A 230,686-nucleotide genomic window follows, 5' to 3' on the forward strand; every position below is an offset into this window, starting at 1 on the left:
GTCGATCGTGACGCGGAGTTCCTCGAGCGCCGCGGCTCTCGCGACGTAATCCACGGGGCCGCGGTTGTCCGGGTCGACGAGGTGAAAATTCCACAATTCGGCGCCTTGATACACGTCAGGAATCCCGGGGGCGGTGACTTTGAGCAGGACCTGCGCAATCGAGTTGTAGAGCCCGTACCGGGCCACCCGCTCTTGGAACGGCAGGAAATCTTCGAGGAAGCGATTGGCCGGGACACGGTCCAGTACCGTGTGGATGAAGTCGTGCAGCGCCTGGTCATAGGTCGGGCTGGGATTGATCCAGCTGCTGTGAATCTTCGCTTCGTGCACGGCCTTATGCATGTAGCGCTGGATGCGGTCGCAGAAATTCCGATAGGCCTCGTCGGTCAAGGGCTCGAGCGGCCATGCGCCGATCAGCGTCTGATAGAGCAGATATTCGTCGTTGCGGTCCGGCAGCCGTTCCCCGTCGATTTCCCGTCGATGCGAGCGGTTCAGCCTGCTCCATCGACCGATCCGCGTCTTCCACTCCTGGGGCAGCTCGGACAACACGTTGATGCGCGCGCGCACGTCTTCGCTCCGTTTGGTGTCGTGGGTGGACGACGCCGACAGGCCGTGCGGCCAGCGGGTCTGCCGGTCCCTCATGCGCCGGTGGAATTCGTCGACCGACAAGCCGAACCGATCGGGATCGCCGCCGACTTCGTTGAGCGAAATGAGCCGGTGATAGCGGTAGTACACCGTGTCCTCGACCCCCTTGGCGGTGACCGGGCTGGTGGTCTGTTGAAATTTCATGACGAACCGCATCTGTTCTTCACGGTCCTCCGGTGTCCTGGCGTCTCCCTGCTTGAGGAGCAGCGAACGGATGAAATCGAAGACCTGGCCGTCGATCGCCGGGTTGCGCCGCTTCGCCCTGGCGACCGCCATATGAATATAGGCGCGGTCGCGGTCCGACACCGGCTCCGGTCCGTCGGTGATATACGTGCGATAGACCGGAAAGCAGGCGATGATCTCCCGTATGGCGTGCGTCAGGCTGTTCAGAGTGAAGTCCCGTGACCGGCGGTCCCGCTCGGACAGCACATTGAGCTGATGGCCCAGTACATTGAGCTCGCTGGACATCGATACCTGCATGATCAGCTGCTTGCCTGCATAGACCAGATCCGCATAGGTGTCATCATGGCCGACCACCCTGGCGTAGATCTCCGTGAACAGGCGTTTGTGATCGGCGGCAACGAACAGGCCGTTGACGTCATTGAGAAATTCGTACCCGGTCGTTCCTTGAATCGGCCAGGTCTCCGGCAACGATTCATCCCGGCCCAGGATTTTCTCGACGATGATGTAGAAGGGAGACGCGCCGGGATCGCCGCCGCCCTGCTGTGTCAGGTCACGCAGCTGCCGGAGGTAGCGCTCCGGATCGTACAGACCGTCGACGTGATCGATGCGGCATCCCCGGGCGATTCCCTGCCGGATGAGGCGCAGCAACAGCTGGTGCGCCTCCTGGAACACCGCCTCATCTTCCACGCGGATGGCCGCCAATTCGTTGATGTCGAAGAAACGCCGGTAATTGATTTCTTCGGACGCCACCCTCCACGACGCGAGACGATAGGCTTGTTCGTTCAGCAGGCTGTCCAAGAGATCGAAGCTGTCCGCGCGGTCCCGCTCCCCGTTGAAGAGACGCAGATTGTCCATCACGAACGCGCGCACCAGCGGATTGTCCCCCAATAGCGCGGCGAGCCGTTTCTTGATGACTTCCTTCTCACGGCCCCGCTCCTCGATCAGCTCCGGATCGCGCACATCCGGCGCCGGGAGATTCTTCAGCGCCGTCACGATGCTCCGCAGCTCCATCACCGGCATGTCCTGTTCGCCTTCGCGGGTCAGCTTGTCCAGTTGGTGCGACAGCAGACTCACCCAGGTTTTCGGCGCCAGGGGCAATTCGTGGTCGCCGTAGCGAAGCAGGAAGGCGCCTTCGTCGTACGCGACGTGAATGTCCTGTCGCTCGAGGACCGCTCCGTATTGATCGCCCAGGATGGGCAGCAAGACTTTGTTCTCCAGTTCGCGTTTGGTGGGATGCCAGTCGATGTCGAAGGCGGCGGCATAGCGGGATCCCGGGCCGTTCTCCAGCACGTCGCGCCACCAGCCGTTCAGCGTCTTGCCGATGCCCATGTGATTGGGAACCGTATCGATCACGAGGTTCAGGCCCTGCGATCGGAGGGCATCCACGAACCGGCTGAAGTCCTCCTCGGTGCCGAGTTCGGGGTTCAAGACTGCATGGTTGATGACGTCGTAGCCGTGTTCGCTGCCCGGCATGGCGCGGTTGACCGGAGAAAGGTAGCAGTCGGTGATACCGAGCGCATTCAGATAGGGCAGAATGTCGGCGGCTTGCGCAAAGGTGAAACTGCGGTGCAATTGCAGCCGGTAGGTGGCCAACGGCAGGGGTGAAGAAATAGACGGCGACATGGCGTCACGTCGATGGTCAGGAGGCCCGGCGAAGGGAGCCTGGTTCCATGTCGATCGAGGGGTGCGGCACCACGACCAGCCCGGATTCCGATACGTGGAAGTGCGCGGCGTCCCGCTCCCGTTCGTATCCGAGGCGGGTCTGTCCGGGAATCACGGCGCCCCGGTCGGCGATGACGCGGCGAAGCCGGGTGTGCGGGCCCACGTGCACGTCGTCGAGGAGGACACACTCCTCGATCCGCGCGCCGCGTTCGATCCGAACTCCACGCCCGATGACGGACCGCCGGATTTCAGCGTCGACGCATTGACTGGATTGTCCGATCATCGAATCGTCGATGCGGCTGCGAATCAACGAAGGCAGCGGGCCGTCGTACCGGCCCGAGACGATCGGCCAATCGGCATTGCGCAAGTCCAGAATCGGCGTCTCGCCAAGCAGGTCCATGTTCGCTTGCCAGTAGGCGTCCAGAGTGCCGACGTCCCGCCAATACGCATGCTCTTCGTACGGACGAAGTCCCGGGATGTCGTTGCACGACAGGTCATAGGCATGGACCACATAGTTGGCGAGCAGGTCCGGTACGATGTTGCGACCGAAGTCGTGAGGGCCTTGACGGGATGCGTCGCGCTTCAGCAGTGGGACCAGGGTCTCGGTATTAAAAAGATAATTGCCCATGGAGGAGAGCGCGTAGTCGCTGCGGGTCGGCATGGGTTTGGGATGTGCCGGCTTTTCCTGGAATCCGACCACTCGTCCGCTTTCCTCGGTTTCAACGATGCCGAAGCCGGTTGCCTCCTTGACCGGGACGGGCAGTACGGCGACCGTCACGTCGGCCTCCGTTTCCAGGTGCCGGCGCACCATCTGGCCGATATCCATCCGGTAAATGTGGTCTGCGCCGAATACCGCGATGATGTCCGGTCGAAAATCCGCGATGAGATTGAGATTCTGATAAATGGCGTCTGCCGTGCCCTCGTACCATCCTTCGCGCGCCCGCATCTGCGGCGGGACGACGCTGACGAAATTGTCCTTGCTCCTGCCGCCGATCTGCCACGCGTTGCGCAGGTGTTCGATCAACGATTGCGACCGGTATTGGACCAGGACGTGGAGCGCCGTGATGCCGGAGTTGACGAAATTGCTAAGGACAAAATCCACGATTCGATAGGTCCCGCCGAACGGGACAGCCGGTTTGCTCCGCACTTCCGTCAAGGGAAGCAATCGTGAGCCTTTCCCGCCGGCCATGATCATCCCTAACACGCGCGTCGATTTCATGAGTGATGTTCCATTTATGTTCGCTGATGTTCCGCCGCATGGTTGCGCCGGAAGCCATTCGCACCATAGCAAGCGCCTCCCACTCCCCTAACTGGGAAATACCCTGGCCAGTCGCCACAGCGTCGCGTGCGCCCGATGTATCGTCGGTTGCATGGCAGGGGGCTGTCGATCCTCCTCGATCTGTGGTATGGATGTCTGAAAGGTGAGGTATGCCTAGGGAGTCACCGGGTAGGCAATTACGGAATGAGGCGGCAAAGATGATTTCGCGGCCGGTGAACGCTGTGAATGTAATCGGCAGGAGTCGGCATTTGGGTGCGTTGTCGGGGATCATCCGAAAAGCGGGAGCCGTAGGTTGGCTCGCATTCCTGTGTTTTCTGGTTCTGTCTTGGGATGTCGCGCGTCTCGACGCGTCCGACAACAACGACGATCGGTCCAAGGATTCCGGGGCAGCCCCGGAATCAAAGAAGAAACCGGACTCAGAGGCCAAGCCCGACGCAGGGGCCAAACCTGCGGCCGAAGAGAAAGCCAAGGAAGAAAAACCCAGGGTTGAAGACAAGGGTAAATCTGACGAGAAGGTCAAGGCCGAGGACAAGGGGCGGAGCGAAGACAGAGGAAAGTCAGAGGAAAAAGCGAAGATCGACGAGAAGCCGAAAACGGAAGAGAAGGCCAAGACCGAGGAAAAAGGAAAAGCGGAGGATAAGGTCAAGGCCGAAGACAAGACAAAGAGTGAGGAAAAGGCCAAAGTCGAGGAAAAGGCCAAGGTCGAAGAGAAGGCCAAACCAGAAGAGCCGGCGCAAGCCAAAACAGAGGAATCCGGGAAAAAACCGGTCACCTCGCTCAACTTGACCATCAAACTGGCGCTGATGGGCGACCCGCTGCTCTTTCCGTTCGATATTGAAGTGGAGGTGGACAATCGCAAAGCCGTGCTGAGCGGCAACGTGCCGACGGAGGAAGAGAAGACCCGGGCGGCGGAGATCGTGAAGAAGATCGACGGCGTCGACTCAGTGGTCAATAAGTTGACGCCTTCCCCCGCTCTCCGGGCCACCCTGTCCAAGAAGCAGGATGAAACCATCGCCCATCTCGTTCGAGACCGGTTGGCGCGCAGCGAAACCCTGAAGGCCGTGGGATTCGACGTGAAAGCGGAGAACGGCGTCGTGCTGTTGAGCGGCAAGACCCGATTTCAGGTCATCGCCCTGGAAGCGGCGGAGGCGGCCAGGCACATTCCCGGCGTTCGGGCGGTCAATACTTCCGGCGTGCAGATCATCGCAAAAGAGTAGCGGCTCCAATAGGAATCTCACCTCAACCTTGCATGGGGGACCGTGTCAGTGCAGGACCGTCCGGCCCCTCTCACAATTCAAGGCGTTCCGCGACGCTGGCTGCTCAGTCACGATTTCAGTCTGGTGTGGTGGGGGCAGGTCGTCTCGCAGGTCGGAGACGGCATCTCCAAGCTGGCGTTGGTGTGGTTCGTCTATTCCGTCACCGGCTCGCCGCTGAAAACCAGCATCATTGGATTGCTGCAAACGGTGCCGGCCATCGTATTGGCCCCGCTCATCGGCGTCGCCGTGGATCGGCTTCCGAAGAAGACGCTGCTGATTCTGTCGGATCTCGTGCGGGCGCTCGTCATCGGCCTGATTCCCTGCTGGATGCCGGTCGATACCTTTACGGTTTCGGCGTTGTACGTGCTGGTGACCCTGCACGCCATGGCGACCGCCGTGTTCGGTCCGGCATTGACGGCCTCCATTCCTTCGCTGGTCGCCCCCGCTCAATACACATCCGCAAATGCCCTGCTGCAGGTCACGACAAGCTTGGGGATCATCATGGGACCGGCATTGAGCGGATTGGGCATCGCGGCGTTGAGTTCCCAGGAAGTCTTGTGCCTCAATGCCGCCACGTACGTCATCTCCGCGGCCTGTTTCATACCCATTCGGTTCGCTCCGTCCGTTTCAAGCGGCGCGTCCCAATCGCTTGCGTCAACCTGGCGTGACGTCGTGGAAGGGTTTTATTACGTGGTCAGAGGCCGGCCCCTGGTGCTGTTCCTCACCGCGACCGCCTCGTTGTATACCTTTGCGACGGCCGCGTTCACGACGCTGTTTCCGGTGTTTGCGAGAAAACTTCTGGACCTTGGTCCCGTTGAAGTCGGGTATCTCTGGTCGATGCTCGGTATCGGTCTGCTGAGCGTCTCCGTGGTGCTTACCACGATCAGCGCTTGGAGCGTCAAGCGCCGCCTCAAGATCATCGCCATGGCGAGTGCGGCAAGCGGCGTCGCGCTGCTGGGCTTGGTCTGGGCCAGCCGCCCGGCCGCGGCGGCCGGTCTGCTCATCCTTCTGGGAGGCGGGCTCGGAGTTCTCACGCCCGTTGCGTGGGGGGTGCTGCAGGAGGTGACGCCGGCGCAACTGTTGGGCCGTGTCCTGGGGTTCTATACGATGGGGGCGATGGGCGCGGCGATGGGAGGGATTACCTTTTTCGGGTGGGTCACAGGCGAGTACGGCGTGCCGATCAGCATCAGTGTCATTGGTCTGGTCATGGTCGGTACCGGACTCTGGACCGGGCATTTCCTGGGCCGGATGACTGAACGGTCCCTAGCCTATGTCGTCCAGCAACCGGTTGAAGGTGAAGGGGATACCTGTCAGTCTTAACTGGAGGTTTGTATGCTTGGACCTCTAGGGAAAGGTCCAGGTCCTCGGAGAGCTGCAGCGGATTGGTCAGACAAATTGTCCTCATGAGGCGAAATAGTCTTGAGCTTCATGGCGAATCGCCACGCTAACCCCCCAGGATAGAACGCAATCCCTCTTGATCTCCAGGACAACTTTGAGGCAAGGTCTGTGCATTTCATCCGGGCAGATAACGCGATCAATACTCTGACCGATATCGACCATACACCCAGGACTTGAACCTATCATGACGCGCGCACTTCCAAATGACCGCCCAGATGTTTCCGAAGAGCCCTCAGGCACCTCCGGCTGGGGCTTGCTGAAGACCCGGAATTTCGCCCTCTTGTTCTGGGGACAGATGACATCCCAAGTCGGCGATAGCTTGAATCGGGTGGCGCTGCTCTGGTTCGTCTATCAATTGACCGGTTCGGCTATGAAAATGGTCGTGATCGGCCTTTTGCAAACGATTCCCCCCCTGGTGTTGGGTCCTCTGATCGGGGTCTATCTCGATCGAGTGGATAAGAAGTCCGTGATGATCAAGGTGGATTTGGCTCGCACGTTCCTCGTGCTGATGATCCCCGTGCTCTATGCGATCGGCGAGTTGTCCCTCGAGCGATTGTACGTGGCCGTATTTCTGCTGGCCATCGTGTCGACGGTGTTCGGCCCCGCCCTGTCTTCCTCGGTTCCGCAAATCGTTCGGCGCGACCAACTGACGTCCGCCAATGCATTGCTCCAAACCACCACGAACGTGGGTTTGCTCATCGGTCCTCTGATCAGCGGCATCGGTATCGCCCTGGTCGGTTCGCAGAACGTCTTGTACGTGAATGCCGCGACGTTTTTCGTGTCGGCGCTGTGCCTCGTCGGCATCCGTCTCCGGCCCATGCCTAAAGAGATGGCTGCAGATGAGTCCGCCCGTGGCAGTTGGAAGCAGGAGTTAATGGCCGGAATTCGCTTCGTCTGCTTCGATCAATCCATGCTGGTCCTGATGCTGGCCGCCGCGCTTTATAGCCTGGCCGCGAGCGCCTTCGCCTTTATGTTGCCGGTTTTTGCGGAACAGAACCTGAGCGCGGGAGCGTTGGAACTGGGTATCCTATGGTCCGCGCTGGGAGCGGGAATGCTGGCGACATCGACCTGGCTGGCCTCCCTTGCCCAAGGTGATCTGACCCGCCGGTTCACCCTCATCTTCCGTTCGATGGTGGTCGGTGGTCTTGCCATGTGCGGACTTAGTGTGTTGACTGCTCCGTTGGTCGCTGGCGCCCTGATTCTGATCATTGGCGGCAGCACTGCCTTGTTCATGCCGATCGTCTGGGGCGTGCTGCAGGAAGTCACGCCTGCTCCGTTATTGGGGCGTGTCTTCACGACGTTCAGCACCGGGTCTATGGCCTCGGCCATGGCCGGGATGGCCGGGTTTGGATGGGCCGCCGATACGATGGGACCCCATGTGAGTTTGTTGGGGATTGGTCTCGTTCTGCTTGTCACCGCCTGCGCGGCGGCCTTGTCCAGCCGGCAATTCCGGCGGTTGGCCGGCGTGTACCGTCCCCAACCAGCCGGAGAATTGGCGGTCTAGCGCGTGAGCGGCTAGACACGCCACCCGTTTTCCGGGTCTCCCCTTCTTCCCGTATTCCTCACCGCCAATGTCATGCGGCGCGCTTGCGAAGTCGCTCCGTATCCTCCACCCGACGATCCACAATGCGCCAATTGATGTTGGAGAAGAAGGCATCGATATATTGCGCCCGTTGGGACGGGGCATAATCCAAGAGATAGGCATGTTCCCAGACGTCCATGACGAGGACGGGCGCAAAGCCGGCCACGTTGCCATGCTCGTGCAGGGTCACCCAATGGTTCGTCAGTCGACCGCTCTCCGGATCCTGGAAACAGATGGCCCAGCCGACCCCTCTCATCTTTCCAACGCTGGAGAAATCCGCTTGCCAGCGATCAAAGCTGTCGAACGAGGCCTCCGCTCGTCGGCGAAAGGCGGATGAGCCCTCCGGCTTCAGAGAGGCTTGGGAACTGAGGTTCTCAAAATAATGCTCGTGGAGGACCATGCCGTTGTACTCGAAGCCGAGGCGGCGCGTCAGTTCGGAATAGGCCGGCATTTCTTCCTGGTCTACCGATCCGTCCTTGAGAAATTCGGCGATACGCCCTTGTAAGGCATTTGTCGCCTTGACATACCCTTCATAGAGCGAGAGGTGGAGGTCGACGGTTTTGTCCGAGATGCCTTGTAAGCCGTGCAGGTTGAAGGACTTCACGCGATAGGGAGGGAAGTGCGGCATGATGGACTCCTTTCCATGCAACGCGGCGCCGTCTCCATTCAGGGACGGCGCCGCACAGGTACAGGTAACGATCAGAAATGACTGCAAACTCCTGGGTTGGCTCCAGGTTCAGCAAGGGCTGCTCGGTATGACCCGTGTTCGTTCCTTGGGATTAGCAATGTGTTTATTGAATTCCTGAACTTCTTCTTCGAGCTTCTCCGCTGCCGTCTTGGATTGTCCCGCCGGGGCGTTTCGACGGCATTTCATCGCGACGTCCCGAACCGGTTTTCTCCTGTGGCCCGGTTGTGCTCTCATGATTGTCATCGCACCGGGATCACGTCGGGTGTGGCAATTTCGAGCACATAGCCTTGTTCGTCCAGCAACAGCACGACTTCCTGACCGGGCTTGATCCGGTCCAGTTTTTCCAGCGGAGGACGGAATTGTACTTCCCGTTCTCTGCCGCCCTCCGAGATCTTCAGCCGGCCTTCAGGACCGGCCCCTCGAAACACGGCGCGCAATTGCTCGTGGGCTCCTTTTATGGGCGCCCGATGGCTTTTCGCAGCGTCGGCTGCGGCGGATAGGCCGCCGGGCTGGGCATCCACCAGTTGTCCCGTCTCATCGGCCAGGAAGACGGCAGACACTCCGATGGGAATCGAAGCCAGCGTGCTTTTCGCCCGTTCGGCCACGACGAAGGTCTTCGTTCCTTCGGGCGTGACGATCACGGCTTTGTCCAGCCCGACGGTCAGTGGGGTCTGCAGTTTCCCTTCGATAACCTGATGATGCGATGTTTCCCCTGGACGATGGTAGTCGACGAGGGCGTTATTGTCGTTCAAGGTGATGATGATGATGTCGCCCGGTTTGAACGTTTGCCCCTTGTCCGCCGCCGGCTTCAGTGGAATGTACAGCGACTTTGGATTGCCGATATCCACTTCCATTTGATTGCCTCGGATTTCCTTGACGCGCCCGGTGACCAGGCGATTGCCGGCCAGGTTGGTCTCCGTTTGCTGGCTGATGACCTGTTCGCGAGAACCGCTCTGAACGGTTCCGGCCCCGGTCGTTGGTGAATCCGGTTGCAGATCGGCTGCCATGGTCGTCGCGGCACTGAGGCCGACCGTGAAACCGATGGTGAACACGAAGGCAGAATGAACAATCTTCATAACGTCTCCTCCTCTTGCGCCCATGGCGTTCTTAGGGGCGATACTTCGCGACGATTTCGGCCGGACGGACCTGGGCTCTGTCGGGGTCTTGACCGACAGAGCGAAGCGCGCGGCGTTGACGCAACAAATCCCAGCACTGATCGATTTCGACTTGAATGCGTCGCAACCTCAGAAACTCGTCTTCCGAAAGGGATTCTTTCCCCTGCATGAGATGCTGTTGCAAAACCAGTGTTTCGATCTGACTGAGTACCGAGCTGTCCGACATGCATGGCCCCCTTTCGCCTCAGAGTCCCGATCGCTCAACGATGGCTGCTGCCGCCGCGTCGGATTTACAACGCGCGCAGGAAGGCCGTCAGCGCCTTTTTATCCTCCGCTTCCAATTTCAAACCGCCGACGAGGTTGAAAAACTCGACCGTATCCTCCAGCGTCGGTAGCCGGCCGTCATGGAAATAGGGCGGAGAATCCTTGATACCGCGGAGGACGAACGTTTTGATGGGACCGTCTCCCATGGCTCCGAACCGCTCGAGCTGCAAGTCATGCATCTGATGGTCCGTATAAGAGGGAGGAGCATGACAGGCGACGCATTTGGCCTTGCCGAAAAACAGCTCTTCCCCTCGGATTTCCATCTGCGTCGCTTTGGCGCGATCCAACCGGCCGGTCATGGGATCAAGGTGTGGCGCCGGAGGAAAATCGATCATGCTCTGCATTTGCGCCATGTGGGCGACCTGCAGGCGATCGATCATATTGATGCCTTTTTTCATCGCCCGTATTGAATCTCCATTGAAATAGGCCGTGCGCTGTTCGAATTCCGTGAAATCTTCCACCGAGCGGAGCGAACGTTTGGATCCGTGAATCTGTTGGTTGTACATTCCCCGCAGGCTGGTCGTATCCAGCCGCAGCCGGTCGAGTTGCGGTCTGGTGTCGGGATTCAAATGGAACTGCCCGGTGGTATGGAAATTGACATGGCAATCGAGGCAGGCGACCCCGAGACTGGGTTTGGCGGTCTTGCGGTCATGGGTGGCATTGAACTCTTCTTGCGGAAATTGCGTCACCAGCATTCTCAGCCCGTCCAGCTGCACGGGGGTGATGAGCCCGCGGAATAGGCGGTCGAAATTCTCGGCGCTCAATACTTCGCCTTGCGATACGTCTCCGAGCTCGGGATGGGTCGTGAGAAAAATGGGAGGAGGAAATTCCGGAAGAAAACAGTCCGGCAAGTCGAAATCGACGTCGAAGCGCTCTAGCCTTGGAAAGTCTTTGATCTGCATGGAGGGAAACACCATGCCGCCGACGGCATGTTTGACGTGAGGCAAGCGGTCGAAACCTCGCGGGAACCCACTCTTCTTTTTGATCTCCTCGGGTGTCAATTGCGCTAGTTGCTCCCAGGTTGTGCCGGACGGCAGCTTTACGGCGGGGCCGACCGGTTGGGACTTGCCTTTGGTCATGACGGCTCCCGACGCGGAACGACAAGCCATGTCATATCTGTCTTGCAAGAGCTGCTGTTGCCGTTTCATGACCGCCGGTTTTTCCGACACGTCCTTCTTCATGACCTGCTCGGCGCTCAGGACTGCATCTTGGCCCGGCGGGGCCCCGAATGGATCATAGGAAAAGTCCACCCCGTCGAATCCCTTTTTCTTAGCCGCATCGATGGAGGGGGTGGAACCGGGTTTCCCGTCCGGCGATGTCGGCTGAGCCAGACTGTTGCGGTCCGAGACGCAGGCCCAGATCGTGAGCACGACGAGGAATGCGGTGACGAACCCGATCAGAAACTGAGAACGACGCAGTTTCATCATGGCCTCTCAAAGGTGTGTGGAAGAATGCCGGTATGGCGCGACGAGGAACCTCCCCTTCCGAACAGCGCCGCGGCCGTGATTCCGGCGGCCGCAATCATGGCACCGGTGACAAAAGGGCGCAGAGACGCCTCCGTATAGAAGCTGGATGCCGAAACGCCAACCCTCCCGCGGGCACGTTCCTTCAACTCAGCGTCGGCAGGAGTGCGATACAGACTGTCTTGCCTTGTGCGGCGGGCGGGCCGCCGGGTGTGTTGGGCGCGAAAGAACGACCGTTCCATGATTTTATCCGTCAACCGTGGAAACGCATGTTCCATCATGGCAAGCAGTTTTCCTTCGACCCCGACAAATACGTCTCGGACCGGCCGTTCGGCGCAGGACAGAATGGTCTGGGCCACGACTTCCGGCGCATAGAGCGGCGGAGGATTTTGGGGTTGGCTGGTCAGGTAATTTCTGGCGTGATCCGCAAATGGTGTATCGACCGAACAGGGTTTGACGAGCGTGACGGAAATCGGCAAGCCGTCGTGCTCGATCTCCATTCGCAAAGCATCGGTATAAGCTTTGACGGCGTGTTTGCTGGCGCAATAGGGACCCTGAAGCGGAATGGCCCGGTCCGAAACGGCGCTGCCGATATTGATCAGGGCACCTCCGTGCGTGCGAAGCTGCTCCACGGCGATGCGCGAGCCGTGCACGACGCCCCAGAAGTTCGTGTCGAACACTCGACGCTGGTCCGCGACCGGGACATCCATGAGCCGGCCGTAGGTCGAAACGCCGGCGCAGTTGATCCAGGTATCGATCCGCCCGTGGCGGCGGATGGCCTCGTCGGCCACTCGACGCAACGCCGCTTCATCCGCGACGTCCGCCGGCACGAAATGGGCCACTCCTCCATGTGACTCATTACCCTGAATCTCCTGGGAGAGTTCCCGAAGGGCTGCTTCATTCCTGCCGGTGAGGATCAGCCGCCCGCATCGACTTGCGGCAAGCCGAGCGGTGACCAAACCGATCCCGCTGGTGGCTCCGGTGATGACGATGACCTGTTCTCGAATGGGTTTCAAACGAAGCGACACGGTATTCCCCGCCCCGGTCCCTGGGATTCTTGCACTGTGAGAAGAGCCCACGTCTTCATTGACTATGGCGCATTTCCGAGGGTTCAAACGACTGGGAAATGCCCGAGTGGCATCGTGAGGACGGAACACAAACGAATGAGATTCGCGCGATCTCGCGAGGACGGATCGATCCCGGGGCATCGGCCAGGAATGACGGCACGGTGTCGAAAAGCGGACGGTCCGCGCTGGCTCGGCATTCAGAATCCCATCAGTCTGGATGGAGGAACCGGCGTGGATTGTCGGGATGCCGTGCCGAAGACCGGGAGGAGGGAGCTTGGGATCTCAAGGGTCCGGCTATGGCTGGATCGTGGAGCACCCTCCCGGCACGTGTCCTAGCCGGGCATGCGGGCGGCCGCTGGCTCCCGGTGGGTGTCCAGCGGTTGACGCACCGCAGACAGCAGCACGCTGAGAATGACGTGATGGTCATAAGGAGTCCGTACCCATGCGAAGGCTCCCAACTCAATCATCTGACGTTCGACACCGTCTGTTTCGTTGGAAAGCATAATGACCGGTGTGTCAGGCCAGGTGGCCTGACTCAAGAGAAGAAACTCACGGCCGTCCATCCTCGGTAACCGATCATTGGAGATCACCGCGTCCAAGTGACGTTTATTCATTTCTTCCAATGCGTAGAGGCCATCGGCGGCGAAATGAACGTTATAGCCGGCCCGTCCGAGAAGACCCGCAAGTATCTCGCTGGTGTCGTCATTGTCGTCGACGATGAGAACGCGCTTGCCATAGCCATCCATGACTGTCTCCTCCTATTGCGTTGAATCCGCGCTCGCGGTGTCCCCGAGGAATAGGGAACACCATCGAAGAAGTCCTGCTCGATGAATCGTTTCGGCCCCTTGCTTAACGGGAAGGGACCTCCCCTTGAGAGAGTGAATGCGGCTGATCTAATCCTGGACTCACGAGAACCGGCACGTTCAATTTGTCAGGCAGCAAGACCAGTTTGGCGTTGGGACTGTCGTACAACTTGTACTGGAGATACTCCGGCGTCAGAGTTTTCGTGATCGTGTCCTGCGCCTGGGCCTGGCCGAGTGCGCGAATACGAAGCCCTTCGGCTTCTCCTTCCGACCGAATACGAACGGCATCTCCCTCTCCCCTTGCGCGTCTGCGGGCGATCTCCGCGTCCTTTTCGGCGATCACGAGTTCGAATTCCTTTTGTTCCTTCTCCTGCTCTTTCGCCTGTTTGCGTTCAACGGCATCCAGGACGACCTTGGCCAATTCGATGTCCGCCAACGCCACACTGGCAATCTCCAGATGCCGACCGCTCAGTTTCTCGACGACCACCGCCTGAACTTTGCTTGCAATTTCCGCGCTTTTTTCAGGGACATGCACCATCGCGTAACCGGACACCACGCTGCGAACGGCCGCCAACAATTCAGGCTTGACGACCCGCGGGTAGAAGTCCGTGCCGATTTCATGGGCCAGAAAATAGACCTCTTGCGGGATCGGCCGCATGATGACGGCGGTCTTCAGTTCCACCAAGAGATCATCGGAACTGAGCGCATCAACCGTTTCCGTGTAGCTCTGCCAGCGAACGTCATAGACATAGACGGAATTCCAGACCGCCCGCCAATAGAACCCGTCTCGCAAGGGTTCTGTTGACAGCCCCTCTGTGAATGGATGCCAGAACAGCCCGCGCTCGCCAGGTTGAACGGTCGTTCCCGCGCATCCTCCCGCCCCGGAGGCTGCGGAAAGAGTCAGAGCCAAGACAAGGATTGGACGTGAGGCGATCGACATCGGGGCCTCCATTTCTGTTCCACGGACCGCGCTCGACTAGTCGTGCACCTCACCGTGCGTCGTCCGGCGATTGTACCCGTCACGGTACCGGCGAGCCGCCCGTGCTTTCTCCTTGGCTTCTTCCTCGTAGTATTGGGCCAAGAGGGTGGCTCCGACGACCCATTCGGATCCCGGACCGAATAAACGCGTATACACCGTCGCCTGATCGGCCACGTTCTCCGCCTTCCTGCTGAATGTCATGGCTTCATTGGCGTGATAGACCGCGATGGATCGCCCGTCATGAGACGGATCGTGAGAATCGAGAGCCAGCGGCTCGCCCGCCCTCGTGCATGACACGACCGAGAGCATCAAGGCACAGCAGAATGGGACGCAATAATCAGAGCTCCGTGTTCTCATGGGGTTTCCTCGCGTGTGAAGGGCAGCCGCGTTGCGAAGGCCTGACAGCCCTGCCCGACGGCCAGGCGGCAGTGATCTCTTGATTCGGGAGTCGGCAGGCGAAGGAACGATTGGAAAGTGCGCCACGGAGCGATCTCCCCTAGCGGTGCAGGTGCGATCCGGCGGAAGAGGGAGAGCGGGAAGAGGTCGGCTCTCTTGATCGATGTGGGAGCAATTTTCGGTCCCTGAGAACATGGGACAGGGAAGGAGACATCCGATTCAAAAGTCTTGGCGCAGCCGAGGAATCGTCCATCGCGATTGCCTCGCACCGCGAACGACCGATCGGAGGATATCCGTCGGCCGTATCTCTTCGCACAGTGCGTACGGTGCAGATTCGCTCGTTGAGCGAGGCGTGGTCCGGCGATCTGCAGGTGTGTCTCGACGTCTCAGAAGAGGGGTGTGGAAAAGAGGTCAGGAAGGAGAGGAGCGTCCGGCTTGAACTGACGGGAGCGGGTCGGATCAGGCCCCGATGAATCCGATAGAGGTCCGGAGGGATGTCTCAAGTCGTCTGCGGTTCTCCGAGGGAGGCCATCTCGGAGAACCGCAGATGTCACGGGCGTGGATCCAACTCGATGAGTCCTTTTCGGATGGCAAGAATGGCTGCTTGCGTGCGGTCATACACCTGCAGCTTATGGAAGATGTTGCGCACATGGTTCTTCACGGTCTTCTCGCTGAGATCCAGACTGTTGGCGATTTCCTTGTTGGTCTTGCCGTCCGCCACGAGGCGCAGGACGGTGATTTCGCGCTCGGTCAGATCATGTTCGACCCACGCCGGCTTCTTCCCCTTTTTCTGCGCCATCAGGGAAAACTCCGCCAGGATCTTGCTGGCGACGGAAGGGTGGATCAGTGATTCGCCACGGTAAATGGCGCGGATGGCGGCGACGATCTGAGAGGACTCGGAGTCCTTCAACAGGTATCCCGTCGCGCCGGCGCGGACGAGGTCGAAGATGTACTGCTGCTCCTCGTACATCGTGAGCGCCACGATGCCGATGTGCGGGAACTCGCGCTTGACCTGGCGGGTCGCCTCCACGCCGCCCATCCGGGGCATGCTCACGTCCATGAGGATGACGTCGGGCAGGAGCGTCCTGGTTTTTTCGACGGCTTCCATGCCGTCCTGGGCTTCACCTACGACCTGGATGTCGTCCTTGGTCTTGAGAATGGCGGCGAGCCCTTCGCGCACCACACGGTGGTCGTCTGCGATCAGAACCTTAATTTTCTCCATCGTCCGGAGTCTCCTTCTTGCCGAGCGGCACTTCCACGACGATCGTCGTCCCACGCCCCTTCTTCGACTGAATGGTGGCCTCCCCTCCGACGAGCCGCGCCCGTTCGACGATGCCGCGAATGCCGAAGTGGTCCCATTTTTCGGGGTTGTGCAGGACCTGTTCCATGTCAAATCCGACGCCGTTGTCCGCAATGGTGACCGTCAGTTTATCAAAGTCGATCTCGAGGCGCACCGACACGCGACTGGCTTTCGCATGTTGGGCGACGTTGCTCAGGGCTTCTTGCACGATCCGGAAGAGAAAGATCTTCGTGCGGGGAAAGAGAATCTGTTCGTCGCCGGACACCGTGAATTCGGTTTTGACCCGGGATTGCGTTTGATAGGACTTCAGGTAGTTCGTCAGACCCGGGATCAGCTCCATCTTGTCGTATTGGAGCGGGCGCAAATTGAAGATGACCTGCCGCGCCTCCTGGATTGCAAGCTTGAGCTGCTGTTTGCTTTCGCGCAGAGTCGCCAGGCTCGCCTTGGGGTTCTTTCTGAGCAGTTGCTGGGACAGTTCCAGCTTGAAATTTACGCCGGCCAGGCTTTGGACCAGTCCGTCGTGGATTTCGCACGCGATCCGCGTACGTTCTTCGGTGACGGCCGCGCCGGTTTCCTTGACGTACAGGCGGTAAAGCGATTGGTATTTGTTGAGCGTCTTTTCGATTTCGCCCGTGGCACGGATGCGGGCTTCGATCAGCTCCCACATGAACTTGGCGCTGGCGCCTCCGAGAATGGTCACGCCCATGCGGTGGAAGTCCTGGAGGACCTTCCAGACTTCCGGACTGCCGGACACGTCGATGATCAGATCGACGCGGTCCAGATTGAGCAGCAGGCGGTAGTCGCGCGTAATGGGAATTTTCAGGCGCTTGGCAAGACCCAAGCCGGGGGCGGCGGAGTTCGTTTCCGCGACAGCCACGATCTCGACCAGGGGGTCGTTCGCGAAAATCTCCATCAGGGCCGTGCCGCCGCGCCCGGCGCCGATAATGGCCACGTGCGTGGATCCGGGCATCGAGCCCGATTTGCGCCGCACGTGAGACGACTTGGCTTGAGCCATGGGCATCGGACAGCCTCGCGATAACGTTAAGATGCTCCGTTCGTCGGACGACAATCGGCGGGATGGGTGAATGGGCGGCGCGGAGTGGGGCGACCTGTCACCGCTCGCGGCGTTGTTGAGCCAACGTTCTCAGTTCATCCATGAACTGGTCGATGTCTTTGAACTCCCGGTAGACGGAGGCGAATCGGACGTAGGCGACCTGGTCCAATTGGTGCAGCTCCTTCATCAACTCTTCGCCGACGATCCGGCTTTCGATCTCCGTTTCCCCCATCTCTTGTATGCGTTTTTCGATGCGGTCGGTGACCGATTCGATCGTCACGGTGCTGATCGGTCGCTTTTCGCAGGCCTTTTTCAGCCCCGAAAGGATTTTGGCCCGGTCGAACGCTTCGCGCCGGCCGTCCTTTTTCACCACGACGGGAAGGATTTCGTCGACGCGCTCGTACGTGGTGAACCGCCGCTTGCACCCGAGGCACTCGCGTCGCCGGCGGATCAATTCGCCTTCCTTCGCCATCCGCGAATCGACCACTTTGTCTTCGACGTCATCACAGAACGGGCATTTCACCGGCGGCGACCTTGTCGGTTCGATGCGGAATGCACGTGCGTTCAATCAGTAGGCGTGAAAGATCGGAAAGCGGCTGCAGAGTTCCTTGGCCTTGGCGCGGACGGTCTCGAGCGCCGCCGGATCCTCCCGGTGTTGAAGCACGGTGTCGATCAGTTCGACGATCGACTTCATCTCCGCTTCCTTCATCCCGCGGGTGGCGACGATCGGGGTTCCCAGCCGGATCCCGCTGGCGATGGCCGGCGGCTTTTCATCGTACGGTACCGCATTCTTGTTGACGATGATTCCCGCCGCATCCAGGGCCGCGTCGGCTTCCTTGCCGGTGATGTTCTTGTTGGTGAGATTGACGAGCATGAGGTGCGTGTCGGTTCCGCCGGACACGATCCTGTATCCCCGGTCGAGAAGGCCCTGAGCCATAACCTTGGCGTTCGTGACGACCTGTTGCTGGTACCGCTTGAAGGCCGGCGACAACGCTTCCTTGAACGCGACGGCTTTCGCCGCGATGACGTGCATGAGGGGGCCGCCCTGCATGCCGGGGAAGACGAACTTGTCGACGGCTTTGGCATGCTCGGCCTTGCACATGACGACACCGCCGCGCGGCCCGCGCAGGGTTTTATGGGTGGTCGTGGTCACAAAGTCGGCGTGGGGAACCGGACTTGGATGGAGCCCCGCCGCAATCAGCCCGGCGATGTGGGCGATGTCGACCATCAAATATGCGCCGACCGACTTGGCGATCTGGGCGAATCGGGGGAAATCGATCGTGCGGGCATAGGCGCTGGCCCCGACCACGAGCATCCGCGGCCGGCATTCCTCGGCCAGTTTCTGGACCGCCTCGTAATCGATGGTCTCGGTCCGGCGGTCTACGCCGTAGGAAAATGCGCGGAAGATCGAGCCCGAAAAATTGACTTTGCTGCCATGCGTCAGGTGTCCGCCCTGGGCCAGATCCATGCCGAGGATCGTGTCGCCAGGCTTCAGCACGGAGAGATAGGCCGCCATGTTCGCCTGTGAGCCGGAATGGGGCTGGACGTTGACGTGCTCCGCTCCGAAGATCTGCTTGCACCGTTGGATGGCCAGGTCTTCCACGGTGTCGACGTGCTGGCATCCGCCGTAATAGCGCTTGCCCGGGTAGCCCTCCGCATACTTATTGGTCATGAGGGAGCCCTGGGCAGCCAAGACCGCGGGGCTGGCGAAGTTTTCCGACGCGATCAGCAGGAGCTTATGGCGCTGGCGTTCCTCCTCGGCGTCGATGGCGGCATAAACTTCCGGATCGGCGGCGTGCAAGGCGTCCAGCGAACCGACGGCATCCTTCATTGACATCGTGGCATCCCGTTGATTTAGTTCGATGAATCGGAAGCCGGTTCGGCTTCCTGTCTTTTCACCACCCGCACGGTCACGGCCGCAGTCACCTCGCGCGGCATCTTGACGGGCACGGTGAAACTGCCGAGTTCCTTGATCGGATGAGGCAACTGAATCTTCCGGCGGTCGACCTGATAGCCCTGCTCGGCCAACCCTTCGGCGATGTCCTTGACCGTGACGGAGCCAAACATCTTGTCGTCTTTACCGACCTGCGCTTCCACAGTCAGCGTGACCGTCGAGAGTTTCTTCGCGTGGGCTTCGATCTCCAGCTTTTCCTTTTTGGCCCGGTCGGCCGCCACGCGCTTGGCATGCTCAAAGGACTTGATATTCCGGTCGTTGGCGACGACGGCTTTCTTGCGGGGCAGCAGAAAGTTTCTCGCAAATCCATCCTTGACATCAATGAGATCGCCCAAATGGCCGACCCCGTCCATGGTCTCCTGTAAAATGACCTTCATGGCCCTAACTCCTTCTGTTGGAAAGAAAAAGAGGATACTGACGGGAAGCTGAAAAGTCAATTCTGTTCTTCGGTGTCCTACGGATTCGCCGGCGGTTTTGGGTGAATGCTCGGGCGGTCCGGCGCAGCAGCGGCGAACTGGACTCACAGCCTCGGCTGCCCGTATGATGCCGGGCATAATTCCCTTTCGTCTTCGCCATTTTGAACACATGCCTGTCGCCGCACGAGACTTGATTCAAACCTGGGCCGATCGGCTCTCCGACCACCAACGATTGCCGGCTGTGACGGAGATGGACCGGCCGATCGCCCCTGTAGAGGGACGTCTGCTCCACACCGTCGGATCACTGCATCTCTATGAGTTCGTCCTGCCGGCCGGCCGGGCGGTCACAATCGATGCGCCCTTTTCAATCGTCCTCACGGATGACATGGAACCGACGGAGGGGGTGGCCCTTCGGTCTCAGGGCAGTGTCTTACTTGCACAAACCGGGGATGCCATCGGCCCGGTGGTGACCGGGGCGACCATCGTACCGGACCATGCGGGGAATCTGGCATCCCGTGGCACCAGATTGACCGACATGCTTGCTCAGGCCGATACCGTCCGGTTCGGACCGGCCGATCGCCTGGCTCCGATGCTCGAAGCCGGTTCGGGGCATGAGGAAGCCGGCGGAGTGGCCATGCTGTCCACCGTATGGTCCGATGACCCAGCCGCAAGACGGCAGCGCATCGCAGCTCTGGCCATCGAGGCGATTCGTGGGAACAAACGCATTTTGCTCGTCTGCCCGGATCATGAGGCAGCGGACGAGATGGCGGGCACCATCGCCCGTGCCATGAAGGCCGGAGGACTCCTCTACAAAACCTGGATCAGCCGTTATGAAATGACTCTGGCGCGGGAATCGGCCGGCCTGCCCATCCATGAGGTGGGCTTCGAGGCGCAAATGCACCAATTTTATGCGAAGTCCCGGGCCGAGAAAGCGACCCTCCGGCGGAAATACGAGCGGTTCCGGGAGCTGACTCCGCTGCTGGCGTACAAGTCGCAAAAGCAGAAGGACCTCGACGAGGTGCGCCTGCTCGAATGGCGGCTCTTGACCCAGGTCAACGATCTTCGGCGGAAGCTCCAGGAAGGAAATGAGACGCTGGCGGGATATGAAAAGCTGCCGCTTCTGCGCAGGCTCAGTATGCAGGCCGTGGGCAAAAACGTCGAATCGCTGCATCAGTACCGGGAGCTGTACGAACACCAGATCGCGGGTCTCATGAAGGAGCTGGAGATCGCCAGGGGCCGCATCGCCGAGCTGGCGCCCGAAGCGGCGGTTCCCAAAGAGATACGACCGGAATTCGAAGAGTTGAAGGAAGACATTGTACGGCTGGGGGGGACGAAAAAAATCCGGGAACTGTTGGCCGCCGAGGAAAACACCAACCGCCAGGCGTTCATTCAGAACCGACGCCTGGTCATCACCACGGCCGCCCGCGTCTTGGGCGATCCCTTGTTCAGCCGCGTCAGATTCGACGTTCTCATTGCCGACAACGCGCCTTGGATCGGGGCGGCAGAGCTGCTCGGATCGGCGGCCCTCGTGAGGGAGCGAATTATTCTCACCGGCGCCCGACAAGACATCGCGACGGCCGGACTATGGACATCGACCGCCTTGCCGTCCCGGGGAAGCTGAAGGCGGTCGCTAAGAGAGTTGCTTGACGCGGACGAGGCCAATTCAGGATAATCCCGTTCCTCGTCCGTTCGACCAAGCCTCTTGCCGAAGTGGCGGAACTGGCAGACGCACTAGATTCAGGGTCTAGCGCCCGCAAGGGTGTCCGGGTTCAAATCCCGGCTTCGGCACCAACCTTCCACAGATCATCATGGAACTGATTTTTGCCAGGATTTCCTCGGTTATGGCCTATACGAACATCGGTTAAGATCTTTGAGTATCGGCGAGTTCGTTTGCACCAGGTTTGCAATCTTAGTGGGCACATACCCTCACGTGTGAACTCCAAATTTAGGCTGGTAGGCGATGAATATTTACGAATGGGGCGCTATCCAAGCCTTCAGGCGAGGTGATAGGGAGCCACTAGCGAAATTGCTCAAAGAACGAGACCTGAGCATGCCTCTTTCGAAGAAACTTTATGAGGTATTTCAAGAGCTAGTTGATGGAAAGACAGGCCGAGCGAAAGGTCGTCCAGTGGTTGGAGACCTCTGCGAGCAGATGTACCTCGCCTATCTCGTGGGGTTTCACGTTAGAAATGGTTTAAGAGTTAAAGAAGCTCTCGACAAAGTTTCTAAGGAGCGGAAGCGCACATTTTCTTATGTCGAGAGGGCTCATCAGAAACACCGCACAGTCGCTTCCCTATTCTTTGATCCCTCCAACTGAGCTCAATAAATAGCCCCCGTTTGTTAGACCCTAAAAGCGCTAGAACAATCCATCTCGCCTAGGCTAGACATGTCTCCAGACAGTTAATTTCTGCGAGGCAAGTCTCAATGGAAACAGTCACTAATAACAAGAAGCCTTCATTTGAGGAACTTGGCGACTGGTTAAGCCCCGAAGAGGTCCGTGTCTTTCTCGGCCTCGGACGAGCAACCGTCTACGAGTTGATTCGCTCGCGCCAATTGCCCAGTCGTCGCTTCGGTAGACGTATCCGAGTACCGAAGGCTGCACTGTCTCCTCGCATCGAGTCGATGGTGAACGCATGAAGCCTTGCTCAACCTCCCCAACTGATTGCTCGAATTTGATGACGTCGGCTGAAGTAAAGACTGCTGTAGCGGTGCAAATGATCTTGAGGGCTTACGGGAGCGCTCCCGATGAAAAAGGAAAGTGGAATTGCCTGTTTCCCGAACGACATAAGAACGGAGATCTACATCATAGCGTTACGGTGAAGGGCGATATCGCGACGTGTTGGAGCCAGAAGTGTTTTGAACAAGCTGACATCTTTCGTCTCGTCGCGCTGAAGGAAGGCATCCAGACATTTGCCGATCAAAAGAAGCGCGTCATTGAACTCGCAGGACTGAGTAAGAGAAATGGCACCAGGCTTGGGAAAATCGTGGCGACATATGACTATACAGACGAGAGAGGAACTCTCCTCTTCCAAGTTCTTCGGTATCATCCCAAAACCTTCCGGCAGCGGCGGCCGGTCGGTCAAAGCGACTGGTTATGGAATGTGAATGATACTCGGCTCGTGCTCTACCGTCTGCCGCTAGTGTTGAAGGCCGATTATGTATTAATCGTTGAGGGCGAAAAAGATGTAGAGAGAGCCTATGAGCTAGGTCTTCCTGCGGGCTGGGCTGCTACGTGTAACCCAATGGGAGCGGAGAAATGGAACGACGGTTACTCCGAGGCTCTAAGCGGCAAACGGGTGGTCATTCTGCCCGATGCTGATGAACCAGGGCGAAAGCATGGAGCAAAAATCGCGCATTCCCTCACAGGAATAGCCACGAGCGTTGAATGGATAAGTTTGCCCACAAACGCCAAAGACTTTTCTGAATGGGCGGTAGAGAAAACTGAAAGAGATGTTGCTGGTTTACTCTCAAAGATAGTTCCACAGCCACAAACATTTGGGCTTCAGTTTACATCGTTGGCTGAACTGCTCACTGAACCCGATGAGCTGACAACATGGCTCGTCGAGCAACGCTTGGTGGTCGGCGGACTGTCGCTGCTTTGCGGAAAACCAAAAGCCGGGAAAAGCACGTTGGCTCGGAATCTCGCGCTGAGCGTCTCTCGCGGTACTCCCTGGCTTGGCATGGAAACCGTTCAGGGATTGGTCTTCTATCTTGCCCTTGAAGAGAAACGATCGCAGATACGTAAGCACTTTCAACTGATGGGAGCGACGGGAGCCGAGGCAGTCCATATTTTTTGCGCCCCCTCGCCTGCAAATGGGCTAACACAACTTAGAGCCGCTACGGAACGCGACAAACCTGTATTGATCATTGTGGATCCTCTATTCCGATTCACGAGAGTGCGAGACTGCAATGATTACGCGTCGGTTACTTCAGCTCTGGAGCCATTACTTGTTCTGGCACGTGAATCAAATGCACATGTTCTCGCGGTTCATCACTTGGGAAAGGGAAATCGAGACGGCGGTGATGCCATTCTCGGCTCAACCGCAATTTTTGCCGCAGTTGACGCTGCGCTCATCCTCAAACGTACAGAAAAATATCGAACGCTGAGTTCCATTCAGCGCTATGGAGAAGATCTCGAAGAAGTCACTCTCAGCATGGAGGGCGAAAACGGGCTGATTTCCATTGGCCCATTGCGAAAGGATGCAGAAGAGGTTGCGATAGCTACGCTCATTCTCGACTTTCTAGCAACGCAGGGGAAGCCCGTCGAGGAATCAGTGATTCATGACAACATTTGGAGTCGTAAGGCAATCAAAGTAAAGGCACTCCGGCGCTTGGTTGAGGATAGGAAGGTTTTACGTCAGGGGGCCGGTAAGAAAGGGAACCCATTTATTTATTCAAATGCTGGTTTCCTAGTTCCCTCTATATATAGGGAACCAGAAACATGGAAAGGGGAATTGATCGAAAGTCTAAGCAACTCTAAAGGAAATGCTAGTTCCCATCTGCTTGCGGGTTCCGGGACAGCTTCGAAGTATTCAGAGTCAGAGGCGGAAGTGATCGACCTATGCTGATTGAAACCTCCCTACCTCTAATACTGCTGATACCTTCTGGTGAACTTCGGCTGAAGGCAGGCCAGTTCGTGGACCTTCCTGATGAGCAGGCCAAGCGATTAATAGAGAAGGCCGCCGGTAAGGTTCGAGTAGTGTCATTATCTAAGCCCGTGATGATCCAATCGCCGCTTCGTCAACCACGTTCTGTATATTGGGAACGGGCGGATGGATCAATTGCTGGACCAGCGGAACCAGAGATTTTGGAATGCGTGGAAGTTGGGTCCCAGGAATCCTTTTGGGTGGTGGTGCAGTATGAAGGGGTGCCAGTCTGGATCTCTTCGGCCGTATTGAGGACCGATCGGGGTGTTTGAACACAGGGCCCGACCCACACCTTTGATGGACCAGTATGAATGGTCTCTTTCTCTTCAACGGTTGTTAAAGGATTCTGACCTGTGAACAATCTTCGATTGAAGCATCGCCGATTTGTTGAAGAATACGTGATCGATTTCAATGGTGCACAGGCCGCAATTCGCGCGGGCTACTCCAAAAAGACAGCTCGACAGATCGGTCAGAGATTGTTGACAAATGTTGACATTACGAAGGCGATCGAGCAGCGAATGAGGCATTTCACTATGCAATGCGAACTCAAGACCGAAGCTATACTTAGGCAGCTCACGCGGATCTGCTTTTCAGATATACGAAAGATTTTCGATTCCGATGGCAAACCTCTGAAGTTGCATCAACTCGACGACGACACAGCCGCCGCAGTCTCAAGTATGGAAGTAGCCGGCAGCAGCATTAAGATTCGATTCTGGAATAAAATTGACGCGTTGAGTCTCGCCGTCCGGATCCTGAACTTGTTCAAAGAGGATACGCTTGCTCAGACCCAAGAGGATAAATACGTGATGATTGTGCCGGCGACCGCTACACACGAAGAATGGTCAAAATGTGTGGAACAACAAACCAAGCAGAAGCCAAATGGTCCGTTTGGCCCCAAGTAAAAAGGGTTTCTATGGCAATAACTTGCAAAGGATACTAACAAACTGAAAACCCAAGGACTTTTGCGGACGAAAAGTAGGAGGAGGCTGTCGATTGCCATACGAAGGGTCTATCGCCTGTCATCGACGAACGATTCGGGATATATCTCAAGGTGCCCGTGTGATCATGTCTAGGTTCCGATCGTGTTCTTAGGTCTCACTAACAAAAGGCGCTCTACGTGCGCTCTAACAGGCATGTGCTAACCATCATCTAACCAAGGAGGCTTTGTGACTACGACCATTGAAAAGACACTGCGGAACCAGACTATGACCGTTGTGTGCAACAGGTCGAATCGCTCAAAGGTGAGCGCGCGTAGTTGGTGAAGCGGCAGGCGCAAGCACAAGAGGATCTGGAGCGGTTGAACTGCGAGATCCGAGACGCCGAACGTTCACAGGCCAGTTCGACAACCTTGACCAAGCTTCGCAGTGCGCGAACCACAGCCAAAGAAACAAGCGACGACGTGCAGATGTGCTTAGAAGCCTTCCCTCGGGAGCTTGAACTGGCTGAAGGTGCCGTCATCGGAGCGAAGCGAGCTTGTACGGCTGAACGGTATACGGCCTTGGTCGAGTGTCAGCGCAAGCTAGTCCAAATGATTTCCGAAGCTCTCGAAAGGATCTTCCAGTCCATGAAGATGAAGGAGAGTCTCGCCATTCAGCAGAGGCAGCTGTTGGCCGGCATCGGCAATTACAACTTCTCCCTCGAGAGTGTGCGCCTGGCGACCTGTGTGGAACTCGGGAAGAGGTTTGCGATCGCGGCGGGCTCTCCGGAGCGGCCAACGTCGATTATGGAGCTCGATTGGACATGCCGGTATATGAACCGGGGCGGGGGGTTGGTGGACTAAGGAGTCCAAGCACCGTGAGCGAGCAGACCCACCCAACTCGAAGCGGCAAATCTTAGAGAATCGTCAGTCCAACGGCCAGACATTCCAGACCATGGCGAAGCCCTTAAAGTCTTCGACTTGATAGTCCACGGGGAACAGAGCGGCATGCGAAGGAAGGGATGAACGGTGAAGGGCATGGTGACCTTATAGCGAGATCGATTGTAGGTTAGCTGGAAAGGTGACTCGAGAACCACATGCAACAAATACGTGCATAATCCATCCTAACGGAGATTCCGCGTGAAAATCGTTCTCTGAATTGACCTCTTTCATAGGGACGGCATACACTCCTGCTCTATTTCCTTGAGGCGATGAGAGATGAGCCCAGCGGCAACGCTACTTCACAAGTTGCTTGAGTATATTCATGAGCAAGCGAAAGAGATTGATCCTCGTGGCTTTCGCCTATCCGCATCAAAAGGTTTGGTCTGGCGTCGAGAGGACCTTAGTGGCCTCCCAGGTATAGACTTTGATGTAAAAATCGACGGCGATCATATCTGGCTTAGGCTCCGCCGCCTCGAAGCTACTTCACCCCCAGCCACTCCGACCACCCACAAGGACATTATCCGTGTAAGCGTCGACCCGCACGGACCGAAGCCATTGGTCGACGAAGCAGCATTCCTTCATCGCATGACTCAGCTGCTCGCTGACAAGATACCGGAAGATCAAGCCACCATTGAGGCACGCGAGCGAGCTGCACTAGAGAACGTGTTGAAGGAGTATTCCACGCTATGGGAGTCCTGGGCGGAAGGCGAATGCCCCCGACGCAAGACCATCGAATTATATGGTGACCTATTTGCCATCAAACACCAATTGGAAGCTGAGGAAACAGCAAAACCGCAGGAGTTGGTGTGGGGTATTGGCGCTTCATTGTGGAACCTACCATGGGAAGAGGGGATTGTTAACTTCGAATATCCACTGATCACCCAGGCCGTTGAAATATTCATGGACGAGGCGACTCTGGCGTTAGACATCCGGCCTCGTGCCACTCCATCACGCGTGGAGATGGATGCCTTCATTGCCTGCGGTGTCGCCGGGGCGGCCGAGGTCGAACGTGCCATGCGCGCGCACCTTGACGCTCACAGGGACCAGCCTGTCACGCCCTTTGACAGTTCCAGCTACAGCGACATATTGAAACTCGCGGCAGGTGGATTAGATAGCCAAGGCTCCTATCAGGAATGTCTTGCTCCTGAGTCTGTGTTTCCGAGCCCGGGAGACCATCTGATCGTGACAAATACCTGGGCAGTGTTGGCCAGACCCCGTTCCAACAATTACCTGCTCGAGGATCTTCGGCATCTGCAGGAGAGTTTGGACGCAGGTTGCCCTATTCCCATGGGTCCACAGGCCTTAGTCACGCGACCTACAGACCTTCAGATCGAGCCTGATTCAATCAGATTCCGAGGATTGTCGAGCCGAGGCGATGTGGGCAACGGTCCGGTGAGGGAACTCTACTTTCCACTTCCTTATAACGATGAGCAAGTCACAATCATCAAATGCCTCGAACGAGCCGCCGGTGTGACCGTTCAAGGCCCGCCGGGAACAGGGAAAACCCATACAATAGCCAACATCATCTGTCACTACTTGGCGACGGGACGCCGCGTCCTTGTGACCTCGAGAGGAGAACCTGCACTCGAGGTCCTCCAGAAGAATATTCCGGAGGAAGTTCGACCACTCACAGTCGCCTTGCTCGCAAGTGACCGGGAGGGAGTCCGGCAATTTCAAGCCTCTGTCGAAAGTATTCAGCATCAGGTTTCGCAGCTCAATCTGGAGCAGGCTCGACAGGACATTGTATTGCTGCAGAATGCGATCGGAAGGGCTCATGTGGATGTCATGGGAATTGACAAACGAGTAGATGAAATTGCCCTCTCGCAACTCTCTCACGTCATCGTCGACACGGTCGAACGACGCCCCCAGGAATTGGCGGAGCTTGTAGTATCTGGTGAAGACCGTTTTGGGTGGTTCGATGACTCGGTTACGCTTACCCCTGACCAAGCACCTCCTCTATCACAGGAAGAAGCCGGAGAGCTACGAGCCGCAAGGCGCCGTCTTGCGGCGGATCTTGTGTATGTTCAGACCGTGATCCCCTCTGCGGACGACTTGCTTCCGACTGCGCGGATAGCCTCTCTCCATGAGGTGCTATCGCAGATGAAAGTTATCGAAACAGAGATCTTTGAGGGGACACTTCCTTCCTTGAAAGCGATAACCCCTGATGTGCTCCAATCTGCTCGTGATTTGACGGCCTGTCTTGTTGAGGCAATAGAATTGACGGAGACACTAGAGCGCATTGCCGACACCTGGCCTATGACGCTTCGCACTAAGTGCAAATTGAGTTCGTTCGCGGCCGAACGTCAAGCGCTTGAATCGCTTTTCGCCGACGTGACGAGCCTGACGAGGGCAAGGGCGCAGTTTCTCCATCGTCCGGTCAAATTCCCCGAAGCAGGACTCATGTCGCCCAAGACTCGTGAGGCAGTCATGCGCGCGGTTTCCGATGGTAAACCATTTGGGATGCTGTCATTTGGCCAAACCGAGGCCAAGACCCACCTTGCGAACGTGCGTATTGGCGGGCTGCCGCCTCAGACAGCTGCGGATTGGATGCACCTACTTCGCTTTCTCAACCTCCATGAGGAAATGTTGTCTTTTACGGTACGTTGGAACCATCTGGCATCCGATCTCTCGCTTCCTAGCTTCACTCACCACGGCAATCTCCTACGCGAGATTGAAGTCGTCGTGACAACTGCACAGAACGCCCATCGGCTGGCAACCCATTACGATGTGGTACTGCCCAAGCAAGCTGAGGCCGTATTTCTGCAAGCACCACATGAAGCCCTTTCAGGTTCGTCATCGGAATTAAAGATCATTCGGGATCATCTCCTAAGACATCTTCACAGAGTGAACCTGGCACAAGCAGCCACGGAACTCGCGATGCTCCGAGAAAAGTTGGCGGGAAAGACTGGGCCGATCGTTGAACAATTCCATATATTCCTCCAAGGCACACTTGGCAATCCGCAGATCACGACCGAAAGCGTTGTAGCTCGATATGCCGACTTACTCGCGGAACTGGCACGCCTTGCTAGTCTGTCCCGTCAACTCGCTCTCGTTTGCGATCTTGGGACACGGCTTCAAAAGGCAGGGGCTCCGAAATTAGCGGAACGCGTCCGCACTCACCCTCTGACCACTTCGGGAGATGATACAGTCTTTCCCGTATCCTGGCGTGAGGCCTGGAATTGGGCTCGCATGCGAACACATCTGGAGGCTATCGAGTCACGTCAGGAACTACATGCACTGGCAGCACGGCGACAGGAACTTGAAGCTGGGTTAGCGCGGCTCTATAGGGAACTCGTCGCAAAGGCTGCATGGATCTCGACAAAGCAGAATGCAACACATCTAGTGCTCCAGGCCTTGGCTGGATACGCGACGGCCATCCGACGTATAGGGCAAGGGACTGGCCCTAATGCGACTCGATATCGCCGTGATGCTCGCGATGCGATGACGGATGCGGCTGGAGCGGTGCCTTGTTGGATTATGAGTCATGCGCGGATTTCCGAGGCAATGCCAGCGGACATTGGTGCATTTGATCTAGTTATTGTGGATGAAGCCAGTCAATCGGATCTCTGGGCATTGCCTGCAATCTTGCGGGGGAAAAAGGTTCTCATTGTTGGAGATGATAAGCAGGTTTCACCAGATGCGGGTTTTATTGCAGGAGAGAGAATTCGAGAACTGAAAGCTCGGTTCCTGACTGAGCAGCCATACGGTGTCGAGATGACACCCGAGAAGTCGCTCTACGACCTCGCCGCCCGTGTATTTGCGTCTGACCAAGTCATGCTTCGGGAGCACTTTCGATGTGTCCCTTCGATCATCGCATACTCTAATCGCATGTTCTACGGAGGCAAAATTTGGCCATTGCGCATTCCCCGACCGAGCGAACGGATCGATCCACCGTTGATAGATCTCTATGTTGAAGGAGGGATTCGAGATTCGCGCGATCGCAACACATCTGAGGCACAGGCCATTGCTGAAGAGATTGAGAGCATTCTTCGAGACAAACGGTTTGCGAATCGGACCATCGGCGTGGTGTCTCTACTCGGGATTGAACAGGCCAAATACATTGACATGGTAGTACGAAAGCGATGCGATGGGCCAGAGCTCATTCGACGGCGATTTGAGTGCGGCGATGCTCGTACATTTCAAGGAAGCGAGCGCCATATCATGTTTCTCAGCATGGTCGTCGATACGGCGAACTGCAAAGCGTTGTCAGGGACCATGTTCGAACAGCGTTTCAATGTTGCGGCATCTCGAGCTAGAGACCGTATGTATTTGGTTCGATCGGTAAACATTGCCTCACTTTCCGATAGAGATATTCGCAAGACCTTACTTGTGCATTTTGACAAACCAATGGTAACCGATGAAGCCGAAGCAGATCGCTTAATCGAGCGTTGTGAGTCTGAATTCGAGAAACAGATGTTCAATGCCCTCGTGGACAAAGGGTATCGCGTTATTCCCCAAGTAAAGACCGGGGCCTATCGGATTGATATGGTGGTAGAAGGAGCCGGGGATGCCAGGCTCGCGATCGAGTGTGATGGCGATCAATTTCATGGACCTGATCGATGGCCACATGACATGAGCCGCCAGCGTATTCTTGAGCGGGCGGGATGGCGCCTCTGGCGGTGCTTTGCTTCGACGTGGATCTTACATCGTAAGACCGTCTTCAACGAGCTAATAGGTGTCCTTGATTCTATGGGTATCGCTCCCATCGGGGCACTGACCCAGGCACCAACCTTGGTAGAAAAGCGCCAGTGGGTAAGTCCTGCATTGAGTTCGGAACCACTTCCCGTTCCTACTGACGGACCTTCAATAAAGCCCTCCTTGATACCGCCAAACCTGCGTGCCGCTAAATCTCCACCTTTTGCTTATGATTGATCCAGCAACCTTGCCGGAATAGGTATGAATTGAGGCTTATCAAAACACTAAGGCAGTCCTTGTAAACGTGTCACTGAGTTCGAACGGCTCCTTCGGCCCCAACCTCAATTCCCCAAGATTCCGCAAGGTTGCAAAGACCGCTAACCGACTGCCAACCACCAGGACTTAGAGTTCACGGCAATCCCATTCCATGAAATCTGCCTGTCCAATATATCTGGCGGCAGTCAATTCGATATTGTGTGAGGCGGCAAATGCTTGAGCTTCTGCGAAGGAAGAAAATTTCGCCACAGCTGGCGGAATGTCTGTGATGCCTCCGCTCTTGCTAATGTAGAAGTTTCTTCCTCCGTGCTGCTCAGGCAAAGCGAAGATCACAAAGCGCCGCCTCAGTCCCATGACCGGCCTCCTACTTGCTCTTCGGAATGCTGCCGCCTTTCTCCAGGTCCTTCCAGTGCGCCTCTACTAGTTTGATGATATAGGCCTTCACGGACAGACCCTCCAGGGCCGCGCCGATTTTCGCCTTCACGATAGCTTCTCGGGGTACCTCGCGAAAGTGCCAGATGCCCGGTTCTTCCGGTTCTTTCTCTTTATCCTTGGGCATGTGAATCGCTAACTAGGTTGATTAGCCAGCGACTGTAGCACTCCGGCAGACCCCATTCAACACCACTTGCATCATATGCATCATAAACTGTAGTATGACCCATTCTGGAGGGTACCCATGAGAATGGCGCGACTCAACATTCAGTTGCCGAAGCCCCTAAAAACTAAGCTCGACGCTCAGCGTCAGCGCGGGACCACGGCTTCCGGTCTGATCCGTCACTTGCTGGAAGAGCATTTCAATACTGACCGGCGAAGAACAGGCCGGAACGCTCCACGTGGATTCTGACAGGTGCCGTCGAGGACCTACGCGATCCCGAAACCAATAGGAGGCCTTCATGCGCGGCCATCTCTTCCAACGCAATCCTGAGAAGAATCCTCGAAGCTGGACCATCGTGCTCGACGTTGGCCGGAAGGTGGATCCGCTCACAGGGCGTACGAAGCGTGTCCAGATGTGGAAGACGGTTCAAGGGACCAAGAAAGAGGCGCAGGCCGAACTTGCCTCGATGCTTCACAATCTGCATCGTGGCCAAGTCGTTAGTCCGTCAAAAATGACCTTGTCGGAATGGTTCGATGAATGGATGAAATCAGCCATCAAGCCAAATAAGCGACTGCGCACGTGCGAGACCTACCAAAATGTCATCGAGCGGCATCTCAAACTCGCCTTAGGCCAGTATCGGCTTGGCGATCTTCGTGCGAGCCACATTCAGCACTACTATCAATCGTGCAAACTGGCCCCGGCGACTGTCTCGCAACATCACACCATTCTGCATAGTGCCCTGAAAGCGGCTGTCATGCAGGACCTCATCCCTCGGAACGCAGCTTCCCTCGTGATTGGCAAGCCGAAGCGTCAAACCGATCATGAGGACCTTACCGCGAACTGCTGGGATGGACCGGAGGCGAAGGCCTTCCTCATGGCCGCTAAGGCCGGTAGCGCACAAGATGCAGCCTTCTATGCAACGGCACTGGACGGTGGCGCTCGCAAAGCGGAGCTCTGCGGGCTGAGGTGGTCAGATCTGGACCTTGAGAAGAAGACCCTGTCAATCGCCAGACAGTTGGTGAAGATCGGCAAGAAAGACGCCCTGCCCCTCTTTGGGCCGACGAAAAACGGAAAGGCTCGCACCGTCGATCTGGACGAGCGAACCATTGAGCTGTTGCGCCGACACAAGGCGCAGCAGGCCGAACGGCGGCTTCTACTAGGAACTTCCTATCAGGACCATGGGCTCATCTTCGCTCGTGACTTTGGCCGGCCCTTGCCCATGAATAATCTCGGCGAGCGGGGATTCGCCAGGCTGATCAAGGCAGCTGCAATCAAACGGATTACCTTCCACGGGCTTCGTCATACGTGTGCGACGCTCTTGCTTCAGGCTGGGGTCCCGGTCAAAGTGGTAAGCGAGCGACTCGGTCATAAGCGCATTGAGATCACCCTAAACGTCTATGCACATGCATTGCCATCTATGCAGCAAGATGCGGCAGTGAAACTTGGGCGCCTATTACATGGGTAAACGGGCATCAGGCGACAACCGGCCCAGTCGCACCTGGCATGAAGGCATCGGCGATCAGACTCAAGAGCATTTTGAAGTTCGACATGGAAAAGCGTTCCAACCAGTATTAGTCCTCATCGCTCGGATCTGGGCTACAAAATCTGGTCCTCATACCGTCGAAATATTTCGCGATCACTTGCTAGAAGGGTTTGTCCGTGATCTGACGCTCCAATCTCTTAAGGGAGAACTCGACCTCTACTTGAAGAAGGACGAACGAAATATATGCCAATATCTCAAACATCACTGCACAACTGCGTCTAATGTTTACAGCTATTTTCATTGGGCATTCATCAAACGAGCATGCGTTAGATCCAAGCCAATAAGAAAGTAGATTTACCGCTTTGTCGTTGTGTTATGGTGCGCCCGGCTGGAGAAAGTTCATACCAACCGGCCCCTATAGATACCGAAAATTTACTTAAAACGCTAGAGGAATGGAACCACCATCTTGAGGTCCATGCTTCTCTTTCCCAGACACCCTTGCATGAGCGGTATGAAGGACCTACAAGCGGGTCCGCCGCTCTCAGGGGTGTTCCAGGTGGGTGCAAGACCAGGCCAAACACAGCCTAAATCTGACAAACGACCCCCGCCATTCTCCCTGCGCCTCACTTTCGAGGAACGGGCAAGGCTGGAACGGGACGCTGGGGACATGCCGATTGGGGCTATATCCGTTCCAGACTATTCGACGAACCTGCCCCTCACCGTGCTGCAAGGAGAGCCAAGCGCCCGGTTAAGGATCATCAGGCACTCGCGAGTGTTCTAGGCGAACTGGGCAAAAGCCGGATAGCCAATAACCTGAAGCAACTCGCCAAGGCCGCTAACAGCGGCTCCCTTCCTCTCACGCCGGAGACCGAGAAATCGTTACAGGAAGCCTGTGCCGGGGTTCAGTGGCTTCGAATGACCCTCATGCAAGCGCTCGGCCTACAGGCATGATCCTGAAGGGCAACCAACGCGGTGGTGGAAAGCAGCTCGCGGCTCACCTAATGAAGGTAGAGGACAACTAGCATGTCCATACCCACGAGCTGCGTGGTTTCATGTCTGACAATTTACATTCTGCATAGCATGAAGCCTACGCGGTCAGCCGTGGTACACGCGCGACGCAATTCCTGTTCTCCTTGAGCCTAAATCCGCCGCCAAACGAGAAAGTCTCGGTCGATGTGTTTGAAGCCGCGATCAAAACCGTCGAAGAACAACTCGGTCTCAATAACCAACCCCGTGCCATCGTGTTTCATGAAAATGAAGGCCGACGACACGCGCATGTCGTGTGGTCCCGGATTGATACGGAGGAGATGAAGGCCATCTATCTCCCCTTCTACAAGACAAAACTATGAACACGGCTGGAAGATGCCGCAAGGTCTGCTGGACAGCAACAACCGGGACCCGCTGAACTATTCCTTGCGTGAATGGCAGCAGGCGAAACGCCAAGGCTATGACCCCAAAGCACTTCAATCGATGTTTCAAAACTGCTGGGCAGTCTCGGATAACCGGCCTTCATTTGAACATGCCTTGCAGCGTTACGGGCTGTATCTCGCCAAAGTAGATCGGCGCGGTTATGTGGCCATCGATTATCGCGGAGAAGTGTATTCCTTATCCCGCTGGCTGAAAGTCAAAACCAAAGCGCTACAAGAACGCCTAGGCCCTGCGGAAGTCCTTCCTGGAACCCAGGAGGTCAAAGCCAAAATTGCGGAGCGAATGACCGACAAATTGAAGACGTATATCCAGGAGACGCAAGTCCGGCTTAAACAACAGGTCCAACCCTTCATTCAAAAGAAGCGCAGCCTGCAGCATCAGCATCAAAACGAGCGCAGCCAGTTACAGCAAAAACAGGAAAAGCGCTGGCAGCAGAAATCCTTTGAACGTTCGCAACGGCTACCGAAGGGCTTCAAGGAGATTTGGTTTCGCATCACGGGGAAGTATTCCAAAATCCGAGATTAAAATGAACGCGAAACAGAAACATGTCGTATTCGAGATCGGAGCGAAATGCACTTGCTTATAGACCAGCAACTTACCCATCGCCAGAAACTGCAACAACAGATACAGCCTGTCATAGAGGACTATAAACAAAGGGTTCAAGAACTCCGGCAAGAGAGCGCTCGATATATGGAGATGGATGGAACGCCTAATGTCACGCCTCATGAAGGATTGACGCAACGTCAAAAACACCGTGACATTGATTACGCACAGGAGTTATAGCGGAAATGTTTGGAAGTTACAGGCACAGTGGAGCAGGACTGATTTACAGTAAAAGATTTTTAGCAAGCGTTGGCTTTCCAAGAATTGTTAATCCCTTCGCGATTTCTTCCAGAAAATTTACTTTTTCTATGAGATGTCTAACTTCCTGAGCTGGGTTTGTATTTAGTTTGTGCTTGTTTCTGACAAGGGTCAGTTGTCTCTCATAAAATTCGCAAAAGCCCGCTTCCCGACCGATATAAAAAACAGTCTCCAAATCAGCAATTTCATCTCCTGAAAGAAACCTCAATATGTTCTTTTGGACTTCCTCAACCTTCTTTGCATGTCCTATCATCGCCTCAAAATCAGCGTTCGTGAAATCTGTTCCAAGGTCGTTCAAGTCTGGCGGCGGATGTAACCCTTTCCATTCTTGAACAACCAATTTTAATTTATGGTCCGTTAGATACAAAAGATCAAATTCTTTGCCAAGGCGAGCTGCCATAGTCCTATGATTCTTTATCAGGTTTATAGCATCAGAAAACTTGTTCGAACCTATACCATACGCCTCTTTAATTTCCTCTTTTGTCTTAACAAAAGCATCATCTGTCCATCTATCAATAGGAGGAAGCATTTTTGAGATTGTTCCTAAATCATTACGAGATAAGTCCTTCGTATAAGTCTTGGTTTGTCGTTCATCAACGAACCCCTCCAAACGATATTTGGAGTCATATATAATTTTCTGCAATTCAAGCAGGCTCTTTCTTATAACCACCAAATTACAGAGCGCCTTATCCTTTAAGCTTTTCTGGCCATCTCGAGTCGTGGCGTATCTGAGTTCTTGCCCATCATCATCGATATTGCCCAAGCTAACCACGAATCGCTCCAGACTCTTGATATGTTGGGTAAGTTCTAAATCTCCCACTTTTGTAGATAACAGCAGCGCCCAATAGGAGCGAATGTCGTGATTCTTATTGAGAGTGGTTTTGATTAGTTTCTCCTTTAAAAAAGCGTCGTAAATGTACTTTAATGATAACTCAAGGGCGTGACGTGCATTATAAAGAATTGGCATAGCGAGCGTATCTCGCTTGATGTACTGCTTCTGTTCAATAACAGCATTCACTAGTTCTAGCGCTGCCTCCATGTATCCATCCATGTAGCTTTCAGGGTGAGCTTGTTTGCCTATGCAAGCATTCCACTTGGTACCTTCTTCTGTAAGCGCAAAAAACGGGTCGTTGCTATTTTCCAAAGACATATAGTGTTTCTATTTTTACATTCTTCACTATGGTTCAGCCGTTTTTATGAGGCTCGTGAACATGAACTCCAAGGCGAAAATCTAATAGCGGCCGGAGGCGCTACTGTTATTGTCGAGTAGGCCATCCGCTCCCGAAAAGAAATTGTTCACGGCTTCCATTACGTCCTTAATATTCGGTACATCGAAAGGTACATCGGGCAAACAAACCAATGCCCCTTTTTTATCCGTCGAGTAACGAAAAGAAAAGGAGCTTTTATCAAGTTCGTGGAAGTCCTTAACGACATGCTCCACGGCCACTAAGCACTCAGTATCTCCATCTGCTTCAAGGGCAATCATTATCTTCTTACAGACTTTCCAAAGCTGCCAAAGGTTATGGTTCGCGTAATCCTCCGCAGGGATGTCGGTGTATCCTCTGTACCGGTCGATAATCCATTTGAGCGCCAACTCTAACCCGTGCCGGTAGCAGAAAAGGATTGGATAGACGAGTTCATGTCGAAGCGCCCGCTCATTGGGATGACACGCCTCGACCAACATCCTGCCAGCTTGCATATACCCATTCCAAATGTGCGCGTGCCGCGCGATTTCATGTTCAGCGAATGAGACAGATCGATGCCAGTCATTCTCAGCGCGGAGTAAGCGGTCTCCCTTCTTGGGCCACTTGTACTCGTTCTCGGATTCCATCGTTTGACTCCTTCCTACATGTTCCCTTCGTCGTCTTGTGACCCTAAAAATCCATCAGAGCCTTCCTCTGTGATCATCTGGGTGCGGAGCCAGAAAGGCTCCGATGGTGGGGGCCTCCATCTAACGGAGGAAACGATGAAACTTATTACACGATTTGAAATGGTATCCAAGTCTACAAGTGAGCTTTACGCGCTACAGCGCGAAACATTCAATGCGCTTTGTGCCAGGAAGCCGCATAGCAGCGAACAGCGCACCTGCCTTGCATCGCTCGCCAATCTCGAAGCCGAAATTAACTCGCGAACGCCATAACAAACGGTACATTTATCCCTTATGAGCTGGTAACGATATGAAAAATAATGACATTATGATATAAGCAGGTGCATATTGGAATATATTGCGTTAGAGTTTATCCGAAGGCATCCCCATTCAGGCCGCATCAGTATGATCATGACCAACCTGGTATCAGAGCAATTAGCTGCGCTATCGCATCTCTTCTCCTCAGGTGTGGTCCGAGAAATGGCGAGAAAAGGCAGGTCGTCTATCTTCGCGAGATTGGCGAATGAATCTGGCCTTCAACAGTCATTGCCTTCATCTCACCTTGTAAGGGACTTGTTCGATATAGCATTCTCACTGCTAAAACGCGAAGGTTACCGGCACGAGTATATCTATAAAGCCGCGCTGACCCACAATATATTACTCGGCACACACCGACTGAGAACGGCGTCAATGCTAACTGAATTTCGCATAGGTGAATGTAAGGCGGATGTGGCAATTCTTAACGGCACGTCGACTGTTTATGAGATTAAATCCGAACGCGATTCTCTGAGCAGACTAGAGCGACAAGTCGCGGCGTACTCGAAGGTTTTCGCTACAGTATATGTCATAGCTGCTGAGGGACACGTTCCTTCAATTCTAAAATCAGTACCACCATATGTTGGCGTAATGCGTCTCAACAACCGCTACCAGATTCAAAAAGTAAGGGAGGCATTAGATCAGCCAGAGCGTACTAACCCGGATGCAATATTTGATTCGATACGAACACAAGAAGCACGCGCGATCCTTCTTGCCCAGGGAGCGAAGCTTCCGGTGGTGCCCAATACTGAACTGAATGGAGCACTTCGGGAATTGTTCGTTAAGCTGAAGCCACACGAGGCGCACGACGGCATGGTGCGTGTCCTTAAGAAGACGCGTACACTCCTAAGACTCTCTGACTTGGTCGCTCAGCTTCCGTATTCACTTCAGACCGCTGCCCTTTCCGTACCCCTTCGAAAACTAGATCATGTGAGGCTTGTCTCCGCAGTGAACACTCGATTAAAAGACGCAATGGTTTGGGCGTAGTCGTATGTATCATCCATATTTCAGAGGAAAGCAGTACGAGCTGATAACCATAAGAGAAATGGCCTCTATTCTTCAGGAGGCGGATTTTTGCCCGATAATCGAACCAGTCAAGGAAACCTTGAATGGGCTTAACAGAACGCTGAAAGCTGTTGCAGAGGTCGAGGGACGCGCCATATTGATCGTAAATCCTCACCATGGCGACCTTTCGGAATCAGGGAAACCTTTGACAGAGCTTTTACAAGAGGAGTTTCTCGACTTACCTGGAATATCAGCGGGGATTCTTCTCAAGCCCAACATGTCGGTGACCGATGCGCTTAAATGCTTCGAAAATCATTCTGATCACTCACCTTGTTTCATACATGCAGGCTTTACCGACGCCAAAACCTTGTCTGGCAGGTTAGACCTGTCGATGAAAGATCAATGCCATATCTTTGTTGATCGGTTTTGCGGAAAGCTTTACCAAAAGCATTTCAAGCAGGCAACTAGAATACTTTTAAGAGACGGATTTCAAAAAAAGCGCAATCGGGATTACGAACAACTTGAGTTTTTTTCCGATCTTCATGCCACCTTCGAAGAAGAAGGCATGAATGGATTCGGCGATTTTTTGATTGTCGGTGATGATTATAGCGAAACAGGCGGTCCTGCATATGCAGTCGCTATCCATTTGACGTTTATAGATTCTGACCAGGACGATGCCATGCAGATTTATCATTTCGTGTCAGACCGACAAGATACACCCCAAGACCCTGCAGGAAAGTTTGCCGAGGCACTGGATAAGATGATCTCGATCCTGAATAAACGAAACTCCAAGGTGGAGGAGACATCAGCGGTCCAAGAGTTTCGCGAGCTCCAGCACCAAGGGCACTTCCCTGGTTTGGGATATATCAAGAAACTTTCGATGAATCATCACATCGAGACGCTTGCCCGCTACTTTACCCCGGCGACTTAGATCGCCATGAAGTGCTGCCCAGAATGCTTCGGTGATCGCGGTCTTCGCCACAACATCTTCCCTCTTCTTGCGACAGAAAAAGGCGCATGCTCATTCTGCACAATGGAGAATCAGGCGCTCCTAAACCCGAAGCAGTTGCAAGACTACTTTGAGCTCCTGGTAAGTGCGTATCGCCCGGACGCGAATGGAAAGCTGCTCGTCCATTGGTTTCGGAATGATTGGGGTTTGTTTATGAACCCAATTATGAATGATGCTAAAGCAAAGGAGCTTCTTGGCGAGGTGTTAGATGACGGTGACATTGTTCGAAAACCCTTTCTGCCTTCCGAAATTGTCGACAAGGATAGGTTAAGCGAATGGGAAAAACTTCGAGAAGAATTGATGTATCGAAATCGGTTTTTCCCCGATGTTGAACTCGACGAGGAGCGACTAAAAAACCTTCTTTCTCATCTAAGCGTCACTGCAGGGGAAGTTCCTGACGTGTGGTACAGAGCACGCATAAAAACAGAAGATGTTCCATTTCCGATTGAGAAAATGGGTGCGCCAGACAAAAGGATTGCGGGACATGGACGTGCAAATCCGGCAGGTATCCCATACTTATATCTCGGGTCAAATCCTAAAACCGCCGTATCTGAAATTAGACCTCACACAGGCGAAAAGGCATGTGTGGCCGACTTCAGAACTCCTGCTCCTCCTGAGCTTAAGCTTGTTGATCTACGCCAACCAAGAAGGACGGTGTCGCCATTTCTATTAGCAGAAGCGCTCGACATTCAAAAAATGAGAAACGATTTGCCCTTTCTTGAACGTCTCGGGTTGGAATTGACCACACCGGTCTTGCCTCAAGCAGCAGCTGTTGACTATACCCCCAGTCAATTTTTATGTGAGTTCATTAAGCAGTGTGGCTATGACGGAGTTATTTATCGCAGCTCGGTCAGCGACGGAATGAATTTAGCCCTCTTCTATCCCGAGAAAGCACAACCCGGGTCAGTGGTTGATTATACAGTTACCAGCGTGACCGTTGCGGTAGCTGAGACGGGCTCTCTTTGAGAAATTGACCCCGCTGAGCTCTGAAGCAAGTCCGGATCGCTCCTTTTTCTGCTCCTAAGCACTACTGTTCGTAAGAGCTTCCACTGGTTCGCAAAAACAAGTTCATCTTGTCTATGTCGTCCATGCTGGAAACGTGATGGAGAAAGGCGATATTAGCCTCGTGCGAAGCATCGATCAAATTGCGGAGCAGCTCAGCATTTTTCAAGCTCGCGCCAGTGAGTGAAACTCTGGTTTGGGAGATGACCTCGCGCGAGTTCTGCGCGAAGTAGCTGTGCATCTTGCCAATGAGACCGACGACGATGTCGGAAACCTGTATCCCAGGCTCCGATTTTGAGTCTGCAAACCTGTAGTGCGTTATTGGCACGCCATTGGATGTAGGCCTGATCGCTTCAATTTCATCCCGAATGGAATCTTCCATATCGAGGATGTGGCTGGAATGTTTGAAGATCGCAATGCGGGTCAGATAGATAGCACCGAAGCTCTTGATCAGAAGATACGGCGTAAACCCTTCTATGAAATCGAGGCTAGGAAGGTTGCGTCCGGCTTGCAGCATGCCCTTGAGCATCATTGCATTGAACTCAGGCAACACACCATCACTGCCCTCTACCAGCCTGAGCAGCTCATCAAGAAATGGCTTTCGGTTTTCCGGCGTGAGGTCGGGATAACTGTAGCGGAAAAATATGTCCGTCGTGGCTGGCAAATTCGCGCGCAGCAGCGTTGCCAGATCGGCCTTCAGCACGGCGTGCAATTCCACCAGACGGGGCTCCTCTAATCGATAGAGCACCGAGTCCATTATATCGACCAGCGAACAATATAGCGGGTCTAGCGCATGATAGTGAACCATCAAGCCGCTATCGGAAATCCACTTTAAGAACGTGGTGAGCTTTTCGGACTTGAGCAGGTCCAGAAATTCTCCCTTTGCGACGTGTTTGAGCTTTATTTCGTCGGCGCTTGTCTGAATGCGCATCACATCGCGCAGCGACCGAATATCAAGTGGACGCGGCGTGCCGCTATGGACGATGCCGCCCAAAACGAAGATCGCAGGCTCTGCAATATTTAAACCCTGCGCATCGAGGCGGAGCTTTTTGATGTTGTTCGTTTCGTCGTGATAGAACGTGTAAGGCTGATCAGCGTTCGATAAACCATACATCCCAATGTGCGCGTCTCGTATTTCCTCGATGTCCATCACAGCACATTCACGCTGCTAGGCCGCACGTCGTAGACGCCCTCAAAAGAGCGTTCGGCAAACTCTTGAATTTCCTGATCGCTGCCCTTTTGCGAGAGCCAACGATAATTGTAGGTGAAATGACCCGGCTGCGTGATCCATTGACGGGTCAGATCGTAAATGACGTTGTTCACATAGAAATCGTCGAAGGTTTCCTGCACATCCTTCTCGCTGCGTCCAGGTAAGAGCCTTGGGAACACGCCATCGTCGTCTTCCTTATCGACAAACAACGCGCCGTGGCGCTCAAACAAAGTCAGTGCGTCCATCGATAGGCGATCCCCGCCCATCCAAGTTCCGGGCCAGCAGAAGAACTCAGGGCGGAGATACTTGTCACGCATGAAGCTCAAAAAATGCGGAAAGAGGACACGCGCCGCAGAGTTCCCTTTCGAAAATCGGAACGTCTCGTATTCTGCCATCAATGGTTTGAACTCAGGAGTTTCAATCCAGCGAGAAAAGTCGCGTGCGATACTGAGCGGCGAATGCTCGACCATGGCATCGCAAAGCTTTCGGCTCACCTCGCCGTACTCTTCGCGGGAGTAGTTTCTGATACTTCCAAGAACATCTGGGCACTTGAGACGTGCAAGCCTGCACAGCCATACGAAGCGTGCGCCGGGCTCGACATCGCGTATGAAAGTCGGGAAGTGGACCAAGGGAAATGGAAAACCTGATCCTGGATTTATCGCCACATCGCAGATCAAAAGGAAGAGCGCGATTGTCGGGTGATCAATCGAAGAAGGCCGTTCAAGCTCTGTAAGCTGGAGGAACGTTGAAAAGGCGCTGCCGTAAACGCCATCAAACATACCCGCCTCGTCGGCGGCCTCCATGCCGAGAAGTCCGCCCGTTGCAAAGTGTAGATACTGAAGCTGCACCATGCGGGCCTGGCCTTCAAATATCTCCTGTGCCCCAATAGGGTAGAGGGAGACAGGCGAGCCATAGTAATATCCTTCCGCCTTTTCCTCCCGAAGCTTGCGGAAGTGATCGCCCCAATCCTTGGGGTGCTGCATGACACAAAAGTTTGAGTCGGAGACTGAGGCCAGCAAGAGCACACAGTTGCCGAGCGCAATTTCATATGAATGCCCGAGGCTTTCGAATAGCGGACTTTGTACGAGTTCTTTCGCACTCAGTGGGCTGACGGTTAGTGCCCTGAATGAGTCCATATCGAAGTGGTTATTGATTATGATGTTCGCCGTACCGCTCGGCGTTCCGTAGCCGCCTGCCGGCAACGTGTCGGCCAACTTCCGAATGGGCTTCTTGAAGCCGACGCTGGCGGTCAAGCTCTTCAAATGATCGTAGTTCGCGTGCGCCTGCGCAGGATAGGTCATGCTCAGTAGCAGCCCATAGGTCGATCCGACATGCTGCCACCAGTGAATTGTCTCGTGCAGATATGTCGAGAAGGCCTCTACGCCATCGAGGTCAACCATGCTCGAATTTACGATGCCGCTAGGCATGGACGACAACTTGCTGCGGACTGCAGGCGAAAGGCGAAGAACAAACTGAATCGTACTATAAAGGCCGCGTCCGTTCAGCGTTGCGGCAAACGCCCCATTATTCGCTAGAGGACTGAAGTCATCGAGAAACTCGGTGCGCTCTCTAGGCATTTTTGCTCTTACCCGCCGACTTCACATGCTTCTGTGACCATACGACGAAGGGCATTTCTTTGCCACGCGGGGCGTTTCTCCGCCCAGAGCACTAGGTCTGCGAGAGCGGCCTTTTCGGTTAGGGTAGCGGATTGGTTCGGAGTGGCGCTCATGTGTTCACAAACCCTGCTTGAACGCCTTGTTGGGGGTTGCGGAAAAAGCAGTCATGAGAACACCCGTTCCAGTATTGCGGGCAGAAGTGCTTTGTTGGCGGTTCGGATCGCTGCATGCTTGTCCTTGAGCGCAACAACTTCGGCATGGAGGCGGTCGAAAGTCTGCTGGACAATGAGCCGAGGTAAGGGCACCTCAATAGCCATTAAGGACGGAGCCGTCATCGTTCGGTTACGGGCCCAAGTACCTGGAGAAGCCGCGTAAACCTTGTCGAATCCATCTGGAGTAGTGAAGTAGTACCAGAGGAAGCCCGTCACGGCACAATCAGTCTTAGATTCGCATTTAAGCATCCGGTGGTTGCCGACGCAGCCATCATCTTCTACTTTGGCAATTGCAATGGCCTGCTCCCACGCCATGACCCAGAACTTTGTTAGTCTGCGGAACAGACGACCATGGGACTCGGAATTAACCTGCCCTTTGCAACATTGACCGTACCGCTCGCTGTACAAGCTCCGGACGGGATGAACCACCGTTGCGAACGGACTCATGATATAGAGGGATCTAGCTCCCAGTACACGGACACTTTACGGACACCTCATGGCCAATACTTCCAAACCCTCATACATAAAATAATGAAAGCGGTTCGAGATATCTGCGTACGGACGCTTTCCAGATATAGGCAAGTGAAATTGATATGCAAAAGCTCTCACCGACACACGAAGGTGCCGATTATTTCTGTTGCAACGCGGACTAGTAATTATCATGTGAAGATTTATCTGTGTGATTGAGAGAAAAAGGCTCACTGAAGCCCACTCCAGTATGACTCGCCATGCTTAGCAGAGTGGGAACAGCAACACAACCATTTCATCTTTACCTCGCTACAATTGCTTCGAGGCGACCTGTGATTGCATTCTAGTATATGCAACTCTCTTTCTACATCACTGACTGTTTCTGACACCTCCGCTGCCAGAGTTCTGAGTCACGATTTCCGTGTCACTCAGTTTAAGGGCGAGGCGTTGCCAATCACGACAAAGGCAGCCCAATAGTAGGGATGAGCCAGCGTCGGATTCTTTTGCATGGCAATCTGTACGACGCTGAGCGCAGCGGAGGGACCCATGCCCGTCTGTAGTTGTTTATAATAGGCGACCATGAACTCCTTCGTGGTCGCATCATCGACCTTCCAGAGACTGACCACTTGTGCACGTACGCCGGCCAGGACCAGCGCTCGACGCAGCCCATAGACACCTTCCCCGTTGTGCACATCTCCCACCCCGGTTTCACACGCTGACAGGACAGCCAACTCTGTGCCGTCCAGATCAAGACTGGCCATCTCGAGTGCCGTGAGAATGCCATCGTCCTTGGGCCCCGAGCGGAGTTGGTTCGCCCCGGCTAATGCGAGACCCGAGCGCAGGAGTGGGTTCTCCTGACGAAGGCTGAGAGGGCGCAGCTCCGGTGCAAAGCCAGCCGCGCGTGCCGAGGCCGTGAGATCCATAGGTTGATCCGACAGAAAAAACCCATGCGTGGCCAGATGCAGGATCTGAGGGCCGTGGACCTGCTTCACGGCTGCCTCGGTGGCAAAGCTCTCCGTCATCATCTGACTCGGTTGTAGTTGAAGAAGCGCACCCAGGACCTCAGCCTCTTGCGCGGTGCCGGGCAACGGTGTAAACCGTAACCCGCCGCGCTCCACATCCGCCGAGCGGCGTGCTTTGACTATTTCTCCTGTCGCAAGCGAGTCCAGAGGGCCAAAGTCGGGATTCGCTACCAGCAACATCGGATGCTGTGTGGTGGCCGAAGATGCCGGCCGCAACAGATCGCGGCCACTCGTGAGATAGGTAATTTCATATTGCTCAGCCAGATACTGCCCTTGGCTATCCTGAAGCACACCAAACGGCAGGAGATTGAGTGCCCCATCGGGTGAGATCAAGAGCTGGGTGGCTGATCCCACATGTGGATAGAGCGTCTGGAGTAATCGGCGATGGAGTGCTTGCGCCCGCATCTGCACCGTTTTTGTCCCACCCGGGTGGCGCACGGCGGCAAGTAGTGAAGCAACCTCCGTGTCGATGGCTTGGGCTTCCCCCAGATCAACTAACACCGCCGATCCGCTAGGCTTCAGCAGGTAGACTGCATAGCGAGGAGCGCCCCAGCTGGGTTCATTATTGATGGCTTCGGGCTTGAAGGGTTCATAGTGCACCCATTCAAGAAGCACCGCTCGGGGTGGAAGTGCGCGCTGGACCTTTTCCAGCGTGACTGGGTCGAGCTCAGCGCGGAACCGGCCACTGCGACTACTAAGTTGCGTTTCGAAGCTGCTGATCTGCTGCTGCAACGCTACGAGCTGTGTCCGATACTGCTCCAGGCGGAGCGGCCCGGGCCCACGCATATTTAAAGTGGCCCAGTCTGTCGTGGCTGCTTGATAGTTCGTCAGCAGCTCTTGGTCTTCCGGCGTCAGCCTCTTGCGCAGGCGCAGGAGGCTGTCCGTCAAGACATCTAAGATACGGCCTTTGCGCTGCAGCACGACCTCCAGTCCCAAGCTTGTCGCTGTCGGCTCATGCAACGCTGCGGCTACTGCAAAGCTGGTCACCACAGTGGATTCTACGAGTGTCGCCAGATATGCTTGCTTCCGTTCCTCATCACCCTGCACCAATACTCTTCGGGCATTGAGATCCTCGATGTGCACCGCTCGTTGGAACTTATCCAGGGCATCGGCCGAACGGGATTGGCGCCAGGCCAGAAAGGCCAATTCGTACAAGACAATTCCCGTGTCTGGATGCTGCGGCCCCAGGACTTTCTCCCGAATCGCGAGGGCGCGTTCATACAGAGGCTCCGCCTTGGCATAAGTACCAGTGGCCTTATACAGCCCCGCAAGATGGCTCAGGCTCGTCGCCATGGCCGGATGGGTCGGGCCGAGGACCTTCTCCTGGATCGCGAGGGCGCGTTCATACAGAGGCTCCGCCTTGGCATAAGTACCAGTGGCCTTATACAGCCCCGCAAGATTGTTCAGGCTCGTCGCCGTGGCCGGATGCTGCGGCCCCAGGACTTTCTCCCGAATCGCGAGGGCGCGTTCATACAGAGGCTCCGCCTTGGCATAAGTACCAGTGGCCTCATACAGCGCCGCAAGATGGCTCAGGCTCGTCGCCGTGGCCGGATGGGTCGGGCCGAGGACCTTCTCCTGGATCGCGAGGGCGCGTTCATACAGAGGCTCCGCCTTCGCATAGGCGCCGGTAACGTGATACAGCGTCGCAAGATTGTCTAGGCTCGTCGCCGTGTCTGGATGCTGCGGCCCCAGGACTTTCTCCCAAATCGCGAGGGCGCGTTCATACAGAGGCTCCGCCTTGGCATAAGTACCAGTGGCCTCATACAGCCCCGCAAGATTGTTCAGGCTCGTCGCCGTGGCCGGATGCTGCGGCCCCAGGACTTTCTCCCGAATCGCGAGGGCGCGTTCATACAGAGGCTCCGCCTTGGCATAAGTACCAGTGGCCTTATACAGCCCCGCAAGATTGTTCAGGCTCGTCGCCGTGGTCGGATGCTGCGGCCCCAGGACTTTCTCCCAAATCGCGAGGGCGCGTTCATACAGAGGCTCCGCCTTGGCATAAGTACCAGTGGTTTCATACAGCTCCGCAAGATTGTTCAGGCTCGCCGCCGTGGTCGGATGCTGCGGCCCCAGGACTTTCTCCCGAATCGCGAGGGCGCGTTCATACAGAGGCTCCGCCTTGGCATAAGTACCAGTGGCCTTATACAGCCCCGCAAGATTGTTCAGGCTCGTCGCCGTGGCCGGATGGGTCGGGCCGAGGACCTTCAGCTGGATCGCGAGGGCGCGTTCATACAGAGGCTCCGCCTTGGCATAAGTACCAGTGGTTTCATACAGCCCCGCAAGATTGTTCAGGCTCGTCGCCGTGGCCGGATGCTGCGGCCCCAGGACTTTCTCCCGAATCGCGAGGGCGCGTTCATACAGAGGCTCCGCCTTCGCATAGGCGCCGGTAAGGTGATAAAGAAGCGCAAGATTGTTCAGGCTCGTCGCCGTGTCTGGATGCTGCGGCCCCAGGACTTTCTCCCGAATCGCGAGGGCGCGTTCATACAGAGGCTCCGCCTTCGCATAAGTACCAGTGGCCTCATACAGCCCCGCAAGATCGTCTAGGCTCGTCGCCGTGGTCGGATGCTGCGGCCCCAGGACTTTCTCCCGAATCGCGAGGGCGCGTTCATACAGAGGCTCCGCCTTCGCATAAGTACCAGTGGCCTTATACAGCCCCGCAAGATTGTTCAGGCTCGTCGCCGTGGTCGGATGCTGCGGCCCCAGGACTTTCTCCCGAATCGCGAGGGCGCGTTCATACAGAGGCTCCGCCTTCGCATAGGCGCCGGTAAGGTGATACAGCGTCGCAAGATTGTTCAGGCTCGCCGCCGTGGTCGGATGGTTCTGTCCTAAAGCAGATTCGTTAATTACCAGCGCTCTTTTAGCTAGGGAGATGGCTTCGGTGTACTTCCCGCTATCATATAGGAGCATCACTTTTGTATTTAGCTGCTCGGCTGTTGCTAATTCGTCTTTCTTTCCCCAAGTAGGGGTTAAGGTGGTCAGCGTGGCAATGCATGCGAAGAATAGACACCACACTTGATGCAAGGCCAGCTGTCTCATTCGCTGTTAAGCCTCTGATCGAGTCTTGAGTCCGAGATTTGTCTTGCTTTTTCCCAGAAGGATAGTCAGAAACTCATTCAGCCCTCTAGTTTCTTGTGCACTAAAGCCGCCACTTTCTTGATAAAGTGGTTGATGACATCAACTGCGAGCTGCAGTACCTGAGTGACCACTTTCATGATCGACCGCAGCAAGGGGATACCTCCGGGCACAAAAATGAGAATTCCCGTAAGCAGCAGTCCTGCCCCTGCCAGCAGAAGCAGTGGGTGTTCAGTGGGCCATGACCACCAGGCTTTGGGCGGCGGTGGCACCGTAATACTATTGGTCATCTCGACAGGCATCGGCATTATCGGTTCGTCACTAGTTACCAGCTGCGCCTCAGGAATCATGGCGACGGTCAGTTTCACCACGAACTGCGCATATGCATTGATGGGCACGAGATTCTGGATATAGCCCCACGATCCTCTTTGAAGGAGCGCACCCGAGCGAAGATTGGCAGAGACACCAAATCGTACACGAGCCGGCAATGCAGCCAACACATCATCGGCTGGCGCCTCGGCCTGCGAGGAGGCGTCTTCTGAAGGGGTGAACCGCTCAGCCAGCTCAGGGTTTTCGGCGATCATAGGCAGTTCGCCAGAGAGGGTGGCCAACGAGGCCACCGCTTGCGTGGCCTCATAGCCTTCCGGCGGCTTGTCTAAATCCAGTCCCTTCGCCGACGTCCCACATCGAATCACTTGACACCAAATAGGCTCCAATGCGGAAGCCCCTGCGCTGCCTGTTATAACAAGCCCCCCAATCCCCGCTCTTGCCGCCACCACATCGAGTCCCACGAACCCTGCTGTGGCTCGCCTTTTTGTGGTGGTCGTTGATTCCCATGGACGGACCGTAGCGTAGAAGCCTGCCGTATAAATCACGGGCCCGCCATCGCCGTCGTCCCGTTGAACGAGGCCCAACCCAGGTACTGTGCCGTCTCGCGCGACCTGGCGGTACAGCATGTGGAGGAGCCGTGGATCAGTGCTATGCTCACGGCGACTATACGAGGCCCAGAAGCGCGGATCCTCCGTGTGCTTGAGCCGCGCGCTGGTTTCATGAGCGAAGTAGGTAGGATCGATGAACCAATGATTTCCTCCTATCTCCTTATCATTAAAAGACTTCACTGTCGCGTTGGTAAAAAGCGTGATCACCGTGTAATAGTGACGGAGGTCGATGGGCTGTTTACTCTTGCCCAAGGTAATCCTGCGGTCTGGTTTTTCCCACCACTCCAACTCGCCAAACCGTACTTGATGGCCTGCGACGCCCGAGATGTGCTGCCTAATAGACTGCTTCCAATCCTCCGTCGCACTGCTAGGCCAGGGCGTCGACACTTGGAGAGTTAGTCCGGGGATGCCGCTCGCGTCTCCATCAAGATCCACATCCGATGTGTTGCCCTCCAGGTCCGCAAGCGACCACCATGCCCGCTTGTCTCCCCCCCGTGCGGGAGGCAATGTGCCATGTCCAGACGAGGCTTGGAGCAGTGCGGGCGCGATCATCACCGAGCCCTCTCCTCCAGGCCGTACTCCCTGTTCCTTCCGTTGCTGTTCGGACTTCGTGAGCAACCGGAACGCACGCCAATCTAGGATAGTTTCGTCTTCACCGGATGCCTCACGTTCTGCCCCTTGGGGTCGTTGAGTCACTACCGTCAGGAACGTTCCTCGCCCGAGTTCCGTGCCGGAAAATTCATGAGTAGCTTCCCATTTCCCCGCCTCTGTCATACGAAATTGAAGAGCTCCACGCTCCGGAATCGTCTCTTGCATGGCAGGGTTGCCAGCATAAAGGGTGATCTGTACTGTCGCCTGAGGATTCTCAGGCGCAGTCCATCGAATCATGACCGGCGTGGATTCCTGCTTCCGCAATATCAGATTTGCACTCTGGTTCGTCCCTGGCCCCTCACATCCGTATAAGCAATCCACCAACATCTCTGCCCACGCCGGGGAAAGCCAGAAGACTAGGACCCCGACAAGTGGGACAGTGATGGGGAATGTCATGGCTTTTTCTCCTGGATAGCTTGCATGAAAGTCTCATCTGGCAGGTTCTCTTCGAGACACTGCGATTCCTCGCAAGATGTGTTTAGGGCGTCCGCACTAGGCTGTCCCCGTGACGTCATGGTTTCAGCCGCAATCTGACGATACCGCCAGCAGGCCTTCTGCTTCATGGTGGGCCGGTCCCACCGCGTCCAGTCTTTCTTGTATTTGATTAATTGATATTCAACGCCTGTATCGGACATCTTGCTCTCTTTCACATTCCCGTCCCAGCCGTGCGAGCCCCAGGCAATTCGTTTGACCGGATCGATGACCATGACGGTGTGGCCATCGCCACGGGTGTCATCGCGAAAGACCAGTACATCGCCTATCTGCGGATCAGCAGGACAGCTTAGAAACTCGTCGGCCATGGGTCCTTGGGGTTTGACCATGTCTACCGTCGATACGTAAGCGTTCCCTTGCTTGTTGTATGCAAGCCCGGCGCGAGTAAAGGTAAACCAGATGGCTCGTGAACAATCGATGCCTTTTCTCAGATTGTCCGCATCTGTGGATTCAATCCACGGATGCTGTTTATAACTCACACCGTCGTGTTCCATACGGGAATACTTTGCTAGCGAATCGGCTTGCCAAAGTACTTTATAGAGGGCTGTCTTTTTATCGTCCGGCAGGTATGGACGAATATCGAAATTGGCGATGGTATATTCACGCTTGTTGATCTCACTTTGCTGTGTGCCGTCTTGAGGTGACTCAAGAAAGTTGGCGTTGGCTCGAACTTTAACAGGGAGGCTCGTGCGCGTCCACGCGCTATCCTCGACGACAGTCACTTCGGCTTGTCCACGCATTCCCGGCACGAGATAACGTCCCAAGGCATGACCCAAGCCGCTAGTCGTACTAGCGGGATCCCTCAGCGTCCTGGCTCCGTCCGCTACCCTGGAGGTAAGCGCGCCCCAATCGATGGGATTGGCGACGTGAGTGCCAAACACCATAATCTGATCTTCGATATCTAAGGGGGGAAGACCATGAAATGGTGTGCTAAATATCCGACTCCTCCCCGGGTATAATGGTTCATGCAACATGTTGGAAAAACTGAGGATGCCTCCATCGGATGAGAGGATAGCGCCCCCAACCAGCAATGGTACCCGGGCTTGGGCGTCGAGCGTGACCTTGATTTGATACCGAAAGCATAGGGGTATGTTCTGTGGCTCATTTGGTTTTGCCTGGTCCCACGTGGCTTTTCGAGCACAGGAAGTTTGACCTGTGGACTCAGGTACTAAACTAACTTGCAGTGTCTCCCCATCCCTGAAGACCCGTCCGCCTTCACCCGTCAGATGCTTTAAGGCTAGCTGTCGGGCATGTTGCCAGAGATTGTTGGCAATCAAAACCGCCTCAGTATCCCCATCCTGATAATGGTTCCGGATGCGATTCTCGCTGTCCCGAAGTACGATGCGGTTATTGTCTTGAACACTTAACTCGAAAGCGACGGGCGTCGTCTCATCTGTGACTAGTTGCACCATGAGCTTCGTGTCGGGATCATCGTCAACGATCTCCTGAATCGCGGTGGCGCGTTGAAGTGGAATGCCGCCCGGCTGGGTAGGCGAGCGCAAGCGTACCGATAGCCTGAGAAAAGAATCAGCTGGACGAATCAACACTGCTAAGTCGCCTTCCTTAATAGGTATGAGGTTTGGACCCTTTCCTATAATGCGACCAGTGGCGCGGAGGCCTGTCGAGTTCTCGACGATGAGGGTTGCTTTCGCCTTTTTGGGATCCAGGGTGTCGGGGCCAAGAGCTTGGCCGTCGAAGACGCGCAGTTCTGCATTGAGTCCGAGCCCTGGCAATGGAGGTCCACTGAGCGTGAGATTGGGCAGCTTGATGGCGCTGACGCGAAGTCCCATAGGGTGAGAACGCTTTTCGTTTCCGAAGACGACTCCCGAAAGGTCTCCGTGAAAGTACGGTACTTGCGAGCTACGGGCGGCTACAAGCGGGCGCACTTGGTAGGACACTTGTGTATACGATAACGGAGGCTTCGGGGCGGCGCTTAGTACCGTCATAAGCGCATTGGTGAAGATGCCTCCATCGGGGCTTTCCAGTGCGGAGGTCCCATCTGCTGCTGCTGCTAACAGGACCAGTCCTGGTAGATCCATGGGCGTGAACGTTGGACTGCCGTCGGCTTGGCTTGCGGCTGACCCACTGAGAACTGCAGTAGGAAGGGTTTCGGGTTCCTGAAAGCGGGCGGTCAAGGAGGCAGCATCCGCGCGTGCTGCGGTGCCTGAATTACAGGAGTCCAGGATAACGGTTATACGTTGCGTTCGCTGATGAAGCGCTGCAAGCAGAGTGTTGAACTCATCATCGAGCAGATCGTGCACGTCCTGTGTCCGCGAATCATGGAACACAAGCGTTTCATCCGTACCGTCTCCTTCATCACCATTCGTATCTTTTCGTGTAGAGCCATGCCCAGCAAAATAAACCACAACCACATCGTTCGGCTTTGCACGCTTAATGAGTCCCTGGTCAAATGCAGTCTTGAAATTTGTCACTGTAGCAGCTGCATCACGTAATAGGCAGACATTTGGCCTTGGAAATCCATAACCTCCTGCGCCTGTTAGTAAGTCATACATGTGTTGCGCATCTAGTGGAGCCCCTTTTAGTTGTTTGAGTCGAGAATCCTTGTACACGCCTATGCCGACGATGAGGGCAAGCCGACGCATCCCCTCCTTTTCCTCTGCTGTCGTTGTGGGACATGAGATAGGGAGCGCCTCTGCTTGCACGCTTGCAAACCAGCCCCCACTAAAGATTGACACGAGCACAAGCGCATTGCAGAGCATGGTCAGTCTCGTACTGTTCCTCGCTCGCCTTTGGCAACCCATCATTTGTCCTCCATGCAGATTGACGCCCTAGCCATCGTTATGCCATTTGATGCCTGTAACGGTCCTGCGGCGGATGAATCACGATGAGGTATTCCTTTAAAAATAGAGGCCCATAGATGGAATGTAGGAGAAATTAGGTCAAAAGGATTCTTGTAGGTTCCGGACCCTGATTTCTGTCATGCGTTCTCAACCGACTACCTCAAGTGTAATCAGGGTCATAGGTCTCTACTAAACTGAACTAATCTATCGAACCCGCAGGAAGCTAGTTCTAGAGATGTCTACAATCCAGGACTGGGTGAAGCTGGAGCCATATCCCCTGCTGCTACTGGTGTGGTCTCGTAGAATACCTGCTGACCTAAAAACTAGGCTCTGAGAAAACAAAACGCCGTATACTGACCTTAGTATTAAGTCAGCTTTCACCACTTGAGGAGTATCAATAGTTACTTGGTAGATTTTGTCGAAATGCATCCCGGTCTCGGTCCTACGGAACTGAGCACTGGATTGATCGTTGCTCTCTGCATGACGCAACCAGGTCTCTGAAGCGGTTAACGTAGCAAAAGCCACCGTTGAACCCAGGAAGTGTGTCCATCCTCCACGATAAATGCGTTTGGTGTCGTTCACGAGAACTTGGCATTGCAGCGCCGAAGTAAGCCTGCTTTTCTATGAGACATCAAAACGCAACCCACTTGATCCTTCTCCGCGCCCCGGATGTTTGCGTCTGCCAAGCCACAGCAGAGAACTACCGCTGAGCCACCGTGCATGCTGATACGCACGCGTGAGCCGGACGCCTTCGCGCGGAATTTCCTCTTCGAAAATATCGAGTGAAGTTCCCGGAACTGGATTCATGAGCCGTCCCTGCGCAGTGTCACTTCGTAACGATCCGTCTTGACGAAGGGTAGCTCCACGGCGAAACATGATGCCTCCTTCGTTTGGCCGTGCGAGGACGGGAATCAAAGGGACCCAATAGTCAGGAACCTCCGTAGCCAGGCGCCAAGCCGAGATGTCTTGTTGAGACGTGGGTTGGAAGCCTGGTTCACGCCGTTTAAGTTTTTCACTATAGGCTTCGCGGCGGTTGACGGAACGGCCAGAGGGTCCTTCGGCATGGCCTTCAATCCCCCACGCCATGTTAGCCATCTCGTCTCGAATGAGTAGCACCTCGTCGACGGGTTTTCCTTCAAGAGTACGTCGAAGTGTGGGGGCCAGAAAGAACAGGTCTCGCTCCTCACCGGCCGCGCTTGTGCTCATGTCCGTCCCGCGAGCCAGCGAATGACTGAACATGCGCCAGAACGGCGAGGTTGGGTGCGTGGATGCTTTGATAGAGGGAATCAGGGTGCGCACGCCGAACGTGTCGCTGACGATCAGCGACTGAATCGTTGATAGCGAGCCAATGGGCAGTTCGACAGGAATCACGAACCAATCATTGCCATACGTAACGGCGAACTCGATCAATAGCATCCGGGCAAGATCTTCCGGTCCCGAATCAACAGCGCCAAAGTTGACCGTCGCATCTTCAAACTCCCACCATCGGGTTTCTGGCATACCACTATAGCTCACTGGCGAGGGGATCACGGTTTGCAAGATCGGAGAGGAATTCTTGCCGTCAGCATCACCATCGGCTCCAAGGGACAACCCTGGGGCAAGATCGAAGTGAAACCAATCGAGGGATCCACCAGGATACTCTTGCGCCCTTAGCACTGTTTCCCGAAAGGTAGCTGGCGGTGTGATCGACGCTAACGGAGCAGAGATAGAGAATGCATATTCCATCCGCTGTGATGACCATGCCGAATTGGCGACGACACGGCTGACCGGCTCGCTGACCAGTTGCTCATACCATAGGACAAACACGCGACCGACCTCGCGGACGTCTCCCTCATGGCTGGAATCAATGCCGAGCTCAGCAGGAAGCGCTCCCTTTCGGAGAGCCGCAACTAAGGCCGCGCCGTCAGGTACTCGCCCAGCCATAATATGGAGAAATCGCAATGCAGCTGCACCCCATGTGGCGATCTCCTCCGCTGTTGGAGGCGCCATGGGAAAGTGCTTGGTAAACGCTGCGTGGTATCGTGTTCCAAACGATTTCTGTCCAAGAAGACGAAGAAAGTGTTGACCAGCTTCGGCGGCAGCTCCCAACCCCATAGACGGCTGAGAGGTGGAGTACCGGAACGGCTCTCTTTCTACGAGGCTTTCAAGCGGCACCTGACCCGCGTCGTAGGCCTCCCCTTGAATCGATGGGGAGGACGGTGTTCCTAGGTGAACGCGCGTCAGTTGAGCTGAATCGCCACGTAGCACGGCGGTAACGGGAGATCCGCAATCCTGTCCTTGAAACTCCCCTAACTGCCACTGACGAGCCAGCAGCCATAAGGGATCATACACCTTCGCTTGGAGTGTGTCGGTGAGTGGAGTATGAGTTGCGTCTGGTTCTAATCGTGTCCACGTGGTTATCGAAGGCATAAGACATCCTTACCGTTACGGTCCGTCGACGTCAAAGTCTCGATGCTCACCTTGCGGAGAGGGCATGACGTTGTTGCCCGGGTTGAGGAAATTGGTGCTGATCGTATCGTTTTTTGAGTTCAGCGCGAAATAGAGGGCCGGCAGGTATTGTCCCTGATCGAGCAGATCAGGTGTCACGGCCCGAATGTGAGCCAAATCTAGGGATTCCTGGAGAACTTGCAGGAGGGATGTTGACGTCCAGAAGTTTTGCTCAGCAGGATTGGGTGGAACGGCCAAAAGAACCGCTTGGGGTGCGCAGGCATCGGGCCGATCATATTGGAATACGATACCGGTCGTTTCTCGCTCATTCGGAACCACCTCCACCCATTCGTCGATCATCAACCCTGCGAGTGGTTCTGTGAGCTGAATCTCTCCTACCAGATGTGCAATCAGGGAGAGCCGTCCGGTGGCCAGCGGTTTGTCATCACTTTTCGGCAGTCCGATCCAGCGGTCGCCCGGCTGGTACGGAAGTTGTGCCACCCTCAGTGTCAGACTATCGCCTGCCCCCAGGGCTTCGGCATTCCGTAGTGCCTCGTCAAGTCGAGCGATAGGCTCACGCACTCGGGCGAGGCGTTGGTGAAAGGTCACGACGGCAAACGGATCGCCGCCCTGCAGGTCAGTACTGGCCGCCAAGGCCGTTTCAAGAGCGGCAAGATCTGGAACGATCACCCGAGGACAAATAACGAAATCTTCACCAAAGACCAATTTAAGCCGCTCGAGATAACGCTCCAGCCTCGCTTCGTCCGAGAGCCCTGTGGCATTCAAGGCTTTGTCGTTACGGTCGATCTTTACAAGCCGCGCGGCGGCTTCCTTTTCTATGGATACGCCTTGCGAGATCAGCACCTGTCGAGCGGCATCACTTTCGGCAGATGCCGCGAGCGGAACGCCGCCGGGGAGCCCGAAGGCAGCCAGTGTCAACATCTCCTCGCGCAACCGTTCAAGTGGGGCGGTCTCGGGTACGGCAAGTGTTTTTTGCATCGCGGACAGAGCGTCACGAAACAGCATCGCGGCACGGTCGGCACGCTGTCTGAGATCTTCTAAACCAATACCCTCACCTCTCTGCAGATGGCCTAGCGTCAGATCAGCGGCGTCCAGCGGCCGCACACCCATGATCAAGTGCCGAACCGCACGCACTTGCTCGGTGAACTCAAGCCAACACAGATCAGTGAGAGGCCAAGCGGGATCTCGCTGCTGATTGAATCTCAGCTCTGACTCGGAGGGAAGATGTGGCAGGCTGCGCCGCACAGCATAAAGGATCCGCTGTTCAAGATCGGATTGCTGTGCTCCCTCGGTGGATGCCGAGGTGTACACAATATCGAGAGGTGACATCGGAAGTTCGCTGAGTCTCCAGTCAACTAGGCTAAGGAATGCGCCGGTGGACGGGTCTACCTCCTCAATCCGACAGCGTACGTTTCGGGGATTGCCCAGCAGCTTTGCGATCCATGCGTTGAGCCACGGTTCGGCCTGTGCTCGTGGCGTATTGGCGTCTGGCCAATCTAGGAGAGTCTTTGACGGCGAACCTATCACACACAGGCGGTGGGTAAGTCCCGATCCCGAGCGAGGCGTACGCAAGACTTCAAGTTCGGGGGGAGGAGCCTCGCCTCGTTCCAGTGCATCGAGCGTCGCAGCGGCCCTCGTCGGATTACCGCGGACGATTTGGTGCACGCTCTCCGCGAGCAGTGCATCGCTGACAGCATCGATGACATTGCCTAGCGACCGCAGCTCCGATTCCAGCGCGGCGAGTTCCGTCGGGCTGGGGGGAAGACTCGTGTCCCCGCCAGCATCGATATTCCTCACCTGCTTCCTAAATTCTTCACCATCTTCTATCCAGCGACGATACAATTTCAGTCCATCGACGACATGGGAAGCACGAATTGATTCGGAGGATCCGTCGGATTCGCCCTCTGCCTCGGTGACCCTGACTGCGGCCAACGGATCGAGCTTTCGAAGCCGGTGAATGAAACGATCCAGTGAATGATCGTGTAGGCCACGTTCCAGTCTGTATCCAAGCAGCGCACCCAGAGGCTGACCGGCTCTCACGCCATCCAATAGCCATTGAGCCAGCCTCGCGCGCTCAGAGGAAAGGTTGATCGCTAAGAGGTCTTTCTTCTCTAATAGGGCACGAGACAATTGACCGCTACGCAGCACAGCGGCGGTCGCCGCCTGATCCAGAGAGGGAGCATGTATAAATCCAGGATTTTCGGCGACCTGACTTAGTGGTTCTGTCTCCCCTGGCGGCGGGGAAACTCTGGGAAGGGGTGCAGTAGCTTGAAGATTTTCCACCCATCCATATGCCCCGACATAGACCCCCGTCGGCTTCTGAGTCCGCATAGTCCGAAGACGCCTGGTGGCAAACGACGTAATCCAGGCGTCCAGTCGATGACTCGAGAGGTCAAGAGTTCCGCGAAAGAGGACGTCGAGTTGCTCGGTGTGGAGACCTGCCAACAATCGCAGACTCTTCTCGAAGTCTCGATTCGCGTCATCTAAGAACGAGGCGGCAGGTAGTCGCAAGTTATCAATCGTTGGCCAGGCCCGCCTGATACGGCCCACAGGCGTTTCCACTTTGGTAGATTGATTAAGTTCTATGTACTCAGGTTCTTTGCGTTGGCTCGGCGATCGAACGCCCAGCTTTCGTGTGGCAGCGGCAGATAGCTCAAGCAGCAAGGCGTGACGCAGGAGCAGCTGGAGCAGGCTATACGGTGGTGAGATTTTGAGGAGGGTGCTGAAATCTTGTTTCAACAGCGAAGCGATGGCGGCTTCTTGACCATGCGGTTGAACTATGGGAAGGGCGTCAATGCGGTGGGCGTCAGTGTCGTGTAAGGCCAACGACAAGGGTGGAAATGGTCCCGGCATAAATGGAGTACGAAGCCCCGCTTGAAGAAGAGACGCGGCTGCCATGGCGACATGAGTGTTCGTCCATTTGTTAAATGTGGAATCGGTGGGAGGGCTCGTTTCCCTGGAAAGCATTCCCATGAATAGCAGGAGGTCTTTGGCATATAGTTCACCCAGTACGTTCCGCACCACGTAGCGAGAAGACAGACCGTCCATAGAAAAGATACGAAGAAAGTCCTCATCGGGATCCGCCGACTGCCTGATATGGGGCGCAAAGCCACTGGCACTAAGCCACCCGGAGCGATGGCGGCGGAGAAAGTTGATGACTTCTGCTTCAATGTTCGGCTGATCGCCCTCCCCTGGGACAGGTTTCCACATTTCTAACGAGGTGACAGGTAGAAACCCATAGGGTTGCCGCCCAACTCGAACGGCCGGCAGCGGACCGCTCGCCCGTACGAAGCCTATAAAATGGCTGCGGGACCATGAGAGAATTTTGTCCATCTCCGCCTCGGGAAACAGTCCATTCAGCATTTGGTCCAGATAGTAGCCCCAGGTCGCCGGCCACATAGCACGATTCATATGTTGCGCACACAACTGTTCTTTGTTGTCTGCCCCAACAATCCGAGTCAACGCATCGAGCGGAAATCCTAATGCTCGACACAACGCGACGCCGTCGCATTGCTGGCTTGTCTGATACAGCGGTTCACCCACCACCGTTCTGACGATCTTCTCAGAAGTGGTCTTACCAGAAGAAAACTCCGATTGGATGTCATCCGTGTTATTGGTCCGTGTCCCCTGCGCCAAGATACTTAGCCCTTCAGTGAACTGATGGGCAGTTAAGAGTTCTCTGACACGGAGGGCGCCACTCTCCGGAGTCAGCGACGCTTTCACCCCGTAGACAATGAGCCGATTGATGAGCAGCGAGCTACCAGGAGCCGGCGGTGGAAAGCGGAGACGAAGCGCCATCCCCACCTTTTCCGCTTCGTCGAATTCAATCATCCAGCGCATGTCTTCATCGACGGGTATCTGCTCAGGATTCTCTGGAATCTGCGCTTGAGGATTCGGTCCTACTGGAAGTGGGTCTTTAATGGGCAATCCCGTACCCGTGACCGGAGGCTTCAGACTCACGAAGGCGGTGGCCAACCACCGATCAGGCAACACAGATGTTCTGGGCGCGCGGGTCCAGGTGTCCTGCCCCTCGCCGGCCGGTCTGCTTGCGACAGAAGGAAATTGGGGGGGAGCCGTAAACGGCTGCGCAGGACTCAATTCGATGGAAGGACGATCACCCTGATTCACTGGGGTAAGTTGGAGGGCCACATAGGCCGCGCGTTCGGCGCCGAACCGATCGGCAAGCTGCGCCCAGGCGACCGTCGTGCGTTCCATATTGCCACCAGCGCGCCACACGAGTTCATGAAAGTGCTTTCCCCACAGGAGTTCCTCGGTGGTGAGCTCTGGTTCATGGGTATCGATATGGATATCATCGGGGTAGACACGAATCCTCAACTCGGTTCCGAAAAAGCGGGTCTCCAGTCGAACCGGAAAGAGGGCCAACGGATGATCAGCGTCAATTAATTTTGGATCGGGCATGTCGCCGTCTCACGAGCCGGTTAAGGGCAGCTGGTTTGCGTGAATGGCGAACCGAACAGGGTGCTGCAAGGTAATGCATGCCATGTGGGCGGCATTGGTCCCCCACCGAGCCTCGGAGCGATTCGCCGATGTGTCGGGTAATGAAGGCTGGCCCAGCGCCACACGCACATGACTGAGTGTCATGAGTTCGGCCTCAGAGCGCACCAGATGCCGCCATGTCAGGTCGTTCCATGATTCGATTGGTACGGGCGTGTCACCCACTTTAATCGCGTCGCCAAGATCGAGGCCAAAAGATGGCTCGCCCGGCTGTTGTTGAATGATCAAGAAATACCCCAGCCCCCCGTCGCCCTGTGCCCCGCCAACGATCTGCGCTTTGGTCAGATCGAAACCGAAGAAGGTAATGTCGGGCTCGGTAAATCCTCGAAATAGAGGGTACCGTACAGTCTGGGCATTGGCATGATCCGGTCTCAACGCTGTCGGCTGGCCGATAGCCGCGGCCGCGTAGACAATCGAGGTGGGGTAGCGTCGAAAAAGCTCGCTCCGGATGAGGACAATCAACGGCAATTTCCCTGACCTTTGTGTAGCATTATTTCCTAACGTTCGGTTCCATTCGGTGAGAGGGGCGAGCGCCAGCGAAGGGCTGTTCTCCGGCGCCCCGCGTTGGTCCCAGAACTTCCGGAAGAACGTACCGCGCAAATCGGTGGGATACTCGCGCCACAACAGTTCGCGCCCCATCTCATGGTTGAGACCAACCATGAAGGCTTCAATGAAGCGCATGTTCGGCTCGACAAGTGCCACACTGTTCGGCTCGACTCGTTCGAGTCCGGGAAGCAACATGTCCGGGGCGAGCGCAATCAGACGCTCTGACATTGGATGGGGAAATTGCGGTATAGCGGCCAGCGGCTCCTCGTCGGTCTGCGGTCGAACTGTGCTTGTCGGGGTGACCTTACGAGGCGACAGCGGGCTCAAGTCGGCAAAGAGCGTTCGAATGTTGACGCTACTGAGACTTTTGGCACGTAGTCTTATGGGTCGGATGCTATTGAGATGATCGACAGCGGCTTGGCGAAATACAGCGGAGCCGCGCCTACGCATCCAATGGCCGAGTACCGAGGTATAACTAATTCCTTGAGTTTTCTGCACCGTCGACGGAGTGAGTTTCTTAGCATCGACCAAAGGGGTCTTGGCCCCGCCGGAAATCCGCATGATTGAAATCATGCCTGTATCCCGGGGTACAGCGGCGTTGGAGACTGGTTGGCGTGGTTGATCCAACAATTTGACCAGAGGACGAGGAGGATGCGTATTCAGATTGGAAGAAGGGAGTGCCCGCCGATTTAACGGCCCGCGCGATCGAGCCACCCGACGCAAGACGGTTCTCGAAAACGTGGGGAACGTGCTCGATCCAATTTCATCGGCAACCGTCCCCATGCCTTCAGTGGTAGCGTGAAGTTTTGCCAGGCTGGGCCCGACAATCTGTAACAGGGCATCGGGGCTCAGTGGGCGCACATGCTTTTCAAACGTCGCGGTCCGTGTGACCTGAGCCAGTTGGCGCAGCCGTCGATCACGGTTGATCTGTTGGATGGCCGGCAGTTGCTCCCAGGCCGAGGCCATGAGAAATTCCTGATCTTCCTGCACGATGCGTGTCCCTAAGGCAGCTGCAATGCGGTGGCGCGGATCGAGGTTGAGTTCATGCACCCATGAATGCGACGCTGTGGTGGGAAGTTCAACACGACGGATATCCGCATAAGGACCACCATAGATAGGGGGAGCCACGATAAGGTCGTTGGATGGATTCGCACGCGCTTCCTCAGGTGCATTGAGGATTTTGGCGAGCGAACTCCGGAGTGCGTCGGGCACAGCAGAGACAGGTGCAGGATCGGTGCGAACGGGCAGTAAAACTCCATGCATGGAAATGATCGAGTCGGGCCGATCTGGCAAACCGAAGCCCGGATGACCAATGTCTAGCGGCCGAATGCCGACCTCGGCAGGAATAGGGCGTGGTGTTTTGAGCTGGTCGATGAGGAATTCAAAGTCTCCTAGTTGCCCCGTGCTAAATGTCCAGGAGTAGTAAACCGGCAGCAAGACCTCCGCAGCATTCGGTACCCAAGCCGGGGCCAGCTCGGCAAGATCTGCATCCGACAATGGAAGCCCAAGGCCCGTCTTGCGGCCCACCTCAAACGCAGGGATTACGCAGGCGGTGTAGGCGGTTAATGGCTCTAGGCGACGAGGGCACAACAGTCGTGAGACCGTCCGCTCTGGAGCCCCTTCGAGTGCGGCCTTCAGAGTGGACGTGCTGTCTGCGGAACTGCCGATGATCTCCGCGTGCGTCCAGGCCCAGGATTCCTGAAGATTGGGCAACTCAGCATCTGGGCGGGCGGGCGCACGAATGTCGAGGACCGGCAGAGCAAGCCCCCTTCGTCTCCCCAGACGGATACCCTCCTGTGGTTTCACAACGGCCAGGACAATCCAGGGACGGAGTTGGTCGTTCGATCCCGTTTTGGCCGGGGTGAATAACCATGGAACGTCAGGCCGATCGAATTCGATGTGAGGAAACAAGTTGCTTTCGAATGTCGTCGTGTGTGGGCGCGGCTCCATGCGCACGATTTGCGACGGATCCAAGGCTGTCACATCTCCAGGCCCGTAGAGACGCAACTCTGTCGGTGGAAGGTCGAGCGCATTCAGTGTGATCTTCGCCGATATTGATACTTGTGCCGGCTGGTTTCGTGAGAGCGAATCTATCGTGGTGATCGCATTCGCCGTACCGTGCCGAACCCAGGGGAGAAAATGGCGAACAGTAGTATCGGCCATGGAGCGCGACCTCCGATCAAGGCGTTACGGCCACAATCTGCAGACCCGCTTGTTCCGTAAAATTCAGCTTTCTCTTCGCAGCATCAGCTTCAGCGTAGGTAACGAAGTCCGTCGAATTGAGCCGTTTCGTAAGATTGGACTTTGAGACCAATCGGAAGATCTTGCTCCGAGTCGGCAGTTTTAGGGCGGGAGCTCGGTAGCGGTTTGGCCCGGAGTGTTTGGCTGCGTGCAGACCAGCTGCGCTCCACCGCGAAAGTCGAGCGGCAATCCCGGCGTCCATCGTATGGCGTGGAGGCGGCGGGCCAGCCGGTTTGGGGATGATCTTTTCTTCATACTCCACTGTAGTCGTGAGTGGAGCGCCATGCTCCGCCTGTTGGGTTGTAGCCTGGATCCCAGCTTCTAACAATTCAAACGACGGGCTCGACAACTTCTCATCATCCGACATGTCACGAAACTGGGCCGGGGCAAAGTGATCACGTACCGGTTCGGTGTCAACACCTCCTATGCCGATCTGAAGTTGTTGGATTTGGAATTCCTGCGGCCCGCCAGCGACGGGCGTTGTCCCAAACCGTGTGATCAGAAGGTTCAACGGCACGACATTTTGTTTGATCGTCAGGAGACCCAGCGGGTGCATGCGTATCCCCGTCGAGTCGTCAATCTCACGCAGACTCACCAATCTCGAAAGCGTGCGCGGCAGAGCCGCGCTCCACGCGGCCGGCTGGCTCAACGCTTCTCGCAACAGTCTGGCCACATCAGTCGACTCGGGAACCGGGGGAGATTCCCCTTCGATAAGGGTCGTGTCGAATGACACCGATTTCCTAAAGATCCAGATCTTAAATGTGGCTTTCCCCCGAACATGTAACGGACGCGGGCCGGACAGTTCGCCCTCGAAGGACACCATGAAGAGGCTTCGGCCGAAGGCCTTCAATTCCAATGATGCATGCAGCGCCGCGACGAAATGAAATGGGTTAAATTGAATCAGCACATCGAAGCCTGCCATACCTTCGACACTGAATTTCGATTTTTTCGCGAACAAATGCACGTGCGCGCCGAACTGGACGGTGTTGGAAGTGATGGCGAAATACGCCTCGCACCGGAGCTTCAGATCGTCGGAATTCGCTAGTACGATGGCGAGGCGGGGCATCGGCTCAAGTCCAGGGGGAGGCGTAAAGTCCGGATGCACCCCGCCGATCGCCAGGATAAAAGACGGATTCCGGTTCCAAGTCATCCGCATCCGCATCTCGCCGGTGATGACGTATTTGTTCAGCAAACGCGAGTCGTGCAGCACCGCATCGAGAAAGGCCCGCTCTTGCGCGAAATCGATTCCGCCAAAGACGTACATCTGGAGGCGGACAAGATCCAGCTCCTGCCTGGGAAGGATCGCCGAAAGGTGCCCAACCATTAGTGCCCTGGTGCGCACGCCGAATTCCACAATGAAGGCTAAGCGAATGATGGCAAGGGGTGGAGTGCCCCACGTAATCTGCACGACCGGCCCAAAGAGATGATGATCCTGTGCCGGAGGAAACACCGTGTTGAGTGCACTTAGATATTGAGGCCCATTGCGGACCGGATCAGCCGGTGCGAGGATACCGTCGAGCGTGTTGGCGCGCATACCTAGCTGAATGGCGTCTTCGTTCGCTGTTCGATGGATGCCGAGAAGCCCACCGATTCCCCGGAGCATGAACCCCAAGCCAAGCGGGATCGGCTTGAAGCCTTCGGCGGTGATCACCACAACAAGGGAAAATCCGTTCTGGCCGCCCGGCAGCCGCGTATGAATCAGCCCAAGGGCCCGCACGGCGATGCCGCCTTGCATCTCCAGGTAGAGCACACCCGCATACTGAGCTTGCTGAGGATCGAAGGAAAGAAAGCCTCCCCCATGTACGACGCCGGCATCGATCGTGAGGCCGACGCCGGTGGGAGGCTTGAAACGGAAGTCCAGATCCGCCACACCAAGATTGCCCCCAGTTTGGGGGAAAGTTAGGTCAGCAGCGAGTCCCACTCGCTCTATCGTTGCTTCTACGGGGCCAAGCCGGAGCACGAGTGTGGCCGATGCTTCTGTTTCCAAGCCTTTGTCGCCGGCATGCAGCCGGAGATGAACGGTCGGCACCTTCAGCCCACCTATCGCAAGCCCAATTGGTAAGGTTGCGTCCAGCCCCGTGCTGCCACGCAGTGTCAGTCCTCGTTCGTTGGACCAGGCCAGGCCGAGATCGAAGTTGGCCCGCATACCGTTCGCCGGCAGAATGCTGCTGAGGAAGCCGTCACCGTTGGCAGGCGCGATGATCAGGGCTGAGGAGAATACGTCGGCAGAAATCGCAAGCGATTGCCGTGTTTCAGAGAGCGAGGTCTCGATTCTGAGCCGTGCGCCTCCTACCTCAATGCGTGTTGAGCCCGGAGCGCCGAGAACAAACCCCGGTGTATCTTCTTGTCCCTCAAGCGTTGCGGAGAAGCTTGCCGTCGCTTCTGTGGTCCCTGTGCTCGCCGAGAGCGTTATGCCATGACGGCCGTAGGCAATTACGTCCACCCCAGCTGTGACATGGTTTGAAACTGTCCATGCGCCAACGTCCTTGGTGGAGGTAATCGAACCAAATGGGCTCATCACCAGGCCGAGATCACCTTGGTCAGCGGACGAGATCCCAAGCACGACACCAGCCTCCGCAGAGGCATTTGCGAAAAGGTCATCAACATAGACGATTAAGGCATACCGCATTAAGGGTGCCGCGTCACCGAGCAGATCCTCATCTTCTGGGTTAAAGCTATAACAGCAGGAAACTCCTACCTCGCGAAATAGGCGAGCCAGTCTGAGAAAAAGTTTTTTCGCCATCGCCCCTGCATCAGCCGTTGTGGCAAGAGCGTTGACGTATTCAGCACAAAGTGTCGTCTTGGGATCCCGCACGAGGTCGATCACGCGATAAATGTGGAAACGGTCGTGGCTCAGTGGATTTTGGTCGTGCTGTTCCTCAGCGGGTTCTATTAGCGTCAATAGCACGGCCACATGCCGTGCAAGTGGAAATCGGTCCTTCAAGTAGATGGTAATCAAGAGATTCGCCAAATACTCGCCCAAGCCTTCGACCCCGCTGGGGTTCCCACCGGTGCCTCTTATTGAGCGGATTGCAGCGACTGCTTGCCGTGATACGTCAAGTAAAGACGCGAGATGATTCAGTGAAGGTGATGGTCGCGCTATCAAGGAAACAAGTTGGGCCCGGAGACCGTCTACCATACCCAGCGCCCCGATAATCCTATCGACGTCTTCTTTGGACGTTGACGTGCCGATGTCTGTCATGAGCCGGCGTAGCGCCTGTGGGCGCTTAATGGCTCTGCTTGATATAGCGAGAAAGCCATCAATTTCTTCAATGAGTAGATTGAAAAGGGTCTTACTCATACTCCCCTAGGATTCGGCTCAACCCAAGGTTCAAGGCTAACCTCGTAGAGGGTCTCGACCCATAGGTCTCCGCGATCGGGGTGCCACCAGCGCAATTTGTGATTTATTTTCTCAGCACTTTCAAACTCGATCTCGCCGATATTGTTGCGCCCTACGATTTCTTGTTTCTTTTTGAGAGTGCGGTTGTATCTTCGGATGATTTCGGAAGCCTCACGATAAGCTCTTGCCATCATTTTGAAGGGATCTTCCGTACCGTCGGTAGGGACGAGAGGGATTAAGGGACGCGGAGAAAGTGAAACCCCTTTGTTGGAGGCGATAAGATACTCGAGACTATACCGATAACCGGGCTCGTCGGAAATGAACACATTTTTTGCATACACGGTGGCGCCGTCGATTGGTCCTATATAAAATTCGGGCCGGTGAGGGGGAACTAAGGGTTCTCCCCACCACGGAGCAAAATCATATCCGTCGCGATGCACCCCAATGGTGTCATTATCTTCATTCTTAAATGGACTCGTCACTAGCTGAGCAATTATTGCTGTTGCAGGCTGCGCTTCCAAATCCTCAAATCGTGATTTGGCTTTGTAGACGAGGCGGGAGGCGAAGCTATGATGGACGTCGCCAGACAGCACAACTATATGACCGTAGTGTTTCGTCTCTCCGAGTATCGGCAGCATATCGGTAAGAGTGACAAGGAGACGATCAAATGCGGCTGAAGGGCACTCCCATGCCTCATATATATCGGGGTAGTGTTCGAATGTATTAGATGCCCCGCTATGGGCGCTGGCCACGCGTATCGGCTGGATTGGTGGCGCGTTAGTGGACAACACGACGAGCAGCGCTTTATTTCCATGTTTAGGTCTCTTATCGTAGATTTGTACCTTTAATTGACTCGCTGAAAGCATATGCGATCCCTCTTCATCTTTCTTGAATGAGCGCCACGTGCGGGTGTCCGTGAAGATCACATGATGCTTAGGGCCCTCGACGGTAAAGTTGTACACGAGCGATTGTCCCTCATCATGATAGAGGTCGTAGTCAGACGACAAACCAAGCGCATCATTAATCCGATGCACTCCGATGAGAGTGAGGATGTCTGGAGAATGTGCTCCGTATTGTTCTGCTGTCCCTTTGTCAAGAAGTTGCAGAAGAGCGGTACCTGGAAGCGCTGAATTGGCTGCCTCGAATTGCTCAGGTGCATTCCCCCAATGTTGACAGAGTGCGTAGGCAACAAGGGCGTTCTGCACGATGCGCAGGCCGAGGTCAGAACTATACACATCACTGCAGAATTGGCGTGTCATGTTCCAATCGTCAGTTATCTCATGATCATCGAACATCATGTAGGTTGGAATATTTGCCAGCGCGCGTCGAACTTGGGGTAGTGTCCTAAAAAATTCAGCGACCCGTTCTGTCCTCGTCTGGATTGTCTTACGCTTCAACGTGGAGAGCCCATCTTCCTTGGGAATAAGTGTATAGACCTCGGCGGCGAGCTCATCGAATGTGGGCATTACGCTGGGCCACAGAACGTCGGACCAGACGAATAGATACATACTCAAATATTCACCCAGAGACATCAGATGATTCTCCATGGCGGAAGATGTGAAGCCCGGCCTGATAGAAAAACGTCCCGGACCGGGGGATAGGAGGACGAATGCACGGAGACAGGCAGGAATAGGATGGTTAAAGTCGTAAAAGTCGTCAGAAGTACTGGCGCCGATTTTGCGGGCAGGACCTATAATCCCTGGAACGTATTCTTGACCGATCAGAATCTTGGCAGCATCAATGAGGACCATCAACAGTGATTCCGATACATCATCTGCGTAGATCTGATCACCCGTAAGCAAGAGTTGATGCGGGCGAGCCAGTGGCCGCTGGCTCGAGGTCGCCTGGGCAATCAAATCATCAAGAATGGCAAGAGCGTCCTTCCCGCGTCCATGCGGCTTGCGGCAAGAGCCCTGTATCAGCCGTAACTGGTTTAGATCTTCTGGCGGCAAGCAGAAGCTAGGCAGATCGTACGGCTCGTATGCAAGTTTTGCCCTGATGTCGATTACATCAGCAAGTTTCGTCGTAGTGCCATTGGATCGGAATTCAACCTGATATCGGTAGACAATATTCTTTTCAAGTTCAACCCGAGGAGGAATAATGGTTGCCGTAACTGCAACCAAATGAAGGTTTGTTCCGATGGCAATAGTTGGACGAGTCCCGCTCATGACTGGCTGACCCATGTCATTTAGAACCTCGAGGTAGACTTCGGAGACCGACTCTTTCAGAGCAAACCAAACAGTTACTGAATCAGGTGTGACCTTACGCAGCATGGGGCCAGCGAGCACGAGCGGAAGAGTTTCCAAACGACCCTTAAGCGAAGTCCACTTCATGGTGTACTCCCATTGAGGTGACCATCATTAGGAGTACACGAACCTGCTCCTACTGATGACACTTCTGCCCAGTAATTGTGCGCGGCAGTGAAAGTAGTTTGAAATGCGGAGGAATAGGTTGCTACACCAACTGCCAATTGATGCATTTCAGCCTCAATGATGGCAACGGCTCGCTGAAGAATTGAAGAGGAAGGTAAATTATTCGCTGCGGACTAAGGTGTCAATATAAATAAATCTAATACGTGTAATTTAACTGATCTTTTACCCCTTCTAGGCGAGCAACCGGTCTATCGTCGACAGGTCGTGCACAGAAGCCACATCCGTTTTGGATGGGATTTGCAATCGAACTGTTCTGTACATTGACCACTGTACTAACACCTGGCTTTTATCGGCCTAACAGCGCCTACGAATCGTAGCTAATAAACCCTTTGGTTATTTCCGATACCTTTCTGCCGGTTCTCCGGAAAACGCCAATCCCTTCTCGACCGCCTGAGAGGTTCGTGTTTCCTTCGATCGTAATCAACCGATCATCACGAAAGCCTTCTACCAAGCCCATATGACCGTTTCCTCCTCCAGTGCTCATAGTAAAGATGAGCCCAGGTTTCAGAAGTGACAAATCGTCAAGCAGTTCTTCTGGAAGTATCAGCCTAGCGCCTGCTTTGGCCGCCTTCTTCCAATGATCGAGGACGCCTGCCGTGCACACAACGGGATTAGCGATTCCCACCCTAGCCGCAGCTCTTTCAAACGACCAATATACAAAAGCGGCACACCAGGGATAACTTCCTGCCGAGGGATCCAAGCGAACTGATCGGATATATTCGTCGACTTGAGGCCCCCGATTTGAACCTGCAGGGTCTTCCATGACACCGACTTGCGAGGCAGCAATATTAAGACATGCTTTTAATAGCAGTGAGATAGGCTGATCAGTGATAGCAGGTAGCGCCTGTTGACCGAACAACGCTGTCCAGGTCAGAGGACCTACTACACTGTCCACTTTCAATGCCTGACCCTGCCCATCTACTGTTCGAGCCTGAAACAGTCGAACGGCAGATCGCGTCGAACTGTTAAAGTCACCGCTGACTAAAAGCGGCCCACACCCTACTTCATTGAGTCGCTGCTGCACAGCCCGTACAGAAGCGTTGTCTTTTATACCGACTTTGATGATGTGTCCTGGATAAGCCCGGCCAGCATTGCGCCCTACATTCCCTCTCCCTGATGACGTTCGATGACGTGTTGCCATATGTGTCTCCTCACAAATCCAGCTGCGAGCACTTGTCCGGGTGAAAAAGAAAACTGAGGCGCATCGACTTCATAATGAGAGGTGCGGGAGGATGTTTAGGCTGCCTGAAGTACGAGAATCAAGTCAATACTACAACGGGGGATAAGAATGCATGTTTGGTTAATAAATTACACGTAATTCATTGCGCCCCCATAGCAGCCCCGCCAGACTAGATTTCCGTTTCCGTTTGGAGTATGGCAATAGCTTGTCGATGATTTAAGCTTCAGCTGATTTCAGAAGGGAGCTTAAGTGAGTCAAGGAGTATTCATGACCTAGGCGTCCCTGAAACCTAATGTACTCACAGAATTCCCAACCAAATCCAGCGCGGAAGGTAAAACAACATGGCAACGCGACGTACGATAAACAAGCTCGCACTAATTGTCTTACAAGTTCTATGGATCTATACGCCAGCGTACTCCGGCGGCTTACAGGTCATCGAGAGTACTGTCCAAATCAGCGGATCCTCAGACCGTCGCTTTCAGCCTAATGCATCTATTTCTGTCTCTTTCAAGGCGACGGACTATTCATATGCGTCGCCAGAATTTAAATACGTCTTCTTCGCCATTGTTCCGAGGGATGAAGTTTTGGAAAGGGTTACATCCCAACAAGTCACGAAATGGCAATTATTTCATATATTGATGAGATCACCTCACAAGGCGGCGAATCAGCTTGCTTATAAATTAAGATTCTCCGCACCCTCGGACTTTGGGCAGTTCAAACTGGTTTATCATCAAGTGCCCTGGTTTGGAATGAGACGTTTGGAAAATTCTGACAAATTGGGACAACTAGCTCGAAATTCAGAAGATGCTTATAAGTTCATTCGCGAGCATCTGGAAAGGTTTTATTGGGGCTGGTCGGAGATTGTAAATTTTGAAGTATCCTCCGAAGGACAAGGAACAGATCCATTCACGATTTATTTAAAGGCAAATGGTAAGAATCCTGCCTTTGCTGACGTCAAAGGAGGTTTACGGCAAAGTCCCCTCAAGATAAGTTGGTCAGTCGGAAGTGAGTCCAAGTTGCGGCCCGACAAGGTGCTTTACAGATACAAACTATGGCCAGAAGAAAATGATTGGTCTGCTTGGACTAGTGACCGCTCTATCAGGTATCACTTTCTACAGAAAGGATTCCATAACTTTTCCGTCATGGGAATGTATAAGAGAGGTGATCATACTATAGAGTCGCAGCCAGCTACATTCGATTTTGCTTTGGACGATCACATGGTTGTAAAACCGTCCTCCGAAGTTATTTTCAAAGGACCACAAACGAAACAATTTACTGTAGATGGTGAAGACGTTCCGCCATCTATTGCATTCGATACCGTTTACGCTCACAGCAAAGCTCTTATTGTCGGCGTCTGGCAATTCAGCGACAATCGCTTTGCCAGGTTTCCTAAAGAAAAGATAGAAAAAGACATCGAAACGGTAGGGAATGCACTAAAACTCAACAATTTTGAGGTAACCACTCTTTTTCGAGATCGGCTATCACGCGACGAAATTGCGACGGCACTTGAGATGCTCGTGAATGCAGCATCTAAAGATGACCGATTGTTTATATACTTTTCATCACACGGTTTCAGAGACAAGACCATGCCATCAGAAGCCTATATTGCAACATCTGACTGCGAAATGGACCATCCTTCGGTTAAATGTTTGAGATTAACCGACATTGAACATCAAGCTCGTCGAGCGTTAGAAAAGCAGTCACGCCAGGTGCTTATCGCCGCAGACAGCTGTTTTTCTGGCCTTGGTATCATCACCAAGAGTTCAGGACCCGTTAACCTAGCGAGATTAGCCTCCGCCCAGGGTTTATTCATGATGACAGCTGGCATGGCTGATCAATTGGCCGAGATAGATCCCACGCTGAACATGAGCACCTTCACACACTACTTGGCTAAAGGGTTAAGAGGTGAAGCGAGCGTGTACGACAAGAGCGGAGTAATTACTCTATCAGAACTACTGCTGTATGTTCAGTACAATGTCGCACGAACGACAAATTCACGGCAAATTCCCATGCTAGGAAGAGTGAAAGGGGACGGTGAAATGCTTTTCCGGCCAATGCACTAGCACTTCACCATAGGAGGTACGACGATTATGTCTAGGCAACCTCACTCTCAATGTTTGGAACGCAGAACGCTGTTCAGGGTATCCGCCGGTCTTCTATTATTGTTTCCCTACATGCTCATGCGCTATCTACCTCTTCTTAGTGTTGGCATCGTAAGGGCAGAAGAACTCACCGAAGACAGAGAGATTACAAAGGAGATATGGCTAAACGAATTTTTTCAGATAAAGCCCCCTATTGGAGCACTCCATTTGTTTCGTTTTGCCGATGAGATGTATGCCACAACGAAACCTATATCTTGGGTCCCCGCGAAGGGAGAACAGCAGAAAACTTATGAGCAGGTCGACGTACCAATAGGATTTGTTACTGACTTCGCCAGTGTGCCACGTATATTTTGGCAGTTCTTGCCGCGCGACGGCAAATACACATACCCAGCTATAGTACATGACTACTTGTACTGGACCCAGAACCGCTCTCGGGAAATGGCGGACCAAATATTACGGATAGGGATGCAAGAGTTTGGAATAGATCCTATTGTGGTCAATGCTGTTTATTGGAGTGTTAGAGCAGCCGGTGATATCGCATGGAAGCACAATGCGAAGTTAAAATCTCAGGGTGAAAGGAGAATACTCAAACGTTTTCCAGAGGATCCCTTAATGAAATGGCAAAATTGGAAAGAACACAATGATGTCTTTGCCTGATAGGTCCGAGAGCACGGAATCGTTCGTCCGCTGCACACTGCCGATTTCTAGGCTGTGAAAAGGAATTCTGGCAAGCTGTTTCTGTCATTCTAGCATGCCATGCGACTGGAGTTTCTGCTCGGTGGGTCGCGAACATTCACTATCTCGAATACCCACTCGTCCCATTTTTTCATCAGGGTGTTATCGCACGCCGGTGGACCTCAAGGGGTACCAACTCTACACCCAATCCTCGCATTCGCCGGTCAGGGTCCGGCGGTTTGTGTGTTCGCTTACACCAGTCAGAACAGATACCTCAACCTGCAGCTCTGAGTTCGCATCCCTGAAATGAGGCATAGCGATTCTCTTAGGGGTGTTTCGATTACATCTGTTTCCTACAAAATGTAGTTTTAGCAATGATCCCACTTATCTTCCGGTATTTGCGCACTGCTCAAGGATTGGGTTTAGTAAACAGCCATTATGCGTTGAGAGGACCAAACCACGAATCAAATGATTTGCCCATTGCTGCTACCTGAAAAGCGTTTCGGCAATCAGATTCTTGAATGTCGATGATAGGGTTGTTAGGGCAGCATTACGTTTGCTTTTCGTTTCGTAGCCCCCAATTGAACGTTTGGGTTTTACTGCCCGGCTTAACCTGCAACACGACATCATTTGCTAACTTGAACTCATAATTCAACGGACCAGCTAATTTGGGACGGGGCAGGCCGATCGAATTCGATGTGAGGAAACAAGTTACTTTCGAATGTCGTCGTGTGTGGGCGCGGCTCCATGCGCACGATTTGCGACGGATCCAAGGCTGTCACATCTCCAGGCCCGTAGAGACGCAACTCTGTCGGTGGAAGGTCGAGCGCATTCAGTGTGATCTTCGCCGATATTGATACTTGTGCCGGCTGGTTTCGTGAGAGCGAATCTATCGTGGTGATCGCATTCGCCGTACCGTGCCGAACCCAGGGGAGAAAATGGCGAACAGTAGTATCGGCCATGGAGCGCGACCTCCGATCAAGGCGTTACGGCCACAATCTGCAGACCCGCTTGTTCCGTAAAATTCAGCTTTCTCTTCGCAGCATCAGCTTCAGCGTAGGTAACGAAGTCCGTCGAATTGAGCCGTTTCGTAAGATTGGACTTTGAGACCAATCGGAAGATCTTGCTCCGAGTCGGCAGTTTTAGGGCGGGAGCTCGGTAGCGGTTTGGCCCGGAGTGTTTGGCTGCGTGCAGACCAGCTGCGCTCCACCGCGAAAGTCGAGCGGCAATCCCGGCGTCCATCGTATGGCGTGGAGGCGGCGGGCCAGCCGGTTTGGGGATGATCTTTTCTTCATACTCCACTGTAGTCGTGAGTGGAGCGCCATGCTCCGCCTGTTGGGTTGTAGCCTGGATCCCAGCTTCTAACAATTCAAACGACGGGCTCGACAACTTCTCATCATCCGACATGTCACGAAACTGGGCCGGGGCAAAGTGATCACGTACCGGTTCGGTGTCAACACCTCCTATGCCGATCTGAAGTTGTTGGATTTGGAATTCCTGCGGCCCGCCAGCGACGGGCGTTGTCCCAAACCGTGTGATCAGAAGGTTCAACGGCACGACATTTTGTTTGATCGTCAGGAGACCCAGCGGGTGCATGCGTATCCCCGTCGAGTCGTCAATCTCACGCAGACTCACCAATCTCGAAAGCGTGCGCGGCAGAGCCGCGCTCCACGCGGCCGGCTGGCTCAACGCTTCTCGCAACAGTCTGGCCACATCAGTCGACTCGGGAACCGGGGGAGATTCCCCTTCGATAAGGGTCGTGTCGAATGACACCGATTTCCTAAAGATCCAGATCTTAAATGTGGCTTTCCCCCGAACATGTAACGGACGCGGGCCGGACAGTTCGCCCTCGAAGGACACCATGAAGAGGCTTCGGCCGAAGGCCTTCAATTCCAATGATGCATGCAGCGCCGCGACGAAATGAAATGGGTTAAATTGAATCAGCACATCGAAGCCTGCCATACCTTCGACACTGAATTTCGATTTTTTCGCGAACAAATGCACGTGCGCGCCGAACTGGACGGTGTTGGAAGTGATGGCGAAATACGCCTCGCACCGGAGCTTCAGATCGTCGGAATTCGCTAGTACGATGGCGAGGCGGGGCATCGGCTCAAGTCCAGGGGGAGGCGTAAAGTCCGGATGCACCCCGCCGATCGCCAGGATAAAAGACGGATTCCGGTTCCAAGTCATCCGCATCCGCATCTCGCCGGTGATGACGTATTTGTTCAGCAAACGCGAGTCGTGCAGCACCGCATCGAGAAAGGCCCGCTCTTGCGCGAAATCGATTCCGCCAAAGACGTACATCTGGAGGCGGACAAGATCCAGCTCCTGCCTGGGAAGGATCGCCGAAAGGTGCCCAACCATTAGTGCCCTGGTGCGCACGCCGAATTCCACAATGAAGGCTAAGCGAATGATGGCAAGGGGTGGAGTGCCCCACGTAATCTGCACGACCGGCCCAAAGAGATGATGATCCTGTGCCGGAGGAAACACCGTGTTGAGTGCACTTAGATATTGAGGCCCATTGCGGACCGGATCAGCCGGTGCGAGGATACCGTCGAGCGTGTTGGCGCGCATACCTAGCTGAATGGCGTCTTCGTTCGCTGTTCGATGGATGCCGAGAAGCCCACCGATTCCCCGGAGCATGAACCCCAAGCCAAGCGGGATCGGCTTGAAGCCTTCGGCGGTGATCACCACAACAAGGGAAAATCCGTTCTGGCCGCCCGGCAGCCGCGTATGAATCAGCCCAAGGGCCCGCACGGCGATGCCGCCTTGCATCTCCAGGTAGAGCACACCCGCATACTGAGCTTGCTGAGGATCGAAGGAAAGAAAGCCTCCCCCATGTACGACGCCGGCATCGATCGTGAGGCCGACGCCGGTGGGAGGCTTGAAACGGAAGTCCAGATCCGCCACACCAAGATTGCCCCCAGTTTGGGGGAAAGTTAGGTCAGCAGCGAGTCCCACTCGCTCTATCGTTGCTTCTACGGGGCCAAGCCGGAGCACGAGTGTGGCCGATGCTTCTGTTTCCAAGCCTTTGTCGCCGGCATGCAGCCGGAGATGAACGGTCGGCACCTTCAGCCCACCTATCGCAAGCCCAATTGGTAAGGTTGCGTCCAGCCCCGTGCTGCCACGCAGTGTCAGTCCTCGTTCGTTGGACCAGGCCAGGCCGAGATCGAAGTTGGCCCGCATGCCCTTCGCCGGCAAGATGCTGCTGAGAAATCCATCGCCGTCAGCAGGCGCAAGGACGAGTGCGCCCGACTGCGCGTAGATGGCCAGCAGGACGACAGCGGAGGAACCCGTCGCGCGCAGGTCTGCGTCGAGCTGCAGCGCGCCGATCTCGAGCCGCGTACTGGTGCTCGCGCCGAACACGAATGCCAGCGCACCGGCCGCGGCCTCGCGCTCGATCCGCAGCTTTGCGCTGGCCGTCGCGTCGGCCAGTGCGTCCGGCGCGAGCGCCGCACCATCGGGACCGAACACGAAGCCGGGCACGCTGCCTTCGCTTTCGAGCGTGAGGCGCCAGCCGTCGCGCGTCTCGGTGAAGGCGAGCTGGCCGAGCAATTCGATGATCAGCCCGTGCGCAGCGGCCGGATGACGTGCCGACGTCACACGCGCAGCAACCGCAAACCGCGCCGGAGCGGCCACGCCGTCGCTCACCTGTCCTGGCAGCACGATAACGAAACGCGGCTCGACGCTCTCGAGGTATGGCCTCAGGTCCACTGACTCGGCCTGCGGGAACTCCACCGCGAGCGCGTCTGCGTCGTGCTCGTCGTCGCCGAAGTGATCCGACTCGTTGAGCTCGACTGGCAGCGGCGCGCTGGGCGGGCCGACCGCCACGCGGTCCTCGAAGCACTTGAGTCCCAGCGTGTGCGCCAGCAGCCGCAGCAGTGGAAAGAGGCGGCGCGCCGACTCGTGCGCGTCGGCGGCGGTGTCGAGGCGATTTGGGAAGTAATGCTCGGACAGCGTCGGCAACGGGCGTTGGAGGATCGCGTCGACCCGCTCCAGTTGCAGCCGATCTCCGCACCACGGTAATCGGACAACCTTCGCACCGTCGGCGACCATCGGTTGGGCAGACGCGATCTCGGCCGGCGTCACCAGTGTCAACAGGCACGCAGCGCGGAACAATGTTGGGTGACGCACCCGCAGGTGCATCGCGAGCAACTGCTCAATCAGGTCGCGCCCGAGGTCGCGCGTCTGGTCGGCCAGCGTCGGGTCCTGCACGAGGTGCTCGACTCCGCGCGCTGAGCTGAACAGGTCGTCCGCAAGCGCGAGAAGGCGCGCGACACCGGACCACGAATCGAGCATCTCTGGCTGCAGGTCGACAATCTCCTGCGCAAGCCCGCCCAGGCGCTCGATCTCCCGGCGCAGATCGGCGCGGCCGCCGACCTCGTCGGTTCTGCCCATCGACTGCATCAGCAGTTTCACACCCACCGGTCGCCGCGTGGCGTCGACCAGTGGCGCCAGCAGCGCAACGATCTCGTCACGCAGTGTGACAGGCAGAGTGTTGTCGTTGGTGGCCATGCGGATCTCCGCGTCAGACGTTCCGCGCACGCGGGCGCGGATGGTCGGGTAACTGCGGTACGGCGGCGCCGGCCGCGTCGGTGACCTTGTACTTCGGCCACTCACTGGCCCAGGTGGTCTCGTTGAGCCAGCGCATGAACTTCAACGGTTCGTAATGGAACGCGAATCCGGCCGCGTTGAGCTGCCCGTGCCCTGGCAGCGTGGGATGCAGGCGCGTGACGAGCGAGGCATCGCCCCACCAGTTGACGAGGTCGGGGTTGACGCCGATGCCTTGCAGGCGCGTGCGCTCCTCCGCCGACGGCGCCTTGGACCATTCGCTCTGGTAGAAAACCGCCGGCAGCATGGGCATCGGCGTGCCGGCGGGCAGCGACCAACCCGAGGCGCTGGCGACGGACTGGAAGGCCGGTGGCACGAATCCGGAGCCGAAGGTCTCCAGGCCGATACCATGCAGCACCATTGTGCCTTCCTTACGGATCACGCCGGCGTGTCCGAGGAAGTCACCCAGCAGCACGCGGATCGGCGTCTCGTTATTGCGTCCGCTCGCGCCGACCGCCACGTCTCCGGCGCGCAGCCGCTCGAGGAAGAAGAGTAGTGCCACCGCGTCGGTACGCCAACTTTCGAGCACAGTGGGCCGCCGCGGCGTTCCCGGCGGGCGCGAATCCCAGGCCGCCTGCTCGATACCGCCGTGCGCGGCACTGGCGTCGTACAGCGCGAGGACGAGGTCGCATTCCTTTTTGCGGATCAGCACGCGGTTGAGCCAGCAGGGGTTGGAGTCGGTCACCTCGGTGAAGCTCATTCCGTCTGGGCGTGCGAGGTGGATGATCAGCGAGTACACATAAGTGGGCTCCTGGTCATAGTCGATGCGGCCGGGGTTAGCGGGAAACGAGCCCACGCCTTCGATCTCGACCGACAGCGTGTCGGGCAGATGGAAGATCTCGTGCCGCACGAGCACGAACGCCATGCTGACCTCGTCACCAGTGTTGGGGAAGCGCGCCGCGACCAGCTCGCCGTTGGCCGGCGCATAGATCGGCACCCCCGCCGTACCCAGGTTGAAGGTCGATGGCGACGAGATGTCGCCGAAAATGCCGTTGCTCGAGCGCAACCCGCTGCCTGCCGCGAGCAAAGTATAGGCGCGATCCTTGGCGTCGAAATCGCGCGTCGACTCGAAGTAGTACTCGCGCAACGGCGTCGTGCCGTCCGCGCGCCGCTCCGGCCGCCGCGCGGTCACCACGGTGACAAGGTCGTCGCTGAGGTCGAACGGATACCACCACCAGTCCCAAACCTCGCGCGCGAAGCGGTGCCAGTCGAATAGCGGGCCGGGGCAATCGTGGTCAGAGCTATTAAGCGTGTTCGACCCGGAGAAGCCGTGGCCGTGGAAGCCGCGGTATACGTCGAACAGGGCGGTCCAGACGCGGTTGTGCTCCCTGGTATTGGTGGCCATGTTGCGCGGCTGGATCGCCGCATCGTAACGCGCCTCAAGCGTCGCGGCATTGGCCGATTCGAACAGCGCCTCATGGATATGGTGCGCGGCCAGCGCACGCACGAGGACGGGAAAACGTTCGTCGGCCAGCGCGAGGCGACGGAAGGTCGCCGAGTTGTCGACTGTGCGCTCGCGCCGCGCGTGCGGCAATAGCGGGAAGTTACGCGGCAGGTCGTGCCGTTCGCACAGGAACCGCGCGAGGAGCGCCCAGCCGCGGTACTGCTGCTCGGTGAACAGCATGTAGCGGCGGTCGCCCAGTGCCTCGCGCGCCGGCCCCGCGTAAGTGCGTGTCGTCCACCAACTCACGACCACCTCGCGGAAGGCGCGGTGCGAAATCCACAGCTTCGCGCCCGGCACGTCGTCGGCGTTCTGGTCGGCGTTCGCCGCCAGCGAGGCCCAGCGGCTGCCTGGCGGCGGCGATGATTCGCTCAGGTTGCCGGTCTCGACGCCGATTGCCCAATTGTTCGTGTGGTTGCCGTGCAATGTGATGCTCGGCATGTTGATCAGGCCGAAGACCGTCCCGTCACCTGGCACGAAATACTGCGTGCCTATGCCCGGATCATCCCGCTTCTCCCAGTCGGCCGGCGGGCCGACGTACCGCTTGACGAATTCCTCGACCCTCTCGCGCGGCGGAAAGCCGCCGGTCACGTGCACAACGACGGAACGCACATCGGGCATGAACGTGCCGAAACTCCCCGGGCGCCAGTTGGCCACTCCGGCCATCACCCGGGTCTGCGGGTCATCGCTGAACACGGTGGCCAGACGCGTCTGTAGTGAAGTGGGCATGGCCAACCTTTCAAGGACCAGTTCGAACAGCGGCACGGTCTGTCAGCGCGCGCCGCTGCGGTTCAAGGTGCCGAGCACCGCCCGGCTGTCTGCAAACCGGATTGCCTGTTCCCCGAGCTCCTGTGATCCAATCGTAGGCGCCTGCCTATGAGTTATGAAGATAGGGCTCCAAGAGCGACGGTTGAGCAATTCCCTTCATAAGTAGGTCTTGCTCATTTAGAACTTCCAGAAAGAGAGGGGAGCGATTCTTTAGCGCAAACCGAACAGCCACTGATCAGGAGTAACCATGCGTAGCATAGGATCCGCAAGCACCAGCGGAAGCTGTTCTAGACGATTTTCAAGAGAGGTCCACGCCATAGCGCTCCCATTATGGTGGTTGTCTTTTGTGTTACGCGATGGGGCAGGAGTGACCACCCCATTCTAGTGATGGCACTTTTGGCCAGTAATTGTGCACGGCAGTGAAAGTTGTGTGCGATGCAGACGAGTAACTTCTCTACACCAACTGCCAATTGCTGCATTCCATCCTCAATGATGGCAACTGCTCGTTGAAAAATCGGAGAGGACGTAAACTATTCGCAGGCTTTTAACTTGTCAACCTAAATAAATCAAATACGTGTAATTTAGGACTTGAGTCTTCTATTTTTCTAAATAATAATCCCGCCTATTGGCGACAAATCATATATAGAAGCCACGGTCGATATAGATGGAATCAAATTGAAGTTTTCTATAAAACTGACCAATGTGCTGACTTCTGGCTTTGATCGTTCCTTACAACTCCTAGGGATGGTAGCTAACGAACCCTTTGTTTATTTCCGAAAGCTTCCTGCCGGTTCTGCGATACACGCCAACCCCTGTAAGCGGATATGTAGCTATTCAAAGGGAGCCGAATAGAAACAAGCGAAATCTTACCAATCTCAAGCTTGTCCCCTTCCCACGCTTCCCCCTCTTTTCGTCTAATTCGATGTGCTTTCAGCCGTGACCGGTTGGGAGGCATCACATTTTGTGAATTTCTCCGAGGAGAACACCCCAGTGTTTTTTTGTCGTTAATGTCGCTTGGTTCGTGACCCCGATGCGGTAAGCGGTCTGGGTCTCATCCCCATGAGGGGTTTCCTTTTTTAGAGAATTTCAAATAGGAAGTGGAGAGGGGGAGATCTGTAGCGGGCTCGGGTAGATTTATAGTGCTAGGGTGGAGAGGCTCAGAGGTGGCCCTCCGCCTGCCGCGAAGGTCCCGGCGGGTCTTGTCCTGGGGGGAAGAAGCATGCTTTTTCTGATTCAACCAATCTTGCTCGAGTACGGCGGACCTTCGCGGTACACGGACACGAGGCGGACACGCTATGATTATGCCGTGGATTGTTGCGAGCCTATGAAGGCGCATCTGGTCTGCAAGCTGTAGACAGAGCGGTTAGCGATCCGTTAGCGTGGGGCAGCAACTCAAGATCTAAGTTATTGATTCGTAAGCTTTGCAATAGGTTGGGGATAGTATCCCGGCTTCGGCACCAAAATCCCGTGCAATATCGTAGAGCCGATCCACTGGTTCTTTCGTGGCTTTCTTTCAAGGCTAGCGAGGCTCGTCGAGTATGGCGAGGCCGTTGCAAGCGGTTTACGAGTCATAGGGCAGCGTTCTGGCCGGGCATCTGATCCGCGGTGCAATCCTGGTTACATACTGCGGAATAGCTATTCTCAGGACAACCTGCTACGATATACTCGTTTCATCGCGGCGGACCTCGCGTGAAACATTTCAATTGAACGGTCCATCACCGATATTGTCTCACCCGGACCCGGAAACTGATCGGAAGCCTGACCAAAGCCGCTGTTCGTGATTGCGTCTTCGGCCCTCTCCTTCCTCTCATACCTCGCGCTGGTGTTTTCGACAATGTCACATTTGAAGGGAGGAACCTCATGGGTTCCAAATTATATGTAGGCGGTCTGCCGTACGCGGCAACCGAGACGCAACTCACCACTCTGTTTGCCGCACACGGCAAGGTTGAATCAGCCCGTGTCATCGCTGACAAGTTTACCGGGCAATCGCGAGGCTTCGGCTTCGTCGAAATGTCGACGCCGGAAGAAGCCCAGGCAGCCATTACGGCTTTGAATGGGTCTCAAATGGATGGTCGGTCACTTACGGTGAACGAAGCGAAGCCGCAGGAGTCCCGCTCCGGCGGTGGAAAGCGATTTGGTGGCGGAGGATCCGGCAACGATTTCGGCGGTCGGAATCGCTTCTAGTCTCGGGGCTGTTCTTGAGAGGGGCATCTCGATAAGATGCCCCTCTCCCTTTCCGCTCTACTGGCAGCAACTGTTCTGATAGCTTCCCACTCGGCAGCACTTCACACAATATCCAGGGTTCTTTGTCCTGACAGAATTTCTTGAGTCAGAAGTTGCCGAATGCGTGACCTTCTAGGATCACGGTTCAGATACGGATTGTTTCCTGGCAAGGGGAGAGATCCTCTAGCGCTGTGCACACGCTGACGACCTTCAGCCATTCCTGGGGCGTCGTGTAACTCCTTTGCCGCCGGATCGACGTGTCCGGGCACGTCCTTTCATCTCTTGCTCCGCCGATCTCAACAGCGTCTCGTCTCCAAATCCTTGGCTGGCGAGCGATGACACGGACCTTCTGATTGTTTCAATCGCCGTGGGTTCCGTCACAGCCGGATCGGACAAGCCCAGCAGTTCCCAGCGAATTTTCGGTTTCGATGTGGATCTGGTCTTCTTTTTCTTGGGGGCGTTCCGGTTCCAAACGGGTGAGATCTTCATCAGAAACCTTTCTTCAGTAGTGAATCAGCGACTATCGGCATGGCCATGTAATTGTAACAGATTGATGGATGACATGTTGTCGTCTATTGTGAGGGGACCTGAGCTAAGAACATGAGAATTAAGGCTTTTCGGCCGATTGTAGCCTAGAGAAGGCATGAATGCGCTGATCACGAGTTCACGCTAGAGGGGAGTATACAGCGGAGATCTCAGACTGCGATGCATTGACACTCACCGTGCCGGTCCTATCGAGCAGGGGCACTCACGGCTGCGGGACGCCGCCCACAATCTCACGGATCATGCTGACCTTAACCCCGGCTAACGCTATACTTGCGCCCACTTAACCGGGAGGCGGCATGACTGGTGATGTATTCTCTAGAGGGAGCATGAAGCTGTTCCTGCTGATATTCCTGACGGCTGTCCTACAGGGGTGCGAGTTTTGGGACAAGGAGATCGTCGACGTGTATGCACCGGATTCTCGTCGCGATAAGCAGAGAGAATTTTACATCCAAAGTCTTAATTACCATTTGGGAAAACCGAAGGCCGATCGTATCCGTGCTATCGGGCCGCCGGATCAGTGTAGAAATCAAAATTCAACGACAGAGATATGTGAATGGACACAAGTCGGCCAACCCTTGGAACATACCGTCACCTATACCTATGGGAGGGACGGCCTTGCGACCGCATGGAGCTATCGCGGGTCGTACGGCGAGTTTACGAACGCCAACTATGAGACGGCCAAGTCAGCCGCCTCCATACCGGGAAAGAATCGAAATGAAGCTGCACGGCCACAAGAGGAGAACTGGGTGCACCCAAGCAAGACCAGCGTGCAATTCGACGAAGACAACGTGCAATGCCGGACCGAGGTGCAGGGGTATCCAAAATCCATGTGGGATACCGAATCCGACAAATGCCTGAGGCGTCATGGATGGACACGAGTCCAGAAGCCCTGACAGGCCGGAGCACATTGTCTGCCTGCGGGGGCCGGAGTGAGTGGATCATTGGTGCGGATTCGTTGCGGGACATTCGTGAATGTCGGACCGGATGCTGGTATCACTTGTACTTGAACTCCGGCTCTGCGCATCCTAGACAAGGACTCACGGGAGGGGAACGATGAATTGGGACCGAAACTTTCCTAGCGCAACTCGCTTTACCATACTGCCCGAGTTCAATAACGAGGCGGTTCGTGATAACAACACTGGCTTAGTCTGGCAACGGACGCCGGATACGACGCTGCGGGACTGGCTGGGTGCACGGACCATTTGTGCCAATTTGGTAGTGGGTGGCGCAACCGGTTGGCGTCTCCCCTCCGTCTTCGAACTGAAAAGCCTTCAAGATCCTTCATTGCCGGCCCCCTTCGTGCCAACCAGCGTTTTTACCGTGCCGTCCAATACCTTCTGGTCGACGACCGAGGTTTCCCCTCCTCCGGCTGGTCAGGCCGTATGGGTGGTGACATTCGCCGGTGGCATGGCGTTGACCAACGGAACGGCCGGAGGGCAGACCTTCCTTGCTTGGGGGGTGCGAGGCCCCATGCATCCGGATACGTATTGAATCGCACTCAGTACTTCTGTCTGAAACATGAATTCCGTCGATCCCGCGTGGCTGGGATCGGTGGCCGCGTTCACCGGTGATATCCGACGCCTGATGATCGCTCGGTTCATTCATCAGCGACTCCGCCGCCTCGCCGTGACGCTCTATGGACGTGGAATACCGTCCCGGCTGTTGGACGCCATTCTCTATCCGACCTATCTGTTTCAGTTTCTCGAGGTCCACAACAGGCTTCCGGTCAGACCCAACCGGTTGTTCAACGATTTTCTGTTCAAGATCAAATCAGGTTCCGAACTGAAACACCCTCTGCGAAGGCTCGTCACCGACAAGGAGCTTGGAAAGATCTATATCGAAAAGAAGCTCGGACGCGGGGTTACTCCGCGGACGCACATGATCTTGCGGAGTGCGGCGGCGGTCGATCGCGATACGCCTTCCGTCTACCCGTCCGTCGTCAAGCCGACACACTGTTCCGGAAGAATCGTGATCGTTCGTTCGGCGTCCGAGTACGCAGCCGCGTCACCCACGATCAAGAACTGGCTCCAGGAAGATTATTTTCTCGATGATTTGGAGAAGAACTATGTCGGGCTTGAGAGAAAAGTCATCGTTGAAGAATATATCGACGATTCCTTCGTGCTCGAAGGGTCGCTCCATTGTCTCAATGGCGAGCCCAAAGTCATCAGTCTGATCGATCGGACGACCAAATCGCGACAGTCGTTCGATGTGAATGCAATGCCCCTTGGGGTGAGCCTGCACTTCCCGCTTCAGGAATTCGAACCCAAGAGCTGGGAGTTTCTGCCGCAGCTTCTGGAAAGCGCACGGATTCTGGCGTCCGAATTCGACTACGTCAGGGTGGATTTTTACACAGATACTACGCGGATACTCTTCGGCGAGTTGACGCATCTGCCGGCAGGCGGGACGGGGAAGTTTTACCCGGCGAACGGAGAGATGAAATTTTCCGAGGCATTTTTTCGGTCTCCGCACTGACAAAGTCCAATCTCCAGTCGATCTTCAGCCCGTTGCCGCTCCGTCTCATGCCGAGCAGGTCCCTGACGTGACGGAGCAAGACCGGCTTTGAAACACGAATGCCGAAAAACTTCGTCATCCAGATGTAGAGATGCTCTTCGTGTGCAAATATCCATTCATGAACGATCGTCTTGCGAGTGATGCGCCGATATCCCGCCTGGCTCAGCACGCCAACGAAGTCATCTTTGAGGTAATTCCCGGTGTGTCCCGTCGGAGTGTATCGGCCGACAAATGTGTCGAGAAACCGGCTGGTTGACGATTCGCTAGTGACTTCGACCATCAACAAACGCCCGCCCCTTCTGAGCACTTGACGAGTGGCGACAATGAACTGCAGTTGCTCTTGATCCGTCAGGTGGTGGATTCCGGCGATTGAAAGAACGGCGTCAAAGTGGTCTCTCGGTATTCCGGTCAATTCGTAGTCGGTCTGAATGATATTCCACTCGTCCAACGTATCCGGGACGATGAAGTCCGCGAATGTGATCGCTTCAGTGCGAGCGATGGTTTTGACCAGGTTGCCTTCAAACGGCACATTGAGCACGTGTTTCGCGTTCAGGCGCTTGAGGATGGCATACAAATGTTTGATCTCCGCCATACGAGGCGAATTATCGCCAGCATAGGCGTGGATCAATTCAGTGTTTCTCGCAAAACGTTCCGTGTAGGTCGTCGGCATCTCGTGCTCGAGAACGGCCGGCTTCGGCCCGGACTGACGTGTCGTTGTGATATGAGCGTCCTACGCTCAATGCCCTAGCGTACTACAAGACCTTCATCCGCGTACAAAAAAGTCAGCTTTATTGCGCTCCCTTCGTGTGGAACACATGAATAATGTGGAGAAACGCCGCTTCGGCATCAACGGCATTGCATCTGCATGAATCAAAGTAATGCCTTGCCATGGTGCAGTGTCATGATCGAACGGCGCTACCAGCGGTTCCCTGTGTCGCTTCCGTGCGCTCTGATGGCACATGATGGGCCGCATATTACCCGGTCCGTCGACCTTTCCAAGAAGGGCTGCCGAATTCAGAATACCGTCCGGGTCGCCCCCAATACCGTGATCGATCTCCTGCTCTTTACGGGAGAGGACCTGCCCATCGCGATTCCAGCCGCGAATGTTCGGTGGTGCGGGGCTGACGGTATCGGGATCGAATTCCAAGCCCTCGCGTCCTATCATCAGCAGCGTCTCAATCTGCTGCTCAATCAGCTTCAGAAGCCGCATTAACGGTCGTTGCCCGGCGCTTCCTTTCGGAAGACCGGCAGGTCGACGACTATCGCAGGTTCCCGCTCTCCCACATCTCTTTCATGTGGTCTCAGGCAACGGCTGCAATGCGGTGTACGTCCTGTTAGGATCGATCTTACGGATCAGACGACTCGAACGTTTCCACCAGCAAGCAAGGGCAAGCCCTACTCATAGGAGGGATGATTATGCGGACGGCTGCACGCAGTGCGATCATCATCGGCTTCATCCTGTCCGGACTGGTTTGTTTCGACGGCTGCCCTTCCGTCCGGGCCGAAACCCTGTCGATCCTGAATACAGGCAACAAGATGGAAGGTATTTTGGTCGAGGCGGCCATGAAGCGGCAGCTTCGGGACGAAGGCCATACGGTGACGGATGAGACGATGGAGGGGTATCTCCTGATTGTCGGCGTCTTGCCCAATATCACGTTGGGAGGAGAAAAACGCGGAGTGATCGGGAACATCGTGGTGTCGTCGGTCAGCGCACCGGTGTCGGGGAATGCGGCCGGGACCGACCAATGTCACAAGGAGCCGGAGCGCGCACAACGGATTACGGACGTGGTCGGGGCGAAGGTCTTGTACATCAATAGTACGCTCGCTCAGGCTCCCAACGAGGAGTCGCTTGCGGACATTCTGAGCACATTCGCCAAACGCGAGATCCGAACCACCGCCGAAAAATAACATGGAAACTCAAGATCGTCGATCGACTTCCGGTCTCGGAAGGATGGCGTGAGGATGCGTGGAGTCGTCTGGTTCAGACGGGATCTCCGCCTCGCGGATCAGCCGGCGTTGACCGCTGCGTGCGAAGAGTGCGACGAGATCATTCCCCTCTTTGTGTTCGACGAACCGCTTCTGCAATCCCGGGCCTTCGGCGACGCCTGCGTAAACTTTATGCTCGGGTGCCTGGATGACCTGGCGGAGCGTCTGGCCTCCTTGGGGGTACCGCTGCGATGGCGGCGGGGAGATCCGGCGGTTGAGGTGCCGTCTGCCGTGCTGGAGTGGAAGGCTGACGCCGTGTACTGGAACCGCGATTATGAACCCGCGGCAATTTTCCGGGACCGGACCGTTGAGGTCGAATTGATGCAGCGAGGCGTACAGGTTCGCTCTTTCAAAGACCACGTAATTTTTGAGGCGGACGAAGTCCAAAGCGCCACCGGGGGGCCTCTGCAGCGCTACGGCGCATATCGGGCGCGCTGGTGGACGAAGTGGCAGGCGGCGAAACCGGCCATCCTACCCGTTCCGAAAACGCTCTCCTCGAGGGGAGCGCAGTGTCCCGTTTCCTGCCCCGTTATTCCGTCTCCGGACATCCTCGGGTACGATCGCGTGCCGGTCCGGATCGAGCCCGGCGAACGAAACGCCGTCAAGCGATTGCGACGGTTCGTCAAAGGGCCGCTTCACCGGTATGCGGCCGGGCGCAACCGGCCGGCAATCGATGGAAGTTCGATGCTGTCGCCTCATTTTCGGTTCGGAACCCTCTCGGCGCGCACGGCTGTCCGGGCGGCGCTTGATTCCCTGACCGGTAGCGGGCCTGTCTCACGCGCGGACGTTGTCACGTGGATCGACGAGCTGATCTGGCGCGAATTCTTCCAGCAAGTCCTTGCCGCCTTCCCGCATGTGGCTGAGGGACCGTTTCGCGAAACTTCAGCTCCTCCGGCTCGCCAGCCGGGTCAGGAACGGGACCGGCTCTATCGGGCCTGGTGCGAAGGACGAACCGGCTATCCGATCGTGGACGCCGGCATGCGCCAGCTCAATGAAACCGGCTGGATGCACAATCGGGTGCGCATGATCACCGCGTCATTCATGATCAAGGATCTGCGACTGGACTGGCGGAGCGGAGAACGATACTTCATGCGGCAGCTGATCGATGCCGATGTCGCGGCGAACAACGGCAATTGGCAATGGTGTGCCTCGACCGGGACGGACGCGATGCGCGGATACCGGATTTTCAATCCCGCGCTTCAGAGCAAGAAATTCGATTCCGACGGCGTCTACATCCGAACGTACGTCCCGGAACTCGACAGGGTGTCTTCCGCGCATATCCACGAGCCGCATCTCATGACTCTCGAAGCGCAGCGGCGTGCCGGCTGCCGTATCGGGTACGACTACCCGGCTCCAATTGTGGACCATGGGCAAGCGCGGCGGGAGTATCTGGATCTGGCCAAACGACGGGTAGCGCAATGACCGCGCATCCGATCCGCCTCGGCATCAGCCGTTGTCTCCTCGGCGACCAGGTTCGTTACGATGGAGGGCACAAGCGCGACCATTTTTTGACCGAGGTTCTGAGCCGTCACGTGGAATGGGTTCCCGTGTGTCCTGAGGTAGAAGCCGGATTCGGCACGCCGCGCGAGGCCATGCGATTGGAGGGAGGCCCGCGTTCGCTCACGCTCATGACGGTAGAAAGCCGGCGGAACATGACCGAGCCGATGATGCTGTTCGTCCAACGTAAGGTTGACGCACTGGAAGAAGCAGACCTCTCCGGTTACGTCTTCAAGAAGGAGTCGCCGAGCTGCGGGATGGACGGAGTTCGCGTGTTCGACCGGCGGGGAAGGGCGGGGCGAAGCGGCGCAGGGCTCTTTACTCGCGCGTTCCGTGAGCGGTTTCCGCTCGTCCCGATCGAAGACGAGGAGCGGCTGTCGGACGGTATGATTCGAGAACACTTCATCGAGCGCGTCTTCTGCTATCACCGATGGCGTGCGCTCTCGCTGGATGCTCCGACGAGACAGGCCGTGGTCCGCTTTCACACGATTCACAAATACCTCCTGATGGCTCATGCGGCTGCGCCCTACCGGGCATTGGGTCGTCTCGTCGCCCAAGCACACCGGTATCGGCCAATGGACCTGGTGGGACAATACGGCCTGCTTTTCATGAAGGCGTTGGCGGAAATGACGACCAAACGTAAACAGGCCAATGTCTTCCATCATCTGGTCGGACACCTGAAGGGACGGTTGAAATCCCATGAACGTGCTGAGCTGGATGCTGCAATCCATGACTATCATCAGGGCGCGGTGCCTCTCATCGTTCCGCTCACATTGGTCAAGTACTTTGTGGCAAAGTATGAAATCGAGTATGTCGGGGCGCAGACCTTTCTGAATCCCTATCCCGAGGAACTCATGGTCAGTCACGGCATGTAACGTTCGAAGCAAGGAGTCCGTCGATGGCAAAGGCAAAGGGAGTCATCCTGGTCGGCCATGGGGGCATACCGAAGGATTGCCCGCAGGAACTGGTGACCAAACTGAAGCGGTTGGAGGGGCAACGCCGTGCGGCTCATGCGCCCCCATCTCCGGAAGAGCTCGAGTTGGACAAGAAAATCCGGCATTGGCCCAGGACGGACGTCACGGATTCTTACCAGGCAGGGCTGGAATCTGTGGCCCGTCAGCTTCGCACGAGGTTAAAGGATGTGTGGTTTGCCGTTGCCTACAATGAGTTTTGTACGCCGACCTTGGAGGAAGCCGTCAACGACCTGGTCGCTCGAGGCGCGGAACAGATCATTGTTGCGACCACCATGTTTACACCGGGCGGGTCGCATTCGGAGATCGAAATCCCCGAAATTCTTGATCGATTGCGTCTGGAACACCCGACAGTGGTCTTGCGCTATGCCTGGCCGTTCGATCTTTCAGCCGTCGCTGATCTCCTGCACGGACAAGTTGAGAGATTTGTCTGAATCGCACAGTTGATTCGGATCGTTCGCCTTCGCCGTTTAGCTACGGGGATCTTCAGAGCGTAGTCCTTCAGATACACATCTACACGATGTTGGGGTCATTGGTGCTCAAGAAAGTCGTGCACTTATATTCAATGGTCGATGGGCATGAAGGTTGCTGTCGGTAAATGGGTTTTCTATGGATCCTCACACCACTTCGGCAGGTGCTCCATTATGACGTATTGTGTTTCAGTCGAAGAAATCCGGCCACAAGCATATTCGACCGGTGGACTAACGAGCACCACGATTCGAAACTTGGTCGTGAGTTGGTGTTCGACCGAACTTGAGTGGGCCGCCTCCGCAGCCTGCAGCGTGTCGACGCTTCGTAGCCAGGTGACACGGCATGTCAGAGGATATCTGGGATTGTTGTGGAGAACCGGTGCGTTACGCGGAAAACAACCGCACGATGCATTCAATGTGACGTGCGATGGCCCGACGACAAGCCATCCTGATATTGGCCAGAACTCTTTGGTCTGCCGAGTGGGGATCGCACCTGCCGGATCCTCAGGTTCGGTCTTTCTCCTGATTCGAATCCGCCTGCGATCCCCTTCGACTCCGCTAGCCGCGGCCTGACGGGATAGGTGTGTTCTCACTTCGAGGGGCGAGGGACTTTTGCCCCCTTTCGCCTGGCTTCCGACAAGCCGATCGCAACCGCCTGTTTTCTGCTCGTGACGCGCTTGCCGCTTTTACCACTCTTCAATTGGCCCCGCTTTTTTTGATGCATTGCACGCTTCACGGACTTCTGCGCGCTTTTACCATATCGTGCCATATGGCTATCCTCTTCCTCCGTTGAATGTCCGCGCCAATAGCATTATCCGTCGCGCAAGCGACTCCGTGCTCTATCAACGTTCTATCAATCAGCGCGTTGAAGGGTCGTCGTATGACCTCGATCGGTCACATAGGCTTTCACGTGATCGCCGACAACCACCTTGTCTATCTTACTGCTCTTATCCACATGGATCCTGGTTTCCTTTCCGTCGTTGTCCTTGATCCAATAGTACTCGCCTTCCATTTTCATTAACGTGCCCGAAACCGTATCTTTTGTCAGGCGCTCTCCCAAAGTGGGTGAGGCTTCCTTATCCGACATGGGATTTGCCGCGTGAGCGGCGCCGCTCCAACATGCCACGGCTCCGACTAGTGAGAGTGAAAGCAACAGGTGTCTCATTGAGTCCTCCAAACTGGTAGATGTGATCTCGCGCTCTTAGATTGATGAATAACATGAGGTGATGGAGTGATGGACTGGGAAGAGCCCTGATTGGGGTGATCTCATGCCCCCGACTTTTCGATGAAGAGAGTGGTGCAGCAAGTAGACGGCAAGGCTCATTGAACAGTGAGAAGCCGTCGGAACGATGGGAGTCACCGCCACCCGTAAGGTCAGCGGGCGGCGGCTCCTTCTTTGCCCACAGGCGCGGAGAGTGTCGTCGCGGGAGGACTGCAAGAACTGAGAGGGAAGCAGGGGGTGACTTCACGCCGTATGCTTTGCCCGGTTCCTTGCACGTTCACCTGTTTCTCCGTCAGAACAGATTGGGGAACGTAAGTCGAGAATACGCTGATCATGGGTGGATCCGAAGGTTGCTGACGATACCAGGGGATGACCGATTGCACGTTGAATGAGGGGATGATCCCTCTCACGCCCGCGAGAGGATCATTGTTCGGCGGCAGCGGGCAACTGTTAAAACACACGGTTCCCGGCGGAACGTTCAGCAAAGTCAGTGCGTTGCCCGGCAGCACCGCCCCCATCAAGAATGCTGATATGCCGCTCACTGCTCCTGTGGCACGGATGCTGAGTGTGCCTGGGTTAATGTTGACCCTCACCGGCGCTGTTTGGGTGCCCACGACTCCGTTAAGCGCTTGAAGGGTCGAGTTTGCACCGGCCGTGACATTGGTGCCGGATCCGACCGCGCTGAACACGGATCCTCCATTTGCGATCACGGAAACGCTGCCTCCTGTGTTCAATGACCCCAAGGTGACGTCTGTGCCCGCCGTATAGTCGAGCGACCCGGTCGTGCTAGTGGTTGTGGCCGCCGCCGCCATCGTGATTGGGCCTCCCGCCGATACTGTGGTGCCGTTGGCCCCGTTTGTGGTCAGAGCGGCAAGCTGTGTCACTGAATTTGTCGCCGCCAGGCTCAGAGTTCCACCGGTCGATGCTACTGCGCCGGCAATGGTGAGATCCGCGGCGTTCGTCGAAAGATTGCCCGATATCGTCGACGTGCCCAAGATCAAGGCATTGGCATCGGTGAGCGCCACGTTGTTCCCGCTGGTGATGGCGACCGTGCTGAAGTCGTTGCCGGCGTTCGTCAAGGTGATGTCGTTACCGGCGCCGGCGGCGAGCGTGGTGGCGCCAGTGACGGTGAGCGGCCCGGTTTGTGTGAGCGCGCCGGTGGTGGTGACCCCTAACGTGCCGCTGACGGTGGAGGTACCCAGATCCAGGGCAGTGCTATCGGTGAGGGCGACGTTGTTCCCGCTGGTGACGGCGACGGTGCTGAAATCGTTGCCGGCATTCGTCAAGGTGATGTCGTTGGCGGCGCCGGCGGCGAGCGTGGTGGCGCCAGTGACGGTGAGCGGCCCGGTTTGCGTGAGCGCGCCGGTGGTGGAGACCCCTAACGTGCCATTGATGGTCGAGGCACCGAGATCCAGGGCATTGCTATCCGTGAGGGCGACGTTGTTCCCGCTGGTGATGGCGACCGTGCTGAAGTCGTTAGCCGCGTTCGTCAAGGTGATGTCGTTGGCGGCGCCGGCGGCGAGGGTGGTGGTCCCGGCGACATTCAGGGCGCCGCTCTGGGTGAGGGCGCCGTTGGTGGTGACCCCTAACGTGCCATTGATGGTCGAGGCACCGAGCACCAGGGCATTGCTATCCGTGAGGGCGACGGTGTTCCCGCTGGTGATGGCGACCGTGCTGAAATCGTTAGCCGCGTTCGTCAAGGTGATGTCGTTACCGGCGCCGGCGGCGAGCGTGGTGGTCCCGGCGACATTCAGGGCGCCGCTCTGGGTGAGGGCGCCGTTGGTGGTGACCCCTAACGTGCCATTGATGGTCGAGGCACCGAGCACCAGGGCATTGGCATCCGTGAGGGCGACGGTGTTCCCGCTGGTGATGGCGACCGTGCTGAAATCGTTGCCGGCATTCGTCAAAGTGATGTCGTTGGCGGCGCCGGCGGCGAGCGTGGTGGCGCCGGTCACATTCAAGGGGCCGGTTTGCGTGAGCGCGCCGGTGGTGGAGACCCCTAACGTGCCGCTGATCGTGGAGGCGCCGAGCGTGAGCGCATTGATGTCAGTGAGGGCGACGTTGCGGCCGCTGGTGATGGCGACCGTGCTGAAGTCGTTGCCGGCATTCGTCAAGGTGATGTCGTTGGCGGCGCCGGCGGCGAGCGTGGTCGGGCCCGCGGCGAGGATGGCGCCGGTTTGCGTGAGCGGGCCGGTGGCGGTCACCGCCAGCGTGCCGGTGGAGGTGGCCCCGGCATTCGCACTCACCCCGCCGATGGTGACCGGGCCGGTCTCGGCCCAGGCGATGTTGCCGCCCGTGAAGGTGACGGTCTCAAAACTGTTGGCCGTATTGGTCAAGGTAATGTTGCCGCGGGTGCCGGCGGTGCCGCCGAGATCCGTGACGGTGAGGCTCTGCCCGACATTCAAGGTGACCGGGGCACTCTGGGTCAGGTTATGCGTGGCGGTGGTGCTGCCGGTGAAGGCCGGGGCCGCGGTGGTGACGGAGACCGGGCCGCCGAACTGATTGGCCGTGTTGCCGAGCGTAATGGCCGAGGGCAGCAGCGGCGGGCCGGCAAAGGTGGCGGTGGTGCCGGTCGTGGTGACCGTGATGTTGCCGGTGCCGGGTAACGGTAGCGCATTGAGATTCGTATCGGCTCCTAAGACAAAGCTGGAGCCGGTTCCTCCGATGGACGCTTGGGTGCCCCCGATCTGGGTCGTGCCCAAGAGGGTCACATTACCGGCCGGCGTCAGGGTGGCATCGCCGACGACGGTGAGGGTGTGGCCGGCCGGCAGTGTGAGATCGCCCGCTGTGGTGGTCGCGGTCAGATTGCCGCCCACGGTGGAGGTGTGGAGCGTGAGGGCCGCGCCATTGGCCAGGGTCACGGAGCCGAGCGTGGCGGCGGCGGTCGTATCGAAGCCCGCGGCTCCGCCCACGGTTAAGGCCCCGGTTTGACTGATCGCACCCCCGGCCGTGACGGCCAGATTCCCGCTGACGGTGGAGGTACCCAGATCCAGGGCAGTGCTATCGGTGAGGGCGACGTTGTTCCCGCTGGTGACGGCGACCGTGCTGAAATCGTTAGCCGCGTTCGTCAAGGTGATGTCGTTGGCGGCGCCGGCGGCGAGCGTGGTGGCGCCGGTCACATTCAAGGGGCCGGTTTGCGTGAGCGCGCCGGTGGTGGAGACCCCTAACGTGCCATTGATGGTCGAGGCACCGAGATCCAGGGCATTGCTATCCGTGAGGGCGACGTTGTTCCCGCTGGTGATGGCGACCGTGCTGAAGTCGTTAGCCGCGTTCGTCAAGGTGATGTCGTTACCGGCGCCGGCGGCGAGCGTGGTGGTCCCGGCGACATTCAGGGCGCCGCTCTGGGTGAGGGCGCCGTTGGTGGTGACCCCTAACGTGCCATTGATGGTCGAGGCACCGAGCACCAGGGCATTGGCATCCGTGAGGGCGACGGTGTTCCCGCTGGTGATGGCGACCGTGCTGAAATCGTTGCCGGCATTCGTCAAGGTGATGTCGTTACCGGCGCCGGCGGCGAGGGTGGTGGTCCCGGCGACATTCAGGGCGCCGCTCTGGGTGAGGGCGCCGTTGGTGGTGACCCCTAACGTGCCATTGATGGTCGAGGCACCGAGCACCAGGGCATTGGCATCCGTGAGGGCGACGGTGTTCCCGCTGGTGATGGCGACCGTGCTGAAATCGTTGCCGGCATTCGTCAAAGTGATGTCGTTGGCACCGGCCGTCAAGGTCGTGGTGCCGGGAATGATCAGCGTGCCGGTTTGACTGATCGCACCCCCGGCCGTGACGGCCAGATTCCCGCTTGCGGTCAGAGTCGGCAGCGAGATCGGGGCATTATCAAAGGTCAGGGTCAGATTGCGCAGATTGGTGAGGCCGGCCAGGGTGGGCACGCTGGCGCCGGCATTCACATTGCGCAGGCCCAGATCGCGGATGTTGCTCGTGGTTCCGCCAAAGGCCATTGCCCCGGTGAAGTTGTTGGGCTGCGTGTCGAGGAGGATATCGGCACCGGCCACGGTCGTGGCCAGCGTGGTAGTGCCGGGAACGGTCAGCGCGCCGGATTGAGTGATCGTGCCGCCGGCCGTGACAGACAAATTCCCGCCGGCCGTCAATGCTAGTGCCGGTAGCGAGATCGGCGTATTGTCAAAGGTCAGGGTCAGGTTGCGCAGATTGGTGAGGCCGGCCAGGGTGGGCACGCTGGCGCCGGCATTCACATTGCGCAGGCCCAGATCGCGGATGTTGCTCGTGGTCCCGCCAAAGGCCATTGCCCCGGTGAAGTTGTTGGGCTGCGTGTCGAGGAGGATATCGGAGCCGGCCACGGTCGTGGCCAGCGTGGTGGCGCCGCCCACCGCCACCGCACCGGACTGAGCAATCGTCCCGCCGGCCGTCAGGGTCAAATTCCCGCTCGCAGTCAACGCCGGCAGCGAGATCGGGGCATTATCAAAGGTCAGGGTCAGGTTGCGCAGATTGGTGAGGCCGGCCAGGGTGGGCACGCTGGCGCCGGCATTCACATTGCGCAGCCGCACGTCACGAAGGTTGCTCTGCGTACCGCCGAATACGATCGCACTCCCAAAGTCATTGGCCTGGGTTGCCAACAAGACGTCAGTATTTGTAGTGGTGGCCGTGAATGTAGTGACGCCGGTGACGTTCAGCACTCCCGACTGGCTGAGCGGCCCGCCGGCCGTGAGGCCGAGCGTGCCGCTGACCGTGGAGGCACCGAGCACCAGGGCATTGCTATCCGTGAGGGCGACGTTGTGGCCGCTGGTGATGGCGACCGTGCTGAAGTCGTTGCCGGCATTCGTCAAGGTGATGTCGTTACCGGCGCCGGCGGCGAGCGTGGTGGTCCCGGCGACATTCAGGGCGCCGCTCTGGGTGAGGGCGCCGGTGGTGGTGACCCCTAACGTGCCATTGATGGTCGAGGCACCGAGCGTGAGGGCATTGATGTCAGTGAGCGTGACGTTGTTGCCGCTCACGATCGAGACCGGGCCGGTAAAGTTGTTGGCGTTGTCGAGCGTGATGTCATTCACCCCGGCCGTCAAGGTCGTGGTGCCGGGGATGACGAGATTCCCTGTGTCGGTGATGCCGCCGCCGGCCGTGACCGTCAAGTTCCCGCCGCCGGTCAGGGTCAGAGCCGGTAGGGCCACCGGGGCACTGTTGAAGGTCAGGGTCAGATTGCGCAGATTGGTGAGGCCGGCCAGGGTGGGCACGCTGGCGCCGGCATTCACATTGCGCAGGCTCAGATCGCGGATGTTGCTCGTGGTTCCGCCGAAGGCAATCGCTCCGGTGAAGTTATTGGGCTGCGTGTTGAGGAGAATATCGGAACCGGCCACGGTCGTGGCCAACGTCGTGGTGCCGCCCACCGTCATGGTGCCGGATTGGGTAATTGAGCCACCGGCCGTCAGATTCACGGCACCACTGGCGGCGAGCGTGGGTACGGTGATGGGTGCATTGTCAAACGTCAGGGTCAGATTGCGCAGATTGGTGAGGCCGGCCAGGGTGGGCATGGTGGCGCCGGCATTGAGATTCCGCAAGCCCAGATCGCGGATGTTGCTGGTGGTCCCGCCAAGAGTGACAGCACCGGTGATGTTATTGGCATGGGTGTTGAGGAGAATATCGGAACCGGCCACCGTGGTGGCCAGGGTCATGGTGCCGGGAACAGTCAGCGCTCCGGACTGAGCAATCATGCCACCGGCAGTGGCGGTCAAGTTGCCGCCGGCCGTCAGTGTCAGAGTGGGCAATGTGATGGGCGCGTTGTCAAAGGTCAAGGTCAGGTTGCGGAGATTCGTCAGGCCGGCCAGGGTCGGTACAGTCGCCCCCGCGTTTACATTGCGCAGGGAGACATCGCGGAAGTTGGCCTGCGTTCCGGCAAATGAAAAGGCTCCGCCGAGGTTGTTGGCCTGCGTGCCGAGGAGCACGTCGCTATTGGCTGCCGTCGCCGTCAATGTGGTTGTCCCGGTCACCGTCAGTGCACCTGACTGACTCAGCGTTCCTCCTGTCGTGACGTCGAGCGTGCCGCTGACCGTGGAAGCGGCAAGAGTGAGCGCAGCGCTGTCAGTGAGGGCGACGTTATTGCCGCTCGTAATGCCGACCGTTGAGAAGTTGTTGGCGGCATTGGTCAAGACAATATTGTTGGCGGATCCCGCGGCCAGAGTGGTCGTGCCACCTACATTCAGCGGACCGCTCTGGGTGAGGGCGCCGTTCGTCGTCACGTCGAAGGTTCCGCCGATCGTGGAGGATCCAAGAATCAGTGCGTTGGCGTCACGGAGTGTGACGTTGTTCCCGGTGGTGATGCCGATCGTGCTGAAGTTGTTAGCGGCATTATTCAGCACGATGTTGTTGGCGGCACCGGCGGCCAGGGTCGTCGCGCCGGTCACATTCAGCGCACCGCTCTGGGTTACGACCCCGTTGGCCGCCACGTTGAAGGTGCCGCTGATCGTGGATGTCCCGAGATCGAGAGCATTGGCATCGGTGAGGGCGACGTTGTTGCCGGTCGTGATGCCGACGGTGGTGAAATTGTTGGCCGCATTATTCAAGGTGATGTTGTTGGCGGCGCCGGCGGCGAGGGTCGTGACTCCGGCGACGTTCAAGGCTCCGGATTGCGTGATGGCCCCTGCCGTGGTGACCCCCAACGTCCCGCTGACGGTGGAGGCGCCGAGGATCAAGGCGTTGGCATCGGCGAGGGCAACGTTGTTGCCGCTGGTGATGCTCGCCGTCGAGAAGTTGTTGGCGGCATTGTTCAGAGTAATATCGTTGGCGGCGCCAGCGGCCAAGGTGGTGGAACCGGTCACAACCAGGGGGCCACTTTGGGTCAGAGCACCGTTAGTGGTGACGTTGAATGTCCCGCTGACGGTGGATGTGCCGAGGCTCAGCGCGTTGGCGTCGGTGAGGGCGACGTTGTTGCCATTGGTGATGCCGACGGTAGAGAAGTTATTGGCTGCGTTATTCAAGGTGATGTTATTGGCGGCACCGGCGGCGAGGGTCGTGATCCCGGCCACGTTCAAGGCTCCGGATTGGGTGATGGCTCCTGCCGTCGTGACCCCCAACGTGCCATTGACCGTGGAGGTGCCCAGATCCAGAGCGTTGATGTCGTTCAAGGTGACGTTGTTGCCGCTGACGATCGAGACCGAGCCGGTAAAGTTATTGGCATTGTCGAGCGTGATATTGTTCGTTCCTGCCGTCAACGTCGTCGTCCCGGGCACGACGACGTTGCCGGTGTCGGTGATGGCGCCGCCGGCCGTGACTGTCAAGTTTCCGCCGCCGGTCAACGTTACGGCCGGCAAGGCGACCGCGGCATTATTGAAAGTCAAGGTCAGGTTGCGCAAATTGGTCAGGCCGGCCAGGGTGGGAACGGTCGCGCTCGCGCTGATATTCCGAAGTTGCACATCTCGAAAATTCGCCTGAGTGCCTGCAAACGAGAGGGTTCCCCCGAAACTATTGGCTTGAGTATCAAGCAGGATGTCGCTCGCAGCCGCCGTAGCAGTGAAACTGGTTGTGCCGGTCACGGCCAGCGCACCGCTCTGAGTCAGCACGCCACCCGTGGTGAGGGCCAGGGTGCCACTGACAGTCGAGGCTGCGAGATTCAGGACGTTAGCATCGGTGAGGGTGACGTTGTTGCCATTGGTGATGCCGACGGTGGAGAAATTGTTGGCCGCATTATTCAAGGTGATGTTGTTGGCGGCGCCGGCGGCGAGGGTCGTGACCCCGGCGACGGTGAGGGCGCCGCTCTGGGTCAGGGCGCCGTTGGTGGTGACACCCAGGGTGCCGGAGACGGCCGAGGTTCCTAGCACGAGCGCATTGCTATCGACCAACGCCACGTTGTTGCCATTGGTGATGCCGACGGTGGAGAAGTTATTGGCTGCGTTATTCAAGGTGATGTTGTTAGCGGCGCCGGCGGCGAGGGTCGTGACCCCGGCGACGGTGAGGGCGCCGCTCTGGGTCAGGGCGCCGTTGGTGGTGACGCCCAGGGTGCCACTGACGGTCGACGCGGCGAGGTTGAGGGCGGTCGAATCTTGTAGCGTGACGTTGTTGGCGTTGGTGATGCCGACGGTGCCGAAGACGTTTCCGGCGTTATTCAAAGTGATGTTGTTGGCGGCGCCGGCGGCGAGGGTCGTGGCGCCGGCGACGGTGAGGGCGCCGCTCTGGGTCAGGGCGCCGTTCGTCGTCACGTCGAAGGCTCCGCTGATTGTGGAGACGCCGAGGATGAGGGCGTTCGTATCCCGAAGCGAGACATTGTTGCCATTGGTGATGCCGACGGTGGAGAAATTGTTGGCCGCATTATTCAAGGTGATGTCGTTAGCGGTGCCGGCGGCGAGGGTCGTGACCCCGGCGACGGTGAGGGCGCCGCTCTGGGTCAGGGCGCCGTTGGTGGTGACGCCCAGGGTGCCACTGACGGTCGACGCGGCGAGGGTCAGGGCATTGGCATCGGTGAGGGCGACATTGTTGCCGGTCGTGATGCCGACGGTGGAGAAATTGTTGGCCGCATTATTTAAGGTGATGTTGTTGGCGGCGCCGGCGGCGAGGGTCGTGGCGCCGGCGACGGTGAGGGCGCCGCTCTGGGTCAGGGCGCCGTTGGTGGTGACGCCCAGGGTGCCACTGACGGTTGACGCGGCGAGGGTCAGGGCATTGGCATCGGTGAGGGCGACATTGTTGCCGGTCGTGATGCCGACGGTGGAGAAGTTATTGGCTGCGTTATTCAAGGTGATGTCGTTAGCGGCGCCGGCGGCGAGGGTCGTGACCCCGGCGACGGTGAGGGCGCCGCTCTGGGTCAGGGCGCCGTTGGTGGTGACGCCCAGGGTGCCACTGACGGTTGACGCGGCGAGGGTCAGGGCATTGGCATCGGTGAGGGCGACATTGTTGCCGGTCGTGATGCCGACGGTGGAGAAATTGTTGGCCGCATTATTTAAGGTGATGTTGTTGGCGGCGCCGGCGGCGAGGGTCGTGACCCCGGCGACGGTGAGGGCGCCGCTCTGGGTCAGGGCGCCGTTGGTGGTGACACCCAGGGTGCCGGAGACGGCCGAGGTTCCTAGCACGAGCGCATTGCTATCGACCAACGCCACGTTGTTGCCATTGGTGATGCCGACGGTGGAGAAATTGTTGGCCGCATTATTCAAGGTGATGTTGTTGGCGGCGCCGGCGGCGAGGGTCGTGACCCCGGCGACGGTGAGGGCGCCGCTCTGGGTCAGGGCGCCGTTGGTGGTGACACCCAGGGTGCCGGAGACGGCCGAGGTTCCTAGCACGAGCGCATTGCTATCGACCAACGCCACGTTGTTGCCATTGGTGATGCCGACGGTGGAGAAGTTATTGGCTGCGTTATTCAAGGTGATGTTGTTAGCGGCGCCGGCGGCGAGGGTCGTGACCCCGGCGACGGTGAGGGCGCCGCTCTGGGTCAGGGCGCCGTTGGTGGTGACGCCCAGGGTGCCACTGACGGTCGACGCGGCGAGGTTGAGGGCGGTCGAATCTTGTAGCGTGACGTTGTTGGCGTTGGTGATGCCGACGGTGCCGAAGACGTTTCCGGCGTTATTCAAAGTGATGTTGTTGGCGGCGCCGGCGGCGAGGGTCGTGGCGCCGGCGACGGTGAGGGCGCCGCTCTGGGTCAGGGCGCCGTTCGTCGTCACGTCGAAGGCTCCGCTGATTGTGGAGACGCCGAGGATGAGGGCGTTCGTATCCCGAAGCGAGACATTGTTGCCATTGGTGATGCCGACGGTGGAGAAATTGTTGGCCGCATTATTCAAGGTGATGTCGTTAGCGGTGCCGGCGGCGAGGGTCGTGACCCCGGCGACGGTGAGGGCGCCGCTCTGGGTCAGGGCGCCGTTGGTGGTGACGCCCAGGGTGCCACTGACGGTCGACGCGGCGAGGGTCAGGGCGGTCGAGTCTTGTAGCGTGACGTTGTTGGCGTTGGTGATGCCGACGGTGCCGAAGACGTTTCCGGCGTTATTCAAAGTGATGTTGTTGGCGGCGCCGGCGGCCAAGATGGTCGTGCCGGCGACATTCAGAGCGCCGGATTGCGTGATCGCTCCCGCGCTGGTGATGCCTAACGTCCCACTGATGGTCGAGGCCCCCAGATCGATCGCATTGCTATCCACCAACGTCACATTATTGCCGCTGGTGATACTGACGGTACTAAAGTTGTTGGTATTATTCAGCGTGATATTGTTGGCAGCTCCGGCAGCCAACGTGGTTGTGCCCGTGACCACCAGGTTGCCGCTGTCCGTAATAGCGCCGTTGGCCGTCACGTTAAGGGCACCGGAAACCGTCGAGGCGGCGAGGTTGAGGGCGGTCGAGTCTTGTAGTGTGACATTGTTGGCGTTGGTGATGCCGACGGTGCCGAAGACGTTCCCGGCGTTATTCAAAGTGATGTCGTTGGTGGCACCGGCGGCCAAGGTGGTCGTGCCGCTGACATTCAGGGCGCCGGATTGCGTGATGGCCCCGGCGGTCGTGACTCCCAGGGTACCGCCGACAGTGGAGGCGGCGAGATCCAGGGCGTTGGCATCCCGGAGCGCGACGTTGTTGCCGCTGGTAATGCCGACGGTACTGAAGTCATTGGCGGCATTGGTGAGCGTGATGTTGTTGGCGCCGGCAGCGACGGTGGTCGAGCCGGTGACGGCGAGCGCGCCGCTCTGAGTGACGGCGCCGCCGGTGGTGACATTGAGATTCCCGCTCACGGTTGAGGTGCCCAAGACCAACGCATTCGTATCACTCACCGTGACGTTGTTGCCGCTGGCGACGGCGACGGTACCAAAGTTGTTCGCTCCGTTGTTCAGCGTCGCGTTATTTGCAGCACCGGCGTTGATCGTCGTGGTGCCGCTTGAGGTCACGGTTCCTGTCAGGTTGATGCTGCCTGCCCCGCCCGCGTTGGTGCCGAGGGTCAGGTTGATAGCGCCGTTGCCGGAACTGACGTTGCCTGCTCCAGAAATGCTGCCTGCACCGGCCGCCCTGCCTGCACCGGCTGCCGCGTCGTTTGCTGTCATGGAAATCGCGGCGTTGGTCGTGCTGACGTTCGCATTCAGGGTGATGTTGCGGCCGGCCTGCATTGTCAGCGTGCGACCGGAGTTGGTCTTGGCGATGGCATTCGACACCGTAATGTCGTTATTGGCTTGCAAGGTGATGTTGGCATTGGCATTGATCGTCGTGGGTGAGATGGTGCAACCGCCGGCCGCACAGTCCGGGTCGGCGAATTGATCCACTTGTGCGGCGGTTGCCGTGCCGCCTGTCGCCACCGTGATGTTCGTCGGGTCGAGCAGTAATGTTCCCATGGTGCCATTCGGAGCCTGCGTATCAACCTGTCCCGTAAAGGCCAGATTGCGATGGCCCGATACTTCAACATGGCCGCCATCGCCCGCGAGGGAACCGCCGGTCGCTTGGATTTGTCCGCCGAACTGCGTATTGCCGTCCGACCAAATTACCGCATTGCCGGCGCTCGAGTGTCCGCTGCCGGAGGTATCAATAACGCTGTTGCCCGTGACCACGGTGTTCTTCGTCGAAGAAATCAGGACCTGCCCTCCCTGTGCCCATTCCGCTCCGCGAGCGAGTATGTTTCCCGCGACGCCGACGTTCTGACCGGTCACGGTGACCTGGCCTTGTGCGGCACCCGGTTGCGCGGCCGAAACGTCGATCGTTCCGGTATTGAGAACCGCCCCGTCCGCATTCTTCACTTGACCGAGATTGGCCTGCCATCCCACGGTGCCTGTATTGGCCACGGAGTCTGAGCCTTCCAGGCGAACGCTGCCGCCGTGGTTGACGAGACTCTTGGCCCGAATGACCCCGCTTTGATTGACGACGGATGAGAAGATATCGCCGGAGGCCTTGGCGGACAGGATGACCTGTCCTCCGTCGGCTTGAATGGTGCCTGAGTTGCTGACGGCCGAGGACAGCGGCTTGCCATCCATCCCTGTCACATGGTCCAGTACCTTTCCGTTGATGGCGTAATTGATGAGTCCGTCGCCCATCAAGTCCAAGGTCAGTTGTTGCCCGGAGCCCAGCACCACCTTGCCGAGGTTGGCGACGATGAGTCCGTCATTGGCCACGCCCGGTGCCACGAGGAACACGAAGCCATGGTCGGAAACCCGGATGGTGCCGTGATTGATGACGCTTCGCAGGCCCTTCAGGGGATCCTGGGCGAAGAGAAACCGGCCGGCCATGAAATCTTCATCACGGATTTGCAGGGTCGTGGCCAGCAGGCCACCGACGTTGATTTGGGCTCCGGCTCCGAAGAGGATGCCGTTGGGATTAATGAGAAAGATGCGGCCGTTCGCCTGCAGCTGGCCCAAGATGACCGATGGATCGACGCCGACGACCCGGTTCAATGCGATCGAGTTGACGGAGGGCTGCGCAAAGCGCACGGATTCATGTCCGCCGATCGAAAAGCTCTGCCAGTTGATGATGGCTTTGTCCGTGGATTGATGAATATCCAGAGTATTGGGGTTCGTATGTTGAATGGTGGCATGCCCGCCGACGACTTTCCCGTCGCTCGGCAGAGCGGCGGCAAGGCTCGGCAATAGGAGCTGGAGCGTTGCCAGCAAGGCGCATAGTCCCCGGACGGCACGGGAACGTCGGAACCGTGGACGGCGACTGATCAGGCTTCTGCAGCCATGTCGTGCGATTGCTCTGTCGAAGCCGCTCATAGTCTGCCGCCTTTGTTCCCTATCGGTCACACTCGTTCAGAACCTTGCGATGGCCTGTATATAAATGGTGGGGGAACGACCTCCGGATATCGTTCCGCCGCTTGGTGTGGGACCCAGGGGAAAGCCCACGTCGCAGCGGAACTTGGTGGAAAAATACGGCAACTCCGTCTGCAGGCCGACGCCGGTGCCGGTCAGGCTGGTCGAGCTGATCTCGCCGGGCTGAGGATTCTTCAGTCGGCCGGCACCATAATCGATGAAGACTGACCCCTGGGTTTGCTTCAACGCGTTGGGCATCAGGGACGTGAAAAAGGGAATGCGCGTTTCGGCTGAAAGGGTATAGCCTTCATCGACAAAGCGTTCGCCCAGTTGATAGCCCCGTACGGAGTCCGGCCCGCCCAGCAGCATCTGTTCGATGACGACCAGGGGTCGGGTGGTCAGCTGGCCGCTTGCTCTCAAGAGCAGGAGGAGGTCATGCCCCAGGCTCTGCACCCGACCTGCCATCAGGGTTCCCTTGGTGAATCGATCGTCGGCGCCCAGTCTGGTCGATTGAGGATCGTTGTTCGACATGCCTCCAAGTGCTTCTCCGAGACCTTGGAATCCGTACAGCGAGAAATAGGTGCGACCGGACAGGTCGAGGCGATCGTAATTGATTCCCAGCTTCAACTCGCGAATCCGGTCGTCCCCGGTTTGTTGACTGAGCGTGAAGAGCTGATTGTTTTTTCCCGCAAAACCGAAATCGGCAAGCAGGGATTGAAACCGTGTCTTGATGAAGGGATGCGTCACCGAGGCGTCGAACGTCTGGATGCGGCCTTCGATGCCCAATGCCGCCAGTTCCGCTCCCACGTTGAACATGCCTCCCGATCCGGAGAGGACCAGCTTGGTTCCATGCACGCCGATAGGCACCGCGTATGAGCCGAATCCGAACAGCAACTGATCGGGATGGTTTCCGATGATGCCGTTCAAATTGAGGGTGGCGCCGTCGAACAGGACGTTCCCGGCTTCGACTCCTGCGCCGATGCGGTAACGGGAAATCGTGTTGAAGCCGTAGTTGTTGAAATCCAACGACGCATGGAGCGGGCGCTTGTCCTCGGCTTTCACCTGAACGTTCGTCGAACCGGTCGAGGTGCCCGGTTCCAGGACGGCCGATACCTTGAGGTCCGGGTAATCGTTGAGCAACAGCAGCGCCCGCTCCAACGCCACATTGCGGATAACGTTGTCTTCCATGGCCTGGGCAAAACTGCCGCGGATGAATTCCGTCGAATAGTGTTGGTTGCCGGTGACGACGATCTCTCCCACCCGGCCCTCGAGGATGGCAATGTTCACCACGCCGAACCGGATGTCCTGTTGGGGAATGTAGGCGGTGGCGAGCGTATAGCCCTTGTTCTTATAGAGATCCTGGACGGTCCCGGCCACTCGCTCAAGGTCCGGTAATGCGAGCGACTGACCGATGTACGGCTGAGTCAGCCTCTCCAGTTCCATTTGTGAGACGACCGTGTTCCCGGTGAACGAAAAGCCTTTGACCAACAGATGGTCGCCGCCGACCGTTTCGGCGCGGCTCGGCCACGGCAGGGCCGAGGCGATCATGACGAGGAGGGCGGCCGCCCATCGATACCCGCGCGTATGAGGAGTTGTTCCCTGGCCCATCCGTTGTCGCTTCACTTTGCCGCCGAGCTATGCCAAGATGAGCCGGTTTCAGACGCTGTGAGGTTCCCCTTGTTGGTCTGGCTGCTGCTCATTCCCGTCTTTCTGGTTTCCATCGGTTGCGCCGTATACCCCGACGCCTCTTCTGAAGTTCGTAACAAGACCGAGTCCGGTGAAGCCGAGCCGCCGCCTGCAGTCGAACGAATGGAGACTCCCTCACGGCCTGCGACGACCTGTCCGGCCGGCATGCGAGGCTCTTGTTAGCGTCTATGCGGCACGATATAAATACGTCCATTAGGGTCGTCTGACCCTATCGTGAACGTCCAGTAGGGTCAATTAATTGTCAGTTTTTGTACGTATGGCGCCTAGGGAAGTTGAGAGAAACTGAGGAGCAGTCATGACGATCGGTGACTCGACGATGACGGAGATGAAGGGTGAGCTGGCCCGAGCCTTTCACGAGACTCAGTCGTTCAAATGGGATTCACAGAAGGGATTCGTTCTGGCTTCCGGCGAGAGGAGTCCCTATTACGTCGATTGTCGCTCCCTCATGGCGCACCCGTCGGCGCGGCGCCTCGTCGGAATGTTGGCCAATGAGGCATTGGTTGGAAGCGATATCGATTGCCTCGGTGGACTCGAGATCGGGGCCATTTCGATCGCGACGACGATCTCGGATTGCGGATATCAGGCTATCCCACGCCGCGACTGGCGTACGTTTGTCGTGCGCAAGCAGGCGAAAGACCATGGTCTGGGGAAATTGGTCGAAGGAGCCGCACGTCCGGGAGACCGGGCGCTCATCGTCGATGATGTATTGACGAGCGGAGGTTCCCTGCTGAAGGCGGTGGCGGCCGCCCGCGGGATGGGGTTGATCGTCCGGCAGGCGCTCGTGATCGTGGACCGGAAGGAGCAAAATGGACGTGCACGTGTGGAGCAAGAGGGGGTCTCGCTCATCGCGTTGCTGACGATCGAAGATCTGACTCGTCAGGGGGCGACGCCGGTCTAAGCGTGAGTGTCGCGGGGTACCACGTTATTTGCACCGGAACTCAATGCCCCATCGCCGTTCCCGCACCATTTCTTGAGATCCTTCCACCGCGCCTGCGATTCTTGCCCTGCCTTTCGCCTCTCCTTCGCGGACGATCGTATAGGGGCCTCCGCATTTCTCTTTGATCAGAGTCAGCGCGTCCTTACGGAATGAGGACAGCACGGCTCCCTGGTCACCTTTGAAGGGATACACAACGACCCCTCCGGAGTCATCGTTCTGAACCAGCCTGGCACCGTCGGCACAGCCGGCGAGACACAACAGTAGGATACATGCGAGGCTTGACCGAAACTTCATGATCCACCTATCATAATGAGGGTGTACGGCGTTGTCGAATGAATCATCCGGCAAGGCTCAGCTGAGGAGGACGGCGATGAGGACGCGACTTGCAACATGCATGGCCTGGACAGTGGCGGTGTTTGTGCTCACGATTGGAACGGTGTCGGCTGACCATTCGTATCTTCTCACCGTGCAACAACTCCGAGCCGGATTGAACAAGGCCGGTTCTCCGGATCGGAAGGGATTCGTGCTCATCGACGTCCGCTCTCCCGAAGAGCACGCGGGAGGCTATATTCCGGGGACTGATTTCAATATCGATTTCCGCGAAATCAAGGCTCGTCACCGGGAACTGGGCGCCGACTACGGCGATCACATCGTCGTCTATTGTCAGTCGGGCCGTCGCAGCGGCATCGCGGCGGAGGCGCTGGCAGATCTCGGATACACGCGGGTGTATAACGTGAGCGGCAGCATGAATGCCTGGATGGAAGCGGGCTATCCCATTGCCTCAGCGGGTCGCTGACTTGCGCGGCGGAGTCTTCGTAGCCGGTGCCGATGAATGTCTCGGACTGATGCCAATGACGGCAGGCAATCCGATGTGACCCGAGCCCGTGTCGGCAAAAAACGGCATCCACCCGGCCCCAAGATCCGCGTGAGTCGCGTTGCGACGCAACACCGGACCTAATGCGACGTCCGATGACGACCCTCCATCCATTGCCATCGCCCGCCGGATCGTCGGAAACTCCTCGTGCAAGCATTGACCGATATCGAACAACGTCGCAGGTTGAGTCGTTTTGACCACCAGCATCGGCCCGCCGATTTCTTCCGCCAGGATCGTTTGCTGCGCTTGTTTCCCCGAGCGTCGCACGCGCACGGTCCCGTTCTCATCCAACAGCATGAGTGACTGCGCGGCTTCCTGGTAGGGAAGTTCTCTGACATCAAACGATTCGACGGCGAGATCCAGAATCTTGGCAGGAGGATCGCCGGCGCGGGTAGGTTCTGCGACGAACAGCCCCAGCCATGTCCCGTGCTGCTTGCCGCCGAGCGACATGCCGTTGCCAAATAAGAGTCCCAAATAGGCGAAGTTTTCCCGGAACAGTCCGGCGTTGAAGACAAGATCATGGCCCGTCCGCGTTTGCCATTCGTGGATGTCAGGAGGTTGGGCAAGCCCCTCGTTCCGGTAGTAATGAACCGAAAAGCGATAGCGACGGGGATCGATCGCGATCAGGATCAGCGGTGGAACATCCGGACAGGGAGTGGTCCAGAGCGTGACGCGCAATCCGTCGGCCACCTGCTCCCAGGAAGGAGGTCGGGCCCATGCAGCCGTCGGACCGCCGGGCAGTAGTGTCATCGCCGAGATGAAGAGGAGGCACAGGAAGCGGCTGAGTCCGATGAACGGAGAGGGACGGAATGAAGCAGTCGGGATTGTCATCGTCGAGTGACCGGACGCACAATGATGGCGAGCATCAGCGCTTCCGTCCTGGCGAACGTCCCGTCAGGGTCCTTGACCCTGGGATGACCGTATCGAGAAGCTGGCGGACCGTTTGCGCCAATACTTCCGGCGTAAACGGTTTCTGGAGAAATGCGGTGGTGTCGTCATCTTGGCCGGACAGAATTCCAACGTCGTCCGTGTATCCCGACATGAACAGAATGCGGAGATCCGGCTTGATGATCAGGAGGTGGTTCGCCAATTCCCGTCCGCCCATGCCGGGCATGACCATGTCGGTCAGCAGCAGGTGCAAGGATCCGACATGCTGGCTGGCGAGCAAACAGGCCTCCACCCCGTTTTTCGACTCGATGACATGATAGCCCAACTTTCGGAGTTCGTCGCGGACGAGCATCCGCACGCTCGTATCGTCCTCGACCAGGAGGATGGTTTCAGTACCCCGTCGGGGCGGACCATGTTCTTCGTGTGCCGGCGAAAGGATTTCGCCGCGCACGTTGGGAAAATAGATGTCGAATCTCGCGCCGTGTCCGGGGCGGCTGCTGACGTCGATCGCGCCGCCGCATTGCGTGACGATTCCGAAGACGGTCGACAGCCCCAACCCGCTGCCTTTCCCCTCCTCTTTCGTCGTATAAAACGGTTCGAAAAGGTGTGAGCGTGTCTGGCGATCCATGCCGCAGCCCGTATCGCTCACCGACAGTCTGACGTACGGTCCCGGTGTCAGCGGCCGGACGTGATACGGAGGACTCGTCGTAATGTCCACTAGGGCCGATTCGATCGTCAAGATCCCGCCGTTGGTCATTGCGTCCCTGGCGTTGACGACCAAGTTCATCACCACTTGCTCCAACTGGGCTTGATCAGCTCGCACCTGACTGTTGGAAGGATCGAGCGAAATGACCAGGCGAATGTCGGCGCCGATCAGACGGCGCAGCATGCCTTCCAGGTTCGTGATGACGCCATTCATGGCGAGGAGCTTCGGCTCGAGAGGCTGCTTTCGACTGAACGTCAGAAGCTGACGGATCAGCATGGCGGCCCGTTCGCCGGCCTTGAGAGTTTCGTCGATCTTGCCGTGCAGCGGGTGATCCGATCCCAACTCGGTCGACAGCACGTGGCCGTATCCCATAATCACGGTCAGGAGGTTGTTGAAGTCATGCGCGATGCCTCCGGCCAGGCGTCCGACGGCTTCCATTTTTTGCGCCTGGCGAAATTGCTTCTCGCTCTGCCTGAGGGCCTGTTCGGCCCGTTGCCGCTCCCGTCGCTCGTCGCGCTCCCTCAATGCGCGCTGAACTGAGGGGACGAGCCTGCCCAGGCGCTGCTTCAGCACGTAATCCGTCGCCCCCTGGTGCATCGCGTCGATGGCGAGTTCTTCGCCGATCAGGGCCGAGACGAACAGGAAGGGAATGTCCGGCGCATACTGGCGGGCCAGGGCGAGGGCGCTCATGCCGTCGAATCCAGGCAGAGAGTAGTCGGCCAGGATCAGGTCAATGGATCCCGCCTTGAGCGCGGCCAGGAAGGTGGTACGGGTATCCACCCGATGAGAGGCGCACGTGAGTCCTGACTCGGTCAACGTCGCCAGCACCAATTCGGCGTCGACCGGATTGTCCTCAAGATGCAGCAGACGGAGCGGCTGGCTCACATGTCCTTTATGGAGAGGTTAGGATCGAGACTCGAGGCCGGGCGGCGGTGGCTCGTTGATGACCCCCCAAAAGACTCCCAGCTCCTTGACCGCGGTGATGAATTGATGAAACTCAACCGGTTTGACCACGTACGCATTGGCTCCCAGGGCGTAGCTCTCGGCGAGGTCGCGTTCTTCCCTCGACGACGTCAGCATGACGACCGGAATCGGTTTGAGGTCGGCGTCGTTCTTGATGGTCCGCAACACTTCGAGCCCGTCGACTTTCGGCATTTTGAGATCCAGGAAGACGACCGCCGGGTTGCCTTGTTGGCGTCCCCGATAGGAGCCCCGACAATACAGGTAGTCGAGCACCTCGGCCCCGTCATGACAGACGACGACCTTGTCGGCAATATGATGCTCTTCCATGGCGGCCAGCGCCAGTTCCGCGTCCCGTGGATTGTCTTCAGCGAGCAGGATGGGTTTGACGGTCGTCATCAGGAGGACCTCTTGATCGGGAGAGAAAAGTAAAATGTGGCTCCCTGGTCGAGCGCGCCCTCAGCCCAGGTTCGACCGCCGTGTCGATGGACGATCCGTCTCACATTGGCCAAGCCGATGCCGGTTCCTTCAAATTCGTCGTTGCGGTGCAGCCGCTGAAACACGCCGAAGAGCTTGTTGACGTACTGCATGTCGAAGCCGACTCCGTTGTCGCGTACGAACAATTCAATCTCCCCCGGTGCCCCGTCGCGGACGCCGATTGCGATCTTCGGCTCGCTTCTCGTCGCCGTAAACTTAACGGCGTTGGAGATAAGATTCATGTACACCTGCCTGAGCATGGCCGGATCGGCGGACACTTCCGGCAACGGGTCAATTGTCCAGGAGATGGGCTTGGCTTGCAAGTCAAGCCGCAAATCATGAATGACCGTCTTGACCAGCTGGTTGAGGTCGACCGTGGCGTGCAGCATTTCCTGTCGACCCATGCGGGAGAAAACGAGAAGATCGTCGATGAGCTGCCCCATCTGTTTGGCGGAATCCGAGATCGTCTGCAGATACCGTTGAGCCTTGTCGGTCAGCGTCGATCCCGCCGTCTTCGCGAGCAGCGACGCGTAACCGTCGATGTGACGAAGCGGCGCACGGAGATCGTGGGAGACGGAATAGCTGAAGGCCTCGAGTTCTTTGTTGGCGGCTTGGAGAAGCTCGCCGCGGCGTTTGAGCTCGCCGGCGATGCGGCGGCGCGCCGTCACGTCGTAGTGGATCAGATAGTAGACTGATCCGAGAAGCACCAATTGCAACAGGGCTCCGAGAACCAAGAGCGCGATGGTATTGCGGGTGCTCGCCGTCGATTGGACGACTCGGATCTGGGTCAGGCGTTGCTCATCGGATTCGAGTTCGGCCATCACGGCGTGGATCTCGGAGAGCTCGTGTTTTGCGGCTCCGGAGAGAGCGAGGTGCCGCACGCCCTCCGCGCCGCGCCGTTCCCGCTCCTCGATGGCCTGGACCTCCGCCTGGATTTGGCGGTTGATCAATTCCTCCAGCCTCGCCACGCGGGGCGCCTGCTCCGGTGTGTCGGCGGTCAGCAGTTCGAGATAGCGGAAATATTCGGGAGCCTGCTCCAGGACGCTACGGTGCGCTTTCAGATACGAGTCGTCGCCCGTCACCAGGAAGCGACGGTGACCGTTCTCCGCGGCATCGAGCGTGTGGCCGATTGAGGCCAGCAGTTGAATGAGCTCGTGGCTGGCGGTGTCGAGATGGCTATTACGGACGACGATGGAGGTATTGCGATAGGAAATGGCGCTGATGACGACGATGCCGGCAAACACGAGGCCGAATCCGGCCAAGACGCGTTGCTCCAGCGACCACCGGGTCGCCCACGCCGGCAACCTCCGGCGATGCGGCGTGCGCACCTTGGATGAGGCCGATAAGGCGTCTGACGGATCAGGCGAAACGGCTGGGATAGAGGTTGGGCGGTCCTGCGTAGCAGATTCCATGGCTGAACGAAGGCGGTCAGCGGGACGGGCACGGGCGCCAGCTTACGGAACTCTACTCTGGGCCTGACCGTGCTGCAAGCAATATTTCAGTCGAAGACCGAGAGAGACCGTGGGGAACCGGCGAGGTATCAGCCGCCGGATGGAATGACCGGTGGAGGAACGGGAAGTGAGGCGGCGGGGCCGGCGAGGTCGGTGAACATCATCGTCGCCGCGACTACCCAATCGATGGCGGGTTGCGGATACACGCCGATGATCAGCGTGCCGGCCAGTCCGATGTACACGACGGCCTTCATCGGTCCGGACACCGTCAACGGTGACGGGTCGTGGGGTTCGACGATGTACATCTTCTTGACGACGATCAGGTAGTAATACATCGAAATGACGATGTTGATCAGTCCGACGGTAATCAGGGTATACAGGCCTTCCTTGATGGCGGCCACGAAGATGTACAACTTGCCGATGAACCCTGCCAACGGCGGCACGCCGGCCAGGGACAGCAGGAAGATGAGCATTGAGAAGGCCAGGAAAGGCGAGCGCCGGCCCAGGCCGCTGTAATCGTCGATTTCTTCGCTGCCGATGGCCTGGCTGACCGCGATCACGATGGCGAAGGCGCCGAGATTCGCGAACAGATACGTCAAGAGGTAGAACAGGATCGCGTCGTTCCCCATTTTTGTTCCGGCGGCCAGGCCGATCAGCACATTGCCGACTTGGGCGATCCCGGAATAGGCCAGAAGCCGTTTGATGTTCCGTTGGGCAATGGCCACGATGTTGCCGTACGTCATGGAAAGGACGGAAGCCGCCACGAGGATCAATACCCAGGTCGGTTTGAACGTGGCGAGCGCGACGAAGAACATGCGCAGGAGGATCGCGAAAGCCGCGCCTTTGGGCGCAATGGACAGGAACGCAGTCACCGGCGTCGGCGAGCCGTGATACGTGTCGGGAATCCACGAATGAAACGGCACCGCCCCGATCTTGAATCCCAGGGCTCCGAAGATGAGGAGGAAGCCGATGATGAGACCCGGCGTGGCTTGGGCGGATTTCATGTCGGAAAAGACGAGCTTGCCCGTTTCGCCGTAGACCAGGCTGATGCCGTAGGCCAACAGACCGGCGGCGAAGACTCCCAGAATAAAGAACTTCAGTCCGGCTTCGTTGGAGGCCACGTCCTCGCGCAGATAGGACACCAGCACGTAGAACCCGAAGGTCGAGAATTCCAACGTGACGAAGACCGAGAGCAAGTCGTTGGCCGAAGCCATGAACATCATGCCCAGAGCCGACATGGCGACCAGGAAGTAGTATTCGCCGCGGAAAAACGTGAAGCGGTGCACGAACTCGATGGAGGCCAGGATGACCAGGATCGTCGCGGCCACGATGAAAATCTTGAAAAACAGGGCCATGCGGTCGACCACGAACATATTTGCGAACAGGGTGCCGGTGAGTCCGAACAGGTCGAAACAGATCAAGCAGGCCAGTGTGATGCCGAGGCCGGCGATACTCAGATAGGCCAGGTTCTCTTTCGGCAGACGGGGAAACGAGAAATCCACGATCAGCAGCACGCAGAGCCAGCAGGTCAGAATGATTTCCGGCAGCAGAAGGAGCAAATCCGCGGGAGACATGTTCAACGAAAAAGTCATGGCGCGACCTCCGAGGCCCGGCGGGCCAGGTGAGGAAGCGCCGGATTTGCGGTATCGCCGAGCGAGGGAACGGCCGCCGGCACGGCATCAAGAGGCATCGACGCCACCGGGACGACGCGCGTGACCCTGGCGACGAGCGGATCGACCCCCGAACGCACGACATTGTACAGGTGCATCGGGAAGAGGCCGAATCCCACGCTCACCGCGATCATGATCAAGAGCGGTACGCGGTCCACCATGGCGATGGCGTCGTGCGAGTGGCTGTATTTCTGGTCCATCGGGCCGTAGAAGAGTCCGCGCATCATCTTGAAGAGGTAAGCCAGCGTGAGAACGATGCCGACGACGGCGATGATGACTTGGAACGGATACTTGTTCCAGCTTCCCACGATGATCATGACCTCGGCGATGAAGTTTACGGTGCCGGGCATCCCGATGGAGGCCATGCAGCCGACGACGAAACAGCCGGCGATGAACGGCATCCGGTTGGATAAGCCGCCGAGTGAGGGAATGTCGCGCGTGTGGGTTTGATCGTACACCCAGCCCGCCATGGCGAAGAGCATGCCGGTGGCCATGGCATGGGCGAACATGTAGATCACCGCTCCGCTGAGACTGATGTAATCCAGGGCGGCCATTCCAAGGAAGACATAGCCCATGTGGCTGGAACTGGAATAGCCGATGACGTATTTCGTGTCCTTCGCATAGTAGGCGACGAAGCCCCCGTAGATGATGCTGAAGACACACAAGACTGCGGCAATCGGCATCAGTTCGCGAGTCGTCTCCGGCAGGATCTCAAAGGCGACGCGAATAATAGAGAAGTGCCCGAGTTTCATTAGGACGCCGGCGTGCAGCATGCTGGTGGCGGCCGGTGCAGCCGCGTGGCCCACCGGCGACCAGGAGTGCAAGGGCCAGATCGGCGCGATGGACGCGAAGCCGAAAAAGATCAGCAGCCAAATGATCTTGTCCAACGTGGTTCCGAGGACGGGAATATTCATCAACTTCGCGTGTTCCCGCAATTGGAGAATGTCGAAGGTATTCAGTCCTGAGTACTTGTAGATGAGCAGGATGCCCATGAGTGCCGCGACTGCGAACGCCGAGAGGAAGAGCACCAGCTTCATGGCCGCGTATTCTTTGCTGTTGGCCCCGAAATTGAAGATAAAGCCGACGGAATCCCGAAGTTTCATGCCCTCGGAATCCGTCATCTCGAGATATTTCTTGGTGTGACTCCCCCACATGCCGAGCAGCAGGTACATGGGAATCACGGACATTTCATAGAAGAAATACAGGAAGAACAGATCCAGGGACATGAATACGCCGATCGTGGCAGCGGCGAGAATCAGCAGCCAGATGTAGAACTCCTTCGTGCGATCCTTGATGTGCCAGGACACGAAGATGCCGGCGAACAACAGGATGGATGATGCGAGCACCAGGGGGGTGCCGATCCCGTCGACGCCCAGATGCAGGGAGATGCCAAGCTGCCTGGACCATTCGAACTTTTGGACGAATTGAAAACCGCCCGCGACGGGGTCGTAGGCATAGAACACATACAAGGACATCAGAAGAGAGACGAAGGCCGAGAAGCACGCGATGCCCCGTACGAGCATGGCCTGGCGATTCGAGACGAAGATCAGTGCGATGGCACCGGCAAACGGCGCGAATAAAATGTACAGCAGGGCGTAGTCGCTCATAGCGTCAATCGACTTTCTCCTGTGACGGGATTCCGGCGGCCGCCACGGTGGCGTGATTGAGCCGATCGACCAAGGCCTGCACCGATCCGTTCATCATGCGCAAAAAGGGAGCCGGATACAGTCCGATCCAGAGGATCATGACCGAAAGGGAGACGGCGATCACCATTTCCCGCGGGTGGAGGTCGGCGATCGTATCCTTTACCGCCTGCCCGACTGGTCCGAGAATCGCCCGTTCGTAGTACCAGAGAAAATAGGCTGCGCCGGTAATGATGCCGGTCACGGCGATCGCTCCGTAGAGCCAGTTGGCCTTGAACGTGCCCAGCAGGATCAGAAATTCGCCGACGAATCCGTTCGTGCCCGGCAACCCGATCGACGCGAGGCCGATCAGCAGGAAGAAGGACGCCAGTAAAGGGGTATGTTTCGCCATTCCCCCGAATGCGGCCAGTTGTGTGGTGTGCTGCCTCGTATAGAGGAAGCCGGCGATGAAAAAGAGGCCGGCCGTGCTGAATCCTAAATTGATCATGGTGAGCAGGCTGCCTTGGAGGCCCTGATAATTGAGGGCGAACAGGCCGACCACGACGAATCCGAGGTGGCTGATGCTGCTGTAAGCCAGAAGCCGGCGCAAGTCGAGCTGGACGAGCGCCATGATGGCCCCGTACACGATGGCCGCCAGTCCCAGAATCATGACCACGAGTACCACGGTCTTGCTCATGGCCGCATCGGGGAGGAGCGGGATGCTGAAGCGCAGAAATCCGAACGTGCCCAATTTCACGCCCGCCAGCATGACGGCCATGCCCACCGGACCTTCCAAAAGGGCATCCGGCAGCCAGGTATGAAACGGGAAAACCGGGGCTTTGAATGCAAAACCGAGGAACATCAGCCAGAAGATCAATACTTGTTGGCTGAGCGGGATGGGGACGGTCAGGAGTTCGAGAAAGTCAAAGGAATAGGGCCGGTCCATGTGATGGACCATCGCCCAATTATGGTAGTTGATGTCCAACAGGGCGATGCCGACCAGCATGAATACGCTGCCCAGAAGGGTATACAGGACATACTTCAGGGCCGCGTAGTGCCGCTCGGCCCCTCCTCCCCACAGCTTGATCAGGAAGTAACTCGGAATCAGCATGAGCTCCCAGAAGACAAAAAACAGAATGAGATCCAGGGAGATGAAGATGCCCATGGTGGCCGTTTCCAACGCCAGCAGGGCCATCATGTAGAGCTTCAGCTGATGGCGAATCGTATCCCAGGAGTAGATGACCACGAGCACGGTCAAAAAGGCCGTCAGTCCGACGAACAACACGCTGATGCCGTCGACGGCCAGGTGGTAGCTGATGCCCAGCGCCGGGATCCATTGGACCTTCTCGACGAATTGCATGGCCGCCGAATCCGGCACGAAGCGGACCATGACGAAGATCGTCAGGGCCAGTTCGATCAGGGAGACCGCGAGGGCGGACGTCCTCAGCATGTCTTCCTCGTCGATCAGCCACAGGAGGGCGGCGCCGGCGAGCGGAAAGAACAGGATGCAGGACAGGATCGGAAACGTGGACGAGAGTTCTTCTAACATGCTCGTGATTTACCGCTGTACGATGAATTGCACGACCAGCGCCAGCAAGAACAGCCCCGCCACAATAATTGCGGCGTAGTGATGGACCATCCCGCTTTGCAGCTGGCGCCATTGCCTGGCAATCAGATGATTGCCGTACCCGATGACGTTGAGGCCGCCGTAGATGACGTACTTCTCGAGCCAAGTCGACCCCGCGGCACCGAGTTCCGCCAGTTGGCCGACGCCTCGTACGAGGCCGTCGATGACGGTGCGGTCGAACCAATCCAGCAGAAGGCCGAGCTTTTTGGTCGGCTCGACGAACAGAAAATCATAGAGCTCGTCGACGTAATATTTGTTCAACAGGAGCCGATACACAGGCTCAGTCATCGCCGCCAAGCGGTCAGGGGTGGTCGGAGAAATGCTGTAGAAATAGTGGGCCAATCCCCAGCCGAGGAAGGCGATTCCGGTGGCGATCATCATCAGAGTCAGGACCAAGCCGGTGCTCGCGTCGTGTTCGCCGCTCGCGCCCACGACCGGAGCCAGGAAATGATGCAGCCAGCCCTGTTCCGGGGGAAAGCCCAGAAAGCCGCCGATAAGCGAGAGTCCGCCGAGAACGGTCAAAGGAGCGATCATGACCGTGGGGGACTCATGCACATGCGCCTCGGTGTGATGATCCATGCGCGACTGACCGTAGAACGTCAGATACGTCAGACGGAACATGTAAAAAGCGGTGAGGAACGCTCCGACTGCAGCCATGCCGTACAACAGGTACCGGTGATGGGTGAAGGCATGGGCCATGATCTCGTCTTTGCTCCAAAAGCCCGCCAACGGAGGAATGCCGGCGATGGCGATGGTGCCGATGAGAAAGAGGCGATAGGTCCACGGAATCTTGGAGCTCAGTCCCCCCATGTGCCGGATATCCTGCTCTCCTCCCAGCGCGTGGATGACGGATCCGGCGGAGAGGAACAACAGGGCTTTGAAGAACGCGTGCGTCATCAGATGGAAGACGGCGGCGGTGTAGGCGCCGATCCCGCATCCCAGAAACATGTAGCCGAGTTGGCTGACGGTGGAATAGGCCAACACCCGCTTGATGTCGGTTTGCACCAGCCCGATCGTAGCGGCAAACAGCGCCGTTGCTCCGCCGATCAGGCCCACGACCTCCAGCGCCGTGGGGGATAAGTCGAAGATGGCGTGATTGCGGACGATCATGTACACCCCCGCCGTTACCATGGTGGCGGCGTGGATCAGCGCACTGACGGGGGTCGGACCTTCCATCGCGTCGGGAAGCCAGGTATAGAGCGGAATCTGTGCCGATTTCCCGACGGCCCCCACGAGCAGACACAGCGCGATGGCCGTGGCCATGTCGGGAGACAGCCGGCCGACCTGCGAAAAGATCTGGGTGTAGTCCAGCGTGTGAAAGTTGATGAAGACGAGAAAAATGGCCAGGAGGAAGCCGGCGTCTCCGATGCGGTTGACGACGAAGGCTTTCGACGCCGCCTTGGCCGCCGAGACCTTGTCATAGTAGTACCCGATCAAGAGGTAGGAGCAGAGCCCCACGCCCTCCCACCCGATGAAGAGGACGACATAGTTGTTGCCCATCACGAGGAGGAGCATCGACACCATGAAGAGGTTCATGTAGGTGAAGAAGCGGGTGAAACCGGTTTCCCCATGCATGTACCCCACGGAATAGACGTGGATGAGGAAGCCGACGCCCGTCACCACCAGCAGCATGATGCAGGTGAGGGGATCGACGAGATAGGCCAGATTGATTGTCAGGTCACCGCCGAAAATCCATTGATATGCCACGACTTCTCGCGCAGCGCCGGAGCGAAGGACGTCGATGAATACCCCGATCGTCGAGAGGAACGAGAGTCCCACCGAACCGCACGCGAGGCGATGGGCCGTTTCATGCGACCAGCGGCTGCCGGCCAATCCGTTGGCGATGGCGGCCAGAAGGGGAAACACCGGGATCAATTTGATCAGGAGATGGGTCACGTTATGTTCCTGTTTCCGGCTGAGGCGGCCTGACGCATTCCGCGGTTACCACTTCAACAGACTCATTTCATCGACATTGGTCGAAATTTTCCCGCGGAACACCACGATGATGATCGCAAGGCCGACGGCCGCCTCCCCGGCGGCGATCGCAATGACAAAGAGCGCGACGAGCTGGCCGGCCATCGATTCCAGATAATGCGAGAAGGCGACGAGATTGATGTTGGCCGCGTTCAACATGATTTCCACGGCCATCAGGACGATAATGAAGTTCCGGCGGATCAGAACGCCGAGCAATCCCGTAATGAAGAGGATGGCGCTGACGGTCACGTATGCGGAAAGAGGGATCACGGACTATTCCCGGCCTGCATCGACGGGTTTCGGAGTCTTCGCGAGGACGATGGCCCCGATAATGGCTCCCAGAAGGAACACGCCGACGATTTCGAATTGCAACAGGTAATCGCTGAACATCTTGATTCCGACCGCGAAGGTGTTCCCGTCCTGCAAGATCGCCTGTGCCGGCGCGTCCCCCTTGGCGCCGCCGAACGGAGAACGGAACAACTGTACCAGGACATAGAGCGATCCCAAAACGGCGGGGACCAGAAAGTACGTCCAGGATGTATGGAAGTACCGCTCCTCCGTCTTGAGATTCAGGAGCATCAGCACGAACAGATACAGGACGAGGATGGCCCCGGCATACACCACGACTTGCACCGCCCACAAGAATTCGGCATTGAGCAGGATGAAAAGGCCGGAGACGTGAAGGAGCAGGGCCAGGAGCGCGAGGCCGCAATGAACGGGGTTCTTGAGGGCCACGGTCATCACCGCGGCGGCGATGCTCATCAGCGCAAAATAGGCAAAGAACAGTGAAATCATGGTCGGAATCAGCTCAAATGCTTCGGCGTCGACTGCGTGGCCTTCGCCACGGATTGCGGGAAATAGTACCGATATTCCCGGCTTTCCTCGACGTTCTTTTCCTGGTTGTGGGCGTAGAGATATTTCTTCGCGTCGTCCAAATGACGTTCGCCGATGTCGTACAAACGTTTCTTGTCGAACATGAGCGTTCGTTTGTCGTGCGTGGAAAACTCGTAGACTTTCGTCATGGCCAACGCGTTGACGGGGCAGGCTTCGACGCAGTACCCGCAGAACACGCACTTGGTGATGTCGATATAGAACTCGCTGGCATAGCGTTGAAGGGGGCGCTCGGCGTCCTCCGCACTGATGACCTTGATGCAGCGTGAGGGACAGGCGGCTTCGCACAGGTCGCACCCCACACACCGTTCGCGTCCGTCGTCGTAGCGCAACAGTCCCAACGCCCCCCGATGCGTGTCCGGAATCGTCCGTTGCTCCCGGGGATATTGAAAGGTGATCGGCTTGTGGAACATGTGTTTGAACGTGACTTTCATCGCGTCCCAGATCTCATAGAAGAGCGCCGCTTGAAGAACTTTCTTTGTCAGTGTGCCTACGCTCATGTTCGTCTCCGTTGCACCCTAGACCGCTTCGATCGTGACGGGCGTCTGCTTAAACGAGGGGACGCCGGTCACGGGATCCACATGCACGGCCATGAGATCCTTGACGGGCGGGTCGTTGAAGTGTTCAGGGAAGAAGCAGGTGCCCGGCGCAAGCGTATGATCCCGTTGGACCCCGATCTTCAACTCACCGTGATCCGAGGTCACGCGGACCATGCTGCCGTCGCCCAAACCAAGGCGTTCCATATCCGATGCATTCATGCCGATGCGGCTTGTGTTGGGTGCAATCTTGATCAGTCCCGGCGCCGCCGTGGAAAGCTTGCCCGAGTGGTAGAGCAATTGGCCCATGAGCAGCGTAAACGGACGGCGGGAGTCGGGACCGGACGCCTTGTACCGTGCCGTGACGCCGCTGCCGTAGCCGTTTGAGAGATAGCGGTTCGCGGTCGGAACGATCCTGCGCGGTTGCCCGAGGTTGTAATACCCGGGGAGCAGCTTCATGATCTCGCTTTGAATGTCGTTGGCCGATTCGTATTCCCACCGGCACCCCAGGCCGCTTGCCAGGGCCGCCATGATGTGCCAATCGGGTACGCTTTCTCCGACGGCATCCATCGCCTGCCGGACGCGCAGCACCCGGCCTTCCAGATTCGTGAAAGTGCCGTCTTTTTCGGCGTAGGTGGATGCCGGAAGGACGACATGCGCCAGTCGGGCGGTGTCCGTCAGGAAGGGATCCTGGACCACGAGAAGGTCCAGACGCTCCAATGCCGCCTTCACCTCCAGGGACGCAGGCAGCGTCGCCAAAGGGTTTTCCCCGACCACGTAGAGCGCGCGGATCTGGCCGCTCCGGCAACGTTTCAGAATCTCGATCAGATTGGCGCCCGTTCCAACGGCCGGAAGCGTCACGTCCCAGGCTTTGGCCAGCCGGTCACGCATCGCGTCATCTTCGAAGGCGACGAGGCCCGGCAGGAACTCGGGCGCCACGCCCATGTCCGCCGCACCCTGTTCGTTGGCTTCCTCCGTCACGGTATTCACGCCGCAGCCGGGCTTTCCCAGTTTCCCCGTAATCCAGGCGAGGTCGATCAGCTTCAGGACGTTGTGATAGCCGTCCGGCTGTCGCACGATACCTTCGGCGCAAAGCACGATCGATCGAGGCGATTCGGCAAAGATGGCGGCCGTTTCTTTCAAGTTGTCGACGGTCAGGCCGATCTTGGACGCGAGTTGCTCCAGCGAGAGGTTCGCCAGCGCCGCTTTCAGCGCAGCGAAGGCCTGCGGATGGGCGGAGACGGCTTCTTCGTCCACCAGATCGAGTTCGATGGCTGCCTTGACGAGCGCGTCGATCACCAGTCCTTCGGTGCCCGGCTTGATGAGAAATGGGTGCGAGGCCAGCTTGCCGATATTGGTGATGCGGGAGTCAAACACCATGACCTGCGCTTTGTACACGCGGATCGCTTCCTTGATTCTCACCGCGGTGAGCGGATTGGTTTCGGTCAGGTTCGAGCCGATGATGATGACCGCCTTCGCTTTGGTCAGGTCTTCCCAATCGTTGGGCGTACGGCCGAGGCCCAGGGCGTATTTGGCGGCGCGGACGAAATTCATATGGCCGTAGCGCGCACTGCTGTCGAGGTTATTGGTGCGAAACCCGCCCCGCATGAGTTTCTGGAACAGGTACAACTCCTCGTTCGTGCAACGGGCGGTGATCAGGCCGGCAATGGCATCGGATCCGTGCTTTTTCCTGATCTCGGTGAATCGGTCGACGGTCGTGTGCATGGCCTCCAGCCACGGCACTTCGACCAAGCAATCCTCTTTTCGAAGCAGCGGTTGTTTCAGACGGACCGGCGAGTCGATGTATTCGAACCCGAATCGTCCTTTGACGCAGATCCCGCCGTGCCCCTTCGAGGTATCGGCACGGTCGCCCCATTTGTTCTTCCACGACAGGGGCGACGTGACCCGAACGACTTCCGAATCCTTGGTCTCCACGTGTATCTGGCAGCCGTCGCCGCAGTAATTGCAGGTCGTGGTCGTCTTCTTCATCTGCCAGGGTTTGTACAAGTACTTGGAGAACTTGTTCGTGATGGCGCCCACGGGACAGACGGCGAGGCAGTCTCCGCAGAATTCGCAGGACAGCGGAAGGTCTCCCTTGGCCACGACCTGGTTGAAGCCGCCTTTTTTCATGAACTGCAGCGCATCGATCATCAGCACGTCTTTGCAGACGTTGATGCATTCCGCGCAGGCGATGCAGCGGTTCATGTTGAAGTCGAGCACCAGGCTGCGGGTGTCTTCCGGGATGAATTTCTGTTTGGCGTTGGGCAGATTCGTGACGCCGTGGTGAAACGCCATGTCCTGCAATTCGCAATGCCCGTCGGCATCACAGACCGGACAGTCGAGCGGATGCACCGAGAGATGTTTCTCGACGGCCTTCTTTCTGGCTTGAAACAGATCGTCCCCTTCGGTCCGGATGATCATGCCGGCCGCCGCTTTGGCCGTGCAGGACCGAACTGGAGCCTTCTTGCCCTCCTGCATCACCAAGCACATGCCGCAGGAGCCGAACGGATCGAACGTGTAGTGGTAGCACATCGCCGGAATGATCTTGCCGGTGCTCGAGATGACGTCATACAGTGACACGCCGTCTTTGGCGCTGACGGTCTTGCCGTCGATGGTCAACTCGATGGTCGCGGCTTCAACTTCCGGATTTGTGGCCGGTTTCAGTCCCATGGTTCCTCAATGCGGTGAGCCGGTGAACGGACGCCGGGGTTGAAAACCCCGACCGGTTCTATCGATCGCACTCTCCCATGACGATGTCGTATGTACCGAAGAGCGTAATCGCGTCCGCAATCATGTATCCCCTCGACATGTGATCGAATGCACCCATGTGGATGAACGAGGGAGCGCGGATCTTCAATCGGTACGGCTTGCCTCCACCCGTGCTGACGATGTAGAAGCCCAATTCTCCCTTGTGGGCTTCGGTCCCGCAGTAGATCTCTCCGGGCGGAGCGTTGAATCCCTGCGAAAAAAGCTTGAACTGTTGAATCATGGCCTCCAAATTCGTGAAGACCCGTTCCTTCGGCGGCAACGTCACGCTAGGAACATCGGCCATGATCGGACCTTCCTGCAGCTGCTCCAGGCACTGCCGGACAATCTTCACGCTTTCATAGAGTTCCATGACGCGGATCCAGTACCGGTCGTACGTGTCTCCGTTCTTCCCGAGCGGTACGTTGAACTCGCATTTCGGATAGGCCGAGTAGGGTTCGGCCTTGCGCAAGTCATAATCCACGCCGGACCCCCGGAGCGTCGGTCCGCTCAGCCCGAAGCTGACGGCATCTTCCGCGGAGATCACAGCCACGCCTTTCGTCCTTGCGACCCAGATGCGATTCTTTTCGAGGAAGACGATATATTCGTCGATCTTGGGAGGAAAATAGTCCAGGAACTGCTTCAATTTGGCCAGCAGCGCGGGCGTAAAATCCCGTTCGACTCCGCCGATACGATACCAGCTGGTCGTCAGCCGGGCTCCGCACAGTTCATCAAACCAATCAAGCAGGATTTCCCGGTCCCGGAAGCAATAAAAAAACACGGTCATCGCGCCGATGTCGAGCGCTTGCGTACCGAGCCAGAATTGATGGCCGATGATCCGCTGAACTTCGGCGACGATGGTGCGGAGATACTCGGCCCGCTCCGGCACGGTGATGTTCATGAGTTTTTCGACCGCGCGACAGTAGGCGAAGTTGTTGTACATCGCGCAGACGTAGTCGAGTCGATCGGTATGAGGGATGAACTGGTGATAGGTGCCTTCTTCCGCCAGTTTCTCCACGCCCCGATGGAGAAATCCCATCACCGGTGTGGATTTGACCAGACGCTCTCCCTCCAGCTCGAGAATGACTTTCAGTACGCCGTGCGTACTGGGATGCTGCGGACCCATATTGAGCAGCAGCTCTTCCGTGCGGAGCGTCGGGAGCGTCTCGCTTTCCGGGTGTTCCGGATCGACTTTGTAGACCGTTGTGCGTTGATCTTCAAACGCCATGGTTCGCCTGGTTCTTAGCGTGGGGTCTCGTCCAGGAAATCAAACGTGTCGCGCCATCCCTTGCCGCGAAGCGGAAAATCCTTCCGCAGGGGGTAGCCTTCGGTATAGTCGTCCGGCATGAGGATGCGGCGGAGATCGGGGTGGCGACGAAATCTGATGCCCATCATGTCGTACACTTCCCGTTCCATGAAATCCGCGCCTTTCCAAAGGTCGGTCAAGGAGTCCACGACGCAATCTGCTTCCGGTACGCGCGTCTTGAGCCTGATTCTGTGGCGCTTGCGGATGGAATAGAACTCGTACACGACTTCAAAGCGCAATTCGTCGTCCGGCCAATCGACGGAGCTGACGTGCACGATGTAGTCAAAGTCCATCGCCGGATCGTCGTGCAGGAACTGGGCGACCTCGTGGAGTTTTTCCCGGCGGACCGTCACCGCCAGGTCCCCGCGCCATTCGACGGCCTGGAGAAATGCCTCGCCGAAATTCTCTTGAATGCGATTCGATACGTGCTGGAGAGACATGGACGCTCGTTATGCTTTGACGCGCGGTCTGACCTGCTCGGGCTGCTTCACGAACACCCGCTTTTGCATGATCCGCTCTTGTAGTTTCAAAATGCCGTCGAAGAGAGCCTCGGGAGTGGGAGGACAACCGGGAACATAAATATCCACGGGCACGAACCGGTCGACTCCCTGCACCACACTGTAACTGTCGTAAATGTTTCCGGAGGTCGCGCATGATCCCATCGCGATGACGTACTTGGGCTCCGGCATCTGGTCGTAAATTTTCCGGATGACCGGGGCCATGCGGCGGCAGACGGTCCCGGCTACGATCATGAGATCCGATTGTCTTGGGGAGGCGCGAAACACTCCGGCGCCATAGCGGTCCATGTCATAGCGCGAGGACACGGCCGCAATCATCTCAATGGCGCAGCATGCCAGACCGAAGGTCATCGGCCAAAGAGAACCTTTCCTGGCCCAGTTCACGGCTTTTTCGACGGTCGTCGTGATGACGTCCGGCGCCCCGTCCTTTTCCTGTCGGCCCAGTTGAATCAGTCCCATTCCAGGGCTCCCTTGCGCCATGCGTAGACGTAAGCCACCACAAATAATGCGATGAAAATCAGCATTTCGACCAGCCCGATCAGTCCGAGCTTCTCGAAGGTGACGGCCCAAGGATAGAGAAAGATCACTTCGATGTCGAAAATCACGAACAGCATCGCGAAGATGTAATAGCGGACCGGGAACGGCATACGGGCGTCAGAAAACGGCTCGGACCCGCATTCGTAGGCTGAGAGTTTCTCCGGTTCCGGGTACTTGGGTTGAACCAAATAGCTGAGCAACAGCGTCACGAGGCCGAACGCCAGCGCGATAAAAATGAAAAGCAATATCGGAAAGTACTTCGTCAGATACTCGAGGAGTAACTCAATGCCACTCATCGAAATGACCTTTCAACACCTAGAGTTGCGTCAGAATGGGGGATCTTAGACGGCGGATTGGAGAGATAGCAAGCGTACAAAGGACCTAGGGGAGTTTGACCCCAAAAGTCCTAGAAAGACGGAGGAGTCGCTTCCGACCTTATTTTTCAGTCGTCGGATCGGCAGGCTGTTTCCGAGACTGTGACGGTGCTGTCATCAAGGCAGAAGGCATTCGAAGATGGGCCGGGGTGGTGTGGTCTGCACAGTCCCATTCCGGTTCCAGAGGAGAGAGGGCCGAAGCTTTTTTACGTCGGTGGATTTGCGTCTCAATCGGAGAGCGCCGGGGTCGTTCTGAAGGTTGGCGGGACTGTGCCGACATCCGTATTCCCTCGCGGATTACCGACCTCGTATCGGTGTGACGGTACCACCGGGTTTGACGTTGCGTCAATCATGGGACAAGTCGGCAATATTCTTGACAATCTGGGACTGTTTGCTAAGGTTCTTTCAATAGCATTGGTTTCCAACAAGAAGGACCACCTATGAGCATCTATTTCACTCGCACCGCATCGGCGTGCCTCCTCAGCGCGATGACCCTCGCACCCGTCGTGGCCTGGGCAGACGATCTGGACACGATTCGGTTCGGCGAGGCGGCGCTCAGCTTCGCCTCCGGCTCGATCCAGCGGACCACTCCGCAAGACGGGGTGGTGAACGTCACCACGGGGGACAATCAGACGACCGGTGATAGGATGCAACTGGGATTGCAGGACACCCTCTATCTGCGGCTGAAAAATCCGGCCGATGCATCGGTGGGCGATCTCTATACGGTCTTCAAGCGCGCTCGCAAGGTTTTCCATCCCGTGACCAGGGAATATTTGGGATATCTGGTCATTCGTCTTGCCGTCGTCGAAGTCGTTCAGGTCGACAAGACGCTCATCACCGTACGGGCGATCCGGGCCTACGGAGCGGTGTCCCCCGGTGATCCGGTGGCGAAGTTCGCGCTGCCGACCGAATCGGAGCCGGATTCGACTCCTTCCTCCGGGGCTGTCAACGGGATCGTCGTCGAACTCCAGGCCGACAAGGGCATGACGCTGGTGGCGCAACGTAATATCGTCTATGTCGATCGGGGCAGTCACGACGGCCTGCGGGCCGGCGATGTGGTGGAAGTCATTCGCTCGGGTGGGAACTTGCCGCCTAGGAACGTCGGAGAGATCAAGATTCTTTCGACTGAGGCGCGGACGTCGACCGCCTTGATTACGCGATCGACATCGCGAATTCTGCCCGGGGACCGCTTCCGCATCAAGGCCTCGGAGGGGGATGCCGTTCCCGTCTCTATGCCGGTTCCGCATGAAGTGCAGCCGCTGAATACGACTCGTCAGGACGCGAACGCTCTGCAGGCCGTGGAGGCTGTTCCCAGCCAGCTCAAAAACACACAGCCTGTGTCGCGCGAGACTCGGATCACGCTCAGCGATCCCATGAAGCAATTGCGATACGAATCGGGCGAGGCAGCGATCAGACCCGATGGCTATAAGATCCTGGACGCACTGACCGAATATTTGAAAACCGCACCGGCGGATCAGCTCATTCGCGTGGAAGGCCATGCCGACGACATGGAAATCGGTCCCGCCCTGAAATCGCGATACCAGACCAACTGGGATCTCTCGAAGGCACGCGCGAGCGGAGTGCTGCGGTATCTTGTCGAAAAAGGCGGGATCGATTCGGCAAGAATTTCGTCCGTGGGATACGGCGATACGAAACCCCTCGTGAGCAACGCAACAGAAGCCGGTCGACAAAAGAATCGTCGGGTGGACGTCGTGTTATATCTTCCGGAGTCCGACCCGACTCTCCCCGAGCAGACAAGGGGGGCTGTCATAGAAGAACGTGCGCAGAGGGTCGGTGGTCCGCCCGTGCACAAGTCGGAGGTCTCGATGGCCTCGGCCGACCAAGTCCCGGCTCCGCCGACTGTTACCGACAGAGTTCCGGAACGGGACAGTGCTGTTCAGGTCCAGACGGAGAAAGCGGCGGAGAGTGCCGCGGCGATCGCTCAGGAGCAACCGCCGGCCGAAGCATCCGTTCCTCTTCAGCCCTGACGGCTTCCTCGGTCATCAGGCGGAGCGGCATAAGAATAACTTGCCTGCTCCGCCTTCGCCCTTCCGTTGTTCCCTCTTTTCTTCTGCTGCTACAATGAGCCATGCGAGACGTTCCGCCCGCTGAGTCGCTCGGTGCCGCTCGGCGTCTCTACGCGGAGGTCGTCGTTCCACGACATATCAGAAGTTCATTTACCTATCTGGTGCCGTTGCATCTACGGCCGATCCTGCGAGTCGGACACTGTGTTCACGTTCCGTTCGGACGGGCGCGGCTCCAAGGCACCGTCGTTTCCCTCGGTGACCACCTTCCCGCCGGTTTGAGCCGAGAACGGCTCAAAGAGATCAGCTCCATTACGACAGCCGACGGACCCGATGAAATTTCGCCGGAGCTGCTTGCGCTTGCGAAGCGGGTGGCGGACTACTATGTCGCTCCCTTGGGACAGTGCCTGCGGCTGGTGTTGTCTCCTTCAACCGTCAGCACGAAGCGCGGGAGTCTTCTGAAGTTGACGACATCAGGTCGCGAAGCGTTGGCAACCGGGATTCTCGATGACCAGCCTCGTTCTTTGCTCGAGCGATTACGAAAGAAACCCGCCGGCATCAGGATGACCACGCTCTTGAAGCCCGGCCCTTTCGTACAAACGCACGTCATAGAGGATGTCATCCAGAAAGGCTGGGTCGCTCGAATTCAGTCACGAGCCGATCATGAAGAGTTTCCTGAGGTCGATTCAAGTCAGACGACCATGTCAACGATGCCTCCTGACGACGGATCCACGCTTGCGGACGATGCGATATCCCGTGCCCTTGAGTCACGCCTCCATGCCGTACTCGAAGGTGGCCGATCGGACACCCTGATTCTACAGGCCTCCCTCGCGGAACGGATGGAACTGCTGCACGGTTCGATTCACCGGACGCTTGCCAGCGGACGGTCGGTTCTCGTCTTGATCGGAGAAACAGATCGAGCGCGATGGGTGGCCGACAGGCTCACGCGGCGGGGTATTGTCGTTGCTTGCTATCTGCATGCGACATCGCCAGATGAAACGCGTGCGGAGGTGTGGCGTCGGGTGAAGGGCCCGGTACCGCAGGTCGTGGTGGGGACCAGGTCGGCCGTCTTTCTTCCCTTCTCGGCCTTGGGAATGATTTGGGTCGAGGCACCCGGCGATTCATCGCTCAAGGAACCACAGGAACCTCGCTATCATGCGCGGGACGTGGCGCGCTTTCGCATTGAGGCCGGGCAAAGCTTCCTGATTCTCGGCTGTTCCCGGATTCCGTTGGACATCGCCGATCCCATGGACGACTCGGGGACAATCGTACGCCAGTCGCCGGCGATGGAATCAACGCCGAACGTCGAGGTCGTGGACCTTCGCTCTTTCGGGAAAGGTGCGCTCGTGACCCCGCCGTTGCTTGACGCGATGCGTGAGGCGATCGACAGCCGATCCGGCGTCCTGCTTTTTCTCAACCGCAAAGGCTATGCGAACGCGCTGGTGTGTCGCGATTGCGGCCAAGTGCCTCGATGCGCATCCTGCCGGATTGCGTTGGCCTATTCGCGACGAACCGGACGGTTGCTGTGTTCGTATTGCGGGACATCCATAGCGCCTCCCGGCACCTGCCCGATCTGTTCAGGACACCGCCTGCAGCCGGTCGGTGAAGGGACCGAACGGGTCGAGGAAGAGGTCGGCCGCCTGTTTCCCGGTGCACGGGTGATGCGGGCCGACGGGGACAGCATGCGGAAGCCGTCGCAAGCAGCCACGGGGTGGAAAGCCATTCAAGACCGGCAGTGGGACGTGCTCATCGGAACGCAACTCGTCCTTCGCGACTATGCCGTACCCATGGTTGGTCTCGTCGGGGTCGTTCATTCGGACGTCAGCCTCAACGTTCCCGATTTCCGGGCAGCCGAGCGCAGCTATCACATGCTGTGTGACGCGATGGCATTGGCGCGTCCTGCCAAGGACGGGGGACGGATCGTCATTCAGTCTCACCTGCCGTCTCATCATGCCATTCAGGCCGTCGTTCACCGGGATGAGAGGATATTCGCCGCCGAGGAGCTGAGTCACCGAGCCGCTCTCGGATATCCACCGGCGGTTCACTTGATCGGGCTCTATGTGTCGGGAAGAGATCAAGGCCTGGTCGAGAAGGCCGCGTTGGAACTGGTCGATCGGCTTCGAGCGTCTCTGAATATGCCGGATAAGGCGTCGTTGGCCGGTCTAGGCGAGGATGCCGTGCTCGGACCGGTGGCACCTCCCGGAGCCCACGTTCGCGGGCGACATCGGCGGCAGATCCTGGTCAAGTCTGTTCGGCGGGAACAGGGAGTACGGTCGGTTCAGCAGAATCTTGAACTCCTCGAGAGTATCTATCGGAAGCACGTCGTCAAATTTGACGTCGACGTGGATCCCGTCGAGATGTGGTGATCAACGCTTCTTGCGTGAGCTCGCGCGCGCAGGCGGAAGCGTGTCGGCCACGGATTCCACGGTCGGTGTCGCCGACCGCTTGAATAATCCGTAGGAGAAGGCCAGCCAAAATGCGGCGGACAGAATGCCCGTGAGGGCGGCGGAGAGCAGCATACCCATCTGCTCGTCGGAGGGCTGAGCGGTTGAGGCGCGGAGCTGTTGCATCGTCAGGATCGGCCAGAGAAAACTCTCGATCCCCAACAACAAGGTGACCCACGCCCAGATCGTTGTGATGGTCTTGCCTCGCCAAGCCAGTAGTCCGGCGGCAACGGCGAAGACGATGCCCCCCCCGACGGGCGAGAGACGATCCCATGCCAGCCACGCGCCGATGGCGACGACGAGACTGCCTGCGAGCGAGTTGACGAGTAGGATCCAGAACGGGTGCATGCCGCATCATCCGATTCAGGCCAGTGTGCGTGCGGGGAGCGGCTTTGTCAACGCGGGACGGGCGGAGTGAGCGGAGTGAATGGAGGTTCTCAGGCAAGAAGTGCGGACTCGGCTGCTTCCAGCAGGGCTTTCATCTCAAAGGGTTTTTGCAGGGTGCTATATGCACCCAGCATTTTCGCGACATCCAGAAATCCCAGGACGCCGATCATGTCGCTGCCGCCGGTAATGGCGATGATCTTGGCGCCCGGCGCTTCGCGGCGTAAGACGGTAATACACTCCAACCCATCCTGATCGGGCATTAAGATATCCGTAATCACGACGTCCGCCGGTTGAAGGCGGTACTGCTCAAGCGCGTCCCGCCCGTTGCTGGCCTCTGCGACGCGATAGCCGGCTTCCTCGAATGTGGTTCGAATCAGTTGGCGAACCTGGTCTTCATCGTCGACGATTAGAATGGAGGGCATGGCGTTCCCCGTTCGCTCAAGGTCGTATTCTTCCATAGCATTGACTCAGTCCGACCGTGTGCGTCTTTTGGATCACTCTAGCATCCGCTGTACGGGAGGGCAAACAATTGGCGTCTTTCCGTATGGTGGGGCTGCGTATGTGAGGATTATCGTCGTGGAGCGGAGACAGAAATCGAAGAAAGAGACCATCGACGCTGTGCCCCGCCCTGCCTAACTATGCGAGCACAGTATCTTTGGTGCCGAAGGCGGGACTTGAACCCGCACGGCTTTCGCCACACGCCCCTCAAACGTGCGTGTCTGCCATTCCACCACTTCGGCACTTCAGGCACGCTGAACATGCCCTTCAACGTCGTTCTCGGTCGCCTGCTCCGTTGCGACGTCACAAGCTCGTACGCCTCGTTCGCAGGCTCTCAACGGCCTCGTTCACGGGCATGTTGAGCGCGCCTGAGAGGGGCGCTCTCGTGACTGCAGTCTCGTCGCGGGTCCATGTGAGCCTCCCGTAGTCGTCAAACCGGCTCACGTACCCGTGCAGGCCAGAGGGAGCGGCATTATAGGAGGAGCCCAAAATTCTTGTCAATGAACGGGCCGTTCGGTAGAATCGGGCCCGCACGTCGCGAATGGATTCTGTGCACACCTTTCGGATCATCCGACTCAGGACGACTCATCAATGACACCCGCGCACATGCTTTCCCGGCCTCGGACCGGGACTCAGGTCGCCGCGTTCTTTGATTTGGACAATACCTTGTTGCCTGGCGAGGCCAGTGAAGTGCGATTCTTCCGGTCTCTTTGGAGACGGAAGGTCGTCGGCTGGCCGGAATTGAAAGCCAGCGCCGGGTGGCTCATCCGGCATTTGCCCGCGCTGTCGCTGCAGCCTCTCCGCGAGCGCAAGTTATACCTCGCGGGTAAACCAGCCCAGGTGATCGAGCCGCTTGGAGAAGAATTTTGCCGTGAGGAACTCTGTCCGGTGGTGGCGGCGGATGGGATGAGCCGGATGGAAGAACATCGCCGCGCCGGGCACAGGATTGTCCTCATTACGGGCTCGCTGGATTTCCTCGTTCAACCGATTGCCGAGGCGCTTCGCGTCGACCAATCCATCGCGGCGGTTCTTGAAGAGGCCGATGGACTCTATACGGGCCGTTTGGTCGCTCCTCTGCCCTATGGCGAAGAGAAGCGAGTGCTGATTCAACGGCTGGCCGCCGAACTGGATCTGGATCTGGCGTCCTGCTTCGCGTATGGCGACAGCCCAGGGGATCTTGAGATACTCAAGTCGGTTGGTCATCCGATGGTCGTGAATCCCATCAGAGGCATGGGCACGCTCGCGGTGCAATATCATTGGCCGGTCGTGCGCTGGCGGTAGCGGCGCGTGTGAGCGGCATTCGGGACGGAACCTTCGATATGCGGATCACCGAGATTTTCCACAGCATCCAAGGAGAATCCACCTACGCGGGCGAGCCCTGCGTCTTCGTGCGGCTGACCGGCTGTCCGCTCCGTTGCACCTGGTGCGACACGGCGTACGCCTTTCATGAGGGGCAGGAAATGTCCCTTGCCGACGTGATGACCGCCGTCAAGTCGTACGGGTGCCGGCTCGTCGAAGTCACCGGCGGAGAACCGCTGGCACAATCTCAAACCATTGAGCTTATCGAATCGTTGTGTGAAACGGGATACAAGGTCCTGGTTGAAACCAGCGGCGCCATCGATATTTCACCGGTGGACCGGCGTGCGCAGATCATCTTGGACGTGAAGTGCCCGGGAAGCGGAATGACCGAGCGGATGTGGTGGCCGAACCTGGCGCAGTTGACGGCAAAGGACGAAGTCAAATTCGTCGTCGCCGGCCGGAGCGATTACGACTGGGCCGTAGGGATCATCGAACGGTATGGTCTGACCGGACTGTGTCCAGTGCTCATGAGTCCGGTCTTTGAGACGCTTGAGCCGCGGCAGCTGGCAGAATGGATCTTGAGAGACCGGTTGCCGATTCGGTTCCAACTGCAGCTCCACAAGTTTATTTGGGCACCGGACGCCCGGGGCGTCTAGGACTTCGATTGCAGTCGTCGGTCTGACGGCCGATATGGAAAGCCAACGCAAGAAGGAGACCGTAATGAAGCTGATGCAGGTTCAGGTTAAGGTGGGGCGGCCCGAGTCCGAGGCGGTCGAGGTCCTGGCCCTGATGCATTGTGAAGGAGAAGCCCTGGCGAAACAGGACGCAGGCGCGTTGGACAAGGCGCTCGGCGGTTCGCTGCAAAGTCTTCTCCGCAGCGGAGAGTTCGAAGGGCGGACGGGCGAGGTCATGCTGTTCCATACGCATGGGAAGGTGCCGGCAAAACGTCTGCTCCTGATCGGTTTGGGAAAGAAGAACTCACTGAGACTGGATACCCTGAGACAGGCGATGGGGCACGCGGCGAAACGCGCGCGCCAAGCGAAAGTGGATGCGTTTACGGTCTGCTATCCCACGGCGACTCCCAAGGGACATTCCCCGGTGGAGATCGCTCAGGCTATGACGGAAGGCGCCGTGCTGGGCGGCTACCAATTTACGACGTACCGCAGCGAGGATACGGCCGCAAAGGACATCGGCCTCATGACCCTGCTCATGCCGCAAAAGAGCCAGGTCCGGCAGGGAACCGAAGGCGTCCGCCGGGGCCTTGCCACGGCCGAGGCCGCGATGTTCGTCCGCGACCTGTGCAATCACCCTTCCAACGTCATGACGCCGGCGCGCATCGCCGATGAAGCCAAGGCCATCGCCAAACAGGAACAACTGACGCTCAAGATCCTCGAGCAAAAGGACATGGAACAACTGGGGATGGGCGCCTTGCTGGGCGTCGCCAGGGGCAGCCATGAACCACCGAAATTCCTGATCTTGGAATACAACCGGGCCAGGAAGAAAGATGAACGACCGGTCGTATTCGTCGGGAAGACCATCACCTTCGACACGGGGGGGATCTCGCTGAAGCCTGCCGAAAACATGGAACACATGAAAGCGGACATGACCGGCGGCGCCGAGGTGCTGGCGGCGATCAGAGCCGCCTCACGCCTGAAGCTGCCCCTCCGGCTCATCAGCATTCTTCCGGTGGCGGAGAACATGCCGGGAGGGCGGGCGATGAAGCCTGGCGACATCGTGAAAACGCTTTCGGGCAAGACCGTCGAAGTGCAAAACACCGATGCGGAAGGTCGGCTCATCCTCTCGGACGCGCTCTTTTACGCCCAGCGCTATAATCCTGCGGCACTGGTCGATATCGCGACCCTCACGGGGGCCTGCGTCGTGGCCCTCGGACAGTTCGCGATCGGCATGTTCGGAACCGACGCCAGGCTGAAAGACCAGGTTCGGAAGTCCGGTATGACGGCGGGCGAACGCGTCTGGGAGATGCCGCTGTGGGACGAATATTTTGAGCAACTGCGCAGCGACGTCGCGGATATGCGGAACATCGGAGGTCGGGGTGGAGGCATGATCACGGCCGCGTTGTTCCTCAGCAAATTCGCCGGCGACTATCCTTGGGTGCACCTCGACATCGCGAGCACCGATTGGAGCGAGCGGGAGCGGGCGTACATCCCCAAGGGGCCGACAGGCATCGGCACGAGATTGCTGATTCAATATCTGATCGACCGGAGTATGTAGCGTGGCACGGCCTCACCTGACGGTTCGCGAAAAAATCGGCCAGCTGTTCATGATCGGCTTCATGGGCACCTCCGTCACGCCCGACCTCGCGGAATTTCTGAGAACCTACAAGCCCGGGGGCGTCATTCTCTTCTCACGGAATCTGGAATCCGTCGGCCAGATCGTGGAATTGACCAACGATCTGCAGCAATGCAATCCGAAGTCGCCGCTCTTGATCTCGATCGACCAGGAAGGCGGTCGCGTCTCGCGATTGCCGGCCGGCTTCACGATTTTCCCTCCGTGCGAGGTCCTCGGCCGATGCAACTCGGCCGAGCTGACCTATGCGGCCGCCGCCACCATCGCGAAGGAGCTGCGGGCGGTCGGCATCAATATGAACATGGCTCCCGTGCTCGACGTGAATAGTAACCCCGACAATCCCATCATCGGCGATCGAGCGTTCGGGACGACGCCGGATCTCGTCAGCGAGGCGGGCATTCTCACCGCCGCCGGACTGCAGGACAACCTGGTGGTGGCCTGCGGGAAGCATTTCCCCGGTCATGGTGACACTGCAGCGGATTCCCACAAGGAACTCCCCGTGGTGGAGGCCGGTCGGGAACGGCTCGATGCCGTCGAACTGGCGCCGTTTCGTCGGGCCGCCGCCGCGGGTGTGGCCGCGATGATGACCGCCCACGTCCTCTACAAAGCGCTGGATGCGCAGCGTCCCGCGACGTTGTCCCCGCTTATCATTACGGGTTTGCTGCGGGATCAATTGCGGTATGACGGCGTCGTCCTAACGGACGATTTGGAAATGAACGCGATCGTCGACCACTATGGGATCGCTGATGCCGCGGTCCGCGCCGTCCAAGCGGGGTGCGACGTGCTGTTGATCTGCAAAGATCAGGCGCGTGAGGTGGAGGCATTCGAAGCGATCGAACAGTCCGTCGCGGCGGGAGACATCACGATGGACCGTCTGGATCAGTCGGTCGCCAGGATCCAGCGAGTGAAGCAGCGCTATGTCGTTCCCTACCGGCCGGTATCGATTTCCGAAGCACGGCTCGTCGCCGGTTGCCGGACCCACCGGGCGCTGTTGCAGAGCGTGCATCAGACAGGGGCCCGGATGGCCAAAGCTGCCATCCCACAAGTTCTGTAACGATGATCGAGGAGGAAATGCGGTGCCTCTGAAAAAAGGCGATCTCATCGATGAGCGAAAGCGTCACCCGGACTCCTGCGGCTTGGTGGTCAAGGTCATGGACGGAGGAGCGGGCTTTGAAAAAATCATCTGCTGTGATCATGAATTGACGGATGAAGACGTCGTGCCGGAAATCCGCCACTCCGCCGGCCGTAAGAGAGGCGTTCTGCCGTTGGCGGTCGTCCTCGATGAAAAGAAGCTGTACCCGGATTCCTGCGGACTGCGGGTCATGATCATGGACGGGGGAGCCGGTTTCAAGGAGATCCGCTGCTGCGGGCACTCCCTCACCATGAGTTCAATGCGGGAGCTCAAGTACGGAGCATTGCGGGGAGCAGGTCCGGGGGAAGAATCGGACGCTCAACCGAATGCGCCGGCCGGAACCGCATGATGCCGGGCGAGTGAGAGGAGTTTCATGAAAGATCGCAGAGAAGTCATGAACCGGTGGTGCGGGGTGATGGAATGGCTCGACCGGCTTGGTTATATGACGGCCGGATTCAGTCTGCTGGTGCTGGGCATGCTCTTGTTCGCCCATGCCTGGTATGTGTTCGCCACCAAGGCCGGTCAAATCGGGCTCCTGCCGTCCGGTCTCAAGCTGCTGAACGATATCCTGCTCGTCATTATCTTGCTCGAGTTGTTTCGAACGGTGATCCGCTTCCTCCAGACCGAGGTACTCGATCTGGAACCCTATCTGGCCGTCGGCATCATCGCATGCACGCGGCGCGTGTTGACGGCGAGCGCGGAACTGTCCCATCTCCCGTCGATGAGTGAAGGTCAATTTTACCAGTACCTCATGGACGTAGGGCTGAACGTCATGGTGATCATGGTCCTGGTCATCGGAGTCTTCTTGATGCGAAAACGTCCGGTTCCTTCCTCCGTTCCCCTCTCATAGGCGCCACGGCAAAACGGCCGCTCAATTCACAACGTCTGTTTCTATGGAATGGTTGCGGCTGTCTGGACGCGCTCGCGTGGACGAACGTCGTCGCATTGCGCTGAGGGGAAAAACCGGCATCACGTGAGGGATGCGGAGGACTGGACTGTCAGCCGCCGGGGCATCGCGGAAACAACAATGCCGGTCGGCCCGGCTTGCCTGACTCTCGGCTCTTATGGCATCATGCCGCTTCTCTGGGAGTTGGGATGGCCAGTTTGATCGAATACGTCGGCTGCGTGCACATATTCCTGGGACCGTATCGCGGGAACCCGATCGCGCTGTACCTCCGAAGGACCGACAACCAATGTCATATTGGTCCGAAGGTCTATCCTTGGAACGAGGTGGTGGGAACGGGAGAGACTCCCAACAAAGCCGCTGCGGATTTTGAGAATAAGTGGAAGGCGAAGGGATTGTCGGCCGACATGTATTCCGGGCCGTCTTGGGATGGCGGAATCAAGCCGGAGAAGCCTGCGCCACCCAAGCTGCCGGAGCCCAGCCCACTGCCCCGGTTCCAGCCGCCGAACCCGAAAGCGGTTCCGCGACCTGATCAGGGCTGCTTTTCAGGACAGACGAGTGACGGAGTCGGCTCCAGTGCGGCCAGCTTGCTCTGTTTGAGTCCGTATCCGAGATAGATCAGAATACCGATTACCGTCCAGACTCCGAAGCGAATCCATGTCAATGCCGGTAGCTGCCACATGAGCCAGAGGCAGGCTATTGTCGCGAGTATCGGCACGAGAGGCATGAACGGAAGCCTAAACGGCCTGGGATGGTCCGGGTTGGTATGGCGCAGTATGATGACGCCGATACAGACGAGCACGAACGCGAAGAACGTTCCGATATTCGTCATATCGGCCGCCTCGCCGATGGGAATAAATGCCGACAGGACGGCCACGGCGACGCCGGTCAAGATTGTGGCCCTGTGCGGCGTTCCGAAGCGAGGATGCACGACGGACAACCACGGACCGAGCAGTCGATCGCGCGACATCGCGAAGAAGACCCGGATCTGGCCGAGCATCATCACGACAAGCACGCTGGTGATACCGGCTACGGCGCCGATGGCCACGACTGCAGCCCCCCACTTGAATCCGACGACCTGTAGCGCTTCCGCTACCGGAGCATGGATGTCGATCTGTCCAGCCGGAACCAGCCCCGTCAGCACCGTTGCCACGGCGATATAAAGGATCGTGCACACGGTCAGTGATCCGATGATCCCGATCGGGACGTCGCGCTTTGGGTTCGTGGCCTCTTCGGCCGCGGTCGAGACGGCGTCGAATCCGATATAAGCGAAGAAGACGATGGCGGCGGCCGCACCCACGCCGGCAAACCCTTGCGGCATGAACGGGGACCAATTGCTCGAATCCAACGAGGTGCTCCCGATTCCGATGAAGAACAGGATCACGGCCAGTTTGATGACGACGACGATGCCGGTCATCCGCGCGCTTTCCTTGATGCCGATGACAAGGATGACGGTCACGAGGAGCACGATGATGGCGGCGGGAATGTTGGCGACTCCCCCTTCGGTGCCGCCGGGCGGGTGCGTTGCCCAATGTGGGAGTTCAATGCCAGCCAGCCGGAGCAGATTGTTGAAATAGCCGGACCAACCGATGGCGACCGCCACGCAGGCGACCCCGTATTCAAGGATCAGATTCCAGCCCGTCAGCCATGCCAGCAGCTCTCCGAGCGTTGCATACGAGAACGTGTAGGCGCTTCCGGCTACAGGAATCATGGCGGACATTTCGGCGTAGCAGAGAGCGGCCAGAGCGCAGGTCAGTCCGGATAGGACGAAGGAGAGGATGATCCCTGGTCCCGCGCCGGGCCGGTGGGCATCACCGACGATCGCCGTCCCGATCAAGACGAAGATACCGGTTCCGATAATGGCCCCGATGCCCAGGCACGTCAGGTCCCAGGCGGTCAGAGTTTTCTTCAATCGATGGGTGGGATGATCGGCGTCTGCCAGAATCTGTTCGATGGGTTTCGTTCGAAATAACCTGCGTATCACCGGGTCTCTCTTGTGGGTGGAAGGACAACCGCGGGGTGGTCGGTCACCTATCGTGCGCGCCAGTCCAAGTATAGCAGGTCTCTTCGCATTTGCCCGATCTGATCAGGATGTCACCGTGCCGCCGGGCGCCGTTGGGCGGCGCGAAGGAACGCTTCAAACAGTCGCCGATGGGGTCGGTGCCGTTCGAAGAGGAACTCCGGGTGCCACTGCACTCCCAGGAAAAAACGATGCTTTCGTGACTCGATGGCTTCCACGATTCCATCGGGAGCGACGGCACTCGCCACGAGCGATGGCGCAACATCCTTGACCGACTGATGATGGGAGCTGTTGACCCGGACGGTGGCTGCACCGAGTATTCTCCGGAGGAGGCTATGCTGGGTGATGCGTACCGCATGGCTGAGGCGGGTGGCGCGTGCCGTCTGGCGATGTTTGAGTGTCGTCTGGACCTGAGAGGCGATGTCTTGGAAAAGACTTCCCCCCAACGCGACGTTCATGGCTTGCATCCCGCCGCAAATGCCGAGGACCGGCAGGTCGGCGGCTTGCGCCATCTGCACCATCTGAAGTTCGAAGGTCGAGCGGCGCTGGCTCACCAGGGCGAATGGATACTGTTGACGCTCTCCATACAGGTTGGGCGGTAAGTCCGGGCCGCTTCCGGTCAGGAGCAGGCCGTGGATGTTGGTGAATAACCGACGACGGGCTTCACGGTCCGACGCGAGGGGGAGCACGATGGGAATCCCGCCCAACTCTTCGATGGCGCGAACATAGCGGGCACGCAAAAAATAGGTGGGCTCTTTGCCACCCCATTCTTTTCGGTCACCGGCGTTGAAATCTGGTGTCACGCCGATGAACGGTTTCATCGGTCAGCGAACCGGCTCAACTGCGGGGGCTGAGTCCATGGCCGGGGTGGTCGCTTGAGTCGACGCATCACCGGTATCGGCCACGCCGAGGAAGCGGATCGGTTTGTCGCCCCGGAGATGCTCCGGTGTAATGACGTATGTCCCGTACATGCTGGTCGTCCAAATACTCTTCGCTGCATGCTCGTTTCCACCGGAGAACACGTAGGCCAGACCTCCGACGACGCCACCGCCGATGGCGAACGCGGTCTTCACCGGCAGGTAAAGAAGGGTGCTTAAGCCGGAGAGCACTCCTATGCCGGCACTTGACGCATTTCCACCTTCTGATGACGGAGGCGGCGGCGTGGCTTCTTGACTCCAAGCGGGCGCAACGACGGCGACCACCCAAAATGCGAGCACCATGGTCAGGGTCATGAGTTTTGATCTAAACGATACGGGGAAAGCGGTCAATGAAGACGAATAGCAGTTCACGGAAGGCCCTCCTTCTTCAACTGAATGATATGGGCTACGAACGGTAATGCCTGAAGGCCCGGACATATGCATGTTCCTGTGGGTTATAACAAATCCCCCTGTGAATGCAACCCCCCTGCTCTAGGAGATGAGGCGTTTCAGGTAGGAGTCGGATCTCCGGGCTGAAGGTCCATTTCGGCCGCGACGTAGGCTCTGATAAAGTCGCGACGCTTGATAAGGTCGGCGTGCTCTTGCGCATTCCATGCGTCGGCTGTAAGGCGTTGGTTCTCCTGGGTGATGCCGGCCTGCAACAACCGGTCGAGACGGCAGCGGCAGAGTGCTTGGACGAACAGCTCACTGGCTCGTGCTTCTTGCGCGGCGCGTTCTTCTCCCGTCGCGTCGCCTAAGGCTTCGGTGAGCCACTGGGAAAAGTGTATGGAGGTACGGCTTGCGTCAATTTGGGCTTCGGTTGCTTCTACGAGCACCTGAATGCCGCCTTTCCAACTGCGCTTCTTGACGTTGAAGACGCAGGCCTGAGTGGACGGATGCGCTTCGACCGGTTCCGGCCCGAAGAACAACGTCACACGATATTGAGCTGAGTCGGCGGAGGAATCGGCCTGCATGGGGCATTGTAGCATGTCGTACCGGTTCACCGTGGCTTCGTTGACGGCTCGTCGGACTCGACGATAAGATGCGAGGCGTGATCGATCAGATTCACCTGGATCGTGTGCGAGCCGTTCAGCTGGCGCTGAAAGAGGCCGGGAACGCTGACGGTTGGCTGTTCTATGACTTTCGAGGCAGCGATCCGCTCAGCTACCGCATTCTGCTGCTCGATCCCGCGACCCATGTCACGAGGCGGTGGTATTACTGGATTCCTGCCGAAGGTCCCCCGCAAAAGCTTCTGCATCGTATCGAGCCGCACGTATTGGATCCATTGCCCGGGGAGTCCCATCTGTATGTGTCCTGGGATGAGCAGCGTGAATTGCTTGCCCGAATCCTGGAGGGACGGCGGCGAATCGTGATGCAATATTCTCCGATGAACGCCGTGCCCTATGTGTCCCGGGTCGACGCGGGAACCGTCGAACTCGTCGAGAGCCTTGGGGTCGAGGTTGCGAGCTCCGGGGATTTGATCCAAACATTTGAGGCGGTCTGGACGGATGCGCAGCTGGAGTCTCACCAGTATGCGGCGACGGCGCTCAGACGGATCGTCGATGAGGCTTTTGCGCATGTTCGAGAAACGTTGGTCGCGGGACGCATCCTGACCGAGTTCGACGTACAGCAATTCATTCTCGGTCGGATCCGCGAGGCGGATATGACGACCTCGAGCGCGCCGATTGCCGCGGTCAATGCGCACAGTGCCGATCCGCATTACGGCCCGGGCCCGTCGGGGTCCGCCGTCATCAGGCGGGATGATCTGGTGCTGATCGACCTTTGGGCCAAACGCACGACGGCGGGATCGGTCTACGCGGACATCACATGGACGGCATTTGCCGGCCGCAGCGTTCCGGACAAGCATCGTTCGGTCTTCGGTCTCGTCAGGCAGGGCCGAGACGCGGCAGTGAATTTTGTGCGCGCCCAACTGGCGGCCGGAGTGCATCCCTTCGGATGGGAAGTCGACCATGTGTGCCGGCGGGTCATTGAGACGGCCGGCTATGGCGCGCAGTTCCTCCACCGTACGGGGCATTCCATCGGCGAGGAGGTGCACGGCAACGGCGCGAATATCGACGGCCTCGAGACACAGGATACGCGCCGACTCATCCCGCGCACGTGTTTTTCCATCGAGCCCGGGATCTATCTTCCCGGGGAGTTTGGCATCAGAAGCGAACTCGATGTCTATCTGTCCGAGAGAGAAGCGCTGGTCTTCGGACTTCCCCTGCAGGAAGAGCTGTCGCCGCTGTTGTGACGAATCCCCGCGCGGACCGCTTCCTTGACAGCACATCCGACCGGCCTATAGAGTGAATGTTTACATAGGGTTTCTTTGGGCGCCAAACAAAGGACGACACTATGTTCGGGACCATGGGCATTTCGGAATTGATCATCATCCTGGTCATCGTACTCATCATCTTTGGAGCCGGGAAGCTTCCTCAAATCGGTGAAGGCGTCGGCAAAGCCCTCAAAGGATTTAAAAAGGAAGTCCACGACATTCCTCCTCCGGAGGCGACGCTCTCCGATCAAGCACCCCCACCGCCGGTTCAGGCCGATGGTCCCCCGGTGCAAGCGCCGGCGAATCCTCAAGTCGTTTCTCCTCAGCCGAAACCGACGGCCCCCTATACACCGGGTCCTGAATTGACCCCGGGGACTACTGCGGCCGCGATGTACAACATGGGGCCGCAGGTGCATTCGACCGCGCCGAAATCTTCCTCGCCGGCGTCCGGAGCCAACGTAGGGCAAGGTCCGCCGTCCATGGAAGAACGGGCGGCAACGCCCGCGCCGGTGATGCGGGCTCAGTACCCGCCGCTTCCCCCGACGGCCCAGCAGAAGCCGGTAGCGGCCAAACGGCCGTCGGCTGTTGTGAACAAGGATGCGGTGGCTCGTGTTCAGGCGCAGCAAGCGGCCATGAAGGCCAAGGCGGCGCAGCCCGCTGGTGTCTCGCCGGCTGATATGCAAAGCTTGGGTGAGGGCTTGGGGGATGCCTTGCGGACATTTAAACAAGCCGTAGCGGACGTACGCAATTCAGTCGATCCTGAGATGCGAACGATTCAAGCAGAAATGGATGCGGCGCAGAAGGAACTGCAGCAGTCGATCGAATCCGCCAAGGAACTCCCTGCCGTTCAGGAAGACCCATCCAAATCGGTGTGATTGGGATCCGGGGTATGGGCCGCGGGTGTGCCGGTGGTTTCCGTGGCGTCCCCTACACCGGGTGGGTGCGACGACGGGTGCTGCGTGGTCTCAGGCGTGTGTTCACGCGGGCGGAGCGTACGCCTACATGACGCGTGACCGATTCAGGGCGGCCACCAATTCGACGAGCTCTTTCCGGGCTTGATCGTCGATATCCGTGAACTGAACACCCATCCCAGGAAAAAGCAGGAAACGCTCGGGTTTGTTTCGGGTCCAGGCGACTTTGGCTTTCGCCGTATGCTTGGCCCAGGGACGGTCGGGCAGGGTAAATTCCACAGCCAATTCAGTGCCCGGTGCCAGCGGTGTGCTGCTTTCAATGAACAAGCCGCCTCCGCCGATCCCGCCCGTCAGACTGTCGTATTGTTTTCCCTCCGGCGTGGTATAGCGAACTTTGACGGCCAGGGGTGCGCGCGCATGAGCTCGGGCATGGGCAAATCGCTGGGCATCGTCAGTGGCCACAATGCGTTCGATGATTTCCTGCCAGCTCAGGGTGCCGAGCAATTCGCCGTGCTGATCATGCAGCGAGATCGACTCCTGATCGGCATCGACTTCGAGGATTGCCCCGTCATGTCCCGCTGTCATTGTGACCGGAAATTTCATCGCCTCGGTCCTTCGGCTAGACGATTGAAGCGCGGCGGATCCTGACTCGGTCAGGCGGCCGGTTTGCCGACATGCTGAATGCTTTTCACAAGATCCACAACGCGGTTCCGGATGTCTGGGGCGATTTCGGTGAACCGGACGCCCATTCCCGGGCTGAAGGTATATTGATCGGCTTTCGGGCAGACCCATGCGACGAGCCCCTTGGCCGGCAGCCATTCATGAGGCTTTTCCGGTAGAGAGAACTCCATGGCGAGTATCGTGCCGACGGCCAGGGGAGTGAGGCTCTCGATGAAGAGGCCCCCACCTCCGATCCCGCCGGCTCGGCTTTCGAAATGCTGTCCTTCTGGCGTTTTGTACTTCACGCGAAACGACAGGGTCACTCGCGGTTCGGAACGCGACTCTCGTGTAGCCGGCGGTTTTCTGTACGCAAGAATCTGGTCGATCACGAAATCCCAGGAGAGATTGCCCATCGGTTCACCGTTGATGGCCAGCAGCGTGACGATCTCGCGGGCTGCATCCATCTCGATCGTCTTCCCTTTGTGCCTGAGGCTTGACACGACCTGATACTTCACGGCTTCCCCCCAGAGTGGGCAGTACAGCGCAAGTATAGCGCAGCGTTTCCCTTTGTCGAGGAAAACCGCACACTTATTCAAAGGCGGTCGGTCGGGGTCGGGGTGGGAGCGGAAAAACGCCTCGGCTGATCGGGCTCAGAAGACTCGAGAAGGGACGAGAGAAGCCGTGCTCAGGCTGTTTTGGCGTCCTTGTCCTGATCAAAAATTCGGATTGGCGCGTGTTTGCCCAGGATCGCATCCTCCGTAATGAGGACTTCCTTGATTTGCTTTTGAGACGGCGCGTCGTACATCACGTCCAGCATGACCTCTTCCAAGATGGCCCGCAAACCCCGTGCGCCGGTTTTCTGCGTAAAGGCCTTCCGCGCAACGGCGCCGAGGGCGCCCTCTGTGAATTTGAGCTTGATCTTTTCAAAGGACAGGAGTTTTTCGTATTGCTTGGTCAGGGCGTTCCTTGGCTCCGTCAGGATGCGGATCAGGGCGCGTTCGTCCAACTCGTCCAGCGTGGCCACGACCGGAAGGCGGCCGACGAACTCCGGGATCAGGCCGTATTTCAGGAAATCCTCCGGTTGAACTTGCTCGAACAGCTCACCGAGCCGGACCTCGCCTCGACTCCGGATTTCGGCGCCGAACCCCATTGATTTTCTGTTCAGACGCTGTTCGATAATTTGCTCGAGTCCGACGAAGGCTCCTCCGCAAATGAACAGGATATTGCTCGTGTTGACCTGTATGAACTCCTGATGGGGATGTTTCCGTCCGCCTTGCGGAGGGACATTGGCCACGGTTCCCTCGATCAGTTTGAGCAGCGCCTGCTGCACGCCTTCGCCCGAGACGTCCCGGGTAATCGAAGGGCTGTCGCTCTTCCGGCTGATCTTGTCGATCTCATCGATGTAGACGATGCCTCTCTCTGCCCGTTCGACGTCATAATCGGCGGCCTGAAGGAGTTTCAGGATGATGTTTTCGACGTCTTCGCCGACGTAGCCGGCTTCGGTCAGTGTGGTGGCGTCGGCCAGCGTGAACGGAACGTCCAGATACTTCGCCAATGTTTGTGCCAGGAGGGTCTTGCCCGTTCCCGTAGGGCCGACCATGAGGATGTTGCCCTTCTGAAGTTCGACGTCGTCGACGTCTTTTTCCTTGGCGGAGATGCGCTTGTAGTGATTGTGCACGGCGACGGAGAGAATACGCTTCGCCCGTTCCTGCCCCACCACATATTGGTCAAGATGGTGCTTGATTTCCGCTGGTTTTTTGAGTTTGGAGGAGATCTCTTCCTTGGCTTCTTCCCAGTCCTCCGCAATGATGTCGTTGCAAAGATTGACGCATTCGTCGCAGATGTACACGGTCGGCCCCGCGATCAATTTGCGCACCTCGTCGCGACTTTTGCCGCAAAACGAACATCGCAAATGCCGATCCATCTTTTCCTGCTTGGCCATGCGTCCTCCTGAGCCGATACCGGCTATTTGTCCTTGGTGCCGTCCTTGTCGGTTCCGCCAACCGACTTGAGCGCCTTGGGGGCACGAGTGATGACTTCATCGATGAGGCCGTATCGTTTGGCTTCTTCTCCGGACATGAAATAATCACGCTCCGTATCGAGCGCGATTTTTTCGATGGGCTGACCCGTGTGCTTTGCCATGATTTCATTCAGGCGTTCCCGGATCTTCAGAATTTCTCTGGCGTGAATGTCTATCTCGGTGGCCTGGCCTTGGAAGCCGCCCAACGGCTGATGGATCATCACCCGGGCGTTCGGCAAGGCAAACCGCTTCCCTTTGGTGCCTGCAGTCAACAGCAGCGCGCCCATGCTGGCAGCCTGTCCGAGGCAGATCGTGTTGATCGGCGGTTTGACGTACTGCATCGTGTCGTAAATGCCGAGGCCGGCCGTGACGCTGCCGCCGGGCGAATTGACATAGAGATTGATGTCCTTTTCGGGATCTTCGGCCTCCAGAAACAGCAACTGGGCGATGATCAGGTTGGCAAAGACGTCGTCAATCGGCGCTCCGAGGAAGATGATGCGGTCTTTCAAGAGTCTGGAGTAGATATCGTAGGCGCGCTCGCCTCTGTTCGTTTGCTCGACGACGATAGGAACTAGCATGCAGGTTCTTCCTTTCAGTGGTCCGGACGGTCTCGCGGCGCTCGCCCGCGGGCGGCTAGCCTTGGATCACAGCGTTGCGATAGACGAAATCCAGAGATTTTTCGGCGAGAATCCGCGCCCGCAATTCTGCCAGGGAATCCTGGCCGCCGGCCTGGATCATCTTGACCAGGTCGCTCTGAGGGATCTTGAGCTCGTGGGCAAGACGGACAAGCTCCCCATTGACATCTTCTTGACTGACGGCAATCTTTTCCTTCTCGGCGATCGCTTCGAGGATCAAACCGACCTTGACCCGGCGCATGGCCTCATCGCGATTTTGTTGGCGGAGTTGCGTGGGATCGACCGTCTCCGCGCCCGAGGTATCGTTCCCTGCACGCTGCTGCTGTTGAACGTGTTGCCGGATAATCGCCTCCAATTCACGCTCAACGAGAGTATCGGGCAGGTCGAAGTGATGGGTTTCAACCAGGCGTTTGATGATCGTGTCTTTGTGCTGTTCCTCAACTTCGCGCTTCAGCGCTTTCTCCATTTCGCCGCGCAGCCGGTCCGTGAGTTCGGCCAGAGACGCGTATGCCCCGCAATCTTTGGCGAGCTCGTCGTCGAGATCGGGCAGCTTCTTGACCTTTACGGCGCTCACCACGAGCGTAAAGACGACGGTTTTGCCGGCCACGCGGGAATCCGGGTGGCTGGCGGGATACGGCTGCGAAAGCGTGATGCTCTCTCCCTCCGTCTTGCCGAGGAGGTGAGGGTCAACCTCCAGGCCCAACAGCGTGGCTTTCGAACCGACCCGATGCAAATGCCCCTCCTTCTTGGTGCCTTCAAGCGGTTGGCCATCCAGATGGCCGGACAGCGACAGCACGACGAAATCCCCTTCCGCGACTCGATGGCCGGCCGGAGCCGCGTCGAGTCGGGCATGTTGTTCCCGCAGAACGTCCATGCCCTTGGCGACCTGCTCGTCCGTCACGCTACGTTTGTCTGGCTTCAATGAGATCGGATTCGGAGCCTTATAGTCACGCAGGTCGATCGTCGGCTTGATCTCAACGGTGGCGGTGAAGGTAAAAGGAGCGTCCTTCTTGATCTTGACGCGTTCCAGAGGCGGGATTTCCACGAGGACCGGTGAGATGCCCGCCTGTCGGACGGCACGGTCGTAAAAATCAGGAACAAGGGATCGAATGACGTCATCCTCAATGGCTTTGGCATAGCGCTTTTCCAGCAACGCGAGCGGCGCTTTTCCGGGACGGAATCCGGGCATGTGCACCTGTCGATTCAGTTCCTTATAAGCCTGGGCGAACCGTTGCGCGACCTCTTCTATTGGCACTTCAATCTTAAGGGCTCGTTTCATCGGCCCCAACTCGGTCATTTCCATTTTCATGGGCTGCATTCAATCCTTCTCTCTTCCGTGCCGTCTTGTGTTCTCGATTGAGAACGCCGGGCAAAGGTGTTTTTGGACTTGATCCTGGTGCGAGAGGGGGGACTCGAACCCCCACGGTTACCCACGAGATCCTAAGTCTCGCGCGTCTGCCAGTTCCGCCACTCTCGCACGGCGGGGAGTCCCGGAGTTCGGTCAAACCGAGTCAGCAAACAGGCGAAATTACACGCTCCTGCCGGTATTTTGTACCGTTGGACATATGCAACTGTCAACCCATACTCCTGCGGGGCAATCGGTATGTATGGGGGCCGGGCAGTAAGGAGATTTCGTAAAGCGCCCCCGATATCGGTACCTCCGTGGCGGTCCCCGTTATTAAGGGTTTTGGAGCCGGGACCGGCCTACGGCATATCCGAACCGATGCCATTCCTCGCAATCGGGGTTTGCGGAGCCCAGCAGAATGGGTATAATCTTTAGAGGCGTCGTTCATCGGCAGGCAATTCCTCTGAAGAGGTGCGCCATGCGTGTGGTTTCATATGTTGCCCTGACGACGGCATCCCTTCTTCTGTGTCTTGTCGCTCCATCGAGCTCGCCCGCCTACCGGGATTCTTTTACCGCCGAACAAAAGGCCCAACTCGAGAAAATTCAGACGGTACGTGTCGAGGTCTTGATGCTGTCCGACAAAGGACCTATCGAGGCGGCGCCGATCGCGGAACTTGTTGCGCAGCGACTCAGTGAATTGGGGTATCAGACGGTCGGGGATGCCAGCAAGCCCAACGATGTGTTCTTCAAGGTCAAGTGCGAACAACGAAAAACCTGGGAAGGTACGACCACGGCCGGCGGGGATGCAGACTTACCCGATGCTCCCTCGCGGTTGTGGAAGGGGCCAGCATGCCAATTGACCTATGTGCTGGGCGACATGAAGATCAAGTGGCAAAAGGAAGTGCGGGCGAGCTTCGAGGATTCTGTGTCAGCCGCGCAAGCCACCAATGCCGGTGATCCAGCAGTTTTTGCCATGGCGAATCTCAAGGAGAAGCTAAACCAATACGATTTCCCTGTGCTGCTGGCAGCAGAATGGGGGCAACTCGACCGGCTCCTCAAGCTGTTGGACGCGCCGGACACTCCGCAGATTCGAAAACTCAAGATCATTTCTCTCCTAGGGGACATGCAGGCGGATGAGGCGCTTCCAAAGCTCAAAGCCGCACTCAAGGACAAGGATCTTTCCAAGCAGGCGGCGGTGGCGCTGGGGAATATGGGAAAGGAGGGTATCCCGGTTCTTGTCGACATTTTGAAACATTCCAAGCAGCCGGAATTGCAGGCCGCTGCCGCTAAAGGTCTGGGAGATCTGGGAAATACACATAACGATTCATCGGTCGTGCTGCCGCTGTTGGAAATGTTGGACGCGCCGGGCGTCGACATCACTGTGCAGACCGAAATCGCATGGGCGCTGGGGAGAGTACCGGACCGCAGGTCGGTCCAGCCACTCTTCGAACTTGATAAGAAACTCCAAAAGATCCGGCAGGACCCCGTAGATCCCAAGATGAAGAAGCTCAAAGAAGCGGTGTTCTGGGCGATTAAGCAGGTCTATACCGAGGACCAGTACAGCTCAGCGGAGACTCATTCCGTCCATTCGTAATAGGACGACCGATGCTCTAAACTGAGTCCAGAGTGAGATGCCCTCCTTGTTACCCAGCAGCACCGTAATCCATCAGGACCGACCGTGATCAAGCCATGCTTCCGTTTGTTGCTTGGTGTGGCTTATTCAGGTGGGTCCGGAAATCCACCGGTCGGAAGTTGCCTGTTTCAGCTCTCTCCCTTCCCACGGCAGAGGATACAAAACAATAGAACAGCCTGAGATCCGGCTCGGCTCCGGAATCGATAGGGGCCGAGGCAGATGAAGGAGGGTTCAATGGCCAATGTTTCCCGCAGGGGGTTCTTGCAACTTTCGGCGTTGACCAGCTTCACGATCATATCAGGCGAATGGGCTGTCCGGACATCCGACCACTCCCGATGCAGTGGTACGGCATGGGCGGCTGAGCCGATCAAGATCGGAATCCTCGATCCGTTGTCCAGCCCATACAAGACCTCCTCGATTCATGATGTGCATGGTGCCAATGTCGCTGTCGATCTCTTCAACAAAAACGGCGGTGTGATCGGGAGGCCGGTGATGCTCCTTGAGGCAGACGATGCATCCAATGCCGATACGGCGGTCAAGGCAGCGACCAAATTCATCCGTGAAGATCAGGTGGATTTCTTGATGGGCACCTTCAATGGCGATTGCGCGCTTGCCGTCAGTGCCCTAGCCCATCGAGAGCACAAGCTGTTCATGGTCACGGGTGCCTGCCTGCCGGAGTTGACGGGGGAAGCCTGCAACCCTCATACATTCGTTTTCATGCCCCATGCCAGGATGCTTGCTGAAGCGGTGGTTCCCGAGGTGATCAAGGCCTATGGAGCCAAGTGGTTCATGATCACGGCGAACACGCTGGACGGGAAAATCGCGGCGCAGGCCGTCGTCGATGCGGCAAAGCCACGCAATGTCCAATTTGTGGGCGAAACCGTGCTGCCGTTCGGGACCAGCGATTACACGGCCGCGCTGACGACGGCAAGGTCAAAAAATCCGACGGCCATCATTCTCAATCTTTACGGATGGGATCTCGTGAACGCGCTGAAGGATTATGGAAAGCTCGATCTGGCTAAGGAGAAGATTGGGCTCGGCGGCCTGATCAGCGGCGAGCAAATCGGGCGACCATTGGGTTATGCCAACAATGCGGGTATATGGGGCTTGATCTGGGACCCGAAGATCAAGACCGAAAGTTCCAGGCGTTTCATCCAGGCGGTGGTCGACAAGTACAATCACACGCCGACCTCGCGCTGTTATCTGGGCTATGCCGCCATGACGCAGATTTTAGAGGCCGTTCACCGAGCTGGTTCGACCGAGACGGCGGCTGTCATCAAGGCATTAGAGGGACACCAATTCGATGGGCTCAAGGAAGGTCAATCGGTGTTTCGCGCCTCGGACCATCAACACGTTCAGGACGTTCTCGTCGGAGAGGCCTACGGGCGGGAGCTTGGACTGGGCCACTTTAAAATCCTGACGACGTTACAGGGAGATGCCAATCCTGGTGCTGCGGATCGCGGCAATTGCGCAATGTAGCAGGGAAGCAGGAACCGTCTTGGGAAGGCTCCTGCTTCCGCAACGACATCCGTTATCTCGTCACACGGACTTCCACCCGTCGGTTCTGGGCTCGTCCGGCATCGGTGGTATTGGGAGCCACCGGTCTGGTGTCGGAATAGCCGGCCGTGGATGCTCCGGAGAATCCACCGCTCGACAACGCCTCGGCGGCATTCCGTGCCCGCGCTTCGGACAGTTCAACGTTGGAAGGAAATTTGTTCTTCAGCGCGCCGCGGATAGGCCGATTGTCCGTATGGCCGTCCACCGAGACCTTATATTCGGGGAATTCCTTCAGAATCGCCCCGACTTGTTTCAACGCCTCTGTTCCGTCCGGCTTGAGTCGATCATCGCCGGAATCGAAGAGATAACCGGAGGCCAGATTAATGAGAAGCCGCTCGTTGTTCAAATCGACCGTGATATTCTTTTTGTCGATTTGAGGCCTGAGCGCCCGGATCAGGCCGCGTTCGGCTTCCTTCAGCTTTGCCATTTCTGCCGAGAGGTCCCCGCGAAGTCCCGCGAGTTCCCGATCCCGATCCGCCAATTGCTTCTCCAGATTGGCCGTCTGCTGCTTGGCCGCAGCCAGTTCTGCCGTGAGCTTGTCTTTCTCGCCTGCGGCGCTTCCGAGGGCCGCGCATTGCGCTTCAAGCTCCGCCGTCCGTTGTTTCGAGGCCGCCAGCTCGGCAGCCAGCTTGTCTCTGTCGCCAGCGCCCGCCTGAAGTGCGGCAATCTCGGCTCCGGACGAGGCCGAGAGGCCGCTCATTTGTCTTTCGAGATCTGCGGTATGGGTTCTGGAAAGTTCGAGCTCCCGCTGCGTCGAGGACAGTTGTTGAGCCATCTTTTCGGAATCGCCCGCGCCCGAACGGAGCGTGGCCAACTCGCGATCGCGGTCAGTGAGCATCCGGTCGCGTTCGGCTAACTGACGTTCCAAATCGCTGCTCCGACCCTTGGCCTGGTTCACGTCGCCCGAGAGTTCTCTCAGCCTGGCGATTTCCTTGTCGCGCTCCGCCACCATGCGCTCCAGTTCGGCGATGCGAAGATTTCGCGGATCCTCGGCGGGGGCCGCCACTTTGCCTTTGGCCCTCATTTCGTTGAGCGCGCGGCTGCTGGTGTCGTTCGGCGCCTCCTCCTGGTTGTACCACTCCGCACCGGTGTCGTTGGCCGCCCAGACGGTGACAAGCAGTCCCAAAATGATCGCTAGCAATCTCTCACGTTGCATTGAACCCTCCTTGGCTTTATGGATGGCCCCTCTTCGAGACAAACGGGCACGGTAGCAGCCCTGCACGGCGGGAGGGGGCGGTTCCCTGCCGACATGGGATTCGGGATGGCATCGTAGTCAATGCCGCTGGTTCTTTATGGCGTCCCGAATCTCCGTCAACAACTTCTCCTCATTGGTAGGACCGGCCTGCGGGGCCGGCGGAGCGTCCTTCTTGAAGCGATTGACCTGTTTCACCAGCAGAAAAATCACGAAAGCGACGATGAGAAAGTCCAGCACAGTCTGGAGAAACACTCCGTAATTGAGAGTCGGTGTTCCTGCGGCCTTGGCTGCGACCAGGGAAGGCTGCGGAGTCCCAGACAGGGTCAGGAACAGGCTGGAAAAATCAACTTTTCCCATCAGCAGACCGATGGGCGGCATCAGGATGTCGCTGACCAGCGATGAAACGATCTTTCCGAAGGCGCCTCCGATAATGACACCGATGGCCATATCGAGCACGTTGCCTTTCATCGCGAAATCCCGAAATTCTTTCAACATCGGAACCCTCCTTGTTCGAATGATGAGGAAAGACGTTTAGTGAAACTCAACGCCGCCGAGTCGTGTCGAAATTGTAACCGAATGTGATGAGGTACAGCGTATCGGTACTTTGGACGCCGGGTGGTGGAGTGTTGTTGTACCGATAAGTGAACTGCAGGTTGGCGACGAACCCCTCGATGAGCTTCAACCGGATGCCTTGGTCCATCGTGAGGTAATAATCCTTACTATTCTGGAATGAAGGGAAAAATTCGTCGAAATGGTACAGCACGACCCGCTCATCGAGCATGGGCCAGTTGAATCTCAAAGAGCCTCGGCCGCGCACGGAGGACTGGTCCTGGAGATTTTTGAAATCTTCATTGAAATAACTCACGCCGAATTCGCCGGAGAGGGACATGTCTTTGAAGTACGGGCCGGAAAAATCGCCGAGATCGATGAATTGATAGCCTGGGCCGGTCGCCAGCGCGGTTCGGAGGTTCAAATCCTGGAACGTATCCTGTTCGAAGTACGCGCTCGTGAAGGCATAAAAGCGTTTGGTGAAAAAGAAGTCGAGCTTGATCGTGCCTCTCGCGTTGCGGGCGGCCAGTTGCCCGTCGTTCTCGTTGTAGACGTACCGGCCGTTCAGGAGGAGCCGGAGCTTTTCACTGCGCCCGGTCAGGTCAAGGAGGAAACTGGCGTTCTGAAAATTGGTGTTTCCGTTTGCCGTCGAAATACCGGCGGTGACCGCTCCGACGAAGATAACCGGCGGCTGGACGAGGGGATTGATGGATGCAACCGATCCGACGGGAATGGTCAGGGGGTCGGCCAGCGACTCGACCTTGAGGAGAAGGAACCCGTCCTTATCCGCTTGAGTCGTGCCCACCAAAATCGTGCCCTCTTTCAGATGGAACGGAAGAGGATGGGTCACGGTAAGCTTGGAGACTTCACTCCACTTGACCTTGAATGCCTTGTCGGCGCTGTCCACGGTCTTCAGGTGCAGGGTTCCCTCGGTCATTTCGATGACCTCGCCATAGAGAACGCTGCCGTCCTTCAAGGTCACGATATCGATCGGAACCGGGGCCGGGGGACCGGCGGCCGCCTCCGTGTCCGCGGCATGCGCCACAAACGGAAAGGTCAGCCAGATCACCAGAACGACTGTGCAGGCGTTCAGAATCGAAGGACGTCGCATGAAGTCAAAATTTCCTTTAAGCCCTGTGGGCCGTCTTCCGGTTGGGCCGATTGCGAGAATTGCCGGTTGAAATCAACTGGAGCGAGACCTAGGTGTATAACCGAATCTCCACGTCTTGGCAATAATTTAGACCGCACGGGGGAACGTCGATGAGCAAAGTCAGTACCACAGGGACGCACTCGTTTGTTGAAACTGCTTAGGGAAGTTTTTGCCGCGCGTAGGTTCTGCATGGAAAACCCTTCAGGCATTCACGTAGGCGCACCTCCTCCGAATACAGTCATGCCGTGACACCGGACGAATTGCCTCCTCTTCACGGATTGCAACGGCAATGATCGTCGGCTAGGCCCGTGGTGCAGGAGCAGAAGGAGCAAAGTCGATCTGCGCGGCGCGAAATCGTTCCATCACGATCTTGTTGACCTCTCCCTGGGTCGACCCGTAGTCGACGACGGCCGTCCAGGGTTGAATGGAGATCGTCACGGCCGGCTGGCCGAGCACGCTGACGCCGACTTCCGGAGCCGGATCCTTCAGAATCTTGGGGTGGCGCTGGAGGATTTCCCGCGTGATGGCCAATGCCCGGTCCACATCCGCCGTGTAGGCGATATTGACCGTGAGAGTCATTTGGCGGATCGTACCGAAATTGTGAAGAATCTCTCCGATGATTTTCCGATTCGGGATGATCACCCGGGAGCGATCAGAATGCATGAGGACGGTGGAAAAGATGTCGATCATGACGACGTCACCGTGTACTCCTAGCAGCGAGATGTGCTCGCCGACCCGGTATGGTTTCGTGAAGATGATGGAGAGCCCGGCCATGACGTTGCTGAGCACGCCTTGGAGCGCGAGTCCGATCCCCACGCCGGCGACGCCGATGCCGGCGATCAGGGGCGCGATCGGCACGCCGAGCGCCTCAAGCGCGATGACCGTCGTGAACAGCAGGACGATGATTCGGACAACCCTCACCAGCAGCAGCCTGACCGGCGGCTCGAGCGTGTGGCGTTCAAGCTGCCGTTTCGCCAAATTCCCGGCCCATCGCGCGACCATGACTCCGACGGCGAAAATTCCGACGGCGACAATCGCATGCAAGCCGTATCGCACGGCATATTGGGTAAGCGACTCCATGACCACCATCGCGTGCCTCCTTAGCGGCCGAAGAGCTCGTTCAGGAGCTCCTGCCCTTGTTGTTGCAAGTCCTGCGGTTTCACGGTACCGTCCAAGAGTCCTTTGACGGTTGCTCTTACCGTGTCCTCCACCTGGGTCTGGACCGTTCCGGTCAAGGCTTTCATGTCCAATTCGAGCGAGGGATCCCGGAGGGTCCCGGCCACGATGACCGGAAGCACGATCCGACCCTCCTTCATTGCAAGCCTGCCGAACGTCGAGCCGTGCGCAATCCGCCGGCTTAGCGATCGGGAGAGCTGTACGTTCAACCCGAGATTCACCGCAGCATCAAAACTGACGGTTCCGCCGCCTGCCACGTGAACATCCTGTCCGTCCATACGCAGGTTACGCGCCCGGACGATTCCGCTCTTGATAAGAACGTCCGATTCAACTGCGGAGAACGGCGTATAGCTGAGGTTCTCGGCCGAGAGGCCGACCACATGGAACAACGTCTCGAGCTCGCGTGTCAGATTGATGCCGTCGAATCGCCCGTTCTGGACATCCAGGCGTCCGCTCCCTTCCAGCGCGCGGTGCAGGTCGGACTGTAACAATCCACGACCGGAGACGGCCAGATCCATGTTCGCCGTGCCGCTCACGGCGATCGCAGATCCCGGGCGGATTGCCTCGAGAACCCGCCCGAGCTGGATACGGTGTGCCGCAACGGAGCCGTTGAACGGCGGTATTGCTTCGGACGTGCCGAGGCGTCCCTGTGCGAAAACTCGGCCTTCGAAGACGTCGAAGGTCAGACGCAAGAGTCGGGCGTCCTGAGCGGTGACTTGGGCGGCAGCCTGGAGATTGGTCAGGTTGATCGATTTCGGAAGGTTGATCTCGATCGGCAGGTCTTCTGTGGTGATCGAGGAGGATGCGACGGCGATGGTTGCCAGGCCGTCGAGGACCGTGCCCGTCACCTGCGCCGTCGATCGTCCCATGACGACGTCCATACGGATATCCGGGAGGTCCGCCATCTCTAAGGCGGAGACGCCCTGTTTCAGTGGAAAGGAAATTTTGGCCACCGCGAGCACGTTCCTGATCTCCACCGGCTTGGCCAGGGGAAGACGCACCGGTAAATCCGTGGTCGTGATGGACTCCGATGAAGCCGTGAGATGCAGGGTCCGATCGGTCAGTGTCCCCGTCAATGCAAACCCGAGTGTGCCGATGTTCGCGGTGAAATCGAAGCGGTTCATGTCGAGAGTCTCGACGAGCGGTCCGAAATGGCCATCGAGCCCGACGGAGAGATTTTGAGGTCGAAGGGTTCCGGCCAGATGTACGGTCGGAGTCTGACCGAGCCGAACAGATGTCGTGAGCAACGTCATATCTTCCAGGCGATGTTCCGCCGGCGGATTGACCGATTCATCGCGGTAGATCAGCCGCCCGCCCGAGATCATGACCCGGTCGACGGCAAAGAGTCCGAGCACCTGCAAGGGGTCGTGCGCGTGCGATGGTTCCGTCGTGGGGTGTCCCGCGGAGGGAGAAGCCGCGGGGCCGAGGGTCGACAGATTCCACACGCCGTCCTTGCGCTTGACGATGGTCATGACCGGATCGCGCAGAATGATCTGCTCGACGTCGATCTCGCCCCCCAGCAGCGGGAGAAGCTTGAAGCCGACGTCCAGAGAGCTGAGTGAGGCGAACCGGGCCGCGTTGAATGACGGATCATCCAAGACCGCAAAACCATTCGCACGTACTCCGAACCTGGGCCATATTGTCAGCCGAAGGCTTTGGAATTGGATCTTGCGGTTCAACGCTTTCTCGATCAACGGCGTGAGGTGATGTTGATACGGTCCCAGATCGACGAAGAACGGCAGCGCAAGCACAATGCCGCTGAGGAAGATCAGTACGAGGGCGACGCTCAGGAGGATGTTCATGCGACGTGTCCGCGGTCGTTCGGCAGTATAGGAAAGCATTGGAAGAGCGTCAAACGCTCACCTTGCCGCTCGAAAACGTGCGTGCTAAGATCACGTTCCCGAAAATTGCGGAGAGGTGCGAGAGTGGACGAATCGACATGCTTGGAAAGCATGCGTCCCGGCAACGGGACCGTGGGTTCGAATCCCACCCTCTCCGCCATAACAGAGTAAGTGCTGATGACCGACGAAGCGAGGTGGAATTCCGCCATACCAAGCTTGCTCGGCCCGGAGCCTCACCAAATGATGGCGACGGGATAAGTTCCTTGGTTTCACTGAAGAACTCAGCACTTTGGAAGGAAAAGGGGCCGGGCCCTGTGCAACAGAACCCTGTGAACCCCGCCAGGTCCGGAAGGAAGCAACGGTAAGCAATCAGTTCTGGGTGCCGCAGGATCACCTGGCCCCGCTATAGCAGGATGCTGAAAACGGTCCCCAACTTCGTTCTCGGTCGGTCGCCCCACTCGACGTACTAAACAACGTACGCCTCGTGGTCCTTCCTCCCTGCGGCCTTGTTGGAAACCGTTTTGAGCATCCTGCAGTGTCCATACAGTCACGTCACCGGTTTGATATGGACTACCAAGTTTCAGCCCGCAAATACCGTCCCGGCACCTTCGACGACGTAATCGGTCAGCCGCACGTCGTGCAGACCTTGATGAATGCCATCGCATCCAAGCGGGTGGCGCAGGCCTATCTGTTTTCCGGAACACGGGGGGTCGGCAAGACCACCGTCGCCAGGATCCTGGCCAAGGCGCTCAACTGCGAACGGGGACCGACGGGTTCGCCGTGCGCCGTGTGCGTCAATTGCATCGAGATCGCGCAGGGGAATTCGGTCGACGTGATCGAAATCGACGGCGCCTCCAATACGAGCGTGGACGATGTCCGGGAGATCCGGGAAAACGTCAAGTTTGCTCCGTTCAGGGGACAATATCGGATCTACATCATCGACGAAGTCCACATGTTGTCGAACTCCGCGTTCAACGCGCTGCTGAAGACCTTGGAGGAGCCGCCCGGGCACGTGGTGTTCATCTTTGCGACAACGGAAATCCATAAGATCCCGGCGACCATTCTGTCCCGCTGCCAGCACTACAATTTTCGACGGATCGCCCGGACGGAGATCGTGGAACGGCTTCGCCATGTGGCGGCGCAGGACGATATTGCGATCGAAGATCGAAGCCTCACGGCCTTGGCGCGAGCCAGTGAAGGCAGTATGCGCGACGCGTTGAGTTTGCTCGACCAGGCGATGGCGTTCGGAGGAAAGACGGTCGTCCATACGGATCTCGAACTTCTGTTGGGGGCGGTACCCCAGGAACTCGTCCGGGCCATGATTCAAGCCCTCATCGCACAAGACAGTGCCGCCGCGTTGCACGTCTTGTCGGCCCTGCTGGATCGAGGTCACGATCTGCGGGCGTATTGCGCGGAGGTTGTCGAGTACCTTCGGAACATGCTCGTCGTGTCGGTCACCGCGCCGGATGAATGGTCGCGGTTGATCGAAGCCTCTTCGGAGGATCTCGCCCAATTCGCGTCGGACAAGGGATCGTTTAACCCCGACGAGCTGCAGCAACTCTTCGCTATTTTTACCCAGGCAGAGGACAGTCTACGGGCCAGCGCCCATCCCCGGTTCGTGCTGGAGACGGCGTCGGTGAAAGCGACCCGCCTTCTGCGAAAGGAAACGGCATCCTCGACGCATCCGGCCCGCCCGCTTGCACCGGAGCGTTCTTCTTCCGGTCCGGCGGCGACGCGCACGGAGAGGCGTCCCGGCGGAGAGGCACGGATGGCTCCGGTGACGACTCCAATCCCCCCGGCGCCGGTCGCACCGAAGTCGGTATCCGCGCAGGAGCCGTCACCGTTGAATGCGGCAAAGCCAGAGAGAGAGACCGCGCCGTCACCCAAGACAAAAGCCGAAGCTGCGCGGTCCGCCGAGGGTACGCCCGCCGGGCCCTCTCCGGGCGGCGAGGTCGCGGTGCTCAAGTGGGAGCAATTTCAAGATGAGGTGGGACAGGCGTTCCCCAACGTCGCGCCCTTTCTCGAGAGGGGACGGTTGGTCGGCATTGAGGGTCACGTGATCACGATCGGTTTTGACAAGCAGGCCGGCGTCGCGCGGGCCATGCTGGAGAAGCCGGACAACATGCAGGCGCTGACCGCGCTCTGTGCGAGACTCAGCGGTCAACCGATGCGGCTTCGCATCGTTGAGCAGACGGAAGATGATCCGGCGGGGCCCACGATGGCGCAGATCAGGGCGGCAAAGGAGCAGGAGCAGCGGCTGGTGCTCTTTGAGCAGGCGCGAGCCCATCCGGTGGTGAAACGGGCATTGGAAATTTTCGGAGCGGAACTCACCGACGTCAGGTCGGTGACGCGGCAGAAAGAGGTGCAGGAATGAAAAATCCATTCGGAAACATGGCCAATATCATGAAACAGGCGCAGGCCATGCAACAGCAAATGGCGAAAGTGCAGGAGGAGGCGGCGAATAAGACCGCGACGGGTTCCGCCGGCGGCGGGACCGTCACCGTGACGGCCAACGGCGCCATGCAACTCGTCGGGGTCAGCATCAATCCAGAGGCCGTCAAGGCCGACGACGTGGAGATGCTGCAGGATCTGATTTTGGCCGCGTCGAACGAAGCCTTGAGGAAGGCCCACGACATGATGGCCGAGGAAATGAAAGCCGTGACCGGCGGGATGAACATGCCGGGGTTGTTGTAGGGCCGGAGGACGATGGCTGTCGATCAGCAAGGATTGCTCGCGCGGTTGGTCAGGGAACTGGTTCGCCTCCCCGGTATCGGACAGAAAACCGCTCAGCGGCTGGCGTTCCATCTGTTGAAAGCCGAACGAGAGGACGCGTTGCGATTGGCCGACGCGGTGCGGGCCGTCAAGGACGGCCTTTCGTTTTGCCAGCAGTGTCGCAATATTGCCGAAGGCGATCTATGCGAGTTCTGCCTCGATCCGAAGCGTGACCGCTCACGGATTCTGGTGGTGGAAGAGCCCAGCACGCTGTATGCGATCGAACGCGCGGGAGGATATCGCGGACTGTATCACGTTCTCTTGGGGGCGCTGTCGCCGCTCGACGGCGTCGGACCCTCCGATATTCGTGCCGAGGAACTCATCGATCGGGTCAAGTTGGGCGGAATCGCCGAAGTGATTTTGGCCACGAATCCGACGATCGAAGGAGAAGCCACGGCAATCTATCTCACCAACCAACTCAAACCGCTGGGAACCAGGGTTTCGCGCATTGCATACGGGATCCCGGTCGGAATGGACATCGAGTATGCCGACGAAGTCACGTTGTTAAAATCCATCGAAGGTCGGCGGGAACTATAAAAATTTCCGGCGGATGCTTCGAACTCCCATTGACCCTCTTTTGGCCCCCCTGGTATAGTCCTTTCCGGTGCCGTCAGGAAGCCATTTTGGGTATGAAAGCACGTTCCCCCGTCAGACGCACCAGCGGCCCTTCGGTGAAGCCTTCCGTTCGCAAACGAAGGGCGCAATCCTCCGCCGGCGCCGGAAAATACTCGTCCATCCGTAAAGAACTCCAGAAGCAGCGGGCGGCCATCCTGGAAGAAGCCGGGGAAGGTCTCTCAAAGCGGGACGGCCAGGAGGCGTTTCCGGACGTCAGCGATCAGGCTTCGGCCGAAGTCGATCAAAATTTTACAATGCGCATCAAGGAGCGCGAACAGAAGCTCCTCAAGAAGATCGACGAAGCGCTGGACCGGATGAAGAAGAGCACCTATGGGATCTGCGAGAGGTGTGAGGAAGAAATTCCCTACCAACGGTTGAAAGCCCGCCCCGTCACCACCCTCTGTATCGCCTGTAAGACCCTCCAGGAACAAGAAGAACGAACTCGCCGGTAAACGGCGCGGCCGTCAGTGCTTCATTTTTTTGACCCGTTGTTGCACGAGGGCAACGCGGTCGGCTTCTTCGGGAATGCCTTCGGCCAAGGCCAAATATGTCTCATACTCGGTCAGTGCTCGTTTGGGATTCATAGGTTCGACTGTTTCCGCCAGGTTGAAGCGAGCGATGGCATAGTTGGGTCGCAGGATAATGGCCTTTTCGAATGCCGCTTGGGCCGCCGCCTTGTCGCCGAGTTTGAGATATGTCGAGCCGAGATTGTTGAGAGTATCCGGCGTATTGGGCCGGATCGCCAAGGACTGCAGCATCTCGCTCTTGGCCTTTTCGTATTGCCCAAGCCCGAAGAGTGCCTGTCCGTATTTGTGATGGACTTCCGCCTGCCATACTTTGTTGGTGAATCCGCCGGCAATGGCTTTTTGATACGCGTCCGCTGCCACGCGGTAATCTTGCGGTCCGCAGTAGGAGAGTTGGGCGGTTTGGCCCCTGGCGAACTGTTGAAGCGATGCAAAAGGTTCTTTGTCCTCCGATCCTTGGGGATCGATCCGCTGTCCCTCCTTCTTGGTCCCGGTTGACTTCAATCGGGCCAGGAATTCCCGGCGGTAAGGGGAGAACAGTCTGACGTAGGGATCGGTCGTGACCGAGGCCTGTAAGAGGGTCGGACGCTCCTTGAAACCGATCACCAAATATTGAGTGGTCGTTTTCTCGTCTCCCGTTTCATAGAGCGCGGAAGAGTCGAAGCTGGATTCAGTCGATAGGCCCGGGACGTGGAGATAGAATTCCATAACGGGCCTGAGCATGGACAGAGTGTGCCGCAGTGTTGGATACGGGTCCAAATCCAGACCGGTGCGAAACGTATAAAGAACGCCGGCGAGTACTCCATCCTCGTCGAAAAAATACGACTCGTCCCCGTGGAGAGGGCTTTGGTCGGCGGGAACCATAAGTTCTTGTCCCGTTCCCCACGGCGTCACCTTCAAGGCAGACGGTGGATGCTGCTGGAGAAAGTGTTCCTTGCGCTCGCACAGGGAAGCGGATTTCAGGAGTGCAAGGTCACTTTCCGACGGGGGAAGATTCGCTTGTCGCGGGTTTGGCGTTTCGCAGGCCCCCAGAAGAAAGGCCAATCCGACGAGGCCGGCGGCAACGACGCCGGTACGGCGAGGAGGATCGTTGCGCGTCCCCGGAAGCATCATGGAGCCGAGGATACAGAAACTCTATATTGATTGCCAGCCATGCAACAACCGCCGGGCCCTTCCCTCGAAGGAATGAGGCCGGCGGCCGTGAAGCGTTGAGGAAGGGAGTCGAATCAGCGGCGCTGATTGTCCAGCATCGAGTCTTCGCTGGTATAGCCGAAGAGGTAGGGCGCCTGACTCGGCACAGCATAGAACGGGCGATTGATGCCATAGTCGAGCACTTGACCCACTGGGTGGAGAACAAAGGCCGTCCAGCGCAAGGGATGGTCGTTCAAGGGCGCGCCGGCCGCGACATCGGTATAAACCAGTGAGGTGCTATCCATGACGCTGTAGATGCTGGCTGGTGCGATGTAATCTCCATTGGCATCGACCGTCTGTTTGTTGGCTGTACAAGCGGCGAGCGCCAGTAGCAGGAGGGCCCCCATGGCACGAGCTGTCGTCTTCATGTGCATCCCTCTTAATCGGTAGAGTTCGATGTCGACGAACTGAAGTGTAGCCGACGTCCGGATATCTGTCCAGAATTCGGAAGATTTCAGCTAGAGGAGCCTAAACTAAAGGCTGGCGGGACCCTTACCGCACTGCTGGGGGGATGGTGGGCGATACAGGTATCGAACCTGTGGCCTCTTCCGTGTGAAGGAAGCGCTCTGCCACTGAGCTAATCGCCCACGAGGGCCGAGTCTAGCATGGCCCTAACCGCCATTCAACGCAAGAACGTTCATCCCTGAGGCTCCTGCGAGGGTTCGGCAGGCGCTGAACTCTTATGGTCTCCTTGACATCCTCAAAATGAGATTCCTACAATGCAGCCCTTCACGGTCCATCCCATAGTAGGACTCCTTTCCATGCGTCAAGACATCGTCGTTATCGGCGGCGGGTTAGCCGGATCCGAAGCGGCTTGGCAGGCGGCCAACCGCGGGGCCAAGGTCACTCTCTACGAGATGCGGCCAAAGGAAATGACGCCGGCCCACAAGACGGGAGACTTGGCCGAACTGGTCTGTTCCAACTCTCTCGGCTCCGTGGATTCGTCGACGGCACCCGGAATCCTGAAAGAGGAAATGCGCCGGCTCGGTTCGCTGATTATCCGAGCCGCGGAGCAGGCGCGCGTTCCGGCGGGCACGGCCCTGGCGGTCGATCGCGAACTGTTTTCGTCCCATGTGACCCGTGCGCTTGCGAGCCATGCCAACATTCGGATCATGCATGAAGAGATCGCGGACATTCCCCGCGACTGCGTCTGTATCGTTGCCACGGGACCTTTGACCTCGGACAAATTGTCGCAGGCCATCGGAGGCCTCGCGCAGTCTCGACACCTCTATTTCTATGACGCGATTTCCCCAATCGTGGACGCCGACTCCATCGACATGAACGTGGCCTTTCGCGCGTCGCGCTATCAAAAGGGCGGCGACGACTATCTGAATTGTCCAATGGATGAGCCGACGTACGACAAATTTTACGAAGCCCTGCTCGCAGCCGAAAAGGTGCAGCCGAAAGAATTCGAAAAAACTCCGTATTTCGAGGCCTGCCTTCCGATTGAAGTCATGGCTGAGCGCGGGCGTCAGACCATGCAGTTCGGGCCGCTGAAGCCGGTGGGACTCGTGGATCCCCGGAGCGGGAGGCGGCCTTTTGCCGTCGTTCAGCTGCGGACCGAGAACAGCCATGGGTCCTGTTACAACTTGGTCGGGTTTCAGACGAAGCTGACCTATGGCGAGCAGAAGCGGGTCTTTCGGATGATCCCTGGTTTGGAGCAAGCGGAATTTCTCCGCTACGGCAGTCTCCACCGCAATACCTTCATCAATGCGCCTCAGTTGCTTCGCAACACGCTTCAGTTCAAGGGCCGGGAATCGCTGCTGTTTGCCGGGCAGCTGGTCGGGGTCGAAGGCTATACGGATTCCGCGGCGATGGGAGGGCTCGCGGGAATCAACGCGGCCCGGGTGTTGACCGGTGAGGCCTTGCTGTCGCCTCCGCCGACGACCGCGCACGGCAGCCTTGTGGCCCATATCACGACCTCGGATGCCGGAAATTTTCAACCGATGAATGCGAATTTCGGCCTCTTTCCGCCGCTTGCCGCATCGATACGAGACAAGTCGCAAAAGCGTCGTCTCATCGCCGAACGCGCGCTGACGGACTTTGCCGCATGGATGGCGCAATCCGGGCTTTCATAGCGTTTCTACGTGCCGAGCGGCGCGCCTCGCCCGAAACCCTGCGCGGCTATACGGCGGATCTTCGTCAATTCCACGGGTTTCTGCTGTCCCATCGTCTGGCCACGATCCCCGTCGATCCCGGCGTCCTCTCGCGCGAGGCCGTGCGGGCGTACCTTCAGTGGCTGGATCGAGACGGGATACGGCGCAGTTCCCTGGCGCGAAAGCTGGCCAGTCTCCGGAGCTTCTACCGATTCCTGGTGCGCGATGGACTCGTCGAGTGCGATCCCACGCAGGATATCCGGACCCCTAAACAGCCCAAACTGCTTCCTCGCGTCTTGACGAAGGAGGAGGCGGCTGCTGTGATGACGACTTCCCCGGATGCACGGCCACAGTCGGCCCGGGATTGTGCATTGCTGGAAACCCTCTATTCGACTGGTGCCCGAGTCAGCGAGGTGGCTGCGCTGGACCTGGGGGATGTCCGCTGCTCCGAAGGCATCGTCCGTCTCCGCGGAAAGGGGCGAAAGGAACGGCTTGTGCCTATCGGGGAGGTGGCGCTTCGAGCGATCGCGGAATACCTGAAGCAGCAGCCGATTCTTTTACGAACGGCCGGCCTCTCGACGGGGCTCCGGTCGCCCTTGTTTCGCAATCACAGAGGAGGACGATTGACGACCAGGAGCGTCGCCCGTATCGTCGCGCGGCATTCCAGCGGCTTGACCGGAGGGCCGGTCAGTCCCCATACCTTGCGCCATTCGTTTGCGACGCATCTCCTCGACGAGGGGGCGGATCTGCGATCGATTCAAGAGATGTTGGGGCATGCCTCGTTGAGTACGACTCAGAAATATACCCACGTCACCATGGATCACCTGTTGGCCGTCTACGACAAGGCCCATCCGAGAGCCGATCCTCCCGCACGGGATCCGGAGCGGAAAAATTCGAAGGTCCGCTGACATTCTGGAGCGGCGCATCTGTGCGTGCCGCGTCGATCATGATAAGGTAACGTCCTGCTGATACGGCCATTGCCTGTGAGGAGCGCGGAATGAACAAGTTGATCAAGAAAGCCAGTGTGCTGATCGAGGCGTTGCCCTATATCCGCACGTTCCGGGGCAAGACCGTCGTGATCAAGTATGGCGGCAATGCAATGATCGAGTCTTCGCTCAAGGAACGGTTTGCGCAGGACGTCGTGCTCCTCAAGTACGTCGGTCTCAATCCGGTCATCATCCACGGCGGCGGGCCGCAGATCGACAAGATGCTCGATCGGCTCGGCATCGAATCCAAGTTTCTTCACGGCGTCCGCGTGACGAGTGAGGCTACGATGGAGATCGTGGAAATGGTCTTGGCGGGAAAGATCAACATGGAGATCACCGATCTCATCACCCGGCACGGCGGCAGCGCGGTTGGTCTCAGCGGGAAGGACGGCGGTCTGATTCTGAGCAAGCCGCTGACGGCCAAGGCGTGGGCGGAAAGCCTGGAACGGGATTTTGACGGGGACGATGCTGAAAGCGATTTCGGATTTGTCGGTGATATCGAAAAGGTGGATCCCAGTCTACTCTTGAAACTGCAGGGCGATCACTATATCCCCGTGATCGCTCCCATCGGGACCGATCGGGAGGGAAACACCTATAACATCAATGCCGACCTGGTGGCCGGAGCCATCGCGGGGGCCTTGCGCGCCGAAAAACTCGTGATGATGACGGACATCAAGGGGATTCGGGATGCGAACGGCCGCCATCTCTCGACCGTGTCCCGGAAAGACGTGCAGCGCATGGTGAAAAAGGGCACGATCACGGAAGGCATGCTTCCGAAGGTCCATGCCTGTTTGGACGCGCTCGAGCAGGGTGCCGCCAAAGCCCACATCATCGATGGGAGGACTCCACACGCCGTCCTCCTCGAGATTTTTACCCATAAAGGCATCGGAACCGAGATCACGTCGTAACCGGACGTAGTCACCCCTCTCGTGTCGACCCGTCGCGCCATCATTCTCCGCCATCTTCGGGCACTCGCGCATGAACGCCACCCGGACGCCGCGCCGCAGGCGTTGCGACAGGCCGCCGAGTATTTGGCGGATGAATTCTCCGGCCTCGGCTGGGCGACGACACGGCGGACGTTTCATGCGCGCGGCCGGACGTTCGACAACATTCTCGCCGCCTGCGTTGAGCGCCGGGAGAGGCAGGCGGCGGCGCCGCTCCTCATCGGCGCGCATTATGATACGGTGGTCGGAAGTCCGGGCGCCGACGACAATGCAAGCGGACTGGTCGTGCTGCTCGAATTGGCGGATGCCCTTCGCAAGGTTCAGCTGCCCAGGCCCGTGTGGCTGGCGGCGTTCAATCTCGAGGAAGAAGGATTGCTGGGGAGCAAGACCTTTGCGGACGAGCTTCGGCGCGCGAAGCAGCCCTTCGGTGGAGCGATCATCCTCGAGTGTGTCGGATACGCGGTGAATAAGGAGGGGTCGCAGCGCAAGCCGCCAGGCATCCCGATCGCCGTTCCCACCGTGGGGAATTTTCTTGGCATAGTCGGCAATGAAGCGTCGCACGGTCTGGCCGACGCCATGGCCCGGAGTGCGAAACACCGGGTCCCGGCGCTCGAGACGTTGACCATGATCGTGCCGGGCCGTGGAGAACAGCTTCCTGATACCCGGCGAAGCGATCATGCCGCATTTTGGGATGCAGGATTCCCCGCGGTCATGTTGACGGATACCGCAAACTTCAGAAATCCTCACTATCATCGACCGACCGACGAGATCGAAACCTTGAATCTCGACTTTCTCGAGCGAGTGGCCGCCGCCGTCGCGGCAATGGCTCAGCTTCCCGTGGAGCGGGATTTGTCATGACGCGTCGTCTCGTGATCCGATCATCCACCAGCGCGGCCGTCCGGCGGGTGTTCGACCGGCTGGAATATCGGACGCTCGGATCGGTCTATTGCTATGAGGGGGGCGATGAATTCTGGCGTGCCAGACGAGAGCCTTGCCGGCGACTTGGGCTTCGAGTGGCCCGGAACCTTATCGGCCACTTGCCGCGGTCGGGACGAAGTCTATACGTTGGGGCGGGAGTGGCCGAGTTACCGGCGCTCGTGACGGAAGTCCTCGAGCGGGGGCGCGCGGTGATGGCGCACAATCTTCGCCGAGCGGAAGTCGCGGTGCTCAATCGGGCCTGCCGGGGAACCGGCGTACGGTTCAATGCAACGGATGCAGCGACAGCGGGGGGGTTCTACGATCATATCTGGATCGTCAGCGTGTTGAACGATCCCGAGCGATTTCCCCATTTGGCGCCATTGTCGTATGGCCGCGCCGACCCCGTCAGTTTCGATCCGGTCGAGTTTGCGAGAGAACGTCGCATCGTGCGATCGATCGTGGACCGGTGCTTGCCCAAACTAAGGCTGCCGGGCGTGGTCACCACCTCGGCCGAGGAAGTGGTCTGGATTGCCGATTGGTGTCACCGGCATCGGATTCCCTATCTCGTGGGGAGGCGCCAATATCCCACCGCCCTGGTCGGGGATCCCATCTGCATCATGAGAATCGGGGCGCGGCGGAAAAGAATCCGGGCAGGTTGCTAGAAGCGGAATCCGGGGGGCGATGCCGAGGCGCCACCCATGTACAGCCGCGCATACCTGACGTAGTTCTGAGCAGATTCCCTGATCCAGCCCAGTTCCTTCTCCGTCACCGGGCGCTTGACCTTGGCCGGGGAACCGAGGATCAGGCTTTTCGGCGGCACGACCGTTCCCTCGGTGATCAATGAGCCGGCGCCGATGATGCAGTCTTCACCGATCTGCGCGCCGTCCATCACGATCGATCCCATGCCGACCAGAACGCGGTCCCTGATCGTGCACCCGTGCAGCACCACGCTGTGGCCGATCGTGACGTCATCGCCGATGGTCAGCGGGTGCGTGTCATGCGTGACGTGCAACATCGAGAGATCCTGAACGTTGGTGCGATGCCCGATTCTGATGAAATGGACGTCGCCCCGGATGACGGCGTGGAACCATACGCTGCAGTTCTCGCCCATCACGACGTCGCCGATGACGATGCCGGTGTCTTCGATATAGCAGGAAGCGGGCACCGTGGGGGCAATGCCTTGGAAGGTTCGAAGCATGACCTCACGATAGGGGATGAGGCTGCCGTCTGCAAGCGCTATTTGACAGCCTTTTCACCGCTCTCGTAGACTGCTGCACATGACTGTGCGCCTGATCAAGCCGGATTCCCCTTCACGGAAGCGGTCGTCCCCCGTCTCCGATCGCAAGACGACGATCGGATTCGTCAATTTGGGCTGCTCCAAGAACCAGGTGGATTCGGAGATCATGCTGGGGACGCTCGTGCAGGACGGATTCGAGTTGACCGCCGATCCGAAGAAGGCCGAAGTGGTCATCGTCAACACGTGCGGTTTTATCGAAGAAGCCAAACAGGAATCGATCGACACCATCCTCGAACAAAGCAAATTAAAGACCTCGGGACGCTGCCGGGTCCTGATCGCGGCCGGATGCCTTGCGCAACGCTATCAAGGCGATCTGTTGAAGGAGCTGCCGGAACTGGACGGCGTAGTGGGGACGGGAGAGTTCGGGCGGATTGCCGAGATTTGCCGCGATCTCCTGGCCCCCAGGAAGCGGCACCGGCGGCTATGGCTCAGCAAGCCCCCCTACCTATACGACGAATTGGCCCCGCGGCTGCGGCTTGGTACCGCCCACAGTGCTTACGTCAAAATCGCGGAAGGTTGCAACCGCAACTGCGCCTTCTGCGCGATTCCGCTGATGAGGGGAAAGCAACGGAGCCGGCCGGTGGAATCCATCGTGGCCGAAGCGCATCGTCTTGCCTCCGAAGGCGTGAAGGAGATCAATTTGATCTCCCAGGACACCGTCAATTACGGGGTGGACCTTGGAATCCGCCACGGACTCGCGGCGCTCCTGCGTGAATTGGTGAAGGTGAAGGATCTGGTCTGGATCAGACCCTTCTATCTCTATCCGCAGCAAGTGACCGATGAATTGCTCGACCTGTATGCCGGGGAAGAACGAATCGCGAACTATATCGATATGCCGTTGCAACACATCACCGATCGTATGCTGAACCGGATGCACCGGCTGGGGGATCGCGCGGCCATTGAACGGTTGGTGGAGCGTATCAGACGACGGATTCCCGGCGTGACCTTTCGAACGGCGTTCATCGTCGGGTTTCCCGGTGAAACCGAGGCGGACTTTGAGGCGTTGAAACACTATGTGGAGCGCGCGGAGTTCGATCGGGTGGCGGCGTTCCTCTACTCGGACGAGGAGGATACGCCTGCGGTCTCGCTGGACGACAAAATCGAGCGGGCGATCATGGAAGAACGCCGCAACGAACTGCTGGCCATTCAGGAATCCATCGCCGCAGCGAAAGGCCGAGAACAAATCGGTACGGTCATGGAGGTATTGGTCGACGGACCTTCGGAAGAGACGGAACATCTGCTCCAGGGCCGACACCAGGGATTGGCCCCGGAAATCGACGGGGTCGTGTACATCAATGACGGAATCGCCGCACCGGGCGACAGGGTCAAAGTCGAGATTAGCGATTCGGGCGTCTACGATCTCGTCGGACACGTCGTTGACGATTGATCGACGCGGGTGACGTATCGGAACGGGGCAGCCGTGCCGGCGTGCCCCGTTCTCAGCCAGTGTGTTACACCTTCGCGCTCAGAAACAGCGCGTTGCCGCGGCGATTGATCAGAATCAGGACATTGTCGCCCTTTTTGACGGCGGAGGAGACTTTCTCGAATTCCTTCACCGACTTCACCGGCTGACGATTGATTTCGCGAATCACGTCGCCGGGCATCAACCCGGCCTTGTCCGCGCCGCTGTCCGGCGCGACGCCGGTCACGACCACTCCATGGGAGTGACCTTTCAGGCCCAATTCCTTGGCCATATCCCTGTCCAGATCCTGCACCGCCAAGCCGGCCAACGCATAGTTCTTGTCGGTCGACTCGGCTTTGGCGATCTTCGATGTGTCGGGCTGTTCCCCGATCGTGACCGTCACGTCTTGCTCATGACCGTCACGGACGACTTTGAGGGTCGTCTTGGCGCCCACTGCCGTTCTCGTGACCAGCCGTTGCAGAGCCACGGCGTCTTCCACCGGTGAGCCCTGATAGGACACGATCACGTCTCCCTGCTTGAGGCCTCCGCGATCGGCGGGGCTATCTTCTCTGACATCACTGACCAACGCGCCCTTGGCATCCTTGATTCCAAACGACGAGGCCAGGTCACCATTCAGATCCTGGATGCCGATCCCCAGGAAGCCGCGCACGACTTTGCCGTTCTTGATCAGGCTGTCGTAAATCGGTTTGCTCATGCTGGTCGGGACGGCAAAGCCTACGCCCTGATAGCCGCCTGTCTGGGAAAAGATCGCGGTGTTGATCCCGACGAGTTCGCCCTTGGTGTTGACGAGTGCGCCGCCGGAATTTCCCGGATTGATGGCGGCGTCGGTCTGGATGAAATCCTCATATTGGGTGATCCCCATACGACCCCGACCCAGGGCGCTGACGATGCCGAGCGTGACGGTAGAGTTGAGGCCGAAGGGATTCCCTACGGCCAGAACGTACTCACCGACCTGCAACTTTGAGGCATCGCCCCACATGACGCTCGGCAGGTTCTGCGCATCGATCTTGACGACCGCCAAGTCCGTCTTCGGATCGGTGCCGACGATCTTGCCCGTGAACTCCCGCTTGTCCGGCAGGGTCACGCTGACTTCCCGCGCTCCGTCGATCACGTGATTATTGGTCAGAATGTAGCCGTCGGCCGAAACGATGACACCCGAACCCTGTCCGCCTCCGCGATGTCCGCGGGGTTCCGGCGGACCTTGCGGTCCGCGGAATCCGCGTGGGCCGAACGGCGCGCCGAAGAATTCCTCCATTCGGTCGCGCGGCTCATCGGGGACGTTCCTGCCGTCCCCGCCCTTGTCCGTCAGGACCGTCGTAATGTTCACGACGGCGGGAGTCACGGCTTTGGCGACGTCCGTGAATCCGGCGGCGGGCATTGCGACAGGAACTGCCGTCGCCACCGGCGCGGCACTTGGTGATTCCGATGCGTGGGAAGCCATGAACGGCTGAGCGCCAAGAGTCAGGGTGGCGCCGAGCGCAACGGCGGCAACTGCAAGACCGGCTTTCCTGCCGAGTACATGAAACGACGACATAGCAACCTCCTTGCTGATAATGACCGGAAGATTGGTGATGCAGGAAGAGCGTAACAACCGGTAATGAGAAGTGGATTAGGAAGGAATTAAAAGGCGTTAAGCGAACGGCAACAGGACGGTAAAGGTCGACCCCTTGCCGAGGTCACTCTTGACCTCGATGCGGCCGTGATGTGAGTCGGCAATCCAGGCGCAAATCGACAGGCCGAGTCCGGTGCCTTTCTTGGTGTGCGCGCGCGCGTCGTCGGTGCGGTAGAACCGGCCGAAAATCCGCTCCAGATCGTCTGGACCGATGCCGATGCCATGGTCGGTGACGACGATCTTGGCGTATCCGGGCACGGTGGTCATCGTGACCTCAACCGCGCCTCCCCGCCGGGAATATTTCACCGCATTGTCCACCAGATTCAGAAACAATTCGCGCAGCCGCAGTTCATCCCCACGCACCACGATCGGCGTGATGGGCCCGAGGATGACTTGAACGTCCCGTTCCTGTCCCAAGAGGGAAGCTTGACGGGAGATGTCCTCGAGCAGGACGTCAAGGTTGACCGGCAGGTATTCCATCTTGACTTCACCCATGTCTGCTCTGGAAAGAAACAGCAGCTCATCGACGATGCGGGTCATGCGGTCGATCTCTTCCAAGGTGCTTTCCAGGACCACGGTGTAATCCGCCGCTTCGCGGGGCCGTCTCAAGGCGAGTTCCGTTTCTCCTTTCATGACGGTCAAAGGCGTCCGCAGTTCGTGGGACGCGTCGCTGCTGAATTGGCGGATCTGCCGGAAAGACGTTTCCAGTCGCGCGATCATGTTGTTGAAGGTGCCGGCCAGCCGGCCGATCTCGTCGGCCGACGTGGGAACGTTCAGCCGTTGCGTGAGGTCGCCCCCGGCGATCCGCTGCGCGGCCAGTGTGATGGCATCAACGGGACGGAGAGCTCGCCCCGCCAGGAACCAGCCGCCGGCAAGGGAAATGGTCAGGGCGACCGGCGTCGTGACCAACAGCACGAGCAACAGCCGGTTAAGAGTCTGTTCGACCGATTCCATCGACGTGCCGACCTGGACGATATACAGCAGATTGCTCCGATAGATGATCGGGACCGAGATCAGGCGCAGTGGAGGTTCCTTGGGATACTTGGCGGACTCGAAAATCGTCCGTCCGGTAAAGGCCACTTCCAGAGCCTGGCGGCTCAAGGGCAACTCGTGCTGCTTCACGTTCGGGGAGCGGATGGTGATGGTGCCGGACGGGCTGAAGATCTGGAAAAATTTGTCGATGCGCGCCAATTCGGGAAACTGGGACATCAACTCTTCTTCGTTGATCAGCGGAAGAAACCCGCGCTCTTCGAGCGACCGCACTGCCGCCGCCGCGGTCTCTTCCAACGATTGATCGACGGAGTCTCTGAGGTTGCGGGCGGTCACCAGGTACAGCACGGTCGAAAAAATGATGAGCACGAGCGCCAGGGCGCTGCCGTACCAGAGGGTGAGGCGAAGGCGCAGCGGCATCAGCGGGTTCCTCTGGAAGGACCGCCTGGGGAGTCTGTCCGGTCACGGGCGGGTTCGCCCGGCGGCGCGCCGCGCAGTACGATCATGGGTGCCGTCATACGCACGGAAGGCGGAGAACAATGACGTACGGTTCGTTGTCTCGGGACTTGCGAACGGGCCGACGCACCAGCCATGTTCTAGTCGGCCTTGAGCATGTAGCCGCTTCCCCGGATCGTGTGAATGAGCTTCTTGGTGCGCCCCCGATCGATCTTGTTCCGCAAATAATTTACGTAGACGTCGATGACGTTGGTGAACGTATCGAAGTCCTGATTCCACACGTGTTCGGAGATCATCGGACGGGTGAGGACGCGTCCGCCGTGCCGCATGAGATATTCGAGCAGGGCATATTCCTTGAGGGTCAAGTCGATGCGTTGCCCCCCTCTGGTGACCTCGCGCGTCGCCGGATTCAGCACCAGGTCGTCGATCTGCAGGACCCCGGGGCTGTCCGTGGCTCCTCGGCGCAGCAGTGCGCGGATTCTGGCCAGCAGTTCGTCGATCGCAAAGGGTTTGGTCAGGTAATCGTCGGCGCCGGCGTCGAGGCCTTTCACGCGTTGATCGACCTGTGATTGAGCGGTCAGAATGAGGATGGGCGTCTGGATCCGTTCGCGGCGGACGGCTCTCAGGATGTCGAGACCGGACAGCGAGGGGAGCATCAAGTCGACGACGATGGTGTCATAACTCGTCCCCAGCGCCATTTCGAGCCCCTTGGCGCCGTCTTCGCACAAGTCGACTGCGTAACTTTCCTCTTCGAGCGCGCGCTTGATGAAGCAGCCGACTTTGGTTTCATCTTCGATGACTAAAATACGCATGGGTGGTGACAGATTATAGCAAAACCTCCCGTTCGCGATCTTCAGGCATGGAACGATCGTGACGGAACACTTGGAGAAGCAGGGGGCGTCGTGATACTCTCACTCCGTACGTCCGAACCGCGACAATTCTCTCAAAGAGGCGAATCACTTCCATGTCCGAACCTGAATTCTTGAAGTCGACCGATACGTTTATCCGCCGGCATCTCGGTCCGACGGACGCCGATATCCGAGAAATGCTTGCGCTGCTCGGCCATCAATCGCTGCAGGCGCTCAGCGGAAGTATCGTGCCCGGTGATATTCAACTCAACCGGGAGCTGAACGTGCCGTCCCATCGGGGTGAGCGAGCCGCCCTCCAGGATCTGCAGGAGCTGGCGGCGGAAAATCACGTATATCGGTCGTTGATCGGCATGGGGTATTACGACTGCGCGACCCCCGGCGTGATTCAGCGGAATATTCTGGAGAATCCCGGGTGGTATACGCAATACACCCCATATCAGGCCGAGATCGCGCAGGGGCGGCTGGAGGCGCTGGTCAATTTTCAGACAATGGTGGCCGACCTGACCGGTCTGCCATTGGCGAATGCCTCCCTGCTGGATGAGGCGACCGCGGCGGCCGAGGCGATGGCCATGTGCGCGGCCATCGTGCGGAGCAGCGGACAGGAACGGCAAGAGTTTTTCGTCTCCCAGGACTGCCATCCGCAGACGATCGCCGTCTTGCAGACCAGGGCCGAACCGTTGGGCATCGAGCTTCACGTGGGACGGACGAACGCCATCGAGTTCACAAAGGAAAAGTTCGCCGGCATTCTGCTGCAATATCCAGCCACCGACGGGTACGTGGGGGACTATCGCGACATCGTAACCCGGGCGCACGAAGCCGGTATGCTTGTGGTCGTCGCGACAGACCTTCTGGCACTGTCGGTGCTGCGTCCACCCGGCGAATTCGGAGCGGACATCGCCGTTGGCTCCTGTCAGCGGTTCGGCGTGCCCCTGGGATTCGGCGGACCTCATGCGGCCTTTTTGGCGGCCAAGGAAGAGTACAAGCGGCAAATGCCCGGCCGGATCGTGGGAGTTTCCAAAGATCGGGACGGACATGTGGCCTATCGGTTGTCGCTGCAGACACGGGAACAACACATTCGCCGTGAAAAAGCGACCAGCAACATCTGCACGGCGCAGGTGCTGCTGGCCATCATGGCGGGCATGTACGCGGTCTATCACGGTCCGGAGGGAGTGCGCCGGATTGCCGAACGCGTTCACGGCCTGGCGGCGATTTTGGCCGCCGGCTTGCGGCGCTTGGACTTCGAAATCGGCACCGAGGTCTTCTTCGATACGCTCCGGGTGCGAACGACGAAAGCGCAGGCGGATCAGGTAGTCCTTCGTGCCGACGAACAGCGGATCAATTTGCGGAGGTACGAAGACGACTCCCTCGGGATTGCGCTGGATGAAATGAGCACGGAGGGCGAAGTCTGCCGTCTCATGGAAATGTTTGCGGGGCATGAGCGGCTGCCGTTTACGGTCGCCGAACTGGCGGACAGCGCCGTGACGCCGTTTCCGGCCAACTTGGCGCGGACGACCCCCTATCTGACGCACGAGGTATTCAACCGGTATCATGCCGAACATGAGATGCTGCGTTACCTGCACCGGTTGCAATCCCGGGATTTGTCGCTGACCCATTCCATGATCCCGTTGGGATCCTGCACCATGAAACTCAACGCCACCAGCGAAATGTTGCCGGTCACATGGCCGGAATTCTCCCGCATGCATCCGTTCGCGCCGGGGGAGCAGTCAAAGGGCTATCAGGAACTCTTTCGACAGCTCGAGGGTTGGCTGGCCGAGATCACGGGATTCTCAGCCGTGTCCTTACAGCCGAATGCCGGTTCACAAGGGGAATATTCCGGCCTGATGGTGATCAGGGCCTACCATCGAAGCCTGGGAGAATTTCATCGCGACGTCTGTCTGATTCCAGTCTCGGCGCACGGGACGAATCCGGCCAGCGCTGCCATGGTGGGATTTACGGTTGTTCCGGTCGCCTGCGACAAACAGGGGAACGTCGATCTGACGGACCTGGAGGCAAAGGCGGTCCAGCATCGCGAGCGTTTGGCGGCGTTGATGTTGACGTATCCCTCCACCCACGGCGTCTTCGAACCAGCTGTCCGTCGCATCTGCCAGATTGTCCACACGCACGGCGGGCAAGTATATATGGACGGGGCGAACATGAACGCCCAGGTGGGACTCTGCCGGCCCGGTGACATCGGCGCGGACGTCTGCCATCTCAATCTCCACAAGACCTTTTGCATTCCCCACGGTGGTGGCGGCCCCGGCATGGGGCCCATCGGCGTGGCGCGGCATCTCGCCCCATTTCTACCAGGTCACCCGGTCACGAAGTTAGGGGGGGCTCAATCGATCGGTCCCGTGTCGGCTGCTCCGTACGGGAGCCCGAGCATCTTGACGATCTCCTGGACGTACATTGCGATGATGGGGCGCGACGGTCTTACCAAAGCCACGCAGGTCGCAATGTTGAACGCCAATTACATGGCCAAGCGGTTGGAGAAATACTATCCGATCCTCTATACGGGTGCGTCCGGTCTGGTCGCGCATGAATTCATCCTGGATCTCCGTCAATTCAAGGACAGTGCCGGGATCGAAGCCATGGACGTGGCCAAACGCCTGATGGATTACGGATTTCACGCCCCGACCGTCTCCTTTCCCGTTGCCGGCACGTTGATGATCGAGCCGACCGAAAGCGAATCCAAAGCCGAGTTGGACCGATTTTGCGATGCGATGATCCTCATTCGCGCCGAAATTCAGGATGTCATCGACGGGCGCCAACCCCGCGCGCACAACCTACTGAAGAATGCCCCGCATACGGCTCCTGTCGTGACCGCCTCCACGTGGGATCGTCCCTACAGCCGTGAGCAGGCCGCCTATCCCGCTCCGTGGGTTCGGGACCGAAAGTTCTGGCCGCACGTGAGCCGGATCGACGAAGCGTACGGGGACCGGCATCTCATCTGTACCTGCCCGCCGATGGATCAATACTGACGGATCACGAGCGTCTGTCCATGTGTGTCCGGAGTCTCTGCGGCGCTCCGGCTGCAGGGTCATCCTTCCGGTCTCTCGTCTCTCCCTCCATTCGGATCCCCGTATAGCAACCGCCCGGCCGGCCTTGCCCAGCCTCCGGTTATGGCAGTAGGGTGTGTGATACAGGACCTTTGCCGCAAGGGAGGCTTTCATGGCCATGATCAATCGTCGACGCTTTCTGATTCAAACAGGCCTTGCAGTCGGATCTGCCGTCTTGGCCCGTCAGGCCGCCCTGGCCATGCCTGAAACGGTTCAGGTGCCCGTTTCCGCCGGGTCGAATTGGCAGAGTGTGCGGGCGCAATTCCCGCTGGCTCCGGGACTTATCCATCTGGCGGGATTTTTCCTGGCTTCCCATCCACTGCCCGTGAGGCAGGCCATCGAACGACATCGCCAAGGACTCGATGCGGATCCGATCGGATACTGGTTTGAGCATGAGGCTAAGCAAGACGCCGCAGTACTTCAGGCGGCGGCCGGTTACTTGGACGTAGACCCGACGGAAATCGCGCTGACCGACAGCACGACGATGGGACTCGGTCTGCTCTATGGCGGGCTCAAGCTCGGCAAAGAACAGGAAATCCTGACCACCACGCACGACCATTATTCGACGGAAACCTCATTGAATCTGCGGGCGGCTCGCACCGGCGCAATCGTGCGACGGATTCCGCTCTATCAGGACTTGCGCGCCGTCAGCCGAGACCATCTGGTCGAAACTCTTGTCAGGAATGTCCGGCCCCGTACCAGGATCGTGGCGGTGACGTGGGTGCATTCCAGCACGGGGCTCAAGCTGCCGATTGGCGAGATGGCCCGGGCGTTAAAAGCATTGAATGCCTCGCGGGCAGAAGAAGATCGGATCATCTTCTGCGTCGACGGCGTGCATGCGCTGGGTGTCGAAGATATTCGACTCGGTGAGGTGGGGTGCGATTTCTTCATCGCCGGAACGCATAAGTGGATGTTCGGGCCGCGTGGCACTGGGCTCGTGTGGGGGCGGAAAGACGCCTGGCCTATCGCTCAGGCCATCATTCCCACGTTCAACACGGAAGCCTACGACATGTGGATGAAGACGATTCCGCAAAGAGACTTGCCGCAATCCATCTACATGACGCCGGGTGGCTTCCATTCCTTTGAACATCGGTGGGCGCTGGACGAGGCCTTCAAGTTCCATCAAGCGCTGGGCAAGGCGCGTGTGACACAGCGCATCTACGAACTGAATCAGCAAGTGAAGGAAGGGCTTGCGACCATGCCGCACGTCACGCTCCATACGCCGTTGTCGCAGGATGTGTCGGCGGGGATCGTGTGTTTCGAGGTGGCCGGCTTGCCGCCCCAATCGGTCGTGAAGAAGTTACGCGAAAAGGGGATCATCGGCAGCGTGACACCGTATGCCACACAGTATGTGCGGCTGGCGCCGGGGCTTCTGAATCAGCGGGATGAAATCGACAAAGTGCTCGCAGAAATTCGCCGCCTTCGCGGGTAGCGGGGAGAAATCTTGGCAGTTGCGGGTTTCTCCCACGCCGGCTCCCCTCCTTTGGGGCATTGTGATCAGTCCGTGTTTGGGCGATAAAAAAGGGACAGGAAACGACGGGAGCGAGGCCTCCGATCATGTCCCAAATTCTGAATCTCAGCGAACACACCAGCGACGACGAACTGCAGCGCTTGACCACCCTGCTGCTCTTTCATCTTGTCGAACTCTGCGGAGGGCAGGTGCAATTCAAGATGGAAGACGCGTTGCGCGTGAGGAGCAGTTTGACCACCAAGATGGTGCAGATGCAGGTGGGTGACGAAGTCAGGCTGCGCATCATTGACCGTCTGCCTGAATTGCAGTAACAGGCTGTTGAACAAGCCCGCCGGCTCGTTCTCGCCCCGCTCAGCGACTCAGTAGCGAAAAACTACACTGAGGCGAGTACCTATCCTCTCGCATGTGATCGAAGCTGAACGGTTCAAGCGAGGCTCGGTGTGGAGTGCGTGTGGATTCGCCCCGCTCGCCGAGCCACCCACATGGACTAGTCAGTCCAAGCTATCAACCCGATAAGACCTCCTGTTCAATACAGCGGGACAGGTGGCCTGCTTGTGAAAAAGGGGGTCACGTGAAAGAATGCGAGGCCCTTTGTGTCTTGAAGATCAGAATATTTCCTGAGGCGATACCGTCTGATCAAGATCGTCAACGATGCAGTAGGACATCACCCAGAGAATTGGACGATATGCTTCAGATCTCGTCCCACGTCATCATTCCCGACTCCGAGATCGAGATCCACGCCGTGCGGTCGCAGGGGGCGGGAGGGCAGCATGTCAACAAAGTGTCGTCGGCCATCCATCTGCGATTTGATATCGCCGCGTCGTCGCTGCCGCCGTTCTATAAGGAAGCGCTGCTCAAGCTACACGATCACCGCATTTCGAGCGACGGGATGATTACGATCAAGGCGCAGGAACATCGCAGTCAGGAGCAGAATCGAGAAGGGGCGTTGACCCGCCTGCGCGTGCTGATTCAAAGCGTGGCGATCCCGCGCAAGAAGCGAAGGGCGACGAAACCCACGAGGACGTCAAAAGAGCGGCGAATGGACAGCAAGACAAAACGAGGCAGGTTGAAGGAACTCAGGCGAAGGCTTGAATGAGGACTTCCCATTACGAGGGAGAGGACACCGCCAGGTGACTTGCGCCGAAGCTCGGGTCCCGTCCTCACTCCATTGAAACGAGCGAACCGAGAATGTGATAGCCGCCGTCCACGTAGATCACCTCTCCGGTAATTCCACGGCCCAGCGGACTGATGAGAAACAGTGCGGTGTCACCCACCTCTCCTTGTTCCGTGGCACGGCGAAGCGGGGCAAACTCCTTGTGGTGGTCCACCATCTTGCTGATGCCGGATACGCCGCGTGCGGCGAGAGTCTTGATGGGGCCGGCCGAGATGGCATTGACGCGAATGTTTTTGGGCCCGAGGTCGTGTGCAAGATAACGAACCGTCGATTCCAGCGCAGCCTTGGCAACGCCCATGACGTTGTAGTGTTGGACCACCCGTTCGGCGCCGAGATACGTGAGGGTGACAATCGAGCCCCCATTGCTCATCAGCGGCAGGGCTGCTCGCGTCACGGCGACGAGGGAGTAGGCGCTGACGTCCAGAGCGGTGGCAAATCCCTGTCGCGTCGTATTGACGAACCGGCCGGTCAGTTCCTCCCGTGGCGCGAAGGCGACCGAGTGAACAAGAAAATCCAGGCTGCCGACTTCTTGTTGCACCTGCTGCATGAGGGTGGAAATCTGTGCGTCATCGCCAACGTCGCAGGGGAAGGCTTTGGCCCCCGGCATGGTGGCGACTAATTCCTCGACGTTTTCCTTGAGGCGCTCATTTTGATAGTTGAACATGAGCCGAGCCCCCTGGCCGGCGGCGGACTGCGCGATCGCCCACGCGATGCTGTGCTTATTGGCGACGCCGACTATGAGTCCTGTTTTTCCATTCAGTAACATCGTGGGCTACTCTCCTGGTTACTCGCTGACAGACCATCTGCGTCCCGGAGACGCGTCGACGGGACGGCGCGAAGCCGAGTCGGAACATAGCATGATCGAGACGAGTTGTTCCAGGCTAGGGTGCGGACGAGACTAGCGGCTGGTATCGGCGGCGGCATGGAGTTGGGCCATGACCCGTTTCGCTTCCGGAATAAAATCGTCTCGATGCTGCGCTTCGGCAAGCGCGAGAGCCTCCGATGCGAGAACGATGGCTTCATTGTGGCGACCGCGTGCGCAGTAGCTTTTCGCAAGACTTAAACGGGCATTGACGGCAGTCGGCTCACCGGCGATCACGCGGCGAAGCAGCTGCTCTCCCGTGTCCGGATTCCCACCCAGCATGGCGGGGAGTCTGACGAGGAAGGTGCCTTTTGCGGAGAGGGCATCGAGATGATCGGGTGCGAGTTCGATGGTGCGGTCCAATTCCTTCATCATGCGGCGAAACCCCAGCACCGAGCCCAGGCTCATTTCTCCATCCAGGCGCATCAGTTCGCCGAGGCTGCAAAAGAGGGCGAAATGGGCGTCCGGAGATTTGTCATCTAAGGAAACGGCTTGCTCTCCCAAGCGCTGACCCTTTTCGAAATGAGTCAGGCGCAGTGCCCGCTCCTGGGCGATCCGGCCCAGATGACATTCATCCAGTGATTGACGGATGAGGGTGCGCAATTCTGGCTGCGCCTGTACGGGGTCGGCCTGCCAGGGAACAAGGACAAGAAGTATTAGGAGGTAGGACACGATCATACGCCGCCCGCTGGAAGAAAGAGCTGGGGAAATATACAGGAAAGAAGGAGCGGGTGCCAAGAGAAAGCGACCGGGCTCGTGGCTCACGGCCGCGCGGCCTTGCGAAGCGCGCAGAAGGACTCAAGCATCGTCCCATAGGGGTAGTGCGCATTTCTTCCGCTGGGATTCGGCAGAACAAAGATGGAGGCAGTGCCCAGCATGACAGTCTGTTTCCCGAGGTCGACCGGGCGCCCGGGGGGAATCCGGAAGATGTGCCGGTAAGGGGTGATGCCGAGAATCGCGACGATCTTGGGCTGATTCTTGCGGATCAGCCGCAGCAGGCGCACCGCACCGAGTCGATAATCTCGAGCCGTCAGCGCGTCGATGCCGGCGGTCGCACGGGCGACGACATTGGTCAAGCCGAGGCCCCATTCGAGCAGGCGAAAGTCTTGAGTGGGGCCCAGGGGTTCGGTGATCAGTTGCGCGTCGAACAGGAGTTTCCAGAACCTACTCGAATAACCGCCGAAGTGATGCCCAATGGCAGCGGACCTTAGGCCGGGATTAATTCCCACGAACAAAACGCGCAACCCTGGGCGGACGTAATCGGGGAGGATCAGCCTGGTTTGAGGAGCGGACACCTTGTCCATAAAGAAGTGCTGAGGCAGTTTAGCAGGACTCCGCTATTCTGCCACAGGGCAGTGAGGGAAATGCCCTGAAATTGGAAAGGGTCTCACCCGTGTAACCGAGTGAAATTTCAGAGTTATGGATTTAGGGGGCACCCGGCACCAAGCTTGCTGATCCACCAGGAGCGTGCCGGTTGTGCGGCACACCAATTAACCAACCTTAGCGGAGGTGAGTATCTATGAAGCGCATGTTGATGGCAGTCATGGCCGTGGCAGTGGCAATTTCCTTCAGCGCTCCGTCTTTCGCGGGCGAAGAGAAGAAGGACAAGAAGGACGAGAAGAAGGGCGGCCACGTCCTCGTGTACGGCGAAGAGAAGAAGGATAAGAAGGACGAGAAGAAGGGTGGCCACATGGACACCTTCGGTGACAAGAAGGAAGAGAAGAAGGAAGAGAAGAAGGGTCACTGATCGGTTTCTGGCGAGGCTAGCTGGCTCAAGGAGCCTTTCGCGGAGACGCGGGAGGCTCCTTGGCATTTTTAGCGGAGAGTGCTGAAAAAGACGAGTTGGCAGCCGACCATCGTTTTGGCGTCCCGAATCCTGCCGTCGTGAATCATCGTCATGACCTCCGGCAAGGGCAGCTCCACCACCTCCAGCACTTCGTCCTGGTCCAACCGCTGTTGAGTCTTGATGAGACCGGTGGCTTTGTAAATGTGGATGACTTCGTCCGTGAAGCCCGGCGCGGTCAGGATGCTTGAAAGCAAGGTATAGTGCTCCGCACGGTACCCGATTTCCTCTTCGAGTTCGCGTGCTGCGCAAAGCTTCGGATCCTCGCCCGCATGGAGCTTCCCGGCGGGAATCTCATATATGAAGCCGCCGGCGGCATGACGGAATTGGCGGACGAGGATGACGGTGCCGTCTTCTTTAATCGGCACCATGGCGGACGCGCCGGGATGCCGAACGATCTCCAAGTCTATAATGGTATCGTTCGGTAGACGCACCGTGTCGATGTTGACCGTGATGACCCGTCCTTTGTAAATCGATTTGACCATCTTACCCCCGCGGTTTTGGTCGCGTATAAAACGGCGCGGTGACGATGCTGGCGGGCAGTATCTTGCCGCGGATGTCGACGGCAATGGCGGTGCCGGGGGAGGAGTGAGAAACAGGCACGCAGCCCAGTCCGATGCCCTTTTGAAGGAGGGGGGAGAGGTTGCCGCTGGTGACTTCTCCGATGGGTTCCGACGAGGCCGGATCCAGGATGGGAAATCCGTGTCTGGGCACGCCTTTCTCGATGAGTTCGAACGCGATGACACGCCGCCGAACACCATCATGCTTTTGAGTCAGCAGCGCATCCCGTCCGAGGAACGGTCCTTTCTCGAAATTCACCGTCCACTCGGCCCCGGCTTCGAGCGGAGTTGTCTGTTCATTGATGTCGTTGCCGTACAGGAGGTAGCCCATCTCCAACCGCAACAAGTCCCTTGCTCCAAGGCCGGCGGGCTTTATTCCCTGGTCCGTGCCAGCCTCCATCAGGTTGCGCCAGAGTTCCGCCGCACGATCGGAGGGCATGTTCAGCTCGAATCCCAGTTCTCCGGTATACCCGGTTCTTGCGACAAAGCAGGGAATTCCTGCAACCAGATCTTCGTGAGAAGCATGGAGCTTGAGAGCCCCGAGGTCTTTCTTGCACAAGCGGGCAAGCACGGTGCGTGACGAGGGACCTTGGACGGCAATCTGCGCGACGGCGGACGAGCGGTCCTCGATGGTACACTGGTCCGTGGCGCGATGCTGCCGATTGATCCAGTCGACGATCTTTTTCCGATTCGAGGCGTTGACGCAGAGCAAAAAATCGCTCTCACCGGTCCGGTATACGAAAACGTCGTCAAGGATGCCGCCATCCTCCCGACACATCATCGAGTACTGAGCCCGCCCCACTGCAAGTTTCGCGACATCGTTCGTGGTCATCCGTTGCAGGAACGAGCCGCTGCCGGTGCCGGAAAGATAGAGGCGTCCCATATGGCTGACGTCGAAGAGTCCGGCTTTGGACCGTACGGTTTGATACTCCTCGATCACGCTGCCGTACTGGATCGGCATGTCCCAGCCGGCGAAGTCAACGAGCTTGGCGCCGGCTTCGCGATGCGTTTCGTATAACGGGGTACGATTCATAACGGTGGAAGGACGAGGGGCGACCGCGATTGAAGTTCTATCCGAATATTGTCAGTTCAATCCCAGCAACTCAACCTCGAATATCAACGTGGCGTGCGGAGGGATGACGCCACCTGCGCCTCTGGCGCCGTAGCCGAGATTGGAGGGGATGGTCAAGCGGCGCTTGCCGCCGATCTTCATGCCCTGCACCCCTTCATCCCATCCCTTGATGACGCGTCCGGCTCCGAGTGGAAACGAAAACGGCTGACCACGGTCGACGGAACTGTCGAATTTGGTGCCGTTCTGCAACCAGCCCGTGTAATGAACGGTCGCCGTTTGTCCCGCCTTGGCTACGGCTCCGGTCCCGACGACTTGATCGAGGTATTGCAGTCCTGAAGACGTGGTGACTTCGTTGCCGCCGGAGGTCGACTGTTCCATAGTTGGCTCCTTCGTGTCGTGAGATGAATAATGGGACGGCTTCGACCGGGCGGTTATACGGGCCCGGAGGTCTCAGGCTCCGCGAAAAGAGCCAAACTGGCGGTATACCCGTGCAGAAAATTTCGTCCGCCCACCGGACCGATCTCGCCCTGAGCGAAAAATCCCGCCAACGGGACCTGTCCCAAGCGTTCCTGCACTACGGTGCTGTCGTGATTCGGCCGCCCGAAGAGACCTTCCCCTCGTCCGCAACAGCTGAACAAGAGACTGCCGAGTGGAGGACGCGGATGCTTCCGTCGATCCGCAGCCAGCAGAAAATGAAGATCGTCGCTCGCGGACTTCGCGTCCCGTATGTGGAATTGCACCGTCTGGCCCTCTTGAACCGTATCGCCGATGGCGATGGCGCCCGAGCGCTGGTCTGCCCCGACCAGATTGCGGACGAGGAAATCGCCCTGTTCGAACCGGTCGCGATGTTCGTCGATGACGATGCCGACGTGAAGGGCCTGATGGGCGTCCCGCCGCTGAGAGCTTTCCAGCGATTCGAACACGTCTTGAAGGCGCGTGAGGGCCGGCTGCCCGCCCAATTCATAGACCAGATTCTGCTCGGACTTGGTCACGACGAACCGGTCGCCGATCGGACGGCATCCTTGTGAAATAACCGTTCGAACGGATAAGGGACCGGACAGGTGAACGCCCACGAGCCCGCCGTCGAACAGTTCGTCGTTTCGGATCAGGCGGTTCTCGCCTCGTCCATGGCCTCCTCCGACGAGACCTCCGACCGCCTTCCCTCCCGGATATCGATCGTTCAGCACGGTGAGCACATCGTGCAGCGGCGTCGTGAACGGATCGGCCAAGAGGATGAAAGTGGAGTCGCCGGCGGTCGGCTCGGGCCATCCCGGCATGTGAATCTGGTCCTGGGTTTCCGAAAACGACAGACGCAAGGGCGTGACCGACACCCGGGGTAGACGTGCGACCCACAGGGTCAACCCGGCCGCCGTTTCCAGTTCTTCGCCTCCGGCGATGATGCCTTCGCCGGAACAGCCGAGACAGGTGTGCACGTGCAATTCCTCGCGAATCATGGGGGCGATGAGCTCGGCCTTGGCGGCATGGTGGGCCGAAAAAAAGACGAATGCCAGATCGACCGGCGCATTGCCGATTTGATCCCGGATCATGTCCGCGAGATCGCGCAGTGCCGCTTCGGTATCCGTTTTCCTGGAAAGAGCGACGGCAAATCGAAGGGCGGTGGAAGCTTCTGTGTGTGTTGCGTAACTCATGATCGTGAGCGGTCCTGACGGCGGTATGGCTAGACGCCTGGGTTCATGCGCTCGGCGCGGTCCTTGGCCAATTTCTTATAGTACCGCCACATGTAGTGATAGTAATCGTCGAGTTGGGCGAGAAGATAGTGCAGTTCGGTCGGGTCTTCAGTTTCCAGTGCCCGCACCATGCGGGTCCTGAGGAATTCTCCGAATGCGCCGGTTTTCTCCACCGCGGTCAGCAAGCGCAATCCGCCGCCGATCTGGTATTCGTTCATTCCAACCTCCGAACGCAGGGCGCGGTGTGAGAATAACGAGGCCAACGAGCAAATTGCAAGTCAGGTCGGCCGACCACGGAGTTAATGGGCGTGTTCCTGCAAGAGCGTCCGCAGCCGAGAGAGCGAAATCGCGTCGGCCCGGCGATCGTCACGGCCGACGACCGTCGTCGCCGTCGTCAGCGCATTGAGAACCGCCTCTTCCGTGGCTTCGATGGTCGCCGTGATCAGCGGGTTGAGATGTGTATCCGCCAGATGAGTGAGCTGGTAGGTGCGCTCCTTCGGGTAATGAGGAATGACGCCGGCGGAGGAGAAGGCCACCATGAAGTCTCCGCTGCCATGACGGGCCGTCGCGCCGGTACGGGCAAGACCGAGGGCGGCACGCTTGGCCAGGCGCGTCAACTGGCGGCTGTCGAGCGGCGCGTCGGTTGCAATGACGGTGATGATCGAGCCTTCTCCGGCTCCGGGCACGGCGATATCCGCGAGGGGTCCGTTGGGCTTTTCGGACGTCTGTGCGTGGGCATCGTAGAATCGGCCGACCGGCACGCCGTCGACGATCAATTCATTACGCCGCCCGTGGTTGGCATTGACCAAAACGCCGACGGTGTAGCCGCCCTCTTCAACGGTCAGTCGTCGTGATGACGTTCCTATTCCGCCTTTGAACCCGTAGGAGACCATGCCGGTTCCGGCTCCGACCGTGCCTTCCCTTACCGAACCGGTCGAGGCATCGTCCAACGCCAGGGCCACATCCGCTTCCGAGACGTGACGCCCCTGAATGTCGTTCAGGCGGCCGTCGTCGCACTCCGCCACGACAGGAGTGAGCGTGTCGTCCGTAATGCCGATTTCAGGGTACTGCCGGATCATCCAACTCATGACGCCGTCGGCGACCCGTGGGACGTTGAGCGTATTGGTGAGTGCAATCGGATATTCCAGGAAGCCTGACTCGCCGATCCACGCCAGGCCGGTCGTTTCCCCCGTGCCGTTGAGGACGAAGAAGCCCGCGGGGACTTTCCGATGCCACACGTCGTCGCGGGGAATAATGACGGTCACCCCGGTGCGAACCGGTCCGACGCCAGGCTTCAACGGGCCGCTGCCCGAGATCAAGGTCCGATGGCCGACTTTGACACCGCTCACGTCCGTGATGGCATTGAGCGGCCCTGGTTCATGGGAGCCGATCACGATGCCGAGGTTTCGGGCGCGGAGCCGTGGTTCATCGGATTCCGCGGCAAGGATGGAAACGCAGCCGACGGCGGCGAGCCAGGCCGGGACGATCACGGCGATTGAGAGGGAAAGCACGCGGATCTTCGATGATGGACGTGTCACGCGCCTGTGACTCCGTTATGGCGGGCAATGAGATCCCAGGCCTCCTGCGCCGTTTCGGCGTAGTGAAAGAGCTGAAGGTCGTCTTCCGCGATCAATCCATGGTCGACGAGCCATGGCCAGTCGATGAGTCTGTCCCAGAAGTCGCGCCCGATCAGAACGACGACGAGATGGCGGGTCTTCCCGGTCTGGAGGAGCGTCAGGGCTTCAAAGAGTTCGTCAAGCGTGCCGAATCCCCCCGGCAGGGCAACCAGCGCCCTGGCCCGGATGAGGAAATGCATCTTTCGCATGGCAAAATAGCGGAACTGGAAACTGAGTTCCGGCGTGATGTACGCATTCGGGCATTGCTCGTGCGGCAGGGTGATGTTCAGTCCGATCGATTTGGCGCCGACGTCCGAAGCGCCGCGATTCGCCGCTTCCATGATGCCCGGGCCGCCGCCGGTGATGATCACATAGTCGCAACGGTTGCCGACCTGACAGGTCGACGAGACGAGGCGTCCGAATTCGCGCGCGATGTCGTAATACTTGGAGAGCGTAAACTGCCGTCGCGCGATTTCCAGCCGCCGCTGCCTGGTCCGGTCATCCGGGAACCGTGCCGACTCATCCTCAGCCGACCTCAGCAGTTGAGCGGCGGTCTTCGGCTCCTGCACCCTGGCGCTGCCGAAGACGACAATGGTCGATTGAATACCTTGTTCGCGCTGGATCAATTCCGGTTTCAGCAATTCCAGGCCTACGCGTACGGCACGCAGGTCGTCTCGCTGAAGGAACTCCAGATCGCGATCGGCTGGAATGTAGGAAGAATTGGTCGGCAGGCGTTCCATAATGCGGGGGATTATAGCGGGACGGGCATCGAGCGGCAATTCGGCGATGAAGAACGAGGTGAAGGAGACGTCAGAACGGATACGGCGTAAATTGCGGGCCGGCAAGGTGCCGCAGGAAGCTCCGATGTTGGACGACGAAACCGGAGTCGCAGAGGACTTGGAAAGCGTCCACGCCCAACCCGAGGCGGGAGAAAATCAGATCCGGGTCGACCGGTGACCAAGGCTTGGCCAGCCATCCCAAATTGACCCGCGAATATCGCATGTCGAGAAAACGATAGGTGACGACGACGCCGTTGTCGGAGTCCGTCATGGAGTCCGGCGCGCCCAGCTTGGCGATGACGTCGGACAGATGAGTCCGCCCCGGTTCGATGAACGTCACATCGTTCATCGTGATCGGCGTGTTCAACGTGATGCGCGCGACGTTGCAGCCATCCAAGACGAGCGCCGCCGCGAGGATCGGCAGGACGAAGAACTGGCGGGATCGTCGCATCATCGTGAGCGCCTAGTCGCCAAAGGGCCAGAAGCGAAATTCCAGCGCTTCGGTGCGCCGGGACGAGATCACGTCTTCGACGATGCCGTCGCGGTTGATCAGGATGAACAAGTCGTCGCTTTTGACGGAAAGGCGCGAGAAATTCAATATGATGAGGAGCAAGCTGCCCGCTTTCGCATCGTAGCGGTAGTATTGGAAGACGTCGCGACCGTTGACTTGCAGAATGCGGTCCGGCGCGCCGAGAAGGGCGACGACTTCGGCTTTGGTGGTGGAGGATTTCTTGATGCTGTTGACGATGTCCGGCTTGATGTCGTCGCCCAATGTCCCGCGATTGAAGGCGCAGGCGCTCGCGACGAGCAGCAGGCACAAGCCGAGATTCCGTAAGACGTTCATACCACCTCCTTCTGAGCAGGCCGTCTCCATCCTTACGAAGGAGGGAGGTCTGTGTGCTTGGGCAGCGTGAAATCCGTTTCGTAGACCTCGTAACCCGATGAAGCCAATCCTACGCGGTCATACACGCGCTTGGCGAGGGTATTGGCTTTTTCCACGTACAACCGAATGCCGCACACGACCGGGTCGGCCGTGGCTTCCCGCATGACGGCGTCATGCAGGCGCCTGAAGACCCCTTGGCGTCTCCAGGCCGAATCCACATACACACTTTGAATCCACCAGAACACTCCGTTGCGCCAGTCGCTCCACTCAAAGGTGATCATCAATTGGCCAACCAGTCGCCGATCGGGACGGAGGGTCTCGGCGACCATGAAGAATCCATGGGTCGGCGAATCGAGCAACGCCAAGGTACCGTGACGGAGGCGAGCCGGATCCAATTCGCGCCCCTCGGTTTCACGCGCCAGGGCCGCGCTGAAGGAGACGATGGAGGGAATGTCGGATTCAAGCGCTCGCCTGATGAGCAACTGGTCGAATGCGAGGGGCGAGGTCATGCCGGGGATCTCGGGACGTTCGACCAGCCGGCGGCAGGTTTGTAAAACCCGGCCGAGAACTCCATTTTCATCGCCTCTTCCGGCAGAAGATTGAGGTGACGCAGCTTGTATTCCGGAATGAACGCCAGATAGCCGGTAAAGGGATGGATCGCCGTCGGAACGAAGACCATCGTCAAGGTGACCGAAGGGTCGACCTGAACCGCAGCCGGCGCTACGCCCATCACGAACCCCAGCGCCCACAGACCGTCGCGGGGAAACGGAAAGGCGACGACCGTACTGCGACCGAATCGGGAGCGGAACTGAAACAGATCCGTCATACCTTTGAGCGTCAGGTAAATGCTGCGGACAATCGGCAGGCTTTCAATCCACCGTTCCCCCTTGGTGAGCAGCTGCCGTCCCAACATTCGTGTTGCCAGGGCACCGGTCAGGAGCACCAGCAGGCAGAACAGGATCAGGCCCATCAGCGGGGTTTCGGAGAAACCCAAATTCTGCATCAACTCCCTGATGAGCCGGTTGACGGTCGCGATCAGGGCGGAAAGAATCAGAAATGTGATCCAAGCGGGCACCAGGATCAGCAATCCGGCGAGGGAATAGCGCCACCAGACGTTCACAAAACCTCCGTCTTGGTCGTAGTGTAACAGAAACCTCCGTTGAATGGCGTGATTGTGTGACCGATGCCGGTGACGGAGGCTTGCACTCAGGGGGAGGAGTACCCTATCCTATCACTCCAATCGGTGCGATCTTGATCTGCGGGAGAATCGTATCATGACAGAGGAGAAAGGCGGCCGGCGCGCCGCGCGCCTGGACAAAGAACTGTTGTCGATCCTCTGCTGTCCGGAGACCAAGCTCGACGTAACCTTGGCGGACCAAGTGTTGATCGACAGGATCAACGACGCGGTGGGGCGGGGAACCTTGAAGAACAGAGGGAAGAAGCCTGTCACGGAACTGCTCGACGGCGGGCTGGTCCGGGCGGACAGAAAGCTTCTCTATCCCATTCGCGAAGACATCCCCGTCATGCTCATCGAAGAAGCCATCCCGCTGGACGAATTCGCGTAACCCCTCTCCTCCGTGCCACGACAATCTTCCGGGTCTCGTCAGACCTGCTCTACGACGCGCTCTTGGATCCGGTGGATGTTCCGCACTGCTGGCACAAGTACTCGTACAGATCTCCCGTGGGTAATACCAAGAGCAGGCGCTCGCGTGTCGGCGTGGCCACCTTGCAACGGGGGCAATACAGTAATGATGCATTCAGGGATCGAAATTGCTCAGGGCGTTCCGCCCTTCCAGGTCGCAACGGTTGATTTGGGTGCAGCAATCTTCCGGGAATCGGTGGACGGCCGGGGCGTCGAGGTGGAATAGACATGACGGGATTGTAAAGCGGGCTTCCGAGCCGGTCAACTTCCCTCCATTCGGCCGGTCGCGGTTACCAGGAGAACGGATCGGCTTTGCTCTTGTCGGACGGGCTGACGGATGTCCGACGAGCCATTCGCCAAACCAGCCGGCCACCTTGGACGACTGCGTAAATCAAGAGCCCGCTGAGCAGCCCATAGAACCCGGCCGTACTCCAGGGCCAGAGGTTCGGGGCATGGAGCATGACGCCAAGCGCGACATGGCCGCCCACTCCCAGGCACAGAGCGAAGATGATCCACTCGCGCAACATGGCGTCTCCGGCCCGCCGCGTGGTCTAGTGAAGCAGGACTGGAACGAGGATTATACCGCCGGGGTCTTGGCTGATTCGATCTCTGTGGCCGTAATCAGGCTGGAGAGGTAATCGGCAACAAAATTCAGGGCTTCCTCTCGACCGTCTGCCCGGCGTCCCTTTTCACGACGCTGGACTGACAACTCGTGATCAAGATCGGATTTCACCTCGGTCAGCACCCGCTGCAAAGACGAAGGAGTCAGATTGGCATCCATGTCCTCCAACTCCTGACACCGGTCCAGCACCCAATTCAGGCCCTCGATCCGACCGGCATAGTGCTCCTGTTCGGCCGTATCGATTCGCGCCATGGCGGTGGCAAAGGTCTGGGCTTCATAGACAAGATTGTAAAAGCTCGTAACGGCCCGCTGTAACGTCGGATTCATAGCACTCCTTTAGGGGTTCAGACGCACCGAGTTAACCACCCAATTATACATGAGAATTCGACGGCAACAAGGGAAATTTTCAGTGGGCTGCTTATGTGAACAGCAAAGAGTGGAATTCGTTCATGAAGCCATAATAGAGGGGAGCGAAGTCCTTGAGGCTGTCCGGGCTGGTTTCCTTGAGTCGCTTGAAGAAAAACACCTGCGCTCTGGGGTCCAGTTGCTCGAGAAGATGACTGAGTTGGGCCATCGTATAACTGCCGGCGGGGACGCTAAGAACATAATGGACGAGTCGTTCGACGAATTGTTGAGCCAGGTACTCCGATGGGAGGTACCCGTCGGGCAACTTACCTGCAGCCAAAAATTCATCGAAGGGAATGGCCTGAGCGGCAAATGGAATCGACTGCTCCTGACGGAAGGTCACGCTTTCGGCCCCTCAGGGAATGTGCCGCATTGCTGCCATCAACTCTACTGGACCCCCGGAGGACGGTCAAGTGCACAGAAGCAGCAGGAGCGCCTGAGCCGAAAGACCGGTGAGCAGTGGCATCCAGCCCCCGGTACTCCCGAGTACTGTATCGCTCCTTCGTCTCGCCGTCCCGTGGAGTGATGCGGATCGACCTTCATCGTCCGACTGAGCAGACCGGACCTGCAGGGACTTGCTTGACAGCCTATGCCGCGCTCAGTAGAATCCGTCTCTCCTCAACAACTCCGGTTTAGAGCGGGAATAGCTCAGTGGTAGAGCATCGCCTTGCCAAGGCGAGGGTCGAGGGTTCAAATCCCTTTTCCCGCTCCAATTTTTCCTTCCGCGTCTCCGCAACCGAGGGCAATTCGATAGCCAATCGGCTCCCCTTCCCTATCATTTCGTCTGCGTCACTCACGTCAGGTATGTCGATCTCGTTCTCTCAGTATTTCAGCTGGGCACGGTGATCATATTACCGTCCAACTCGATCAACCGCTGATCGAAAGTCGCGGCAGCTAGGAACGACTACCGGGAAAACGATGGAGCGTGCGCAGCTGCCGTTCCGCATCCGTCAGTTCTTCCGCCGTCAACTGGGTTTCCCCGAAACGTCCACGGCAATAGAGCTCGGTCAATCGGAAAACGGCTTCCGCAGCCCCTGCCCACTTGCTCGCGATCAATCGTGCGAATTCGAGCGGCGTCGCAGCGGGAGGCTTCACGAAGCCGGCCTGCCCGACCGTCCGGACCATCTGTTTGTAGATCTTTGTGATCCTCGACTGCCGTCTCTGTGTCCGCTGTGCCGGGGAGGCGACCGCCAGCAGCGTCTTCCGCAAGAGAATGGCCATGACGCCCGCACCGAACAGAATCGGGACGATGAGGGTGATGAGGCCGGCGGCTGCCGCCCGATCCGGCACATGCTCCAAGGCGGCAAGAAGCCGTTGTCCCGTCAGATGCATGGCGGTAATCCACCGACCGGTCACGTCGCGAACCGCGTCGCCGCTCTCCCGGAGACCGTGGATCATCGCGAATTGGTCTTTTACGCTATAGCGGATAAAAAGGCGGTCCCAGTATAGACGCAGCGACTCGCCGGCCCGAAACAGTCCGTCCAAACGTGACGAGCCTGGGAGTGTTCCCGTCGGCGGGGTGGGATCGAACGTCGTCCAGCCCGATTGTGGGAAATAGACTTCCACCCAGGCATGGGCATCCCGCTGCCGAACGGTGAAATACCCGCCGAACTGGTTCCATTCCGTGGCCAGAAATCCCGTAACCAGCCGCGCCGGGATGCCGACGGATCGCAACATGACCACCATTGCGGTGGCGTAGTGTTCGCAGTAGCCGGACTTGCGGGTCAAGAGAAAGTCCTCGAGAGGATGGAGCGACGTCGTCGTTTCGAGATCGAGACTATAGCGATAGTGATGAAGCAGATGCTGCTGAATCGCCACGATCCGGTCGAACGGTGTGCGAGCATCCCGTACGATGCCCTGGGTCAATGTGAGAATTCCATCGGACAGATTCGGCAGGGAGAGGTATCGTTCCGTCACCGCACGTGGATAGTCCAATGCCATGGCCCGTTTCTCGTCGTCGTCGACGTGGTGCACGCGCGAGGTTACGGAATATCTGATGCGAGAGGAGGCGGGAAACGGAAGATAGAGCGACCCCATACCGTCGGACTGTACGCCGGGAAGATCGCCGCCCAGGAACTCCGCGAAGGGGACGGTGAAGAGCACCGAGGTGTCCAAAGGTTCCAGCAGGATATCTTGTTGGATGGAGACGGAGGTCCCTTGCGCCTGTCGCGACCCGGAGGGACGGACGACAAACATGCCGTCACCGAAGGTACTGAGATTGCGGCGCCGGACATGTCCGGCGCTCCAGGATCTTCCGTCATACTGATCGTAGGCCACACCCCGCAGGTACAACCGTTCCGGCACGCTGGAGGGGCGATCCGGAAGTTCGACCCGCATGACCACTTGAGGGTCCTGCTTCACGGATCCGATCATGCCCAGATCGACCCGCTCCGCGAAGCCCGTGGTTCTCAAACCCTCGCCGCGCGATTTTTGAAGGATCCCGGCGCCGATTCTTGGCAACAGAAAGAAGATGACGAGCGTCAAGCCGAAGGTGGCGATGGCGATGCCGTTGGTCAACCAGAAGAATCGGCCGGTAATACCCATGGACGGAGCCAGACTTTCACCGGCCGGCGAGGCGGCGCGAGCGCCCGCTGCGTCGCCTTGATGGGCGCCCGTGAGATGATAGAGCAATAGCGTCCATACCGCCGTGAGAAGATACGAAACAAAGATGGGAATGAACCAGGCCTCCGTTGTCATGGCCGCGGAAGCCAGGATGGCCATGAGGCTGATTGCGTACAGTTGGCGAAAGTCCCGGCGTTCTTCCAGTGAAGTCAGTTTGATGATGAGGAGTATGACCAGGAAATGGATGCCCGCCGGCAGGAGTTCGCGAGAGACCACGAGGAGATCGACGACAAAGAAGGCGAATGCCGACAGCAGAGCCAGGTTTCGCAACCGGGTCGAAATCACGGTCTGACGAGACGGCCATAGGGCGACCGGGATTCCCGCGGCCCCGAGCATCGCCAGCGTCAATGCGAGTCCCGTCATGAGGGCGAGCCATGCGGGGATGCCGTGAGCCAGGATCACTCCCGAGAAGGCGGTGGCCGCCAATAGCAGCGAACTCAATTTGAAGGCTTGCTCAAAAGGCATGGGTCAGATCCTCGATCTGCGCCCCTTCGACGATCCGATCGGCCGTGATCGTCATCCTGCTCTTCTCCGGATCCGTCCATGGGACGACGGCCAGCGTGTATCCCGAATCACTGTCCGAAAGCGCCGTCATATCGGGCCCGTCATGGCGCTGGTCCGGGGGACGGCGCCGGCACACGGCGAGGAGCCGCATCATGAACAACAGATGTTCGGAGCCGACCCCCGAACCGGAATCCTCCTCCCCGACGAGAAGACGAAGAGGAAAATTGCGCTGGGTCAATTGCCAGAGCAGCGACGCGACGAGCGTGACGCTCCGTTCGAACAGGTCGTCGAGTGGGTCGGGAGCCGTGCAGAATAGAGCGATAGTGATCCGGCGCTGGTCCTCGGCTTCGGTTTCACGGATGATGAGTTGCGCCGTTCGTGCCGTCGTCATCCAGTGAATCGCCCGGGAGTCGTCGCCGGGGCGGTACAGGCGAAGGTTGTAGAGCTGCATTCCGTGGCCCCGGCGCGGCAGGGACCTCCCCTGTCCTTCGCTGACCAGATCGTCGATAAAGCGGAGCGACAGCGGTTTGATCGGGGGTCCGACCAGGACCTCGGTGACGATGGGATAGAGCGCGCGTTTCAGAAACAACCCGAATGGAAACAGCGTCTCCGCCCGGATCTGTTCCAGGACGATTCGACCTCGCTTCGTCGCCAGCAGGGGATAGGACAGGAGAACCGAGCGTTGCGCGGACAACTGCCGGATGAAGAGTCCACGATCGACGTCCGATCCACCGACGACGTCGAACAGGCGCAGCGAGAAGCTGGGTAGATGACTGTTACGGTTGGTCACCGAGAGAGACACGGTGGCAGGATCATGAGCCATGATGAGATCCGGGACGTGGCGGTGAAACGACAGACGCCTGAGGCAATGTTCGGAGAGGAGGCCTGAGATGACGATCAGGCTCAGCATCAGCGCCAGCAGCAAGTAGAACAGGTTGTTGCCCGTGTTGATGGCAGCGACGCCGATGGCCACCGTGAACAGGAGGAAGCGGGTTCCTTCAGGGGTCAGACGGATCGATCGGCGGGTGGCGACCAGGCGAAGGCGCGCGCGGAGGAGGTCCCAGTCATGTCGGAAGCCGCGGGTCATCAGATCCCTTCTGATGTGATCACCGTCGAGCGAGCGGTTTCCGGGTCGTCAGGCCGAGGTCCTCGGATGGATGCCTGGCCCGGCAAAGCGCTAAGGCGTGAATCCGGCGACTGTTCATCAGGTTCAGACCGGTACGGGAATCGTGTCCACGATATCGAGAATAATACGTTCGGCCTGGTCGAAGCCGTGCGCGCGCATGCCGTGGGCGCGATTGAGCATGACGCGATGCGACAACACGATGGGGGACAATTCCTTGATGTCGTCCGGCAGGCAATAGTCCCTGCCACGCACGCAGGCCAGAGCTTTCGCCGTCTTGCTCAGAGCCAGTGCACCCCTGGTGCTTACGCCGAGGGAGAGGAGTTCGCTATGGCGGGTGGCCTGTACGATGGCCAACAAATAATCGGTCAGGGTATCGTCCATGTGGATCTGATCCACGCGCCGTTGCAGGGTCAACACCTCTTCCGCCGAAAGGACCGGATCGAGGATTTCAGCCGGATGCAGGGCTTGGGGCCTGTCCAGCACCTTGCGCTCTTCCTCGGGCGACGGATATCCGAGGCGGAGGCGCATGAGGAATCGGTCGAGTTGGGATTCGGGAAGGGGGAACGTGCCGTGGTACTCGGCGGGATTCTGCGTGGCGATGACCATGAACGGCTGCTGGAGGGGATGAGTCTGGTTGTCGACGGAGATTTGCGCTTCGCTCATCGCCTCCAGCAGGCTGCTTTGGGTTTTCGGGGTCGTCCGGTTGATCTCGTCCGCCAGCACGATGTTGGAAAAAATGGGGCCGGGCATGAATTCGAAGCCCTGCTTCTGACGGTTGAAGATGGAGACTCCGACGATGTCCGAAGGCAGAAGATCGCTGGTGAACTGGATCCGCTTGAACGAGCAGGCCAGAGACCGTGCCAGGCTGTGCGCCATGGTCGTTTTGCCGACTCCGGGGACGTCCTCCAAGAGCAGATGGCCTCGCGCCAGGAGGCACACCACCGCCATCTCGATGGCCTGCGTCTTTCCTTTTATGACGCGGGCAATATTGTCCTGAATGGCTTGAATGGTCTGGGATGAATTCATGTCGAGGATTCAGTGCGGTGAAGGCTTTGGGATTGAGACGGCCGTGACACCGTTGGAGTCTAACAAAGGGTTGAAAGACGGTCAATTTAACGGCCGATTTACGCCGTGCCGCATTGGCGGTGCGGCGACGGAAGGCTCTGCAAGTGTCCAGGGGTCAGCGTGCGGGGATGAGGGTCAGCATCCAAGGAGTGGCTTCTTCCACCATGTCGGGGAATTTTCTGGCGGTACTGCTGACCGGCATTCCGCTGAACCAGGCGCCGCGGCGGACCCGAATGGACTGGAAGCCGTAGTGGCCGGCGTGAGGAGCGTGAACGGGCAATACGCGGGGGATTTGGCGCCGCAACGGCGCGCAATCGGCCAAGCTCATCGAGGCCCCGATCGCGAGTTGCGCGAGCTGCGGATAGATGTCGGCGAAGACAGTCTTGATTGCGTCCGGCGTGAAGGGCTGCAGCGGCGGTCGATACTGCTCTCCTTCGAGCACCTGGGACAGGAGTTCCCAGAAGACCTGATCGTCCACGGCGCCCAGGACGCAGATCTGTCCCCGCCGCGAAAGGAGATCAAGCAACGCCAAAGGGCCGCGGACGTCGAATTTCCACGGAGGAAAAAGCAAGGACCGCTCCCCGTGGCGCACTTCCAGTGCCGGTTCTCCGTCATAGTCGGTCTGATGATAGAGCCCCTTGGTGCGTTGCAGTTCCGTGATGATCGCGTCCTGGCCGAGACGTGCGGGCTCGTACGCGAAGGTGGGGGTTGCCGGCGCCCAGCAGGTGACGAGGGTGTAGCAGGGGACGAGTTTTCCGGAGCGGTCCAGACGCTCCAGGGCGAACATGTCCTGGCCGGGAAAAAACTGAAAGGAAAGATCCGGTCGGGACCGCAGCCGATCCAGCGTCAGTCGATCCGGATGCAGCGGCCCGCCCAGCTTGGATTGAGGCTGGAGTCGATCCACGCCGTGCAGCACCAACGTCTTCCCCTGTGCTCTCACAGGTGCGGCATAACGATCCGCCACTTCGCTTGCGAACGAAAGATCGCCGGCGCCGAGATCGAGCAGCGAGGGGGCATCGGCGGCAAGCAGGACGTCGAACGGGCTGGCCTCGTCTTGAATCGCGGCCTCCAGAACGGTAGCGGGCAAGGAAGATGCGGCAGCGGGAGACTCCGATGCACCGGCCAGATCGAACCAGACGCAGAGTGCCCTCACGGCTTTAGTCGGAGGCAGACCGGTCAATTCTTTCAGCCTGGGACCGGGAAGGTCCTGGACTCGTTCGACGTGTCCGAAATTTAATGCCGTCAGGATTGCCTCGCAAATGGACGGAGGAAGGTCCACGCGACGGACTTCCTCGATCAAATGCCGGAGTGTCTCGGGCAATCGGCCGGCCCCCACCAATTTGCGGGAGTTTTCCCATTCGACATCTCGCTCCTGCAGGAGGCGAGTCACCTGTGAGCGGAAGTCCGCCAATGCCTGTGCTTGGGGATTCATGACGATCGGGGCGTCTGGCCCCCGTCGGAGGTAAGGCGTGTCTTAGAAGACATTCGGCAGCATAGCGATCCTCATAATGGGGGGTCAAGGCCGGCGGTTGCCGCCGGCTGGAACCTATGTTAGGGGTGGAGGCTATGAGATCAATCACGACCACCTGGGTTCTTTCGGCCGACGGTTGGTGGCGGGCGACAATCGGGCTGTTGCTGTTGTCGTGGACGACGGCGTGCACGGTCGCTGAAAAGAAGGAATCGGTTCATTCGGACGAAGCCGCATCCGCCTTGCGGATCGGACAGATTATCGATACGGCGACCGGCCAGGCGTTGTCCTTGGAGCAGCTCGGTCTGATTCTGCGCCGTCAGGAGGTCATTTATCTCGGAGAGGAACATCACAACCGATTCCATATCGATGCAGCCCGCGGGGTCCTCGACGGTCTAATCTCGGGAGGGCGCCGGCCAGTCCTCGCTATGGAGATGTTCGGCTGGGATGGTCAGGCGGCTCTCGATCAGTACCTGGGTCCTGAAGGGCTCGGTCGTGAAGAATTCCTCACGGCGGTCCAATGGAAGCAAAATTGGGGCGGTTCCTTCGAGGATTACGAGCCTCTGGTTCAGTTTGCCAAGGAACACCATCTTCCGCTGGTTGCCCTGAATCCTCCGAAAATAGTGGTCAGGAACGTCGCCAAACAGGGACTCGAGCAGGCCCGACGGAGTGCCGAGATGGAGCAGTGGGGCATGGCGGACGAGAGTATTGTCGAAGATCCGGCCTACCGCTCCCGTATCCTGCACCAGTTGAAAGCCTGTCATGGCGGTGAGGATGCCATGTATCAGGCGATGTACGAAGCCTCCATGGTGCGGGACGAAGGCATGGCCAGAACCATCTCGGCCCAGGTGCGGCGCATACGGGAGGGAAGTGATCACGCGGCCGGTCCGGTGGTGAGCTATACCGGAGGCGGACATGTTCAGTACAACCTGCCGGTTCCGAAAAGGGTGCTGCGGCGGTTGAATGGAGACGTCCGGCAGGTGAGTATCTATATGACGTCTTTCGAGGGGAGCCGCACCGAGGAAATCCGGGAGGTGCTCGGCGAGAAGATCGCGGATTATGTGTGGCTCACCGCCGTCAGTCCGCAGGGAGCCCCGCACCGATGCCGGTAGCAGAGGATCCGGCGATTGGGCGAGGAACGTCCAATGCTTGACAGTTTTACCCAAGCCGCTTCACACTAAGCCTGGTCGGCCGGCCCTGGAGCCTCGCCGCAATGGATACAGACCCCATGCGAAACAAGATCCCCTGTTCCGCCGAACGTCTGAGCCTCTTGGATCCTCCGATGATCCAGGGCGTCGTCGATCGTAACGCCTTCCACATCGGCAATCAGTATCTTTCCGAGAACCGCGTGCGGATCGTCGAGGCCGACGATTCCCAGATTTCCTCCGCCGTGATCGGCAACTCCGGGCTCTATGAACAGACGATCAAGCTGAAAGACGGGCATCTTGTGTCGCGGTGCAGTTGCTCCCTGCCTGAGGAGCCCATGTGCCGGCATTGCATCGCCGTGCTGCTCGAATATCACCGCTGGGTTCAGCCGAAGTCCCAGAGCAAAAAGGCGAAACAGCCGGCAGCGTCCCAGGCTGCCGCCCCGGAGGCCAACGGCGGCGGAACCCCGGCTGCTGCGGCTCATGGCGGTCCCGATTTGAAGCTCAGTGAGGTCATGGCGTTTATCGAATGGCTTCAGCCGGCGATGAAGGCCATTGGCGAGGGGCATTCCCTTCCTGATTCAAGCCGAGCCTCGGGTGAGATTGGCGCGTGGATTGAAACGATCCGGGGCCTCGATGAACGGCGGCGGGAGAGCGAGGAGCGCCAGTCGACGATGGAGTCGGAACGTCGCGATCGGGAGGCCTATGTGGGGCGGCTGACGCAGCAGTTGCAGACCTCGATGGCCGAAGTCCAGACTGCGCAGCAGGCGAGCCAGCAGTTGCAGCAGGAAATCTCCACGTATCAGGATATGTTTGCCAAGATCGCGGACCTCGCCTCGGAGGTCGCCGGATATGACAGCCAGATCAAATCAATTTCTGGTGAATTGTTGGCCAAGGGAGCCCAACTCGACAAGCTGGCTGCGTCTTTTCGAGAAGTGGCCTCCGCCTTGAAGACGGGGCAACGACCCGGTCCCCAGGCATCCTGAGTCCTCCCTTCCCCCGGTCCTCTCCTCTTGATCAACAAAGGGCAAGTCCTGTAGAATGCGGCTTCTTTTCCGCTCTTGACCTGAGGAGGATGGCACATGAGAAAACTAATGGCACAAGCGGGTTCGACGGCATTCGTGCTCTTGGCCGCGGCGGCACCGGTGCTGGCCAATGCTCCGGCTGGTGACGGACCACCGGACTATTCCGGGATCACCGGTATGTATTACGTATTGATCGGGATCGTTCTTGCCTACGGCGTATACGATACGTTCTTGAGAAAGAACTGATAGGTGATTGCGTAACCGCGAAGCGGGCGCCCGGTTCGGATGTCTCCAAACCGGCGTCCGTCTTTTGTTGCCTGCCACGAGATTTCTACCCCCCCTGTCTCTTCAGAATCGGCTTCAGCGACTCGAAGAGGTTGCCGACGATGATGTGGTACCCTTCCGCCGTGGGATGTATGCCGTCGGCCTGATTCAGCGCCGTGTCGCCCGCAATTCCCTCCAGAAAAAAGGGGATCAGTTTAAGACGATAACGCCGGGCCAGTGCGGGATAGATTTCTTCGAACCCTTGGGTGTATTCCTGCCCGTAGTTGGGGGGGAGCTTCATCCCGGCCAGCACGACCGTGACCGAGGCCTGCTGCAACTGCTCGACAATGAGCTCAAGATTGCGTCTGGTTTCGGCGAGGCTCAGCCCGCGCAGACCGTCGTTGCCGCCGAGTTCGAGAATGACCAGGGTCGGCCTGCTGTTGAGGATCCAACGGACGCGCCGCAGCCCGCCCGCGGTGGTGTCGCCGCTGACTCCGGCGTTGATCACACGGTATCGAAATCCGGCCTCATCCAAGCGACGCTGGAGCTGAGCCGGGTACGCGTCCGCCGCCGCCACCCCCAATCCTGACGTCAAGCTGTCTCCGAATGCCACAAGTTTTGGGCGAACATCGGCCGGCGCTTCGGCAAGGGTCGGTGCCGCTGCCGCACCGACGAGCAGGGAAGCGAGGACCATACAGCGGGCGGCAGTGGCGATGTTCAGGGAAGCCATAAGAACTTCAGTATAATAACATCGCAGCGCTCGATCTTTGGAGAACGGCTTATGATCGACATTGCTCACGTGTCTATGCGGCTGACGGCCGGAGGAAGACCGGTCGATATTCTTCACGATGTGACGTTGGAGATTCCGACCAAGCAGATGGTAGCCATCGTCGGACCGTCGGGGAGTGGAAAATCGACGTTGCTGGGGCTTATGGCGGGATTGGACCGGCCGACTTCGGGAACGATCCGGCTCAATGGTCTGGACATCACCCGTATGAAAGAGGCGGAGCTGGCGAGATACCGACGGGCGCAGATCGGCTATATCTTTCAGTCCTTTCACCTGATCCCCACGTTGACGGCGTTGGAAAACGTGCTAGTGCCCTTGGAGTTGGCCGGCACATCCGATGCCGGGGCGCGCGCAGCGGAGTTGTTGTCCGCCGTCGGTCTTGGCGATCGAGTCCATCATTACCCCGTGCAGTTATCGGGCGGGGAGCAGCAACGGGTGGCCGTGGCCAGGGCGTATGCCTGTCGGCCGGCCGCGCTGTTGGCGGACGAACCGACCGGCAATTTGGATTCGGCGACCGGACGGCACGTCATGGACCTGCTGCTCGCGCTCCAGCGGGACCATGGGACCACCCTGGTCCTGGTCACGCACGACGCGTCCATTGCCTCCTCCATGCAGCGCGTCATCACGTTGCGCGACGGACGAGTGGAGTCGGATGAAATCGTCGCCCGATGATCGCAAGGCTCCTTCGATTACGCGATGCACCGGCGGTGCGATTCTGTTGAATGCGGGGTGGTGTCCATCAAGAGGATGAAATCAGATGTTTGAACTCCGAATGGCTTGGCGGGAGACTCGCGGGGCCTGGTGGCATTTCGTCTATTTTTTCGTTTGCATCGCAGTCGGGGTCGGGGCCCTGGTCGCGGTCGGACTCTTTGCCGACCATGTGAATCGCGCGGTCACCAAGGAGGCCCGGGGACTTCTCGGTGGCGACATCGAAATCCGGTCGTCTCATCGGCTCACGGACGGCGGAGAGCGAGTGCTGGCCGACTTGGCGGGACGACGGATCGCGACCACACGCGTCAGTGAATTGGTGGCCATGGCCGTCAGTCCGTCCGCCACCGGAGCGGGGTCGCAGACGACTCAAATCGTCGAACTGAAGGCCGTCGAAGCAGCCTATCCGTTTTACGGCACGTTGAAACTGGAGCCGGAACAGCCGTTGGACCGACTGCTCCATCCGGACCGGGAAACCTGCCGTCATCCGGCCTGTTTCGGTGCGGTCGTGCAGGAGACGCTGCTGTTCCGCATGGGGCTCGGCGTGGGTGACCAGATGAAGATCGGGCAAGCCCGGTTCCTGATTACCGGCGTCGTGCGCCTTGAACCGGATCGTATGGCGAATGCGTTCAGCCTCGGTCCGCGGGTCATCATTTCCCGTCAGGGGTTGGAGGCCGCAGACCTGATCAAGCGGGGAAGCCGCGTGCGCGAACGTCATCTGCTGAAAGTGCCCGAGGGAGTCGCGCTGGAGCCGTTGCGCGCCGATTTGAAGACGCGTCTCAAGAGCGAGTCCGTGCGGGTCACCGGTTACCGCGATGCCCAACCTCAACTCAAACAGTTTCTTGCCCAGTTGTCACGATACCTAGGGCTCATCGGCCTGACCGCACTGTTCATCGGCGGAGTGGGCGTCGCGATGTCCATTCGAGCCTTCATTCGTGAAAAACTCAAGACCATCGCGATCCTCAAGTCCCTCGGCGCCGATTCCGCCGCTGTCGTGAGGATCTATCTCCTGCAGGCGCTGGGGTTGGGGATGCTCGGGAGCCTCGCAGGCATGGCGACCGGGTACGTGCTGCAGGTCGTGCTCCCGCCCCTATTGACGAATGCCGTGGCATCCGAGGTGCTTGAGCAACTCGGCGTATCTACCGGACTGTCGGTTTCGTCGATCGTGCCCCTGGTTAAGGGAGGGCTGCTGGGGTTGCTGGCCACGGTACTGTTTGCAGCGTGGCCGCTGCTGAGTATCAGGGAAATCAAGCCGGCGGTCATTCTGCGACAGGACATTGACGCAACGCCGGCTACGGAACGATCAGTTCGGGCGACCGGCATCGTCCGCTGGATGAGGCGGGAGCGTCTGAATGTATTCACCGCCGCGGCGTTGGGGGCGGGCCTGGGAGGCCTTGCGATCTGGCAAGCCGGAAGTTGGCAAATCGGTCTCCTGTTCATCGGCGGATTGACTCTGGCCGTAGCGGTCCTGTTCCTGGCGGCGAAATGTGCGCTTCACTGGCTGGCACGGTTGCCCCGGTTTCGCTCGGTGTGCCTGCGCTATGCCGTTGGGAACGTTACGCGGCCGGGGGGCGACAGTGCTGGAATGCTCATGGCCATCGGCCTGAGCGTGACGATCATCGTCACGGTGTCGCTCATCGAGAAGGCGTTGATTCGCGAAGTGGGAGAAGCCAGGCCGAACGATGCCCCGACGTTCTTTTTCATCGACATCCAGCCGGACCAGACGGAAGGATTCGTGCGACTCGTCGAAGGGCGCGCAGGCGGCGCCAAGCTGGAACTGACTCCGCTGATCCGGTCCCGGCTTCATCGCGTCGCCGGAGAGACGGTCGCGGCCGAGGAGGCGCAGGAGCAAGACGAGGATCGAGATGAAACCAAGGAGGAGCGGAGAAGGCAATGGTACGCGACGCGTGAGTATGCGCTGACCTACTTGGAGCGATTGCCGAAGGGCAACGAGGTCGTTCGAGGCCAATGGTGGACTGCGGGACAGAGCTTTCCCAAGCCCTTGGTGTCCGTCGAAGAGGAGGCGGCCAAAGCGATGGGATTGGACATTGGCTCGACGCTGGAGTTCGATATTCAGGGCACGACGGTCGCCGCCGAAGTCGCCAGCGTTCGAAAGGTGGATTGGGGAACCTTCTCGACGAATTTCTACATGATCCTGTCGCCGGGGTCGTTGGACGGAGCGCCGTTGACGTATGTCGGCACCATCCACGTGGCCCCGGCGGAGGAAATTCCGTTGCAACAGGCGGTAGTGACGGCCTTCCCCAACGTAAGCGCGATCCACGTCGGCGATGTGCTGGAGAATTTCGGCCGCGTATTGGACCGGCTGTCGCTGGCGATCCGAGCCGTGGCGTTGTTCTGCCTGGTCTCGGGCGCGCTGGTGATGGCCGCGGCGCTGGCGACGACCAGATACCGGCGGCTCTACGAAGCGGTGATTCTCAAGGCGCTGGGCGCGACGAGGGCGTTGCTCGCCGGCACGTTCGCCGTCGAATATCTTCTGCTCGGATTGATCGGCGGAGCGGTCGCGGCCTGGCTGTCGAGCGCCTTGTCGTGGCTGGTTTTGACGTATGTGTTCGAGTTGCCCTGGCGTCTGCATTGGGGCGTGCTGCTTCTGGGTGTTCTTCTCACCATGGCGCTGACCTTGAGCGTCGGCTTCCTCGCCACTTTTCGCATCTTGGGGGAGCGACCGCTATCCATCCTGCGGCACGAGTAATACGCAGTGAAGCCGGAACTGTCGCGACCGCGCGCGGTAATCAGTTCGTCGTCGCCTGATGAAGCGTCAGCGCGTTGCCTTCGGAGTCCAGAATGACCGCCATGCGACAGACGGGGGTCGTGAACGGCGCAACTTTGATGCGGACGCCTTGGTCCCTGAGCCGGGCGACGAGTCCGTCCACGTCAGCCACTTCGAACGCGATGCTCCCTCCTGCATCGGCGCTTGGGGTCACGCCTTCGGCCATGGTCGACATCGCGAACGTGCCGCCTCCCAGATCATATTCGATCCAGGCTCCTCCGAAATCACGCGACGGACGAAGCCCCAAAAGACGCTCGTAGAAGTCACGAGCCCGGGCCAGATCCTGGGCCGGATACATCGTGAATGCGATGGACTTGATCATGGAGTGCCGTCCCTTCACGTATGCGCGAGCAAGAGCTGATGAAGTTTCGAGGCATGTTGCTCTCGGAAACGCACCGTGATGCGAAGCTGTTCCAGGTATTGCTCCAAGGTTTTCCCGCCCAGGTCGATCCGTCTCGAAGAAAAGAACGCCCTGACGTCGGCCTCGAGCGCCGGGGTCGCAAGCGCCGTGATGCCTCCGCACATGCGGCGAAGCCCTTGTTTGGGAAATTGACGGTCCATTTGATCCCAGTGGGCCTTCACGAATTCCCACCCGAGCTCCTTGCCGTAGACGTTTCCCATGACGGCACTGACGATCGCGGGGGCGTCCTGAAGGCGGATCTGTCCGCTGAGCGTGCGCTCCAGTGTCCTTCGCAGCAAGTCCGGTTGGCGGAATGCCGTGAGTGAGAACAGATAGCGGCGCTCTTCCTGCGGGGTCTTGGCCGTTCGAAACCGGTCGGCGAATTCGTCGTATCGCGCGTCATCGCCGGTAAAAGCCAGGATGGAGACCAGTGCCGGGACCAGGTTGGGATCGACGGCGGCCGGATCTCGTTTGGACTCTTCGTATAGTTCCGCGGCACGTGTTTGCGTCACCGGGTCGTTGCCGAGACGGCCCATCGCTCCCACCAATTCGCTTCGCAGCTGCCGGATCAAGTCGTCTTCTCCTGGCGCCGCCGTCCATCCGACGGCCGAAAGCGCCGGGTGCACCCGCCGTCGTACAAAGGCTTGGATGGCCGGCCGCTGATCCGGCTCGATGAGCCGGTTGAGGAAGGCGAAGGAATCGAGAAGGATGGCCCAGACGTTCTTGTCTCGATCTTCCGAAAACCCGCCCGTCAGCTCAAGATAGTCGGCGAGTGATGTCAGCCCGGCGACCGTCGTGGCCCATGAGTCGTTGATCAGATTGAAGCGTTCGGTCGAAGCCAACCCCGCGAGGCCGGCCGCCAGGAGCTTACCGCGCAGCATGGGGCCGTACCGGACGCGATAGAAGCCGTGGCCCCCTTCATTGACGAGTACGGATTCCGGATCCGCCGCGATCGTCAGGCGCGTGTTCCGTTCGGTCATGAGGAGTTTCACGGTTTGGCTCTTACCCTTTGACCGCACGCGAAGCTGGATCGGCACCTGCCAGCTTGGTGCGGGCGTCGACGAGGAAGGCGAGTTCGCCGGCAGGTAGGCAAACCGTTCCTGCGTGAGCGTCAGCGTCGTCTCGCTGGTGAGCTCGGCGGTGACGAGAGGATAGCCGGGCTGGAAAATCCAGCCGTTCATCATCGCCGGCACCGGGTGTTTCGCGGCATCGCCAAGAGCTACCCACAAGTCGTTGGTGTCCGCGTTGCCGTACGCATGCCGGCGAAGGTAGTCTCGGACGCCGCTGCGAAATACGCCGGGCCCGATATGTTGTTCGAGCATCCGGAGGACGGAGGCGCCCTTTTCGTACGTCAGGACGTCGAACATGGCGTCCGCGTCCTTCGGGGCGCGAACGGGATATTCGACGGGTCTGGTGCTGAGGAGACCGTCGACGGAGAGAGCCGCGGCCCTGGAAATGCAAAAGGTATCCCACCGTTTCCATTGCGGCTTCCAGGCGTCCACCGCCATCATCTCCATGAAGGTGGCGAAGGCTTCGTTAAGCCATAGACCGTTCCACCAGGACATGGTGACGAGGTCGCCGAACCACATGTGGGCGTTTTCATGGGCGACGACGTCGGCCACGCGCTCCAACTCACCGTGCGTTCCGTTGCGTCGATCGACGAGCAATGCGGTCTCGCGAAACGTGATGGCGCCGAGGTTCTCCATGGCTCCCGACGCGAAATCGGGAATGGCCAGGAGGTCGAGTTTGTCGCCCGGATAGGGAATGCCGTAATACTCCTCGAAAAATGTGAGAGAAGCGGTGGCGATGTCTTGACCGAATGAGGCGAGCTCCTGCTTCCCCGGCACGCACCATATTCGAACTGGGGTCTTCCCGACGAACGTCGGGGCGGTGGATTCGATGTGTCCGACTATGAACGCCACCAGATACGTCGACATGGTGATCGTGTCGGCGAAGCGAACCACCTTCTTGCCCTGTTCCATTGTTTCGGACTCGACCCGGCCGTTCGACACGGCGGTCATCGCCGGATCGACGGCCAAGGTGACGGAGAAGACCGCCTTGAAGTCGGGTTCATCCCAACAGGGGAACCCGCGTCTTGCATCGGTGGCTTCAAACTGGGTTGCCGCCAGGGTTCTGACCTTGCCTGAGGCGTCCGTATAGGTGCTGCGATAGAAACCTCGAAGCTTGTCGTTGAGTGTGCCGAGGAAGGACAGTTGCAACCGCCATTGTCCGGGAGTGACGGTCTTGGGAAAGGTCAAGCGACAGCGTTCCAACGATTCTTCCAACTCGATCACGGCTTCCATCCGGTCCGTTCCGGGGCCTTCCAGACTTGCATGTTCAATGACGAGATCGGCGGCATTCAGGAGCAGTGATGTCGTGGGTTCCGACACCGACAGTGTGACGGTTTCCTGGCCCCGAAATCCGGCCGCCGCCAGATCCGGCTCAAGGCGCAAGTCGTATCTGACCGGTATGACATGGCGCGGCAGGCGGTAGGGATCGCCGCCGACGGTCGGCGTCTCATGGCTCATGGCATTCTCCTTTGGCGGTGTCATCGAGGCCGTGACATCGGCTTGTACGGAACGCGGGTGCAGGCCTGACGCAAGGGTGGCGGTGAACAGAGCGGACCCCGTCCGGGCGAGCATGCGGAACAGACCTCGTCGACCGACGAGATCACGGTCTTGTGGCATGGTAGGTTTCGACGCCCTGAGGGGTTCCGACGATCAAGACGTCGGCGCAGTCGATGAACAGGCCGGTCTCGACAATGCCCGGGATATGGTGAAGAGCGGCGTCGAGTTCGCGCGGATTGTCGATTCGAGCCATATGGGTATCCACGATCAAATTCCCGGATTCCGTTCGAAAGGGCGCACCGGCCTGTTCCCGCAGAACCACGCGGCTGCGTGTCAGCGCTTCAATAGCGCGGGCCGTGTTGCGCCAGCCGAATGAAATGACTTCGATGGGCAGCGGAAAGGTCTTTCCCAGGAACGGCACGCGTTTGGTGTAATCAATCAGCACAATGAATTGCTTGGCGGAGACGGCGACGATCTTTTCCTTCAACAGGGCCCCTCCCCCTCCTTTGATCAGGTTGAAGGAGGGATCAACCTGATCCGCGCCGTCGACGGCCACGTCGATGGGCCAATGGTCGTTGTCATCGAGCAAGACGATGCCTGACCGGTCGGCCAGCGTCGCCGTTTCTCGGGAAGTCGAGACCCCGCGCAGTTTCATGCCGGCCGCCACTTTTGTACCCAGCGCCATGATGAATTCTTTGGCGGTGGATCCCGTGCCCAGCCCCAGGACCATGCCGTCTTTCACATAGTCCAGCGCCGTCAGGGCGGCCGAGCGCTTATACGCGCTGAGATCGGTATCGCTCATGATTGAGCCAACCGTGCCGCGGTGGCGGCCGCTCCGATGAGACCGGTTCGGTCGTTCAGCACGATGTAGACGGGGATGGTGCTCATCAGACGTTTGTAGCGTCCCTTGTTCGTAAAGCCGCGCATGAACGCACCGTCGGTCAGCTTCGGCAGAAGTTTGGGAGCGATTCCGCCTCCGACATAGACACCGTTGAGGGTCATGGCCTTCAACGCGAGGTTTCCTGCTTCGGCTCCGAATATCGACGCGAACATATCGAGGGTCTGCGTGGCGATCTCCGCCTGGCCCTTTAAGCCGGCTGCGGCGATTTCCGCAGCGGGATCGCCGGCCGCGATTTTCTCCGCCAGCCAGGTCGGCTCGTTCTTTTTGGTATCGCGCACGTATTCATAGATCGCGTGAATACCGGGGCCGGACAATACGCGTTCGTAGCTCACGTGCAGATAATGGCTTCGCACATGGCGGAGCAAGTCGATTTCATTGTCGTTATTGGGTGCGAAATCCGTGTGTCCCCCCTCCGAGGGCATGGGCTGATATCGGGCGCCGTCCCAAAAGAGAATGGATTCTCCCAGTCCCGTTCCCGCGGCGATCAAGGCGATGGCCTGACGATGCGTGGGAGGGGTGCCGGCATTCAGGGTGTGGAGCTCCTCCGGGCGAAGGAGCAGAATGCCATGGGCGGTTGCTTCCAAGTCGTTCAGCAGCCGGACGGCGGGAATGTCGAAACGTTTCGCCAGGGCGTCTCCATCCAATACCCAGGGGAGATTGGTCGTTCGGCTGTAGTTTTGAATCACGGGCCCCGCAACGCCGAAACAGGCGGCGGTAATACGCGTGGGTTCGGGGGGCATGGAAGACACTGATGGCTCGCCGGATCCGGCAGTGGGAGCCGCGATCTCAAGCGGCGCCGCGGATGGGGTACGGGGAGTGAGGAATTCCTCAAGGATCTCTTCGAGGGATGCGTATTCCTTGCTGGGGAAAGATTCCGTGCGGATCGGCTCGGTGCGTTCGTCCTTCCAGTCGAAGAGCGCCAGATGGGTTTTGGTTCCTCCGATGTCCCCAGCAAGGATCATGACGGCCTCTCATCAAGTCGGCTTGTTGTGGCTTGGCAATTCGGATGCGGCCGCCTGATCCAGCATCCAGATCAGATGCCCCGGTTCCGGTGTCACAAGGGCCGCCGGCAGGGCACGATCAGCGGCGGTCTGCGGTGCCAAAATGCGGCGAACGATCTGCGCCTTCGTCGAGCCGGTGACCAGAAACAGTATCACACTCGCGCGGTTGATCACACCTAGGGTCAGGGTGAGTCGCAGAGGAATTCCCTTTGGTGATCGTCCGACGGTCACCAGACGATGGGACTCCAGCAGCGTGGTGGTGCCGGGAAACAGCGAAGCCGTGTGGCCGTCCTCTCCCAGGCCAAGAAGAACGAGATCGAGGCTTGGGATTTCCGGCTCGGTGCAGCCCACGACCGTGCGGAGTGAACGTTCATACTCGTCGGCTGCGGCGCGAGGATCGGGATTCTCGCCCGACATGCGGTGCACGTGCCCGGGAGGGATGTCCAGCGGAGCAAATAACGAGGCGCGAGCCATTCCATAATTGCTGTCGGGATGATCCGGACTGACGCATCGTTCGTCACCGAACAGAAAGACGGTGCGGTGCCAGTCCATCTCCGTCTGGCTTTTGGCCGGTTGAGCCAGCGCCTGATACAGACGCTGCGGTGTCGAGCCCCCCGAGAGTGCAAGAAGGAAGCGGCCGCGGAGTCGGATCGCTTGGCGGCCCAATTCGCGCAGCAATATCGCCGTGGCGTCTGCCCACCCGGCGTCCGGGCTGATGCGGATGTCGGGTCGCATGGTCATGGCATCTCCGACGATTGTGACCTGCCCGGTATTCCTTACGGAATCGGTGGCGTATGTCCTCCGGCGGGATAGGGACCTCGTCGAAGTATCTTATTGTCCAAAAAACGGAAAGGCAACGCCTCAGATCGCTCAGCGTGGACTCGTGCGTCGAATGATCGCAGGCATGCCGTCCGTCAATGACCAAGCAAGGGATTGGGCCTCGTTTTCGGCCAACGTGAGCGCGATGGAGGGGTCGGCTTGCGTATCGGACCGCGAGGCCAGGGCGCGAATTTGGCTATTGAGCCATTGCCACCAGCGTTTCATGCGAAGAACGCTCCACCGAACCGGAGCCTGCTCCGCGGGAGATACAACGGTCAGTGCCAGCGGAGGAGAAAACAGCAGGTCATAGGAAGCCGGCATATCGGTCAAAGAAATCGGTTCCTGCTCCGTTCCCGACGGATCGACTTTGCGCCGGGCGACCGCCGGCCGTACGGTGAGACGGAAGATTCCGGTCATCTTCTCCTGAGAGTCTGCGGACCATTCCATGATCGGAAGGCGATGGAGTTCCACGCCGCGGGCTTTGAGAACGACGGCTTTGGCGGCAAGATCGATCAAAAGATAGGTCTGTGGCCGGGCAGCCAGTTTGACTTCCTCGACCAGCGTACGCGTCGCTTCGTGCAGGGCGGCCGGATCGTTCATGTTCACGTCGAACGGATTCTCGAATTCGGCCGCCCAAGCGAGGTGCGGCGTCGTGATGCACCAGACCATCAGCAGGAGGACGATTGCGCATTCCCAGGCTCGCGGTGCCCTGTGAAGATTCGACATACCTAACGGTCGAGCAGATTTCATCGGGCCGGTATGGGAGACTGGTGTGGAGCGGGCAATGAATGAGAAGGCCGGGTGGTTCCGCACTCGGCTAGAAGATCATGATCGGCGTGCCGACGCGCGCAAGTTGGTAGACGCTCTTCAAATCGTCGTCGTTCAGCCGGATGCAGCCATGCGTCACGTTCTTTCCCAGGAGCCTCGGGTAGAGCGTGCCATGGATGAAGTAGCCTTTTCCGAAACCCAGTGCGTACGCGCCAAGCACGCCGGGTTCCACTCGATCGGCCTGGCTGATAGGAACGGCCAGGCCCTCTTCGACGAAGGCCCAGTCTGGTCTGACCCAGACGGGATTCACCAGCTTGGATTGAACAGAAAATTCGCCTCGTGGCGTATCGAAGATCCATTGGCCGGCGGTTTCACCGGGCTTGTCGAGAATCGTGCCGCTTCCCGTCGAAGCAATGGCGTCCAACATGATCCGATCGCGGCGTTTGATGAACAAGTGGTTTCTCGCGGTGTCCACGACGATGTACGGACGGCTTGGAGTCAGTTGCGTGAGTTGTCGCGTCAAGGATCTATAGCGGGTTTGCAGGGCAAGCAGCGCGGCCGGATCACTGATGGTCGGGGATGCATCAGAGCGCTCCGGCTCGATCCGTAGGGTGCTGTGCGCTAGGCTGAGCAGGAGGAAAGCGACGAAACCTGAGGCGAGGAGCGATCGGCCTTGCTTCATGGAATGCCACTATATTTCATTCGCATGGCTGCGGAGGTCGGCCAGCACAAGGGCCACGGAGTTTTGCTCGTCGAGCGCGCCGACGATGGTCACCGGGGTGCCCTTGTCGACCCGGTTGAACAGCCATGCCATTTGCGGGTTTTCGAGCATGACGCAGCCCAGTGACGCCGCCATGAGCTCATTTTGTGTGCCATGAATCTCAATTTGACCGCCGATGCCGCGCGAATCGGGAATGTGTCCGGTTTTACGGTCCAGAAGAAACCGCCGCCGATCTTCGGCATTGGGATAGTCCAGTACCAGTGCGCGGAAGAACTGCGTGTGGCCTTGCCCGCGTTTCGTCGTCACGCGGTAGCGGCCCTCGGGGGTGGCGCCATCCCCCTGGTAACGTTTTTCGCGGATGCCGTTGAAGCCGAGACGGACCGAGTATGAGAGCACCGGCTGCCCGTTTCTATAGAGGATGAGACGGCGGTCCGCCTTGCTGACGACGATGGCGGAGGTGCGGTGCGTGCGCGACCAGTCCACGGTTTCCTTGACCATCTGCTGCCAGCGGGCAATGCGTTCGCGATTGGCGTAGTGGCCGAGTTCGCTATTCAACAACGAGGCTTGCGTCGCCAGTCTTTGGGCGGCCTGGTCCGAGGCCGCGAGCGAGTGAGCATACTCCCCCTGTTGGTAAAACGAGCGGGCTTGCTTGAGCAGCAACTCCGTTTCCACCGGATTACGGCCGAGGACCAAGCGGCTGTCGATCGCGCCGACTTTCCGGGCGAGGGCGCGTGCACGGTCTTCTGCGCGCAAGAGCTGTTGCTCGGCCGCGTGCCGGAGCGATTCTCGCTGCTCGGCCAATCGACTGACGGCTTGAAGCCCCTCCTCATGCAACCCGCGTAGCGCGGATTCCAAGTCGTTCGGTTCCCAAGGCCACTGAATCGTGTCGTCTTCGGCTTCGACGCGGGCCTTGAGAATCATCCACTGTTGGGTGAACCGCGCATACTCGTCCGGGGCGATCTCCGAAGCGCGCAATCGGACCAGATCGCGATCGACGGAAGCGACCGCTTGCACAGCCTCTTCAGGGACGGTCTTCACACAACCGGTCAGCAGACAAGACAGGACCAAGGCCGCCATGCTCGACCGAAGAAGCCCGCTTGTATGAAACCCTGTCGCCACGACGCAATGTCCCCTTATTTTTTCTTGGTTCGCACGGGTTTGGCTTTCCCGATCTTCGCGAGCGCCGTCTCGACTTCGTGAGATAGCGCCTGGCTCTTTTCCTGAATGGCCTTGGCTTTGGTCTGAGCCGTCAGGTAGTCCGACTTGTCGATCATCATCTGGACGTCGTTGAGCGAGGCCTTTAAGGCCTCCGCGTCGGTCTTGATCGACTCAAGGGCGGCGCGGTCCTTACCGGCCGGGGCTGCGGCGATCAGATCGGCGGCATGCTTGACGGCGTCTGCTGCGGCGTGATGAGCCTGAACGGCGGCCATCTTGGCTTCTTCCATTTTCTTGAGCGAGTCGGTTTTGACTCGTTCGGCATCCGTCTTGACCGTGGCGACCAACTGATCGACTTTTCCGTAATCCCGGAACAAGGCAAACTTGGCTTCCTGGTCCGCCACTTCCTTCCTGATGGCGGCCATGCCGCCTTCGAGCTTGGCATACTCGTCTGCGATATACGTGGCCGCGCCGCTCTGTTGAGCATCCTTGATCGCCTGCTCGGCCGAAGTGATTTGGTCGGCGGGGGGTTGGGCGCAGCCGCCGAGGAGCAGAACATATAGGATGACGAAACCTGTCCATGGCTTGACCATGAGCTCTCCTCCTTCAGTCACCGATAGCGTTCGGTGGATCGTGCAGGATTCTTCCGTGTAAGCGGTGCGAACGATGTCGTATGTATGCGGGGCAAATACAAGAATGTTCGCAAAGGCAGTGCCACCGTATGGTCCATGAGAAATCGCCGTCTTGCTTGAAAACATTGGCGATTGCCGCTGTCGAGGCAATCGGTTTGACGGCACTCTGGGGCAGTCTAGCGTAGTCGGGTGGAAAGGTCTACAAAATCGCCTCAATTTGACCGGCTTTTCAATGGCTTACTGGTATGCCTCCATAACAAGCATGCCTAGCATCCATGATGAGCGGACTGGAAGGATTGGGCGCGAGCGACTGAGGCGACGCGGTTTGACAGGTACGAGACCCCTACCTATAATGCACCGTTCGTTTGCAAATGATCGAAGGATCCAAGGAGTACTAGGATGTCATTTACCTTTCAACAGCCGTCAAATTTGAAGAAGAAGCGTGAGCACGGGTTCCGCAAACGTATGTCGACCAAGAACGGTCGCAAGGTATTGGCTCGCCGTCGTGCCAAGGGGCGGGCTCGATTGACCGTGTAGCTGAAGATCCGGCCAGGATACCGCCGAGCATCGCGAGCACCCGTTGTCCTCCGTTCATTCCCTCATTCGGGAAGTTTCTCCCCAGCATGGTTCGGTGCGGTCACGCTCAGCCTTGTAGACCGGGGCAGCCTGGGCGGGTGCTGCGCAGGGTGTGTCGGCATGACAGGGATCAGACGAGAAAGGCGTGAACGATTTCTTCGCGCCAGTCGTGACATCAATTACGTCAAGCAGCACGGGCGTCGTCTGTCGACGAGCCTGTTCAATCTGCTGATTTGCAAGATCGAAGGGACGAAAACCCGCGTCGGGATCGTCGTCGGGAGGCGGTTTGGACCGGCGGTGCGGCGGAATCGAGCCAAACGTCTGTTCCGTGAGCTGACGAGGCACGCGTCCGAACACTTGGTGGAAGGCTACGCGCTCCTGGTATTTCCGAAGCGCGAAGTTCTGGAATTGCCATTTGAACGTTTGAGGGCGATATGGTGTTCGACGCTCAGTCGACAAAGACTCTTTCGCAGCGAGGCCGAGGCGTCACGACCTGTGTGAAGGACGGAATACGAGCGCTCTGTCTCGCTGCACTCGCCGGGTATCGCTACGGGATTTCTCCATGGCTGGGGCCCGCCTGTCGTTTTGAACCGACGTGTTCCGCCTATGCGTCCGAGGCCATCACCCGGTTCGGTGTGGGGCGCGGGGCGGCGTTGACGGTGTGTCGTCTCTTGAAATGCCATCCCTTTCATCCCGGGGGACATGATCCGGTAAAGGATTAGCGCGGAGTTACGGAAGGCTCATGGAAAAGCGCGTCGTCATATTTCTTATTCTGTCGATTGCCGTGATCCTCAGCTATGACTGGCTGCTCAAGGAGTTTGGATGGCTGCCGCCATCCGCCTCCGTTCAGGAGGAACCGGTCGACAATGCGCCGACCCGGCAATCCGCGGAGCCCGGGCCCTTAAGCGCTCCGGTTCGCGGCAATCCCGAGGTTGATGTCGCCGTGGCAAAAGCGGACCCTGTGCCTGCGACGGCCGACGGTAAACTGACGGTCGAGACGGACGTTCTGCGTGTCGTGCTCGGCGCGCGAGGCGGCACAATCTCCAGTTGGCAACTGAAGCACTATCGCAGTGCGCCGACCGAGGAGAAATGGGTGGAACTGGTCCACCAGAACGGGAAGTTCCGGGGCCCTCTCGCGGTCGTGCTGGCGGACGCCACGGCGGACAAGGCCGTGCGCGAGGGAGTGTTCTCCCTGGACAGTGATTTCGTGAAATTGGATGCCTCCCACCCGGAAGGCCATGTGACGCTGCGGTTCCATGACGCGGCGACCGGGTTGATGGTCCAGAAGCAGCTGACCTTTCACTTCGGCGGCTATGAAGTGGACGTGGTTGTGACGGTACAGGGGGCCACCGAGCCGTATGAAGTGGTCTTGGGGACGAATTTCGGTATCGTCGAATGGGGCGACGGCATGATCGGCTCGATCGGTCCCGCCTCCCTGGTGGATGGCAAGGTCGAAAAGGAGACACCGGACGCGCAACTGGAGCGGAAAGGATCGGTGCAGTGGGTCGCGCTGCAGGACAAGTATTTCATCGGCGTCTTGATGCCGCAACGCGGGACGACGGCCTTGGCGAGGAAGGAAAGCGACAAGGTGGTCTCCGCAAGCGTGAAGACGGCGGCGATCGGAGATGGAACGGCTAATCGGCTCAGGCTTTATGCAGGCCCCAAGGAATACGACACGCTTCGTTCGTTGAACGTCGGTCTGGAAGACACGATCGATTTCGGATGGTTCATATTCGGAAGCTGGAGCGTCGTCAAGGCCGTCGCGAAACCGATTTTTTATGTCCTGCGCTTCATCAACGAGTACACCCACAATTACGGGGTCACCATTATTCTGCTCACGATGGGCATCAAGCTGTTATTCGTGCCCTTGCAGTACAAGAGCTACAAGTCCATGAAGCAGATGCAGGTGATCCAGCCGAAAGTCTTGGCGGTTCAGGAAAAATTCAAAGACGATCGGGACCGGTTGAACAAGGAGTTGATCAAGCTCTATCGTGATCACAAGGTGAACCCCGTCGGGGGATGCCTGCCGATGGTGCTGCAAATGCCGGTCTTCGTCGCGCTGTTCAATATCTTGTACATGACCATCGATCTGCGGCAGGCCCCCTTCTTTGGATGGATCACGGATCTGTCGGTGCAGGATCCGTACTACGTGCTGCCGATCATCATGGGCGCGACGATGGTGCTTCAGCAGAAAATCACCCCGACGACCATGGATCCGACGCAAGCGAAGATCATGCTCATGCTCCCGGCATTTATGACCTTCTTGTTCATCAATTTTCCCGCTGGATTGGTCCTCTATTGGTTGACGAACAACGTTCTGACCATCACGCAACAGATCGTGACCGACCGTCTGTTCTTCGCGAAGCCTCTGGTAGTTGAGCCGGCGAAATAATCTCGTCTTCGGTGATCATGCGCGGATCGCTCGATGACACAATCTGCGCGGTCGCGACCCCGGTTGGCGAAGGGGGCGTCGGGATCGTCCGGCTGAGCGGGCCTGACGTGCTTCGGATCGCCGGCGTGGTGGTTCGGTTACGCTCCGGCCGGCTGCTGGGGGCAGCGGCCACCCATTCATTACTTCTTGCCGATGTGGTGCCTCCCGCGTCGATGACGATCCATGAAATGGACTCGCAGGCGAGTCCGATGCGGTTTCTTGACGAAGCCCTGGTGGTATACATGAAGGGGCCGCGATCGTTCACGGGTGAGGACGTCGTCGAAATCCAATCACATGGAGGAGGATTGATTCTGTCCTTGATCTGCCAGGCTTGCGTCGAAGCTGGCGCGCGGCTTGCTGAGCCGGGTGAATTTACGAAAAGGGCATTTCTGAACGGACGCGTAGATCTGTCGCAGGCCGAGGCCGTATTGGATACGGTGCGTGCCAGGTCGGCCGCAAGCCTACACGTCGCGCAGCGACAGTTGCGAGGCGCGCTGGCTAGAGAAGTCGAATCGATCCGTACGGCACTGCTGGGATTGCTGGCCCATGTCGAGGCGGGAATTGATTTTGTCGAGGAAGACATCAGTTTCGTCACCGGGGAGGAACTTCGTCGCACGATCCAAGATGCCATACTCATGATCCGGAGGCTTTCCCGGTCTTTTCGAATGGGGAAAGTTTTGCGGGAGGGAGCTCGGGTGGTCATCCTGGGGCGACCGAACGTGGGGAAGTCGAGCTTGTTGAACCAGTTATTGCGGGAGGATCGGGCTATTGTCACAGCGACCCCGGGGACCACACGGGATGTGATCGAGGAGTCTATCGATCTGGAGGGTGTGCGTATCCATTTGGTAGACACAGCTGGTCTTCGAGAGACCGAAGATCCCGTGGAATTGGAAGGGATCCGTCGCACGAAACTCGCGCAGCAAGAGGCGGACCTCGCGTTAGTGGTGTTGGACGGGAGCCAGGCTCTTACCGACGAGGACCGGCAGGTGATGGACGCTGTGCGAGAGAGGCCTCGGATCATCGTGGTGAATAAGGGGGATCTTTCCCCTGTCGTTCGAGTTGAGGAGCTAGCCTCTCATAGCCTGATTTGTCCGGTATCTGCTGCGACCGGCGCGGGGTTGGATCGCTTGAGGACGGAGCTTCGCGGGCAATTGATGTCCGGCGGAGGCGATGCCGCCGAGGCGGTAATCGTCACCAATGTGCGGCACCAAGCGGCGTTGCAACGGGCCGCGCAGGCTGCGAACCAGGCGTTGGAGTCGCTCGGTCAGGGGGCGGCCGTTGAATTGATCGCCGATGATTTGCGGGCAACGGCGGAGGCATTGGGGGAGATCACGGGGACGATCACGACCGACGAGATTCTTGAGCGCGTGTTTGCGGAGTTCTGCATCGGCAAATAGGAAGGAACATGGATCAGCGGGAGTTCGAGATCATTGTGGTGGGAGGCGGTCATGCCGGGTGTGAGGCCGCATTGGCCGCGGCTCGGATGGGTGCACGGACACTCCTATTGACCATGGACCCGCAGCGCATCGCGCAGATGTCCTGCAATCCTGCGATCGGCGGCATTGCCAAGGGGCACCTCGTGAAGGAGATCGATGCATTGGGAGGCGAGATGGCCAGAAACACCGACCTGGCCGGTATTCAATTTCGCTTCATCAACACGAGCAAGGGGCCGGCAGTGCGGGCGTTACGAGCGCAGTGCGACAAAGGGCTATATCGGGAGGCCATGCGGGCGACCTTGGACCGCCAGCGTGGATTGACCGTCGGTGAAGGAACGGTCGATCGGGTGCTGACCAGCGGCGGCAAAGTCACCGGCATCGTGACGCAATCCGGCGAGCGCCTGGGCACCGGGGCGGTCCTCCTGACATCAGGCACGTTCCTTAAGGGCCTGATCCATATCGGCTTGCAACATTTTACGGCCGGGCGGGCGGGCGAAGCATCGGCGGAACATTTGTCCGACTGCATGAGAGACTTTGGCTTTGAAGTGGGTCGATTGAAAACCGGTACGCCGCCACGATTGGATAGGAATACTATTGATTTTTCCGTGATGATTCCTCAGCCCGGAGACCAGCCGCCTCCGCCATTCTCATATCGGACTGATCAAATACGGACCCCGCAGCGGGATTGCCACCTGACGCACACGAATGATCGTACGCACGACATTATTCGAAAAAATCTGGATCGGTCACCGCTTTACTCAGGTGTGATTGAATCTGCAGGACCACGGTATTGCCCGTCGATCGAAGACAAAGTGGTCCGGTTTGCCGATAAGCAGCGGCATCAGGTCTTCATCGAACCTGAAGGCCTGGAAACCAGAGAGTTTTATCCCAATGGCATCTCGACCAGCCTACCTGTCGATGTACAAGCGGCAATGCTCAAGACCATTCCTGGCTTGGAGCAGGCCATCATGCTCAAGCCTGGTTATGCGATCGAATACGATTATTTCCCGCCACGGCAGCTGCATCCGACCTTGGAAACCAAGCTGGTTGAGGGGCTGTACCATGCGGGACAAATCAATGGAACGTCCGGATATGAAGAAGCAGCCGCCCAAGGGTTGATGGCCGGCATCAATGCCGTTTTGAAGCTGCGAGGGAACCCTCCGTTGGTTCTCGATCGATCGAAGGCCTATATTGGGGTTCTGATCGATGATTTAATTACCAAGGATGCTCGAGAACCCTATCGCATGTTTACCTCGCGCGCCGAGTATCGCCTCCTGCTTCGCCATGGGAATGCCGATCTTCGCTTGACCGAGGAAGGTCAGAAGATTGGCCTGATTTCAGAAGGGATCTTCGCCCGTTTTCTCCGCAAGCAAAAGGCAATTTCCCATGAAATCGATAGGTTAGAGAGCCTTCGCCTCAATCCAACGGAAGATGTTCGGTTACGTCTAGCTAAGGCCGGTATTGCAGACCTTTCCAATACATCGACCCTGGCACAATTGCTGAGACGACAGGGAGTGAGTTATGAGGCATTACTGGAAAGCCTGGATATTGATCGACAGGACGATGCTGAGATTATTGAAGAAGTCCAGATTCAGATTAAGTATGCCGGGTATATTACGCGCCAGCTTCAACAGATTGCCCGATTAAGTCGATTCGAAAGCAAATCGATTCCCCTGTCGTTCCCATATGATCAGGTTCCCGGCTTCTCCAAAGAAGTCCGGGAAAAGCTGCAAAAGGTCCGGCCCGAGTCAATTGGTCAGGCTTCCAGGATTTCCGGGGTTACTCCTGCGGCTATCTCTCTCCTTCTCGTCGCACTAGAGAAACATAAAAGGCAAAGCCCATCTTTCGTTCCCGTTTCAGCTCAGAAAGCGGATATTCAGTCTTGACCTGTCGGACTGGTTCACGTAAGTGTTCCACGTGGAACATGAAGGGGACTTGGAGAGGTTTCTCATTCACTCTGCCGAAAAAATGGGTATTGCGTTGACGGGAATTCAGTCGGCGCAGTTCATGCGGTATCTGTCTCAACTCCTACACTGGAATCGGACGATCAATCTTACAAGCATCTCGAATCCGCGAGAAATCGTGATCAAGCACTTCATCGATTCACTCATTCCAATATCTACAATCCCATTTCCTCATCAAGCTCAATTGGTTGATGTCGGGACTGGCGCGGGGTTCCCTGGAATTCCTTTGAAGATTGTCCGATCCGATCTACGGGTCAAATTAATTGAGCCCAACAAGAAGAAATGCTCATTTCTGTCTGCGCTGATCGGGACACTCAAGCTGGCAGATGTTGAGGTTTTTTCTGGGACGATTCAGGAGTATGCGGCGCGATCCGATGCTTCTGCACAGGTCATTACTGCGAGAGCGCTTCGCCTGGATGAGATGCAACCGGAATTAGTATCGCTGGCTCTTCCTGCCGGTAAGATCGTGCTCTACCGAACGGAGCCCCTGGCTTTACCGGACCTTCCCGCTGAATTGGCGATTGAGACGCAACAGAAATTTGAGTTGCCCGAAGATGCAGGAGAACGGGTGATTACAGTTCTCTCGGCGGAAAATAAACCAGGCTGTTCCACGTGGAACAGTCAATCATGATGGGCGAGAACGAGATCGATGGCTAAGACAATTGCTGTAGCCAATCAGAAGGGTGGTGTCGGAAAGACCACCACTTCCGTCAATCTTGCTGCAGGCATTGCTCTGCAAGGTAAGCAAGTCTTACTGGTGGATATGGATCCCCAAGGTAATGCCACGAGTGGTCTCGGTCTCGATCCGAGATCGCTTCAGAATAATATATATAACTGTTTGATTAATAAAGATAATATTGATGAAGTGTTGAAGAAGACCGAGATCGGCGACCTTTACGTTCTTCCTTCGAACCCCGATCTGGCAGGCGCTGAAATCGAACTGGTCAACATGGATGAGCGCGAGCGCCGGCTTTGGCATGTGCTTCGTACGATTGAAGACCGGTTTGACTATGTGTTCTTAGATTGTCCGCCCGCGCTCGGCATCTTGACGGTGAATGCCTTGTGCGCCGCCCGCTCGGTCTTGATTCCGGTGCAATGCGAGTACTATGCGATGGAAGGATTGACTCGGTTGATCGACAGCATCGAGCGAGTGCGCCATTCACTCAATCCCGAGTTGACGATCGAGGGGATCGTCTTGACAATGTACGACGTGAGGAATACGTTGGCGCGGCAAGTTTCCGATCAGGTTCGGGCACACTTTACCGACAAGGTCTATCAGACAACGATTCCTCGGAACGTCACGCTTGCAGAAGCCCCGAGCTATGGTCGTCCCGTCTTGTTGTACAACATGGCGTCGACCGGCGCTCAGTCCTATCTCTCTCTCGCCAAGGAGTTTCTCGGTCATGGAGAAAAAAGCCCTGGGTAGGGGTCTGGAGGCGCTCCTTCCCTCCAATAAGCCGGTTTCCGTACCGGACGCGGCCGACCTGCAGCACCTTCGGGTGGATGCGATCGTTCCCAATCGATATCAACCCAGGCAGACCTTCTCGCCGGAGGAACTCGACGAACTGGCTGCCTCGCTCAAGCAAAGCGGGCTGCTGCAGCCGATCCTCGTCCGGCGCAAGGGGGATGGGATGTATGAGCTGATCTCGGGAGAGCGCCGGTGGCGGGCTTCCAAAGCCGCCGGACTGGAAACCATTCAGGCCGTTGTCCGGAACTGCAGCGATGAAGAGTCCATGGTCCTGGCCCTGGTGGAAAATCTCCAGCGCGAGGACCTCAATCCATTGGAAATGGCCAAGGCCTATCACCGTATGGTCGTGGAATTCGGCCTGACCCAGGAAGTGATTGCCCAGCGGGTCGGTTGCGAACGGTCTTCCATCGCCAACATCGTCCGGCTGCTCAACCTTCCCCAGGAGGTGCAGCAGCTCATCGAGACCGATCAGCTTTCGCTCGGGCATGCCAAGGTCATTCTAGGACTGTCGAGCCCCGCCGAGCAGCAACGGATCGCTCAGCTCATCGCGGCACGCGGCCTCTCGGTTCGGGAAACCGAAAAACTCGTGGAATCCGCCCTCGGCGAGAAGAAGCGCAAGATCAAAGAGGTGAGGCGATCTCCGCTGTCGGACGTCGAGCACCGTTTGGAAAAGCGGTTGGGCACCAAGGTGACGATTGCCAATGGGAAACGCGGCGGGAAAATCGTCATTCACTATTTTTCTCCGGCCGAGCTCGACGGGATTCTGGAGAATATTCTGCAGTGACCGCACGGGATTCAGCGCCAACGCTCTGTAGCGATCGAGAGAAACGGCATATTAGTTGCCAAATCAGATAACTGATGGCACTGTCTGTCCAGATCTCCGAGCGCTAGAGCACATTCGGATCACATCCGGCATCGATATGTAGGAGGAGCGCTCATGTGGGGACAAGATAAACAGGACGGCAAGCGACAGACCGACGTGAACCAGGACACCGAGGAAGTTCAGGGGGAATCCGCCACCGTCAAGGAGGGCTTGGAAGACATCAGCGCCTTTGTCGGGAAAGGCGTCGATTTCAAGGGCACGATTTCCTACAACGGCACCGTGCGAATCGACGGCTCGCTGGAGGGAGAAATTCGGACGGATGGCACGCTGCTGATCGGAGAGGATGCGATCATTCAGGCCAAGATTACGGCAGGAACCATCGTCTGCAAAGGCAAGATCACCGGAGACGTCGTTGCGCGCGAGCGCGTGAAGCTGCGTGCGCCGGCCATCGTCAATGGCAGCGTCAAGACGCCGGTTCTCTCGATGGAGGACGGCGTGCAGTTCAACGGCGGGCTGGAAATGGGTCAGGGGACTCAAGGCGCGACGGTCCACACCCTGACCGGAAGCAGCGCCTCCGGAACCAAACGGGTGGGTGCGTAGTCGCTGGTCCTCGATCGGCTGGCGTACCGCCCATCATCCCTTACAACCCTCGGGAGGTAGGATATGTGGGCACTGAAGGAACGCCAGAATCCGGTGGTGCAGGGTCACGACAATATCACGCTCTTCGCCAAGGACGTCCGCTTCAAGGGCGTCGTCAAGTTCGACGGCACCGTGCGGGTTGACGGGTACGTCGAGGGTGAAATCCATACGACCGGGATGCTGATCGTCGGGGAAACGGCGGTCATCAAGGGGGTCGTGTCGGCGGGCATTCTGATGAACAGCGGCAGGATCAACGGATCGATCACGGCCGCGGAAAAGATCAGCGTTCACAAGCCAGGTATCCTGGTGGGCGACATTCGCACCCCGTTGATCGCCATCGAAGAGGGGTCGCACTTTCATGGCATGTGCGACATGGGATTAGAGAGCCGGCCGGACGAATCCGCCGTCACGCTTGCCTCATAGCGACAGGAAACGTTTCTCCGCACTCGTCTAGCGCTTTCCCTTCTGTCTCGGTAGAATACGTCCCACTATGACGCGTCCGACTGTACTCCTCGGTATGAGTGGCGGAGTCGACAGCTCCGTGGCCGCAGCCTTGCTGGTTCGGCAAGGGTACGACGTTCGAGGCGTCACCCTCCAAGTCTGGGAACCCGAAGGCGATGATGCCCCTGTTTCAAAAAAGTGGCAGGAACGAGGCTGCTGCAAAATCGGGATCGCGAAATTCGTCTCGAACAGACTGAACATCCCCTATGAGGTTATCGACACGCGGCAGGCGTTCAGGCAGGGAGTCATCGACGATTTTCTCCGTGGCTATAGAGAAGGAACGACTCCGAATCCCTGCGTGCGGTGCAACGAACGCGTCAAACTGCGGCATCTCATCGAGCTGGCCGAGGCCCGCGGTATCCAATACGTCGCGACGGGCCATTACGTTCGGACCGGCCAAAGGGACGGCCAGACCGCTCTCTACCGGTCCGTGGATGTCAAGAAGGACCAGAGTTACTTTCTCTATCGCCTGCGTGCCGACTGGCTGCCTCGTCTGATCTTTCCCGTAGGGGGGATGCACAAGACCGAGGTTTGGCGCGAGGCGGAAGCGCTGGGGCTGCCGGCGGACGAACTGAAGGAAAGCCAGGAAATCTGCTTTGTCAGCCGCGGCGACTATCGGACCTTCATCGAAGCAGAAATGCCCGAGGCGAAAAAGGCCGGAGCCTTCGTCGACCGTGAAGGCCGATACCTCGGTGCTCACGACGGGGTTGCGTTCTATACGCCCGGCCAACGCCGAGGCCTCGGCGTGGCGACCGGCCAGCGACTGTATGTCCAGGAAGTCCACGCCGCGACGAACATCGTCGTCTTGGGACCGGAAGACTCGCTCGCACGAGACAGCTGCCAGGTCGACGATCTCAATTTGTTGGATCCAAGACTGTTCACGGGGCCGATTCGAGCCGAAGTCAAAATTCGACATGCCACTCCGGCCTGCCTCGCGACGATTGAGCCCGTCGATCAGACGGCGGTTCGTATCCGCTTCGACCAGCCTCTGAGAGCTGTGAGTCCCGGCCAGTCCGCCGTCTTCTATCAGGAGGACGCGGTTCTCGGCGGCGGAATCATTCGCGCCGACTAGTATTTCAGCGGCCGAGTCTCTCGTATTGACAGTTCCCATCAGCCAGTGCTAACTTTGCGCGCCGATTTTCGTGCGCTCAGCACGAAAGCTTCCCGTTTGTCTAAAAGAGGAAAGAGCGAGCCCGCACAGTGATAAAGACGGCAGTTGCGCGACGTTACGCACAGGCACTCTTCGAGCTTCTCGACCCCTCGTCCATAGAAGCCACAAGAGGTACCCTCGACGGTCTCGGGCAGGCGATGAAAGAGTCCGCCTCCCTCCGCCACGTGGTGGCCTCACCGGCCTTCGGGGTCGATGATAAGATCACCGTATTGACGGAACTCGGCAACCGTTTGGGCTGTCCTCCGGCCGCGAAGGCCTTTTTTGCCCAGCTCGTGAAGAAGCATCGGGTCGCATTCCTGCCTGAGATCGCAGAAGCCTTTGCCAATCTTGTCGATCGTTCAAAAGGAACACAGCACGTGTTGGTGTCCTCGGCCATCGCACTTCCGTCGGCGGAGCAGGACCGCATCAAGGCCCGCCTGCGCGACACGTTGAAGCGCGAAGTCGACGTCGCCTTTCAGACCGATGCCGCCCTACTGGCCGGTCTCCAGATCCAGATCGGGAGCCGTGTGGTCGACAGCACTGTTCGGGGACGTCTGAACACCATGCGGGCAGCGCTGACGCGCGAATAGCAGCTATAGAGGAGCAGCCATGCAGATCAAAGCGGACGAAATCAGCGCGATCATCAAAGAGAAGATCAAGGGCTTCGACAAGCAGGTCGACGTCAAGGAAACCGGATCGGTCATCCAAGTGGGAGACGGCATCGCCAAGGTCTATGGCTTGGATGGCGCCATGGCCGGCGAAATGTTGGAATTCCCCGGCGGCCTCTACGGCATCGCGCTCAATCTCGAAGAAGACAACGTCGGCGCCGTGCTGATGGGCGACGACGTCGGCATCAAGGAGGGCGACCCGGTCAAGCGCACCGGCCGCATCGCGGAGATCCCTGTCGGAGAGGCCTTGATCGGCCGTGTCGTGAACGCCATCGGGCAGCCCATCGACGGTAAAGGGCCGATCACGTCGCAGCACTCCTCTCGTATTGAGGTGGTGGCTCCGGGCGTCAATACCCGCCAATCGGTTCGCGAACCCCTGCAGACCGGCATCAAGGCCATCGATGCCATGATTCCGATCGGACGGGGACAACGGGAGCTGATCATCGGCGACCGGCAGACCGGAAAGACCGCCATCGCCGTTGATACCATCATCAATCAAAAGGGCCTGGGTGTCTTCTGCATCTACGTCGCCATCGGGCAAAAGCGTTCGACCGTCGCCCGCGTGGTCAAGACCCTCGAAGAAAACCACGCCATGGAATACAGCATGGTCGTATCGGCGACCGCCAGCGATGCGGCTCCGATGCAGTTCCTGGCCCCGTTCGCCGGCGCCGCCATCGGTGAATATTTTCGGGACAACGGCAAGCATGCGCTGATCGTCTACGACGATCTGTCGAAGCACGCGGTCGCCTATCGGCAATTGTCGCTCTTGTTGCGGAGACCTCCCGGCCGCGAGGCGTATCCCGGCGACGTGTTCTATCTCCACTCCCGCCTGCTTGAGCGCGCGGCAAAGCTGAGCGACAAGCTGGGCGGCGGAAGTCTCACGGCGTTGCCGATCATCGAAACGCAGGCCGGAGACGTCTCGGCCTATATCCCGACCAACGTCATCTCCATCACGGACGGTCAGATCTATCTCGGGAGCGATCTGTTTTACTCGGGCATCCGGCCGGCGATCAACGTCGGGTTGTCGGTGTCGCGTGTCGGAGGCTCGGCCCAAATCAAGACGATGAAGCAGGTGGCCGGTACCCTTCGTCTCGACCTCGCGCAGTACCGGGAGATGGCGGCCTTCTCGCAATTCGGCAGCGAACTCGACAAGGCGACGCAGATGCAGCTGGCGCGCGGCGTCCGAATGGTCGAGCTGTTGAAGCAGGGGCAGTACAAGCCGATGCCGGTGAGCGATCAGGTGCTGTCCATCTATGCGGGCGTGAACGGCTTTCTCGACGACGTCCCGGTGGACAAGGTTCAACAGTTCGAAGCCGATTTTCTCCACTACGTTCAGCAACATCATGCGGAACTGAAGAAGGAAATCGTCAGCATCGGCAAGATCGACGACAAGGTCGGGGGCCGGCTCAAGGAAATCCTCACGACGTTCAAGCAGAAGATGGGGTATGGGGCCAAGTAGCACCGTTCAATGTTGAATCGTCAGTGTTGAGTTTACGGAGAATAGACCGCACGTTGTATGCCTAGTCTTCAATCGTTGCGCCGCAAGATTGCGGCCTTCAAAAATACGCAGAAGATCACCAAGGCCATGAAGATGGTGGCCGCGGCCAAATTGAAGCGATCGCAAGACCGCATCCTGGCCGCAAGACCCTATGCGCACAAGATGCGCAGCGTCTTGGGAAATCTGAGCCGGCGGGTCAACCGTACGGCCCATCCGTTGCTGAGGAAGCACGGAGGCCGGAAAGTGGAAATCCTCGTCGTGACCAGCGACCGGGGCCTTTGCGGCGGCTTCAACGGCAACATCATCAGGAAGACCGTGGAATTCCTCCGGCAATCGGAAGCGCAAGGACTTCAGGTGAATCTGAGCATCGTGGGCCGGAAGGGTCGCGACTATTTCCGGCGTCGCGCGTGGCCTATCCGTCAAGAATGGACCGGTGTGTTCGATAAACTCAGCTTTGAGCACGCCATCGATATCGGCGACGACGTGAGCAGTAATTTTGTGAACGGCACCTTCGACGAGGCGTACGTCGTGTATAACGAATTCAAGTCCGCGATTCAGCAGCGGGTCATTGTCGAAAAGCTTTTTCCGATCGACGCGGCGGCCGAGTTCGGTTCGGTCCAGGCCGAAGGCACCACCGGAGGAAGTTATCTCTATGAGCCGGATGAAGCGGAGCTCCTGAACGCCTTGGTCCCGAAGCACGTGCAAGTGCAGGCGTACCGCATTCTGTTGGAATCCGCGGCGGCGGAGCACGGGGCGCGCATGGCGGCCATGGACGGGGCGACGAGGAATGCCGGGCAGCTCATCAAGAAGGTCACGTTGTATTACAACAAAACCCGGCAGGCTGCGATTACCAAGGAACTGATGGACATCGTCGGAGGCGCGGAAGCGCTCAAATAAATGTTGAATGCTCAATGTTCAATGTTGAATCGCTGCGGCCCAACGCGGCATTCCGCCGCTGAACATTCAACATTCAACATTCAACATTTCAGTGAGGATGCAGAATGAGCACAGGCAAAGTCATTCAAGTCATCGGGCCGGTCGTCGACGTGGAGTTTCCTCCCGGACACCTTCCGAATATCTACAATGCGCTGAAGGTCAATCAGGAAGAGAATAAGGCGGCGGGCAAACCTGCGGTGCGCCTGACGCTCGAAGTTGCGCAGCATCTCGGAGAAAACCGGGTGCGGGGCGTTGCCATGTCGTCAACCGACGGTCTGACGCGGGGTATGGATGTGCAGGATACCGGCGCGGCCATTTCGGTTCCGGTCGGCCGTGAGACGCTCGGCAGGCTGATCAATGTGCTCGGCGAGCCGGTCGACGAGAAGGGGCCGCTGAAGGCCAAGAAAACCTATCCCATCCACCGTCCTGCGCCGAAACTCGAGGACCAAGAGACGAAGACCGAGGTGCTGGAAACCGGCATCAAGGTCGTCGATCTGCTCGAGCCCTACAGCAAAGGCGGGAAAGTTGGCCTCTTCGGCGGCGCCGGCGTCGGCAAGACCGTCATCATCATGGAACTCATCAACAATATCGCCTTGCATCACGGCGGCTTCTCCGTGTTTGCCGGCGTGGGAGAGCGGACGCGCGAAGGCAACGATCTCTGGCACGAGATGCAGGAGTCGAAAGTCATCGATCCCGACGATTTTACGAAGTCGAAGGCCGCGCTCGTCTATGGACAGATGAACGAGCCGCCCGGCGCCCGGTTGCGTGTGGGTCTCACCGGCCTCACGGTGGCCGAATACTTCCGAGACGAAGAAAATCAGGACGTGCTGCTGTTCGTGGACAATATCTTCCGCTTTACCCAGGCCGGGTCGGAGGTTTCCGCGTTGCTGGGCCGCATGCCCTCCGCCGTCGGCTACCAACCGAATTTGTCCACGGAGATGGGCACGCTCCAGGAACGTATTACCTCGACCAAGCGCGGATCGATCACGTCGGTGCAGGCGATCTATGTCCCTGCCGATGACTTGACCGATCCGGCCCCTGCGACGGCCTTTGCGCACTTGGACGCCACGACCGTGTTGTCCCGGCAGCTGGCTGAGCTCGGTATCTATCCGGCCGTCGATCCCCTTGACTCGACGTCCCGCATTCTCGATCCCCAAGTGATCGGCGAGGAACATTACAAAATCGCGCGCGGCGTGCAGTCCGTACTGCAGCGCTACAAAGATCTGCAGGACATCATTGCGATTCTCGGCATGGACGAGTTGTCCGAGGATGACAAGATGGTCGTGGCTCGCGCGCGGAAGATTCAACGGTTCCTGTCCCAACCGTTCCACGTCGCCGAGGCCTTCACCGGTGCGCCGGGCAAGTATGTGAAGCTCAAGGATACCGTCCGGAGCTTCAAGGAAATTCTGGACGGCAAGTATGACCATTTGCCGGAACAGGCCTTTTACATGGTCGGCCCGATCGAAGAGGCGGTCGCCAAGGCGGAAAAGATGGGGGTTAAGGTCTAGACTGTGCGGAGATAGCGAGAAGATTGCGTTTCACGAAATACCCTTCATGAGGTTCGAGTGGCCGGGAAGATTCTTCTAGAAGTCGTGACGCCGGAAAAGCTGCTTCTGAGCCAGCAAGTGGATGAAGTCATTGCGCCGGGCTCCGAGGGAGAGTTCGGGGTATTGCCGGGCCATTGCCATTTCCTCTCGACCTTGCGAATCGGAGAGCTCCGCTATCGTGTGGGAGAGCGAACGCTTCACATGGCCGTGCTCTGGGGCTACGCCGAAGTGACGCCCGATCGCGTCACCATTATGGCCGAGATCGCGGAGAAGGCGGAGGACATCGATGTGGGGAGAGCTCAGGCCGCCGTTGAATCGGCGGAGCGACGCCTGAAAGCCGGCGGTCTTCCCTCTGAACTGAAAGAGGCTGAAATCAGCCTCGAAAAATCCCGCCTCAGGAAGAAACTGGCCGAGCGGCATCAGAATCGGCCCAGCCACGCGTGATTGTGTCGTTCTTGACGGCTGCCTAGCGTTGGGACTACGGTCCGGGTCCTTATCCGTTCGAGGCCCGGTATTCCCGCCCGCCCCCAGCGATTCCTTTCCTTCCTGTATCCCTATTTGTTCAATGGGATTTCGATGAGCAAGCCACCCATGACGTCGTTCATCTTGAAATCGTGTTTCGGACTCCTGGGATGGGTATTGTGACAAGCGATGCATGTTTCGCTGACGGCATGGTCTGGATAGATGGCCTGGAAATAGACCTGAGTGCCGACCGTCACCCTGGCCGTCGCCGTTCTGTCCGGGTGATCCCGAACGGTCTCCAATCCCTTCCTTTCTATCTCCCCATACGGACCGTTATCTGGATTGATCGGCCATAAACTGATCAGCCGGTACCGGACCGTACTTCCCGTCTTTGCCGCGAGATCACCCGACTCTTTGAGGAACTGCGCCGGAAGCGGCAAGAGGTTCTTCTTGGCTCGCCAATCCTCGCTTGCGGCCGGTCCCTGCCCTTTCTGCATGCGTTCCACCACATGAATGGTATAAAACGTCCGGTCTGCTTCGAGGATGGCGTGGATATAGTCGGCCACTGTTCCCGGAGGAATTGCCTCTTGGTCGGAGGCCATTGAGACGGTCGGCAACACATTGAGGAGAAATAGGCTCAACGCGAGACAAACCAGCGCGTTCATCATCGGACCTCCTTTGGCGCTCGAAATACTGACAGAGGTAGTTCTAGGATAGCCTTCTCAGCACGAGGAGGCAACGGTCTGAATCTCGGATTGCATTTCCGGGAAACAGTCTAGTAGCGTGGCGGTGATGATTACGGAATTTATCATCACCTCCGGGGAGCAGCCCAAGCGCCTCGATGTCTTTCTGGTCAACCGCGAGCGTGACGTCTCCCGGTCGGTCCTTCAGCGGCTCATCACGCTTGGTAGGATTCGCATCAATGGTGAACTCGTCAAGCCGAGCCAGAAAATCAAGCCGGGTGACAAGATCACGATGGATGTGCCGAAGCCTGAACCTCTGGAAATCAAAGGTGAGGCCATTCCACTGGAGATCCTCTTTGAAGACGAGCATCTCCTCGTCTTGAACAAACCCGCGGGTATTGTCGCGCACCCGGCCCCCGGGAACTGGTCAGGCACCCTCGTGAACGCCCTCCTCCATCACTTTCAAACCTCGGGAGGCACCATCTCCACGATTGGTGGGAAGGAACGGCCCGGTCTCGTCCATCGCCTGGACAAGGAGACGTCCGGCGTCATGGTCGTGGCAAAGAATGACCAGGCCCATCGACACCTGGCGCTGCAATTCAAACAGCATACGATTGCGCGAGTGTATGAGGCTCTGGTGCAAGGAATCCCGAAGACAGGTCGTGGCGTGATTGATCTGTCCATCGGGCGCGACTCAAAGGAACGCAAGAAGTTCTCCGCGCGCACGTCCAGGCCGCGCACGTCCGTGACGGAATACGTGGTCCACTGTCGATATGTCAAAATTGCGGCGCATGTCCTGCTCTATCCACGCACCGGTCGCACGCACCAACTCCGGGTGCATTTGTCCTCGTTGGGTCACCCGATTCTCGGTGATCCCACCTATGGAGGGCGTAAGGTCTGCCGGATTCTGGAACTGGATGTCCCCAGGGTGATGCTGCATGCTCGGACGTTGGGCTTCACCCATCCCTCGACGGGAGAATTCCAGGAGTATACGGTCTCCTTGC

General features: G+C 58.2%; 187 protein-coding genes, 6 tRNA genes, 1 other RNA gene and 1 pseudogene (2 of these 195 only partly in view). 83 read left to right on the forward strand and 112 right to left on the reverse strand.

Going from position 1 to position 230,686, the window contains the following annotated elements:
- Positions 1–2,448, reverse strand: the 5' portion of a protein-coding gene (gene treY / locus NSJP_RS05505) for a malto-oligosyltrehalose synthase (protein WP_080885920.1). It extends 453 nt beyond the left edge of the window; only the first 2,448 of its 2,901 coding nucleotides appear in the window; the start codon lies at positions 2,446–2,448; its stop codon lies off the left edge, out of view.
- A 16-nt stretch (positions 2,449–2,464) separates the two neighbouring features.
- Positions 2,465–3,706 (reverse strand): glucose-1-phosphate adenylyltransferase, encoded by a 1,242-nt coding sequence (locus NSJP_RS05510; protein ID WP_080885921.1) that lies wholly within the window; start codon positions 3,704–3,706, stop codon positions 2,465–2,467.
- A 308-nt stretch (positions 3,707–4,014) separates the two neighbouring features.
- Between NSJP_RS05510 and NSJP_RS05515 the strand changes: the two genes are divergently transcribed.
- The 3 genes from NSJP_RS05515 (at position 4,015) to NSJP_RS05525 (ending at position 7,924) form a co-directional block, all read left to right on the forward strand.
- A complete protein-coding gene (locus tag NSJP_RS05515) occupies positions 4,015–4,983 on the forward strand; it encodes a BON domain-containing protein (protein WP_172834186.1) in 969 nt (322 codons plus the stop codon).
- 48 nt (positions 4,984–5,031) lie between these two features.
- Entirely contained in the window at positions 5,032–6,342 is a 1,311-nt protein-coding gene (locus tag NSJP_RS05520; RefSeq protein ID WP_080885923.1) for an MFS transporter, read from the forward strand.
- A 262-nt stretch (positions 6,343–6,604) separates the two neighbouring features.
- A complete protein-coding gene (locus NSJP_RS05525; RefSeq protein ID WP_080885924.1) occupies positions 6,605–7,924 on the forward strand; it encodes an MFS transporter in 1,320 nt (439 codons plus the stop codon).
- A gap of 70 nt (positions 7,925–7,994) precedes the next feature.
- On the opposite strand, the gene NSJP_RS05530 is transcribed toward NSJP_RS05525, so the two are convergent.
- The 13 genes from NSJP_RS05530 to rplI form a co-directional block, all read right to left on the reverse strand.
- Positions 7,995–8,630 carry a superoxide dismutase gene (locus NSJP_RS05530; RefSeq protein WP_080885925.1) on the reverse strand — a complete coding sequence of 212 codons (636 nt, stop codon included), beginning with the start codon at positions 8,628–8,630 and terminating at the stop codon, positions 7,995–7,997.
- A 299-nt stretch (positions 8,631–8,929) separates the two neighbouring features.
- Complete coding sequence (locus NSJP_RS05535; RefSeq protein ID WP_080885926.1) at positions 8,930–9,766, reverse strand: hypothetical protein; 837 nt, start codon at positions 9,764–9,766, stop codon at positions 8,930–8,932.
- Between the two features lie 31 nt (positions 9,767–9,797).
- Positions 9,798–10,031 (reverse strand): DUF2630 family protein, encoded by a 234-nt coding sequence (locus tag NSJP_RS05540; RefSeq protein WP_080885927.1) that lies wholly within the window; start codon positions 10,029–10,031, stop codon positions 9,798–9,800.
- Between the two features lie 64 nt (positions 10,032–10,095).
- On the reverse strand, positions 10,096–11,556 hold the full coding sequence (locus tag NSJP_RS05545) for a cytochrome B6 (protein ID WP_155969908.1): 1,461 nt from the start codon (positions 11,554–11,556) through the stop codon (positions 10,096–10,098).
- Positions 11,553–12,620, reverse strand: coding sequence for an SDR family oxidoreductase (locus NSJP_RS05550; protein ID WP_080885929.1), 1,068 nt, complete (start codon positions 12,618–12,620; stop codon positions 11,553–11,555). The genes NSJP_RS05545 and NSJP_RS05550 overlap by 4 nt, the downstream gene beginning before the upstream one ends.
- A 371-nt stretch (positions 12,621–12,991) precedes the next feature.
- A complete protein-coding gene (locus tag NSJP_RS05560) occupies positions 12,992–13,405 on the reverse strand; it encodes a response regulator (protein WP_080885931.1) in 414 nt (137 codons plus the stop codon).
- 103 nt (positions 13,406–13,508) lie between these two features.
- Positions 13,509–14,402 (reverse strand): prohibitin family protein, encoded by an 894-nt coding sequence (locus tag NSJP_RS05565; protein ID WP_172834187.1) that lies wholly within the window; start codon positions 14,400–14,402, stop codon positions 13,509–13,511.
- Between the two features lie 36 nt (positions 14,403–14,438).
- Complete coding sequence (locus tag NSJP_RS05570) at positions 14,439–14,798, reverse strand: hypothetical protein (RefSeq protein ID WP_080885933.1); 360 nt, start codon at positions 14,796–14,798, stop codon at positions 14,439–14,441.
- A gap of 589 nt (positions 14,799–15,387) precedes the next feature.
- On the reverse strand, positions 15,388–16,059 hold the full coding sequence (locus NSJP_RS05575) for a response regulator transcription factor (protein ID WP_080885934.1): 672 nt from the start codon (positions 16,057–16,059) through the stop codon (positions 15,388–15,390).
- Complete coding sequence (locus NSJP_RS05580; protein ID WP_172834188.1) at positions 16,046–17,152, reverse strand: sensor histidine kinase; 1,107 nt, start codon at positions 17,150–17,152, stop codon at positions 16,046–16,048. Before NSJP_RS05580 ends, NSJP_RS05575 begins: the two co-directional genes overlap by 14 nt.
- 97 nt (positions 17,153–17,249) lie before the next feature.
- Positions 17,250–17,714, reverse strand: coding sequence for a transcriptional regulator NrdR (nrdR, locus tag NSJP_RS05585; protein WP_080885936.1), 465 nt, complete (start codon positions 17,712–17,714; stop codon positions 17,250–17,252).
- Positions 17,715–17,759: 45 nt separating this feature from the next.
- Positions 17,760–19,001, reverse strand: coding sequence for a serine hydroxymethyltransferase (locus NSJP_RS05590; protein ID WP_407938651.1), 1,242 nt, complete (start codon positions 18,999–19,001; stop codon positions 17,760–17,762).
- Between the two features lie 44 nt (positions 19,002–19,045).
- Complete coding sequence (gene rplI / locus NSJP_RS05595; RefSeq protein ID WP_080885938.1) at positions 19,046–19,522, reverse strand: 50S ribosomal protein L9; 477 nt, start codon at positions 19,520–19,522, stop codon at positions 19,046–19,048.
- A 163-nt stretch (positions 19,523–19,685) separates the two neighbouring features.
- On the opposite strand from rplI, the gene NSJP_RS05600 reads away from it, so the two are divergent.
- From NSJP_RS05600 to NSJP_RS05640, 7 genes are all read left to right on the forward strand, one after another.
- On the forward strand, positions 19,686–21,182 hold the full coding sequence (locus tag NSJP_RS05600) for a hypothetical protein (RefSeq protein WP_080885939.1): 1,497 nt from the start codon (positions 19,686–19,688) through the stop codon (positions 21,180–21,182).
- An 83-nt stretch (positions 21,183–21,265) separates the two neighbouring features.
- Positions 21,266–21,352 (forward strand) — tRNA-Leu (locus tag NSJP_RS05605).
- Between the two features lie 633 nt (positions 21,353–21,985).
- On the forward strand, positions 21,986–22,198 hold the full coding sequence (locus tag NSJP_RS20050; RefSeq protein WP_080885941.1) for a helix-turn-helix domain-containing protein: 213 nt from the start codon (positions 21,986–21,988) through the stop codon (positions 22,196–22,198).
- On the forward strand, positions 22,195–24,129 hold the full coding sequence (locus NSJP_RS05620; RefSeq protein WP_080885942.1) for an AAA family ATPase: 1,935 nt from the start codon (positions 22,195–22,197) through the stop codon (positions 24,127–24,129). Before NSJP_RS20050 ends, NSJP_RS05620 begins: the two co-directional genes overlap by 4 nt.
- A gap of 431 nt (positions 24,130–24,560) precedes the next feature.
- Positions 24,561–25,109, forward strand: a complete 549-nt coding sequence (locus NSJP_RS05630) for a terminase small subunit (protein WP_080885944.1) — start codon at positions 24,561–24,563, stop codon at positions 25,107–25,109.
- A 353-nt stretch (positions 25,110–25,462) separates the two neighbouring features.
- Positions 25,463–25,987, forward strand: coding sequence for a hypothetical protein (locus tag NSJP_RS19715; RefSeq protein ID WP_155969910.1), 525 nt, complete (start codon positions 25,463–25,465; stop codon positions 25,985–25,987).
- 354 nt (positions 25,988–26,341) lie between these two features.
- Complete coding sequence (locus NSJP_RS05640; RefSeq protein WP_080885946.1) at positions 26,342–30,937, forward strand: AAA domain-containing protein; 4,596 nt, start codon at positions 26,342–26,344, stop codon at positions 30,935–30,937.
- Between the two features lie 165 nt (positions 30,938–31,102).
- Here the strand turns inward: NSJP_RS05640 and NSJP_RS05645 are convergent, their stop codons facing one another.
- Both NSJP_RS05645 and NSJP_RS05650 read right to left on the reverse strand, forming a co-directional pair.
- Entirely contained in the window at positions 31,103–31,330 is a 228-nt protein-coding gene (locus tag NSJP_RS05645) for a hypothetical protein (protein WP_080885947.1), read from the reverse strand.
- A 10-nt stretch (positions 31,331–31,340) separates the two neighbouring features.
- The gene (locus NSJP_RS05650; RefSeq protein ID WP_080885948.1) at positions 31,341–31,535 is read right to left on the reverse strand and encodes a hypothetical protein; all 195 of its coding nucleotides are present in this window, start codon (positions 31,533–31,535) and stop codon (positions 31,341–31,343) included.
- A gap of 448 nt (positions 31,536–31,983) precedes the next feature.
- Between NSJP_RS05650 and NSJP_RS05660 the strand changes: the two genes are divergently transcribed.
- The 3 genes from NSJP_RS05660 to NSJP_RS05670 all read left to right on the forward strand — a co-directional run bounded on the left by NSJP_RS05660 (position 31,984) and on the right by NSJP_RS05670 (position 35,007).
- Entirely contained in the window at positions 31,984–33,036 is a 1,053-nt protein-coding gene (locus NSJP_RS05660) for a tyrosine-type recombinase/integrase (protein WP_172834190.1), read from the forward strand.
- Between the two features lie 1,193 nt (positions 33,037–34,229).
- On the forward strand, positions 34,230–34,403 hold the full coding sequence (locus NSJP_RS20055; protein WP_407938644.1) for a relaxase/mobilization nuclease domain-containing protein: 174 nt from the start codon (positions 34,230–34,232) through the stop codon (positions 34,401–34,403).
- A 13-nt stretch (positions 34,404–34,416) separates the two neighbouring features.
- Positions 34,417–35,007 carry a hypothetical protein gene (locus NSJP_RS05670; protein WP_080885951.1) on the forward strand — a complete coding sequence of 197 codons (591 nt, stop codon included), beginning with the start codon at positions 34,417–34,419 and terminating at the stop codon, positions 35,005–35,007.
- Positions 35,008–35,308: 301 nt separating this feature from the next.
- Here NSJP_RS05670 and NSJP_RS05680 read toward each other — a convergent pair whose 3' ends face one another.
- Both NSJP_RS05680 and NSJP_RS05685 read right to left on the reverse strand, forming a co-directional pair.
- Positions 35,309–36,493: a hypothetical protein gene (locus NSJP_RS05680; RefSeq protein WP_080885953.1), complete on the reverse strand. Its 1,185-nt coding sequence runs from the start codon at positions 36,491–36,493 to the stop codon at positions 35,309–35,311.
- An 81-nt stretch (positions 36,494–36,574) separates the two neighbouring features.
- A complete protein-coding gene (locus NSJP_RS05685) occupies positions 36,575–37,174 on the reverse strand; it encodes a hypothetical protein (RefSeq protein ID WP_080885954.1) in 600 nt (199 codons plus the stop codon).
- 441 nt (positions 37,175–37,615) lie between these two features.
- Between NSJP_RS05685 and NSJP_RS05690 the strand changes: the two genes are divergently transcribed.
- From NSJP_RS05690 to NSJP_RS05700, 3 genes are read left to right on the forward strand one after another with little or no spacing between them, the layout of a single operon-like run.
- Positions 37,616–38,512: a sce7726 family protein gene (locus tag NSJP_RS05690; RefSeq protein ID WP_155969912.1), complete on the forward strand. Its 897-nt coding sequence runs from the start codon at positions 37,616–37,618 to the stop codon at positions 38,510–38,512.
- Positions 38,513–38,516: 4 nt separating this feature from the next.
- Entirely contained in the window at positions 38,517–39,461 is a 945-nt protein-coding gene (locus tag NSJP_RS05695; protein WP_080885955.1) for a sce7725 family protein, read from the forward strand.
- Positions 39,462–39,467: 6 nt separating this feature from the next.
- Positions 39,468–40,505, forward strand: a complete 1,038-nt coding sequence (locus NSJP_RS05700) for an RES family NAD+ phosphorylase (RefSeq protein ID WP_080885956.1) — start codon at positions 39,468–39,470, stop codon at positions 40,503–40,505.
- 61 nt (positions 40,506–40,566) lie between these two features.
- Here NSJP_RS05700 and NSJP_RS05705 read toward each other — a convergent pair whose 3' ends face one another.
- The 12 genes from NSJP_RS05705 to NSJP_RS05765 all read right to left on the reverse strand — a co-directional run bounded on the left by NSJP_RS05705 (position 40,567) and on the right by NSJP_RS05765 (position 69,683).
- Positions 40,567–41,691 (reverse strand): DUF3800 domain-containing protein, encoded by a 1,125-nt coding sequence (locus NSJP_RS05705; protein ID WP_080885957.1) that lies wholly within the window; start codon positions 41,689–41,691, stop codon positions 40,567–40,569.
- The gene (locus tag NSJP_RS05710) at positions 41,691–43,328 is read right to left on the reverse strand and encodes a hypothetical protein (protein ID WP_080885958.1); all 1,638 of its coding nucleotides are present in this window, start codon (positions 43,326–43,328) and stop codon (positions 41,691–41,693) included. The genes NSJP_RS05705 and NSJP_RS05710 overlap by 1 nt, the downstream gene beginning before the upstream one ends.
- A gap of 203 nt (positions 43,329–43,531) precedes the next feature.
- Positions 43,532–43,894, reverse strand: a complete 363-nt coding sequence (locus NSJP_RS05715; RefSeq protein WP_155969916.1) for a restriction endonuclease subunit S domain-containing protein — start codon at positions 43,892–43,894, stop codon at positions 43,532–43,534.
- Positions 43,895–44,475: 581 nt separating this feature from the next.
- Positions 44,476–48,102: a CHAT domain-containing tetratricopeptide repeat protein gene (locus NSJP_RS05720; RefSeq protein ID WP_080885960.1), complete on the reverse strand. Its 3,627-nt coding sequence runs from the start codon at positions 48,100–48,102 to the stop codon at positions 44,476–44,478.
- A 77-nt stretch (positions 48,103–48,179) separates the two neighbouring features.
- Complete coding sequence (locus NSJP_RS05725; RefSeq protein ID WP_155969918.1) at positions 48,180–49,964, reverse strand: hypothetical protein; 1,785 nt, start codon at positions 49,962–49,964, stop codon at positions 48,180–48,182.
- 155 nt (positions 49,965–50,119) lie between these two features.
- Positions 50,120–52,822, reverse strand: a complete 2,703-nt coding sequence (locus NSJP_RS05730) for a caspase family protein (protein ID WP_172834191.1) — start codon at positions 52,820–52,822, stop codon at positions 50,120–50,122.
- A gap of 819 nt (positions 52,823–53,641) precedes the next feature.
- Positions 53,642–55,114, reverse strand: a complete 1,473-nt coding sequence (locus NSJP_RS19170) for a hypothetical protein (RefSeq protein WP_172834192.1) — start codon at positions 55,112–55,114, stop codon at positions 53,642–53,644.
- A gap of 330 nt (positions 55,115–55,444) precedes the next feature.
- Positions 55,445–59,887 carry a hypothetical protein gene (locus NSJP_RS05740; protein ID WP_155969922.1) on the reverse strand — a complete coding sequence of 1,481 codons (4,443 nt, stop codon included), beginning with the start codon at positions 59,885–59,887 and terminating at the stop codon, positions 55,445–55,447.
- A gap of 9 nt (positions 59,888–59,896) precedes the next feature.
- Positions 59,897–62,692: a hypothetical protein gene (locus tag NSJP_RS05750; protein ID WP_080885966.1), complete on the reverse strand. Its 2,796-nt coding sequence runs from the start codon at positions 62,690–62,692 to the stop codon at positions 59,897–59,899.
- Positions 62,693–62,708: 16 nt separating this feature from the next.
- Positions 62,709–65,729, reverse strand: a complete 3,021-nt coding sequence (locus tag NSJP_RS05755; RefSeq protein WP_172834193.1) for a DUF6603 domain-containing protein — start codon at positions 65,727–65,729, stop codon at positions 62,709–62,711.
- Between the two features lie 338 nt (positions 65,730–66,067).
- On the reverse strand, positions 66,068–68,443 hold the full coding sequence (locus NSJP_RS05760; RefSeq protein WP_080885968.1) for a metallophosphoesterase family protein: 2,376 nt from the start codon (positions 68,441–68,443) through the stop codon (positions 66,068–66,070).
- A 403-nt stretch (positions 68,444–68,846) separates the two neighbouring features.
- Positions 68,847–69,683, reverse strand: coding sequence for a peptidoglycan-binding protein (locus NSJP_RS05765; protein ID WP_080885969.1), 837 nt, complete (start codon positions 69,681–69,683; stop codon positions 68,847–68,849).
- Between the two features lie 380 nt (positions 69,684–70,063).
- Here NSJP_RS05765 and NSJP_RS05770 point away from each other — a divergent pair, with 380 nt between their 5' ends.
- Together NSJP_RS05770 and NSJP_RS19615 are read left to right on the forward strand one after the other, a co-directional pair.
- Positions 70,064–71,785 (forward strand): caspase family protein, encoded by a 1,722-nt coding sequence (locus NSJP_RS05770; protein WP_080885970.1) that lies wholly within the window; start codon positions 70,064–70,066, stop codon positions 71,783–71,785.
- 27 nt (positions 71,786–71,812) lie between these two features.
- Positions 71,813–72,481, forward strand: a complete 669-nt coding sequence (locus NSJP_RS19615) for a DUF1353 domain-containing protein (RefSeq protein ID WP_080885971.1) — start codon at positions 71,813–71,815, stop codon at positions 72,479–72,481.
- A gap of 996 nt (positions 72,482–73,477) precedes the next feature.
- On the opposite strand, the gene NSJP_RS05780 is transcribed toward NSJP_RS19615, so the two are convergent.
- Both NSJP_RS05780 and NSJP_RS05785 read right to left on the reverse strand, forming a co-directional pair.
- Entirely contained in the window at positions 73,478–77,014 is a 3,537-nt protein-coding gene (locus NSJP_RS05780) for a DUF6603 domain-containing protein (protein ID WP_080885972.1), read from the reverse strand.
- Positions 77,015–77,027: 13 nt separating this feature from the next.
- Positions 77,028–79,316 (reverse strand): peptidoglycan recognition protein family protein, encoded by a 2,289-nt coding sequence (locus NSJP_RS05785; RefSeq protein WP_080885973.1) that lies wholly within the window; start codon positions 79,314–79,316, stop codon positions 77,028–77,030.
- 1,863 nt (positions 79,317–81,179) lie between these two features.
- Between NSJP_RS05785 and NSJP_RS05790 the strand changes: the two genes are divergently transcribed.
- From NSJP_RS05790 to NSJP_RS05810, 4 genes are all read left to right on the forward strand, one after another.
- Positions 81,180–81,503, forward strand: coding sequence for an RNA recognition motif domain-containing protein (locus tag NSJP_RS05790; RefSeq protein ID WP_080885974.1), 324 nt, complete (start codon positions 81,180–81,182; stop codon positions 81,501–81,503).
- Positions 81,504–82,414: 911 nt separating this feature from the next.
- On the forward strand, positions 82,415–82,981 hold the full coding sequence (locus tag NSJP_RS05800; protein ID WP_080885976.1) for a hypothetical protein: 567 nt from the start codon (positions 82,415–82,417) through the stop codon (positions 82,979–82,981).
- A 160-nt stretch (positions 82,982–83,141) separates the two neighbouring features.
- A complete protein-coding gene (locus NSJP_RS05805) occupies positions 83,142–83,579 on the forward strand; it encodes an Lcl C-terminal domain-containing protein (RefSeq protein ID WP_080885977.1) in 438 nt (145 codons plus the stop codon).
- 27 nt (positions 83,580–83,606) lie between these two features.
- A complete protein-coding gene (locus NSJP_RS05810) occupies positions 83,607–84,560 on the forward strand; it encodes an ATP-grasp fold amidoligase family protein (protein WP_080885978.1) in 954 nt (317 codons plus the stop codon).
- Here the strand turns inward: NSJP_RS05810 and NSJP_RS19180 are convergent.
- Entirely contained in the window at positions 84,445–85,269 is an 825-nt protein-coding gene (locus NSJP_RS19180) for a class I SAM-dependent methyltransferase (RefSeq protein ID WP_155969924.1), read from the reverse strand. The two genes, NSJP_RS05810 and NSJP_RS19180, sit on opposite strands and share 116 nt — an antisense overlap.
- A 231-nt stretch (positions 85,270–85,500) precedes the next feature.
- On the opposite strand from NSJP_RS19180, the gene NSJP_RS05815 reads away from it, so the two are divergent.
- The 5 genes from NSJP_RS05815 to NSJP_RS05835 all read left to right on the forward strand — a co-directional run bounded on the left by NSJP_RS05815 (position 85,501) and on the right by NSJP_RS05835 (position 89,487).
- Positions 85,501–85,812, forward strand: a complete 312-nt coding sequence (locus NSJP_RS05815) for a PilZ domain-containing protein (protein WP_172834194.1) — start codon at positions 85,501–85,503, stop codon at positions 85,810–85,812.
- Positions 85,813–86,015: 203 nt separating this feature from the next.
- Entirely contained in the window at positions 86,016–86,507 is a 492-nt protein-coding gene (locus NSJP_RS05820; protein ID WP_080885980.1) for a hypothetical protein, read from the forward strand.
- A 54-nt stretch (positions 86,508–86,561) separates the two neighbouring features.
- Positions 86,562–88,007, forward strand: coding sequence for a cryptochrome/photolyase family protein (locus NSJP_RS05825; protein ID WP_080885981.1), 1,446 nt, complete (start codon positions 86,562–86,564; stop codon positions 88,005–88,007).
- Positions 88,004–88,957, forward strand: coding sequence for a 2-thiouracil desulfurase family protein (locus NSJP_RS05830; protein WP_080885982.1), 954 nt, complete (start codon positions 88,004–88,006; stop codon positions 88,955–88,957). Before NSJP_RS05825 ends, NSJP_RS05830 begins: the two co-directional genes overlap by 4 nt.
- A gap of 23 nt (positions 88,958–88,980) precedes the next feature.
- On the forward strand, positions 88,981–89,487 hold the full coding sequence (locus NSJP_RS05835; RefSeq protein WP_080885983.1) for a sirohydrochlorin chelatase: 507 nt from the start codon (positions 88,981–88,983) through the stop codon (positions 89,485–89,487).
- Positions 89,488–90,112: 625 nt separating this feature from the next.
- Here NSJP_RS05835 and NSJP_RS05840 read toward each other — a convergent pair.
- The 4 genes from NSJP_RS05840 to NSJP_RS05850 form a co-directional block, all read right to left on the reverse strand.
- Positions 90,113–90,292 (reverse strand): DUF6496 domain-containing protein, encoded by a 180-nt coding sequence (locus tag NSJP_RS05840; protein WP_080885984.1) that lies wholly within the window; start codon positions 90,290–90,292, stop codon positions 90,113–90,115.
- Positions 90,293–90,376: 84 nt separating this feature from the next.
- On the reverse strand, positions 90,377–90,688 hold the full coding sequence (locus NSJP_RS19185; RefSeq protein ID WP_172834195.1) for a S1 domain-containing protein: 312 nt from the start codon (positions 90,686–90,688) through the stop codon (positions 90,377–90,379).
- A 209-nt stretch (positions 90,689–90,897) separates the two neighbouring features.
- Positions 90,898–103,251, reverse strand: a complete 12,354-nt coding sequence (locus NSJP_RS05845; protein ID WP_080885985.1) for a hypothetical protein — start codon at positions 103,249–103,251, stop codon at positions 90,898–90,900.
- A gap of 138 nt (positions 103,252–103,389) precedes the next feature.
- Positions 103,390–105,012, reverse strand: a complete 1,623-nt coding sequence (locus tag NSJP_RS05850; protein ID WP_172834196.1) for a ShlB/FhaC/HecB family hemolysin secretion/activation protein — start codon at positions 105,010–105,012, stop codon at positions 103,390–103,392.
- A 379-nt stretch (positions 105,013–105,391) separates the two neighbouring features.
- On the opposite strand from NSJP_RS05850, the gene pyrE reads away from it, so the two are divergent.
- Positions 105,392–105,994, forward strand: coding sequence for an orotate phosphoribosyltransferase (gene pyrE, locus NSJP_RS05855; protein ID WP_080885987.1), 603 nt, complete (start codon positions 105,392–105,394; stop codon positions 105,992–105,994).
- 24 nt (positions 105,995–106,018) lie between these two features.
- Here pyrE and NSJP_RS05860 read toward each other — a convergent pair whose 3' ends face one another.
- Positions 106,019–106,327 (reverse strand): hypothetical protein, encoded by a 309-nt coding sequence (locus NSJP_RS05860; RefSeq protein WP_080885988.1) that lies wholly within the window; start codon positions 106,325–106,327, stop codon positions 106,019–106,021.
- 76 nt (positions 106,328–106,403) lie between these two features.
- Here NSJP_RS05860 and NSJP_RS05865 point away from each other — a divergent pair, with 76 nt between their 5' ends.
- The gene (locus NSJP_RS05865) at positions 106,404–106,829 is read left to right on the forward strand and encodes a rhodanese-like domain-containing protein (protein WP_080885989.1); all 426 of its coding nucleotides are present in this window, start codon (positions 106,404–106,406) and stop codon (positions 106,827–106,829) included.
- Here NSJP_RS05865 and NSJP_RS05870 read toward each other — a convergent pair.
- The 16 genes from NSJP_RS05870 to NSJP_RS05945 form a co-directional block, all read right to left on the reverse strand.
- On the reverse strand, positions 106,815–107,738 hold the full coding sequence (locus NSJP_RS05870; RefSeq protein WP_080885990.1) for a hypothetical protein: 924 nt from the start codon (positions 107,736–107,738) through the stop codon (positions 106,815–106,817). The genes NSJP_RS05865 and NSJP_RS05870 overlap by 15 nt on opposite strands.
- Positions 107,739–107,772: 34 nt before the next feature.
- Complete coding sequence (locus NSJP_RS05875) at positions 107,773–109,386, reverse strand: hybrid sensor histidine kinase/response regulator (RefSeq protein ID WP_080885991.1); 1,614 nt, start codon at positions 109,384–109,386, stop codon at positions 107,773–107,775.
- 18 nt (positions 109,387–109,404) lie between these two features.
- Complete coding sequence (locus NSJP_RS05880) at positions 109,405–109,860, reverse strand: response regulator (protein ID WP_080885992.1); 456 nt, start codon at positions 109,858–109,860, stop codon at positions 109,405–109,407.
- The gene (locus tag NSJP_RS05885; RefSeq protein ID WP_197685490.1) at positions 109,860–111,242 is read right to left on the reverse strand and encodes a sensor histidine kinase; all 1,383 of its coding nucleotides are present in this window, start codon (positions 111,240–111,242) and stop codon (positions 109,860–109,862) included. The genes NSJP_RS05880 and NSJP_RS05885 overlap by 1 nt, the downstream gene beginning before the upstream one ends.
- 236 nt (positions 111,243–111,478) lie before the next feature.
- A complete protein-coding gene (locus tag NSJP_RS05890) occupies positions 111,479–112,981 on the reverse strand; it encodes an NADH-quinone oxidoreductase subunit N (protein WP_080885993.1) in 1,503 nt (500 codons plus the stop codon).
- Positions 112,978–114,666 carry a complex I subunit 4 family protein gene (locus tag NSJP_RS05895; RefSeq protein ID WP_080885994.1) on the reverse strand — a complete coding sequence of 563 codons (1,689 nt, stop codon included), beginning with the start codon at positions 114,664–114,666 and terminating at the stop codon, positions 112,978–112,980. Before NSJP_RS05895 ends, NSJP_RS05890 begins: the two co-directional genes overlap by 4 nt.
- A gap of 4 nt (positions 114,667–114,670) precedes the next feature.
- Positions 114,671–116,230, reverse strand: a complete 1,560-nt coding sequence (locus NSJP_RS05900; RefSeq protein WP_080885995.1) for a complex I subunit 4 family protein — start codon at positions 116,228–116,230, stop codon at positions 114,671–114,673.
- A gap of 9 nt (positions 116,231–116,239) precedes the next feature.
- A complete protein-coding gene (nuoL, locus tag NSJP_RS05905; protein WP_080885996.1) occupies positions 116,240–118,204 on the reverse strand; it encodes an NADH-quinone oxidoreductase subunit L in 1,965 nt (654 codons plus the stop codon).
- Between the two features lie 45 nt (positions 118,205–118,249).
- The gene (nuoK, locus tag NSJP_RS05910) at positions 118,250–118,552 is read right to left on the reverse strand and encodes an NADH-quinone oxidoreductase subunit NuoK (RefSeq protein ID WP_080885997.1); all 303 of its coding nucleotides are present in this window, start codon (positions 118,550–118,552) and stop codon (positions 118,250–118,252) included.
- A gap of 3 nt (positions 118,553–118,555) precedes the next feature.
- Entirely contained in the window at positions 118,556–119,077 is a 522-nt protein-coding gene (locus tag NSJP_RS05915; protein ID WP_080885998.1) for an NADH-quinone oxidoreductase subunit J family protein, read from the reverse strand.
- Positions 119,078–119,085: 8 nt separating this feature from the next.
- The gene (nuoI, locus tag NSJP_RS05920) at positions 119,086–119,673 is read right to left on the reverse strand and encodes an NADH-quinone oxidoreductase subunit NuoI (RefSeq protein ID WP_080885999.1); all 588 of its coding nucleotides are present in this window, start codon (positions 119,671–119,673) and stop codon (positions 119,086–119,088) included.
- 18 nt (positions 119,674–119,691) lie between these two features.
- Positions 119,692–122,379, reverse strand: coding sequence for a molybdopterin-dependent oxidoreductase (locus NSJP_RS05925; protein WP_080886000.1), 2,688 nt, complete (start codon positions 122,377–122,379; stop codon positions 119,692–119,694).
- Positions 122,380–122,437: 58 nt separating this feature from the next.
- A complete protein-coding gene (nuoD, locus tag NSJP_RS05930) occupies positions 122,438–123,580 on the reverse strand; it encodes an NADH dehydrogenase (quinone) subunit D (RefSeq protein WP_407938652.1) in 1,143 nt (380 codons plus the stop codon).
- 116 nt (positions 123,581–123,696) lie between these two features.
- Positions 123,697–124,200, reverse strand: coding sequence for an NADH-quinone oxidoreductase subunit C (locus NSJP_RS05935; protein ID WP_080886002.1), 504 nt, complete (start codon positions 124,198–124,200; stop codon positions 123,697–123,699).
- Between the two features lie 9 nt (positions 124,201–124,209).
- The gene (locus NSJP_RS05940; RefSeq protein ID WP_155969928.1) at positions 124,210–124,737 is read right to left on the reverse strand and encodes an NADH-quinone oxidoreductase subunit B; all 528 of its coding nucleotides are present in this window, start codon (positions 124,735–124,737) and stop codon (positions 124,210–124,212) included.
- Positions 124,728–125,111 carry an NADH-quinone oxidoreductase subunit A gene (locus NSJP_RS05945; protein ID WP_080886004.1) on the reverse strand — a complete coding sequence of 128 codons (384 nt, stop codon included), beginning with the start codon at positions 125,109–125,111 and terminating at the stop codon, positions 124,728–124,730. Before NSJP_RS05945 ends, NSJP_RS05940 begins: the two co-directional genes overlap by 10 nt.
- 518 nt (positions 125,112–125,629) lie before the next feature.
- On the opposite strand from NSJP_RS05945, the gene NSJP_RS05950 reads away from it, so the two are divergent.
- Positions 125,630–127,177, forward strand: coding sequence for an OmpA family protein (locus NSJP_RS05950; protein ID WP_080886005.1), 1,548 nt, complete (start codon positions 125,630–125,632; stop codon positions 127,175–127,177).
- Positions 127,178–127,278: 101 nt separating this feature from the next.
- Positions 127,279–129,579 carry a replication restart helicase PriA gene (gene priA, locus NSJP_RS05955; protein WP_080886006.1) on the forward strand — a complete coding sequence of 767 codons (2,301 nt, stop codon included), beginning with the start codon at positions 127,279–127,281 and terminating at the stop codon, positions 129,577–129,579.
- On the opposite strand, the gene NSJP_RS05960 is transcribed toward priA, so the two are convergent.
- The 3 genes from NSJP_RS05960 to NSJP_RS05970 form a co-directional block, all read right to left on the reverse strand.
- Positions 129,580–130,005 (reverse strand): hypothetical protein, encoded by a 426-nt coding sequence (locus tag NSJP_RS05960; RefSeq protein WP_080886007.1) that lies wholly within the window; start codon positions 130,003–130,005, stop codon positions 129,580–129,582.
- A gap of 89 nt (positions 130,006–130,094) precedes the next feature.
- Positions 130,095–130,466 carry a response regulator gene (locus NSJP_RS05965; protein WP_080888523.1) on the reverse strand — a complete coding sequence of 124 codons (372 nt, stop codon included), beginning with the start codon at positions 130,464–130,466 and terminating at the stop codon, positions 130,095–130,097.
- 234 nt (positions 130,467–130,700) lie between these two features.
- Positions 130,701–130,784, reverse strand: a tRNA-Leu gene (locus NSJP_RS05970).
- A gap of 349 nt (positions 130,785–131,133) precedes the next feature.
- Here NSJP_RS05970 and NSJP_RS05975 point away from each other — a divergent pair.
- The 6 genes from NSJP_RS05975 (at position 131,134) to NSJP_RS06000 (ending at position 136,130) form a co-directional block, all read left to right on the forward strand.
- Positions 131,134–131,823, forward strand: coding sequence for an HAD family hydrolase (locus NSJP_RS05975; RefSeq protein WP_080886008.1), 690 nt, complete (start codon positions 131,134–131,136; stop codon positions 131,821–131,823).
- Entirely contained in the window at positions 131,799–132,497 is a 699-nt protein-coding gene (gene queE, locus NSJP_RS05980; RefSeq protein ID WP_231989495.1) for a 7-carboxy-7-deazaguanine synthase QueE, read from the forward strand. The genes NSJP_RS05975 and queE overlap by 25 nt, the downstream gene beginning before the upstream one ends.
- A 64-nt stretch (positions 132,498–132,561) precedes the next feature.
- Positions 132,562–134,073: a leucyl aminopeptidase gene (locus tag NSJP_RS05985; protein WP_080886010.1), complete on the forward strand. Its 1,512-nt coding sequence runs from the start codon at positions 132,562–132,564 to the stop codon at positions 134,071–134,073.
- A 1-nt stretch (position 134,074) separates the two neighbouring features.
- Positions 134,075–135,202 carry a beta-N-acetylhexosaminidase gene (nagZ, locus tag NSJP_RS05990; RefSeq protein ID WP_231989496.1) on the forward strand — a complete coding sequence of 376 codons (1,128 nt, stop codon included), beginning with the start codon at positions 134,075–134,077 and terminating at the stop codon, positions 135,200–135,202.
- A gap of 22 nt (positions 135,203–135,224) precedes the next feature.
- Positions 135,225–135,629 (forward strand): hypothetical protein, encoded by a 405-nt coding sequence (locus NSJP_RS05995; RefSeq protein ID WP_080886011.1) that lies wholly within the window; start codon positions 135,225–135,227, stop codon positions 135,627–135,629.
- A gap of 24 nt (positions 135,630–135,653) precedes the next feature.
- Positions 135,654–136,130: a phosphate-starvation-inducible PsiE family protein gene (locus NSJP_RS06000; protein WP_080886012.1), complete on the forward strand. Its 477-nt coding sequence runs from the start codon at positions 135,654–135,656 to the stop codon at positions 136,128–136,130.
- A 586-nt stretch (positions 136,131–136,716) separates the two neighbouring features.
- Here the strand turns inward: NSJP_RS06000 and NSJP_RS06005 are convergent.
- The 4 genes from NSJP_RS06005 to NSJP_RS06020 all read right to left on the reverse strand — a co-directional run bounded on the left by NSJP_RS06005 (position 136,717) and on the right by NSJP_RS06020 (position 140,095).
- Complete coding sequence (locus NSJP_RS06005) at positions 136,717–138,168, reverse strand: amino acid permease (protein ID WP_155969930.1); 1,452 nt, start codon at positions 138,166–138,168, stop codon at positions 136,717–136,719.
- Between the two features lie 110 nt (positions 138,169–138,278).
- Complete coding sequence (locus tag NSJP_RS06010) at positions 138,279–139,025, reverse strand: gamma-glutamyl-gamma-aminobutyrate hydrolase family protein (RefSeq protein WP_080886013.1); 747 nt, start codon at positions 139,023–139,025, stop codon at positions 138,279–138,281.
- Positions 139,026–139,028: 3 nt separating this feature from the next.
- Positions 139,029–139,436 (reverse strand): hypothetical protein, encoded by a 408-nt coding sequence (locus NSJP_RS06015; protein WP_155969932.1) that lies wholly within the window; start codon positions 139,434–139,436, stop codon positions 139,029–139,031.
- A gap of 194 nt (positions 139,437–139,630) precedes the next feature.
- A complete protein-coding gene (locus NSJP_RS06020) occupies positions 139,631–140,095 on the reverse strand; it encodes a hypothetical protein (RefSeq protein WP_080886015.1) in 465 nt (154 codons plus the stop codon).
- A 77-nt stretch (positions 140,096–140,172) separates the two neighbouring features.
- Between NSJP_RS06020 and NSJP_RS06025 the strand changes: the two genes are divergently transcribed.
- Together NSJP_RS06025 and tatA are read left to right on the forward strand one after the other, a co-directional pair.
- Positions 140,173–141,375, forward strand: a complete 1,203-nt coding sequence (locus tag NSJP_RS06025) for a M24 family metallopeptidase (RefSeq protein WP_231989497.1) — start codon at positions 140,173–140,175, stop codon at positions 141,373–141,375.
- Between the two features lie 101 nt (positions 141,376–141,476).
- Positions 141,477–142,271, forward strand: a complete 795-nt coding sequence (gene tatA, locus NSJP_RS20060; protein WP_172834198.1) for a twin-arginine translocase TatA/TatE family subunit — start codon at positions 141,477–141,479, stop codon at positions 142,269–142,271.
- Positions 142,272–142,394: 123 nt separating this feature from the next.
- On the opposite strand, the gene NSJP_RS06035 is transcribed toward tatA, so the two are convergent.
- From NSJP_RS06035 to NSJP_RS06060, 6 genes are all read right to left on the reverse strand, one after another.
- Entirely contained in the window at positions 142,395–142,910 is a 516-nt protein-coding gene (locus NSJP_RS06035) for a PilZ domain-containing protein (RefSeq protein ID WP_172834199.1), read from the reverse strand.
- 50 nt (positions 142,911–142,960) lie between these two features.
- Positions 142,961–143,482 carry a PilZ domain-containing protein gene (locus NSJP_RS06040; protein ID WP_080886018.1) on the reverse strand — a complete coding sequence of 174 codons (522 nt, stop codon included), beginning with the start codon at positions 143,480–143,482 and terminating at the stop codon, positions 142,961–142,963.
- Between the two features lie 170 nt (positions 143,483–143,652).
- Complete coding sequence (gene clpX / locus NSJP_RS06045) at positions 143,653–144,909, reverse strand: ATP-dependent Clp protease ATP-binding subunit ClpX (protein ID WP_080886019.1); 1,257 nt, start codon at positions 144,907–144,909, stop codon at positions 143,653–143,655.
- A gap of 23 nt (positions 144,910–144,932) precedes the next feature.
- Positions 144,933–145,565, reverse strand: a complete 633-nt coding sequence (gene clpP, locus NSJP_RS06050) for an ATP-dependent Clp endopeptidase proteolytic subunit ClpP (protein WP_080886020.1) — start codon at positions 145,563–145,565, stop codon at positions 144,933–144,935.
- Positions 145,566–145,620: 55 nt separating this feature from the next.
- Positions 145,621–146,940 (reverse strand): trigger factor, encoded by a 1,320-nt coding sequence (tig, locus tag NSJP_RS06055; protein ID WP_080886021.1) that lies wholly within the window; start codon positions 146,938–146,940, stop codon positions 145,621–145,623.
- Positions 146,941–147,016: 76 nt separating this feature from the next.
- Positions 147,017–147,099: transfer RNA gene (locus NSJP_RS06060), tRNA-Leu, on the reverse strand.
- Positions 147,100–147,445: 346 nt separating this feature from the next.
- Between NSJP_RS06060 and NSJP_RS06065 the strand changes: the two genes are divergently transcribed.
- A complete protein-coding gene (locus tag NSJP_RS06065) occupies positions 147,446–148,561 on the forward strand; it encodes a HEAT repeat domain-containing protein (protein ID WP_080886022.1) in 1,116 nt (371 codons plus the stop codon).
- A gap of 273 nt (positions 148,562–148,834) precedes the next feature.
- The gene (locus NSJP_RS06070) at positions 148,835–150,079 is read left to right on the forward strand and encodes an ABC transporter substrate-binding protein (protein ID WP_172834200.1); all 1,245 of its coding nucleotides are present in this window, start codon (positions 148,835–148,837) and stop codon (positions 150,077–150,079) included.
- Positions 150,080–150,131: 52 nt separating this feature from the next.
- On the opposite strand, the gene NSJP_RS06075 is transcribed toward NSJP_RS06070, so the two are convergent.
- The 5 genes and pseudogenes from NSJP_RS06075 to NSJP_RS06095 form a co-directional block, all read right to left on the reverse strand.
- A complete protein-coding gene (locus tag NSJP_RS06075; protein ID WP_080886024.1) occupies positions 150,132–151,313 on the reverse strand; it encodes an OmpA family protein in 1,182 nt (393 codons plus the stop codon).
- Between the two features lie 135 nt (positions 151,314–151,448).
- Positions 151,449–151,847, reverse strand: a pseudogene (mscL, locus tag NSJP_RS06080) (large conductance mechanosensitive channel protein MscL); the annotation flags it as partial.
- 46 nt (positions 151,848–151,893) lie between these two features.
- Positions 151,894–153,012, reverse strand: coding sequence for a DUF481 domain-containing protein (locus tag NSJP_RS06085; RefSeq protein WP_080886026.1), 1,119 nt, complete (start codon positions 153,010–153,012; stop codon positions 151,894–151,896).
- A 339-nt stretch (positions 153,013–153,351) separates the two neighbouring features.
- The gene (locus NSJP_RS06090; protein ID WP_080886027.1) at positions 153,352–154,140 is read right to left on the reverse strand and encodes a mechanosensitive ion channel family protein; all 789 of its coding nucleotides are present in this window, start codon (positions 154,138–154,140) and stop codon (positions 153,352–153,354) included.
- A gap of 11 nt (positions 154,141–154,151) precedes the next feature.
- Complete coding sequence (locus NSJP_RS06095) at positions 154,152–156,068, reverse strand: AsmA family protein (RefSeq protein ID WP_080886028.1); 1,917 nt, start codon at positions 156,066–156,068, stop codon at positions 154,152–154,154.
- 70 nt (positions 156,069–156,138) lie between these two features.
- Here NSJP_RS06095 and NSJP_RS06100 point away from each other — a divergent pair.
- From NSJP_RS06100 to NSJP_RS06125, 6 genes are all read left to right on the forward strand, one after another.
- Positions 156,139–156,228 (forward strand) — tRNA-Ser (locus NSJP_RS06100).
- 143 nt (positions 156,229–156,371) lie between these two features.
- An RNA gene (gene ffs / locus NSJP_RS06105) (signal recognition particle sRNA small type) lies at positions 156,372–156,471 on the forward strand.
- 162 nt (positions 156,472–156,633) lie between these two features.
- Complete coding sequence (gene dnaX / locus NSJP_RS06110) at positions 156,634–158,442, forward strand: DNA polymerase III subunit gamma/tau (RefSeq protein WP_080886029.1); 1,809 nt, start codon at positions 156,634–156,636, stop codon at positions 158,440–158,442.
- Positions 158,439–158,762, forward strand: a complete 324-nt coding sequence (locus tag NSJP_RS06115) for a YbaB/EbfC family nucleoid-associated protein (RefSeq protein WP_080886030.1) — start codon at positions 158,439–158,441, stop codon at positions 158,760–158,762. Before dnaX ends, NSJP_RS06115 begins: the two co-directional genes overlap by 4 nt.
- Positions 158,763–158,774: 12 nt before the next feature.
- Positions 158,775–159,377, forward strand: a complete 603-nt coding sequence (recR, locus tag NSJP_RS06120) for a recombination mediator RecR (protein ID WP_080886031.1) — start codon at positions 158,775–158,777, stop codon at positions 159,375–159,377.
- Positions 159,378–159,469: 92 nt separating this feature from the next.
- The gene (locus tag NSJP_RS06125; RefSeq protein WP_080886032.1) at positions 159,470–159,907 is read left to right on the forward strand and encodes a TraR/DksA family transcriptional regulator; all 438 of its coding nucleotides are present in this window, start codon (positions 159,470–159,472) and stop codon (positions 159,905–159,907) included.
- Between the two features lie 12 nt (positions 159,908–159,919).
- Here NSJP_RS06125 and NSJP_RS06130 read toward each other — a convergent pair whose 3' ends face one another.
- The 3 genes from NSJP_RS06130 to NSJP_RS06140 form a co-directional block, all read right to left on the reverse strand.
- Complete coding sequence (locus NSJP_RS06130; protein WP_080886033.1) at positions 159,920–161,092, reverse strand: tetratricopeptide repeat protein; 1,173 nt, start codon at positions 161,090–161,092, stop codon at positions 159,920–159,922.
- Between the two features lie 113 nt (positions 161,093–161,205).
- Entirely contained in the window at positions 161,206–161,538 is a 333-nt protein-coding gene (locus tag NSJP_RS06135) for a hypothetical protein (RefSeq protein WP_080886034.1), read from the reverse strand.
- Between the two features lie 144 nt (positions 161,539–161,682).
- A tRNA-Val gene (locus NSJP_RS06140) sits at positions 161,683–161,757 on the reverse strand.
- A 174-nt stretch (positions 161,758–161,931) separates the two neighbouring features.
- Between NSJP_RS06140 and trmFO the strand changes: the two genes are divergently transcribed.
- The 5 genes from trmFO to NSJP_RS06165 all read left to right on the forward strand — a co-directional run bounded on the left by trmFO (position 161,932) and on the right by NSJP_RS06165 (position 166,776).
- On the forward strand, positions 161,932–163,248 hold the full coding sequence (gene trmFO / locus NSJP_RS06145; protein ID WP_080886035.1) for a methylenetetrahydrofolate--tRNA-(uracil(54)-C(5))-methyltransferase (FADH(2)-oxidizing) TrmFO: 1,317 nt from the start codon (positions 161,932–161,934) through the stop codon (positions 163,246–163,248).
- On the forward strand, positions 163,221–164,174 hold the full coding sequence (locus NSJP_RS06150; RefSeq protein WP_080886036.1) for a tyrosine recombinase: 954 nt from the start codon (positions 163,221–163,223) through the stop codon (positions 164,172–164,174). Before trmFO ends, NSJP_RS06150 begins: the two co-directional genes overlap by 28 nt.
- A gap of 89 nt (positions 164,175–164,263) precedes the next feature.
- Positions 164,264–165,160 (forward strand): acetylglutamate kinase, encoded by an 897-nt coding sequence (gene argB, locus NSJP_RS06155; RefSeq protein ID WP_080886037.1) that lies wholly within the window; start codon positions 164,264–164,266, stop codon positions 165,158–165,160.
- Positions 165,161–165,181: 21 nt separating this feature from the next.
- Positions 165,182–166,054 (forward strand): M28 family peptidase, encoded by an 873-nt coding sequence (locus NSJP_RS06160; protein WP_080886038.1) that lies wholly within the window; start codon positions 165,182–165,184, stop codon positions 166,052–166,054.
- Positions 166,051–166,776 (forward strand): hypothetical protein, encoded by a 726-nt coding sequence (locus tag NSJP_RS06165; RefSeq protein ID WP_080886039.1) that lies wholly within the window; start codon positions 166,051–166,053, stop codon positions 166,774–166,776. The genes NSJP_RS06160 and NSJP_RS06165 overlap by 4 nt, the downstream gene beginning before the upstream one ends.
- Here the strand turns inward: NSJP_RS06165 and NSJP_RS06170 are convergent.
- On the reverse strand, positions 166,773–167,312 hold the full coding sequence (locus NSJP_RS06170) for a gamma carbonic anhydrase family protein (protein ID WP_080886040.1): 540 nt from the start codon (positions 167,310–167,312) through the stop codon (positions 166,773–166,775). The genes NSJP_RS06165 and NSJP_RS06170 overlap by 4 nt on opposite strands.
- Before the next feature lie 79 nt (positions 167,313–167,391).
- Between NSJP_RS06170 and rimO the strand changes: the two genes are divergently transcribed.
- Positions 167,392–168,798 (forward strand): 30S ribosomal protein S12 methylthiotransferase RimO, encoded by a 1,407-nt coding sequence (gene rimO / locus NSJP_RS06175; RefSeq protein ID WP_080886041.1) that lies wholly within the window; start codon positions 167,392–167,394, stop codon positions 168,796–168,798.
- A gap of 64 nt (positions 168,799–168,862) precedes the next feature.
- Here the strand turns inward: rimO and NSJP_RS06180 are convergent, their stop codons facing one another.
- The 3 genes from NSJP_RS06180 to NSJP_RS06190 form a co-directional block, all read right to left on the reverse strand.
- Complete coding sequence (locus NSJP_RS06180) at positions 168,863–170,368, reverse strand: DegQ family serine endoprotease (RefSeq protein WP_080886042.1); 1,506 nt, start codon at positions 170,366–170,368, stop codon at positions 168,863–168,865.
- 96 nt (positions 170,369–170,464) lie between these two features.
- The gene (locus tag NSJP_RS06185) at positions 170,465–171,856 is read right to left on the reverse strand and encodes a sensor histidine kinase (RefSeq protein WP_080886043.1); all 1,392 of its coding nucleotides are present in this window, start codon (positions 171,854–171,856) and stop codon (positions 170,465–170,467) included.
- A gap of 176 nt (positions 171,857–172,032) precedes the next feature.
- Positions 172,033–172,704 carry a response regulator transcription factor gene (locus NSJP_RS06190; protein ID WP_080886044.1) on the reverse strand — a complete coding sequence of 224 codons (672 nt, stop codon included), beginning with the start codon at positions 172,702–172,704 and terminating at the stop codon, positions 172,033–172,035.
- A gap of 152 nt (positions 172,705–172,856) precedes the next feature.
- Here NSJP_RS06190 and gcvP point away from each other — a divergent pair, with 152 nt between their 5' ends.
- From gcvP to arfB, 4 genes are all read left to right on the forward strand, one after another.
- Positions 172,857–175,739 (forward strand): aminomethyl-transferring glycine dehydrogenase, encoded by a 2,883-nt coding sequence (gcvP, locus tag NSJP_RS06195; protein WP_080886045.1) that lies wholly within the window; start codon positions 172,857–172,859, stop codon positions 175,737–175,739.
- Between the two features lie 190 nt (positions 175,740–175,929).
- Positions 175,930–177,249, forward strand: coding sequence for an aminotransferase class V-fold PLP-dependent enzyme (locus NSJP_RS06200; RefSeq protein WP_080886046.1), 1,320 nt, complete (start codon positions 175,930–175,932; stop codon positions 177,247–177,249).
- 125 nt (positions 177,250–177,374) lie between these two features.
- Positions 177,375–177,599, forward strand: a complete 225-nt coding sequence (locus tag NSJP_RS06205; protein ID WP_080886047.1) for a hypothetical protein — start codon at positions 177,375–177,377, stop codon at positions 177,597–177,599.
- Between the two features lie 374 nt (positions 177,600–177,973).
- Positions 177,974–178,384 (forward strand): alternative ribosome rescue aminoacyl-tRNA hydrolase ArfB, encoded by a 411-nt coding sequence (gene arfB, locus NSJP_RS06210; protein WP_080886048.1) that lies wholly within the window; start codon positions 177,974–177,976, stop codon positions 178,382–178,384.
- A 64-nt stretch (positions 178,385–178,448) separates the two neighbouring features.
- On the opposite strand, the gene NSJP_RS06215 is transcribed toward arfB, so the two are convergent.
- The 3 genes from NSJP_RS06215 to NSJP_RS06225 all read right to left on the reverse strand — a co-directional run bounded on the left by NSJP_RS06215 (position 178,449) and on the right by NSJP_RS06225 (position 180,628).
- The gene (locus tag NSJP_RS06215; protein WP_080886049.1) at positions 178,449–179,228 is read right to left on the reverse strand and encodes an enoyl-ACP reductase FabI; all 780 of its coding nucleotides are present in this window, start codon (positions 179,226–179,228) and stop codon (positions 178,449–178,451) included.
- A 132-nt stretch (positions 179,229–179,360) separates the two neighbouring features.
- Entirely contained in the window at positions 179,361–180,002 is a 642-nt protein-coding gene (locus tag NSJP_RS06220; RefSeq protein ID WP_080886050.1) for a tetratricopeptide repeat protein, read from the reverse strand.
- A gap of 83 nt (positions 180,003–180,085) precedes the next feature.
- Positions 180,086–180,628 (reverse strand): mismatch-specific DNA-glycosylase, encoded by a 543-nt coding sequence (locus NSJP_RS06225; protein ID WP_080886051.1) that lies wholly within the window; start codon positions 180,626–180,628, stop codon positions 180,086–180,088.
- A 239-nt stretch (positions 180,629–180,867) separates the two neighbouring features.
- Between NSJP_RS06225 and NSJP_RS06230 the strand changes: the two genes are divergently transcribed.
- Positions 180,868–181,071 carry a hypothetical protein gene (locus tag NSJP_RS06230; RefSeq protein ID WP_231989498.1) on the forward strand — a complete coding sequence of 68 codons (204 nt, stop codon included), beginning with the start codon at positions 180,868–180,870 and terminating at the stop codon, positions 181,069–181,071.
- A gap of 68 nt (positions 181,072–181,139) precedes the next feature.
- Here NSJP_RS06230 and NSJP_RS06235 read toward each other — a convergent pair whose 3' ends face one another.
- The 11 genes from NSJP_RS06235 to NSJP_RS06285 all read right to left on the reverse strand — a co-directional run bounded on the left by NSJP_RS06235 (position 181,140) and on the right by NSJP_RS06285 (position 188,885).
- Entirely contained in the window at positions 181,140–181,652 is a 513-nt protein-coding gene (locus NSJP_RS06235; protein ID WP_080886053.1) for an NUDIX domain-containing protein, read from the reverse strand.
- Position 181,653: 1 nt separating this feature from the next.
- Positions 181,654–182,760, reverse strand: coding sequence for a glycine cleavage system aminomethyltransferase GcvT (gene gcvT, locus NSJP_RS06240; RefSeq protein ID WP_080886054.1), 1,107 nt, complete (start codon positions 182,758–182,760; stop codon positions 181,654–181,656).
- A gap of 51 nt (positions 182,761–182,811) precedes the next feature.
- The gene (locus NSJP_RS06245; RefSeq protein WP_080886055.1) at positions 182,812–183,177 is read right to left on the reverse strand and encodes an FKBP-type peptidyl-prolyl cis-trans isomerase; all 366 of its coding nucleotides are present in this window, start codon (positions 183,175–183,177) and stop codon (positions 182,812–182,814) included.
- Positions 183,178–183,230: 53 nt separating this feature from the next.
- Complete coding sequence (locus tag NSJP_RS06250) at positions 183,231–184,448, reverse strand: FIST signal transduction protein (RefSeq protein WP_080886056.1); 1,218 nt, start codon at positions 184,446–184,448, stop codon at positions 183,231–183,233.
- 29 nt (positions 184,449–184,477) lie between these two features.
- Positions 184,478–184,705 carry a hypothetical protein gene (locus NSJP_RS06255; protein WP_080886057.1) on the reverse strand — a complete coding sequence of 76 codons (228 nt, stop codon included), beginning with the start codon at positions 184,703–184,705 and terminating at the stop codon, positions 184,478–184,480.
- A gap of 81 nt (positions 184,706–184,786) precedes the next feature.
- The gene (locus NSJP_RS06260) at positions 184,787–186,025 is read right to left on the reverse strand and encodes a DmpA family aminopeptidase (RefSeq protein ID WP_197685491.1); all 1,239 of its coding nucleotides are present in this window, start codon (positions 186,023–186,025) and stop codon (positions 184,787–184,789) included.
- The gene (locus NSJP_RS06265; protein ID WP_231989499.1) at positions 186,022–186,948 is read right to left on the reverse strand and encodes an LOG family protein; all 927 of its coding nucleotides are present in this window, start codon (positions 186,946–186,948) and stop codon (positions 186,022–186,024) included. Before NSJP_RS06265 ends, NSJP_RS06260 begins: the two co-directional genes overlap by 4 nt.
- A complete protein-coding gene (locus NSJP_RS06270) occupies positions 186,914–187,336 on the reverse strand; it encodes a hypothetical protein (RefSeq protein ID WP_155969936.1) in 423 nt (140 codons plus the stop codon). Before NSJP_RS06270 ends, NSJP_RS06265 begins: the two co-directional genes overlap by 35 nt.
- 9 nt (positions 187,337–187,345) lie before the next feature.
- A complete protein-coding gene (locus NSJP_RS06275; RefSeq protein ID WP_080886060.1) occupies positions 187,346–187,726 on the reverse strand; it encodes a hypothetical protein in 381 nt (126 codons plus the stop codon).
- A gap of 32 nt (positions 187,727–187,758) precedes the next feature.
- Entirely contained in the window at positions 187,759–188,274 is a 516-nt protein-coding gene (locus NSJP_RS06280) for a GNAT family N-acetyltransferase (RefSeq protein WP_080886061.1), read from the reverse strand.
- A complete protein-coding gene (locus tag NSJP_RS06285) occupies positions 188,271–188,885 on the reverse strand; it encodes a DUF502 domain-containing protein (RefSeq protein WP_080886062.1) in 615 nt (204 codons plus the stop codon). The genes NSJP_RS06280 and NSJP_RS06285 overlap by 4 nt, the downstream gene beginning before the upstream one ends.
- Positions 188,886–189,039: 154 nt before the next feature.
- On the opposite strand from NSJP_RS06285, the gene NSJP_RS06290 reads away from it, so the two are divergent.
- On the forward strand, positions 189,040–189,330 hold the full coding sequence (locus NSJP_RS06290) for a Trm112 family protein (RefSeq protein ID WP_080886063.1): 291 nt from the start codon (positions 189,040–189,042) through the stop codon (positions 189,328–189,330).
- A 367-nt stretch (positions 189,331–189,697) separates the two neighbouring features.
- Here NSJP_RS06290 and NSJP_RS06300 read toward each other — a convergent pair whose 3' ends face one another.
- The 3 genes from NSJP_RS06300 to NSJP_RS06310 form a co-directional block, all read right to left on the reverse strand.
- Positions 189,698–189,934 (reverse strand): hypothetical protein, encoded by a 237-nt coding sequence (locus NSJP_RS06300; protein WP_080886064.1) that lies wholly within the window; start codon positions 189,932–189,934, stop codon positions 189,698–189,700.
- Between the two features lie 50 nt (positions 189,935–189,984).
- On the reverse strand, positions 189,985–190,356 hold the full coding sequence (locus tag NSJP_RS06305) for a hypothetical protein (protein WP_080886065.1): 372 nt from the start codon (positions 190,354–190,356) through the stop codon (positions 189,985–189,987).
- A 91-nt stretch (positions 190,357–190,447) separates the two neighbouring features.
- Complete coding sequence (locus tag NSJP_RS06310; protein WP_080886066.1) at positions 190,448–190,777, reverse strand: hypothetical protein; 330 nt, start codon at positions 190,775–190,777, stop codon at positions 190,448–190,450.
- Between the two features lie 294 nt (positions 190,778–191,071).
- Here NSJP_RS06310 and NSJP_RS06315 point away from each other — a divergent pair.
- A tRNA-Gly gene (locus tag NSJP_RS06315) sits at positions 191,072–191,146 on the forward strand.
- 182 nt (positions 191,147–191,328) lie between these two features.
- Here NSJP_RS06315 and NSJP_RS06320 read toward each other — a convergent pair.
- The 4 genes from NSJP_RS06320 to NSJP_RS06335 all read right to left on the reverse strand — a co-directional run bounded on the left by NSJP_RS06320 (position 191,329) and on the right by NSJP_RS06335 (position 197,183).
- Positions 191,329–193,521 carry a transglutaminase TgpA family protein gene (locus NSJP_RS06320; protein ID WP_080886067.1) on the reverse strand — a complete coding sequence of 731 codons (2,193 nt, stop codon included), beginning with the start codon at positions 193,519–193,521 and terminating at the stop codon, positions 191,329–191,331.
- Positions 193,511–194,647 carry a DUF58 domain-containing protein gene (locus NSJP_RS06325; protein ID WP_080886068.1) on the reverse strand — a complete coding sequence of 379 codons (1,137 nt, stop codon included), beginning with the start codon at positions 194,645–194,647 and terminating at the stop codon, positions 193,511–193,513. The genes NSJP_RS06320 and NSJP_RS06325 overlap by 11 nt, the downstream gene beginning before the upstream one ends.
- A gap of 123 nt (positions 194,648–194,770) precedes the next feature.
- On the reverse strand, positions 194,771–195,712 hold the full coding sequence (locus tag NSJP_RS06330) for an AAA family ATPase (RefSeq protein WP_080886069.1): 942 nt from the start codon (positions 195,710–195,712) through the stop codon (positions 194,771–194,773).
- Between the two features lie 154 nt (positions 195,713–195,866).
- The gene (locus NSJP_RS06335; RefSeq protein WP_080886070.1) at positions 195,867–197,183 is read right to left on the reverse strand and encodes a hypothetical protein; all 1,317 of its coding nucleotides are present in this window, start codon (positions 197,181–197,183) and stop codon (positions 195,867–195,869) included.
- A gap of 134 nt (positions 197,184–197,317) precedes the next feature.
- On the opposite strand from NSJP_RS06335, the gene NSJP_RS06340 reads away from it, so the two are divergent.
- From NSJP_RS06340 to NSJP_RS19190, 3 genes are all read left to right on the forward strand, one after another.
- The gene (locus NSJP_RS06340; RefSeq protein ID WP_172834202.1) at positions 197,318–198,331 is read left to right on the forward strand and encodes a ChaN family lipoprotein; all 1,014 of its coding nucleotides are present in this window, start codon (positions 197,318–197,320) and stop codon (positions 198,329–198,331) included.
- 116 nt (positions 198,332–198,447) lie between these two features.
- A complete protein-coding gene (locus NSJP_RS06345; protein ID WP_080886072.1) occupies positions 198,448–199,350 on the forward strand; it encodes an SWIM zinc finger family protein in 903 nt (300 codons plus the stop codon).
- Between the two features lie 96 nt (positions 199,351–199,446).
- On the forward strand, positions 199,447–199,635 hold the full coding sequence (locus tag NSJP_RS19190) for a hypothetical protein (RefSeq protein WP_155969938.1): 189 nt from the start codon (positions 199,447–199,449) through the stop codon (positions 199,633–199,635).
- 85 nt (positions 199,636–199,720) lie between these two features.
- Here NSJP_RS19190 and NSJP_RS06350 read toward each other — a convergent pair whose 3' ends face one another.
- Positions 199,721–200,383 carry an arylesterase gene (locus tag NSJP_RS06350; protein ID WP_080886073.1) on the reverse strand — a complete coding sequence of 221 codons (663 nt, stop codon included), beginning with the start codon at positions 200,381–200,383 and terminating at the stop codon, positions 199,721–199,723.
- Positions 200,384–200,434: 51 nt separating this feature from the next.
- On the opposite strand from NSJP_RS06350, the gene NSJP_RS06355 reads away from it, so the two are divergent.
- Both NSJP_RS06355 and NSJP_RS06360 read left to right on the forward strand, forming a co-directional pair.
- Complete coding sequence (locus NSJP_RS06355) at positions 200,435–201,112, forward strand: ABC transporter ATP-binding protein (RefSeq protein ID WP_080886074.1); 678 nt, start codon at positions 200,435–200,437, stop codon at positions 201,110–201,112.
- Between the two features lie 85 nt (positions 201,113–201,197).
- Positions 201,198–203,858, forward strand: coding sequence for an ABC transporter permease (locus NSJP_RS06360; protein WP_080886075.1), 2,661 nt, complete (start codon positions 201,198–201,200; stop codon positions 203,856–203,858).
- 40 nt (positions 203,859–203,898) lie between these two features.
- On the opposite strand, the gene NSJP_RS06365 is transcribed toward NSJP_RS06360, so the two are convergent.
- The 9 genes from NSJP_RS06365 to NSJP_RS06405 all read right to left on the reverse strand — a co-directional run bounded on the left by NSJP_RS06365 (position 203,899) and on the right by NSJP_RS06405 (position 212,861).
- Entirely contained in the window at positions 203,899–204,258 is a 360-nt protein-coding gene (locus NSJP_RS06365) for a VOC family protein (protein ID WP_080886076.1), read from the reverse strand.
- Positions 204,259–204,272: 14 nt separating this feature from the next.
- Entirely contained in the window at positions 204,273–207,023 is a 2,751-nt protein-coding gene (locus tag NSJP_RS06370; protein WP_080886077.1) for a M1 family metallopeptidase, read from the reverse strand.
- Positions 207,007–207,705 carry a ribose-5-phosphate isomerase RpiA gene (gene rpiA, locus NSJP_RS06375; protein ID WP_080886078.1) on the reverse strand — a complete coding sequence of 233 codons (699 nt, stop codon included), beginning with the start codon at positions 207,703–207,705 and terminating at the stop codon, positions 207,007–207,009. The genes NSJP_RS06370 and rpiA overlap by 17 nt, the downstream gene beginning before the upstream one ends.
- A complete protein-coding gene (glk, locus tag NSJP_RS06380; protein ID WP_080886079.1) occupies positions 207,702–208,766 on the reverse strand; it encodes a glucokinase in 1,065 nt (354 codons plus the stop codon). Before glk ends, rpiA begins: the two co-directional genes overlap by 4 nt.
- A gap of 12 nt (positions 208,767–208,778) precedes the next feature.
- Positions 208,779–209,546, reverse strand: a complete 768-nt coding sequence (pgl, locus tag NSJP_RS06385; RefSeq protein WP_080886080.1) for a 6-phosphogluconolactonase — start codon at positions 209,544–209,546, stop codon at positions 208,779–208,781.
- A gap of 129 nt (positions 209,547–209,675) precedes the next feature.
- The gene (locus NSJP_RS06390; RefSeq protein ID WP_080886081.1) at positions 209,676–210,350 is read right to left on the reverse strand and encodes a hypothetical protein; all 675 of its coding nucleotides are present in this window, start codon (positions 210,348–210,350) and stop codon (positions 209,676–209,678) included.
- A gap of 91 nt (positions 210,351–210,441) precedes the next feature.
- Complete coding sequence (locus NSJP_RS06395; RefSeq protein ID WP_080886082.1) at positions 210,442–211,074, reverse strand: L,D-transpeptidase; 633 nt, start codon at positions 211,072–211,074, stop codon at positions 210,442–210,444.
- Positions 211,075–211,083: 9 nt separating this feature from the next.
- Positions 211,084–212,232, reverse strand: coding sequence for a L,D-transpeptidase family protein (locus tag NSJP_RS06400; protein WP_155969940.1), 1,149 nt, complete (start codon positions 212,230–212,232; stop codon positions 211,084–211,086).
- Positions 212,233–212,246: 14 nt separating this feature from the next.
- Complete coding sequence (locus NSJP_RS06405; protein WP_080886084.1) at positions 212,247–212,861, reverse strand: hypothetical protein; 615 nt, start codon at positions 212,859–212,861, stop codon at positions 212,247–212,249.
- A 438-nt stretch (positions 212,862–213,299) separates the two neighbouring features.
- Between NSJP_RS06405 and rpmH the strand changes: the two genes are divergently transcribed.
- The 17 genes from rpmH (at position 213,300) to NSJP_RS06490 (ending at position 228,981) form a co-directional block, all read left to right on the forward strand.
- Positions 213,300–213,437, forward strand: coding sequence for a 50S ribosomal protein L34 (rpmH, locus tag NSJP_RS06410; protein ID WP_080886085.1), 138 nt, complete (start codon positions 213,300–213,302; stop codon positions 213,435–213,437).
- 159 nt (positions 213,438–213,596) lie between these two features.
- Positions 213,597–213,977 (forward strand): ribonuclease P protein component, encoded by a 381-nt coding sequence (gene rnpA / locus NSJP_RS06415; RefSeq protein ID WP_080886086.1) that lies wholly within the window; start codon positions 213,597–213,599, stop codon positions 213,975–213,977.
- On the forward strand, positions 213,974–214,198 hold the full coding sequence (gene yidD, locus NSJP_RS06420; RefSeq protein WP_231989500.1) for a membrane protein insertion efficiency factor YidD: 225 nt from the start codon (positions 213,974–213,976) through the stop codon (positions 214,196–214,198). Before rnpA ends, yidD begins: the two co-directional genes overlap by 4 nt.
- 20 nt (positions 214,199–214,218) lie before the next feature.
- Positions 214,219–215,868, forward strand: a complete 1,650-nt coding sequence (yidC, locus tag NSJP_RS06425; protein ID WP_080886088.1) for a membrane protein insertase YidC — start codon at positions 214,219–214,221, stop codon at positions 215,866–215,868.
- Between the two features lie 17 nt (positions 215,869–215,885).
- Entirely contained in the window at positions 215,886–217,304 is a 1,419-nt protein-coding gene (gene mnmE / locus NSJP_RS06430) for a tRNA uridine-5-carboxymethylaminomethyl(34) synthesis GTPase MnmE (RefSeq protein WP_080886089.1), read from the forward strand.
- A gap of 8 nt (positions 217,305–217,312) precedes the next feature.
- Complete coding sequence (gene mnmG, locus NSJP_RS06435) at positions 217,313–219,229, forward strand: tRNA uridine-5-carboxymethylaminomethyl(34) synthesis enzyme MnmG (RefSeq protein ID WP_080886090.1); 1,917 nt, start codon at positions 217,313–217,315, stop codon at positions 219,227–219,229.
- Positions 219,230–219,260: 31 nt separating this feature from the next.
- The gene (gene rsmG, locus NSJP_RS06440) at positions 219,261–219,938 is read left to right on the forward strand and encodes a 16S rRNA (guanine(527)-N(7))-methyltransferase RsmG (RefSeq protein WP_155969942.1); all 678 of its coding nucleotides are present in this window, start codon (positions 219,261–219,263) and stop codon (positions 219,936–219,938) included.
- Between the two features lie 18 nt (positions 219,939–219,956).
- The gene (locus NSJP_RS06445) at positions 219,957–220,733 is read left to right on the forward strand and encodes a ParA family protein (RefSeq protein ID WP_080886092.1); all 777 of its coding nucleotides are present in this window, start codon (positions 219,957–219,959) and stop codon (positions 220,731–220,733) included.
- Positions 220,711–221,559 carry a ParB/RepB/Spo0J family partition protein gene (locus NSJP_RS06450; protein WP_080886093.1) on the forward strand — a complete coding sequence of 283 codons (849 nt, stop codon included), beginning with the start codon at positions 220,711–220,713 and terminating at the stop codon, positions 221,557–221,559. The genes NSJP_RS06445 and NSJP_RS06450 overlap by 23 nt, the downstream gene beginning before the upstream one ends.
- A gap of 153 nt (positions 221,560–221,712) precedes the next feature.
- On the forward strand, positions 221,713–222,198 hold the full coding sequence (locus tag NSJP_RS06455) for a bactofilin family protein (protein ID WP_080886094.1): 486 nt from the start codon (positions 221,713–221,715) through the stop codon (positions 222,196–222,198).
- A gap of 63 nt (positions 222,199–222,261) precedes the next feature.
- Positions 222,262–222,660 (forward strand): bactofilin family protein, encoded by a 399-nt coding sequence (locus NSJP_RS06460; protein ID WP_080886095.1) that lies wholly within the window; start codon positions 222,262–222,264, stop codon positions 222,658–222,660.
- Positions 222,661–222,727: 67 nt separating this feature from the next.
- Positions 222,728–223,810, forward strand: coding sequence for a tRNA 2-thiouridine(34) synthase MnmA (gene mnmA / locus NSJP_RS06465; protein WP_080886096.1), 1,083 nt, complete (start codon positions 222,728–222,730; stop codon positions 223,808–223,810).
- Positions 223,811–223,938: 128 nt separating this feature from the next.
- Positions 223,939–224,478, forward strand: coding sequence for an ATP synthase F1 subunit delta (gene atpH / locus NSJP_RS06470; protein WP_080886097.1), 540 nt, complete (start codon positions 223,939–223,941; stop codon positions 224,476–224,478).
- A 19-nt stretch (positions 224,479–224,497) separates the two neighbouring features.
- Positions 224,498–226,015, forward strand: a complete 1,518-nt coding sequence (gene atpA, locus NSJP_RS06475; RefSeq protein WP_080886098.1) for a F0F1 ATP synthase subunit alpha — start codon at positions 224,498–224,500, stop codon at positions 226,013–226,015.
- A 57-nt stretch (positions 226,016–226,072) separates the two neighbouring features.
- On the forward strand, positions 226,073–226,951 hold the full coding sequence (atpG, locus tag NSJP_RS06480; protein WP_080886099.1) for an ATP synthase F1 subunit gamma: 879 nt from the start codon (positions 226,073–226,075) through the stop codon (positions 226,949–226,951).
- A 104-nt stretch (positions 226,952–227,055) separates the two neighbouring features.
- The gene (gene atpD, locus NSJP_RS06485; RefSeq protein ID WP_080886100.1) at positions 227,056–228,498 is read left to right on the forward strand and encodes a F0F1 ATP synthase subunit beta; all 1,443 of its coding nucleotides are present in this window, start codon (positions 227,056–227,058) and stop codon (positions 228,496–228,498) included.
- 57 nt (positions 228,499–228,555) lie between these two features.
- Entirely contained in the window at positions 228,556–228,981 is a 426-nt protein-coding gene (locus NSJP_RS06490; protein ID WP_080886101.1) for a F0F1 ATP synthase subunit epsilon, read from the forward strand.
- Between the two features lie 110 nt (positions 228,982–229,091).
- Here NSJP_RS06490 and NSJP_RS06495 read toward each other — a convergent pair whose 3' ends face one another.
- Positions 229,092–229,667: a Tll0287-like domain-containing protein gene (locus NSJP_RS06495; RefSeq protein ID WP_080886102.1), complete on the reverse strand. Its 576-nt coding sequence runs from the start codon at positions 229,665–229,667 to the stop codon at positions 229,092–229,094.
- A 124-nt stretch (positions 229,668–229,791) separates the two neighbouring features.
- Between NSJP_RS06495 and NSJP_RS06500 the strand changes: the two genes are divergently transcribed.
- Positions 229,792–230,686: the 5' portion of an RluA family pseudouridine synthase gene (locus NSJP_RS06500; protein ID WP_080886103.1), read on the forward strand. 107 nt of this gene lie beyond the right edge of the window; only the first 895 of its 1,002 coding nucleotides appear in the window; the start codon lies at positions 229,792–229,794; the stop codon falls past the right edge of the window.

Source organism: Nitrospira japonica (assembly GCF_900169565.1).
Taxonomy (GTDB): domain Bacteria; phylum Nitrospirota; class Nitrospiria; order Nitrospirales; family Nitrospiraceae; genus Nitrospira_C; species Nitrospira_C japonica_A.

What these genes read in the sequence shown, in the direction of transcription:
- NSJP_RS05510 (WP_080885921.1), bottom strand. Translation starts at nt 3,706, where the DNA reads ATGAAATCGACGCGCGTGTTAGGGATGATCATGGCCGGCGGGAAAGGC.
- NSJP_RS05525 (WP_080885924.1), top strand. Translation starts at nt 6,605, where the DNA reads ATGACGCGCGCACTTCCAAATGACCGCCCAGATGTTTCCGAAGAGCCC.
- NSJP_RS05530 (WP_080885925.1), bottom strand. Translation starts at nt 8,630, where the DNA reads ATGCCGCACTTCCCTCCCTATCGCGTGAAGTCCTTCAACCTGCACGGC.
- NSJP_RS05535 (WP_080885926.1), bottom strand. Translation starts at nt 9,766, where the DNA reads ATGAAGATTGTTCATTCTGCCTTCGTGTTCACCATCGGTTTCACGGTC.
- NSJP_RS05540 (WP_080885927.1), bottom strand. Translation starts at nt 10,031, where the DNA reads ATGTCGGACAGCTCGGTACTCAGTCAGATCGAAACACTGGTTTTGCAA.
- NSJP_RS05545 (WP_155969908.1), bottom strand. Translation starts at nt 11,556, where the DNA reads ATGATGAAACTGCGTCGTTCTCAGTTTCTGATCGGGTTCGTCACCGCA.
- NSJP_RS05560 (WP_080885931.1), bottom strand. Translation starts at nt 13,405, where the DNA reads ATGGATGGCTATGGCAAGCGCGTTCTCATCGTCGACGACAATGACGAC.
- NSJP_RS05565 (WP_172834187.1), bottom strand. Translation starts at nt 14,402, where the DNA reads ATGTCGATCGCCTCACGTCCAATCCTTGTCTTGGCTCTGACTCTTTCC.
- NSJP_RS05570 (WP_080885933.1), bottom strand. Translation starts at nt 14,798, where the DNA reads ATGAGAACACGGAGCTCTGATTATTGCGTCCCATTCTGCTGTGCCTTG.
- NSJP_RS05575 (WP_080885934.1), bottom strand. Translation starts at nt 16,059, where the DNA reads ATGGAGAAAATTAAGGTTCTGATCGCAGACGACCACCGTGTGGTGCGC.
- NSJP_RS05580 (WP_172834188.1), bottom strand. Translation starts at nt 17,152, where the DNA reads ATGGCTCAAGCCAAGTCGTCTCACGTGCGGCGCAAATCGGGCTCGATG.
- rplI (WP_080885938.1), bottom strand. Translation starts at nt 19,522, where the DNA reads ATGAAGGTCATTTTACAGGAGACCATGGACGGGGTCGGCCATTTGGGC.
- NSJP_RS05600 (WP_080885939.1), top strand. Translation starts at nt 19,686, where the DNA reads ATGATGCCGGGCATAATTCCCTTTCGTCTTCGCCATTTTGAACACATG.
- NSJP_RS20050 (WP_080885941.1), top strand. Translation starts at nt 21,986, where the DNA reads ATGGAAACAGTCACTAATAACAAGAAGCCTTCATTTGAGGAACTTGGC.
- NSJP_RS05620 (WP_080885942.1), top strand. Translation starts at nt 22,195, where the DNA reads ATGAAGCCTTGCTCAACCTCCCCAACTGATTGCTCGAATTTGATGACG.
- NSJP_RS05640 (WP_080885946.1), top strand. Translation starts at nt 26,342, where the DNA reads ATGAGCCCAGCGGCAACGCTACTTCACAAGTTGCTTGAGTATATTCAT.
- NSJP_RS05645 (WP_080885947.1), bottom strand. Translation starts at nt 31,330, where the DNA reads ATGGGACTGAGGCGGCGCTTTGTGATCTTCGCTTTGCCTGAGCAGCAC.
- NSJP_RS05650 (WP_080885948.1), bottom strand. Translation starts at nt 31,535, where the DNA reads ATGCCCAAGGATAAAGAGAAAGAACCGGAAGAACCGGGCATCTGGCAC.
- NSJP_RS05660 (WP_172834190.1), top strand. Translation starts at nt 31,984, where the DNA reads ATGTGGAAGACGGTTCAAGGGACCAAGAAAGAGGCGCAGGCCGAACTT.
- NSJP_RS05670 (WP_080885951.1), top strand. Translation starts at nt 34,417, where the DNA reads ATGCCGCAAGGTCTGCTGGACAGCAACAACCGGGACCCGCTGAACTAT.
- NSJP_RS05680 (WP_080885953.1), bottom strand. Translation starts at nt 36,493, where the DNA reads ATGTCTTTGGAAAATAGCAACGACCCGTTTTTTGCGCTTACAGAAGAA.
- NSJP_RS05685 (WP_080885954.1), bottom strand. Translation starts at nt 37,174, where the DNA reads ATGGAATCCGAGAACGAGTACAAGTGGCCCAAGAAGGGAGACCGCTTA.
- NSJP_RS05690 (WP_155969912.1), top strand. Translation starts at nt 37,616, where the DNA reads ATGATCATGACCAACCTGGTATCAGAGCAATTAGCTGCGCTATCGCAT.
- NSJP_RS05695 (WP_080885955.1), top strand. Translation starts at nt 38,517, where the DNA reads ATGTATCATCCATATTTCAGAGGAAAGCAGTACGAGCTGATAACCATA.
- NSJP_RS05700 (WP_080885956.1), top strand. Translation starts at nt 39,468, where the DNA reads ATGAAGTGCTGCCCAGAATGCTTCGGTGATCGCGGTCTTCGCCACAAC.
- NSJP_RS05705 (WP_080885957.1), bottom strand. Translation starts at nt 41,691, where the DNA reads ATGGACATCGAGGAAATACGAGACGCGCACATTGGGATGTATGGTTTA.
- NSJP_RS05710 (WP_080885958.1), bottom strand. Translation starts at nt 43,328, where the DNA reads ATGCCTAGAGAGCGCACCGAGTTTCTCGATGACTTCAGTCCTCTAGCG.
- NSJP_RS05715 (WP_155969916.1), bottom strand. Translation starts at nt 43,894, where the DNA reads ATGGCGTGGGAGCAGGCCATTGCAATTGCCAAAGTAGAAGATGATGGC.
- NSJP_RS05720 (WP_080885960.1), bottom strand. Translation starts at nt 48,102, where the DNA reads ATGAGACAGCTGGCCTTGCATCAAGTGTGGTGTCTATTCTTCGCATGC.
- NSJP_RS05725 (WP_155969918.1), bottom strand. Translation starts at nt 49,964, where the DNA reads ATGATTCGATGGACTGCGCCTGAGAATCCTCAGGCGACAGTACAGATC.
- NSJP_RS05730 (WP_172834191.1), bottom strand. Translation starts at nt 52,822, where the DNA reads ATGCGTCGGCTTGCCCTCATCGTCGGCATAGGCGTGTACAAGGATTCT.
- NSJP_RS19170 (WP_172834192.1), bottom strand. Translation starts at nt 55,114, where the DNA reads ATGGGGTTGGGAGCTGCCGCCGAAGCTGGTCAACACTTTCTTCGTCTT.
- NSJP_RS05740 (WP_155969922.1), bottom strand. Translation starts at nt 59,887, where the DNA reads ATGCCCGATCCAAAATTAATTGACGCTGATCATCCGTTGGCCCTCTTT.
- NSJP_RS05750 (WP_080885966.1), bottom strand. Translation starts at nt 62,692, where the DNA reads ATGGCCGATACTACTGTTCGCCATTTTCTCCCCTGGGTTCGGCACGGT.
- NSJP_RS05760 (WP_080885968.1), bottom strand. Translation starts at nt 68,443, where the DNA reads ATGAAGTGGACTTCGCTTAAGGGTCGTTTGGAAACTCTTCCGCTCGTG.
- NSJP_RS05765 (WP_080885969.1), bottom strand. Translation starts at nt 69,683, where the DNA reads ATGGCAACACGTCATCGAACGTCATCAGGGAGAGGGAATGTAGGGCGC.
- NSJP_RS05770 (WP_080885970.1), top strand. Translation starts at nt 70,064, where the DNA reads ATGGCAACGCGACGTACGATAAACAAGCTCGCACTAATTGTCTTACAA.
- NSJP_RS19615 (WP_080885971.1), top strand. Translation starts at nt 71,813, where the DNA reads ATGTCTAGGCAACCTCACTCTCAATGTTTGGAACGCAGAACGCTGTTC.
- NSJP_RS05780 (WP_080885972.1), bottom strand. Translation starts at nt 77,014, where the DNA reads ATGGCCACCAACGACAACACTCTGCCTGTCACACTGCGTGACGAGATC.
- NSJP_RS05790 (WP_080885974.1), top strand. Translation starts at nt 81,180, where the DNA reads ATGGGTTCCAAATTATATGTAGGCGGTCTGCCGTACGCGGCAACCGAG.
- NSJP_RS05800 (WP_080885976.1), top strand. Translation starts at nt 82,415, where the DNA reads ATGAAGCTGTTCCTGCTGATATTCCTGACGGCTGTCCTACAGGGGTGC.
- NSJP_RS05805 (WP_080885977.1), top strand. Translation starts at nt 83,142, where the DNA reads ATGAATTGGGACCGAAACTTTCCTAGCGCAACTCGCTTTACCATACTG.
- NSJP_RS05810 (WP_080885978.1), top strand. Translation starts at nt 83,607, where the DNA reads ATGAATTCCGTCGATCCCGCGTGGCTGGGATCGGTGGCCGCGTTCACC.
- NSJP_RS19180 (WP_155969924.1), bottom strand. Translation starts at nt 85,269, where the DNA reads ATGCCGACGACCTACACGGAACGTTTTGCGAGAAACACTGAATTGATC.
- NSJP_RS05815 (WP_172834194.1), top strand. Translation starts at nt 85,501, where the DNA reads ATGATCGAACGGCGCTACCAGCGGTTCCCTGTGTCGCTTCCGTGCGCT.
- NSJP_RS05820 (WP_080885980.1), top strand. Translation starts at nt 86,016, where the DNA reads ATGCGGACGGCTGCACGCAGTGCGATCATCATCGGCTTCATCCTGTCC.
- NSJP_RS05825 (WP_080885981.1), top strand. Translation starts at nt 86,562, where the DNA reads ATGCGTGGAGTCGTCTGGTTCAGACGGGATCTCCGCCTCGCGGATCAG.
- NSJP_RS05830 (WP_080885982.1), top strand. Translation starts at nt 88,004, where the DNA reads ATGACCGCGCATCCGATCCGCCTCGGCATCAGCCGTTGTCTCCTCGGC.
- NSJP_RS05835 (WP_080885983.1), top strand. Translation starts at nt 88,981, where the DNA reads ATGGCAAAGGCAAAGGGAGTCATCCTGGTCGGCCATGGGGGCATACCG.
- NSJP_RS05840 (WP_080885984.1), bottom strand. Translation starts at nt 90,292, where the DNA reads ATGGCACGATATGGTAAAAGCGCGCAGAAGTCCGTGAAGCGTGCAATG.
- NSJP_RS19185 (WP_172834195.1), bottom strand. Translation starts at nt 90,688, where the DNA reads ATGAGACACCTGTTGCTTTCACTCTCACTAGTCGGAGCCGTGGCATGT.
- pyrE (WP_080885987.1), top strand. Translation starts at nt 105,392, where the DNA reads ATGACGATCGGTGACTCGACGATGACGGAGATGAAGGGTGAGCTGGCC.
- NSJP_RS05860 (WP_080885988.1), bottom strand. Translation starts at nt 106,327, where the DNA reads ATGAAGTTTCGGTCAAGCCTCGCATGTATCCTACTGTTGTGTCTCGCC.
- NSJP_RS05865 (WP_080885989.1), top strand. Translation starts at nt 106,404, where the DNA reads ATGAGGACGCGACTTGCAACATGCATGGCCTGGACAGTGGCGGTGTTT.
- NSJP_RS05870 (WP_080885990.1), bottom strand. Translation starts at nt 107,738, where the DNA reads ATGACAATCCCGACTGCTTCATTCCGTCCCTCTCCGTTCATCGGACTC.
- NSJP_RS05880 (WP_080885992.1), bottom strand. Translation starts at nt 109,860, where the DNA reads ATGACGACCGTCAAACCCATCCTGCTCGCTGAAGACAATCCACGGGAC.
- NSJP_RS05890 (WP_080885993.1), bottom strand. Translation starts at nt 112,981, where the DNA reads ATGACTTTTTCGTTGAACATGTCTCCCGCGGATTTGCTCCTTCTGCTG.
- NSJP_RS05895 (WP_080885994.1), bottom strand. Translation starts at nt 114,666, where the DNA reads ATGAGCGACTACGCCCTGCTGTACATTTTATTCGCGCCGTTTGCCGGT.
- NSJP_RS05900 (WP_080885995.1), bottom strand. Translation starts at nt 116,230, where the DNA reads ATGTTAGAAGAACTCTCGTCCACGTTTCCGATCCTGTCCTGCATCCTG.
- NSJP_RS05915 (WP_080885998.1), bottom strand. Translation starts at nt 119,077, where the DNA reads ATGATTTCACTGTTCTTTGCCTATTTTGCGCTGATGAGCATCGCCGCC.
- nuoI (WP_080885999.1), bottom strand. Translation starts at nt 119,673, where the DNA reads ATGAGCGTAGGCACACTGACAAAGAAAGTTCTTCAAGCGGCGCTCTTC.
- NSJP_RS05925 (WP_080886000.1), bottom strand. Translation starts at nt 122,379, where the DNA reads ATGGGACTGAAACCGGCCACAAATCCGGAAGTTGAAGCCGCGACCATC.
- nuoD (WP_407938652.1), bottom strand. Translation starts at nt 123,580, where the DNA reads ATGGGTCCGCAGCATCCCAGTACGCACGGCGTACTGAAAGTCATTCTC.
- NSJP_RS05935 (WP_080886002.1), bottom strand. Translation starts at nt 124,200, where the DNA reads ATGTCTCTCCAGCACGTATCGAATCGCATTCAAGAGAATTTCGGCGAG.
- NSJP_RS05940 (WP_155969928.1), bottom strand. Translation starts at nt 124,737, where the DNA reads ATGGGACTGATTCAACTGGGCCGACAGGAAAAGGACGGGGCGCCGGAC.
- NSJP_RS05945 (WP_080886004.1), bottom strand. Translation starts at nt 125,111, where the DNA reads ATGAGTGGCATTGAGTTACTCCTCGAGTATCTGACGAAGTACTTTCCG.
- NSJP_RS05950 (WP_080886005.1), top strand. Translation starts at nt 125,630, where the DNA reads ATGAGCATCTATTTCACTCGCACCGCATCGGCGTGCCTCCTCAGCGCG.
- priA (WP_080886006.1), top strand. Translation starts at nt 127,279, where the DNA reads ATGCGAGACGTTCCGCCCGCTGAGTCGCTCGGTGCCGCTCGGCGTCTC.
- NSJP_RS05960 (WP_080886007.1), bottom strand. Translation starts at nt 130,005, where the DNA reads ATGCACCCGTTCTGGATCCTACTCGTCAACTCGCTCGCAGGCAGTCTC.
- NSJP_RS05965 (WP_080888523.1), bottom strand. Translation starts at nt 130,466, where the DNA reads ATGCCCTCCATTCTAATCGTCGACGATGAAGACCAGGTTCGCCAACTG.
- NSJP_RS05975 (WP_080886008.1), top strand. Translation starts at nt 131,134, where the DNA reads ATGACACCCGCGCACATGCTTTCCCGGCCTCGGACCGGGACTCAGGTC.
- NSJP_RS05985 (WP_080886010.1), top strand. Translation starts at nt 132,562, where the DNA reads ATGAAGCTGATGCAGGTTCAGGTTAAGGTGGGGCGGCCCGAGTCCGAG.
- NSJP_RS06000 (WP_080886012.1), top strand. Translation starts at nt 135,654, where the DNA reads ATGAAAGATCGCAGAGAAGTCATGAACCGGTGGTGCGGGGTGATGGAA.
- NSJP_RS06010 (WP_080886013.1), bottom strand. Translation starts at nt 139,025, where the DNA reads ATGAAACCGTTCATCGGCGTGACACCAGATTTCAACGCCGGTGACCGA.
- NSJP_RS06015 (WP_155969932.1), bottom strand. Translation starts at nt 139,436, where the DNA reads ATGACCCTGACCATGGTGCTCGCATTTTGGGTGGTCGCCGTCGTTGCG.
- NSJP_RS06020 (WP_080886015.1), bottom strand. Translation starts at nt 140,095, where the DNA reads ATGCAGGCCGATTCCTCCGCCGACTCAGCTCAATATCGTGTGACGTTG.
- tatA (WP_172834198.1), top strand. Translation starts at nt 141,477, where the DNA reads ATGTTCGGGACCATGGGCATTTCGGAATTGATCATCATCCTGGTCATC.
- NSJP_RS06035 (WP_172834199.1), bottom strand. Translation starts at nt 142,910, where the DNA reads ATGAAATTTCCGGTCACAATGACAGCGGGACATGACGGGGCAATCCTC.
- clpX (WP_080886019.1), bottom strand. Translation starts at nt 144,909, where the DNA reads ATGGCCAAGCAGGAAAAGATGGATCGGCATTTGCGATGTTCGTTTTGC.
- clpP (WP_080886020.1), bottom strand. Translation starts at nt 145,565, where the DNA reads ATGCTAGTTCCTATCGTCGTCGAGCAAACGAACAGAGGCGAGCGCGCC.
- tig (WP_080886021.1), bottom strand. Translation starts at nt 146,940, where the DNA reads ATGCAGCCCATGAAAATGGAAATGACCGAGTTGGGGCCGATGAAACGA.
- NSJP_RS06065 (WP_080886022.1), top strand. Translation starts at nt 147,446, where the DNA reads ATGCGTGTGGTTTCATATGTTGCCCTGACGACGGCATCCCTTCTTCTG.
- NSJP_RS06070 (WP_172834200.1), top strand. Translation starts at nt 148,835, where the DNA reads ATGGCCAATGTTTCCCGCAGGGGGTTCTTGCAACTTTCGGCGTTGACC.
- NSJP_RS06075 (WP_080886024.1), bottom strand. Translation starts at nt 151,313, where the DNA reads ATGCAACGTGAGAGATTGCTAGCGATCATTTTGGGACTGCTTGTCACC.
- NSJP_RS06085 (WP_080886026.1), bottom strand. Translation starts at nt 153,012, where the DNA reads ATGCGACGTCCTTCGATTCTGAACGCCTGCACAGTCGTTCTGGTGATC.
- NSJP_RS06090 (WP_080886027.1), bottom strand. Translation starts at nt 154,140, where the DNA reads ATGGTGGTCATGGAGTCGCTTACCCAATATGCCGTGCGATACGGCTTG.
- NSJP_RS06095 (WP_080886028.1), bottom strand. Translation starts at nt 156,068, where the DNA reads ATGCTTTCCTATACTGCCGAACGACCGCGGACACGTCGCATGAACATC.
- dnaX (WP_080886029.1), top strand. Translation starts at nt 156,634, where the DNA reads ATGGACTACCAAGTTTCAGCCCGCAAATACCGTCCCGGCACCTTCGAC.
- NSJP_RS06115 (WP_080886030.1), top strand. Translation starts at nt 158,439, where the DNA reads ATGAAAAATCCATTCGGAAACATGGCCAATATCATGAAACAGGCGCAG.
- recR (WP_080886031.1), top strand. Translation starts at nt 158,775, where the DNA reads ATGGCTGTCGATCAGCAAGGATTGCTCGCGCGGTTGGTCAGGGAACTG.
- NSJP_RS06125 (WP_080886032.1), top strand. Translation starts at nt 159,470, where the DNA reads ATGAAAGCACGTTCCCCCGTCAGACGCACCAGCGGCCCTTCGGTGAAG.
- NSJP_RS06130 (WP_080886033.1), bottom strand. Translation starts at nt 161,092, where the DNA reads ATGATGCTTCCGGGGACGCGCAACGATCCTCCTCGCCGTACCGGCGTC.
- NSJP_RS06135 (WP_080886034.1), bottom strand. Translation starts at nt 161,538, where the DNA reads ATGAAGACGACAGCTCGTGCCATGGGGGCCCTCCTGCTACTGGCGCTC.
- trmFO (WP_080886035.1), top strand. Translation starts at nt 161,932, where the DNA reads ATGCGTCAAGACATCGTCGTTATCGGCGGCGGGTTAGCCGGATCCGAA.
- NSJP_RS06150 (WP_080886036.1), top strand. Translation starts at nt 163,221, where the DNA reads ATGGATGGCGCAATCCGGGCTTTCATAGCGTTTCTACGTGCCGAGCGG.
- argB (WP_080886037.1), top strand. Translation starts at nt 164,264, where the DNA reads ATGAACAAGTTGATCAAGAAAGCCAGTGTGCTGATCGAGGCGTTGCCC.
- NSJP_RS06165 (WP_080886039.1), top strand. Translation starts at nt 166,051, where the DNA reads ATGACGCGTCGTCTCGTGATCCGATCATCCACCAGCGCGGCCGTCCGG.
- NSJP_RS06170 (WP_080886040.1), bottom strand. Translation starts at nt 167,312, where the DNA reads ATGCTTCGAACCTTCCAAGGCATTGCCCCCACGGTGCCCGCTTCCTGC.
- rimO (WP_080886041.1), top strand. Translation starts at nt 167,392, where the DNA reads ATGACTGTGCGCCTGATCAAGCCGGATTCCCCTTCACGGAAGCGGTCG.
- NSJP_RS06180 (WP_080886042.1), bottom strand. Translation starts at nt 170,368, where the DNA reads ATGTCGTCGTTTCATGTACTCGGCAGGAAAGCCGGTCTTGCAGTTGCC.
- NSJP_RS06185 (WP_080886043.1), bottom strand. Translation starts at nt 171,856, where the DNA reads ATGCCGCTGCGCCTTCGCCTCACCCTCTGGTACGGCAGCGCCCTGGCG.
- NSJP_RS06190 (WP_080886044.1), bottom strand. Translation starts at nt 172,704, where the DNA reads ATGCGTATTTTAGTCATCGAAGATGAAACCAAAGTCGGCTGCTTCATC.
- gcvP (WP_080886045.1), top strand. Translation starts at nt 172,857, where the DNA reads ATGTCCGAACCTGAATTCTTGAAGTCGACCGATACGTTTATCCGCCGG.
- NSJP_RS06200 (WP_080886046.1), top strand. Translation starts at nt 175,930, where the DNA reads ATGGCCATGATCAATCGTCGACGCTTTCTGATTCAAACAGGCCTTGCA.
- NSJP_RS06205 (WP_080886047.1), top strand. Translation starts at nt 177,375, where the DNA reads ATGTCCCAAATTCTGAATCTCAGCGAACACACCAGCGACGACGAACTG.
- arfB (WP_080886048.1), top strand. Translation starts at nt 177,974, where the DNA reads ATGCTTCAGATCTCGTCCCACGTCATCATTCCCGACTCCGAGATCGAG.
- NSJP_RS06215 (WP_080886049.1), bottom strand. Translation starts at nt 179,228, where the DNA reads ATGTTACTGAATGGAAAAACAGGACTCATAGTCGGCGTCGCCAATAAG.
- NSJP_RS06220 (WP_080886050.1), bottom strand. Translation starts at nt 180,002, where the DNA reads ATGATCGTGTCCTACCTCCTAATACTTCTTGTCCTTGTTCCCTGGCAG.
- NSJP_RS06225 (WP_080886051.1), bottom strand. Translation starts at nt 180,628, where the DNA reads ATGGACAAGGTGTCCGCTCCTCAAACCAGGCTGATCCTCCCCGATTAC.
- NSJP_RS06230 (WP_231989498.1), top strand. Translation starts at nt 180,868, where the DNA reads ATGGCCGTGGCAGTGGCAATTTCCTTCAGCGCTCCGTCTTTCGCGGGC.
- NSJP_RS06235 (WP_080886053.1), bottom strand. Translation starts at nt 181,652, where the DNA reads ATGGTCAAATCGATTTACAAAGGACGGGTCATCACGGTCAACATCGAC.
- gcvT (WP_080886054.1), bottom strand. Translation starts at nt 182,760, where the DNA reads ATGAATCGTACCCCGTTATACGAAACGCATCGCGAAGCCGGCGCCAAG.
- NSJP_RS06245 (WP_080886055.1), bottom strand. Translation starts at nt 183,177, where the DNA reads ATGGAACAGTCGACCTCCGGCGGCAACGAAGTCACCACGTCTTCAGGA.
- NSJP_RS06250 (WP_080886056.1), bottom strand. Translation starts at nt 184,448, where the DNA reads ATGAGTTACGCAACACACACAGAAGCTTCCACCGCCCTTCGATTTGCC.
- NSJP_RS06255 (WP_080886057.1), bottom strand. Translation starts at nt 184,705, where the DNA reads ATGAACGAATACCAGATCGGCGGCGGATTGCGCTTGCTGACCGCGGTG.
- NSJP_RS06270 (WP_155969936.1), bottom strand. Translation starts at nt 187,336, where the DNA reads ATGATGCGACGATCCCGCCAGTTCTTCGTCCTGCCGATCCTCGCGGCG.
- NSJP_RS06275 (WP_080886060.1), bottom strand. Translation starts at nt 187,726, where the DNA reads ATGAACGTCTTACGGAATCTCGGCTTGTGCCTGCTGCTCGTCGCGAGC.
- NSJP_RS06280 (WP_080886061.1), bottom strand. Translation starts at nt 188,274, where the DNA reads ATGACCTCGCCCCTCGCATTCGACCAGTTGCTCATCAGGCGAGCGCTT.
- NSJP_RS06290 (WP_080886063.1), top strand. Translation starts at nt 189,040, where the DNA reads ATGACAGAGGAGAAAGGCGGCCGGCGCGCCGCGCGCCTGGACAAAGAA.
- NSJP_RS06300 (WP_080886064.1), bottom strand. Translation starts at nt 189,934, where the DNA reads ATGTTGCGCGAGTGGATCATCTTCGCTCTGTGCCTGGGAGTGGGCGGC.
- NSJP_RS06305 (WP_080886065.1), bottom strand. Translation starts at nt 190,356, where the DNA reads ATGAATCCGACGTTACAGCGGGCCGTTACGAGCTTTTACAATCTTGTC.
- NSJP_RS06320 (WP_080886067.1), bottom strand. Translation starts at nt 193,521, where the DNA reads ATGCCTTTTGAGCAAGCCTTCAAATTGAGTTCGCTGCTATTGGCGGCC.
- NSJP_RS06325 (WP_080886068.1), bottom strand. Translation starts at nt 194,647, where the DNA reads ATGACCCGCGGCTTCCGACATGACTGGGACCTCCTCCGCGCGCGCCTT.
- NSJP_RS06330 (WP_080886069.1), bottom strand. Translation starts at nt 195,712, where the DNA reads ATGAATTCATCCCAGACCATTCAAGCCATTCAGGACAATATTGCCCGC.
- NSJP_RS06335 (WP_080886070.1), bottom strand. Translation starts at nt 197,183, where the DNA reads ATGAATCCCCAAGCACAGGCATTGGCGGACTTCCGCTCACAGGTGACT.
- NSJP_RS06340 (WP_172834202.1), top strand. Translation starts at nt 197,318, where the DNA reads ATGAGATCAATCACGACCACCTGGGTTCTTTCGGCCGACGGTTGGTGG.
- NSJP_RS06345 (WP_080886072.1), top strand. Translation starts at nt 198,448, where the DNA reads ATGCGAAACAAGATCCCCTGTTCCGCCGAACGTCTGAGCCTCTTGGAT.
- NSJP_RS19190 (WP_155969938.1), top strand. Translation starts at nt 199,447, where the DNA reads ATGAGAAAACTAATGGCACAAGCGGGTTCGACGGCATTCGTGCTCTTG.
- NSJP_RS06350 (WP_080886073.1), bottom strand. Translation starts at nt 200,383, where the DNA reads ATGGCTTCCCTGAACATCGCCACTGCCGCCCGCTGTATGGTCCTCGCT.
- NSJP_RS06355 (WP_080886074.1), top strand. Translation starts at nt 200,435, where the DNA reads ATGATCGACATTGCTCACGTGTCTATGCGGCTGACGGCCGGAGGAAGA.
- NSJP_RS06360 (WP_080886075.1), top strand. Translation starts at nt 201,198, where the DNA reads ATGTTTGAACTCCGAATGGCTTGGCGGGAGACTCGCGGGGCCTGGTGG.
- NSJP_RS06365 (WP_080886076.1), bottom strand. Translation starts at nt 204,258, where the DNA reads ATGATCAAGTCCATCGCATTCACGATGTATCCGGCCCAGGATCTGGCC.
- NSJP_RS06370 (WP_080886077.1), bottom strand. Translation starts at nt 207,023, where the DNA reads ATGCCACAAGACCGTGATCTCGTCGGTCGACGAGGTCTGTTCCGCATG.
- rpiA (WP_080886078.1), bottom strand. Translation starts at nt 207,705, where the DNA reads ATGAGCGATACCGATCTCAGCGCGTATAAGCGCTCGGCCGCCCTGACG.
- glk (WP_080886079.1), bottom strand. Translation starts at nt 208,766, where the DNA reads ATGATCCTTGCTGGGGACATCGGAGGAACCAAAACCCATCTGGCGCTC.
- pgl (WP_080886080.1), bottom strand. Translation starts at nt 209,546, where the DNA reads ATGACCATGCGACCCGACATCCGCATCAGCCCGGACGCCGGGTGGGCA.
- NSJP_RS06390 (WP_080886081.1), bottom strand. Translation starts at nt 210,350, where the DNA reads ATGTCGAATCTTCACAGGGCACCGCGAGCCTGGGAATGCGCAATCGTC.
- NSJP_RS06395 (WP_080886082.1), bottom strand. Translation starts at nt 211,074, where the DNA reads ATGAAGCAAGGCCGATCGCTCCTCGCCTCAGGTTTCGTCGCTTTCCTC.
- NSJP_RS06405 (WP_080886084.1), bottom strand. Translation starts at nt 212,861, where the DNA reads ATGGTCAAGCCATGGACAGGTTTCGTCATCCTATATGTTCTGCTCCTC.
- rpmH (WP_080886085.1), top strand. Translation starts at nt 213,300, where the DNA reads ATGTCATTTACCTTTCAACAGCCGTCAAATTTGAAGAAGAAGCGTGAG.
- rnpA (WP_080886086.1), top strand. Translation starts at nt 213,597, where the DNA reads ATGACAGGGATCAGACGAGAAAGGCGTGAACGATTTCTTCGCGCCAGT.
- yidC (WP_080886088.1), top strand. Translation starts at nt 214,219, where the DNA reads ATGGAAAAGCGCGTCGTCATATTTCTTATTCTGTCGATTGCCGTGATC.
- mnmE (WP_080886089.1), top strand. Translation starts at nt 215,886, where the DNA reads ATGCGCGGATCGCTCGATGACACAATCTGCGCGGTCGCGACCCCGGTT.
- mnmG (WP_080886090.1), top strand. Translation starts at nt 217,313, where the DNA reads ATGGATCAGCGGGAGTTCGAGATCATTGTGGTGGGAGGCGGTCATGCC.
- NSJP_RS06445 (WP_080886092.1), top strand. Translation starts at nt 219,957, where the DNA reads ATGGCTAAGACAATTGCTGTAGCCAATCAGAAGGGTGGTGTCGGAAAG.
- NSJP_RS06450 (WP_080886093.1), top strand. Translation starts at nt 220,711, where the DNA reads ATGGAGAAAAAAGCCCTGGGTAGGGGTCTGGAGGCGCTCCTTCCCTCC.
- NSJP_RS06455 (WP_080886094.1), top strand. Translation starts at nt 221,713, where the DNA reads ATGTGGGGACAAGATAAACAGGACGGCAAGCGACAGACCGACGTGAAC.
- NSJP_RS06460 (WP_080886095.1), top strand. Translation starts at nt 222,262, where the DNA reads ATGTGGGCACTGAAGGAACGCCAGAATCCGGTGGTGCAGGGTCACGAC.
- mnmA (WP_080886096.1), top strand. Translation starts at nt 222,728, where the DNA reads ATGACGCGTCCGACTGTACTCCTCGGTATGAGTGGCGGAGTCGACAGC.
- atpA (WP_080886098.1), top strand. Translation starts at nt 224,498, where the DNA reads ATGCAGATCAAAGCGGACGAAATCAGCGCGATCATCAAAGAGAAGATC.
- atpG (WP_080886099.1), top strand. Translation starts at nt 226,073, where the DNA reads ATGCCTAGTCTTCAATCGTTGCGCCGCAAGATTGCGGCCTTCAAAAAT.
- atpD (WP_080886100.1), top strand. Translation starts at nt 227,056, where the DNA reads ATGAGCACAGGCAAAGTCATTCAAGTCATCGGGCCGGTCGTCGACGTG.
- NSJP_RS06495 (WP_080886102.1), bottom strand. Translation starts at nt 229,667, where the DNA reads ATGATGAACGCGCTGGTTTGTCTCGCGTTGAGCCTATTTCTCCTCAAT.